The 227,531-nt window shown below is 64.7% G+C and carries 203 protein-coding genes, 2 tRNA genes, 6 pseudogenes and 1 riboswitch (2 of these 212 cut by a window edge); of the genes and pseudogenes, 102 read left to right on the top strand and 109 right to left on the bottom strand.

The genetic code is table 11. From position 1 onward, the window contains the following. A protein-coding gene (locus tag ACVWW6_RS39515; protein WP_011085349.1) for a hypothetical protein crosses the window boundary here: on the bottom strand, positions 1-9 show its start. Its footprint begins 492 nt before the window's first position; only the first 9 of its 501 coding nucleotides appear in the window; its start codon is at positions 7-9; its stop codon lies off the left edge, out of view. 63 nt (positions 10-72) lie between these two features. Between ACVWW6_RS39515 and ACVWW6_RS39510 the strand changes: the two genes are divergently transcribed. After that, complete coding sequence (locus ACVWW6_RS39510) at positions 73-837, top strand: SOS response-associated peptidase (protein WP_304551233.1); 765 nt, start codon at positions 73-75, stop codon at positions 835-837. An 85-nt stretch (positions 838-922) separates the two neighbouring features. Here ACVWW6_RS39510 and ACVWW6_RS39505 read toward each other — a convergent pair whose 3' ends face one another. The 6 genes from ACVWW6_RS39505 to ACVWW6_RS39480 all read right to left on the bottom strand — a co-directional run bounded on the left by ACVWW6_RS39505 (position 923) and on the right by ACVWW6_RS39480 (position 6,905). Beyond that, positions 923-2,116 (bottom strand): CaiB/BaiF CoA transferase family protein, encoded by a 1,194-nt coding sequence (locus ACVWW6_RS39505; protein WP_456682674.1) that lies wholly within the window; start codon positions 2,114-2,116, stop codon positions 923-925. A 36-nt stretch (positions 2,117-2,152) separates the two neighbouring features. Next, positions 2,153-3,082, bottom strand: coding sequence for a glycine reductase (locus ACVWW6_RS39500; RefSeq protein WP_011085352.1), 930 nt, complete (start codon positions 3,080-3,082; stop codon positions 2,153-2,155). Positions 3,083-3,374: 292 nt separating this feature from the next. Continuing rightward, entirely contained in the window at positions 3,375-3,956 is a 582-nt protein-coding gene (locus tag ACVWW6_RS39495) for an NUDIX domain-containing protein (RefSeq protein ID WP_038965911.1), read from the bottom strand. 16 nt (positions 3,957-3,972) lie between these two features. Then, the gene (locus ACVWW6_RS39490) at positions 3,973-4,413 is read right to left on the bottom strand and encodes a GNAT family acetyltransferase (RefSeq protein WP_456682673.1); all 441 of its coding nucleotides are present in this window, start codon (positions 4,411-4,413) and stop codon (positions 3,973-3,975) included. Beyond that, entirely contained in the window at positions 4,410-5,837 is a 1,428-nt protein-coding gene (locus ACVWW6_RS39485; RefSeq protein WP_404523541.1) for an FAD-binding oxidoreductase, read from the bottom strand. The genes ACVWW6_RS39490 and ACVWW6_RS39485 overlap by 4 nt, the downstream gene beginning before the upstream one ends. A 78-nt stretch (positions 5,838-5,915) precedes the next feature. Continuing rightward, positions 5,916-6,905, bottom strand: coding sequence for an L-threonylcarbamoyladenylate synthase (locus ACVWW6_RS39480; RefSeq protein ID WP_456682672.1), 990 nt, complete (start codon positions 6,903-6,905; stop codon positions 5,916-5,918). A gap of 68 nt (positions 6,906-6,973) precedes the next feature. On the opposite strand from ACVWW6_RS39480, the gene ACVWW6_RS39475 reads away from it, so the two are divergent. The 3 genes from ACVWW6_RS39475 (at position 6,974) to ACVWW6_RS39465 (ending at position 9,760) form a co-directional block, all read left to right on the top strand. Further along, positions 6,974-7,050, top strand: a tRNA-Pro gene (locus ACVWW6_RS39475). A gap of 327 nt (positions 7,051-7,377) precedes the next feature. Then, positions 7,378-8,901 (top strand): hypothetical protein, encoded by a 1,524-nt coding sequence (locus tag ACVWW6_RS39470; RefSeq protein WP_456682671.1) that lies wholly within the window; start codon positions 7,378-7,380, stop codon positions 8,899-8,901. A 148-nt stretch (positions 8,902-9,049) separates the two neighbouring features. Further along, positions 9,050-9,760 carry an NUDIX hydrolase gene (locus tag ACVWW6_RS39465; RefSeq protein ID WP_162494067.1) on the top strand — a complete coding sequence of 237 codons (711 nt, stop codon included), beginning with the start codon at positions 9,050-9,052 and terminating at the stop codon, positions 9,758-9,760. 6 nt (positions 9,761-9,766) lie between these two features. On the opposite strand, the gene ACVWW6_RS39460 is transcribed toward ACVWW6_RS39465, so the two are convergent. From ACVWW6_RS39460 to ACVWW6_RS39450, 3 genes are all read right to left on the bottom strand, one after another. After that, positions 9,767-10,093, bottom strand: coding sequence for a hypothetical protein (locus tag ACVWW6_RS39460; RefSeq protein WP_028175643.1), 327 nt, complete (start codon positions 10,091-10,093; stop codon positions 9,767-9,769). Between the two features lie 204 nt (positions 10,094-10,297). Further along, the gene (locus ACVWW6_RS39455) at positions 10,298-10,522 is read right to left on the bottom strand and encodes a hypothetical protein (protein WP_011085360.1); all 225 of its coding nucleotides are present in this window, start codon (positions 10,520-10,522) and stop codon (positions 10,298-10,300) included. 210 nt (positions 10,523-10,732) lie between these two features. Then, on the bottom strand, positions 10,733-10,993 hold the full coding sequence (locus ACVWW6_RS39450) for a hypothetical protein (RefSeq protein WP_011085361.1): 261 nt from the start codon (positions 10,991-10,993) through the stop codon (positions 10,733-10,735). A 203-nt stretch (positions 10,994-11,196) separates the two neighbouring features. Here ACVWW6_RS39450 and ACVWW6_RS39445 point away from each other — a divergent pair, with 203 nt between their 5' ends. From ACVWW6_RS39445 to ACVWW6_RS39425, 5 genes are all read left to right on the top strand, one after another. Further along, complete coding sequence (locus ACVWW6_RS39445) at positions 11,197-12,156, top strand: N-carbamoyl-D-amino-acid hydrolase (protein WP_456682670.1); 960 nt, start codon at positions 11,197-11,199, stop codon at positions 12,154-12,156. Positions 12,157-13,412: 1,256 nt separating this feature from the next. After that, entirely contained in the window at positions 13,413-13,967 is a 555-nt protein-coding gene (locus tag ACVWW6_RS39440; protein WP_456682669.1) for a TetR/AcrR family transcriptional regulator, read from the top strand. Positions 13,968-14,018: 51 nt separating this feature from the next. Then, on the top strand, positions 14,019-15,212 hold the full coding sequence (locus ACVWW6_RS39435) for an MFS transporter (RefSeq protein WP_011085364.1): 1,194 nt from the start codon (positions 14,019-14,021) through the stop codon (positions 15,210-15,212). Positions 15,213-15,338: 126 nt separating this feature from the next. Next, positions 15,339-15,758 carry a DUF4118 domain-containing protein gene (locus tag ACVWW6_RS39430; RefSeq protein WP_304551256.1) on the top strand — a complete coding sequence of 140 codons (420 nt, stop codon included), beginning with the start codon at positions 15,339-15,341 and terminating at the stop codon, positions 15,756-15,758. A 138-nt stretch (positions 15,759-15,896) separates the two neighbouring features. After that, positions 15,897-16,106 carry a hypothetical protein gene (locus ACVWW6_RS39425; RefSeq protein ID WP_456682668.1) on the top strand — a complete coding sequence of 70 codons (210 nt, stop codon included), beginning with the start codon at positions 15,897-15,899 and terminating at the stop codon, positions 16,104-16,106. 257 nt (positions 16,107-16,363) lie between these two features. On the opposite strand, the gene ACVWW6_RS39420 is transcribed toward ACVWW6_RS39425, so the two are convergent. Then, the gene (locus ACVWW6_RS39420) at positions 16,364-17,341 is read right to left on the bottom strand and encodes a LysR family transcriptional regulator (protein WP_456682667.1); all 978 of its coding nucleotides are present in this window, start codon (positions 17,339-17,341) and stop codon (positions 16,364-16,366) included. 119 nt (positions 17,342-17,460) lie between these two features. Here ACVWW6_RS39420 and ACVWW6_RS39415 point away from each other — a divergent pair, with 119 nt between their 5' ends. The 10 genes and pseudogenes from ACVWW6_RS39415 (at position 17,461) to ACVWW6_RS39370 (ending at position 28,899) form a co-directional block, all read left to right on the top strand. Beyond that, on the top strand, positions 17,461-18,498 hold the full coding sequence (locus ACVWW6_RS39415; protein WP_304551259.1) for a class 1 fructose-bisphosphatase: 1,038 nt from the start codon (positions 17,461-17,463) through the stop codon (positions 18,496-18,498). A 12-nt stretch (positions 18,499-18,510) separates the two neighbouring features. Next, the gene (locus tag ACVWW6_RS39410) at positions 18,511-19,386 is read left to right on the top strand and encodes a phosphoribulokinase (RefSeq protein WP_011085368.1); all 876 of its coding nucleotides are present in this window, start codon (positions 18,511-18,513) and stop codon (positions 19,384-19,386) included. Positions 19,387-19,402: 16 nt separating this feature from the next. After that, entirely contained in the window at positions 19,403-21,421 is a 2,019-nt protein-coding gene (tkt, locus tag ACVWW6_RS39405) for a transketolase (protein WP_456682666.1), read from the top strand. A 12-nt stretch (positions 21,422-21,433) separates the two neighbouring features. Beyond that, positions 21,434-22,519 (top strand): class II fructose-bisphosphate aldolase, encoded by a 1,086-nt coding sequence (gene fba, locus ACVWW6_RS39400; RefSeq protein WP_028175387.1) that lies wholly within the window; start codon positions 21,434-21,436, stop codon positions 22,517-22,519. Positions 22,520-22,550: 31 nt separating this feature from the next. Continuing rightward, a pseudogene (locus ACVWW6_RS39395) lies at positions 22,551-24,012 on the top strand (form I ribulose bisphosphate carboxylase large subunit). A gap of 11 nt (positions 24,013-24,023) precedes the next feature. After that, positions 24,024-24,428 (top strand): ribulose bisphosphate carboxylase small subunit, encoded by a 405-nt coding sequence (locus ACVWW6_RS39390; protein ID WP_011085372.1) that lies wholly within the window; start codon positions 24,024-24,026, stop codon positions 24,426-24,428. Positions 24,429-24,525: 97 nt separating this feature from the next. Then, positions 24,526-25,458 carry a CbbX protein gene (gene cbbX, locus ACVWW6_RS39385; protein ID WP_161536040.1) on the top strand — a complete coding sequence of 311 codons (933 nt, stop codon included), beginning with the start codon at positions 24,526-24,528 and terminating at the stop codon, positions 25,456-25,458. Continuing rightward, positions 25,455-26,192, top strand: a complete 738-nt coding sequence (rpe, locus tag ACVWW6_RS39380) for a ribulose-phosphate 3-epimerase (RefSeq protein WP_456682665.1) — start codon at positions 25,455-25,457, stop codon at positions 26,190-26,192. Before cbbX ends, rpe begins: the two co-directional genes overlap by 4 nt. 255 nt (positions 26,193-26,447) lie before the next feature. Further along, positions 26,448-28,304: a putative bifunctional diguanylate cyclase/phosphodiesterase gene (locus ACVWW6_RS39375; RefSeq protein WP_456682664.1), complete on the top strand. Its 1,857-nt coding sequence runs from the start codon at positions 26,448-26,450 to the stop codon at positions 28,302-28,304. Between the two features lie 382 nt (positions 28,305-28,686). Further along, positions 28,687-28,899 (top strand): hypothetical protein, encoded by a 213-nt coding sequence (locus tag ACVWW6_RS39370; RefSeq protein ID WP_028175381.1) that lies wholly within the window; start codon positions 28,687-28,689, stop codon positions 28,897-28,899. Between the two features lie 20 nt (positions 28,900-28,919). On the opposite strand, the gene ACVWW6_RS39365 is transcribed toward ACVWW6_RS39370, so the two are convergent. Continuing rightward, entirely contained in the window at positions 28,920-29,756 is an 837-nt protein-coding gene (locus tag ACVWW6_RS39365) for a universal stress protein (RefSeq protein WP_028175380.1), read from the bottom strand. 213 nt (positions 29,757-29,969) lie between these two features. Between ACVWW6_RS39365 and ACVWW6_RS39360 the strand changes: the two genes are divergently transcribed. Further along, complete coding sequence (locus ACVWW6_RS39360) at positions 29,970-31,505, top strand: Do family serine endopeptidase (protein WP_456682663.1); 1,536 nt, start codon at positions 29,970-29,972, stop codon at positions 31,503-31,505. Between the two features lie 273 nt (positions 31,506-31,778). After that, a complete protein-coding gene (locus tag ACVWW6_RS39355) occupies positions 31,779-32,141 on the top strand; it encodes a hypothetical protein (protein ID WP_456682662.1) in 363 nt (120 codons plus the stop codon). Positions 32,142-32,153: 12 nt separating this feature from the next. On the opposite strand, the gene ACVWW6_RS39350 is transcribed toward ACVWW6_RS39355, so the two are convergent. Together ACVWW6_RS39350 and ACVWW6_RS39345 are read right to left on the bottom strand one after the other, a co-directional pair. Further along, positions 32,154-32,429 (bottom strand): DUF6496 domain-containing protein, encoded by a 276-nt coding sequence (locus ACVWW6_RS39350; protein ID WP_456682661.1) that lies wholly within the window; start codon positions 32,427-32,429, stop codon positions 32,154-32,156. 91 nt (positions 32,430-32,520) lie between these two features. Next, entirely contained in the window at positions 32,521-32,715 is a 195-nt protein-coding gene (locus tag ACVWW6_RS39345) for a DUF3072 domain-containing protein (protein ID WP_028175376.1), read from the bottom strand. 115 nt (positions 32,716-32,830) lie between these two features. Here ACVWW6_RS39345 and ACVWW6_RS39340 point away from each other — a divergent pair, with 115 nt between their 5' ends. Both ACVWW6_RS39340 and ACVWW6_RS39335 read left to right on the top strand, forming a co-directional pair. Then, on the top strand, positions 32,831-33,052 hold the full coding sequence (locus ACVWW6_RS39340; RefSeq protein ID WP_028175375.1) for a hypothetical protein: 222 nt from the start codon (positions 32,831-32,833) through the stop codon (positions 33,050-33,052). An 18-nt stretch (positions 33,053-33,070) separates the two neighbouring features. Next, entirely contained in the window at positions 33,071-33,277 is a 207-nt protein-coding gene (locus ACVWW6_RS39335) for a hypothetical protein (RefSeq protein WP_038965905.1), read from the top strand. A gap of 96 nt (positions 33,278-33,373) precedes the next feature. Here the strand turns inward: ACVWW6_RS39335 and ACVWW6_RS39330 are convergent, their stop codons facing one another. Beyond that, on the bottom strand, positions 33,374-33,610 hold the full coding sequence (locus tag ACVWW6_RS39330; protein ID WP_011085382.1) for a hypothetical protein: 237 nt from the start codon (positions 33,608-33,610) through the stop codon (positions 33,374-33,376). A 96-nt stretch (positions 33,611-33,706) separates the two neighbouring features. After that, positions 33,707-33,976, bottom strand: coding sequence for a hypothetical protein (locus ACVWW6_RS39325; protein WP_028175372.1), 270 nt, complete (start codon positions 33,974-33,976; stop codon positions 33,707-33,709). Here ACVWW6_RS39325 and ACVWW6_RS39320 point away from each other — a divergent pair. Next, positions 33,921-34,337, top strand: a complete 417-nt coding sequence (locus tag ACVWW6_RS39320) for a hypothetical protein (RefSeq protein WP_456682660.1) — start codon at positions 33,921-33,923, stop codon at positions 34,335-34,337. The genes ACVWW6_RS39325 and ACVWW6_RS39320 overlap by 56 nt on opposite strands. Here ACVWW6_RS39320 and ACVWW6_RS39315 read toward each other — a convergent pair. The 3 genes from ACVWW6_RS39315 to ACVWW6_RS39305 all read right to left on the bottom strand — a co-directional run bounded on the left by ACVWW6_RS39315 (position 34,334) and on the right by ACVWW6_RS39305 (position 42,906). After that, entirely contained in the window at positions 34,334-35,824 is a 1,491-nt protein-coding gene (locus ACVWW6_RS39315) for an HWE histidine kinase domain-containing protein (protein WP_011085384.1), read from the bottom strand. The two genes, ACVWW6_RS39320 and ACVWW6_RS39315, sit on opposite strands and share 4 nt — an antisense overlap. 13 nt (positions 35,825-35,837) lie before the next feature. Beyond that, a complete protein-coding gene (locus tag ACVWW6_RS39310) occupies positions 35,838-42,125 on the bottom strand; it encodes a HAMP domain-containing protein (protein WP_271558156.1) in 6,288 nt (2,095 codons plus the stop codon). 271 nt (positions 42,126-42,396) lie between these two features. Continuing rightward, positions 42,397-42,906 (bottom strand): DUF4142 domain-containing protein, encoded by a 510-nt coding sequence (locus ACVWW6_RS39305; protein WP_304566065.1) that lies wholly within the window; start codon positions 42,904-42,906, stop codon positions 42,397-42,399. 95 nt (positions 42,907-43,001) lie between these two features. Between ACVWW6_RS39305 and ACVWW6_RS39300 the strand changes: the two genes are divergently transcribed. The 3 genes from ACVWW6_RS39300 to ACVWW6_RS39290 all read left to right on the top strand — a co-directional run bounded on the left by ACVWW6_RS39300 (position 43,002) and on the right by ACVWW6_RS39290 (position 43,741). Next, a complete protein-coding gene (locus ACVWW6_RS39300; protein WP_028175368.1) occupies positions 43,002-43,196 on the top strand; it encodes a hypothetical protein in 195 nt (64 codons plus the stop codon). 108 nt (positions 43,197-43,304) lie between these two features. Beyond that, positions 43,305-43,436, top strand: coding sequence for a hypothetical protein (locus ACVWW6_RS39295; RefSeq protein WP_256380402.1), 132 nt, complete (start codon positions 43,305-43,307; stop codon positions 43,434-43,436). Between the two features lie 83 nt (positions 43,437-43,519). After that, on the top strand, positions 43,520-43,741 hold the full coding sequence (locus ACVWW6_RS39290) for a hypothetical protein (RefSeq protein ID WP_011085387.1): 222 nt from the start codon (positions 43,520-43,522) through the stop codon (positions 43,739-43,741). 143 nt (positions 43,742-43,884) lie between these two features. On the opposite strand, the gene ACVWW6_RS39285 is transcribed toward ACVWW6_RS39290, so the two are convergent. After that, positions 43,885-44,145 (bottom strand): hypothetical protein, encoded by a 261-nt coding sequence (locus ACVWW6_RS39285; RefSeq protein WP_028175367.1) that lies wholly within the window; start codon positions 44,143-44,145, stop codon positions 43,885-43,887. A 173-nt stretch (positions 44,146-44,318) separates the two neighbouring features. On the opposite strand from ACVWW6_RS39285, the gene ACVWW6_RS39280 reads away from it, so the two are divergent. Next, entirely contained in the window at positions 44,319-44,477 is a 159-nt protein-coding gene (locus ACVWW6_RS39280) for a hypothetical protein (RefSeq protein ID WP_165448144.1), read from the top strand. Positions 44,478-44,878: 401 nt separating this feature from the next. On the opposite strand, the gene ACVWW6_RS39275 is transcribed toward ACVWW6_RS39280, so the two are convergent. After that, positions 44,879-45,106: a hypothetical protein gene (locus ACVWW6_RS39275; protein ID WP_027546226.1), complete on the bottom strand. Its 228-nt coding sequence runs from the start codon at positions 45,104-45,106 to the stop codon at positions 44,879-44,881. A 135-nt stretch (positions 45,107-45,241) separates the two neighbouring features. Between ACVWW6_RS39275 and ACVWW6_RS39270 the strand changes: the two genes are divergently transcribed. Together ACVWW6_RS39270 and ACVWW6_RS39265 are read left to right on the top strand one after the other, a co-directional pair. Beyond that, on the top strand, positions 45,242-45,616 hold the full coding sequence (locus ACVWW6_RS39270) for a PRC-barrel domain-containing protein (RefSeq protein WP_404523519.1): 375 nt from the start codon (positions 45,242-45,244) through the stop codon (positions 45,614-45,616). 22 nt (positions 45,617-45,638) lie between these two features. Further along, complete coding sequence (locus ACVWW6_RS39265; protein WP_165448145.1) at positions 45,639-45,797, top strand: hypothetical protein; 159 nt, start codon at positions 45,639-45,641, stop codon at positions 45,795-45,797. A 123-nt stretch (positions 45,798-45,920) separates the two neighbouring features. Here the strand turns inward: ACVWW6_RS39265 and ACVWW6_RS39260 are convergent, their stop codons facing one another. After that, entirely contained in the window at positions 45,921-46,385 is a 465-nt protein-coding gene (locus ACVWW6_RS39260; protein ID WP_456682659.1) for a winged helix-turn-helix transcriptional regulator, read from the bottom strand. Between the two features lie 161 nt (positions 46,386-46,546). On the opposite strand from ACVWW6_RS39260, the gene ACVWW6_RS39255 reads away from it, so the two are divergent. The 5 genes from ACVWW6_RS39255 to ACVWW6_RS39235 all read left to right on the top strand — a co-directional run bounded on the left by ACVWW6_RS39255 (position 46,547) and on the right by ACVWW6_RS39235 (position 51,838). Next, complete coding sequence (locus ACVWW6_RS39255) at positions 46,547-47,284, top strand: SDR family oxidoreductase (protein WP_271558166.1); 738 nt, start codon at positions 46,547-46,549, stop codon at positions 47,282-47,284. 62 nt (positions 47,285-47,346) lie between these two features. Beyond that, on the top strand, positions 47,347-48,348 hold the full coding sequence (locus tag ACVWW6_RS39250) for an NAD(P)H-dependent flavin oxidoreductase (protein WP_011085392.1): 1,002 nt from the start codon (positions 47,347-47,349) through the stop codon (positions 48,346-48,348). A gap of 110 nt (positions 48,349-48,458) precedes the next feature. Continuing rightward, complete coding sequence (locus ACVWW6_RS39245) at positions 48,459-48,878, top strand: hypothetical protein (protein ID WP_456682658.1); 420 nt, start codon at positions 48,459-48,461, stop codon at positions 48,876-48,878. 313 nt (positions 48,879-49,191) lie between these two features. Beyond that, the gene (locus ACVWW6_RS39240; RefSeq protein WP_456682657.1) at positions 49,192-50,757 is read left to right on the top strand and encodes an alkaline phosphatase D family protein; all 1,566 of its coding nucleotides are present in this window, start codon (positions 49,192-49,194) and stop codon (positions 50,755-50,757) included. Between the two features lie 262 nt (positions 50,758-51,019). Then, on the top strand, positions 51,020-51,838 hold the full coding sequence (locus ACVWW6_RS39235; RefSeq protein ID WP_271558171.1) for an aldo/keto reductase: 819 nt from the start codon (positions 51,020-51,022) through the stop codon (positions 51,836-51,838). A gap of 66 nt (positions 51,839-51,904) precedes the next feature. On the opposite strand, the gene ACVWW6_RS39230 is transcribed toward ACVWW6_RS39235, so the two are convergent. Continuing rightward, positions 51,905-52,126, bottom strand: coding sequence for a hypothetical protein (locus ACVWW6_RS39230; protein ID WP_028175359.1), 222 nt, complete (start codon positions 52,124-52,126; stop codon positions 51,905-51,907). A gap of 95 nt (positions 52,127-52,221) precedes the next feature. Next, positions 52,222-52,674 (bottom strand): hypothetical protein, encoded by a 453-nt coding sequence (locus ACVWW6_RS39225; RefSeq protein ID WP_038965896.1) that lies wholly within the window; start codon positions 52,672-52,674, stop codon positions 52,222-52,224. A gap of 158 nt (positions 52,675-52,832) precedes the next feature. Here ACVWW6_RS39225 and ACVWW6_RS39220 point away from each other — a divergent pair, with 158 nt between their 5' ends. Continuing rightward, positions 52,833-53,105, top strand: coding sequence for a helix-turn-helix domain-containing protein (locus ACVWW6_RS39220; RefSeq protein WP_028175357.1), 273 nt, complete (start codon positions 52,833-52,835; stop codon positions 53,103-53,105). A 7-nt stretch (positions 53,106-53,112) separates the two neighbouring features. Here ACVWW6_RS39220 and ACVWW6_RS39215 read toward each other — a convergent pair whose 3' ends face one another. Together ACVWW6_RS39215 and ACVWW6_RS39210 are read right to left on the bottom strand one after the other, a co-directional pair. Further along, entirely contained in the window at positions 53,113-54,345 is a 1,233-nt protein-coding gene (locus ACVWW6_RS39215) for an aminotransferase-like domain-containing protein (RefSeq protein WP_011085398.1), read from the bottom strand. Between the two features lie 88 nt (positions 54,346-54,433). Beyond that, positions 54,434-54,961 carry a DUF3124 domain-containing protein gene (locus ACVWW6_RS39210; protein WP_038965894.1) on the bottom strand — a complete coding sequence of 176 codons (528 nt, stop codon included), beginning with the start codon at positions 54,959-54,961 and terminating at the stop codon, positions 54,434-54,436. Between the two features lie 67 nt (positions 54,962-55,028). On the opposite strand from ACVWW6_RS39210, the gene ACVWW6_RS39205 reads away from it, so the two are divergent. The 4 genes from ACVWW6_RS39205 (at position 55,029) to ACVWW6_RS39190 (ending at position 60,432) form a co-directional block, all read left to right on the top strand. After that, the gene (locus tag ACVWW6_RS39205) at positions 55,029-56,759 is read left to right on the top strand and encodes a cation:proton antiporter (RefSeq protein WP_060910913.1); all 1,731 of its coding nucleotides are present in this window, start codon (positions 55,029-55,031) and stop codon (positions 56,757-56,759) included. A gap of 189 nt (positions 56,760-56,948) precedes the next feature. Continuing rightward, positions 56,949-58,025 carry a 3,4-dihydroxy-2-butanone-4-phosphate synthase gene (ribB, locus tag ACVWW6_RS39200; RefSeq protein ID WP_456682656.1) on the top strand — a complete coding sequence of 359 codons (1,077 nt, stop codon included), beginning with the start codon at positions 56,949-56,951 and terminating at the stop codon, positions 58,023-58,025. Positions 58,026-58,157: 132 nt separating this feature from the next. Then, positions 58,158-59,372, top strand: coding sequence for an acyl-CoA dehydrogenase (locus tag ACVWW6_RS39195; protein ID WP_011085402.1), 1,215 nt, complete (start codon positions 58,158-58,160; stop codon positions 59,370-59,372). A 136-nt stretch (positions 59,373-59,508) separates the two neighbouring features. Beyond that, positions 59,509-60,432, top strand: coding sequence for an MBL fold metallo-hydrolase (locus ACVWW6_RS39190; RefSeq protein WP_028175354.1), 924 nt, complete (start codon positions 59,509-59,511; stop codon positions 60,430-60,432). A 7-nt stretch (positions 60,433-60,439) separates the two neighbouring features. On the opposite strand, the gene ACVWW6_RS39185 is transcribed toward ACVWW6_RS39190, so the two are convergent. Both ACVWW6_RS39185 and ACVWW6_RS39180 read right to left on the bottom strand, forming a co-directional pair. Further along, a complete protein-coding gene (locus ACVWW6_RS39185; protein WP_011085404.1) occupies positions 60,440-61,294 on the bottom strand; it encodes a DUF1499 domain-containing protein in 855 nt (284 codons plus the stop codon). A gap of 205 nt (positions 61,295-61,499) precedes the next feature. Beyond that, entirely contained in the window at positions 61,500-63,128 is a 1,629-nt protein-coding gene (locus tag ACVWW6_RS39180; protein WP_011085405.1) for a fatty-acid--CoA ligase, read from the bottom strand. A 65-nt stretch (positions 63,129-63,193) separates the two neighbouring features. Here ACVWW6_RS39180 and ACVWW6_RS39175 point away from each other — a divergent pair, with 65 nt between their 5' ends. Beyond that, complete coding sequence (locus ACVWW6_RS39175) at positions 63,194-64,273, top strand: extensin family protein (protein WP_456682655.1); 1,080 nt, start codon at positions 63,194-63,196, stop codon at positions 64,271-64,273. A 38-nt stretch (positions 64,274-64,311) separates the two neighbouring features. Here ACVWW6_RS39175 and ACVWW6_RS39170 read toward each other — a convergent pair whose 3' ends face one another. After that, entirely contained in the window at positions 64,312-64,998 is a 687-nt protein-coding gene (locus ACVWW6_RS39170) for a L,D-transpeptidase (protein ID WP_011085407.1), read from the bottom strand. Between the two features lie 337 nt (positions 64,999-65,335). Here ACVWW6_RS39170 and ACVWW6_RS39165 point away from each other — a divergent pair, with 337 nt between their 5' ends. Next, positions 65,336-66,313 (top strand): magnesium transporter CorA family protein, encoded by a 978-nt coding sequence (locus ACVWW6_RS39165; RefSeq protein WP_011085408.1) that lies wholly within the window; start codon positions 65,336-65,338, stop codon positions 66,311-66,313. A 185-nt stretch (positions 66,314-66,498) separates the two neighbouring features. After that, positions 66,499-66,717: a hypothetical protein gene (locus tag ACVWW6_RS39160; RefSeq protein WP_074077209.1), complete on the top strand. Its 219-nt coding sequence runs from the start codon at positions 66,499-66,501 to the stop codon at positions 66,715-66,717. A 182-nt stretch (positions 66,718-66,899) separates the two neighbouring features. Here the strand turns inward: ACVWW6_RS39160 and ACVWW6_RS39155 are convergent, their stop codons facing one another. Both ACVWW6_RS39155 and pdxH read right to left on the bottom strand, forming a co-directional pair. Then, complete coding sequence (locus ACVWW6_RS39155) at positions 66,900-67,652, bottom strand: SDR family NAD(P)-dependent oxidoreductase (RefSeq protein WP_011085409.1); 753 nt, start codon at positions 67,650-67,652, stop codon at positions 66,900-66,902. A gap of 21 nt (positions 67,653-67,673) precedes the next feature. Then, positions 67,674-68,315, bottom strand: a complete 642-nt coding sequence (gene pdxH, locus ACVWW6_RS39150) for a pyridoxamine 5'-phosphate oxidase (RefSeq protein WP_011085410.1) — start codon at positions 68,313-68,315, stop codon at positions 67,674-67,676. Between the two features lie 113 nt (positions 68,316-68,428). On the opposite strand from pdxH, the gene ACVWW6_RS39145 reads away from it, so the two are divergent. Next, positions 68,429-68,836 carry an RT0821/Lpp0805 family surface protein gene (locus ACVWW6_RS39145; protein WP_028175353.1) on the top strand — a complete coding sequence of 136 codons (408 nt, stop codon included), beginning with the start codon at positions 68,429-68,431 and terminating at the stop codon, positions 68,834-68,836. A gap of 110 nt (positions 68,837-68,946) precedes the next feature. Continuing rightward, positions 68,947-69,909 (top strand): DnaJ C-terminal domain-containing protein, encoded by a 963-nt coding sequence (locus tag ACVWW6_RS39140; protein ID WP_011085412.1) that lies wholly within the window; start codon positions 68,947-68,949, stop codon positions 69,907-69,909. A gap of 326 nt (positions 69,910-70,235) precedes the next feature. Here ACVWW6_RS39140 and ACVWW6_RS39135 read toward each other — a convergent pair whose 3' ends face one another. Both ACVWW6_RS39135 and ACVWW6_RS39130 read right to left on the bottom strand, forming a co-directional pair. Next, complete coding sequence (locus tag ACVWW6_RS39135) at positions 70,236-71,006, bottom strand: anti-sigma factor family protein (RefSeq protein WP_011085413.1); 771 nt, start codon at positions 71,004-71,006, stop codon at positions 70,236-70,238. A 106-nt stretch (positions 71,007-71,112) separates the two neighbouring features. Continuing rightward, entirely contained in the window at positions 71,113-71,601 is a 489-nt protein-coding gene (locus tag ACVWW6_RS39130) for a sigma-70 family RNA polymerase sigma factor (protein ID WP_011085414.1), read from the bottom strand. 172 nt (positions 71,602-71,773) lie between these two features. On the opposite strand from ACVWW6_RS39130, the gene fabI reads away from it, so the two are divergent. The 4 genes and pseudogenes from fabI (at position 71,774) to ACVWW6_RS39110 (ending at position 75,738) form a co-directional block, all read left to right on the top strand. Next, positions 71,774-72,589, top strand: coding sequence for an enoyl-ACP reductase FabI (gene fabI, locus ACVWW6_RS39125; RefSeq protein ID WP_011085415.1), 816 nt, complete (start codon positions 71,774-71,776; stop codon positions 72,587-72,589). Between the two features lie 12 nt (positions 72,590-72,601). Next, the gene (locus ACVWW6_RS39120) at positions 72,602-73,201 is read left to right on the top strand and encodes a histidine phosphatase family protein (protein ID WP_456682654.1); all 600 of its coding nucleotides are present in this window, start codon (positions 72,602-72,604) and stop codon (positions 73,199-73,201) included. Positions 73,202-73,379: 178 nt separating this feature from the next. Next, positions 73,380-74,468 carry a chorismate synthase gene (aroC, locus tag ACVWW6_RS39115; protein ID WP_011085417.1) on the top strand — a complete coding sequence of 363 codons (1,089 nt, stop codon included), beginning with the start codon at positions 73,380-73,382 and terminating at the stop codon, positions 74,466-74,468. An 80-nt stretch (positions 74,469-74,548) separates the two neighbouring features. Beyond that, positions 74,549-75,738, top strand: a pseudogene (locus ACVWW6_RS39110) (adenylate/guanylate cyclase domain-containing protein). Between the two features lie 74 nt (positions 75,739-75,812). Here ACVWW6_RS39110 and ACVWW6_RS39105 read toward each other — a convergent pair. Continuing rightward, complete coding sequence (locus ACVWW6_RS39105; protein WP_456682653.1) at positions 75,813-77,117, bottom strand: FAD-dependent oxidoreductase; 1,305 nt, start codon at positions 77,115-77,117, stop codon at positions 75,813-75,815. Positions 77,118-77,152: 35 nt separating this feature from the next. After that, a complete protein-coding gene (locus ACVWW6_RS39100; RefSeq protein ID WP_456682652.1) occupies positions 77,153-78,163 on the bottom strand; it encodes an ABC transporter substrate-binding protein in 1,011 nt (336 codons plus the stop codon). 153 nt (positions 78,164-78,316) lie between these two features. Between ACVWW6_RS39100 and ACVWW6_RS39095 the strand changes: the two genes are divergently transcribed. Continuing rightward, positions 78,317-78,646 (top strand): LysR substrate-binding domain-containing protein, encoded by a 330-nt coding sequence (locus ACVWW6_RS39095; protein ID WP_456683231.1) that lies wholly within the window; start codon positions 78,317-78,319, stop codon positions 78,644-78,646. A 4-nt stretch (positions 78,647-78,650) separates the two neighbouring features. Here the strand turns inward: ACVWW6_RS39095 and clpS are convergent, their stop codons facing one another. The 5 genes from clpS to ACVWW6_RS39070 are packed head-to-tail and all read right to left on the bottom strand — an operon-like array spanning position 78,651 to position 81,397. After that, entirely contained in the window at positions 78,651-78,956 is a 306-nt protein-coding gene (gene clpS / locus ACVWW6_RS39090) for an ATP-dependent Clp protease adapter ClpS (protein WP_011085422.1), read from the bottom strand. Positions 78,957-79,000: 44 nt separating this feature from the next. Then, on the bottom strand, positions 79,001-79,342 hold the full coding sequence (locus ACVWW6_RS39085; protein ID WP_011085423.1) for a DUF190 domain-containing protein: 342 nt from the start codon (positions 79,340-79,342) through the stop codon (positions 79,001-79,003). Positions 79,343-79,344: 2 nt separating this feature from the next. Then, positions 79,345-79,773 (bottom strand): fluoride efflux transporter CrcB, encoded by a 429-nt coding sequence (gene crcB, locus ACVWW6_RS39080; protein ID WP_456682651.1) that lies wholly within the window; start codon positions 79,771-79,773, stop codon positions 79,345-79,347. A 6-nt stretch (positions 79,774-79,779) separates the two neighbouring features. Further along, complete coding sequence (crcB, locus tag ACVWW6_RS39075) at positions 79,780-80,169, bottom strand: fluoride efflux transporter CrcB (RefSeq protein ID WP_060910918.1); 390 nt, start codon at positions 80,167-80,169, stop codon at positions 79,780-79,782. A gap of 19 nt (positions 80,170-80,188) precedes the next feature. Then, positions 80,189-81,397 (bottom strand): MFS transporter, encoded by a 1,209-nt coding sequence (locus ACVWW6_RS39070; RefSeq protein WP_304551295.1) that lies wholly within the window; start codon positions 81,395-81,397, stop codon positions 80,189-80,191. A gap of 129 nt (positions 81,398-81,526) precedes the next feature. Next, positions 81,527-81,604: riboswitch (Fluoride riboswitch) on the bottom strand. 251 nt (positions 81,605-81,855) lie between these two features. Here ACVWW6_RS39070 and ACVWW6_RS39065 point away from each other — a divergent pair. Both ACVWW6_RS39065 and ACVWW6_RS39060 read left to right on the top strand, forming a co-directional pair. Further along, the gene (locus tag ACVWW6_RS39065; RefSeq protein WP_271558179.1) at positions 81,856-82,713 is read left to right on the top strand and encodes a DUF1194 domain-containing protein; all 858 of its coding nucleotides are present in this window, start codon (positions 81,856-81,858) and stop codon (positions 82,711-82,713) included. Positions 82,714-82,882: 169 nt separating this feature from the next. Continuing rightward, positions 82,883-83,518, top strand: a complete 636-nt coding sequence (locus tag ACVWW6_RS39060) for a hypothetical protein (RefSeq protein ID WP_028175344.1) — start codon at positions 82,883-82,885, stop codon at positions 83,516-83,518. A 39-nt stretch (positions 83,519-83,557) separates the two neighbouring features. Here the strand turns inward: ACVWW6_RS39060 and ACVWW6_RS39055 are convergent, their stop codons facing one another. The 3 genes from ACVWW6_RS39055 to ACVWW6_RS39045 all read right to left on the bottom strand — a co-directional run bounded on the left by ACVWW6_RS39055 (position 83,558) and on the right by ACVWW6_RS39045 (position 86,233). Further along, the gene (locus ACVWW6_RS39055) at positions 83,558-84,331 is read right to left on the bottom strand and encodes an enoyl-CoA hydratase/isomerase family protein (RefSeq protein ID WP_271558184.1); all 774 of its coding nucleotides are present in this window, start codon (positions 84,329-84,331) and stop codon (positions 83,558-83,560) included. A gap of 54 nt (positions 84,332-84,385) precedes the next feature. After that, a complete protein-coding gene (locus ACVWW6_RS39050; protein ID WP_271558186.1) occupies positions 84,386-85,027 on the bottom strand; it encodes a carboxymuconolactone decarboxylase family protein in 642 nt (213 codons plus the stop codon). Positions 85,028-85,174: 147 nt separating this feature from the next. Further along, positions 85,175-86,233, bottom strand: a complete 1,059-nt coding sequence (locus ACVWW6_RS39045) for a class I SAM-dependent methyltransferase (RefSeq protein ID WP_456682650.1) — start codon at positions 86,231-86,233, stop codon at positions 85,175-85,177. 254 nt (positions 86,234-86,487) lie between these two features. Here ACVWW6_RS39045 and ACVWW6_RS39040 point away from each other — a divergent pair, with 254 nt between their 5' ends. Beyond that, entirely contained in the window at positions 86,488-87,090 is a 603-nt protein-coding gene (locus tag ACVWW6_RS39040) for a hypothetical protein (protein ID WP_456682649.1), read from the top strand. 4 nt (positions 87,091-87,094) lie between these two features. Here ACVWW6_RS39040 and ACVWW6_RS39035 read toward each other — a convergent pair whose 3' ends face one another. The 9 genes from ACVWW6_RS39035 to ACVWW6_RS38995 all read right to left on the bottom strand — a co-directional run bounded on the left by ACVWW6_RS39035 (position 87,095) and on the right by ACVWW6_RS38995 (position 97,502). Continuing rightward, the gene (locus ACVWW6_RS39035; RefSeq protein WP_456682648.1) at positions 87,095-88,183 is read right to left on the bottom strand and encodes an Acg family FMN-binding oxidoreductase; all 1,089 of its coding nucleotides are present in this window, start codon (positions 88,181-88,183) and stop codon (positions 87,095-87,097) included. A gap of 138 nt (positions 88,184-88,321) precedes the next feature. Then, entirely contained in the window at positions 88,322-89,569 is a 1,248-nt protein-coding gene (locus ACVWW6_RS39030; RefSeq protein WP_456682647.1) for a class I SAM-dependent RNA methyltransferase, read from the bottom strand. Further along, positions 89,562-90,296 (bottom strand): TlyA family RNA methyltransferase, encoded by a 735-nt coding sequence (locus ACVWW6_RS39025; protein WP_456682646.1) that lies wholly within the window; start codon positions 90,294-90,296, stop codon positions 89,562-89,564. The genes ACVWW6_RS39030 and ACVWW6_RS39025 overlap by 8 nt, the downstream gene beginning before the upstream one ends. A 51-nt stretch (positions 90,297-90,347) precedes the next feature. Further along, entirely contained in the window at positions 90,348-90,902 is a 555-nt protein-coding gene (locus ACVWW6_RS39020; protein ID WP_304551303.1) for a nucleoside 2-deoxyribosyltransferase, read from the bottom strand. Positions 90,903-91,088: 186 nt separating this feature from the next. After that, positions 91,089-93,017: a 1-deoxy-D-xylulose-5-phosphate synthase gene (dxs, locus tag ACVWW6_RS39015; protein ID WP_028175335.1), complete on the bottom strand. Its 1,929-nt coding sequence runs from the start codon at positions 93,015-93,017 to the stop codon at positions 91,089-91,091. Between the two features lie 585 nt (positions 93,018-93,602). Continuing rightward, a complete protein-coding gene (locus ACVWW6_RS39010) occupies positions 93,603-93,854 on the bottom strand; it encodes an exodeoxyribonuclease VII small subunit (RefSeq protein WP_008132970.1) in 252 nt (83 codons plus the stop codon). A gap of 74 nt (positions 93,855-93,928) precedes the next feature. Continuing rightward, positions 93,929-94,858: a histone deacetylase family protein gene (locus tag ACVWW6_RS39005; protein WP_011085438.1), complete on the bottom strand. Its 930-nt coding sequence runs from the start codon at positions 94,856-94,858 to the stop codon at positions 93,929-93,931. Between the two features lie 134 nt (positions 94,859-94,992). Then, complete coding sequence (locus ACVWW6_RS39000; RefSeq protein WP_456682645.1) at positions 94,993-96,651, bottom strand: bifunctional metallophosphatase/5'-nucleotidase; 1,659 nt, start codon at positions 96,649-96,651, stop codon at positions 94,993-94,995. 92 nt (positions 96,652-96,743) lie between these two features. Next, on the bottom strand, positions 96,744-97,502 hold the full coding sequence (locus ACVWW6_RS38995; RefSeq protein WP_011085440.1) for an enoyl-CoA hydratase-related protein: 759 nt from the start codon (positions 97,500-97,502) through the stop codon (positions 96,744-96,746). Between the two features lie 129 nt (positions 97,503-97,631). On the opposite strand from ACVWW6_RS38995, the gene ACVWW6_RS38990 reads away from it, so the two are divergent. Continuing rightward, complete coding sequence (locus ACVWW6_RS38990; RefSeq protein ID WP_456682644.1) at positions 97,632-97,808, top strand: hypothetical protein; 177 nt, start codon at positions 97,632-97,634, stop codon at positions 97,806-97,808. Continuing rightward, positions 97,808-99,046: an MFS transporter gene (locus tag ACVWW6_RS38985; RefSeq protein WP_011085441.1), complete on the top strand. Its 1,239-nt coding sequence runs from the start codon at positions 97,808-97,810 to the stop codon at positions 99,044-99,046. Before ACVWW6_RS38990 ends, ACVWW6_RS38985 begins: the two co-directional genes overlap by 1 nt. Positions 99,047-99,228: 182 nt before the next feature. Here ACVWW6_RS38985 and ACVWW6_RS38980 read toward each other — a convergent pair. After that, positions 99,229-101,008: pseudogene (locus ACVWW6_RS38980) on the bottom strand (acyl-CoA dehydrogenase). Positions 101,009-101,265: 257 nt separating this feature from the next. Between ACVWW6_RS38980 and ACVWW6_RS38975 the strand changes: the two are divergent. The 3 genes from ACVWW6_RS38975 (at position 101,266) to ACVWW6_RS38965 (ending at position 104,218) form a co-directional block, all read left to right on the top strand. After that, positions 101,266-101,340, top strand: a tRNA-Gln gene (locus ACVWW6_RS38975). A gap of 259 nt (positions 101,341-101,599) precedes the next feature. Then, entirely contained in the window at positions 101,600-102,493 is an 894-nt protein-coding gene (locus tag ACVWW6_RS38970) for a hypothetical protein (RefSeq protein WP_456682643.1), read from the top strand. A 315-nt stretch (positions 102,494-102,808) separates the two neighbouring features. Beyond that, the gene (locus tag ACVWW6_RS38965) at positions 102,809-104,218 is read left to right on the top strand and encodes a DUF1254 domain-containing protein (RefSeq protein WP_456682642.1); all 1,410 of its coding nucleotides are present in this window, start codon (positions 102,809-102,811) and stop codon (positions 104,216-104,218) included. 128 nt (positions 104,219-104,346) lie between these two features. On the opposite strand, the gene ACVWW6_RS38960 is transcribed toward ACVWW6_RS38965, so the two are convergent. The 8 genes from ACVWW6_RS38960 to ACVWW6_RS38925 all read right to left on the bottom strand — a co-directional run bounded on the left by ACVWW6_RS38960 (position 104,347) and on the right by ACVWW6_RS38925 (position 118,127). Next, the gene (locus tag ACVWW6_RS38960; protein WP_456682641.1) at positions 104,347-106,758 is read right to left on the bottom strand and encodes a tetratricopeptide repeat protein; all 2,412 of its coding nucleotides are present in this window, start codon (positions 106,756-106,758) and stop codon (positions 104,347-104,349) included. 34 nt (positions 106,759-106,792) lie between these two features. Then, positions 106,793-107,245 carry a DUF2721 domain-containing protein gene (locus ACVWW6_RS38955; RefSeq protein ID WP_049832581.1) on the bottom strand — a complete coding sequence of 151 codons (453 nt, stop codon included), beginning with the start codon at positions 107,243-107,245 and terminating at the stop codon, positions 106,793-106,795. Between the two features lie 259 nt (positions 107,246-107,504). Continuing rightward, the gene (locus ACVWW6_RS38950) at positions 107,505-110,183 is read right to left on the bottom strand and encodes an arylsulfatase (RefSeq protein WP_304551321.1); all 2,679 of its coding nucleotides are present in this window, start codon (positions 110,181-110,183) and stop codon (positions 107,505-107,507) included. A 115-nt stretch (positions 110,184-110,298) separates the two neighbouring features. Beyond that, positions 110,299-110,700, bottom strand: a complete 402-nt coding sequence (locus ACVWW6_RS38945) for a hypothetical protein (RefSeq protein ID WP_211434437.1) — start codon at positions 110,698-110,700, stop codon at positions 110,299-110,301. A gap of 36 nt (positions 110,701-110,736) precedes the next feature. Then, positions 110,737-112,242, bottom strand: a complete 1,506-nt coding sequence (locus ACVWW6_RS38940; RefSeq protein WP_456682640.1) for a DUF1254 domain-containing protein — start codon at positions 112,240-112,242, stop codon at positions 110,737-110,739. Between the two features lie 45 nt (positions 112,243-112,287). Next, positions 112,288-114,747: an arylsulfatase gene (locus tag ACVWW6_RS38935; protein WP_456682639.1), complete on the bottom strand. Its 2,460-nt coding sequence runs from the start codon at positions 114,745-114,747 to the stop codon at positions 112,288-112,290. 280 nt (positions 114,748-115,027) lie between these two features. Next, positions 115,028-115,246 (bottom strand): hypothetical protein, encoded by a 219-nt coding sequence (locus ACVWW6_RS38930; RefSeq protein ID WP_161536004.1) that lies wholly within the window; start codon positions 115,244-115,246, stop codon positions 115,028-115,030. Positions 115,247-115,628: 382 nt separating this feature from the next. Next, positions 115,629-118,127 (bottom strand): arylsulfatase, encoded by a 2,499-nt coding sequence (locus ACVWW6_RS38925; RefSeq protein ID WP_456682638.1) that lies wholly within the window; start codon positions 118,125-118,127, stop codon positions 115,629-115,631. Between the two features lie 666 nt (positions 118,128-118,793). Here ACVWW6_RS38925 and ACVWW6_RS38920 point away from each other — a divergent pair. The 4 genes and pseudogenes from ACVWW6_RS38920 to ACVWW6_RS38905 all read left to right on the top strand — a co-directional run bounded on the left by ACVWW6_RS38920 (position 118,794) and on the right by ACVWW6_RS38905 (position 122,337). Beyond that, positions 118,794-119,867 (top strand): SphA family protein, encoded by a 1,074-nt coding sequence (locus tag ACVWW6_RS38920; protein WP_011085453.1) that lies wholly within the window; start codon positions 118,794-118,796, stop codon positions 119,865-119,867. Positions 119,868-119,886: 19 nt separating this feature from the next. After that, positions 119,887-120,497, top strand: a pseudogene (locus ACVWW6_RS38915) (SphA family protein); the annotation flags it as partial. 1,023 nt (positions 120,498-121,520) lie between these two features. Next, on the top strand, positions 121,521-121,895 hold the full coding sequence (locus tag ACVWW6_RS38910) for a hypothetical protein (RefSeq protein WP_404523467.1): 375 nt from the start codon (positions 121,521-121,523) through the stop codon (positions 121,893-121,895). 82 nt (positions 121,896-121,977) lie between these two features. Next, a complete protein-coding gene (locus tag ACVWW6_RS38905) occupies positions 121,978-122,337 on the top strand; it encodes a hypothetical protein (RefSeq protein ID WP_456683230.1) in 360 nt (119 codons plus the stop codon). 498 nt (positions 122,338-122,835) lie between these two features. On the opposite strand, the gene ACVWW6_RS38900 is transcribed toward ACVWW6_RS38905, so the two are convergent. The 11 genes from ACVWW6_RS38900 to ACVWW6_RS38850 all read right to left on the bottom strand — a co-directional run bounded on the left by ACVWW6_RS38900 (position 122,836) and on the right by ACVWW6_RS38850 (position 133,710). Next, positions 122,836-123,123 (bottom strand): YciI family protein, encoded by a 288-nt coding sequence (locus tag ACVWW6_RS38900; protein WP_011085458.1) that lies wholly within the window; start codon positions 123,121-123,123, stop codon positions 122,836-122,838. A 76-nt stretch (positions 123,124-123,199) separates the two neighbouring features. Beyond that, positions 123,200-124,174 (bottom strand): sugar ABC transporter substrate-binding protein, encoded by a 975-nt coding sequence (locus ACVWW6_RS38895; protein WP_028175566.1) that lies wholly within the window; start codon positions 124,172-124,174, stop codon positions 123,200-123,202. A 42-nt stretch (positions 124,175-124,216) separates the two neighbouring features. Beyond that, entirely contained in the window at positions 124,217-125,194 is a 978-nt protein-coding gene (locus ACVWW6_RS38890; protein WP_011085460.1) for an ABC transporter permease, read from the bottom strand. Next, positions 125,191-126,141, bottom strand: a complete 951-nt coding sequence (locus tag ACVWW6_RS38885) for an ABC transporter permease (RefSeq protein ID WP_011085461.1) — start codon at positions 126,139-126,141, stop codon at positions 125,191-125,193. Before ACVWW6_RS38885 ends, ACVWW6_RS38890 begins: the two co-directional genes overlap by 4 nt. Then, positions 126,134-127,657 carry a sugar ABC transporter ATP-binding protein gene (locus tag ACVWW6_RS38880; RefSeq protein ID WP_456682637.1) on the bottom strand — a complete coding sequence of 508 codons (1,524 nt, stop codon included), beginning with the start codon at positions 127,655-127,657 and terminating at the stop codon, positions 126,134-126,136. The genes ACVWW6_RS38885 and ACVWW6_RS38880 overlap by 8 nt, the downstream gene beginning before the upstream one ends. Continuing rightward, on the bottom strand, positions 127,654-129,048 hold the full coding sequence (locus tag ACVWW6_RS38875; protein ID WP_456682636.1) for an FAD-linked oxidase C-terminal domain-containing protein: 1,395 nt from the start codon (positions 129,046-129,048) through the stop codon (positions 127,654-127,656). The genes ACVWW6_RS38880 and ACVWW6_RS38875 overlap by 4 nt, the downstream gene beginning before the upstream one ends. A gap of 60 nt (positions 129,049-129,108) precedes the next feature. Beyond that, a complete protein-coding gene (locus tag ACVWW6_RS38870) occupies positions 129,109-129,993 on the bottom strand; it encodes an intradiol ring-cleavage dioxygenase (protein WP_456682635.1) in 885 nt (294 codons plus the stop codon). Positions 129,994-130,008: 15 nt separating this feature from the next. Next, a complete protein-coding gene (locus ACVWW6_RS38865; protein ID WP_456682634.1) occupies positions 130,009-130,911 on the bottom strand; it encodes an NAD(P)-dependent oxidoreductase in 903 nt (300 codons plus the stop codon). A gap of 21 nt (positions 130,912-130,932) precedes the next feature. Next, a complete protein-coding gene (locus tag ACVWW6_RS38860) occupies positions 130,933-132,306 on the bottom strand; it encodes an amidohydrolase family protein (protein WP_456682633.1) in 1,374 nt (457 codons plus the stop codon). A gap of 4 nt (positions 132,307-132,310) precedes the next feature. Beyond that, positions 132,311-133,390 (bottom strand): maleylacetate reductase, encoded by a 1,080-nt coding sequence (locus ACVWW6_RS38855; RefSeq protein ID WP_456682632.1) that lies wholly within the window; start codon positions 133,388-133,390, stop codon positions 132,311-132,313. Then, positions 133,387-133,710 carry a Dabb family protein gene (locus ACVWW6_RS38850; RefSeq protein ID WP_028175559.1) on the bottom strand — a complete coding sequence of 108 codons (324 nt, stop codon included), beginning with the start codon at positions 133,708-133,710 and terminating at the stop codon, positions 133,387-133,389. Before ACVWW6_RS38850 ends, ACVWW6_RS38855 begins: the two co-directional genes overlap by 4 nt. 108 nt (positions 133,711-133,818) lie before the next feature. Between ACVWW6_RS38850 and ACVWW6_RS38845 the strand changes: the two genes are divergently transcribed. The 6 genes from ACVWW6_RS38845 to mdlC all read left to right on the top strand — a co-directional run bounded on the left by ACVWW6_RS38845 (position 133,819) and on the right by mdlC (position 141,552). Continuing rightward, a complete protein-coding gene (locus ACVWW6_RS38845) occupies positions 133,819-134,742 on the top strand; it encodes a LysR family transcriptional regulator (protein WP_011085469.1) in 924 nt (307 codons plus the stop codon). A 45-nt stretch (positions 134,743-134,787) separates the two neighbouring features. Next, positions 134,788-135,255, top strand: coding sequence for a MarR family winged helix-turn-helix transcriptional regulator (locus ACVWW6_RS38840; protein WP_028175557.1), 468 nt, complete (start codon positions 134,788-134,790; stop codon positions 135,253-135,255). Between the two features lie 46 nt (positions 135,256-135,301). Beyond that, the gene (locus tag ACVWW6_RS38835) at positions 135,302-137,011 is read left to right on the top strand and encodes an FAD-dependent oxidoreductase (RefSeq protein ID WP_456682631.1); all 1,710 of its coding nucleotides are present in this window, start codon (positions 135,302-135,304) and stop codon (positions 137,009-137,011) included. An 89-nt stretch (positions 137,012-137,100) separates the two neighbouring features. After that, positions 137,101-138,426, top strand: a complete 1,326-nt coding sequence (locus ACVWW6_RS38830; RefSeq protein WP_304551354.1) for an MFS transporter — start codon at positions 137,101-137,103, stop codon at positions 138,424-138,426. Between the two features lie 29 nt (positions 138,427-138,455). Continuing rightward, positions 138,456-139,904 carry an aldehyde dehydrogenase gene (locus ACVWW6_RS38825; RefSeq protein ID WP_456682630.1) on the top strand — a complete coding sequence of 483 codons (1,449 nt, stop codon included), beginning with the start codon at positions 138,456-138,458 and terminating at the stop codon, positions 139,902-139,904. Positions 139,905-139,944: 40 nt separating this feature from the next. Beyond that, on the top strand, positions 139,945-141,552 hold the full coding sequence (gene mdlC / locus ACVWW6_RS38820; protein ID WP_082756110.1) for a benzoylformate decarboxylase: 1,608 nt from the start codon (positions 139,945-139,947) through the stop codon (positions 141,550-141,552). A 72-nt stretch (positions 141,553-141,624) separates the two neighbouring features. On the opposite strand, the gene ACVWW6_RS38815 is transcribed toward mdlC, so the two are convergent. Both ACVWW6_RS38815 and ACVWW6_RS38810 read right to left on the bottom strand, forming a co-directional pair. Next, on the bottom strand, positions 141,625-142,875 hold the full coding sequence (locus ACVWW6_RS38815) for a multidrug effflux MFS transporter (protein ID WP_456682629.1): 1,251 nt from the start codon (positions 142,873-142,875) through the stop codon (positions 141,625-141,627). 88 nt (positions 142,876-142,963) lie between these two features. After that, positions 142,964-144,316, bottom strand: coding sequence for a glycosyltransferase (locus ACVWW6_RS38810; protein ID WP_011085477.1), 1,353 nt, complete (start codon positions 144,314-144,316; stop codon positions 142,964-142,966). A gap of 362 nt (positions 144,317-144,678) precedes the next feature. Here ACVWW6_RS38810 and ACVWW6_RS38805 point away from each other — a divergent pair, with 362 nt between their 5' ends. From ACVWW6_RS38805 to ACVWW6_RS38780, 6 genes are all read left to right on the top strand, one after another. Beyond that, positions 144,679-145,629, top strand: coding sequence for a c-type cytochrome (locus ACVWW6_RS38805; RefSeq protein ID WP_456682628.1), 951 nt, complete (start codon positions 144,679-144,681; stop codon positions 145,627-145,629). 449 nt (positions 145,630-146,078) lie between these two features. Then, the gene (locus tag ACVWW6_RS38800) at positions 146,079-146,804 is read left to right on the top strand and encodes a response regulator (protein ID WP_011085479.1); all 726 of its coding nucleotides are present in this window, start codon (positions 146,079-146,081) and stop codon (positions 146,802-146,804) included. A 211-nt stretch (positions 146,805-147,015) separates the two neighbouring features. After that, entirely contained in the window at positions 147,016-147,630 is a 615-nt protein-coding gene (locus ACVWW6_RS38795; RefSeq protein WP_456682627.1) for a DUF1127 domain-containing protein, read from the top strand. Between the two features lie 235 nt (positions 147,631-147,865). Continuing rightward, positions 147,866-148,792 carry a cytochrome-c peroxidase gene (locus ACVWW6_RS38790; protein WP_038965864.1) on the top strand — a complete coding sequence of 309 codons (927 nt, stop codon included), beginning with the start codon at positions 147,866-147,868 and terminating at the stop codon, positions 148,790-148,792. Beyond that, positions 148,789-151,284, top strand: coding sequence for a two-component system VirA-like sensor kinase (locus ACVWW6_RS38785; RefSeq protein ID WP_456682626.1), 2,496 nt, complete (start codon positions 148,789-148,791; stop codon positions 151,282-151,284). Before ACVWW6_RS38790 ends, ACVWW6_RS38785 begins: the two co-directional genes overlap by 4 nt. A 152-nt stretch (positions 151,285-151,436) precedes the next feature. Then, complete coding sequence (locus ACVWW6_RS38780) at positions 151,437-151,715, top strand: hypothetical protein (RefSeq protein WP_456682625.1); 279 nt, start codon at positions 151,437-151,439, stop codon at positions 151,713-151,715. Between the two features lie 44 nt (positions 151,716-151,759). Here the strand turns inward: ACVWW6_RS38780 and ACVWW6_RS38775 are convergent, their stop codons facing one another. From ACVWW6_RS38775 to ACVWW6_RS38755, 5 genes are all read right to left on the bottom strand, one after another. Next, positions 151,760-152,908: an amidohydrolase gene (locus ACVWW6_RS38775; RefSeq protein ID WP_456682624.1), complete on the bottom strand. Its 1,149-nt coding sequence runs from the start codon at positions 152,906-152,908 to the stop codon at positions 151,760-151,762. An 81-nt stretch (positions 152,909-152,989) separates the two neighbouring features. After that, positions 152,990-154,183, bottom strand: coding sequence for a M20/M25/M40 family metallo-hydrolase (locus ACVWW6_RS38770; protein ID WP_456682623.1), 1,194 nt, complete (start codon positions 154,181-154,183; stop codon positions 152,990-152,992). Positions 154,184-154,299: 116 nt separating this feature from the next. Then, positions 154,300-155,547 carry an MFS transporter gene (locus ACVWW6_RS38765; RefSeq protein WP_456682622.1) on the bottom strand — a complete coding sequence of 416 codons (1,248 nt, stop codon included), beginning with the start codon at positions 155,545-155,547 and terminating at the stop codon, positions 154,300-154,302. 247 nt (positions 155,548-155,794) lie between these two features. After that, positions 155,795-155,944, bottom strand: a complete 150-nt coding sequence (locus tag ACVWW6_RS38760; protein WP_456683229.1) for a DUF1127 domain-containing protein — start codon at positions 155,942-155,944, stop codon at positions 155,795-155,797. Between the two features lie 306 nt (positions 155,945-156,250). Then, entirely contained in the window at positions 156,251-158,962 is a 2,712-nt protein-coding gene (locus tag ACVWW6_RS38755; protein WP_456682621.1) for a hypothetical protein, read from the bottom strand. Positions 158,963-159,536: 574 nt separating this feature from the next. Between ACVWW6_RS38755 and ACVWW6_RS38750 the strand changes: the two genes are divergently transcribed. Continuing rightward, positions 159,537-160,961, top strand: a complete 1,425-nt coding sequence (locus ACVWW6_RS38750; protein WP_456683228.1) for a TAXI family TRAP transporter solute-binding subunit — start codon at positions 159,537-159,539, stop codon at positions 160,959-160,961. Positions 160,962-161,786: 825 nt separating this feature from the next. Continuing rightward, complete coding sequence (locus ACVWW6_RS38745) at positions 161,787-163,532, top strand: ATP-binding cassette domain-containing protein (RefSeq protein ID WP_456682620.1); 1,746 nt, start codon at positions 161,787-161,789, stop codon at positions 163,530-163,532. A 433-nt stretch (positions 163,533-163,965) separates the two neighbouring features. Here ACVWW6_RS38745 and ACVWW6_RS38740 read toward each other — a convergent pair whose 3' ends face one another. Genes ACVWW6_RS38740 through ACVWW6_RS38730 form a run of 3 tightly spaced genes read right to left on the bottom strand, consistent with a single transcriptional unit; the run spans position 163,966 to position 165,082 of the window. Beyond that, positions 163,966-164,256, bottom strand: coding sequence for an HGGxSTG domain-containing protein (locus ACVWW6_RS38740; RefSeq protein ID WP_271558228.1), 291 nt, complete (start codon positions 164,254-164,256; stop codon positions 163,966-163,968). Then, complete coding sequence (locus ACVWW6_RS38735) at positions 164,253-164,858, bottom strand: hypothetical protein (RefSeq protein WP_456682619.1); 606 nt, start codon at positions 164,856-164,858, stop codon at positions 164,253-164,255. The genes ACVWW6_RS38740 and ACVWW6_RS38735 overlap by 4 nt, the downstream gene beginning before the upstream one ends. Continuing rightward, a complete protein-coding gene (locus tag ACVWW6_RS38730) occupies positions 164,855-165,082 on the bottom strand; it encodes a hypothetical protein (RefSeq protein ID WP_271558232.1) in 228 nt (75 codons plus the stop codon). Before ACVWW6_RS38730 ends, ACVWW6_RS38735 begins: the two co-directional genes overlap by 4 nt. 197 nt (positions 165,083-165,279) lie before the next feature. Here ACVWW6_RS38730 and ACVWW6_RS38725 point away from each other — a divergent pair, with 197 nt between their 5' ends. Then, positions 165,280-166,263 carry a Bug family tripartite tricarboxylate transporter substrate binding protein gene (locus ACVWW6_RS38725; RefSeq protein WP_456682618.1) on the top strand — a complete coding sequence of 328 codons (984 nt, stop codon included), beginning with the start codon at positions 165,280-165,282 and terminating at the stop codon, positions 166,261-166,263. Positions 166,264-166,514: 251 nt separating this feature from the next. Here ACVWW6_RS38725 and ACVWW6_RS38720 read toward each other — a convergent pair whose 3' ends face one another. The 4 genes from ACVWW6_RS38720 to ACVWW6_RS38705 form a co-directional block, all read right to left on the bottom strand. After that, entirely contained in the window at positions 166,515-167,477 is a 963-nt protein-coding gene (locus ACVWW6_RS38720; protein ID WP_456682617.1) for a lytic transglycosylase domain-containing protein, read from the bottom strand. Positions 167,478-167,680: 203 nt separating this feature from the next. Beyond that, on the bottom strand, positions 167,681-167,956 hold the full coding sequence (locus tag ACVWW6_RS38715) for a hypothetical protein (RefSeq protein ID WP_038965854.1): 276 nt from the start codon (positions 167,954-167,956) through the stop codon (positions 167,681-167,683). A 78-nt stretch (positions 167,957-168,034) separates the two neighbouring features. Next, a complete protein-coding gene (locus tag ACVWW6_RS38710; protein ID WP_456682616.1) occupies positions 168,035-168,892 on the bottom strand; it encodes a VOC family protein in 858 nt (285 codons plus the stop codon). 152 nt (positions 168,893-169,044) lie between these two features. Then, positions 169,045-170,247 carry a urate hydroxylase PuuD gene (locus tag ACVWW6_RS38705; RefSeq protein WP_456682615.1) on the bottom strand — a complete coding sequence of 401 codons (1,203 nt, stop codon included), beginning with the start codon at positions 170,245-170,247 and terminating at the stop codon, positions 169,045-169,047. 223 nt (positions 170,248-170,470) lie between these two features. On the opposite strand from ACVWW6_RS38705, the gene ACVWW6_RS38700 reads away from it, so the two are divergent. Continuing rightward, complete coding sequence (locus tag ACVWW6_RS38700; protein ID WP_456682614.1) at positions 170,471-171,802, top strand: PQQ-dependent sugar dehydrogenase; 1,332 nt, start codon at positions 170,471-170,473, stop codon at positions 171,800-171,802. A gap of 163 nt (positions 171,803-171,965) precedes the next feature. Here the strand turns inward: ACVWW6_RS38700 and ACVWW6_RS38695 are convergent, their stop codons facing one another. Genes ACVWW6_RS38695 through ACVWW6_RS38685 form a run of 3 tightly spaced genes read right to left on the bottom strand, consistent with a single transcriptional unit; the run spans position 171,966 to position 173,525 of the window. After that, complete coding sequence (locus ACVWW6_RS38695) at positions 171,966-172,766, bottom strand: SDR family NAD(P)-dependent oxidoreductase (RefSeq protein WP_456682613.1); 801 nt, start codon at positions 172,764-172,766, stop codon at positions 171,966-171,968. A gap of 1 nt (position 172,767) precedes the next feature. Next, positions 172,768-173,322: a carboxymuconolactone decarboxylase family protein gene (locus ACVWW6_RS38690; RefSeq protein ID WP_028174718.1), complete on the bottom strand. Its 555-nt coding sequence runs from the start codon at positions 173,320-173,322 to the stop codon at positions 172,768-172,770. 11 nt (positions 173,323-173,333) lie between these two features. Further along, on the bottom strand, positions 173,334-173,525 hold the full coding sequence (locus tag ACVWW6_RS38685; protein WP_456682612.1) for a hypothetical protein: 192 nt from the start codon (positions 173,523-173,525) through the stop codon (positions 173,334-173,336). A gap of 233 nt (positions 173,526-173,758) precedes the next feature. Here ACVWW6_RS38685 and ACVWW6_RS38680 point away from each other — a divergent pair, with 233 nt between their 5' ends. Genes ACVWW6_RS38680 through cyoD form a run of 4 tightly spaced genes read left to right on the top strand, consistent with a single transcriptional unit; the run spans position 173,759 to position 177,609 of the window. Beyond that, positions 173,759-174,592 (top strand): cytochrome ubiquinol oxidase subunit II, encoded by an 834-nt coding sequence (locus tag ACVWW6_RS38680; RefSeq protein ID WP_456682611.1) that lies wholly within the window; start codon positions 173,759-173,761, stop codon positions 174,590-174,592. Beyond that, complete coding sequence (cyoB, locus tag ACVWW6_RS38675; protein WP_011085500.1) at positions 174,582-176,582, top strand: cytochrome o ubiquinol oxidase subunit I; 2,001 nt, start codon at positions 174,582-174,584, stop codon at positions 176,580-176,582. The genes ACVWW6_RS38680 and cyoB overlap by 11 nt, the downstream gene beginning before the upstream one ends. Further along, a complete protein-coding gene (locus tag ACVWW6_RS38670; protein WP_011085501.1) occupies positions 176,582-177,223 on the top strand; it encodes a cytochrome (ubi)quinol oxidase subunit III in 642 nt (213 codons plus the stop codon). Before cyoB ends, ACVWW6_RS38670 begins: the two co-directional genes overlap by 1 nt. Next, the gene (gene cyoD / locus ACVWW6_RS38665) at positions 177,220-177,609 is read left to right on the top strand and encodes a cytochrome o ubiquinol oxidase subunit IV (protein WP_011085502.1); all 390 of its coding nucleotides are present in this window, start codon (positions 177,220-177,222) and stop codon (positions 177,607-177,609) included. The genes ACVWW6_RS38670 and cyoD overlap by 4 nt, the downstream gene beginning before the upstream one ends. Positions 177,610-177,820: 211 nt before the next feature. On the opposite strand, the gene ACVWW6_RS38660 is transcribed toward cyoD, so the two are convergent. Next, positions 177,821-178,609 carry a thermonuclease family protein gene (locus ACVWW6_RS38660; protein WP_161535970.1) on the bottom strand — a complete coding sequence of 263 codons (789 nt, stop codon included), beginning with the start codon at positions 178,607-178,609 and terminating at the stop codon, positions 177,821-177,823. 202 nt (positions 178,610-178,811) lie between these two features. Here ACVWW6_RS38660 and ACVWW6_RS38655 point away from each other — a divergent pair, with 202 nt between their 5' ends. From ACVWW6_RS38655 to ACVWW6_RS38640, 4 genes are all read left to right on the top strand, one after another. Continuing rightward, positions 178,812-180,410, top strand: coding sequence for a GMC family oxidoreductase (locus ACVWW6_RS38655; RefSeq protein WP_063921426.1), 1,599 nt, complete (start codon positions 178,812-178,814; stop codon positions 180,408-180,410). Positions 180,411-180,418: 8 nt separating this feature from the next. Then, the gene (locus ACVWW6_RS38650; protein WP_304551407.1) at positions 180,419-180,868 is read left to right on the top strand and encodes a hypothetical protein; all 450 of its coding nucleotides are present in this window, start codon (positions 180,419-180,421) and stop codon (positions 180,866-180,868) included. Positions 180,869-180,973: 105 nt separating this feature from the next. After that, the gene (locus tag ACVWW6_RS38645) at positions 180,974-181,993 is read left to right on the top strand and encodes a S1C family serine protease (protein WP_304551409.1); all 1,020 of its coding nucleotides are present in this window, start codon (positions 180,974-180,976) and stop codon (positions 181,991-181,993) included. A 58-nt stretch (positions 181,994-182,051) separates the two neighbouring features. Next, positions 182,052-183,773, top strand: coding sequence for an FAD-dependent oxidoreductase (locus ACVWW6_RS38640; RefSeq protein WP_456682610.1), 1,722 nt, complete (start codon positions 182,052-182,054; stop codon positions 183,771-183,773). A gap of 54 nt (positions 183,774-183,827) precedes the next feature. On the opposite strand, the pseudogene ACVWW6_RS38635 reads toward ACVWW6_RS38640, so the two are convergent. After that, positions 183,828-187,303 (bottom strand): annotated as a pseudogene (locus ACVWW6_RS38635) (indolepyruvate ferredoxin oxidoreductase family protein). Between the two features lie 165 nt (positions 187,304-187,468). On the opposite strand from ACVWW6_RS38635, the gene ACVWW6_RS38630 reads away from it, so the two are divergent. The 3 genes from ACVWW6_RS38630 to ACVWW6_RS38620 all read left to right on the top strand — a co-directional run bounded on the left by ACVWW6_RS38630 (position 187,469) and on the right by ACVWW6_RS38620 (position 191,133). Further along, positions 187,469-188,422 (top strand): hypothetical protein, encoded by a 954-nt coding sequence (locus ACVWW6_RS38630; protein ID WP_456682609.1) that lies wholly within the window; start codon positions 187,469-187,471, stop codon positions 188,420-188,422. Positions 188,423-188,753: 331 nt separating this feature from the next. Beyond that, on the top strand, positions 188,754-189,455 hold the full coding sequence (locus tag ACVWW6_RS38625; protein ID WP_456682608.1) for a cysteine hydrolase family protein: 702 nt from the start codon (positions 188,754-188,756) through the stop codon (positions 189,453-189,455). Positions 189,456-189,465: 10 nt separating this feature from the next. Then, on the top strand, positions 189,466-191,133 hold the full coding sequence (locus ACVWW6_RS38620) for a regulator (protein WP_456682607.1): 1,668 nt from the start codon (positions 189,466-189,468) through the stop codon (positions 191,131-191,133). 78 nt (positions 191,134-191,211) lie between these two features. Here ACVWW6_RS38620 and ACVWW6_RS38615 read toward each other — a convergent pair whose 3' ends face one another. Then, the gene (locus ACVWW6_RS38615) at positions 191,212-192,222 is read right to left on the bottom strand and encodes a helix-turn-helix domain-containing protein (RefSeq protein ID WP_456682606.1); all 1,011 of its coding nucleotides are present in this window, start codon (positions 192,220-192,222) and stop codon (positions 191,212-191,214) included. A gap of 179 nt (positions 192,223-192,401) precedes the next feature. On the opposite strand from ACVWW6_RS38615, the gene ACVWW6_RS38610 reads away from it, so the two are divergent. Continuing rightward, entirely contained in the window at positions 192,402-193,946 is a 1,545-nt protein-coding gene (locus tag ACVWW6_RS38610) for a hypothetical protein (protein WP_456682605.1), read from the top strand. Between the two features lie 42 nt (positions 193,947-193,988). On the opposite strand, the gene ACVWW6_RS38605 is transcribed toward ACVWW6_RS38610, so the two are convergent. From ACVWW6_RS38605 to ACVWW6_RS38560, 10 genes are all read right to left on the bottom strand, one after another. Next, positions 193,989-194,813 (bottom strand): carbohydrate ABC transporter permease, encoded by an 825-nt coding sequence (locus tag ACVWW6_RS38605; protein ID WP_456682604.1) that lies wholly within the window; start codon positions 194,811-194,813, stop codon positions 193,989-193,991. Then, on the bottom strand, positions 194,810-195,748 hold the full coding sequence (locus ACVWW6_RS38600) for a carbohydrate ABC transporter permease (RefSeq protein WP_456682603.1): 939 nt from the start codon (positions 195,746-195,748) through the stop codon (positions 194,810-194,812). Before ACVWW6_RS38600 ends, ACVWW6_RS38605 begins: the two co-directional genes overlap by 4 nt. Continuing rightward, on the bottom strand, positions 195,745-197,070 hold the full coding sequence (locus tag ACVWW6_RS38595; protein ID WP_060910977.1) for an ABC transporter substrate-binding protein: 1,326 nt from the start codon (positions 197,068-197,070) through the stop codon (positions 195,745-195,747). Before ACVWW6_RS38595 ends, ACVWW6_RS38600 begins: the two co-directional genes overlap by 4 nt. A gap of 82 nt (positions 197,071-197,152) precedes the next feature. After that, positions 197,153-197,932, bottom strand: a complete 780-nt coding sequence (gene soxA / locus ACVWW6_RS38590; protein WP_456682602.1) for a sulfur oxidation c-type cytochrome SoxA — start codon at positions 197,930-197,932, stop codon at positions 197,153-197,155. Then, a complete protein-coding gene (gene soxZ, locus ACVWW6_RS38585) occupies positions 197,929-198,246 on the bottom strand; it encodes a thiosulfate oxidation carrier complex protein SoxZ (RefSeq protein ID WP_456682601.1) in 318 nt (105 codons plus the stop codon). The genes soxA and soxZ overlap by 4 nt, the downstream gene beginning before the upstream one ends. Beyond that, positions 198,246-198,713, bottom strand: a complete 468-nt coding sequence (locus ACVWW6_RS38580) for a SoxY-related AACIE arm protein (protein WP_060910980.1) — start codon at positions 198,711-198,713, stop codon at positions 198,246-198,248. Before ACVWW6_RS38580 ends, soxZ begins: the two co-directional genes overlap by 1 nt. 8 nt (positions 198,714-198,721) lie before the next feature. Then, positions 198,722-199,174 (bottom strand): sulfur oxidation c-type cytochrome SoxX, encoded by a 453-nt coding sequence (soxX, locus tag ACVWW6_RS38575; protein WP_456682600.1) that lies wholly within the window; start codon positions 199,172-199,174, stop codon positions 198,722-198,724. Then, positions 199,167-200,438 (bottom strand): FCSD flavin-binding domain-containing protein, encoded by a 1,272-nt coding sequence (locus ACVWW6_RS38570; RefSeq protein ID WP_456682599.1) that lies wholly within the window; start codon positions 200,436-200,438, stop codon positions 199,167-199,169. The genes soxX and ACVWW6_RS38570 overlap by 8 nt, the downstream gene beginning before the upstream one ends. A 125-nt stretch (positions 200,439-200,563) precedes the next feature. Next, a complete protein-coding gene (locus tag ACVWW6_RS38565) occupies positions 200,564-202,750 on the bottom strand; it encodes a xanthine dehydrogenase family protein molybdopterin-binding subunit (RefSeq protein ID WP_028174738.1) in 2,187 nt (728 codons plus the stop codon). An 11-nt stretch (positions 202,751-202,761) separates the two neighbouring features. Then, the gene (locus ACVWW6_RS38560) at positions 202,762-203,211 is read right to left on the bottom strand and encodes a (2Fe-2S)-binding protein (RefSeq protein WP_028174739.1); all 450 of its coding nucleotides are present in this window, start codon (positions 203,209-203,211) and stop codon (positions 202,762-202,764) included. A gap of 233 nt (positions 203,212-203,444) precedes the next feature. On the opposite strand from ACVWW6_RS38560, the gene ACVWW6_RS38555 reads away from it, so the two are divergent. Both ACVWW6_RS38555 and ACVWW6_RS38550 read left to right on the top strand, forming a co-directional pair. Beyond that, the gene (locus ACVWW6_RS38555; protein ID WP_304565999.1) at positions 203,445-203,672 is read left to right on the top strand and encodes a hypothetical protein; all 228 of its coding nucleotides are present in this window, start codon (positions 203,445-203,447) and stop codon (positions 203,670-203,672) included. A 178-nt stretch (positions 203,673-203,850) separates the two neighbouring features. After that, on the top strand, positions 203,851-205,470 hold the full coding sequence (locus tag ACVWW6_RS38550; RefSeq protein WP_456682598.1) for a B12-binding domain-containing radical SAM protein: 1,620 nt from the start codon (positions 203,851-203,853) through the stop codon (positions 205,468-205,470). Between the two features lie 5 nt (positions 205,471-205,475). Here the strand turns inward: ACVWW6_RS38550 and ACVWW6_RS38545 are convergent, their stop codons facing one another. After that, positions 205,476-206,864: an MFS transporter gene (locus ACVWW6_RS38545; protein ID WP_456682597.1), complete on the bottom strand. Its 1,389-nt coding sequence runs from the start codon at positions 206,862-206,864 to the stop codon at positions 205,476-205,478. Positions 206,865-207,034: 170 nt separating this feature from the next. Here ACVWW6_RS38545 and ACVWW6_RS38540 point away from each other — a divergent pair, with 170 nt between their 5' ends. Beyond that, on the top strand, positions 207,035-208,096 hold the full coding sequence (locus ACVWW6_RS38540; RefSeq protein WP_456682596.1) for an isocitrate/isopropylmalate dehydrogenase family protein: 1,062 nt from the start codon (positions 207,035-207,037) through the stop codon (positions 208,094-208,096). Positions 208,097-208,438: 342 nt separating this feature from the next. After that, the gene (gene cax, locus ACVWW6_RS38535) at positions 208,439-209,539 is read left to right on the top strand and encodes a calcium/proton exchanger (protein ID WP_456682595.1); all 1,101 of its coding nucleotides are present in this window, start codon (positions 208,439-208,441) and stop codon (positions 209,537-209,539) included. Positions 209,540-209,633: 94 nt separating this feature from the next. Here the strand turns inward: cax and ACVWW6_RS38530 are convergent, their stop codons facing one another. The 4 genes from ACVWW6_RS38530 to ACVWW6_RS38515 all read right to left on the bottom strand — a co-directional run bounded on the left by ACVWW6_RS38530 (position 209,634) and on the right by ACVWW6_RS38515 (position 213,223). Continuing rightward, a complete protein-coding gene (locus ACVWW6_RS38530; RefSeq protein WP_028174745.1) occupies positions 209,634-210,062 on the bottom strand; it encodes a hypothetical protein in 429 nt (142 codons plus the stop codon). A 147-nt stretch (positions 210,063-210,209) separates the two neighbouring features. After that, complete coding sequence (locus tag ACVWW6_RS38525; RefSeq protein WP_404523401.1) at positions 210,210-211,304, bottom strand: amidohydrolase family protein; 1,095 nt, start codon at positions 211,302-211,304, stop codon at positions 210,210-210,212. A 362-nt stretch (positions 211,305-211,666) separates the two neighbouring features. Then, entirely contained in the window at positions 211,667-212,077 is a 411-nt protein-coding gene (locus ACVWW6_RS38520) for a hypothetical protein (RefSeq protein ID WP_404523400.1), read from the bottom strand. Between the two features lie 210 nt (positions 212,078-212,287). Then, positions 212,288-213,223 carry a class I SAM-dependent methyltransferase gene (locus tag ACVWW6_RS38515; RefSeq protein ID WP_456682594.1) on the bottom strand — a complete coding sequence of 312 codons (936 nt, stop codon included), beginning with the start codon at positions 213,221-213,223 and terminating at the stop codon, positions 212,288-212,290. A 196-nt stretch (positions 213,224-213,419) separates the two neighbouring features. Here ACVWW6_RS38515 and ACVWW6_RS38510 point away from each other — a divergent pair, with 196 nt between their 5' ends. After that, on the top strand, positions 213,420-214,532 hold the full coding sequence (locus ACVWW6_RS38510) for a helix-turn-helix transcriptional regulator (RefSeq protein WP_162185824.1): 1,113 nt from the start codon (positions 213,420-213,422) through the stop codon (positions 214,530-214,532). A gap of 167 nt (positions 214,533-214,699) precedes the next feature. Here the strand turns inward: ACVWW6_RS38510 and ACVWW6_RS38505 are convergent, their stop codons facing one another. Further along, positions 214,700-215,443, bottom strand: coding sequence for an SDR family NAD(P)-dependent oxidoreductase (locus ACVWW6_RS38505; RefSeq protein ID WP_011085532.1), 744 nt, complete (start codon positions 215,441-215,443; stop codon positions 214,700-214,702). Positions 215,444-215,581: 138 nt separating this feature from the next. Here ACVWW6_RS38505 and ACVWW6_RS38500 point away from each other — a divergent pair, with 138 nt between their 5' ends. From ACVWW6_RS38500 to ACVWW6_RS38480, 5 genes and pseudogenes are all read left to right on the top strand, one after another. Further along, positions 215,582-216,352, top strand: coding sequence for a methyltransferase domain-containing protein (locus ACVWW6_RS38500; RefSeq protein WP_060910991.1), 771 nt, complete (start codon positions 215,582-215,584; stop codon positions 216,350-216,352). A gap of 309 nt (positions 216,353-216,661) precedes the next feature. Next, entirely contained in the window at positions 216,662-217,663 is a 1,002-nt protein-coding gene (locus ACVWW6_RS38495; RefSeq protein ID WP_028174751.1) for a DctP family TRAP transporter solute-binding subunit, read from the top strand. A 176-nt stretch (positions 217,664-217,839) separates the two neighbouring features. Further along, positions 217,840-218,265 (top strand): annotated as a pseudogene (locus tag ACVWW6_RS38490) (TRAP transporter small permease); the annotation flags it as partial. 243 nt (positions 218,266-218,508) lie between these two features. Next, positions 218,509-219,792 (top strand): TRAP transporter large permease, encoded by a 1,284-nt coding sequence (locus ACVWW6_RS38485; RefSeq protein WP_028174752.1) that lies wholly within the window; start codon positions 218,509-218,511, stop codon positions 219,790-219,792. Positions 219,793-220,033: 241 nt separating this feature from the next. After that, positions 220,034-221,962, top strand: a complete 1,929-nt coding sequence (locus ACVWW6_RS38480) for an alkyl/aryl-sulfatase (RefSeq protein ID WP_456682593.1) — start codon at positions 220,034-220,036, stop codon at positions 221,960-221,962. A gap of 200 nt (positions 221,963-222,162) precedes the next feature. Here ACVWW6_RS38480 and ACVWW6_RS38475 read toward each other — a convergent pair whose 3' ends face one another. Continuing rightward, positions 222,163-223,233: a glycosyltransferase family 4 protein gene (locus ACVWW6_RS38475; protein WP_028174754.1), complete on the bottom strand. Its 1,071-nt coding sequence runs from the start codon at positions 223,231-223,233 to the stop codon at positions 222,163-222,165. Between the two features lie 277 nt (positions 223,234-223,510). Between ACVWW6_RS38475 and ACVWW6_RS38470 the strand changes: the two genes are divergently transcribed. Together ACVWW6_RS38470 and ACVWW6_RS38465 are read left to right on the top strand one after the other, a co-directional pair. Continuing rightward, positions 223,511-225,274, top strand: coding sequence for an ABC transporter ATP-binding protein (locus ACVWW6_RS38470; protein ID WP_011085538.1), 1,764 nt, complete (start codon positions 223,511-223,513; stop codon positions 225,272-225,274). A gap of 57 nt (positions 225,275-225,331) precedes the next feature. Beyond that, on the top strand, positions 225,332-227,531 hold the 5' portion of the coding sequence (locus ACVWW6_RS38465) for an amylo-alpha-1,6-glucosidase (protein WP_456682592.1). Its footprint extends 5 nt past the window's final position; 2,200 of the gene's 2,205 nt are visible here — the first part of the coding sequence; the start codon lies at positions 225,332-225,334; its stop codon lies off the right edge, out of view.

Here is a 227,531-nt window from a genome sequence, read left to right as displayed (position 1 = left end):
TGAGCTCATTCGCCGCAGTGTTAACGTTCGGGGTTAAAAGGACCTGAACGGACCCTATATAGACGCCCAAGGATGTGTGGACGCTTCGTCATAACTTCGGCCCCCGCGGCTTTGCGGCAACTGTTCGGCTATGTCGAGCAGCCGAATTTCCCGCCCCGGTACAATGTCGCCCCGACGCAACCGATTCCGGTCGTGCTGGTCGAGAACGGCGCGCGCCATTTCCGCCTGATGCGCTGGGGTCTGCTGCCGGGCTGGGTCAAGGATCCCAAAGGCTTTACGCTCCTGATCAACGCCCGCTCGGAGACGGTGCTGGAGAAGCCCGCCTTCAAACGCGCGATTCGCCGGCGGCGCGGCCTGATCCCGGCCGACGGGTACTACGAATGGAAGGCGGTGGATGGCCGCAAGCAGCCGTTCTTCATCCATCGGGCCGACGGCGCGCCGCTCGGCTTTGCCGCGGTGTTCGAGACCTGGGCCGGGCCGAACGGCGAGGAGCTCGACACGGTCGCGATCGTCACGGCGGCGGCGGGCGAGGACCTCGCCGCGCTGCATGACCGCGTGCCCGTGACCATCAGCCCGCGTGATTTCGAGCGCTGGCTCGACGTTCGCGGCGACGAGGTTGACGCGATCCTGCCGCTGATGATCGCCCCGCGCATCGGCGAATTCGCCTGGCACCCGGTCTCCACCCGCGTCAATCGCGTCGCCAATGACGACGAGCAACTGCTCTTGCCGATCAGCGCGGAGGAGATGGAGGCGGAGCTGGAGGCGTCGAAGCCGAAGAAGGTCGCGCGGAAGGCGGCGGCCGCGTCATCCGATGACGGGCAGGGGTCGTTGTTTTAGCCAAGCTGGCGCCATTCACTCCGTTGTCGTCCCGGATCTGCGCTGACGCTTGTCCGGGACGACAGCGGAGTTTTTTGCTGGAGAGTCACACAATCTCCCGCGCCCGCAACGCCGCGATCTCCGCCGCATCGAACCCCAGCTCCTCGAGCACCGCGTCGGTATCCGCGCCCAGCTCCGGCGCCATCCGGTCCAGCTTGCCGCCGCCATGCGCGAGCTTGAATCCGCTGCCGGCAAAACGCAGGCGGCCATAGGGCGTGTCCAGCTCCTGGATCGCACCGCGTGCCTGCACTTGCGGATGATCGATCACTTCCTCGACCTTCCAGATGCTGGCGCAGGGCGCGCCGGCGTCTTCGAGAATTGTCTCCCACTCGCGCGCCGGCTTTTTCGCGAGCGCCTCTTCGATGATGGCGCGCAGGGCCGGCTCGTTCTCGTTGCGCGCGAACCAGTCGGCGAAGCGCGGATCGGACAGCGTGTCCTCGCGGCCGAGCGCGCCCATCAGCGCGCGGTACTGTTTCTCGTTGTTGACGGCGAGCAGGATGTGGCCGTCGCCGCATTTGAACAGGTTCGCCGTGGTCCGGCGGCTCACCGCCTGGTTGCCCGAGAGCTGCTGGCGATGGCCGGCGACCGACCAGTCCGCGATCTGCCCGGAGAGAAACGCCAGCGTCGCCTCCAGCATGGAGACGTCGATGAGCTGCCCCTTGCCGGTGCGGTCGCGCTGGTACAGCGCGCTCGACACGCCGAACGCGGCCGTGGCGCCCGAGAGCACGTCGCACACCGCAAAGCCCGCGCGCGTCGGCCCGGTCTCCGGATGGCCCGTAATCGCCATGATGCCTGATAGCGCCTGCATCTTGCCGTCATAGCCGGGCCGCAAGCGATCCGGGCCGGTCTGGCCGAAGCCCGAGACGGCGCAATAGATCAGCTTTGGATTGATCGCGGACAGCGCATCATAGCCGATGCCGAGCTTGTCCATCACGCCCGGGCGGAAGTTTTCCATGACGACGTCGACCTGGGCGGCAAGCTTCTTCACGATGGCGATCGCATCGGGCTTCTGCAAATCGAGCGTCAGGCTGCGCTTGTTGCCGTTGATGGCCTGGAACGCCGGCGCGAGCCCGCGCTCGGCCCATTCGCGGCTGAGCGGCGTGCGGCGCATGTCCTCGCCCTCGCGCCGCTCGACCTTGATCACGTCGGCCCCCAGCAGCGCGAGCTGGTAGCTCGCATAGGGGCCGGCCAGCACTTGCGTGAAATCCAGGATCTTCACGCCCTCGAACGGTCGCGTCACGTCGCTCTCCCTTTTTGTTTTGGTTGCCGGAGGACGTCAGGCGGCGCGGTTGCCGCGCGCGATCTCCTTCTGCTTGTCGAATTCGGCGCGGCGGCGCGCCAGCTCTTCAGGCGAGAGCTGCGCGACATTGTTGTAGTCGAGCTTCCAGGAGGCGTCCTCGCTCCAGCGCAGCGGCGACTGCATCGTCGTCTGCGGACCGCTCGCGGTCTCGAGCAGCCTGAGTGCGAGCTCGAGCGTCTGCGCCTGCGAGGTGACGTCGTGCGGCTTGCCGGCGGAATTGCCGAGCGGGAAGTCGGAGAACAGGAAGCGCGGCACGGCGGCGTGCTCGATGATGTCCTTGGCGCAGCCCATGATCACGGTCGGAATGCCGTTCCGCTCCAGATGCCGCGCCACCAGCGCGGTGGTCTGGTGGCAGACCGGGCAGTTCGGCACCAGCACCGCGACATCGACCTTGTCGGCAAGGCAGCGCGCCAGAATCTCCGGCGCGTCGGTGTCGAGCGTGACGCGATGGCTGCGGTTGGTCGGCGCGCCGAAGAAGCGCGGAGCCACTTCGCCGATCCGGCCCGCGGCGGATGCCTTCAGGAGCTGCGGCAGCGGAAACCAGGTGCCGCTGTCGGTCGCCGAGGTGTGCTTGCGGTCGTAGCCGATGTGCGAGATGCGCAAATCGTGCGCTTTCGACGTGTCGCCGTCATAGACCTGGTAGAATTTCGCGCTGCCATTGTACGCTGCGCCCGGCCCCTGGTCGCCCTTGGCGGGATCGTACGGCGCAGCCGTGGTGATGATGGTGACGCGCGATTGTGAAAGCGGTTTCTTCAGCGGCTGGAACGGCGCCTCGACATGATGTGCCCAGCGGTACGGCGTGGTGTAGCCGATCGCCGCGTAATAGTCGCGGGTGCGCTGCATGTAGGGGACGGGGGAGTCGTAGTCGGGCGCAAAGCCGAATTCGTCGTCGCGCGAAGCGGACATGGGCGCGTCTCCTGGTTCTTGTTGAGAGCCAGACTAGAGATAGTCGGCTGTGAGCTCAACAGGGGGAGGGGCGGCGCAGGCCAGAATTGCTTGCCGCGATGGCTCGCAGCGCGGCAGGTGCGCTCCCTCGCCCCGCTTGCGGGGCCGCGACGAGCTCCGCTCGCGCTCGGAGGGTTGGGGTGAGGGGGAGCCTCCGCGAGGATGGTGAGAGTTGGATTCGCGGAGGCTCCCCCTCACCCGATCGCTTCGCGATCGACCTCTCCCCGCAAGCGGGGCGAGGTGAAGGCAGCACCTACCTGAACAGATGCAGCGCCGCATATTGCAGCAGCATGATCGCCTTGGCGTCGATGATGCGTCCGTCGGCGATCATCGCCAGCGCTTCGTCGATGCCAAGCTCCAGCACCTCGATGTCCTCGCCCTCGTGCTCGAGGCCCCCGCCGTCGCTGACGCGCATCTCCGGTTCGTATTCGGCGACGAAGAAGTGCAGCTTCTCGGTCACCGCGCCCGGGCTCATGAAAGCCTCGAACACCTTGTGGACGTGGTGCAGGCGATAGCCGGTTTCCTCCTCGGCCTCGGCGCGGATGCGCACCTCGGGAGAGGCATCGTCCAGTACGCCGGCCGCGGCCTCGATCAGGAGATCGTCGTAGCCGCGGATGAACACCGGCAGGCGGAACTGGCGCACCAGAATCACGGTGCGCCGCGCGCGATTGTAGGGCAGCACGGCGGCGGCGTTGTCGCGCTCATAGGTTTCCCGGTGCTGCGTCTGCCACTCGCCGTTGGCGCGCCGGTACTCGAACGTCGTGCTCTTCAGGGGAGTCCAGTTGTCCGAGAGCACGCGAACGTCCTTGATGCGGACGCGGTCGGAGATGGTCATGGCTGTTTTCCGGGAGCTAGGGAGTCGAAGCGCGGCCGTCGAGCCACTTCTGGAACATCAACGAGGTGGATTCCTCGAAGCCCAGCGACTGGTAGAACGCGTTGGCCTGCGCGTTCTCGCGGCGGACCAGGAGCTGGAGCTTGGCGATGCCGGCCTGGCGCAGCCAGTCCTCGGCCGCCGCCATGATCGCCCGGCCAAAACCGCGCTTGCGGCCATCGGGGTCGACGGCGACGTAATAGACCCAGCCGCGGTGGCCGTCATGGCCGACCATGACGGTGGCGACGATCGCGCGGGACTCACGGCCGATCAGCACGGTCGAGTTGTCGCGCCGCCGCGCCAGCGCGATGTCGGCATGCGGGTCGTTCCAGGGCCGCGTCAGGCCGCAGCGCTGCCACAGCGCGACGACCGGCTCGACGTCGGCGTCGGTGATCGCATCGATCGTGAGGGACACGCTCACAGCACCTTCCCCGGATTCATGATGCCGAGCGGGTCGAGCATCGCCTTGATGGCGCGCATCAGCTCGATCGCGGTCTTGTCCTTCACCTCGGGCAGCTCGTCGCGCTTGAGCACGCCGATGCCGTGCTCGGCCGAGATCGAGCCGCCCATGCGCAGCACGATCTCGAACACCACCGCGTTCATCTCGTGCCAGCGCGCCAGGTAGTCCGCGGTGTCGGCGCCGATCGGCTGGCTGATATTGTAGTGCAGGTTGCCGTCGCCGAGATGGCCGAACGGCACCGGCCGCGCGCCGGGGATCAGCTTCACCACGGCGGCATTGGCTTCGTCGATGAAGGCGGGCACGGCGGCGACGGGCACCGAGATGTCGTGCTTGATCGAGCCGCCCTCCGGCTTCTGCGCCGACGACATCTCCTCCCGCAGCTTCCAGAAGCCGTTGCGCTGGCTGAGGTTGGCCGCGATCACGGCGTCGTCGACGATCTCCTCCTCCATCGCGCGGGTCAGGATCGTTTCCAGCGGCGTGCGGGCATCGTCGCCCGGCGAAGACAATTCCATCAGCACGTACCAGGGATGCTTCTCTGCAAGCGGATCGCGCACGTCGATGCCGTGGCGGACCGAGAAGTCGACCGCCATCTCCGACAGCAGCTCGAAGCTCGTCAGCGCATTGGCGGCTTCGCCCTGCGCGATCGTCAGCAGCTTGAGCGCCGCGGCCGGCGACTTCAGCCCGACGAAGGCGGTCTCGACCGCCCGCGGCTTCGGAAACAGTTTCAGCGTCGCCGCCGTGATGATGCCGAGCGTGCCTTCCGCGCCGATGAAGAGGTTGTGCAGATTGTAGCCGGTGTTGTCCTTCTTCAGCTTCGACAGCACGTTGAGCACGCGCCCGTCCGCGAGCACGACCTCCAGCCCCAGCGCCATCTCGCGCGCGACGCCATAGGCGAGCGCGGCGGTGCCGCCGGCATTGGTCGAGAGATTGCCGCCGATGGTGCAGCTTCCTTCCGCGCCGAGCGAGAGCGGAAACAGTCGGTCCACGTCGGATGCCTTCTGCTGCGCGATCTGCAGCACCACGCCGGCCTCGCAAGTCATGGTGTTGGAGGCGGTATCGACCTCGCGGATCTTGTCCAGCCGACGCAGCGACACCACGACCTCGCCATTGTGCGGGGTCTGGCCGCCGACGAGCCCGGTGTTGCCGCCCTGCGGCACCAGCGCGATTTTGTGCGCGGAGGCGAGCTTGCAGATTTCGGAGACTTCAGCGGTCGAGCCCGGACGCAGCACCAGCGGCGAGCGGCCGTGGAACAGATTGCGCTCCTCGGTGACATAGGCCTCGATGTCGGCCGCATCCGTGATCGCGTGGCGCTCGCCGACGATCTTGCGGAATTGCTCGATCAGCTCGGGCGCAAGCGGAGGAGTGGCAGGCTTGTTGATGTTCATTGTCTCGTCTCTACTTCGCTCTTATCTCTTGCACATGATCTTATCGGAAAACCGCTTCACACTTTTCCGGATCATGCGCTATCTCGCCACCGCAGCCCGGCGCAGCCGGTCATTGATCGCTTCGCCCAGATCGTCTTCGGGGATCGTCATCACCGCGATCGCCCGTGGCCCCTTCGCATCGAGCGCCCGAAGATAGCCGAACAGATTGGCGGCAGCCTCATCGAGATCACCGGCGGGCGACAAATTCATGACGGCTGCTGCGGCGTCGAGGCCGGGCAGGCGTGAGGGCCCGAACGCCAGCAGCGCCTCGCCCGGCGCCACCTCGCGCGCATTGAGCCGCACATTGGCGCGCGGCGCGTAATGCGAGGCCAGCATGCCCGGCGCCAGCGGCTGACTGTCGTCGCTCCCGGCCTCGGCCGGCGGCCGCGCCAGGGCTGCGCCGAGCACGGCCTCGATCCGCTCGCGCGACAGTCCGCCGGGCCGGAGCAGCATCGGCGCATTGAGGCAGCCGACAATGGTGGATTCGACGCCGACCGCGACCGGCCCGCCGTCGACGATCAGGTCGATTCGCCCGGAAAGGTCGCTCTCGACATGGGCGGCCAGCGTCGGCGAGACGTGGCCGGATATGTTGGCGGACGGCGCCACCACGGCCCCGCCAAAAGCGCGCAGGATCGCCTGCGCCACCGGGTGGGCGGGAATCCGGATTGCGACGGTGTCGAGGCCCGCGGTGGCGAGATCCGCCACCGGGCAGCCGTCCGTCTTCGGCACCACCAGCGTCAGCGGCCCCGGCCAGAACGCCTCCGCCAGCTTCAAGGCGCGCGCGTCGAACCGGCCAATGGCCTGCGCGGCGGTAATGTCGGCGACATGGGCGATCAGCGGATTGAAGGCCGGCCGCCCCTTGGCGGCATAGAGATGGGCGATCGCGGTGGCATTGGCGGCGTCCGCGCCGAGCCCGTAGACCGTCTCGGTCGGAAACGCGACCAGCCCCCCGGCGGCAAGCGTCCGGGCGGCGGCCCTGGCGGCGGCATCGCCAGCCGGTAAAATCAGCGTTTCAAGACCCGTTTTCACAGGGATAAAATTCCTCAACTCGGCCGCTTGCGGTGCGCCAAACCCGACGCTATAAGCCGGCCTCTTGTCGGAGTGTGGCTCAGCCCGGTAGAGCACTGCGTTCGGGACGCAGGGGTCGCAGGTTCGAATCCTGCCACTCCGACCATTCTTTCAAAAGTTACCGTTTTCCAGAGGCTTGGCGGACCGGCCGCCGGCGCCTCGGGAGCGCCTTTTTGCAACGATTTTCGGGGCGGGTCCACGGCCGATTTGGCCCAAGCAGGGCCGTCTGTGCGCGCGGCATGGCTCGCAAAGCTCGTCCCGCCGGCCAGCGCCTTGATGGCGTGAAGCGCGTCGCAAGGTTCACGAACGCGAATGGTGTCGTTGGAGCAGGATTCGCTCCGGCTTCTTCGGCTGCCGAAAAGTTCAACTTAAGCTCGCATTCATTTTGTAATACACATTACGCATTGTTTTTTTCTTCTTAAGGCATTGCGCCATGGAATTGACCCCCAACAATTTGGACCAGCTTTCCGGCATTGCCCAATGCCTTGACGATCAGTGGGCCCCGCCGGATATCGCCCAGGAAGCTGCAGAAAGTGAAAAGCCGCTTTCCGACTACGCCAAGCGGATACAGCCGGCGATGAAGATGGAGTTCTTCAAGGCGCTGCTCACGCTGCGTTCGGTGGTGGTCAATCGCGCGTACCTTCTCCACAATGAGGCGGTCAAGGAGCTCTATCTCGGCGGAGATTCGGAGGCGGAGTCGTTCGAAAGACTCGTGCAGGAACGCGCAATCATCCCATTCCTCTACGACGAGCGGCAGCTCTCGGACTTCAAGGGCACGGACCTGTCCCGCGATGTCGAGGACTACTGGGTCAAGGCCGAGGCGAAGGGTACCAACAAGCTGCGATTGAGTTGGGACGACAAGCGAAACGGGACCCTGATCACCGATCACATTTCCAAGCGCTTTGGAGGTTTCTTCAAGACGATCGACGATCTCAGGCCTGATCTGCTTCGCAACGACTTCTCGCTTTCGACATTCGATGACGAGAGCATCAGGCAGATGCTCAAGAATATGCGCGACTTTGCCAATCGGGTGCAGGACGAGACCGGCCGCCCGGTCAAACGCAAGGAAATCTATCACGAGTTCGTCTGCGTCGGCGGCCTGCACAAGGACCACCTGGTTTTTGATCTCAAGAAGCCGCTGGCCATGCAGATCAAGGCGCTCGCGGACCTCAAGTACAACGTCAATTTGCCGGATGTTCTCAACCGCTATGTTGTTACGTCCCAGGGGTCGACCAGCCGTGAGTGTTTGCAGGAGATCAAGGAGCTCACGGAGGGTATCAAGGAGCTGGACGAGAAGGAGTTGCAGGATCTCATGATGGCTGTCGCCGGGGTCGGTCTGGACATCGCCAGTAAAGCCGTTCAATTGACCGACATTGGTTCGGTGAGCCTGGACGACATCGTGGCAGTCCGGAACGATCCGATATGGGCGTTGCATCATCAGATCGCTGTCGAGAATCTGCCGGACAACAAGCGGCCGATGTCGGAGCAGAAGTTTGTTCAGGATCCCCTGGAGTCCATTCGGCGCGTCTCCGGTTCGCTGGGCAACGTCGTCGAGCGTTTAGGCCAGATCCAGCGCGACAGTCGCCTCCGCGAAGCCACTGAGCGTTGGGAGGTTCGACTGAGTGCGCTGGGCATTTTCGAAATGGTCGCCTCGGAAGCCGGCCACGCGTTTGGCTTGCCACATCTGCCCGAGGATCCGGTCAGCGAACACTCGCTGTCGCGAGGGATGGTGCCTCTCGTCGCTCACGCGGTCGTCTATCTCGAGGGAGGCGGGTTGAAGTATGAAATCAAGCAGCCGGTCTTTCAGGGTAAAATCTGGGCGGAAACCGCCGCAAAGATCGCTCGGGAGGTTCGTAGCCGGCTGTCGTTCGAGGGGACCGAGATTGCGCCGACGGGCGATCAATTGCGTCCCGACCAGCAGGGCGGCGGACTTGAGGTCAAGGATCGGGACGATTGAATTGCGGCGCGACGCGCGGGAAGGCGGGCGGCGGGCAAGGCATTGCCGCCAAAACGACAAGAAGCGGCTCGACCGTGATCGTGGTTCACTGGCCGGCTGGTGGCAGCGGCAGGCCCGTATCAATCTTTATCGTTGACCAGGGGAAATGATGCTCGATCCAGCAGCCGGCATCGAGGCCTATTTCGAGGCGCTCGCCGAATACCCCCGGCTCTTCGAGCCGCGCCGATATCGGCGGCTCGTGCTCGACCGTGCCCGCCTGGAGAGCTACGCGCGCGAGCATGGTGTCGCGCTCGGGCTTACCTTCTCCAACGACTACGTGCTCGTGCTTGTCGATCTGGTCGAGGTGGGCGAAGGCCCGGCCACGATCGTCCATCCTTATTTTCGGATCGTCTCGCGCGGTCAACTGCTGGGTGGGCACAATGTCGTGGTGGTGGCCACGGTTGCCGACCCGAAGCTTGGGAATGTCGGCGACATCGTGATGGTCGAGCAGGAGCGTCATGCGCTCGGACGGCTCATGCTGGAGCTGCCGCGCGGATTTGCCGAGCCGGGGATCGGGTTGGAGGCCAATGCCTTGAAGGAGTTGGAGGAGGAGACCGGCTATCTCGGTGCCGAGCCTCGGCTGATCGGAACCGTCTTGACGGATACCGGCCTGATGGACAACGAGGTCCACATCGTGCACGCCTCGGTCGTCGGCCGCCGGGAGCGATCTCCCGAGATCCGCGAGGTCATTACCCGAACTCTGTTGATGCCGGCCGATATGATCTGGTCGAAAATCCTGTCGCGTGAGATCAAGGACAGCTACACGCTCGAGGCAATCGGGATCTGGAGCAGGCTGTCGACGCACAGCACTTCTCGATGATGCTCGCTACCGCCGCGCCACCAGCACGCCCACCAGGAACGCCACCATCAGCGACGGCAGCGGCGCCTCGCGCACCATGCTGCGGACGATGTCCGGCCAGTGCTGCTCCGGGACCAGCCTTGGAGACCTGACTTCGGCGATCGGCGTCATGCCCCAATCCGACGCGAGGTCGGCGATCTCGCTCGCGGCCAGACGCGAGCCGTCGCGGACGCGGAAGATGGCGGCCTCCGATCGCTCGCGCGGCGCGAGCGCCATCAGCGTCGCGATCGCCGTGCGCAACGTCATCTCGCCAAAACCTTGCAGCCTCACCGATTCCTCGGGCTCCGACGTCATGCGAGATCCCTCACAGCGCGAAGTGGTGCGCGATGGTGAATGCTGCCGTCGCGCACAGGACCAGCGTGGAAACCGCGCCGGCCACGCCGCGCGCGAGATGGGCTCGCGTCAGGTGCCTGGTCATGATTTTGCTCCATGCTCTGCATGGCAATGGCGGCGGCGGATGTTGGTTCCCAACGCCCCACCGAATCGCCGCTGTCCCGCCTACTTCCGCAGCAATTCGCTCAATGCCGCGGTCGCCTCGGCGCAGCGGATGTCGTCGATCTCGCGCGACAGGCTGAGTGCGCTTGATCTCAGCTCTTCGACCTTCCAGCTCTCAGGATGCTGGCTTTCGAGCTGACTGAGACGCTTGTTCAGATCGTCCAGTCTGGATTGGAGCTGCCCGATGCTGGCGGCCCCGTTCACTTTCCAAACGCGTTGTGCACGCATCGTAGTTCCCCTGTAGTCTCACGGCGTTGTGAGCGGGGTTCGTGGCTGGAATGGGAGTTTCTTTTGTCCGGCTTCAGACCGTGGGGAACCGTTGCAAAAGGGCAACGCGCGTTCCTGCGCGTCGACCGGCGCGGACAGTGCTACCGCCCATAGCCCGCGCCCTCCTGCATATGCCGTGGCGTTGCCTGGTCGGGCCCGGCACTGTTCGCGTCAGGCGGCGTGCGGCCAGTCGGTTGATCGCTTTTCAATGCGGCTTTCCAGGATCGCGATGCTCACCTGGAGGTTGTCGCGCCGGGCTCTCAGGTTCTGCGCGAGTATCGGGTAGGCGAGATTCTTTGGATCGGAGATTCCGGCCTTCCGCTCTTCCTCCAGAATGTCGGCGTCGAGCAATTGCGCGCGCCAACGCAGATCGGAGATCAGGGCGTGGAGCTGTGTCGGGATAGTCGCTTCGAAACGGGACGTCGGCTGCATATGATCGCCTCACTATGAAACAGGCCCACTGCGGGTCTGAGGGATTGGCGGAAGAGCAGCAAGGAGAGTGCCAGCGCGCCGGCCGAGGGCGAAGGCCTGCCTTGTCGTTGGGCATCGTGCCGGACAGCGAGGCTGTGCGCGTGACGCGTCGCGCGTTAGGGTCTGCTTCGACGTGATTCCGAAAGAGAACAAAGGAACGACGCGTGGCGAGATTTGTGACTATCGCGGCCGGCCAGCTTGGCCCGATTGCCCGAGCTGAGACGAGGACGGAGGTCGTGGCGCGGCTGATGGCGTTGATGCGCCAGGCGCGGGCCAACGGCTGCGACCTGATCGTCTATCCCGAGCTCGCCCTGACCACGTTCTTTCCGCGCTGGTATTTCGAGGACCAGGCGGAGATCGACGCCTTCTTCGAGCGCGAGATGCCGGGGGCGCAGACGCAAGCGCTATTCGACCTCGCCCGCGAGATCGGCATCGGGTTTTGCCTCGGCTATGCCGAGCTGACGGTCGAGGCCGGCGTCACCAGGCGCTACAACACCTCCATCCTGGTGGACAAGAGCGGTGCGATCGTCGCGAAATACCGCAAGGTTCATTTGCCCGGCCATGCCGAGCACGAGCCATGGCGTGAATTTCAGCATCTGGAAAAGCGTTACTTCGAGCCCGGCAGCGGCTTTGGCGTGACCAATGCCTTCGGCGGCGTGATGGGAATGGCGATCTGCAACGACCGCCGCTGGAGCGAGACCTACCGGGTGATGGGCCTGCAGCGCGTCGAGATGGTGATGATCGGCTACAACACGCCGGTGCACAATCCGCCTGCGCCCGAGCACGACGATCTCTCGCTGTTCCACAATCACCTGGTGATGCAGGCCGGCGCCTACCAGAACGGCACCTTCGTGGTCGGCGTCGCCAAGGCCGGCATCGAGGAGGGCGTCGACCACATCGGCGGCAGCTGCATCATCGCACCTTCGGGTGAGATCGTCGCGGCGTGCACGACCAAGGGCGACGAAATCGCGCTGGCGCGCTGCGACCTCGATCTCTGCAACTCCTACAAGCGCACCACCTTCAATTTCGACGTCCACCGCCAGCCCCGCGCCTACGGGATGATCGTCGAACGCAGGGGCGTGACGACGATGGCGGATGGGACGCAAGTGCCGACGAAGGGGTGATGCTCCCGCCCGTTGTCTTGCGTTTCCGTCTCTTCCGCGTCGTCCTGGCGAAAGCCAGGACCCATTACCACAGGGAGAAGTTTGGCGAAGACTGGTTGGGCGGGACTAATACTGCCTAAAATCGATAAACCTCGCGGTATGGGTCCTGGCTTTCGCCAGGACGACGGCTGACGTGAAAGCCCATTCCCAATATGCCCACAGCCCAGTCGCCCGACGGGCAAAACACCTGCATGGGCTGTCAACCCGCCTTCGCTAAAATATTCCACTTTACCGAAATTCGGAAATGGCGTACGTCTCGCCCATCCCGGCTCATCCTTGAGGGGCGATCTTGTGTCGTCACGTTTCGCGAGCCGGGCTTGCGGTGGACGCGGCAGCGTCGGGCGCGAGGCCAAGGGCAGGGCGGATTGCTCTCCGTGAGCCCAGAACTTCGTGCTGGATGAGCGGCGCTGTCAGGTTCGTCTCGTCTGTAAGTTTCCGGCTCCGTCGACAGGGCTGGGAAAACTGCGGCGAAATGGCGGGCTGTGCGTACGGCAAAACCGTGTGGTCCTGGCCGTCGTTGCTACGGTCAAGCCTTGGCGGATGCGGCAGTCGCGTCAACCGGCGCGGCGCCGGTGAATTTCGCTGGGGTGAGGGAGGCCAGAACGAACTCGGCTCCCGGGAGAGCACGGCATAAGCCGTCCAACCACTGCGCAGGGAAGGCCGAGTGATTGGCTACACCTGTATGCTGCTGTGCGGTTCTTTTGCGCTACATCTTCGCGCGGCGGACCGCGGGTGCCGGCCGGCACCCGGCCTTCCCTGCGCCCTCTTGGCTCAAGAGGGTGGAGCGACGAGGCAAAGCTCGGGCGAAATGCGCCGCGAGGATGCGAAGGCGCGTCTGCGAGTTGAGATGCGAGTCAGAGGATGACGACGATGCCCCTTGCTCCGTCATTGCGAGCGCAGCGAAGCAATCCAGAATCCCTCCGCGGAAAGACTCTGGATTGCTTCGCTGCGCTCGCAATGACGATGTGGAGGCGGACGTGCGCCATTTCATCACTGTCACCCCCGCGCAACGGCGAAGCCGTTGTCGCCGGAGATCCGCTCAGTGGCGCAACCGCCCCGTTGAGCAAGCGACTGGTAACGCAACGCGGCAGGTCCCCCCAATCACAACCAGGTGTCTTGATTAGGGAACAACCATTCCCTATTATCCCGCAATGCAAAAATCCGCCCGCCGATCGCAAGCCACAGCCCATCCACCCGGTCGTCCCCGGGAGTTTGACATGGACACCGCCCTGGACGGGGCGGTGCGGGTGTTTTGCGAGCGCGGCTATCATGCCACCTCGATCGGTGACCTCACCGCCGCGATGCGGCTTGCCACCGGCAGCGTCTACAAGGCGTTTCGCGACAAGCACGCCGTGTTCCTTGCCGCCTTCGAGCGCTACGCCACGGTGCGCCGGGAGCAGACCCGCAGCGCGGCCGCGCGCGGTGCGAACGGCCGCGAGCGGCTGCGCCATGTGCTGCTGTCCTATGTCGAGCACTCCCAGGGCAGCGAGGGGCGCCGCGGCTGCATCGTGGTAGGCAGCGCGGTCGAGCTCTCCGCGGTCGATCCTGCGGTTCGCGCCCGCGTCAATGCGCAGCTCGCGACCAACGAGAACTTCATCGCCGGCCTCATTCGCGAGGGGCAGGCCGACGGCTCGATTCCTCGCCATGTCGCGGCCGACGACACCGCGCGGCTGATGATCTGCATCACGCAAGGAATGCGCGTCGTCGGCAAGGCGCGCCTGCCGCTCGACGGGACGCGCCTCGTCGGCGTCGCGATGAAGCTGCTCGCCTGAATTCTTGTCATATTAGGGAATGATCGTTCCCAATCTCTGGAGACCGTGTCAATGACGATGAATGCCACCATCGAGACCGCGCCCGAACCGGATGCGGTGTCGCAGCGCCTGACCTTCGTGCTTGCCGCGGCCTGTGGCATGGTCGCCGCCAACATCTACTATGCCCAGCCGCTGATCGCCCCGATCAGCGCCGCGCTGGGCCTGTCGCACGCCGCCGCCGGGCTGATCGTCACCATGACGCAGATCGGCTACGGCACCGGGCTGCTCTTCATCGTGCCGCTCGGCGATCTCGTCGAGAACCGTACGTTGATTTGCTCCGTCATCACGCTCGGCGCCGTGGCGCTGCTCGCAGCCGCGTTCGCGACGCACGCCCTGCCGTTCCTGATCGCCGCGCTGTTCATCGGGCTCGGCTCGGTCGCGGTGCAGATCATCATTCCCTATGCGGCGCATCTGGCGCCGGAGGCCATCCGCGGCCGCGTCGTCGGCAACGTCTCGACCGGCCTGATGCTCGGCATCATGCTGGCGCGCCCGGTGTCGAGCTTCGTCACGGCGGCCTCGTCATGGCATGCGGTGTTCTTCGCCTCCGCGGCGCTGATGATCGTGCTCGCAGCCGTGCTCTGGATGGTGCTGCCGACGCGCAAGCCGGTGGCGCGCATGCATTACGGCACGCTGCTGCTGTCGATGCCGCATCTGGTGCGCACCATGCCGCTGCTCCGGCGGCGCGCACTCTACCAGGCGAGCCTGTTCGGTTGCTTCACCCTGTTCTGGACGGTCGCACCACTCCAGCTCGCCTCCGAGTTCGGCTTCTCCCAGCGCGGCATCGCGCTGTTCGCGCTGGCCGGTGTCGCCGGCGTGTTCGCCGCGCCAATCGCGGGGAGGCTCGCCGATCGCGGCCATAGCCGCATCGCGACGCTGATTGCGATGTTGCTGGCGGCCGCGGGCTTCCTGGTGACCTATATCGGCGCGGCCGGCTCGATGCTGAACCTCGCCTGCCTGGTCGTGGCCGCGATCGCCATCGATATCGGCGTCCAGGGCAACGTGGTGCTCGGCTTCCGCGCCATCTTCGCGCTCGGGCACGAGCATCGCAGCCGCCTCAACGGCCTCTACATGGCGACGTTCTTCGCGGCCGGCGCGGCCGGCTCCGCGGTCGGCGCCTGGGCCTTCGCGCAAGGCGGCTGGGCGCTCGCATCGGGAATCGGCCTCGCTCTGCCCGTCGCGGGCCTGCTCTATGCGGCCACGGAGTAGCGGCGGGATGGTGCGATGCGGCGTTTACCAAACGCCCGGGCATGCGTTTTCCGCCTCGCGATTTCCCTGCCGCTGTAGTACTTTGGTCGCAAGCGGGCCCGGTTAACGGGCGGCAGGGGGAGGCTGATGAGGCGTGCGGGGCTGTTTGGCGTACCGTGGGTACGGCCATGGTCGTGGCAGGCGTTTCTGCTGGGATTGGTCGTCGTCGGACTATCGGCGGTGTTTCAGGGCATCTGCGTCGCGCTCGGCGCAAAACTCTATTTCGCGGCGTTCCTGCCTGGCCTGTTCGTGCTCGGACTTGTCGCGGGCGCGCCGGCGGCGGCGTTCGCCACGTTGCTCACCATTCCGCTGGTTTGGTGGGCGTTCATGCCGCCCTTCTTCGAGTTCAATGCGCTGACCAGCGCAAACACCGATTCCATCAACCTGTTCTGCCTCCTCGCCGTGCTCCTGATCGGCCTTGCCGATCTCTGCCGGGAGACGATGACGATCGTCAACCGCGGCGGGCTGAAGCGTTCGGGCGAGAGCGCGGCAACGAATTCGCAATAAATCGGCGATGCGCTCGCGCCCACGTTGCGCGCGCGCAACAGTCCGGCAACCATTCGCCAGCTTGCCGCGCGCCGCTAACTTTTCGAAAAAGATTTGGCCGCAATTTCTCCCCCGGGAATGACGAGGGAGTTTTCGGACATGAACGGCCAGATCAACGGGCACGCCATCTTGGAGAACGTGCGCCGCTATCGCGGCATCGCATCGCTCTATCGCCAGACTGCTGCATTCCGCCCGGGCCAGAGCTGGTCGCTGCTGGAGCAGGCGAGGGATTGGGAAGCGCGGGCGCTGTCGGAGCTGGAAGCCTATTTCGCCACGCATATGGATCACGCCGCTTCGCGCGCGGCCTGATCGTTAACCATCGCCGCAAGGAGATCGGCGACGAACACCGGCGATCGCTGGCTTCATTCGGCAGCGGAACCCGTGGCGACTACGGGGTTACCCCGGCGCCCGCACATGATAGCCAGTCGCCCGGATCTCCTTCACGTCGGCCGGGGGCGAGCGATGACCACCTTCAACCGTATCTTCACGACAGAGCGCCTGCTTCAGATCATCGTGATCCTCGCGGCGACGATCGCAATGAAGCTGATGGGCTGAGCATCGGCGAGCTAGCGCTCGCCGAACTCGGGCACGTCGGGCAGATAGTTCGACCCTTCCGAGCCCAGAAAATCGAACATCGCCTGCGCCGGCGGCAGCAGCACCTTGTCGCTGCGGCGGATCACGTACCATTGCCGCACGATCGGCAGGCCGGCGACGTCGAGCACGATCAAGCGGCCCTCGGCAAGCTCGTGCGCCACGGTGTGGGCCGAGATGAAGGCGATGCCGAGCCCGGCGATCACCGCCTGCTTGATGGTCTCGTTGCTGCTCATCTCCATGCCGATGACCGGCTCGAGATCCGACTTCTGGAACATGCCCTCCATCAGCGTGCGCGTGCCCGATCCCGGCTCGCGGGTCAGGAAGGTCTCGTGCACGAGGTCGGTCAGGCTGAGGCCGGAATCCTTCTCCAGCCAGTGCCCCTTGCGGGCGACGATGATGTGCGGATTGCGTCCGAGCTGACGGACGTCGACGCTGACGTCGGCCGGTGGCCGACCCATCACCGCGAAATCGAGGTCGTAGCCGTGCATGGCCTCGCGGATCTCCTCGCGATTGCCGATGGTGAGCCTGATCTCGATCTTCGGGTACCGCTTGGTGAAAGCCGCGATCGCATGCGGGACGAAATACTTCGCGGTCGAGACCGCGCCGAGATGCACGGTGCCGCCGGTTCGCCCCGCGAGCAGGTCGAGCGCGCCCTGGCAGTCCATGATCGCGGCCTCGACGCGCTCGGCGAGCGCCAGAACCTCCTTGCCGGCTTCCGTCAGCAGCATGCCGTCGCCGGTCCGCTGCACCAAAGGCAGGCCGGCGAGGTCCTGAAGCTGGCGCAACTGCTGGGTCACGGCCGGCTGCGTCAGCCCGAGATGGCCGGAGGCCGCCGTCACGCTGCCCTTGGCCGAAAGTGCCGCGAGCGAGCGAAGCTGCCGGATCGTCAGATGCCGGAGCTGGGCCGCCGCATGGCCGGGGGCATTATAAGAAAATTCTTTGGCGTTCATTATGAATAGAAATTTCTCTTATTAAGCCTCCCCTGTCAATCTCCTCATGCCGGGACCGACCGCATCGACCTCCACCGGGGAGGGAAATGGATGCGGCGCCGGCCAGGGGATGGACGCAGATGACCGGGCAACTCAGGCTGGACGACCACCTTCAACGGTACTCGGAGACCGCACCCCACGCGCTGGCGGTGGCGACCGCGGTCGATGCCATCGCGGCGGCGGCGATCGAGATCGCCGACCTCATCGGCGCCGGCGATCTCGCGGACGCCTCGGGCCTCACCACGGGCCGCAACAGCGACGGCGACGTCCAGCGCGATCTCGACGTGCAGGCGGACGCGATCCTGCGCCGCTGTCTCGGCAAGCTGCCGATCGCAGCGCTGGCGTCGGAGGAGATGCGCGAGCCGCAGATCGGCGACCGCGCGGCCAGGATCTGCGTCGCGATCGATCCGCTCGACGGCTCCTCCAACATCGACATCAACATGACCGTCGGCACGATCTTCTCGATTCTGCCCGCGCCCGACGATCTCGCGCTCGCCTTCCATCAGCGCGGCTCGGCGCAGCTCGCGGCGGGCTTCGTCACCTACGGTCCGCAGACCTCGCTGGTGCTGACGCTCGGCGACGGCGTCGACATCTTCACGCTCGATCGCAAGGCCGGCTGCTTTCGCCTCGCGCGCAGCGCCATCCAGATATCCGAGGCGGGCGAGGAGTTCGCGATCAACGCGTCGAATCGCCGGCATTGGGATCCTCCGGTGCGTGCCTTCATCGACGAATGCCTCGCCGGCGTCGAAGGCCCCGCCAATCACGATTTCAACATGCGCTGGGTCGGTTCGCTGGTCGCGGAGGCCTATCGCATCCTCACCCGCGGTGGCGTGTTCCTCTATCCCTCGGACGCGCGGCCCGGCTATGGCGACGGCCGCCTGCGCCTCACCTACGAGGCGCATCCGATGGCCTACATCATCGAGCAGGCCGGCGGCTCGGCCTCGACCGGACGCGAGCGCATCCTCGACCTGTCAGCGCAAAGCCTGCACCAGCGCGTGCCGCTGATCATGGGCTCGAGCAACGAGGTGCGGCGCGTCGAGGAGCTGCATTGCGATCCGCTGCTGGTTGCCAGCATCTCAGCGCCGCTGTTCGCGCGGCGCGGTTTCTTCCGGCTGTAAGCGAGGCGTCCCATGTCCAGGAAGCATCCGATCATCTCCATCACCGGCTCCTCCGGCGCGGGCACCACCTCGGTCAAGAAGACCTTCGAGCAGATATTCTTCCGCGAGAAGGTCAATGCCGTCTACATCGAGGGCGACGCCTTCCATCGCTACGACCGCGCCGAGATGCGCACGCAGATGGCGAAGGAGGCCGAGCGCGGCAACAGGCATTTCAGCCATTTCAGCCCCGAGACCAATCTGTTCGAGGAGCTGGAGCGTGCCTTCCGCGACTACGGCGAGACCGGCACGGCGGTGACGCGACACTATGTGCACGATGCCGAGGAATCTGCGCTGCACGGCACGCCTCCCGGCACCTTCACGGAATGGGAGCGGCTGCCGGAGAATTCGGACCTGCTGTTCTACGAAGGCCTGCACGGCGCCGTCGTCACCGACAAGGTCAACGTCGCGCGTTATGCCGACCTCAAGATCGGCGTCGTGCCGGTCATCAATCTCGAATGGATCCAGAAGCTGCACCGCGATCGCAGCGCGCGGGGCTATTCGACCGAGGCCGTCACCGACACCATCCTGCGGCGGATGCCGGATTACATCCACTACATCTGTCCGCAATTCACCGAGACCGACATCAATTTCCAGCGCGTGCCGACCGTGGACACCTCCAATCCGTTCGTCGCGCGCTGGATTCCGACGCCGGACGAATCGATGGTCGTGATCCGCTTCAAGAACCCGCGCGGCATCGACTTTCCCTATCTGCTCTCGATGCTGCCGCACAGCTGGATGTCGCGCGCGAATTCGATCGTGTGTCCCGGCGCCAAGCTTGATCTCGCGATGCAGCTGATCCTGACGCCGCTGATCATGCAGCTGATCGAGCGCAAGCGAAACCTGAAGTGAACAAGGGGAGAATTCGATGAACATCTCCGTCCATGCCGAAGCCGACGTTACGGCTGTCGCGCATAACGATCTCGCCAACGCCGTCCGCTTCCTCGCGGTCGATGCCATCGAGACATCGCAGTCCGGCCATCCCGGCCTGCCAATGGGCATGGCCGATGTCGCGACCGTGTTGTTCTCGCGTTTCCTGAAGTTCGACTCGGCGCACCCGAACTGGCCGGACCGCGATCGCTTCGTGCTTTCCGCGGGCCATGGCTCGATGCTGCTTTATGGGCTGCTCCATCTCACCGGCGGCGATGTCAGCCTCGACGACATCAAGGCGTTCCGGCAGTGGGGCTCGAAGACGCCGGGCCACCCCGAATATGGTCACACGCCGGGCGTCGAGACCACGACGGGGCCACTGGGGCAGGGGATTGCCACTGCCGTCGGCATGGCGCTCGCCGAGCGCATGGCCAATGCGCGGTATGGCGATGGGCTCGTTGACCACTTCACCTATGTCATCGCGGGTGACGGCTGCCTGATGGAAGGCATCAGCCAGGAGGCGATCTCGCTTGCCGGCCATCTCCAGCTTGGCCGCCTGATCGTGCTGTTCGACGACAACGGCATCTCCATCGACGGGCCGACGTCGCTTGCGACATCGGACGACCAGCTCGCGCGCTTCGCCGCCTCCGGCTGGTCGGTGCGCCGCGTCGATGGGCACGATCCCGAAGCCGTTGCGCAGGCGATCGCCGAAGAGCGCGAGACCGCAAAACCGTCGCTGATCGCCTGCCGCACCGTCATCGGTTATGGCGCCCCGGACCGGCAGGGCACCGAGAAGGCCCATGGCGCGCCGCTCGGCACCGAGCAGACGGCGGCGGCGCGCCGAACGCTCGGCTGGGATTATCAGCCGTTCGTGGTGCCGATCCCGATCCTCAAGGCGTGGCGCATGATCGGACAGCGCGGGCAGGTCGAACGTCTCGCCTGGCTCGATCGTTACGAGAGTGCGACGCCCGAGCAGCGCGATTTGTTCGTCGAAGGCAAAGTCGTCGCTCTTCCGGCCGCCTATGCGCTGGCCGCGGCGAAGTTACGCGAACGCTTTGCGAGCGAGCGGCCGAAGCTCGCGACGCGGCAGGCCTCGCAACAGGTGCTCGACGGTATCGCCGGGACAATTCCGGGCCTCGTCGGCGGCTCTGCGGACCTGACCCATTCGAACCTGACCCATGCCAAGCCGCAGACTCCGGTCACGCGCGGCGCCTTCGCCGGCGACTATATCCACTATGGCATCCGCGAGCACGGCATGGCGGCCGCGATGAACGGCCTCGCGCTGCACGGCGGCTTCATTCCCTATGGCGGCACGTTCCTGGCGTTCTCCGACTATAGCCGGCCGGCGATCCGCCTTGCCGCCTTGATGCGGCTGCGCGTCATCCACGTGATGACGCACGACTCCATCGGTCTCGGAGAGGACGGCCCGACGCACCAGCCGGTCGAGCATCTCGCCGCGCTGCGCGTGATCCCGAACCTCCTGGTGTTCCGCCCGGCCGACGCGGTGGAGACGCTCGAGGCCTGGGACTGCGCCCTAGCGGCGGAGCATCGTCCCTCCGTGCTCTGCCTGTCGCGGCAAGCCTTGCCGACGTTCCGCAGCGATGCGCGCGGCAGAAACCGAGTCGCGCGTGGTGCCTATCTCGTGGTCTCGCCTGACGGCGGCCGCGACGTGACGCTGATGGCGACCGGCTCGGAAGTCTCGATCGCGCTGGAAGCCGCCCGCCTGCTCGCGACCGAGCACATTCGCGCGGCCGTCGTCTCGGCGCCCTGCCTCGCGCTGTTCGAGGAGCAGCCGGAGGATTATCGCGCCACCGTGCTCGGCACCGCGCCGCGTGTCGGGATCGAGGCGGCCGTGCTCGGCGACTGGCCGCGCTGGATCGGCGCCGACGGTGAATTCGTCGGCATGCGCGGCTTCGGCGCCTCGGCGCCGGCGCCGGTGCTGTATCGCGAATTCGGCATCACCCCGCAAAGCATTGCGGAAGCCGCCCGCCGGGCGATCGCCCGCAAGAGCCAATAAGGAGGACGACCCTTGGCCCGTATCACCCTTCGCCAACTGCTCGATCACGCCGCCAGCCACGGCTACGCGGTGCCGGCGTTCAACATCAACAACATGGAGCAGGGCATCGCGATCATGCAGGCGGCCGCCGAGGTCGATGCGCCCGTGATCATCCAGGCCTCGCGCGGCGCGCGCAGCTATGCCGGCGATCTCATGCTTTCGCACATGATCGACGCGCTGGAGCGGACCTACCCGGACATCCCGCTCTGCATGCACCAGGACCACGGCAATGACGAGGCGACCTGCGCGTCCGCCATCGCGCACGGCTTCACCTCGGTGATGATGGACGGTTCGCTGAAAGCCGACGCCAAGACCGCGGCCGACTACGACTACAATGTCGCGATCACCCGCCGCGTCGTCGATCTGGCCCATTGGGTCGGCGCCTCGGTCGAAGGCGAGCTCGGCGTGCTCGGCTCGCTCGAGCATGGCGGCGGCGAGCAGGAGGATGGTCACGGCGTCGAGGGCAAGGTCAGCCACGACCAGTTGCTGACCGATCCCGACCAGGCCGTCGATTTCGTCCGCGCCACCAAAGTGGACGCGCTCGCCATCGCGATGGGTACCTCGCACGGCGCCTACAAGTTCAGCCGCAAGCCCGATGGCGATATCCTGGCGATGCGGGTGGTCGAGGAGATTCACCGCCGGCTGCCGAACACGCATCTCGTCATGCACGGCTCGTCCTCGGTGCCGCAGCCGCTCCAGGACATGTTCAACCAGTTCGGCGGCGAGATGCCGCAGACCTGGGGCGTGCCGGTCGAGGAGATCGTGCGCGGCATCAAGAGCGGTGTGCGCAAGGTCAATATCGACACCGACTGCCGCCTGGCGATGACTGCCGTGTTCCGCAAGGTCGCGGCGCAAAGTCGCAATGAGTTCGATCCGCGAAAATTCCTCAAACCCGCGATGGACGCGATGCGCGACCTCTGTCGCGAGCGCTTCGAGCAGTTCGGCACCGCGGGCCACGCCGGCAGGATCAAGGTCGTTCCCTTGAGCGAGATGGCGCGGCGTTATCGCGCCGGCGAGCTCGATCCGCGCGTCGATGCCCGAGAGTCAGTCGCCGCCTAGTCATTCAGAGAGAGAAGAACAGGAGAGAGTCATGAACGCACATACCGGCACGGTTCGCGGCAAGGAGCGTTATCGCTCGGGCGTCATGGAATACAAGCGCATGGGCTATTGGGAGCCCGACTACACGCCAAAGGACACCGACGTCATCGCGCTGTTCCGCGTCACGCCGCAGGAGGGCGTCGATCCGATCGAGGCGTCCGCTGCGGTTGCCGGCGAGTCCTCGACCGCGACCTGGACGGTGGTGTGGACGGATCGCCTGACGGCCGCGGAGAAATATCGCGCGAAATGCTATCGCGTCGATCCGGTGCCGGGCACGCCGGGCTCGTATTTCGCCTACATCGCCTACGACCTCGACCTGTTCGAGCCGGGCTCGATCGCCAACCTCTCGGCCTCGATCATCGGCAACGTGTTCGGCTTCAAGCCGTTGAAGGCGCTGCGGCTCGAGGACATGCGTTTCCCCGTCGCCTATGTGAAGACGTTCCAGGGGCCGGCGACCGGCATCGTGGTCGAGCGCGAGCGACTCGACAAGTTCGGCCGGCCGCTGCTCGGCGCAACCGTGAAGCCGAAGCTCGGGCTTTCGGGGCGCAACTATGGCCGCGTGGTCTACGAGGCGCTGAAGGGCGGGCTCGACTTCACCAAGGACGACGAGAACATCAACTCGCAGCCCTTCATGCATTGGCGCGACCGCTTCCTCTATTGCATGGAGGCGGTGAACCGTGCGCAGGCGGCGTCGGGCGAGGTGAAGGGCACCTACCTGAACATCACCGCGGGAACGATGGAGGACATGTACGAGCGCGCAGAGTTCGCCAAGGAGCTCGGATCCTGCATCGTCATGATCGACCTCGTGATCGGCTACACCGCGATCCAGTCGATGGCCAAGTGGGCCCGGCGCAATGACATGATCCTGCATCTGCATCGCGCCGGCCACTCGACCTATACGCGGCAGAAGAGCCATGGCGTGTCGTTCCGTGTCATCGCCAAATGGATGCGGCTCGCCGGGGTCGATCACATCCATGCCGGCACGGTGGTCGGCAAGCTCGAAGGCGATCCCAACACCACGCGCGGCTACTACGATGTCTGCCGCGAGGATTTCAATCCGACCAAGCTCGAGCACGGCCTGTTCTTCGACCAGTCCTGGGCGAGCCTGAACAAGATGATGCCGGTGGCCTCCGGCGGCATCCATGCCGGCCAGATGCACCAGCTGCTCGATCTGTTGGGCGAGGACGTCGTGCTGCAATTCGGCGGTGGCACGATCGGCCATCCCATGGGGATCGCGGCCGGCGCGATCGCCAACCGCGTGGCGCTGGAAGCGATGATCCTCGCCCGCAACGAGGGGCGCGACTACGTCCACGAAGGCCCGGAGATCCTGGCCAGGGCGGCGCCAGACCTGCACGCCGCTCAAGTCTGCGCTCGAGGTCTGGAAGGACGTGACCTTCAACTACCAGTCCACCGACACGCCGGACTTCGTGCCAACGGCGCTGGAAACCGTTTGAGGAGATGAGACATGAAACTGACCCAGGGCTGCTTCTCGTTCCTACCCGATCTGACCGACGACCAGATCTATAAGCAGGTGCAGTATTGCCTCGCCAAGGGCTGGGCGGTGAACATCGAGTTCACTGACGATCCGCATCCCCGCAACACCTATTGGGAGATGTGGGGCCTGCCGATGTTCGACCTCCAGGACGCCGCCGGCGTGATGATGGAGCTCGCGGAGTGCCGCAGGGTGTATGGCGACCGCTACATCCGCATCAGTGGCTTCGATTCCAGCCCTGGCTGGGAGTCGGTGCGAATCTCCTTCCTCGTCAACCGGCCGCCGCAGGAAGCCGAATTCGAGCTGGTGCGGCAGGAAGTGGGGGGACGCGCAATCCGCTACACCACGGTGCGAAAGGCGCCCGCACACGTGTCCTGATCATCCGGTTCCGCGCGGAGCTCTCCCTGCTCCGTTTCCTTGGCGGACCACTGCTTCGCCGCCTCCCCGCGGCGAAGCTCTTTTCTTCGAGGTGCCGATGCTTGACGTGCCCCATGCTACGACCGCCGAAGGCGGCGAGACCAATTTCGATCTCCGCAAGGAAGCCGAAGCGGCCGGGATCACGGATACGCTGCAGCAGCTCGAGCAGGAGCTGGTCGGCCTCCGGCCGGTCAAGAACCGTGTGCGCCAGATCGCTTCGCTTCTGCTGATCGAGCGCATCCGGCAGCGTGCGGGCCTCGCCTCCGCACCGCCGACGCTGCACATGTCGTTCACCGGCAATCCCGGCACCGGCAAGACCACCGTGGCGCTGCGCATGGCGAAGATCCTGCACGGGCTCGGTTTCGTGCGGCGCGGTCAGGTGATCTCGGTGACGCGAGACGACCTCGTCGGCCAGTATATCGGGCACACCGCGCCGAAGACGAAGGAGATCTTGAAGAAGGCGATGGGCGGCGTGCTATTCATCGACGAAGCCTATTATCTGCACCGGCCGGACAATGAGCGCGACTACGGCCAGGAGGCGATCGAGATCCTGCTTCAGGTGATGGAGAACCAGCGCGAGGATCTCGTCGTGATCCTCGCCGGCTATGGCGAGCGGATGACCAGCTTCTTCGCCTCCAATCCCGGCTTCCGTTCGCGCATCGCCCACCACGTCGAGTTTCCGGACTATGCGGAAGCCGAGCTGCTCGTCATTGCCGAGCTGATGCTGAAGGAGCGCGGCTATCGCTTCTCGGCGGCCGCGCGCGAGGCCTTTGAGAGATACATCGCGCTGCGGCGGACCCAGCCGTTCTTCTCCAACGCCCGCTCGATCCGCAATGCCGTCGATCGCATGCGGTTGCGGCAGGCCGATCGCCTGGTGTCCGATCTCGACCGGGTGCTCGACATTTCCGACCTCGAAACCATCGACCCCGTGGACGTGCTGGCGAGCCGCGTCTTCAGCGGCGGGGCCGACGTGCGGAGTGCAAAGCCATGACCAGCGAGATTCTTATCGCCCCCTCGATCCTGGCTGCAGACTTCGCCCGTCTCGGCGAGGAGATCGCGGCCATCGACGCGGCCGGCGCCGACTGGATCCATTGCGATGTCATGGACGGGCATTTCGTCCCGAACATCAGCTTCGGCGCCGACGTCATCAAGGCGATCCGGCCGGTGACGAAGAAGGTCTTCGACGTGCATCTCATGATCGCGCCGGTCGATCCTTATCTCGAGGCGTTCGCGAAGGCCGGGGCCGATGTCATCACCGTTCATGCCGAAGCGGGCCCGCATCTCGACCGCACACTGCAGGCGGTCCGTGCGCTCGGGAAAAAGGCCGGCGTCAGCCTGTGCCCGGCAACATCGGAAAGCGCGATCGAATACGTGCTCGACCGTATCGATCTGGTGTTGGTGATGACGGTCAATCCGGGCTTTGGCGGCCAGTCCTTCCTCGAGTCCCAGCTTGAAAAGATCAAGCGCATTCGAACCATGATCGGCGACCGGCCGATCCGGCTCGAGGTCGATGGCGGCATCACGCGCGAGAACGCAGCTGCTGTAGCCGCCGCGGGTGCCGATACGCTCGTAGCGGGTTCCGCGGTGTTCCGCGGCAAGAGCAGCGCCGACTACGCCGGCAACATCGCGGCCATTCGGGTCGCCGCGGAGGCCGGCCGGGTTCCGAAGCTGCAGGATATTTCGGTGCAGCCGATGCGCGCCGGCGAAAGCGCGCGCCTCCGGTAGACTACGGGAGCCGTGCACTCCGGGTGCCGGTTGTGCCAACGCGTGCCACTTTCCTCCGGGGTTCCACGGAACTGCCGCACAAGGCGATCGGATTCCTTCAGGCCGGGGTAACCACCGCGTCCGAGGCGAACGTTCGATTAACGCCCGCGCAATGCTAGGTGTCTCAATCTGCGGTTCAGGAACGCGAGAGAGCGCGGGGATGCGGATCGAAGACATTTGCGGGCATGAGGCCCGCACGCGGCGTGGGGCGATGGCATGAGCATGCATCGCTTGTTCGCCGAGCAGCTTCGCTGTGCCACCGGAGCGACCGGCCAGGTCGATATCGTCAAGCTGGCCGAGCTCGTCAGTGCGGCCTATGAGGCGAACGAACGCGACCGCCACCGGGTCATCGACGCAAGTGCGCACACGCACGATGAGGTCGAGCAAGATCTACTGCGGACCCGGGAGTTCCTCGACACCATCGTCGAAAACATCCCGATTGCCGTGTTTGCAAAATGCGCGAAGGATTCCCGCTACATCCTGCTCAACCGTGCCGGCGAGGACTATTACGGCCTGCCGCGTGAGCAGATGCTGGGGAGGACGCCCGAAGAGATTTTCCCGGCCGACGTCGCCCGCGTCGTCAACGAACAGGATCGCCGGGTCGTGGACACCGGCGAGCCGATGTTCCTGGAGGGGCATCTGCTCGAAGTGGGTGTCAACGGTCACGATCGCGTCGTCAATTCACGCAAGCTGCTGATCAGGGATGGGAACGGTACGCCTCAATACGTGGTCGGTGTGATCGAGGACGTCACCGAGCAGCTCGCGAGCCAGGCACGCATCAGTCATCTTGCCCATCATGATGCCTTGACCGACCTGCCGAACCGCAGCGCCTTCAACGCGGAGCTGGACGAACGGCTGGAGCTGGCGCAGGAGGCGTTGACCAGTTTTGCGGTGCTCAGCCTCGATCTCGATCGCTTCAAGGAGGTCAACGACGTGTTCGGCCATCCCGTCGGCGACATGCTGATGCGGGCGGCGGCGGATCGCCTTGCCGCGGAAGCCGACGGCGCTTTCGTCGCCCGCATCGGCGGCGACGAGTTCATGATCCTGATGCCGGACAACGCCCGCCGCGAGGATATGCTGACGCTCGCCGAGCGCCTGGTCGAGGTCATAGGTAAGGAGCTCGAGATCGACGACTATCTCTCCCAGGTCGGCGTCAGCGTCGGCATCGCCGTTTATCCCGATGACGGCGTGGATGCCGCGACGCTGCTCGCCAACGCCGATTCCGCGCTCTATCGCGCCAAGCGCGAGGGCAGGGCCAGGGTCCGCTTCTTCGAATCCGAGACGGACCAGGAACTGCGCGATCGCAGGCTGTTGCAGCACGATCTGCGTCAGGCGCTGGAGCAGAACCAGTTCCTCGTCCACTTCCAGCCGCAGGCGCGGATGGATGGCGAGGTCATCGGCTTCGAGGCGCTGCTGCGCTGGAATCACCCGACGCGGGGCTTCGTGCCGCCGGACCGGTTCATTCCGCTCGCCGAGGAGAACGGGCTGATCGTCCAGATCGGCGAATGGGTTCTGCGCGAGGCTTGCCGCGAGGCGGCATCCTGGCCGCGGCCGCTGCAGGTCGCGGTCAATTTGTCACCGGTCCAGGTCCAGGCCGGCGACCTCGAGCGCTCGATCCACCAGATCCTGCTGGAGACGGGGCTTGCGCCGACGCGGCTCGAGGTCGAGATCACCGAGGGCGTGCTGATCGGCGATTTTACCCGCGCGCTCAACCTGCTGCGGCGGTTGAAGGCTCTCGGCATCCGCATTGCGATGGACGATTTCGGCACCGGCTACTCCTCGCTGTCCTATCTCCAGTCGTTTCCGTTCGACAAGATCAAGATCGATCGCAGCTTCATCTCCAACCTCGAGGCGACGCCGCAATCGGCCGAGATCGTCCGCGCGGTCCTGAGCCTCGCGCACGCGCTGAATATTCCGGTCATCGCTGAAGGGGTGGAGACGGAGGCGCAGCGCGCCTTCCTGACGCGCGAGGCCTGCGAGGAGATGCAGGGCTATCTCGTCGGCCGTCCCGACCTGATCGAACGCTATCTCGACCTGGTCGGCGTGACCGTGGAACGCCGCCTCTACGCCTAGCCATCGCCGCCAGAAACGAAATGAGCCGCCGGTTCCATGCCCGCGCGGCTCCAAAGTCGCAGGCTGCGTTGATAGCGTAGCCTTGGTGTACCGCCGTTACCTTGTTTGCGGCCATACGCAAAAATTTATACGCGCGATAAGGACGTCCGGCTGTGCTTTGCCTCACACATGCCGTAACTTTGTGGCTGGGTCCGCATTGAGCCGTGCCAAGAACAATCGCCAAACAATTGTAAAGTTTGCGCCAAAGCAAAGCGGCCGCGTTGCAGCACAGGTTAACATTCCCGAGACTGACCGGCATTGCGCAGAAAATGTTTCGCACAAGTGCAATGCCCCTGACGCAAACCGGAGAAATAAGCCGGGTGTGACCGAGAGGGAGATTCTCATGGAGAACGTACGTCGCTACCGGGCGCTTGCGTCCCTCTGTCGCCAGCAGGCGGCCTATCGGCCGCTCCAGAACTGGGAACTCCTCGGCCAGGCCGAACATTTCGAATACCTCGCCGAGCTCGCGCTGAAGGCGCATTTCGATGCGTGCAATGTGCAACGCGACGAGGACGCCACCGCAACCGCTGGATGGGAGACCCCCGCTGCGGCTTGAGAGCGTCGGGCCGGCTTCGGTCAGTGCGACATCAGCGTCGGCACCGTCATGGCTTCCAGCATGGCGCGGGTGACGCCGCCGAGAACGCGCTCCTGCAATCGCGAATGGCCGTAGCCGCCCATCACCAGGAGATCGAGGCTCTCGTCGGCCGCCAGCGACAGGATGGTCGGCTGAATCTCGGAGCGGGTCGCTGACAGGCCGACCGTGCGGGTCGAGAGCCCGCGCCGGCCGAGATGTCTTGCCAGATTGCCTGCCGACACTTCGCCGGGCACCGTGTCGGCTTCGTTGATCGTGATGATCACGATCTCTTCGGCGCGGGCCAGGAACGGTGCGGCGTCGCGCATCGCGCGGGCGGCGAGCCGGCTGCCGTCCCAGCAGATGCCGATCCGGTTCGCCTTGAAGGCGCCACGGAAGGTGTAAGGCAGGAACAGCACGGGGCCGCCCGCGTGGAACAGAATCTCGCGCGGCAGGTCGTTGTCGAACGAGCCTTGCTCCGGATTCGGCTGAAGTACGATGCTGAGATCGTGCAGTCGCGCCATCTCGCCGAGCGAGCCGGCCGCGTCCGCCGGAATCGCGCCGATCGGGCGGCACGTGTAGGAAATGCCGGCGTTCGCCGCTTCGCTTCCGAACACCGCGAGCGCGGCCTCGGCCCGCTCAACTGCCCGCTCGCGTTCCAGTTCGAACACGGCCGCCACGGCGGCCCCGCCCTCCATGACATAAGCCGCGCTGGTTGCGACATAGCCGACCGCGACCGCGTCGAGATGGGCGTTGAAATGCGCCGCGAGCGAGATCGAGCCGTCGATCACGGGACGCATCGGGCGCTCGGTCGGGACGTGGACGAGAATATCTTTGTACATGGCGCGCCTCCGATGGACATCATTCGGTGCCCGCAGTCTTTCACCGCGCGAAGGGGCGGCGTTGAGCTGCATCAAATGTGCAGCCCCGATTTTTGGCCCGGCCGCTGACCGCACCAACTTTGCCAAGATTTAATCGCGCGGACGGGACACCGTAAGGTCGCGGCGGCCATGTTGCTTGCAAGGCGACACCTGACCCAACATGGACATTTCGACATGAATGACCGCGTCAATTCCGACATCACCACGTCCCGCAGGATCTTGAAGCCGCGCCGGCTCGCGCTGCTCGGCACCGTGGCCGCGCTTGGCGTGGCTGTGCTGGCGGCATCTCCCGGCTCTTCGCCGCTCGGCGTGACCTCCTTCATCGCGCCGGCCCAGGCCGCGGAAAGCGCTGCGACTCCGCCGGGCTTCGGCGACCTCGTCGCCAAGGTCAAACCTGCCGTCATCTCGGTGCGGGTCAGGATCGACCAGGACAACGACAAGAGCGCGATGCTGCAACAGAACCGGATGGATTCCGACGAGGACGCGCCGTTCGACCAGTTCTCGCGGCAGTTCGGCTTCCGCCTTCCGGGTGGCATGAACGGCATGCCGCGCCAGCGTCACCAGATGGTCACGGGCGAAGGCTCCGGCTTCTTCATCTCAGCCGACGGCTATGCCGTGACCAACAACCACGTCGTCGACCACGCCGAGTCCGTGCAGGTCACCATGGACGACGGGACGAGCTATACCGCGAAGGTGGTCGGCACCGATCCGAAGACCGATCTCGCCCTCATCAAGGTCGATGGCAAGAAGGACTTTCCCTTCGTCAAGTTCTCCGACCAGAAGCCGCGGATCGGCGACTGGGTGGTCGCGGTCGGCAATCCCTTCGGCCTCGGCGGCACCGTGACCGCCGGCATCGTCTCGGCGAGCGGCCGCGACATCGGCAACGGCCCCTATGACGACTTCATCCAGATCGACGCGCCCATCAACAAGGGCAATTCCGGCGGCCCGGCCTTCGACATGAGCGGCAACGTGATCGGCGTGAACACTGCGATCTTCTCGCCGTCGGGCGGTTCGGTCGGCATCGGCTTCGACATTCCGGCCACGACCACAAAGCTCGTCGTCGCGCAGTTGAAGGACAAGGGTGCGGTCACCCGCGGCTGGCTCGGCGTGCAGGTGCAGCCGGTGACATCAGAGATCGCCGACAGCCTCGGCCTGAAGGAGGCGCGCGGCGCGATCGTCGACAATCCGCAGGACAATAGCCCGGCGGCAAAGGCCGGCATCGAGGCGGGCGACGTCATCACCGCCGTCAACGGCACCGCGATCAAGGACTCCCGCGATCTCGCCCGCACCGTCGCCACGCTGGCGCCGGGCACGTCCGTGAAGCTCGACGTCTTCCACAAGGGCGCGAGCAAGACGGTGACCCTCGCGCTCGGCGAGCTGCCGAACGAGCGGCAGGCCCAAGGCAAGGCCGACGATGGCAAGGTGCAGCCCGGCACGCCGCGCCTCGGGCTCAGCCTGGCGCCGGCCGGCGACGTGCAGGGCGCCGGCCAGAAGGGCGTCGTCGTCACCGAGGTCGATCCGCAAGGGCCGGCGGCGCAGCGCGGCATCCAGACCGGCGACGTCATCCTCAATGTCGGCGGCAAGCCCGTCGCCAATGTCGGCGACGTCCGGTCCGAGCTGGCGCAGGCGAAATCGTCCGGCAAGAACAGCGTGCTGTTGCAGGTCAGAAGCGCGGACGCGACCCGGTTCGTCGCGGTGCCGCTCGCGTAAGTCGAGCTCCACCAGTGCAAATCCAAAAGGGCGGCCTTTGGGCCGCCTTTTCTCGTTTGCATCCGGGATACCAACAGCCCGCCGATAACATTCTCGTTAACGGCAGCATTGGTGACGGGTTCGTCCGAAAAAGCCGCGTTCGCTCGTCAGAGTTCGAAATCGCGTGTCGCCTTGGCGGCAATGAAGACGCCCAGGCGAGCTGCTAGAGTGGAACTTCGGACGTCCGGCCGTTTTGTGGAACCGGCCGGCGGTTCGTATTTGATCGGTGCCGACATGGATCGATTGAAGCTCTCGCTGAGATGTGCGCTGCTCGTGGCGCCGCTCGTGCTGTCGGCTGGAGGCGCCCTGGGGCGTGATGACGGCCGCTACGCCGATTCGCCGCTCAAGCCCTGGTTCGACAGTCTGCGCAGCCATCTCGGCCCGTGCTGCTCGGATGCCGACGGATTTGCCGTCTCCGATCCCGATTGGGAATCGCATGACGGGCACTATCGCGTACGCCTCGATGGGCAGTGGGTCGATGTGCCCGATGAAGCCGTCATCACCGAGCCGAACCGCGCCGGTCGCACCATGGTGTGGCCGGTGAAGACCGCGTTTGGCATCTCGATCCGCTGCTTCATGCCGGGCAGCATGATCTAGCGCCGATTGCCACTACCGCTTGGCGGATTTGCGCTTGGACGTTTTCTTGGCTGCTCTCTTGGCCATCTTCTTCTTGGCAGTTTTCTTCGAGGCCTTTTTCGGGACCTTCTTGCCTTTCTTGCGCGCCTTCGACAGGCCGATTGCGATCGCCTGCTTGCGGCTCTTCACGCGTCCGCCGCGACCACCGCGGCCGCTCTTGGCCGTGCCCTTCTTGTAGCGCCGCATTTCGCTTTCGACATCGCTCCCGGCGCTGCGCGAGTAACGGCGCTTCTTTGCCTTGCGTGCCATTCAGATTCTCCCTTGGCCGGGAGAAAACCATTCGACACAGGCATGGTTCCGAAGGCGCGCCCGCAACGTCCGGATGCGCGACGCAGCCTGGCTAGAAGGAATTCGCCAGTTCGATCTCCGCCTCGAGCACCTGGATGCGGCGCGCAGCTTCAGTGAAGGACAGACCCCGATCATATTGCGTGGGCTGATAGGCCTCCTCGCTGAGCCGCTTCAACCTCAGGCCTTGTGCCCGCGTCATCTGCTCCGCGAGGAAAACCCTGGCGTCGTATTTACCTTGAACCTGCATCTGGCCTCTCCGTTCTGAAATCGTGACTTGACTATATGTTCTTATTTTGTTCTAAGAAGCTATGGACAACAGAATTAATGAAATTCGACGTAAGATCAGTGCCTTGAGGCTGGAAATGGCCGATGTCGAGGCGTCCGTGCGCGAGCTCGTCGACCGCGATCGCGACTGCACAGAAAAGGCCCTGGCGCAGATGGATCTGCGCCGGAAAATCAATCTGCTGATCGGCGAATGGAAGGCGGCTGGTGGTGGTGATGTCCTGCCGGATGTTCGCGATCGTGTACGTCTTCGTTCCCTCAAGAAAGCCGCTGATCCCGTGCGCGCAATCGTGCGTCGCTGAGACATTTGGGAGCGTGCCGTGGAGGAAGACCCGGACACGTACCGGATCTTGAGACTGCGCGCCGAGATCCTGGAGCTGGGGTCCGCGATCCGGCAATTGCAGCGTGAGGGTCTCGACGACGCTGCGGCCCAGCTTCTGATCGCGCGCAAGCGGGCGCGGCTCGACCATCTCGTGAAGACGAACTCCGCAGGCGGCCCGAACATCGCCGACATCCGGCGCAGCTAAAGGCGTGCGCCGACGATGTGGCGTGAGAAGGCTTGTATCGAACAGCAAAGCAAGAAGGCCCCGCGATCACGGGGCCTTCGATGAACGACGGCGAGTCTACTTGGTGTTGCCAGTACCCTTGTTCGTCATGGTGCCGCCCTGATCGGAGCCGGGACCGGAGCCGCCCTGACCGGAAGGATCGGCGCCCTTGGATTTCGTGTTGGCGCCCGTCGTCTGCGAGGACGACGTCGAGGATTCATGTTTCGCCTTGTGCGACTTCGCCTGTGCGGCGAACGGGGCGGCGGCGAGGCCGGTTGCCAACATCACGGCGAGGGCGAGCTTGGTCGTCTTCATGCGCAGGAACTCCCTGAGTTAAAATGACGCAGGCAGCCAACTGCCATTCGCCGCAGGAGTTCCCGGCAAAGCAGCCTCGCGGGTTTCACGCGCGCTTCAAAATTCCTTGTCCTCGGCGATGATGAACACGATGCCCGTGAGCATCGCGCCGATCGCGAACGTCGTCACCAGCGTGACGACGAAAACGGCCGCGGCCGAATCTCCGCCATGGTTCAGCAAATTTGCCACCGCTGGGTTGGACAGAATGAGCACGAGACCGAAGGCGAGGCCAATCGCCGCGCCCATCATCGCGTGCGTCAAGAGCGTGATGATGCCGGAAGGAGAGATCAGCCTTGGCGACTTTTTCGGCGACTTTTTCGCGCCCATGGAACCGCCCTCGATCTTGCTTGCAACGCAGCCGGCGATTGCGGGTTCCATCGGCATGAACGATTTGTCACGTCGGGCTTCATCCGACGTTCATGCCCACCTTGCGACCATGGAGACCGTCAACACGGGAACATTCGATATGGGTAAGGTTGTCTTTCTCTATCGCTCGCTGGCCTATCGAAACGCGGCCGCCGACATGCTGCGCAAGGCGCGCAAGCTGCCGCGCGGTGCCGAGCGAAGCGCGGCCCGCCGCTATGCGATGGCGTTACGCGATCTCGCGCAAACGGAAGCCTGGCTCGAAGGGCGCATCGCCCATGAACCCCGGCCGGTGCGGCGCATGAAGGTCGCCGCGTCGGGTTAACCCGACGCGCGCTGGAGCGCGAGGGAGGTGGTGCCCTCGAACTTGCCGTGCGCGGCGCCGGTTGGGGTCTTCCGGGTCAACGGCACTTCCAGGCGGCACAACAGGCCCTCGGCGCGCCAATCGAATTGCGCCTTTCCGCCGAGCTGGGACTCGACGCTCGCAAGCAGGCTCCGCGTGCCGAAGCCGCGAGATTTCGGCGTCCTCACCAGCGGACCGCCGGATTCCTCCCAGATCAGTGTGAGGTGATCCTCCTCGACCTGCCAGCCGATCATGAGCCGGCCCGACCGCGTCGAGAGCGCGCCATACTTGGCCGAGTTGGTGAAAAGCTCGTGCAGCGCGAGCGCCAGCGTCTGGGCGGTTGCCGGCAGCAACTGAACCTCGGGCCCCGCCAGCTTGATCTGGCCGCCGAGCGAGTAGGGCGCGAGCTCCTCGTCGATCAGCTTCGAGAGTTCGGCGCCCTGCCAGCTCGACAGCGACAGGATCGTATGCACGCGCGCCAGCGCGTTGATGCGTCCCTCGACGGCGTTGACGTAGGCCTTGACCTCGTCGGCACGGGTGAGACGCACGATCGATTGCGCCAGCGCCAGCGCATTCTTGGCGCGATGATCGACTTCCCGCGCCAGCAGATTTTGCCGCTCCTCGGCACGTTTGCGCTCGGTGATGTCCACGGTGACACCGCTCACGCGCACCACGCGGCCGCTATTGTCGGCGGTGGCGGCAGCCGTGCCGACACACCAGCGCACATCGCCGTCGGGCCGCACAATGCGGAATTCCGTCTCATAGGCGCGTGTGCCCTTGCTGAATTCGGCGATCGCCTTGCGCAATTGGTCGACGTCATCGGGATGCAACAGTGCCTGAACGTTGGCCGGATTGACCTCGAAGCTCTCCGGGCTCACGCCAAAGATGCGATACTGCCCCTCGTCCCACATCCAGTCGCCGCTGACCCAGTCCCAGTCCCATGATCCCATCTTGCCGGCGGCGATCGCCATGCTGCGACGCTCTTCGCTCTCGCGCAGCTTCGCCGTGGAGTTCTCCAATTCCGCGGTGCGTGCACGGACACGGTCTTCGAGATCGTGGTTTAGCCGTTCGAGCTCGCGGGTCTTCCGGTACAGCTCGGCAAACACCTTGACTTTGGCGCGCAGCACCTCCGGCACGACCGGCACCGGAACATAGTCGACCGCGCCCATCTCATAGCCGCGCAACCGATCGATGTCGCTCACCTGAATGGCCGAGATGAAGATCATCGCCGTCTTCTGGAAACGCGGATGCTCCCGGATCATCGCCGCAAGCTCGAAGCCGTCGAGCTCGGGCATGCAGACGTCGACCAGGATCACCGCGATCTCGGTCTTGAGCAGAACCTCCAGCGCCTCGCGGCCGGACGAGGCGATCACGAGGTTCTCGCCGAGTTCCTTCAAGATCACCTCATAGGCGAGCAGCTTGGCCGGCTGGTCGTCGACGAGGAGGATGTTGACCTTTTCGTGGTCCATTCGCGCATCCAGCTCAGCGGTGCAGCCACATGCGGATCGCAAGCAGCAATTGATCGGTGTTGACGGGCTTGGCGAGGTAGTCGGACGCGCCGGCCTCCAGGCATTTCTCGCGGTCGCCCTTCATCGCCTTGGCGGTCAGCGCGATGATCGGCAGGCGCAAGAAGGCCGGGTTCTCGCGGATCACGCCGATGGTCTGATATCCATCCATCTGAGGCATCATGATGTCCATCAGGACGATGGCGATTTCCGGATTGGACTCGACCAGCGTTACCGCCTCGCGGCCGGTGGTCGCCGTCAGCACCTTCATGCCGCGCCGTTCCAGCACGCTCGACAACGCGAAGATGTTGCGGGCGTCGTCGTCGACGAGCAGCGCGGTCTTGCCGATCAGGTCCTCGTCGGAACTGTTCAGCTTCTCCAGCATGCGCTGCTTCTCGACCGGCAGCTCCGTGATCACGCGATGCAGGAACAACGCGGTCTCGTCGAGCAGGCGCTCCGGCGATTCCACGCCCTTGACCACGATGCTGCGCGCCATGGTGTGGAGCTCGGCATCTTCCTCCGCCGAGAGCTCGCGGCCGGTGAACACCACGACCGGAATGTTCGAAAGTGCTTCGTCGTGACGGATCTGGTCCAGCACCTCGAAGCCGCTCATGTCCGGCAATCTCAAGTCCAGCACCACGCAGTCGCAGGGCGCCTCGCGCAGCGTCGAGAGTGCGCCGGCGCCGGTGTCGGTCGTCACGATCTCGATATCGTCGTGATGCAGGAGCTCGCGGATCGAGAGCTGTTCGGCCTCGTTGTCCTCGACGATCAAGAGCCGCTTGCGGCGCGGCCGCGCATATTCCTTGATCTGCGTCAGCGCGGCCGAAACCCCTTCGGTCGTCGTCGGCTTGTTGACGAAGGAGAAGGCGCCGCGCGCCAGTGCATGCTGGCGGTCCTCGTCGAGCGTGATGATCTGCACGGGGATGTGGCGCGTCAGCGGATTGTGCTTGAGCTGGCTCAGCACGGTCCAGCCGAGCATGTCCGGCAGGAACACGTCGAGCGAGACCGCTCTCGGCTGGTATTGCTTGGCAAGTTCCAGCGCCTCGGCACCGCGGGCCGCGACCAGCACCTTGAAACCCTTGTCGCGTGCGAGATCGACCAGCACGCGCGCGTAATGCGGGTCGTCCTCGACGATCAGGAGGATGCTGTCGCCGGGTTCGAGGTTGAGGCGGTCGTCGGGAAGCTGCTCGATGACGCGCTGCTCGGGCGCCGTCGGTTGCAGCGCCGGCGGCTGGCTGTATTGCTGTGGCGTGGCGCGCGGCGCAAGTGTCGGGCCGGAATATTTCAACGGCAGATAAAGGGTGAAGGACGAGCCCTTGCCCGGTGCGCTGCGCAGATGGATTTCGCCGCCGAGCAGGCTGGCGAGCTCGCGGCTGATGGCGAGGCCAAGGCCGGTGCCGCCGTATTTGCGGCTGGTGCCGGCGTCGGCCTGCTGGAAGGCCTCGAAGATCAGCTTCTGCTTCTCCAGGGGAATGCCGATGCCGGTATCCGACACCTCGAACGCGATCACGGCCGGCGCGGAGTTCAGCACCGGGTGATCCGTGCCCCACCCCCCGAGCGCACCGCCAACCTTCAGGCGCACTTCGCCTTCGGCGGTGAACTTGAAGGCGTTGGAAAGCAGGTTCTTCAGGACCTGTTGCAGGCGCTTGGAGTCGGTGACGATGCTGCGCGCGAGGTTCGGGTCGACGTCGATTTTGAATGACAGGTTGCGGTTTTCCGCCTCGTGCCGGAACGGCCGCCCGACGGTTTCGAGCAGGTTCGCGGTCAGGATTTCCTCGGCGTCCACCGTCACCGTGCCGGACTCGATCTTGGAGAGATCGAGAATGTCGCTGATGAGGTTGAGCAGGTCGGTGCCGGCGCCGTGGATGGTGCGGGCGAATTCGACCTGCTTGGCCGAGAGGTTGCCGTCCGGGTTGTCGGTGAGCTGCTGTCCGAGGATCAGGATCGAGTTCAGCGGCGTGCGCAGCTCGTGGCTCATATTGGCGAGGAATTCGGACTTGTACTTCGAGGTCAGCGCGAGCTCGGTCGCCTTCTCCTCGAGCGCGCGGCGGGCCTGCTCGATCTCCTGGTTCTTGCGCTCGACCTCGACGTTGCGCTCGGCGAGCTGCTGCGCCTTCTGCTCGAGCTGGTCGTTGGTCTGCTGCAATTCGCGCTGCTGGGTCTGAAGCTCGCCGGCCAGCTGCTGCGACTGCTTGAGCAGGCCTTCGGTCTGCATCGTCGCCTCGATCGAGTTGAGCACGATGCCGATGGAGTCGGTGAGCTGCTCCAGGAAGGTCATTTGCGAGGTCGTGAACGAGGTCAGCGAGGCGAGCTCGATCACGGCCTTGACCTGGCCCTCGAACAGCACCGGCAGCACCACGAGGTTCTTCGGGGCGACGCGGAACAGCGCCGAGTTGATCGGCACCACGTCGGAGGGAATATCCGCGACCACGCGCGGCCGCCTGTCGAGCGCGCATTGGCCGATCAGGCCGTCGCCGAACGGCAGTACGCGCTGGTAGGGGTAGATGCCGTCGCCGGCGTAGGAGGCGAGCAGCAGGAGCTGTGGATTCTCCTCGTTCTCGACCTGGTAGATCACGCCGGTATGCGCGTTCACCAGCGGCGACAGTTCGGTCAGCAGCAGCCGGCCGACGGTGGCGAGGTCGCGCTGGCCCTGAAGCATGTTGGTGAATTTCGCGAGGTTGGTCTTCAGCCAGTCCTGCTCGGTGTTCACGTCCGTCGTGAGACGGAGGTTCGTGATCATCGTGTTGATGTTGTCTTTCAATTCCGCGACTTCGCCGCGGGCGTCGACCTGGATCGACCGCGTCAGGTCGCCCTTGGTCACGGCGGTCGCCACTTCCGCGATTGCGCGCACCTGCGAGGTGAGGTTGGCCGCCAGGAGGTTGACGTTGCCGGTGAGGTCCTTCCAGGTGCCGGCCGCACCGGGCACGTTGGCCTGGCCGCCGAGGCGGCCCTCGACGCCGACCTCGCGCGCCACCGATGTCACCTGATCGGCGAAGGTCGCGAGCGTCTCGGTCATGTTGTTGATGGTGTCGGCGAGCGCCGCCACCTCGCCCCGCGATTTCATCGTCAGGTTCTGCTTGAGGTCGCCGTTGGCGACCGCGGTCACCACCTTGACGATGCCGCGCACCTGCTCGGTCAGGTTCGCAGCCATCAGATTGACGGTGTCGGTGAGGTCCTTCCAGGTGCCGGCAACGCCGGGCACCGCGGCCTGACCGCCGAGCTTGCCTTCGGTGCCGACCTCGCGCGCGACGCGGGTGACTTCACCGGCGAAGGCGTTGAGCTGGTCCACCATGGTGTTGATGGTGTTCTTCAGCTCGAGGATTTCCCCCTTCACGTCGACGGTGATCTTGCGCGACAGGTCGCCGCGGGCCACGGCCGTGGTCACTTCGGCGATGTTGCGCACCTGCGTGGTGAGGTTCGCAGCCAGGAGGTTGACGTTGTCGGTGAGGTCCTTCCAGGTGCCGCCGACGCCGGGCACGACGGCCTGACCGCCGAGCCGGCCCTCGGTGCCGACCTCGCGCGCCACGCGCGTCACTTCGGCGGCGAAGGAGCGGAGCTGCTCGACCATGGTGTTCAGGGTGTCCTTGAGCAGCAGGATCTCGCCGCGCACGTCCACCGTGATCTTCTTCGACAGGTCGCCGCCGGCGATCGCGGTCGCGACCTCGGCGATGTTGCGGACCTGGGCCGTCAGGTTCGAGGCCATGAAGTTGACGTTGTCGGTGAGGTCCTTCCAGGTGCCGGCGACGCCGGGCACCTCGGCCTGGCCGCCGAGCTTGCCTTCGGTGCCGACCTCGCGCGCGACGCGCGTCACTTCGCCCGCAAAGCCGTTGAGCTGGTCCACCATCGTGTTGATGGTGTTCTTCAGCTCGAGGATTTCGCCGCGCACGTCCACGGTGATCTTGCGCGAAAGGTCGCCGCGCGCCACGGCGGTGGTGACCTCGGCGATGTTGCGGACCTGGGCGGTGAGGTTGCCCGCCATCGAGTTCACGCTGTCGGTGAGATCCTTCCAGGTGCCGGCGACGCCGGGCACGTTGGCCTGGCCGCCGAGCCGGCCCTCGGTGCCGACCTCGCGCGCCACGCGCGTCACCTCGCCCGCGAAGCGGTTGAGCTGGTCGACCATCGTATTCAGCGTGTCCTTGAGCTGAAGGATCTCGCCGCGCACGTCCACGGTGATCTTGCGCGAGAGGTCGCCGCCGGCGATCGCGGTTGCGACCTCGGCGATGTTGCGGACCTGGGCGGTGAGGTTACCGGCCATCGAGTTGACGCTGTCGGTGAGGTCCTTCCAGGTGCCGGCGACGCCGGGCACCTCGGCTTGGCCGCCGAGCTTGCCTTCGGTGCCGACCTCGCGGGCGACGCGCGTGACTTCGCCGGCGAAGGCGTTGAGCTGGTCGACCATTGTGTTGAGCGTTTCCTTCAGCTGAAGGATTTCGCCCGACACGTTCACGGTGATCTTCTTCGACAGGTCGCCCTTGGCCACGGCGGTGGCGACTTCGGCGATGTTGCGGACCTGCCCCGTCAGGTTCGAGGCCATCGAGTTGACGCTGTCCGTCAAATCTTTCCAGGTGCCGGCGACGCCGCGCACCTGGGCCTGGCCGCCGAGCTTGCCTTCGGTGCCGACCTCGCGGGCGACGCGCGTGACTTCGCCGGCGAAGGCGTTGAGCTGGTCCACCATGGTGTTGATGGTGTCTTTCAGCTCGAGGATCTCGCCGCGCACGTCCACGGTGATCTTCTTCGACAAGTCGCCGCCGGCGACCGCCGTCGTCACCTCGGCGATGTTGCGGACCTGTGCGGTCAGGTTCGATGCCATCGAGTTGACGCTTTCCGTGAGGTCCTTCCAGGTGCCGGCGACGCCGAGCACATTGGCCTGACCGCCGAGCCGGCCCTCGGTACCGACCTCGCGGGCGACGCGCGTGACTTCGCCGGCGAAGGCGTTGAGCTGGTCGACCATTGTGTTGAGCGTTTCCTTCAGCTGAAGGATCTCGCCGGACACGTTCACGGTGATCTTCTTGGAGAGGTCGCCGCCGGCGATGGCGGTGGCGACGTCGGCGATGTTGCGGACCTGCGCGGTCAGGTTCGAGGCCATGAAGTTGACGTTGTCGGTGAGGTCCTTCCAGGTGCCGGCCACACCGGGCACCTGGGCCTGGCCGCCGAGCTTGCCTTCGGTGCCGACCTCGCGCGCGACGCGCGTCACTTCGGAGGCGAAGGAGTTGAGCTGGTCCACCATGGTGTTGATGGTGTCCTTCAGCTCCAGGATTTCGCCGCGCACGTCCACCGTGATCTTGCGGGACAAGTCGCCGCGCGCCACGGCGGTGGTGACGTTGGCGATGTTGCGGACCTGCGCGGTCAGGTTGCCGCACATCGCGTTCACGGAGTCGGTGAGATCCTTCCAGGTGCCGGCGACGCCGGGCACGATCGCCTGGCCGCCGAGCTTGCCGTCGGTGCCGACCTCGCGCGCCACGCGCGTCACTTCGGAGGCGAAGGAGCGGAGCTGGTCCACCATCGTGTTGATGGCTTCCTTGAGCTGAAGGATCTCGCCGCGGACGTCGACGGTGATCTTCTTGGACAAGTCGCCATTGGCAACTGCGATCGTCACCTCGGCGATGTTGCGAACCTGGTTGGTCAAGTTGTTCGCCATCGAGTTGACGCTCTCGGTCAGATCCTTCCAGACGCCAGTCACCTCGGGCACCTGGGCCTGGCCGCCGAGCTTGCCTTCGGTGCCGACCTCGCGCGCCACGCGCGTCACCTCGGAGGTGAACACGCCGAGCTGCTTGATCATGGTGTTGACGATGTTCGCCGACTGCAGGAATTCACCGCGGAGCGGACGGCCGTCGACGTCGAGCTTGACGGTCTGGAGCAGGTCGCCTTGCGCCACCGCCGCGACCGCGCGGGTCACCTCGCGCGTCGGCCACAGCAAATCGTCGATCAGCGTGTTGACGGAGCCTTCCATGTCGGCCCAGGAGCCGGAGGCGAGGCCGAACTTCACACGCTGCCGGGTCTTGCCCTCGCGTCCCACCACCTGGCCGACCAGCTCGAGCTGCTGCGCCATGCGCTGGTTGGCGGCGATGATTTCATTAAAAGTGTCGGCGATCTTGCCGTCGATGCCGAGATAGTCGCCGCTCATACGCACGGAGAAATCGCCGCTGCGCATGGCCTGTAAGGCGAGGAGCAATTCCGGTCGGGAATCGGGCTCCGACGTACCGTTGATTTTTGGCTTTGGGACGCGACGACCGGAGCGTGATGCAGATCCGGGATCGAGGTCGCTCATACTGATTCCCCCGCAAGCGTCGGCCGAATCTTAGGCGTGACGCAATTAGTCAAACTAGAGCGTCAGCCTAATTCGAAATCAAGCGCCAAGGTTGCGGCGCGAGGAAATGGAACCTGCTTTGCTCAGCCCGACCACAGCAACGAAGAAAAAGCCGATTGGTTCCAAACGGTTCCAAAAGAATTTTGGCCGGTTCGCCGCCTCTGCTGGCACTTGCCTGCCAATCGGCGCGGCGGGCACCACGGGTGACGGCGGCCGGAGGACGAATGGGGGGCTATTTGTCTGCCATCGTCCGCTCCACATCCTTCATCTGCGAACGCAGCACCGGTAGCTGGTCGTGGGCAAAGGCGGCCAGTGCGGCGTTGTCGGGAGCTTTGAGATAGTGCTCGAGCAGGCCAATGGTGGATTCATATTCAGGGATCTGCGCGGCATAGAAGGTTCGGACGTAGGCCGGTCCGTCCGAATTGTCGGGCTCGGCGAGGCTTGTGCTCGCCGTTGTCTTGCCGACGCGCGGCTCAGCGCCGATCGCCTCTTGTATGTCCTTCAACGCTTTGTCGCGTTTCGCCGCTTCCTCGGCGCGCAGGGCGGCGAGGTTCTTCACCTCCGCGTTGCCCTTCAGGTCGGTGCTTTCCAGCAGGCCCTGCTGGAAGCGGCTGAACGCGTAGAGGCCGTTGATGACATCGGTCGCCGTCGGCACGCGTTCGCCCGGCCTTCGCTCGCCGGTGCTATCGGCAAGCGCTGCGGTGCTGATGAACATCAGGATGATCGCGACAAGAACTCGCATCGATATCAATGACCGATGGCGTGCAAGGTTCCCTGAACGTTACGATCCGGTAAGGGCGGTTGCGACGCGACAGTTCCGTCCCCACGTCATGATTCATGAAACAGTCTGACATTTACAGGGACAACGCCGACAACTGCTTGCAACTCGCCGAGCGGGCGGAAGGGCAACCTGCCTATAAGCGCTATTTGCGCATGGCAGACGCCTGGACCGCGCTCGCGACAGAACAGGACTGGCTTGATGGCGAAATTCCGCCCGTAACGACCCGTGCCTCCCAAAAGCAGGATGCATAGGCGCTCTCGTTTGGGTGTGACGCCGCGCACGGAATGCAAGTGACCAATCCAGGATCATTCGGGAACAGTCAATCGCGTTGATTTTCGATTCCAGAAGGAGATTTTGCAATGGCTCCGCGTCTTGCTCTTCTTTCACTCATTCTCGCTTTTGGCGTCTCGGTGGCGTTCGCGACGGTGACGACGGTGCGGCAGGTGCATATGGAGAATGCATCGGCTGCGGTGCATGCGGCGCATAGCTAGCGCCGCGGCCTCTCGCCTGAACCGGAACATTCGACGCGCCGGTGCGTAAGCGCTTCAGGACATCTGGAGAAGCGAGAGGTATCATGGCGCATTCCGACCACGGTATCGTCAGGGATCAGCGCGCGGAGGATCAACCGCGCGACAAGCAGCGTGCGCAGACCGCGCACAAGACGGGCTCGCACAAGACGGGCTCGAAGGGCTCGCCGTCGCGTGAGGCGACCCGCGATCCCAAGCTCAACGACAACAACAAGACGCCTGGATCCGGCGTGATGCCGGACGATTCCGGCGACGCCCCGACAGGCTAGTTCTCGCAAGGAACGAATCCCTGCGCGAAGAGTCGACGGATTGCTTCCGGTCGTCATGCCCCCGGTGCGCCGGAAGCAATCTCCAAGGACGGCCCTGGCACCCCACTGTGCCGGGGTCGTTTTGTCTTGCGAGGTCGATCGAATCAATCCTCGGCGTCGTTCTCGGATTTTCCCGGGGCGTGTCCGTCTGGCCCCCGGCCAAATACACCAAACTCGCTTGATTTGACGCCCGTTGACGGATCGATACTCGTCTCGATGCCCGCGGCTGCGAGTCCGAATTTGAGCAGTTCGCGTACCGCTGCGGCACGCGTTGGCATGCGGTGCTTGAACCGGAAATCATCCACTGCGGCCAGCTCTTCCGGGGAAAGCATGACTTGGAGCCGCTCGGCGCGAAGGTCGTTCATGGTCAATCACGCAAATTGAGCAAGATGAGTAATTTGCTAAACCGGCCAACTTGCCGCGAGTTCCACAGGAGTCCAAAAAAGCGCCAGTTGAGCAATATAGTCTAAATAAATCAATAGGTTAGTTGAAACGATTCGCGCGGAGGCGCATTCTCATAGGGAAAGGGAGATGCGTCATGACGGACGAGGTCAGGTTACCCCGCAAGCTTTCTGAGGAACGCGAAGCACAAAGGCCGGTGCGTCCAAGCCATCAGAAGGTCATTGAGCAAGTCGAGCGCTGGGCCAACAGCCCGGGCCTGCAACCCCCGAGGACGGACGATGCGAAGACGGTCTGAGCCCCACACATTCGCGCAACGTCTCGACGCGCACAGACTACGGCTCGAGCATGAGCTTGCGAGCTTGCCGGTCGGCGTTCAGCGCGATTCCATTGCCGCGCGCATCGAGCAGCTTCAGACCGCGGCCGAGATGTTTGAATTCCTGATGCCCCGGGAAGCTCTGGCGCCTCGCTGACCGCGGCCAGCGTCAGGACGATGGGCGTCGGGAGACGGTGCCAAGCTTTCGCTTCAGCCACCAGATCGACACGGAGACCGCGGCCCAGGTTGCGACGGCAGCGACGAATGCGCCGATGGTGTTCACCCAGCGATGAAGCGCAGGACCTGTTCGGTCATTGCTGTGCCCGCATCCTGCGCTTGTGGATCGGTTTCGCCAGCGTCCATTGCCGCAGCAGCCGCTCCGGCTAGTCGGCCGGATTGCGGCCGGTGCGCGGATTGATGGGGTCGGTCGGCTTGCGCCGCAATCGCTCCGGCAGGAACGGTTCTTCCGGCGAGGCCGACGGCGCTGACCGTACGTCGGCATGGTGCTGCGCACGCTCATGCGGTGTCTGGGTGGAGTTGATGTGCCGCTTCACGTCGAGTCCATCGACGGGATCGTTGACGCCGTGCTGGATGTCGCGAAAGTCGCTCATGGCTCATTTCCTTTAGAGACTCAGAGAACCGCTCGTTTCCGGCGATGTTCCTGATGAGTCGCCGAACCGAACCCAATTTGGAACGATCACAATCGGAACCGGTTGGTCCACGCACTGTCTGAGTGGAGAAATGAGATGTTGAATCAACGCGAATTGGACCGCAGCGAAATGGGCCGGTTGATCGGCAGCGACAGGGTCGAGGGAACGTCGGTCTATGGCGCGGATCGCAACAAGATCGGTTCGATCGAGCGGGTGATGATCGACAAGATCAGCGGCAAGGTGTCCTACGCGGTGCTCGGCTTCGGTGGATTTTTGGGCGTCGGCAATGACCACTATCCCTTGCCTTGGCAGTCCCTGAAGTACGACACCGATCTCGGTGGCTACGTGACGGGGGTTACAGCCAAGGAGCTGCAAGGCGCGCCGAAATATGGTGAGCAGAGCGATTGGAACTGGGGTGACGATGCGGCGGTTCGCGGCATCAACTCCTACTATGGCGTTCCCTTCGCGTAGGCCCCGCACCAGAGGAGATCCGATGAGCAAGGAAAAGCCGACCGACGATCCCCGTCATCAGAACGATTGGGGATCGCACGCCCAGACGGACAAGCCCTGGAAGGGAAATCCGGAGAAGGAGCAGCGATCGGGCGAGGCGAAGCCCGATCTGGAAAAATGGCAAACCACCAAGACGCACTGACCAAGGTGCGCCGAGGCTGAAAGTATCACGAATGAAGAGCGCGGCATCGGCACCGCGCTTTCGCCCGCGACGTCAGCCGTGCCGATGATCCGACGGCGGCATTGCTGCGCGCGTCAGCGCCACTCACCCTGCCGCTTCCCTTCGCCCGGGCCCCACATGCAGATGCACCTGCTTTGCATGCAGCACCTCGCCGCATTCCGAGCACACCATCACCGGGTCGAACAGCTTGCCGCAAGTTTTGTGCTCATGCAGCATCGGGCGACCGCGCTCGTCGCCCATGTGGGTGTCGCCCCAATGCACCATCGCCATGATGATCGGGTAGAGGTCGAGGCCCTTCTGCGTCAGGATGTATTCGTAGCGCTTGGGCGCCTCGGAATAGGGGACGCGGCGCAGGATGCCGAAGCGGACCAGCTTCTTCAGCCGCTCCGAGAGCAGGTGCCGTGTGATCTGGAGCGAGGACTGAAATCCCTCGAACCGGCGCACGCGCAAAAAGCATTCGCGCAGGATCAGAAGCGTCCAGCGGTCGCCGACCACGGCGACGGTGCGGGAGAGCGAGCAGGACTCTTCGTCCAGCGTGTCCCACTTCATGATACGGTCTCCGACGCAGGCGTAGTAAGTCAGAAAAAGGAACTGACTTGAATGATCAGTGCAATTTGCACATGAAGCTAGCATTCTGCCTCGCAATTTGACAGTTCTATTTTAGAACTATAGCCTTTGCTCCAAACATATCCGCACCGGAGGAGGCGACCTTGTCCAAGCGAAACGCGACAGCTGCCGTCATCGGGGCCGGCGATTTCATCGGCTCCGAAATCGCGAAGAAATTCGCCGCCGAAGGTTTTTCGATCTTCGCCGGCCGCCGCAACGGCGACAAGCTCGCGCCGCTGGTGAAGGACATCGAGGACGCCGGTGGCGAAATCCACGCGCGCTCGCTCGATGCGCGCAAGGAGGAAGAGGTCATCTCCTTCCTCGATGACGCCGACAAGCACGCGCCGCTGGAAGTTTGCATCTTCAACGTCGGCGCCAACGTCAATTTCCCGATCCTCGACACCACCGAGCGCGTGTTCCGTAAAGTCTGGGAGATGGCCTGCTATTCCGGCTTCCTGGCAGGCCGGGAAGCTGCGCGGCTGATGCTTCCGCGCGGCGGCGGCAAAATCTTCTTCACTGGCGCAACGGCCTCCTTGCGTGGCGGCAGCGGCTTTGCCGCGTTCGCCAGCGCAAAGTTTGGTCTGCGTGCGGTGGCGCAGGCGATGGCGCGCGAGCTTGGGCCGAAGAACATCCACGTCGCCCATCTCATCATCGATTCCGGTGTTGACACCGAGTGGGTGCGGCAGCGCCGGCTCGAAGCGCTCGGCCCGAACGCGCTCGACAATCCCGACCTGCTGATGCCGCCGTCGGCCGTGGCCGATTCCTATTGGCAGCTCTACCAGCAGCCGAAGAGCGCTTGGACATTCGAGATGGAGATCCGGCCCTTCGGAGAGAAATGGTGACCGCGGCACGAGACTGCGGCTAGACTGATCCCAAGCAAACCGAAATCCGGGAGGAAGCCTACGTGAAGACCGCGATCACCGAACTGTTCGGCATCGAGCACCCCATCATCCAGGGCGGCATGCATTTCGTCGGCTTTGCCGAGCTGGCTGCCGCCGTCTCGAATGCCGGCGGGCTCGGCATCATCACCGGCCTCACGCAGAAGACGCCGGAGCTGCTGGCGAAAGAGATCGCGCGCTGCCGCGACATGACCGACAAGCCGTTCGGCGTGAATCTCACGTTTCTGCCGGCTTTCTCGGCACCGCCTTATCCGGAATACATCGCGGCCATTGTCGAAGGCGGCGTCAAGGCGGTGGAGACTGCGGGTCGCAGCCCGGAACAGTATATGCCGGCGCTTAAGGCGGCTGGCATCAAGGTGATCCATAAATGCACGTCAGTTCGCCATTCCCTGAAGGCCGAGCGGATCGGCTGCGATGCCGTCAGCGTCGACGGCTTTGAGTGCGGCGGCCATCCCGGCGAGGACGACATTCCGAACATGATCCTGCTGCCGCGCGCGGCAGAGGAATTGAAGATCCCGTTCGTTGCCTCCGGCGGCATGGCTGACGGGCGCAGCCTCGTCGCGGCGCTGTCGCTGGGCGCGGCCGGCATGAACATGGGCACGCGCTTCATTGCGACCAAGGAAGCGCCGGTGCATCAGAACGTGAAGAACGCGCTGGTCGCCGCCACCGAGCTCGACACCCGTCTGATCATGCGGAGCTTGCGCAACACAGAACGCGTCCTGAAGAACGCCAATGTCGATCGTCTGCTCGAGATCGAGCGCGAGAAGGGCGACAAGCTCACCATCGACGACATCCACGACCAGGTCGCGGGCGTCTATCCCAGGATCATGCTGGACGGGCAGATGGATGCGGGCGCCTGGAGCTGCGGCATGGTCGCAGGCCTCATCCACGACATCCCCTCCTGCAAGGAACTCGTCGATCGCATCATGAGTGAGGCGGAGACCATCATCCGCGGCCGCCTGATGGGGTTCCTGGACGGGACGGGTGCGACACGAAAGGTCGCCTGAACACCGCCAAACTTCTTAACCACGGTGGGACTTGACCGCTGGAATTGCGCGCGAGGCTTCCTAGATAGGGGTAAAATACCCCTTTAATAAATCAATTTCAGGAGGCGTCCGTGGTCCTGAAGAGCGTTCATTTTGCCGTTGCCGTTGTCCTCGTGCTCGCATGGGGCGGCGCATCGCGCGCTGATGACTACAAGCCCGATGAATATTTCGGTCTCGATCTGTCCAAGGCGGTGTTGTCGCCGAAGCGGCTCGGGCCGGAGACGCGGTTCGCACCGGTCGCGTTAGAGGCCCGCGGCGGCAACGAGGCGCAGGCCCGCGCCGAGCCGGTGGACGTGCCGAAAAAGGTCGCCGCCGAACGCGTGCATGTGGCCGAACCGAAGGTCGCGCACGTCAAGGCCGCGCAGCCGCGTGGTGCGGCCCGGACCAAACTCGCGCATCGCCACGGCAATCCGTTGGATGCGCAGGCGAGAGATACCCGCATCCAGACCTGGCCTTGCCGCTCCGGCGGCATCTGCAACTGGCAGCGTTAGCCGCGACGACGCGCCTTCTTCACCTCGCCCCGCTTGCGGGGAGAGGTCGGATTGCGAAGCAATCCGGGTGAGGGAGTACAGGTCTATCGATGATCTCACCTGTGGAGAGAGGCCCCTCACCCCAACCCTCTCAGGGCGAGCAAAGCTCGTCCCGACCCCGTAAGAACGGGGCGAGGGAGCGCACCGCGCTCGGGGCTGCATCTCGCCCGTCATCCCCGCGTCGCAAAACCGTCGGCGCGGAGTCAAGAAACCGTAAGGGTAGGAGTCAAGGAGCGCAGGCACCTTCCGTCGCGATTCGACGAAGGTCTCCTGAATGGCAACGCTCCGCGCCCCGCGCGCATGGACCCGGCGGCAATTCCTGGTCCGCTCCACCTCCGGCCTCGCCTTGGCCGCGCTCGCAAAGCCATCCATCAGCCGTGCCGCCGACCGCCCGCGGATCGCCGGCGGCATCCAGTCCGGCGACGTCTCGGACGGCTCCGCCGTGATCTGGGCGCGCGCCGATCGGGCCGCGCGCATGCAGGTGGAATGCTCGACCGTAGAGAGTTTCAAGACCATTGTTGCCGCGGCCTCCGGCGACGCGCGGCCCGACGCCGACTTCACTTCGAAGCTGCTGCTGAGCGATCTGCCGCCAGGGCAGGACATCTTCTATCGCGTCCGCTTCGATGACATCGCGACCGGCATCGCCGGCGAAAGCCGCGTCGGCCATTTCCGCACCGCGCCGGCCGCAGGGCAATCGATCTCGTTCCTGTGGTCCGGCGACACCGCGGGGCAGGGCTGGGGGATCGACCTCTCGCGCGGCGGCTATCGCAGCTATCGCACCATGCTCGACAACCGCCCCGACTTCTTCATTCACTCCGGTGACCATATCTACGCCGACTGCACGATTCCATCCGCGCAGAAGCTGCCGAGCGGCGAGACCTGGCGCAACATCGTCACGGAGGAAAAATCGGAGGTCGCGCACACGTTGGCGCAGTTTCGCGGCAACTACAAATACAACCAACTCGACGAGCATTTTCGCGATTTCCACGCGAACGTGCCGATGTTCGCGCAGTGGGACGATCACGAGGTCACCAACGACTGGTCACCGTCCGGCAGCTATGACGAGGCCGGTTATGAGGACGACGGCACGCCGCGCCTGGTCGCGCGCGCCCGCCGCGCCTTCTTCGACTTCATGCCGATCCGCGACATCGGCGCACGGCAGGGGCGGGTCTATCGCAAGATCGCTCACGGTCCGCTGCTCGACGTCTTCATGATCGACATGCGCAGTTTTCGGGATGACACCTGGAACAAGGGCAGCGATCATCGCGGCTGGATCCTCGGCGCCGAGCAGCTGGCCTGGCTGAAGCGGGAGCTGGCGGCCTCGCGCGCGACCTGGAAGGTGATCGCCGCCGACCTGCCGATCGGCCTGATCAGTCTCGATGCGGTCGCGCTCGGCAATGGGCCGCCTGATAGACGCGAGCACGAGATCGCCGATCTGCTCAGCTCCATCAGGCGCGCCGGCGTGCGCAACGTCGTCTGGCTCACCGCCGACATGCACTACACCGCCGCGCATTACTACGATCCCAACAGGGCGCAATTCCAGGACTTCGAACCGTTCTGGGAGTTCGTCTCCGGCCCGCTGCATGCCGGCACCTGGGGCCCGGGCGAGCTCGACGACACTTTTGGTCCGGTCGCGATGTACCAGAACGGATGCAGCGAAGCGCAGGGCGAGAACCTCGCGCCCTGCTTCGGATTGCAGTTCTTCGGCCGCGTCGACATCGATGGCGCGAGCGGCGTGATGACCGTGACGCTGAAAGACGTCGACAACCGCGACCTCTGGTCGGTCGACATCGTGCCGCAGTCGCAGGCGCGCCCGGCCGTGGTCGCGCAGCATTCGTGAGGCCGGTTCGTCATGCCCGGGCTTGTCCCGGGCATCCACGTTCTGCGTGCCAAGGGGCAAGTCGTGGATGACCGGGTCAAGCCCGGTCATGACGTTGGGGAGGCACTCAGTGCGCCGACGCTAACCCGATCTTGATTGGCCGCTCCGCGTCTCCCGCGCTACACTGACTGCTCCCGCCACCTCTTTTCCATCAACGAAGAGTCTGTCCCCGCGGCCTCACCGCGGGCATCTCGCGGGCTGAAATACATTAGGAGCCTGTTTTATGGACAATCTGAACACACAGGGCATCAGCATGCCCAAGCTCGGCCTCGGCACCTTTCGCATGCAGGGCGACGCCTGCCGCGCCGCGGTCGAGAGCGCGCTGTCGGTCGGCTACCGCCACATCGACACGGCCGAAATGTACGCCAACGAGGAACCCATCGGCGCCGCGCTCGCCGCGGCCCGGCTGCCGCGCGGTGAGTTGCACGTCACGACGAAGGTCTGGCACGAGAATTTGGCGCCGGATGCGATCCGGCGGGCCTTCGACGCCAGCCTGAAGAAGCTCCGGCTCGACCACGTCGATCTCTATCTCGTGCACTGGCCGTCCAAGTCTGCGAACTGGGGCGCGGTGTTCGAGACCTTGATGAAGCTGAAGGAGGAGGGACGCACGCGGGCGATTGGCGTTGCCAATTTCACCACGGCGCTGCTCAAGATCGCGGTCGAGGACATCAGGGCGCCGATCGCCTGCAACCAGATCGAATATCACGCGATGCTCGATCAATCGAAGGTGCTGGCCTATCTCAATGCCAGGTCGATCCCGCTGGTCGCCTATTGCCCGCTGGCGCAGGGACGCGTTGCCTCCGATCCGGTGCTGGCGGAGATCGGCGCCAGGCACAACGCGACCGCTGCACAGGTTGCGCTGAAATGGCTGCTCGACCAGGGCGGCGTTGCGGCGATCCCGAAGGCCTCGCGCCGCGAGAGCCAGCAGGCCAATCTCGATGCGCTGAAGATCACGCTCGACGATGCCGACCGCAACAAGATCGCAGCGCTACCGAAGGACAGGCGTTGCGTCAATCCCGGCTTTGCGCCGGCGTGGGACTGACCATAAGCACGTTGCGAACGCAAAGAAATGGCCCCGCGAGGGGCCATTTCGATGTTGCGTTGCGCGTTAGTCCCAGTGGTGATGGCTGCGCTTGACCACGACGACACGATCGCGATGGTGCCAGCCGCGATGCCAGCCATGATCACGATGCTCGCGCATTTCGGCGCGGGCACCGTAACCGTAGCCATGGTGGCCGTTCCTGATCACCACCGTTTCGGCACTCGCCATCGTCGGTGCAATGATCGCGAGCGCGCCGAGAGCAGCAACCACATAACCAAGCTTCTTCATGATGTCCTCCTCCAACTCAATGCACATGAGAACCGCGCATTCGCGCGAACGTTCCGGAGGAACTGGCAGAGAATTCTGAACGGATGTTCAGATGCTCAATCGCAGCGTTGCTGCGCAGGGGTCGGCGCGCCCGTGGCGACGTATTTGCCGTCCCTGATCGTGTATGCGCCGCGCTCGCTGCGATTGTAGATCGCGCGCAGGCTGCCGTCCTTGGCCAGCAGCAGCCCGAACTCGCGGGTCTGATGCAGCGATGGAAAGTACACCATCACATTGAGCAGGCCCTCGGCGTTGACCGTGGCGGACACGACTTCGTTCTCGTCCTTGGCCTCGCCGAAATTGCGCCGGTACATCACCCGGCCGTCCTTCTGGATCTCGTAAGTCAGGAGCGCCCCCCTGTCGCGGTCGGGCCGGGCCGCGCAATCGACCGCCCATGAGCCGAGCAGGCCCCATTGTTCGACCGTCGCCGCAAGCGTCTCGGCACCGGCCGTGGACGTGAACGCGACCCACACCACCGCCGCCGTGGTCCAGCGGCTCAACCAACGCGTCATGTCCTGAAAGGCCCCACCTCGAAGAATTCCAAAGTGTAGCATCCCGCCCGCGGTCGTCCACGCCAGCCGCCGATCGCTCGCGAATTTGATCCGCGTCAATGAGGCCGGCCGTATCGGGGGTAGGATGGCTGCTCCCGAAAGCGAACGTGGATAGACCAATGCTGAATCAAGTCATGGATTTTGCGGGCGAAGTGCTGCCGGGGAGCTGTGCCGTGCCGCCTTATTCGGAGACCGCGTTTCTGGCCGAGCTGGGCGACCGCTTGAAGTCCTCGCGCACGCGCTGCGACCTCTCGCGCCGGGAGCTGGCCCGCCGCTCCGGGATTTCCGAGCGCTATATCGCCCAGATCGAGGCCGGCAAGGGCAACGTCTCGATCGTCCTGTTGCTGCGGCTGGCCTCCGCGATCCACGGCAGCCAGCCCCAGGCGGCTTGACGAGGCGTTAAGCCCGCTTCTCCACATTGGCGCTGCGGGCCGGCACGCCGAACTCCTTGCGGCAGACCTCGGCCAGCACAGCGACGCCCTCGCGGATCTGCTGATGCGTCGGGCTGGCAAAGCACAGCCGCAGGCGTGAGCTGGAATGGCTCTTGCTGGTGGACCATTCCGGCCCCGGATTGATCGAGACACCGGCGGCAAGCGCGGCCTGATAGAGCTTCAGCGTATCGACCTGGTCGGGCAGCTTCACCCACAGGAAGATGCCGCCCTTGGGCTCCTCGAACTCCGCCGCCGTTCCGAACTGCTCATTGAGGGCTTCCATCAGCGTATCGAGCTTGGTGCGCAGCGTCTTCGTCAGGGCCGGCACGTGGCTTGCGAAATGCGGCTTGCAATAGGCCGCCAGCACCATCTGCTCCAGCGCACCGGAGCCGGCATCCGTCTTCAGCGACAGCATCCGCGACATCACATCCCAGGGCGCGACGATGAAGCCGACGCGCAGCGCCGGCGCGATCGATTTCGAGAACGAACCGATGTGGATCACGCCGCCGTTCGGGCTCATCGCATAAATCGCCGGCGGCCGCTGTCCCGACCAGACGAGATCGGCATAGCAGTCATCCTCGAAGATCGGCACCCCATACTCGGCCGCGAGCCGCACCAGCTCGGCGCGGCGGCTCTCCGGCATGATGCTGCCGGTCGGGTTCTGCACAGTCGGGATGGTGTAGATGTATTTTGGCCGGATGCCGCGGCTCTTCAGGTCGGCCAGCGTCGTGGCCAGCACGTCCATGCGCATGCCGTCCGCATCGAGCGGAATGCCTGCTACGTTGACGCCGAGCCGTGCCAGACGGTTCAGCGAGCCCTGATAGCTGTCCTGCTCGAAGATCACGGTATCGCCGCGGGCGAGCAGCGTATTGTTGACGAGGTCGAGCGCCTGGAGCGAGCCCGAGACGATCAGGAGATCGTCGACCGTGCAGTTGATGCCGGCATCGCGCTTCAGTTTTGTTACGAGGAATTCGCGCAGCGGCAGGTAGCCTTGCGGCCCGTGCGCCAGACCGTAAGTGGCGAGCGATCGGCCCTCGCGTTGCAGGGCGAGGTTGGCCGCCTCGATCAGCTCATCCAGCGGCACCTGCTCGGAATCATTGTTGCCGCCGACAAAGCTGTATTTGGCAAGGCCCGTCCAGCGCGCGGAAGGGGCCGGCAGCCCTGCGGGAAACAGGGGCGCGAAATCGAAGCTGGACGTCATGGGAGCGTTCCTCGTGTTGTTCTTGTTGAGCGGCCGGCTTTGCGCCGGCCTGCCTTACGTCTTGTTGGCCGTCCGGGTCGGACGGCTTCTACTTCTTTGTGGCAGTCCGGGTCGGACGGCCCTGGCTGATGAAAGCGTAATGCGCATTGGCGACGCCGCCAACCATCAAGGCCTCGACCACCGGCTCGGCGATGTCGCCCGTTGCGGCCCAGTCGACAATGAAATTGGCCCCGGTCCCGCCGCGCACGTCGTCGGTCGGAATGAAAATCGAGACGGTGGCGAGGGGCCTCAAGGCCACCGGCGCTTTCAGATAGCTCTCGACCTGCTTGCCTGCGGTGTCGAAATAGGCGATGCGCTTGACCACCAGCGGCTGGCTCTCGGAGGCGTTGTGAACGCTCAAGGTCACCGAGAAGTCGACGCGCAGCTTGCCCTGGCTCATCGCGACGCTGGAATAGGCCGGCACATAGAACCCGCCGGCGACGGCGAGCTCCTCTTTCGGCAGCACAGTGAGCGAATCGGCAAAGTTTTGTTCGATATTGACCTTGGATTGCGCCGCGGCCGGCAAGGCGAACGCGAACGGAGCTAGCACGGCTATCAGCCAGAGCACGATCCGCATGTGACGAATTGCTCGCTTGCCGCGGCGCAACCTGTCTCTAGGGTGCGGCAAAACGGACCAATTTCGCATGCATGAGCTTATTCGCGACATCACTCTCTGTATCCTGTTTGCCTGGATGCTGGGCCTGCTCGCCCATTTCTCCCGGCAACCTCTGATCCTGGCCTACCTTATCGCCGGCTTCTGCATAGGTCCATTCGGCGCCGGCTGGGTCAAATCGCAGGAATCGATCAGCGTCATCTCCGAGCTCGGCCTGATCTTCATGCTGTTCATGATCGGGCTGGAGATCGACCTGAAGAAGATCGTGCGGGCGGGAAAGGTGATCCTGTTCGCGGCGGGCGGCCAGCTGCTCGGCGGCTGCCTGCTCGGGGTCCTGTTTTTCGCCGGCATCGGCCTGTCGCTCGGCGGCGGGCATTTCGATGCGGTCTATCTCTGTATCGCCTGCGCGCTGTCGAGCACCGTCATCATCGTCAAGGTGCTCTACGAGAAGCGCGAGCTCGACACGCTGCCCGGCCGCATCACGCTCGGCGTGCTGGTGCTCCAGGACATCTTCGCCATCCTGTTCCTGGCGGTGCAACCGAGTCTTGCCAATCTGCAAGTGAGCGTCATCCTGCTCTCGATCGGCCGCGTCGCGGTGCTGGTGGCCGCCGCGCTGCTGGTCAGCCGCTATGTGCTGCCGCGCCTGTTCCACCAGATCGCCCGCCGGCCCGAACTGATCCTGCTCGGCGCGCTCGCCTGGTGCTTCCTCGTGGCCGAGACCGCGGAGCGGCTGTCGCTGTCGCGCGAGATGGGCGCCCTGATCGCCGGCGTCTCGCTTTCGACCTTTCCCTATGCGCTCGACGTCACCGCCAAGGTCACCACGCTGCGCGACTTCTTCATCACGCTGTTCTTCGTCGCGCTCGGCATGACCATTCCCGTGCCCGGCCTCTCCGTGATCGGGCTTGCCTTGATGATCGCGGCGTTCACGGTGGTGAGCCGGCTCGTCACGACCTTCACGCCGCTCTACCTGATGAAGCAGGGGCTGCGTGCCAGCCTGTTGCCGGCCCTGAACCTCGCGCAGATCTCCGAGTTCTCGCTGGTCGTGATCCAGACCGGTGTCACCGACAACCACATCGCAGCCGAGACGGCGAACGCGGCCTCCTTCGCCTTCGTGGTGCTGGCCGTGCTCTCGACCTTCGTGATGACGCGCAGCGACGAGATCGCCCGCTGGGCGATCGGCCCGTTGAAGCGGATCGGCCTGCGCGATCTCGATCACGGCAATGGCCATGCCGAGGAGGGCCACGAGGGCGGCCATGGCGAGGCTCGCCGCATCGTCATCCTGGGCTTTTTCCGCGCGGCGAGCGCGCTGCTGGCCGAGATCGAACGGCAGGCGCCGGTGTTGCTCGAGCAGATCACGGTGGTCGATTTCAACCCCAATGTGTACCAGACCCTGCTTTCACGCGGCCTGCACGTGATCTATGGCGACATCAGCAGCGCGGACACGCTGCTCCATGCCGGCGTCGGCAAGTCCGAGATGATCATCCTCAGCGTGCCGGATGCGCTTCTCAAGGGCGCCAGCAACGAGAAGCTGGTCCGCCACGTCCGCACCCTCAACCCGACCGCCATGATCGTGGCTACGGCCGATCTTTTGTCGGATGTCGGCGAGCTCTACGAGGCCGGTGCCAGTTACGTCACCGTGACCCGACTCAGCGACGCCCACGAGCTGTTTACCGTGATCGAGGCCGCCCAGGCCGGCCTGCTCGCGGATAAGCGCGCCGAGCTCGACCTGCGGCTCGGCGAGCGGAGAGAGGTGCTGCCCTGACGGCGTCCGGCCGTCTTCCTTCCGGGGTTTGTGCGCCTATATCCCTGGTATCTTCGGTGCAAGCCTGAGACCCGCCGCCCTGACGGCCATCTGGCATATGCGGTTGCGTCCAGGACACTAGCGCTTGGGGCCAAGTCCGGCTAAGGCGTCCGGCTAAGCCTCCGGCCCATAACCGATAGAGATTGGGAAATGCCCGATACCGTCCAGGAAGTCTTGCAGGCCTTTGCCAGGGGCGAGCTCGTCGTCGTCACCGACGATGAGGACCGCGAGGGCGAGGGCGATCTGATCGTCGCGGCCTCGCTCTGCACCGCCGAGAAGATGGCGTTCATCATCCGCCACACCTCCGGCATCGTCTGCGCGCCCGTGACCACGGAGGACGCGCGCCGCCTGCGGCTCGATCCCATGGTCGCCCACAACGATTCCGCGCATACCACCGCGTTCACGGTCTCGATCGACTACAAGCCCGACGGCGGCACCGGCATCTCCGCCGAGGAGCGCGCCTCGTGCTGCCGCGCGCTGTCCAATCCCAATGTCGGCGCCAACGATTTCGCCCGGCCCGGCCACATCTTCCCGCTGATCGCCAAGGACGGCGGCGTGCTGCTGCGCTCCGGCCATACCGAGGCCGCCGTCGACCTCTGCAAGCTCTCCGGCCTGCCGCCGGTCGGCGTCATCAGTGAGCTGATGAACGACGACGGCAGCGTGATGAAGGGCGAGCAGGTCGCCCGCTTCGCCGCCCAGCACGAGCTCAAGCACGTCACCATCGCGGACATGATCGCCTACCGCCAGGTGCGCGAGAAGCTGATCGAGCGGGTCTCGACCTTCGTCACCGACAGCCCGATCGGCCCCTTGCAGGGCTATGCCTATCGTTCGCCGTTCGATTCCATCGCCCACGTCGCCTTCGTCTACAACGGCGTCGGCGACGGCAAGAACGTGCTGACGCGCTTCCACAAGCCGAACATCGTCAAGGACATCTTCACCGGGCACAAGCGCATGGCGGCCGTGCTCGAGCATTTCGAGAGGTCCGGCCGTGGCGTGCTGGTTTACTTGCGCGACGGCGCTGCCGGCGTGCCGGTGGCTCCGCTGCCCGACGAGACGTCGACGGAGGCCGACCGCAACCGCCAGTGGCGCGAGATCGGCGTCGGCGCGCAGATCCTGCGCGATCTCGGCGTCACCTCGATCCGGCATCTCACCTCCTCGGTGCACGACTACAAGGGCCTGTCGGGCTTCGGCATCGAGATCGTCGCCAACGAGCTGCTCGAAATCTGACGACGTCGTTTCCGGGCGCGCGCCGTTGCGCGAGCCCGGAATGACCGAAACCAGGATGCAATTGAACTTGTTGCCGCGGCGCTTTACTTTGTCGGGCAATTGTTGACGGAACCAGACGCGAAAGGACGTTTCATGAGCGTGCGCCCTCAGACCAAGGACAAGCCGGCTGCGGCTTCTTTCCAGTGGGACGATCCGTTCCTGCTCGACGAGCAGCTTACCGAAGACGAGCGCATGGTGCGCGACACCGCGCGCGCCTACGCCCAGGACAAGCTGCTGCCGCGCATCACCAAGGCCTATCTCGAAGAGACGACGGATCGCGAGATCTTCAACGAGATGGGCGAACTCGGCCTGATCGGCATCACGCTGCCCGAGGAATATGGCTGCGCCAATGCGAGCTACGTCGCCTACGGCCTGGTCGCGCGAGAGATCGAGCGGGTCGATTCCGGCTATCGTTCGATGAACTCGGTGCAGTCCTCGCTGGTGATGTACCCGATCTACGCCTATGGCGACGAGAACCAGCGCAAGAAGTACCTGCCGAAGCTCGCCAGCGGCGAGTGGGTCGGCTGCTTCGGCCTGACCGAGCCCGATGCCGGCTCCGATCCGGCCGGGATGAAGACCCGCGCCGAGAAGGTCTCGGACGGCTACCGCCTGACCGGCAGCAAGATGTGGATCTCGAACGCGCCGATCGCCGACGTGTTCGTGGTCTGGGCCAAGTCGGCCGCGCATGACAACCAGATCCGGGGCTTCGTGCTGGAGAAGGGCATGAAGGGCCTCTCCGCGCCGAAGATCGGCGGCAAGCTCAGCTTGCGCGCCTCCATCACCGGCGAAGTCGTGATGGACGGTGTCGTGGTTCCGGAAGACGCGCTGCTGCCCAACGTCTCCGGCCTTAAGGGCCCGTTCGGCTGCCTCAACCGCGCCCGCTACGGCATTTCCTGGGGCGCGCTGGGCGCGGCCGAGGACTGCATGCACCGCGCCCGCCAGTACACGCTCGACCGCAAGCAGTTCGGCAAGCCGCTGGCCGCGACCCAGCTCGTCCAGAAGAAGCTCGCCGACATGGAGACCGAGATCGCGCTCGGCCTCCAGGGCTCGCTTCGCGTCGGCCGCCTGATGGACGAAGGCAAGTTCGCCCCCGAGATGATCTCGATCATGAAGCGCAACAATTGCGGCAAGGCGCTCGACATCGCCCGCGTCGCGCGCGACATGCACGGCGGCAACGGCATCTCGATCGAGTACCACGTGATGCGCCACGTCCATAACCTCGAGACGGTCAACACCTACGAGGGCACCCACGACGTCCACGCCCTGATCCTGGGCCGCGCCATCACGGGCATTCAGGCGTTTTTCTGACGAGGTCATCCGTCATTCCGGGGCGCGCGAAGCGCGAACCCGGAATCTCGGGCCGCATTATTCCTGTTCCATCGAGATTCCGGGTCTGGCCCTGACGGGCCATCCCGGAATGACGTCAAAGAACAAAGAAGAAGCCATGTCCGACAACGACGACGTCCCGTTCAACCGCAACTTTCCACTCAAAGCCGGAATCGTCGAGGAAGTCCGCCCCGGCGTGCGGCGCGTGCTCTGTAACAATCCGAGCCCGTTCACCTTCAGCGGTACAGTCAGCTACATCGTTGGCACGGGCAACGTCGCGATCATCGATCCCGGTCCTGATGATGCGGCGCATGCGGCTGCGTTGCTCGATGCCGTGCGCGGCGAGACGGTGAGCCACATCTTCGTCACCCACACCCACCGCGACCATTCGCCGAACACCGCGCGGATCAAGCAGGCGACCGGCGCGCCTGTTTATGCCGAGGGCCCGCACCGCGCCTCGCGCCCGCGCTTCGAGAGCGAGAAGCACAATCCGGAATCCGGCGTCGATCGCGATTTCGCGCCCGATATCAGGATCGCCCATGGCGACGTCGTCGAGGGTGCGGGCTGGCGCCTCGAGGCGGTGGCGACGCCGGGTCATACCGCCAACCATCTCGCCTTCGCCTGGCCCGAGCGAAAATTCAACTTCGTCGGTGACCACGTGATGGGATGGTCGACCTCGATCGTTGCGCCGCCCGACGGCTCGATGATCGACTACATGGAATCGCTCGATTGCTTGGCCGCCCGCGAGGAGGATCTCTATTTCTCAGGCCATGGCCCCGAGATACCGGATGGTCCGCGCTTCGTGCGTTTCCTGATCCGCCACCGCAAGGCGCGCGAAGCCTCTATCCTGCATCGTCTCGCCAAGGGCGAGGCCGACATCCCGACCATGGTGCGTGCGATCTATATCGGCATCGATCCACGGCTGACGACGGCCGCGGGCTATTCCGTGCTGGCGCATCTGGAAGATCTGGTCGCCCGCGGCGTGGTGGCGACGGATGGCGATCCCGTGATTGGCGGGACATACCGGATGGCGGGAGCCTAGCTCACCGTCACTTCTTCACCGTCTTCGCCGGTGCCTTCGGCGGCGTCACCGGGGTCTTCTTCACCGGCTTCAGCGCGTCCGCATCGGCGGCGGTGTTGAGATCGTCGATGAATTTTGTGACGCGGGCGGCGTTGCTGCCGAGGTCGCTCTCGAAATAGCGCGAGGCGGAGCGGATATCGACGCGGGAATCGTCGCCGTCGGGCACGACCCTGATGGAAATGTCCTCGCGCAAACCCATGATCGGCGTGCGCGCCACCGCCTCGATGCGTCCGATGCGGCGCGGCGGCTGCGGCGCGCGCTCGTCGATGACGAGCCATTTGCGCTTGTTGACGATCTGGAGTGCGATCGCATAGGCGCGGTCGACCGGGATCTCGAGTTCGATCGGCTCGATATCGGGATAGAAATGGCGCTGCTGCTCGGCCGAATAGAGGCCGGCATAAACCGCGGTATTGGCGCCTTCACCGGTGCGCAGGCGCGCCAGCGCGTCGAAGCGGGGCGGGTCGATCGGGTCGGTCGTGACGTCGTGGATCGCCGGCAGCTTGCGGTATTGCAGGCCGAGATAGGCCGGGTAGGCGAGGATCATGCCGTCGATCAGGAAGGCGAGCAGGATGCGCGCCATGCCGCGCGAGCCGTTCTGCCAGATCGCGGCGAAGCCGGCGAGGCCGAACAGGATCGAGAGCGCGGCGATGGCGAGGCCGCCGAAGAAGGTGGCGAGCGCCGGCTTCGGCTCCAGGAAGCCGAACCGGACGACGAGGATCGACACCGCCACCGCCACCACCGCGAACACGGCCAGATTGCGCGCCCAGCTGGCGAGGCTGGACACGGGCTCCGACTGGTAGGGAGCGGAAAACCTGCGGGCCATCGGGTGAGCTCTGCCGGGGTTTTGGAGGCGGTGCCGCGCCGATCTGGCGCGACGACAGGAGGCGTTGAGACCACGCCCCGGCGGCAAATTCAAGGGAGACCGGGTTGCTACTGCCCGTCATTCCGGGGCGCCCGAAGGGCGACTCCGGAATCTCGAGATTCCGGGGTCGATGCCGTTGGCATCGCCCCGGAATGACGTGTAAGTCCTACGCCGCCGCGTTCGGGAAGCGGTAATCCTTGAACTGGTCGCGCAGCGCGGTCTTCAGGATCTTGCCCGTGGCGGTGTGCGGGATGCCCTCGACGAAGGCGACGTCGTCGGGCATCCACCATTTGGCGATCTTGCCGTCCATGTACTTCAGGATGTCCTCACGGCTGGCCTGCTGGCCCTGCTTGAGCTGCACGATCAGTAGCGGCCGCTCGTCCCATTTGGGGTGGAAGACGCCGATCACGGCGGCTTCCGCCACGGCCGGATGGCCGACCGCGAGGTTTTCGAGGTCGATCGAGGAGATCCACTCGCCGCCGGACTTGATCACGTCCTTGGAGCGGTCGGTGATCCGCATGTAGCCGTCCTCGTCGATGGTCGAGACGTCGCCGGTGTCGAAGAAGCCGTCCTCGTCGAGGATGTTGGCATCGAGCCGATAATAGGCCTTGGCGACGGCGGGGCCGGACACCTTGAGGCGGCCGAAAGTCTTGCCGTCCCAGGGCAGCTCCTTGCCGGCGTCGTCGGTGATCTTCATCTCGACTGCGAAGGGCGCGTAGCCCTGCATCTGGAGCACATCGAGCCGCGCATCGCCGGTCGCGTTCTGGAACGGCGGCTTCAGCGCCGCGACGCTGCCGATCGGGCTCATCTCGGTCATGCCCCAGGCGTGGCGGACGTTCGAGCCCATGTCGAGGAAGGCCTTGATCATCGAGCGCGGCATCGCCGAGCCGCCGCAGATCACCATCTTCAGGTGCGGCAGCTTCAGATTGTTGGCGGTCATGTGCTGGAGCAGCATCAGCCACACCGTGGGCACGCCGGCGGTGTGCGTCACCTTCTCGGTCGAGAGCAATTCATAGACCGAAGCGCCGTCGAGCTTGGCGCCGGGCATCACCAGCTTGGTGCCCTGCGAGGGCGCGGAGAAGGCGATACCCCAGCTGTTGGCGTGGAACAGCGGCACCACCGGCAGCATCGTCTCGGAGGCGCTGGTGCCGAGCGCATCGACGTTGTTGGCCATCAGCGCGTGCAGCACGTTGGAGCGATGCGAATACAGCACACCCTTCGGATCGCCCGTGGTGCCCGACGTGTAGCACATCGCCGCCGCCGTGTTCTCGTCAAAGTCCTTCCATTTGAATTTGCCGTCGGCCTGCGCAATCCAGTCCTCGTAGGCCACCGCATTCTTCAGCGTGGTCTCGGGCATATGCGCCTTGTCGGTCAGCACGACGTAGCGCTCCACGCTGGGCAGCTTGTCGGCGATCTTCTCAAGGATCGGAACGAAGGTGATGTCGGTCATCACGATGCGGTCCTGTGCATGGTTGATGATCCAGGCGATCTGCTCGGGGAAAAGGCGGGGATTGACGGTATGGCAGATGGCGCCGATCCCCATGATGCCGTACCACGCTTCGAGATGGCGCCAGGTGTTCCAGGCGATCGTTGCGACGCGGTCGCCGAGCTTGATGCCGTCGCGCTCCAGCATCTGCGAGACCTTGAGCGCCCGCTTGTGGATCTCGGCGTAGGTGGTGCGATGGATCGGTCCCTCGATCGATCGCGTGACGACCTCCTGCTTGCCATGAATCCTGGCGGCGTGTTCGATGATCCGGTGGCAGAGCAGGGGCCAGTCTTGCATCAAACCAAGCATTCCGACGTTCCTCCGAGAAGTCGCTGGACGCGTTATCGCTCTCAGCGTTGGGCCAAAGAATTGTCATGAGTTTTAGCCTGCCGGACTTTCGCCGCAAATGGTCTTGTCGCGGCTATATGTCCGCCGGCGCGGCAATGGTTACCGTCGCGCTGGGGCTGACGCTTGGGCTCGCGGATCGGGCGGAGGCGCGAAAATATGCTGCGCCGCTCGATATCTTTGGCTTTGGTACACCACGGCCGCGCGCGAAGGTTCATTCCGCCAAGATCCCGCTACCAAGACCTCGCCCCGCGGAGGCCCCGAAAGCACCGGACGGGGCCGCACCGGAGGCCGACGGCAAGCCTTCCCCGGACAAGCCTTCCCCCGACAAGCCGGCCGAGGCGCCGCCGCTGCCCGAGAAGCAGGTCTCGGCCTGCCGGCTCGCGCTGACCGAGGAGATCGCAATTGCACCCTCCATCCCCGATATCCGCGGCCCCGGCGGCTGCGGCGGCGAGGATCTGGTGCGGCTGGAGGCCATCGTGCTGCCGGACAAGCGCAAGGTGGCGGTCAAGCCGGCGGCGATCCTTCGCTGCACCATGGCGTCTGCGATAGCCGACTGGGTGCGCAAGGACATGGTGCCGCTGGCTACCAGTCTCGGCTCGACCATCAGCGATCTCGACAATTTCGATAGCTTCGAGTGCCGCGGCCGCAATCGCATCGTTGGAGCGTTGCTGTCCGAGCACGGCAAGGCCAACGCCCTCGACGTCCGCGCCGTCAAGCTCGCCAACGGGCAGTCGATTGGCCTCACCGATCGCACCATGTCGCGTGACGTGCGCGAGCGTGTGCTGCATTCGGTGTGCGCGCGCTTTTCCACCGTGCTCGGCCCTGGCTCGGACTGGTACCACGAGGACCATATCCATCTCGACCTGGCGCAGCGGCGCAACGACTACCGGATCTGCCAGTGGAACGTCTGGGATCCCCTGCCGCAGATCGCGCCGCTGCTGCCGGCGGAACGGCCCGAGGAGGCGCCGCCGCGCGAGGTCGCGTCCAAGCCTGAGGCAAAGGATGGGGCTGGTGACGAGGCGGCGGAGAAATCCCCCGCGCCTGCGGACAAGCCGGCGGCCGACAAGGTCCAGCCGTCCAAGCCGGCAACAAAAAAGCGCCGGTAAAACCGGCGCTTTTGAATGTCGGAGATCGGGAGAGGCGATCAGTAGCTGCCCGCCTGGCCAGTTCCGCCGGCGCCGAGCGCCAGGCGCGAATTGTAGGGCGAGTCGCCGTGCTTCGGCTCGAGCACCACCACGATGGTGCCGACCTTGACGCGGCCATAGAGGTCGATCGCGTCCTCGTTGGTCAGACGGATGCAGCCCGACGAGATCGAGGCGCCGATATATTCCGGCTGGTTGGTGCCGTGGATGCGGAACAGCGTGTCCTTGCCGCCCGAGTAGAGATACATTGCGCGGGAGCCCATCGGATTGTCCGGACCGGGCGCAACATAGGTCGGCACGCCCAGGCGCGAAATCTCGCCCGGGGTCGGATGCCAGGCCGGCCACTCGGTCATGCTGCCGACCTTGGCGATGCCCGACCAGGCCATGGCTTCTTCGCCGACGGTGATGCCGTAACGGATCGCCTTGCCGCCATCCAGCACGTAATAGAGGTAGTGGTTGTCGGAATCGACCACGATCGAGCCGGGCGATTCTTTGCGGTGATATTCGACGATGGCGCGGCGGAACGGCTCTGCGACCGGGGTGTTTTCGTACCGGACCTTGGCGAGCAGTTCCTTGTCCTTCGGCTTGAAGGCCTTGGTGTCGGTCGCTTCGAAATGCGTGGCCTGCATGCAGCCCGACAGCATCAGGCCAGCGGCCAAAATCCCCAACTTAACTTTCAGCGACGACATGATTTGGTTCCAATCAAAACAATACCGCGCGGGAAAGCCTGAGCTTAGCGCCCAACTTCCTCGACTCCGTTAATCCCATTATCGTTGAAATCTGCCACAATTCCAGCACTCAAGGCCTTTTCCCGCGCTGCGAGACCTCAGCTGTGGCTTTTTTGCCGCAAGTTTTTCAGGTTTACGCGGGTTTTGGGGCAAAGCGTGCCGGATTGTCGATTCTGTGTCACGGTTGGGCCACAGCGTCGCCACAAATGCAAACGCTCCGTTAATGTGCTTGTCATGATGAACTTGTCAGAATCGCGCTAAAGGCTGTCATTCTGTCGCAGGTTCTCTGGAGTTGTTCATGTTTTCGGTGTTTGTTCCCTCCGAGTCCTCCCTCAAGAAGGCCGTCATCGAGGATCTCACGGCGTTGCCGGAGAATGCGGTCTGGATCGACCTCTTCAGTCCGAGTGCGGCCGAGGACAAGGCGGTGGAGCGGCTTGCGGGCATCGCCATCCCGACCCGGGAAGACATGCAGGAGATCGAGATCTCCAGCCGCCTCTATATCGAGAACGGCGCGCGCTACATGACCGCGACGCTGATGTGCCACTCCGATACCGACATGCCCCGGACCACGGCGGTGACCTTCATCCTCGGCGACCACCGCCTGGTGACGGTGCGCTACGACCTGCCGAAGCCGTTCGCCCTGGTCGAGGCCAAGCTTGGCCGCTCGTGCACGCCGGCGATCACCGGCGAGATGGTGCTGATGGAACTGCTGGACGCCGTGATCGACCGCTGCGCCGACATTCTGGAGCGCTGCGGCGCCGAGATCGACCAGGTCTCGCACGACATCTTCGAGCCCGAGAGCGAGCGCCACGGCCACGCCAAGCAATATTCCCAGATCCTGATCTCGATCGGCCGCAAGGGCGATCTGACCTCCAAGGTTCGCGAGAGCCTGGTCTCGATCGGCCGCGTCGTCGCCTTCCTCTCGGCGGTGGTTGAGGGCGTGAAATGGTCCAAGGACATGCGCGAGCAGCTCAAGACCATGCAGCGCGACGTCTCCTCGCTGACCGACCACGCCTCCTATCTCTCCAGCAAGATTACCTTCGTGCTCGACGCCATGCTCGGCGTCGTCAATCTCGAGCAGAACAACATCATCAAGCTGTTTTCGGTCATGGCTGTTGTCCTGATGCCGCCGACGCTGATCGCCTCGATCTACGGCATGAACTTCAAGTCGATGCCGGAACTCGAATGGGCGCACGGCTATCCGATGGCACTGGTGCTGATGCTGATCGCGGCCATCGTCCCGTACTGGATCTTCAAGCTCAAGAAGTGGCTCTGATACCTACCGAGACCTTACGCCGTTCGTCGAGACACGGTGGTTGGTGTCGCAGAATAGAGCGGGATTGCGGCGTCGCGGTGATGCGTGGCTGCCGCCCCAATTCCTCCGGTAAAATTTGAGCGGTGAGCTGAACGTTTGCGCGAAACTTGTCTGCGATAAGTAGTGCGTAGCCGCGAGGAACAGCCATGGTTGAAAAACACATAACGTCGCCCCGGAACGTCATCGATCTGGCGAACTATCGTCAGGCCCTGGCGAACGGCAAGGCGTCGTCGATGTCGGCACGCATGTGCCGGCACTGTGGTGCTCCGCTGCTCGATGGTGAGAACGACGACGACTGCTCGACTGCATTCAGCACGGCCACGCCAAGGCCGCGCGAGAGGTCACGTCGGATTCGACTCGATTGAGCAACGGAAGGTAAGGGCGATCCAGGTCTTGCGGCGGCTTTGTCTGGATCGCCTGCTTCCCTAGGCACTGTTTCCAATTCCGTCATTGCGAGAAGCGAAGCGACGAACCAATCCAGACCGTCTCCGTGGAGGCGGCCTGGATTGCTTCGCTGCGCTCGCAATGACGACCGCTAAAGGATGGTCTAGACGTGCTGGCCGCCGTTGATGTGGATCTCGGCGCCATTGACGTAAGACGAGGTGTCCGTGCACAGCACGTAGACGATCTTGGCGACCTCGTCGGGCGTGCCGAGCCGGTGCATCGGGATCTGCTGCTCCACGATCTTCTCGGTGCCGGGCGACAGGATCGAGGTGTCGATCTCGCCCGGTGCGATCGCGTTGACGCGGACGCCGACGCGGCCGAAGTCCGAGGCCATCTCGCGCGTCAGGGATGCAAGCGCGGCCTTGGAGGTGGCGTAGGCTGCGCCTGCGAAGGGATGCACGCGCGAGCCCGCGATCGAGGTGACGTTCACGACCGAGCCTCTGGCCGCCTTCAGCTCCTCGATCAGTCCGCGCGCCATCATGATCGGCGCGAAGAAGTTGACGTGGAAGACATGCGTCCAGGTATCGAGGTCGGTGTCGACCGAACCGAGCCGGGAGCCGCCCGGGCCCTTCGGCGAGATCGCGGCGTTGTTGACCAGCGCATGAAGCATGCCGCCCTCGAGGCGGTTGCGGATTTCGGAGATCGCGCGGGTCGTGTCCTTGGGGTCGGCGAGGTCGACCTGGATGTGGTCCTCAGGGCCCGCATCCCAGGGGCAGTCCTCCGGGAAGGGATGCCGCGAGCAGGTGATGACGCGCCAGCCCGCCGAGGAGAAGCGGATCACGGTGGCATGGCCGATACCGCGGCTCGCTCCGGTCAGGAGCAGCGTGCGTCGCGGTGCGTTTGACGAATGCGGCATGAAGGTCTTTCAGGTCGGGGCCTAAGGGTACATCCGCGTCTTGGACCACTTCTGGCCGGCGGCGTCACGACGAAATTCGATGCGGTCGTGCAGACGGAATGGGCGATCGTGCCAGAACTCGATGCGGACCGGTGTGATGCGCCAGCCGCTCCAGCCCGGCGGCCGTGGCACCTCGCCGATGATGTATTTGGCCGCGACTTTTGCGATGGCCTGTTCGAAGGCGAAGCGGCTCTCCAGCGCCTCGGACTGTTTGCTCGCCCAGGCGCCGATCTGCGCCTGCTTGGGGCGGGTGGCGAAATAGGCGTCGGCCTCGGCGTCAGTCACCGGCGTCACGTTGCCGCGGATGCGGACCTGACGGCGCAGCGACTTCCAGTGAAAAAGTAACGCTGCCTTAGGATTTGCGGCGAGTTCACGGCCCTTCTGGCTCGCGATGTGGCTGTAGAAGACAAAACCCTCGGTATCGAAGCCCTTCATCAGCACCATGCGCACGTCAGGCAAGCCGTCCGGGTCGACGGTTGCGAGCGCCATGGCATTCGGATCGTTCGGCTCGCTCTTGATCGCTTCGTTCAGCCAGGTCTCGAACAGCGCAAAAGGCTCGTCGGCGGCGGTGAAATCACCGGATGTTAAGGGTGTCTGGTGTTTCATCGAGGTCGTGTCGGTCATGTCTGGAGTCCGAGTTGCGTTCCGCGGCCCAAAACGCGTTGTTGTCCGCTACCGCCCTATATAGGGCATGGGGACGCGTTGGCCTATCGGCGATCCGGCCGTCGGGCCTTGTCATGACGATGGTCCTGATCGGCTTCGGCGCCGGCGGCTGCAGCTTTTCGCGCAACGACACCAGCGCCTATGCCAAGGCCGACGACAGCGACCTCACCGGCTCGATCGCGCGGCCGGCGAAGGACGCAGCACCGACCGAGACCGATCTTGCCTTCGCCCGCAACGCCGCCTCCGACGTGCTGAGCAAGGGCGACAAGGATTCCAGCCAGCACTGGGAGAATCCGGTGACCGGGGCGCGCGGCTCGGTGACGCCGATCGCGCAATCCTATGCCGCCGAGGATGGCCGCAGGTGCCGCGACTTCCTCGCCAGCTACGTCAACGGCAATACCGAAAGCTGGCTCCAGGGCGCCGGCTGCCAAAGCAGCCGTGGCCGTTGGGAGATTCATACGCTAAAGCCGTGGCGGAGCTAGGATTCGGCCGGCAATCCTAGTTGCAAAAATGCCACTCTCTCCCCACATGGTTCGCAGGTGGGGCGGGGAGCCCTTTGAACAATTCGATTTCTTTGAAGGAGACGTGACGGATGCGCGACCCCTATGAGGTCTTGGGGGTGCCGCGGAGCGCCAATGCTGCCGCGATCAAGAGCGCCTATCGCAAGCTTGCCAAGAAGCACCATCCCGACAGCAACAAGGACGACCCGAAGGCCGCCGAGCGTTTTGCCGAACTCAATTCGGCCAACGAGATCCTCGGCGATGAGGACAAGCGCAAGCAGTTCGACCGCGGCGAGATCGACGCCGACGGCAAGCCGCGCTTCCAGGGCTTTCCGGGCGGCGGCGGGCCGCGCGGCCGCGCAGGTCCCGGCGGGTTCGAGAGCTATACGTTCCGCTCCGGCGGCGGCCCGGGTCAGGGCGGCGGCGCGTTCGAGGACATCCTCAACAGCATGTTCGGCGGCGGGGTGCGCGGCGCGCGGCCGGGGGCCGGCGGCGCCGGGCAGTTCGAATTCGACACCGGTGGGATCGGGCTCGATCTCGACGTGAATGTCGCCATGTCCGTCTCGCTGGAGGAGTCGGTCAAGGGCGGCGAGAAGCGCGTCCGCCTGCCGACGGGCAAGGAGCTCAACGTCAAGATTCCGGCCGGCGTCACCGAGGGGCAGCAGATCCGGCTGCGCGGGCAGGGCGAGAGCGCCCAGGGCCATCCGCCGGGCGATCTTCTGATCACCATCGGCATCGCGCCGCACCCGTATTTCAAGGTCGAGGGCGCGGATCTCAGGATCGACCTGCCGGTCACGCTCTACGAGGCGGTGCTCGGCGGCAAGGTCCGCGTGCCGACCCTTGGGAATGCAGTCGAACTCTCGGTCCCGAAGAACACTTCCAGCGGCCGCACCTTCCGGCTGAAGGGCAAGGGCCTGCCGAAAGCAGGCGGAACCGGGGATCTCTTCGTCACTGTCAGGATTATGCTACCGGACGGGAACGACGCTGAGCTTGAAGCATTGATGGAGAAGTGGCGGGACCAACACCCCTACAATCCACGTAGCGGGCTTGGTTAGGGCGCGGTCGGAACTGAAGGGGTTTTCCTAAGGTCTACAGCATCCTCTCTTGCAGATGATGCTCATCATATGCCTGAGGCGCGATAGCGCTTCTCGGCTCATATGCTCGACGTGTCGGCTGTCCGGCGGGGCAGCCGATAAAAAGGTGCGGCCTCGAGAGGGGGACCAGCGCGGTACCAAAAACCCCAATCGAGGCCGCCCGCGTCGATCGGCGGATCGAACGCTGCTCATTTTCGCGTGATCATCCGGTGCGATAATGAGACGCGCCGATGTCTTGATTCCAAATTTTCAATGACGGAATCGAGGCACCGCGCTTGCGCGGTTGTCTAGGTGCCGTTTTTCTCTGCCTGGTCGTACACGGCCTGCGCCACCTTGGTCAGCCGGTCGCGATCGCCACCGCCGCTGACGACGTAGCCGACCCCGCGCTCCGCCCAGAACAGCGCGCCGTCCTTGTCCGTCTTGGCGTACCGCATCTGCGTTGCACCATTCTCGGTCTTGGCGGTGTAGATCGTGTACCGCTCGCCCGAGGCGCCCTCATACATCAGGAACGACGCCGGACCGTTCGGCCCTGGCAGGAGCCGGCCGCCGACCAGCTTCAACCCGCTCGCCTCCAGGTTCGGCGCGAACACGGTCCAGCCGCAGCGCCGGGTCAGCCAGGCCTGGAGATGGTCACGCTCGTTGCCGCCGACCTCGACGGGGTGGCGGACCTCGACGACATAGAGACGGTGGGCGTCGAGTGCGTCGGCCGTAAAACTCTGGAAGGTCGAGGGGGAGTTGGCGGCGCCATGCGCGATCCAGCCGGCGGTGCCGCCGGCGACGAAGGCAACCAGCACAGCCGCGGCGGCGCCATAGAGCCATTGCCGGGGGCGGCGCTCCAGCCGTTCGAGCTCCAGCCGTACCGGCACCGGCTCCTGGGCGACGGAATCGTAGCGGGCGTGCAGCATCTCGGCCATGTCGCGCCAGGACTGCACCCGCTCGGCATCGTCAGGATGGGCGGCAAGCCAGGCCTCGACGTCGGCGCGGCGCTCGGCCGGCAGCTCGCCATCGACATAGGCGTGCAACTCGTCTTCGGTGATCGGAATATTGCGGTCGTTCATATCGATCGTCTCTGGCTCTGCGGCCCAAAATATCCTTCGTGACTCAACTTCGCTCGCTTTGTCGGCAGGCTGCGGACGGACCCAACGCGTTGCATCAACCCTGCCATCATTTCACCCGCCTGAGCGCCGGGCGCTCACCCTCCAGCGAGGCTTTGACGTGGGCGCGGGCGCGTGCCAGGCGCGACATCACGGTGCCGATCGGCACGCCCTGGATGTCGGCGACCTCGCGGTAGCTCATGCCCTCCAGCATCACCAAAAGCAGCACCGAGCGCTGCTCCTCGACCAGCGTTGCCAGCGCCTTCTCGATGTCGCGTCCCTCGGCTTCGGTCCCGCTGGCGTCCGGGTTGTTCTCCGTCAGCTGCATGAATTGCGGCCGCCTTGCCAGCGAGCGTCGCCGGTTCTTGTTGAGGTTGGTCAGGATCGTATAGAGCCAGCTCCTGACGTCGCCTCCGAGAAACAGGCGCTCCGAACGCAGAGCGCGCACCAACGTATCCTGCACCAGATCGTCGGCCGCATCCGCATCGCGCGTGAGCGCGCGGGCGTAGCGGCGCAACGCCGGGATCATGGCTTCCACACTCTGGCGAAACGCGCTCATTGCCGCCTTGACGTCCTGGTGTTCGGCGCAAGCGCCTTACCCATCATAACACCCGAACGGAACGGCTATTCCGGCGCTCGAAACAGCGTTAACGCCGCGTATTAGGACTGTACCGCGAAGGAGGGCTGGTGTACCTCCAGACCTCAACGAGAGCTCGACGGGACGTTCAAAAATGGCGCAGAATTCAGGTCTGATGCAAGGCAAGCGCGGGGTGGTCCTCGGCGTTGCCAACAACCGCTCGATCGCCTGGGGTATCGCCAAGGCATGCCACGCAGCGGGCGCCGAGCTCGCCTTCACCTATCAGGGCGATGCGCTGAAGAAGCGCGTCGAGCCGCTCGCCGCCGAGATCGGCGGACTCGTGCTCGGCCATTGCGACGTCACCGACGCTGCGACCATCGACGCCGCCTTCGCGGTGCTGAAGGAGAAGTGGGGCAAGATCGACTTCCTGGTGCACGCGATCGCCTATGGCGAGCAGCTCGACGGCCGCTACGTCGACACCACGCAGGAGAATTTCTCCAAGTCGATGTTGATCTCCTGCTACTCGTTCACCGCCGTGGCGCAGCGCGCCGAGAAGCTGATGACCGACGGCGGTTCGCTCATCACGCTCTCCTACTACGGCGCCGAGAAGTGGATGCCGCATTACAACGTGATGGGTGTCGCGAAGGCGGCGCTGGAGGCGAGCGTGCGCTATCTCGCCGCCGACCTCGGCGAGAAGAACATCCGCGTCAACGCGATCTCGGCCGGGCCGATCAAGACGCTCGCGGCCTCCGGAATCGGCGACTTCCGCTATATCCTGAAGTGGAACGAGCACAACGCGCCGTTGCGGCGCAACGTCTCCACCGAGGACGTCGGCGGCAGCGCGCTGTATTTCCTCTCCGACCTCTCGCGCGGCGTCACCGGCGAGGTGCATCACGTCGATTCCGGTTACCACGTGCTCGGTATGAAGCGCCCGGACGCGCCGGATATCTCGCTCGGTGGCAAGGACTAGCCTTTAGCTGGAATGCCCGTGCCCACGATCTACTATCTTCGCCATGGCGAGACCGAGTGGAATGCGCTCGGGCGGCTCCAGGGCACCAGGGACGTTCCGCTGAACGCGCGCGGCCGCAGCCAGGCCGTGCAGGCCGGCGGCATTCTCGCCGATCTGTTCAAGCGCGACGGCCGCGACAAGGCGGCGCTGCCCTATGTGTCGAGTCCGCTCGGCCGCGCGCGCATGACCATGGAACTTGCGCGCGGCATGCTCGAATTGCCCGTGGCCGACTATTCGCTCGACGATCGCCTGCGCGAGATCGGCTACGGCGTCTGGGAAGGGCTGACGCTGGCCGAGAGCGAGGCGACCGATCCCGAAATCTATGCCAGGCGCCTTGCCGACAAATGGACGGTGGGCCCCGCAGGCGGGGAGACCTACGCCGATGTACAGGTCCGCGTGCGGGCCTGGTACGATCAGCTCCGGACCGACACCGTCGCGGTCGCCCATGGCGGGACCTGCCGGGCCCTGATGGTTTCGCTTGGCCTGGAGACGCCGGCCAGCGCCGCCGAGCTCTATATCGAGCAGGGCGCCGTCTACGTGTTCCGGGACGGGCGGCTGGAGAAGTTTAGTTAAGCCAAGTTTTCGTCATTCCGGGGCGATGCGCAGCACCGAACCCGGTGCGCCCTTGCGCACCTGAGAATCTCGAGATTCCGGGTCTGGTCCTTCGGACCATCCCGGAATGACAGGGAGTGTGCGGGTTTGACCCCCGGCCCCCCGCGCGTTACCACACGCCGGAACCGAGCGAGCACCAATGTCCTTCAACACCTTCGGCCACATGTTCCGCGTCACGACCTTCGGCGAGAGCCACGGGGTGGCGATCGGCTGCGTGGTCGATGGCTGCCCGCCCATGATCCCGCTCACCGAGGCGGACATCCAGGGCGATCTCGACCGCCGCCGGCCCGGCCAGTCGCGCTTCACCACCCAGCGCCAGGAGCCGGATCAGGTGAAGATCCTGTCCGGCGTGATGGCGCATCCGGAGACCGGCGTGCAGGTGACGACGGGCACGCCGATCGGGCTCCTGATCGAGAACACCGACCAGCGGTCGAAGGACTATTCCGAGATCAAGGACAAGTTTCGGCCGGGCCACGCGGACTTTACCTACGAGGCGAAGTACGGCCTGCGCGACTATCGCGGCGGCGGCCGCTCCTCTGCGCGCGAGACCGCGACGCGCGTTGCCGCCGGTGCCATCGCGCGAAAGGTGCTGCCCGACGTCAAGGTGCGCGGCGCGCTGGTGCAGATGGGCCCGCACAAGATCGACCGCGAGAAGTGGGACTGGGACGAGGTCGCCAGGAATCCGTTTTTCTGTCCGGACAAGGACAAGGCTGCGTTCTTCGAAACCTATCTCGACGGCATCCGCAAGAGCGGCTCCTCGATCGGTGCGGTGCTCGAGATCGTCGCTGAAGGCGTGCCGGCGGGCCTCGGTGCGCCGATCTATGCCAAGCTCGATTCCGATCTGGCGGGTGCGATGATGACCATCAATGCCGTGAAGGGCGTCGAGATCGGCGCCGGCTTTGGCGCGGCTGAGCTGACCGGCGAAGAGAACGCCGACGAGATGCGCACCGGCAATGACGGCACGCGCTTCCTGTCCAACCACGCCGGCGGCGTGCTGGGCGGCATCTCCACGGGGCAGCCGGTGGTGGTGCGCTTCGCGGTGAAGCCGACCTCGTCGATCCTCCAGCCTCGCCTCACCGTCGATCGCCAGGGCGCCGACACCGAGATCATGACCAAGGGCCGCCACGACCCCTGCGTCGGCATCCGTGCCGTCCCCGTCGGCGAAGCCATGATGGCCTGCGTGCTGGCGGATCACTTCATCCGAGACCGCGGGCAGGTGGGACGCTAGAGCGGGGTGAGGCGTTAGTGTCGCGGTACCAGCCCACCGCGCAGCTTGACGTCCCCAGAACTTCGTCCGCAAATGCGGACATGCAAAACTCCGAGCTCCAGCGCATCACCAACTGGCTGATCGACGGCGCGAGGTCGTCCGGGACCCGGCCGAGATGATCGCCGACGTTTGCGAGCATCTGGTCGCAGCTGGCCTGCCGCTGTGGCGGTTCGGCATCTTCATCCGTACGCTGCATCCCGAAATCTTCGGCCGCAACTTCATCTGGCGGGAAGGCCAGGAGGTCGAGATCGGCACTGTCGATTTCGAGATCCTGGACACGCCTGAATTCGCACGCAGCCCGCTGCGGATCGTGTTCGAGGAGGGGCTGGAGGTCCGGGGACGGATGGACGACCCCGACAGCAAGCGGTTTCCGTTCCTCGACGACATGCGCGCCGAAGGCGTGACCGACTACCTCGCGATGCCGATGCCGTATCTCGACGGCTCGATCCACGCAACGAGCTGGACCACGCGTCACCCCAGCGGATTCAGCGACGACGACGTCGCGGCGATCCGGGCCATGATGGCGCCGCTCGCGCGCGTCAGCGAGATCGTCAGCCTGCGCCGTACCGCCGAGATGCTGCTCGACACCTATGTCGGTAACCGCGCCGGCGCGCGCATCCTCGGCGGCCAGATCCGCCGTGGCCACAACGACACCATGCAGGCGGCCATCTGGCTCTCTGACTTGCGCGGCTTCACCGCGTTGTCGGACCGGCTGCCGGCCGAGACCGTGGTCGAGATCCTCAATCAGTATTTCGACTGCCAGGTCACCGCAATCCGGGGCCATGGCGGCGAGGTGCTGAAGTTCATGGGCGACGGCCTGCTCGCGGTGTTTCCAATCGACGAGTATGTCGGCGATGCCGCCCATGTCTGTTCGCGCGTGCTGGAAGCCGCGCGCGAATCCCGCGCCAGCGTCGAGGCGCTCGCCTTTCCGGTCGGCGACGTCGTCGAGCGCTTCCGCTTCGGCGTCGCGCTGCATGTCGGCCACATCCTCTACGGCAATATCGGCGGCGGCAACCGGCTCGACTTCACCTGCATCGGCCCTGCCGTCAATCTCGCGGCGCGGCTGGAGAAGATCGCCGGCCGGCTCGGCCGCACCGTCGTGGTCTCGGAGGTCTTCGCGAACGCCTGCCGCCACGACTGGCGCGAGCTCGGCGAATTTCCGATCGCGGGGTTTTCGAAGGCGCAGCGCGTGTATGGGCTGACCGAAGAGACGCCGGTGGTGATGGCCTAAGGGCGTTCAGACCGACGATCGCGCCGGTCGGCTGAGCAGAGAGCTGCGGCCGCCGCTCCTGGCTGCTGCGCGCCTCAGTCCGTCCGCTCCAGATTGTCGTGCACGCGCCGCTTCAGTGCATCGATGTCGATCTGATGCACGCTGCCGCTGCCGGCGAGGTCGAGCGCGTGCGCAGCGGCGGCGCCCATCGCCATGCAGGGGCCCATCACCCGAACGCTGGAGAGTGCGACCTTGTCGGCATCGATGCAACGGCCGGCGGCGACGATGTTGTCGGCTTCCTGCGGCGTCAGGCTGCCGAACGGCACATAGTGGACGTGGTCCTTGTCGAAGACGTGCCAGTGATGGCCGGAGCCGTGGTCGTGCAGTTCGATCGGCCACGCCGTGCGGCCGATCGCGTCTTCGAATTTGGTGCCGGCGCGGACGTCGTCGACCGACAATTGCTGGCGGCCGACGATCCAGCGCGTCTGGCGGATCCCGGGAAAGCCATAGGCGCGGATGCGCGCCTTGCCGAAGCAGGCGGGGAATTCGTTCCTGAGGAAGGCAAAGGCGCGATCGGCCTGGTCCTTGCCCTCGATGCCCTTGCGGCTCGCCTCTAGCGGCTCCAGTGGCGTCTCGACATGGGTCATGTTCATGGCGGCAACGCCGCGCCCGGGAATGACGAAGGACAGGCCCTCGCGCCGCAACAGGCCGTAGTCGCCGGCCTTCTCTCGCATGCGCGCCGGCAATTCCTCCCGGCTCGGCACCTTGCTCTCGTCGATATTCTCGACGATCAGCATTTGCGTGCCGTAGATCGGGCCGTCGTCCGGCTCACGGCAGGCAAAGCCCGCCTGCCACACCAGCGCGGCGTCGCCGGAGGCGTCGACGAAGCCGTTCGCCTCGACCTCGACGTCACCGTAGCGGGTGGAGAGATCGATCCCGGTCACGCGCCGACCGGCGACGCGGACGTTGCGCATGACGGCGCCGACGATCACGGTGACGCCGGCCGCAAGCATTGCCTTCTCGACCCAGCGTCCGAGCGCGACCTCGTCGTAATAAACGACGGTGGTGTGCGGCCCGCGGCGGTAGAACAGCGCGTTCTCCTGCGCACCGAGGTCGCCCAGGAGATCGTCGGCGATACCGTGGGTGAACTGGTAACCGTCGCTGCCGTTCGAGAACAGGCCGCAGAAGGTGCCGATGATGGAGTTGACCGCCTGGCCGCCGAGCGCGGGCAGGCTGTCGACCAGCACCACCTTGCGTCCGGCACGCGCGCCCTCGATCGCCGCCGACATGCCGGCAGCACCCGAGCCGACCACGCAGATGTCGGCGACGACGCGCGAGGGCTTTTGGTTCGCGGCACGCCGGACGATCTTGGTGCCCGCGGTGACTTCGCTCGCGCTCATGGGTAGCTCCGTGTTCTTATTGTCGTTGTCGTCAGTCATTTCGGCGCCGTCGGCCGGTCCGGGACGAAGGATTTGTCGATGATCTTCTCGGCATCGATATCGGGTTCGATCATCTTCTGGCGCTTGAACCAGGCGATCTGACGGGCGATGTCGGCGCTGTCGAGCGCGGGATCGACGACCGACAGCCCGATGCGGAGCTGCTCGACCTTCTGCTCGGTGTATTTGGAGATGATCGCAAGCATCGCGTCACCTTCCTCGCTGCGGACGAATTTGCCGTCCGCATCGCGTTTCAACAGCACGCGCGCGTAGTCGTCGGCGCCGCGGCGATAGACGGCCAGCACCTTCTCGACCAGCTTGCGGTTCTTCTCGATCGTCGCGGTCGAAGCCACGACGCAGCCGAGCATCCAGGGCGTCTCGTCGCCGACGAAGCCGAGCACGATCGCGTCGCCAGAGGCGACCACCGGGCTGATCGTGGTCGTGGCGGTGAGCGCCGCGTCGAGCTGGCCGCCCTTGATGGCCGCGGCGACATTCGGCAGCGACTGCAGGGGAACGATCCGGACGGAGGTCACGTCGAATTTCAGCTTGTCGGCGATCAGGCCGAGCGAATAATGGAAAGTGGAGCCGACTTGCGTGATGCCGACGGAATGGCCGGGCAAGTCCTTCAGCGTCTTCAGGCCCGAATCATAAGCGCGCTTGGAGGCGACGTAGGCCGTGTTCTGGAACCCGGGTGCCTCGCGCGCCGTGCCGGCAACCACCTTCAGTCCGCCCTTGCCCGCCAGGTTGTAGAAAGCGGCCGTGAAGCCGGTGAAACCGATGTCGATATCGCCGGAGACGCTGGCTACCGCGATCGGCACGGCGGCATCGAAGAATTTCAGATCAGCCTCGATCCCTTCCTGCTCGAAATAGCCGCGCTCCTTGGCGAGGAACAACGGGGCTGCCGAGGAGAGCTTCAACAGCCCGATGCGGACCCTTTCGGCCGCTTGCGCCATGCCGGTGGTGAAGAAGGCGATCGCCACCAGCGTCAGGACCAGTCGGCCTCTTGTCACGAAGCTTCTTATTGATATGCCCACTTCCGTCGTTTCCCGCTTTGCTTATTGTTCGGCCTGCGCCGGTTTTGCGGCATTGTCGGCGATCCCCGGCGGGAATGCAAAGTCGGAAAGCGCGGATGGCTTATTCCTCCGGCTCAGTCGTCAAAAGCAGTGGCGCGATGTTTCTGTGATCACCGGCCACTGCCAGACGTCCCCCTCAATAAGCGACCTTCATCGCATCTTGCAAAACTTCTCGCCACCATGGTGCAGGCCGGCCGCGGCATGGCCTGGCTGCCGGAGAGCCTCATCGCCGATCAGCTCGCGTCGGGCGAACTGGTGAAGGCGGGCGGGGCGGGATGGGAGATTCCAATCGATATCCACGTGTTTCGTCCGAGATCGCGACTGACGCCTGCGGCGGAGGCGTTCTGGAAACACGTTCAGGAGCATCCGCGCCCGAGCACTGCGCGCAAGCCAGTGCGCTCCCGTCGCGGCCGGGGCTAGCGGCCTATTCCTCCGGCTCGGTCGTGAACAGCAGCGGATAGCCCTTGGCGCGGCCGGCGTCGGTGGCGCGCGTTGCCTTGGTCTCGGCGACGTCCCTGGTGAACACGGCGACCACGCAGGCGCCCAGCTTGTGCGCCGTGATCATCACCTTGTAGGCCTGATCTTCCGTCATGCGGAACTCGGCCTTGAGGATCATCGTGACGAATTCGCGCGGCGTGTAGTCGTCGTTGATCAGGATGACCTTGTGCAGCTTGGGCCGCTCGACCTTGGTCTTGGTTCTGGTTTTCGGCTTGGTGACGGCGTCGTTCATTCCGCCTCCTGGACACGGCGGGCTCGGGTTCCGTGCCGGAGCGATCAGCTCGCGGCTTTCTCACCATATTGCAGGACCTGCACCTTCTCCAAGGTGATCAGCCCGCTCGACATCATGCCATCCAGGATGGGCAGGAATGCGTTGATGTTGTCCTCGCTGTCGACGATCTCGATCAGCAGCGGCAGGTCTTCAGAGAGCCGCAGGATTTTCGAGGTATGCAGCCGGCTCGACTTGCCAAACCCCATCGGACCGCGCAGCACGGTGGCGCCGGCGAGGTGCAGCTCGCGCGCCTTCATCACGATCGCTTCATAGAGCGGCTTGCCGTCGAAATGGTCGCTCTCGCCGATGAAGATGCGGAGCGAAACAGCCTGATTGGGAATTTGCATGGTCAGCTCCTTTTCAAGCGGTTGTAGCGGCTCGCCATGATATGGCCGAGCCAGACCGACACCAGCCAGCAGACGACGGAGGACGCGACATAGGCCAGCGCGGTGTATTTCATGCCGCCGTGGAACAGGCGGAATGTTTCCAGGCTGAAGGCCGAGAAGGTGGTGTAGCCGCCACAGAACCCGGTCATGACGAACTGCCGGTGCTCGGGCCGTGCCAGCATCCGGCCGTCCGGGCCGGTTAGCGTCGCATAGAATCCGATGATCAGCGAGCCGGTGGCGTTGATGAACAGTGTCGCGAAGGGAAAGCCTGGACCGGTATCGAGCGCGAGCCCGACTAGGTAGCGCGTCAGGCCGCCGACGACGCTGCCGGCGGAAACCCAGGCATAGAGCATCGCGCTGCGCCAGCGCTCGGTGGAGGAGGGAACGTTCATCGGCCTCTACCCTCCAAGACCGTCAGCGAGCAAGAAGCCGCAGCTCACTGCGGCGAGGCACAGTCCAACCGAGAAGGCGACGTTGCCGAGCGCGTGCATGGGCTCGCCGTTGCGGGCGAGCGTCAGCGTTTGCAGGCTGAACGAGGACACCGTGGTGTAGCAGCCGAGGAAACCGGTCACCGCGAACAGCCATGGATTGGGCGAGGCGAACATCGAGCCCGGATGGGTTGCCAGCGCGCCAAAAATGCCGATCAGGAAGGCGCCGGTGACGTTGATGGTCATGGTGCCCCACGGAAAGGTCTCGCCCAGCCGCCGCGCGACAGCGCCGGAGATGAAGTAGCGCGCACAGCCGCCGAGCACGCTGCCGACCACGATTGCGATCACTCCGCTCAGCACGACGAACGACCCCCCATCCTCATTTGCCCTCCGCTGCCAGCCCGTTGCCGACGGCGAGCAGCCCTACGAGCGACACCAGCGCGAAGCCGAGCCCTGCCAGGAACGTGCCGGCCGGACCATAGGCGTCCCACAGCGCACCGGCGATCACGCTCGCGGCCAGCAGTGCCAGGCCGGTGAACAGGTTGAAATAGCCGAATGCAGTGCCGCGCAAGCTTGGCGGCGCGGCGTCGGCGACGAGGGCCGAGAGCAGGCCTTGCGTCAATCCCATATGCAGCCCCCACAGCACGACCCCGAGCGCGAGGCCGCCGAGGCTCGGCAGCAGCGCGAGCGCGAGATCGGCGCCGGCGAGGAAGACGAGACCGAGCGCGAGCAGGCTGGTCCGGTTGATGCGGTCCGACAGCACGCCGGCCGGATAGGCCGACAGCGCGTAGACGATGTTCATCAGCACCAGCACCGCCGGCACCCACATCGCATTGAGGCCGATGTTCTGCGCGCGCAGGATCAGGAAGGCTTCGCTGAAGCGCGCCAGCGTGAAGACGATTCCGACCGCCACGACACGCCAGTAGACCGCTCCGAGCTGCCGCATCGCGGCGAGATTGAGCGGATTTTTCGCAGATTCCCGGCTCGGGTCCGGCTCCGGCTCGCTCACGGCAAAGGCGATCAGGCCGAAGGACAGAAAGGCCGGCAGCACGGCAACCCAGAACACGGCGGTAAAATTGTCAGCCGTCCACCACATCAGGCCGATCGCCGCGAGCGGTCCGACGAAGGCGCCGATGGTGTCGAGCGATTGGCGCAGGCCAAAGCTCGCGCCGCGCAGGCCGACGGGTGCGATATCGGCGATCAGCGCATCGCGCGGCGCGCCGCGAATGCCCTTGCCGACCCGGTCGATGAAGCGCGCCGCCACCAGCCATTCGACGCTGGGCGCGAGCGGGAATAGCGGCTTGGTGACGGCGGCCAGCCCATAGCCGAGCGCGGCAAGCAGCTTGCGGCGGCCGAGCCAGTCCGACAGCGCGCCGGAGAAGATCTTGGTGATCGAGGCCGTCGCCTCCGCAATGCCCTCGATGAAGCCGACCGTGAGCGTCGAGGCGCCGAGCACGGTGACGAGATAGACCGGCAGCAGCGCGTGGATCATCTCGGAGGAGACGTCCATCAGCATCGAGACGAAGCCGAGCACCCAGATCCCCCTGGGCAGCCCCGCGCGCGCAGCATTCGGTGTCGTCGTCGTCACGCCTTGGACTTCCCCTCGAACGTCCCCTTGGCCTTCACGTCCCGGCCTTCGCCATCAGGCAACAAAAAACCCGCCATTGGCGGGTTTGTCCATGCTCCCGCCAAAGGCAGAGGCTCAAAAATTGCCCCACCTCAAGCAGGAGTCATCAGCCCATCACGGTCACCGACCGCCGGGCGGTTGTCGGGGGACTCCATCCCCATCTGTGCGGCCAGCCTAGCATGGAAATCGCGCCGGACAAGTGGGCGGGATGCGTGTCCGGTACCGTCATTCCGGGGTCGGCTCTTCGAGCCGCCCCGGAATGACGGAGCCTGTGGTCGCACGTGTTCCGATGACGCTAGCGCGGCAACACGGCGGCAGCTTTGCGTAATTCCTAACTCGAATGTGAAGCGCAGGCGATCTTCGCACTTTGCGGCAAGGCGATTGCATGTCACCATCGCATCATACGACGGGAGACTGCGATGCGCTTGCTGTTCTCGATCGGGGCTGTGCTGGTGGCCGGCGTGCTTGCCGGGGGCGACGTCGCGGGCATCGCGGCACCAGGGCCGAAGTTTGAGCCGCCCAGGACTCAGCGGCTGGCGGCCGACAAGGATGCGCAGACGGTCGATGTCGAGCTGATCCTCGCGGTCGATGTCTCCTACTCCATGGACATGGACGAGCTGGCGATCCAGCGCGAGGGCTACGCGCAGGCGATCCAGTCGAAAGAGTTTCTCCAGGCGCTGAAGATGGGCCCGAACGGCCGGATTGCGGTGACCTATTTCGAGTGGGCCGCCTCCACCGACCAGAAGATCATCATTCCCTGGCGGCTGATCGACGGACCTGAGACCGCGGACGCGGTCGCCACCGAAATCATGAAGACGCCGATCCGGCGCGCCTCGCGCACCTCGATCTCCGGCGCGATCACGTTCGCGATGCCGCTGTTCGACGAGGATCCCTATCGGGGCTTGCGTCGCGTCATCGACATCTCCGGCGACGGCCCCAACAACAATGGCGGCCCGGTCACGGTGGCGCGCGACGCCGCGCTCGAGAAAGGCATCGTCATCAACGGCCTGCCGATCATGGTCAAGGAGCCGTCCTATTCGACCATGGATATCGACAATCTCGACTACTACTACGAGGATTGCGTCATCGGCGGTCCCGGCTCCTTCGTCATCACGATCAAGGACCGCGAGAAATTCAAGGAAGCGATCCGCACCAAGCTCCTGATGGAGGTCGCAGGCCGCGTGCCCGATCGTCCCGTGATGCGGGTCGCCGACAAGGAGCCGCGCGTCAGCTGCCTGATCGGCGAGAAGATCTGGTCGGACCGCTGGGGACGCTAAGCGGCCCCCGGCTGAGACCTTTTGCCGTCTCGGCCGGCGGTTGAACTTAACGGCTCATTAACCTGCGCGTGGCCCTAATCGGATGGTTTCCGTTCGTTTCCGGTCAGCGTCTTGGCATGGCTGGAGCGAACGAAAGCGGATTCGCCAGACCTGTCCGCCGAGCAATCCAATGGCCATCGTCACATCGAGCACCAGCCAGATTTCGCCCGCGAACGAGCGGATCTTTCACCAGAGCGCTCTGGTCGGTGACTGGAAGGGCAATTGGGTGGGCAACAACCAGCCGGTCGGCTTCAAGGTCGTGAACATCCGCGGTGCGCGGGCGCAGGTCGAATACACCCATAACGGGCACACCGAGCGCGGCTTTGGCGAGGTCCAGGGCTCGCTTATCACCTTCGGCGGGGTCACGGTCGGCACCAAGGACGGCAAGAACATGGTGCTGCTGTTCTCTGCGGGCGGCGCCGGCAAGCAGACCGCCAATCTCGAGAAGCAGGCGCCGCCGGCCTCCGACAGCCGTCTCATGGGAAGCTGGGGCGGCTATTCCAGCGACAACGGCAAGAGCGCGAGCTTCAAGGTGCTCGCCGTCAACGGCAACGAAGCGCAGGTCAGCGTCACCACCGACGGCATCACCCGGCAGGGCACCGGCATCGTCTACAAGAACGTCATCATGTTCGGGCAGGCGCAGATTGCGACCGATGACGGGAAGAACGGCAAGGTCATCTACCAGGTCGGCACCAAGTCCTTCATGGTGCCGGTGACGAAATATCCACCGGCCGATTCATCGTCTTCGGTCGACAAGACCGCCTGAACGCTTCGCGTTCCCGACGCGCGCGGCGGCCGGCCGTCCTCACCATTTCGGTGCCCGTTTCTCTACGAACGCCCTCAGGCCCTCCTGCGCCTCGTCCGACGTCGCGACGTTGCAGAAGTCGTCCACGGCGCTGGCAATGCTGCGCCGATAGTCGAGGTCGATCTGGCGCATGAAGGCGGCCCGGCCCATCCGCAGTACCGCGGCTGATTTCGCGGCGAACTGCGCCGCGAGCCTCACGACTTCGGCCTCGAGCTCCGTATCTCCGACGACGCGGTTCACCACGCCGAGCTCGCGTGCCTCGGCGGCGCTGAAGACGCGGCCGGTGAACAGCAGCTCGAAAGCGCGGTGGCGCCCGATGATGCGCGGCAGATGCGCGTAGTGGATCGCGGGAATGACGCCGACGTCGATCTCGGGATAGCCGAACGTCGCGCTCTCGGATGCCAGCACCACGTCGCAGGACACCGCCATGGTCATGCCGCCGCCGCGGGCCGCGCCGCCGACCGCGGCGATCGACGGCTTTCCGAGCCCGTACTGGGCGTCGTAAAGGTCGATATAGAGCGCCTGGAGGAATTCGCGGATCTGGGCGCCGGATTTGCCAAGCAGGATGTCGAGGTCGAGGCCTGCCGAAAAGCGCCTGGCGATCGCGCTCGCCAGCACGACCACGCGCGCATCCGGATCGTCGGCGGCGCGGCGCAGTGCCGCGACCACCGCCCGGATGACCTCGAGGCTCAGCGCATTGACCGGTGGCCGGTTGAGCGTGATGCGGACGATGTTGCCCACGCATTCGTAGGCGACGGGGCTGTCAGATGTCACCGGGGTCTCCAGGCTTCTTGGGATCGTGCGGTATCAACCGCGGTTGCTGCGTGGCTATTTCGCAGCCAGCGGCGGCAGCGGGAGCACGCTGTCGTTCGGCGCTTCCGCCTGCATCGTGATCAGCGTCATCGAGACCAGGTCGTAATAGCCGATCAGGCCGATAACATCCATGATGCCGCGCTCGCCGAATTTTTGCTGGGCCGCGCGGTAGACATCGTCGGACACCTTCTTGTCGCGATAGAGCGCCATCGCGAGGTCGTAGAGCGCGGCCTCGTCGTCCTTCATCGCCTTCGGCCGCACGCCGTTGGCGACGTCCTTGGCGACATCAGGATCGAGCCCGGCCTTCATCGCGAGCGGATAATGCGCGAACCATTCATACTGCGCCGTCCATTGCCGCGCGGTGATCAGGATCGCGAATTCGCTGAGGCGCGCCGGCAGCGACGAATTCCAGCGCAGATAGTCCGACATCGCAGAGAGTTTTGGCGCCAGCTCCGGGTTATGGATATAGGCGCGGTAGGGCGGGTTGGTGAATTTCGCGTTGCGCGGGGGCACCGCGATCGCGTCCGCCCATTCTTTCTGCGACGACGAAAGTTCGTCGGGTTGCAGCGGCACGAAGCGGGTCGGCTCGGCCGCGCGGCCGGCTTCCGAGGTCGCGATGGTGAACAGCACAGCCAGCGCCAGACCCAGATATCGCATCGTCATCCTCCCATTGCGGCGGACTCGCGCCGCCTGCTCGACGCCAACTTACGTTGCGGCGCGAGTGAGGCAAGGATGTCGGCACCGGGCGAGGCTGCGGTACGGGCATGGCCGCATGCCGCCTCCGTGCGCCCGGCGCGATCGAGATCAGATCCGCGCCTCCAGGATCAGGTTGAAGGGCGTCTCGGCGGCGCGACGGAAGCGCGTCAGGCCGCCTTCGCGGGCGACCTTGCGCAGCCTTGCTTCGCCCGCTTGTGCGCCCAGCGCTAGGCCGACCTCCTGGTCGAGCGAGGCCGGTGTGCAGATCATGGTCGACGCCGCATAGTAGACGCGACCGACCGGATTGAGATTGTCTTCGAGGCGGTCGCCCGCGAACGGCTCGACCAGCATGCAGGTGCCGTCCTTGTCCATGGCTTCGCGTACGTGGCTGATGGCGCCGACGGGATCGCCCATGTCGTGCAGGCAATCGAAGAAGCAGACGAGATCATAGCCTTCGGCCGGATAGGTCTTGGCCGAGTGAACAGCGAAGCTGACCCGGTCGCCCAGCTTGGCCTCATTGGCCGCCTTTCGCGCGGCCTCGATCGAGCCCTCGTGATAGTCGAAGCCGTAGAACCGGGAGTTCGGGAAGGCGTTCGCCATCAGCCGCGTCGAAACGCCATGCCCGCAACCGACGTCGGCGACCTTGGCGCCGCGCTTGAGCTTGTCCACCACGCCGTCGAGCGCGGGCAGCCACTCCTGCACTAGATGATGCATGTAGCCGGTGCGGAAGAAGCGGGCGGTGCCGCAGAACAGGCACTCGCTCCGCCGGTTCCAGCCGACTCCCTTGCCGGACTTGAATGCATCCGTAATTTTCGGCTCGTCGAGGAACGCCGCGGCAATGACATTGCCGACTGCGCCGAGGAACACCGGGCTGTCCTCGTCGGCAAGCGCCATCGCCTGCTCCGGCAACATCGCGAATTTTCCTGAAGCGGTATCATATTCGACGTAACCAGAAGCCGCCTGGCTCGACAGCCACTCGCGGACGTAGCGTTCGTTCGTTCCGGTGGCGCTTGCGAGTTCGGCAGAGTTCATGGGCCCCTTGGCGGCGAGGGCGCGGTAGAGGCCGAGCTTGTCGCCCAGCAGGACCAGCGATGCGTTCATCGCGGCCCCGACCTCGGTGATCATCTTGCCCATAAAGGCATTCAACCTGTCGGAATTGACCTCCATGACGACCTCCATGCTATGTCGGGCATTTTCAAAGGTCAGCGCAAACTGCGCATTGCTGGATCGCACGAGGCTCTGGCGATCGCGATGACGGCTCGAGCTTGCGCGTCCTCTATGTGGGTCAATCCGGCGGATGGGAGGTTCAATTTGTCAGGAATACGTGACCCTGGAACCGGGGCCGCGGGGACCGCCATTGCTTCGCTGGCCATCGCGATATACCGAGGGTATAATTTGTGAGCATTTTGACGGTAGCCGGAATGTCCAGCCTTGCAGGTTCTTGCGGTCTCGCAGCTCTCTTCGCCGTGCTTTGCCTCGGCGGAGCGCCCGCTCATGCGCAAGTTGCACCCTTGAGGTATTGGATACCGGGCGGACCTTTCGGCTTTGGCGGCAGCGATGGCCAGAGCTCCGAAAGTTACGGCAATTTTCCAGGCTTCAATGCCAGCGACGCAGGCGGGCGCGCCAACTTTGCGAACGGCTTCTTCGTCGGTAGCCAGCGTGGCAACCTCAATTGGAGCGGTCTCGGCCAGGCTGGACAGGCCGGCAATTTCAACGCGCTCTCCTATGACAGCACGCAGTTCGGCTACAACATCAAGACGGCGGGCGGCATGCCCGTCACGTTCTTTGCCGGCTTCGACACGCTGAAATACGGCAACGGCATTGGCAGTTCGCTTGCGCCGCTCACCTCCGGCGCCGGGCCCGGCTATGGCGCGTTCGCGGGTGTCGAGTTCAAGCCGACCTCCAACCTCAGCCTGTCGTTCGGAGCCGGGTTCACCCAGCAGGACTCGGGCCGCATGGACAGCGATATCAGATCGAACATGCTGCCCGGCGAGTCACCGGCGCTCGGCGGCCTTCGACGCTAGGAGACTATTGCGTCGGCCGCATCACCAGTTCCGGGGCGCGGCGGAGCGATTTCGGCAGATCCGGCCCGGCTCCGAAGCGCATCACGATATCGGGACGCCGCTCGCCGAGTCCGAGCGTCGCTGCGAACTGCGGCCTTAGTGTCGCCACCTCGACCGGCTGGTTGATGAAGGAATATTTGAGCCCGAGCGCGGTCGCCTGCAGGCCGAACCGCTGGCAGGCACGGCCGACCGCAATCCAGTGCGACGTGTCGCTACGATCGGCGGCAAGCACGACGACACCCGCGGAGCTGTCGAGCTCGGCGCGGTATTTCCCGCTCTCGCCGCTTTCGGTGAAGAAGAACCTGAGCAGCGGTCGCGCGATCCATGCCGGCAGGGACGGGCTTCCCGAGGCCCGCGAGAACAACCCGTCCATGGTCGCGACCGCATCGGCCTCGTTGAAGCGCATCCAGCTCACGAGCTCGCGCATGAAGGCCTTGTCGCGCATTTGCGCGGCATTGCCTTCGAGCACGTAGTCGGTGATCTTTGCGATGGCGGCGCGTTCGGTCATCAGGATTGCCGAGACGTTCGGCTCCCGGCAGGCGTTCTCGAGCTGGCGCAGAATGTCGGGCGCCACCGGCTTGCCGTCGAAGGCTGCACGGGTGCATTGCCTGAGGGGAATCGCGTTGACGAGCGACGACGCTTCGGGGCGCGCCTGCTCCAGCGCGATCCGGACCTTGTCACCGTCGATAATCGGGTTCGCGCGCCAGCCGAGCGCTGATGCCGCGAGAACGAGGTTCTCGGCGGCGCCGCCGAGGCTGACGAAAAGGTGGTGATCGTCCGGATCGACCACCGGACAGCGGCGCGCGAAATCGGGCGCAATCACGATTTCATTGCCGCGGGCGGAGAAGATCCAGGGCTGGGTGTTGTGGCTGTTGGCGGCGAGCGTGGCAAAGCGCACGAGCTCGCGGTCCCGCGGCACCGATTGCAGCGGCGCTCGCGACGCCCGCACCGTTTCCTCATAGGTCGTCGTCGCCGCAGCCGAGGGGCGGGCGCTGATTGCCGCCGCGGAAAGTCCGAGCGCGGTGGTCATGAGTTGTCGCCGGTCGATCGCCATCATCCGCTCCACGGCCCTTTCGCCACGACGCTTCTAGCGTCCCCGGAAGCTCGGGCGGTTGACCGTTATCAAGGTTCGGATCGGCCGCGGATCAATCTGGTGAGGCGCCCGCGGCGGGCCGTCCCACGAGGCTTGCAGCTACCGCGCAAAACGCGCCACCAGCTCGACATGCGGCGTGTGGCGGAATTGGTCAACTGGCACGACGGTCTCGATCCTGTAGCCGCCGTCGATCAGCAGCCGTGCGTCGCGGGCGAAGGTTGCAACGTTGCAGGACACCGCGACGATGACGGGCACCTTGCTTGCGGCGAGCTTCAGTGCCTGCGCCTGTGCGCCCTGGCGCGGGGGATCGAACACGACGGCGTCGAAGTCGCGCAGCTCCTGCGGCACCAGGGGGCGGCGGAACAGGTCGCGCGGCTCGCACCTGATCGGCTTCAGGCCGGGTGTGCGCGCGGCCTTTGCCAGCGCGGCAACTGCGCCGGCATCGCTATCGTAAGCGGTGACGCGCGCCTTCTCGGCGAGCCGCAGCGCGAACGGCCCGACACCGCAGAAGAGGTCGAGAACCTCCTTGGCCTTGCCGACGCGCTCGGCCACGAGAGACGCGAGCGTCTCTTCGCCCGCGACGGTTGCCTGCAAGAACGAGCCCGGCGGCAGCGTCACTTCAGTGCGGCCCATCTTCACCGTCGGCGGCAGGCGTTGCAGCACCAGCTCGCCATGCCGCGTCAGCCGCGCGAGGCGATGCTGCTCGGCGACGCGCGACAGCGCCGTGACCAGCGGCGTCGGCAGCGGGCCGGAGCCGCGCACGTCGACATCGAGGCCGTTCGCGGTCGCCGTGACCTGGATGTCGAGCGGCTTCGAGACCGGCATTTTGGACGTCAGCGGCTCGGCCAGCGCCCAGGCCGCATCGAGCGCGCCGTCGAGTGCTGGATCGAGAATCGGGCAGCGATGAATCGGGATGACGTCGTGCGAGCTCGCAGCCGAGAAGCCGACCTTGAGGATGTCATGCGTGCCGAACCGGCCGTGCAGCGTGACGCGCCTGCGCCCTACGCCATGGGCATCGACCAGCGGCGCGACCTCGCAATCGATGCCGGCCTGCGCCAGCGTCTCGACCACGATGCCGCGCTTCCAGGCATGATACGGCTCGGCCGCCCAGTGCTGGATCGCGCAGCCGCCGCAGACGCCGAAATGCGGGCAGAACGGCGCGACGCGCTCGGGGCTTGCGACGTCGACCGCCAGCAGCTTGCGGCGGTCGGGATGGCTGCCCGCGACGTGGTCAACCTCGACGGTCTCGCCGCCGAGCGCATACGGCACATAGATCGCTTCGCGGGCGTCGAGCGCGACGCCGTCACCGCGATGGCCGACGTGATCGATCCTCAGGCGCTCAACCACGGCGCGCGCCCAGGAAGAATTCGAGGTTGCCGTCGCCGCCGGTGATCGGCGAGGGGAACACCGCGATGTCGGTGCAGCCGAGCGAGGCGGCAAAGGCCGCGATGTCGTCGCAGATCTGCTGATGCACGGCGGCGTCGCGGATGATGCCCTTCTTGTTGTGCTTCCGCTCGGCCTCGAATTGCGGCTTGATCAGCGCCAGCAGGCTCATCGGCGCGGCCGCCAGCGACAGCGCCACGGGCAGCACGGCCTTCAGCGAGATGAAGCTGACGTCGATCACGACGACATCGGGCCGCGCCGGCAGGCGTCTGCCTTCATAGGCGCGGATGTCGGTCTCCTCCATCGACACGATTTTCGGATGATCGCGCAGCGAGGGATGCAACTGGCTGGTGCCGACATCGATGGCGAACACCAGGCTTGCGCCATTGGCCAGCAGCACCTCGGTGAAACCGCCGGTGGAGGCACCGACGTCGAGGCAGACATGGTCCTCGATCTCGATCGGGTAGCGTTCCAGCGCGCCGGCGAGCTTGACGCCGCCGCGCGACACGTAGGGGTGCGCGGGCTCGGCCTGGATCACCGCGTCCTCGGCGATGGTCTCCGACGGTTTCGTCACCTGCTTGTCGTCGGCCGTGACGAGGCCGGCCTCGATGGCCGCGCGCGCCCGTGCCCGGCTCTCGAACAGGCCGCGCTCGACCAGCAGAATATCGGCGCGTTTGCGGGAAGGGGACATCACGCTCTCATGAGACGATTCTTGGAACGATTCTTGGAACGATTGATGCGCTTATGGTGCAATCAATCGCGCGGCCGCCATCCGGACGCAAGCCTCGAACGCGGCGAGATCGTGCCAGACGTCGATCGGCATCGTGGCCGGCGTCACCAGCGGGCAGCCGTGCAGTTCCAGCGCATGGATCATCATGAGGTTGTCGACGAGGCCAAAATCCTCGACCGTCAGGCCCTGCGCATCGACCAGCCGCCCGTCCTCGGTCGTGACGTCCATGAAACGGCCGACGCGGTCGGCATAGGTGGCGCCATCGTTGGAATAGGCGAGACACAATTTACGGCGCCCGGCCATGTAGCCAAGCTCGTAGACGGTCCCGGGATCGGCGCCGGCACCGCGGAACGGCGTCAGGTTGGCGATGATGGCGTCGGCCGCATCCATCATCGCCTCGTTGCCGCAAAAGATCTGCCGCGAGGCGTCGGGGGCGGTGAGGTCGATCTCGTTGTCGAGAGGATAAAGGCCGGTGAGCCCGAAGCGCTCGCAGATCTCGGCCTTGCGCCGGCCGATCTCGACCGCATCCGGCAGGAACACGTCGGGGCCTGCCAGATAGATTTTCATGGGGGACTGCTCAGAAGAAATCAGGCGAGCTGCAAACCGCGGCGAAAACTGCGCTCCCTCCCCCGCCTGCGGGGGAGGGTTGGGGAGAGGGTGTCTCGACAATCGAGAGCCCCCTGGAGGAAAAAGCCCTCACCCGGATCGCTTTCGCGATCCGACCTCTCCCGCAAGCGGGAGAGGCGAAACCAATCAAGCCAGCTTGACCGTCTCGGTCTTCACGTCCTTGCCGAGCGCTTCGAACACCTTGGCGACGATGCCCTTGGCGTCGAGACCGGCACGGGCGTACATCGCGGCCGGCGTGTCGTGGTCCTGGAACACGTCGGGCAGCACCATCGTGCGGAACTTGACCATGCCGCTGTCGAGCGCGCCCTGGTCTGTCAGGAACTGCGCGACGTGCGAGCCGAAGCCGCCGACCGAGCCTTCCTCGATCGTGATCAGGATCTCGTGGTCGCGGGCGAGCTTGAGCACCAGCTCGGTGTCCAGCGGCTTCATGAAGCGCGCATCCGCAATGGTGGTCGAAAGGCCGTGCGCGGCGAGCTCGTCGGCTGCCTTCTCGCATTCGGCGAGGCGGGTGCCGAACGAGAGCAGGGCGATCTTGCTGCCCTGGCGGATCATGCGGCCCTTGCCGATCTCGAGCGGAATGCCGACCTCGGGCATCTCGATGCCGCGGCCTTCGCCGCGCGGATAGCGCAGCGAGCTCGGACGGTCGTCGATCGCGACCTGGGTTGCCACCATGTGCACGAGCTCGGCCTCGTCGGCCGCCGCCATGATCACCATGTTCGGCAGGCAGCCGAGATAGGCGTTGTCGAACGAGCCGGCATGCGTCGCGCCGTCGGCGCCGACGAGGCCGGCGCGGTCGATGGCGAAGCGGACGGGCAGGTTCTGGATCGCGACGTCATGCACGATCTGGTCGTAGCCGCGCTGCAGGAAGGTCGAGTAGATCGCGCAGAACGGCTTGTAGCCTTCGCTCGCCAGACCCGCGGCAAAGGTCACCGCGTGCTGCTCGGCGATGCCGACGTCGAAGGTGCGGTCCGGGAAGGCCTTGTTGAAGATGTCGACGCCGGTGCCGGACGGCATCGCCGCGGTGATGGCGACGATCTTCTCGTCCTTCTGCGCTTCCTTGACGAGGCTCTGGCCGAACACGTTCTGGTAGGCTGGCGCGTTCGGCTTGGCCTTGGCTTGCGTGCCGGTCGCGACGTCGAACTTGACGACGGCATGGTACTTGTCGGCGGAAGCTTCCGCCGGGCCGTAGCCCTTGCCCTTCTGCGTCACGACGTGGACCAGGATCGGGCCTTCCTCCATGTCGCGGACGTTCTTCAGCACGGGCAGGAGGTGGTCGAGGTTATGGCCGTCGATCGGGCCGACGTAGTAGAAGCCGAGCTCCTCGAACAGCGTGCCGCCGTCCATCATGAAGCCGCGCGAATATTCCTCGACGCGGTTGGCGCGGTTGGCGATGATCTTGGGCAGGCGCTTGTTGATCTGCTTGGCCGCCTCGCGCAGCGTGCGATAGGTCTTGCCGGAATACAGGCGCGACAGATAGGCGCTCATGGCGCCGACCGGCGGCGCGATCGACATGTCGTTGTCGTTGAGGATGACGATCAGGCGCGAGTTCATCGCCCCGGCATTGTTCATGGCCTCATAGGCCATGCCCGCCGACATCGCCCCGTCACCGATGACGGCGATAACGTTGTTCTTGCCGCCGGAGAGGTCGCGTGCCACGGCCATGCCGAGGCCGGCGGAGATCGAGGTCGAGGAATGTGCCGCGCCGAACGGATCGTAGTCGCTCTCGCTGCGCTTGGTGAAGCCGGACAGGCCGCCGCCGGTGCGCAGGGTGCGGATGCGGTCGCGCCGACCGGTGAGGATCTTGTGCGGATAGGCCTGGTGGCCGACGTCCCAGATCAGCCGGTCGCGCGGCGTGTCGAAGACGTAATGGATCGCGGTGGTGAGCTCGACCACGCCGAGACCCGCGCCGAAGTGACCGCCGGTTACCGAGACGGCATCGATGGTCTCCTGCCGCAGCTCGTCGGCGACCTGGCGAACCTGCTCGATCTTGAGCTTGCGCAGGTCGTCCGGCGTCCGGATGGTGTCGAGAAGCGGCGTCTTACTGTATGCGTTCACGGCGATTTCCAATTTGTCAGCGCCGGAAGGTCGTTCCGGTGCGCGATGGGTTTGCACAATATCGGCGCAGCGCGAGTCCTTAAACCGTCGGAGCCACCTGCATGGGGCAAGGCCCCGTCTTCAAGCTTAGGTGAGCTTAAGTGCGCTCCGGTTCAGTCTCTGTGATCCCTGTCACTTAGATCGGCTTCGTCCGTCCCAGCCAATTTCATTAGCAATTTGAAGCACTTGTCGTCGGTAATCGATGCCTACGCAAGGCTAACAAAAAGCCACACTCCGCGCAGCTTTACACCAAAGCTTGGGCCAAAGCCAACCCGCTGGGGCGATTACGGGCATACGCCTGCAACCCCCGGGCCAGAGTGGTTAACTGCGGCGCCCGCGGCGGGGTTCCTGCCTTGCCCGGCTCCCCGGCAGGATTTTCGGCGAGAGGAGGGCTATTTTCCGCTCGATTCGCGGGGCCGAATGGCCCCGGCGGGGGAACTCTTCGATCTCGGTGCCCGGCCGCCCGCCCCATGAGCACACACAGCTACGTGCGATCATGAAAAAATTGCAGGCGTCCGATGCCGAAAGAGGCTTGGTCGGGGTCCCTTACTGGACGTCGAGCGGTGCGGTGCCGGTGGCCTGGCCGCTCGCATCGGTGGTGATCTTGTCGACGCGGGCTTCGGCCTGGCGCAGCAGTTCCTCGCAACGGCGCTTCAGCGCTTCGCCGCGCTCGTAGATCGTCACGGATTCCTCGAGCGGCACCTTGCCGTCCTCGAGCCGCTTCACGATCGTCTCGAGTTCCTCGATCGCGCGCTCGAAGGTGAGCCTGGAGACGTCGACTTGGGTATTTTCGGCCATATCCGTTTCCGATTGCCCGATTCGCTTGCCTCGCAGTGAAGGCGGGTTTTGCGGGCTTAATGTGGCGGGCGTCGTCAGGCGCCCATCAGGGCGCCGACATGCGCCGTAACAGATTCTTTCAGTCCTTGCAGGTCATAGCCACCCTCGAGCACCGAAACAACGCGGCCCCCGGCGGTCCTGTCGGCAAGGTCCATCAGCTTGCGCGTCACCCAGGCATAATCCTCCGCGCGCAGATTCAGCGAGGCCAGCGGGTCGCGATAATGTGCATCGAAGCCCGCAGAGATGATGAGGAGCTCGGGGCTGAATTTTTCGAGCTGCGGCAGAATCAGGTTCTCGAAAGCGCTGCGGAATTCCGGGCCACCGTCCTCGGACGCCAGCGGCGCGTTGACGATGGTGTCGTGGTCGCCGCGTTCGCCCTTCGCGCCGGTGCCCGGAAACAGCGGCATCTGGTGCGTCGAGCAGTACATCACCGTGGGGTCCGACCAGAAGATGTCCTGCGTGCCGTTGCCGTGATGCACGTCGAAATCGACGATGGCCGCGCGCGTGATGCCGTATTTGCGCTGCGCGTGACGCGCGGCGATCGCAACATTGTCGAAGAAGCAGAAGCCCATCGGCTTGCCGATCTCGGCGTGATGGCCGGGCGGGCGCACCGCGACGAAGGCGTTGCGGTGCTCGCCCGCCATCACCGCTTCGGTCGCCGCGACCGCGCCGCCGACGCCGCGCATCACCGCTTCCCAGGTGCCCGGCGACATCGAGGTGTCGCCGTCGATATAGACGAGCCCGCTGGACGGCGCGATGTGGCGCAGCTCGGTGACGTAGTGCTCGTTGTGGCAGAGCGTGACGAGATCGAGATCGCCCTCCGGCGCCTGGTCGCGGACCAGGAACTGGAAGCGCTCGTGCGACAGCGCTTCCTCCACTGCGCGCAAGCGGTCCGGCCTTTCGGGATGTCCCGGCGGCGTGACGTGGTCGAGGCAGGCCTTGTGGGAGAGGAGAAGCGTGCTCATCAGGTCGGGCTCACTGGGAACGGGCTCTTGACGTCGCTTGGCGCATCCGGCGCCAAAACGCAATGCAAAACGCAATCTATGCGCTCCACCGGGAATGGCAAACGGTTGTCCCGTTCCGGCCCGTTTGATCCGGATCAATTCACGCGCAGGATGCGACTCAGCGGCAACGGGCCGATCGGCCCGTGCGCCTGGAAAAACGCGAACAACGCGTCGGCGTCGTAGCCGCCATATTGCGGCGCCGTGCCCTGTCTGGCGACCGTGAATCCGTCGCCGCCGACGGCGAGGTAATCGTTGAGGGTGACGCGGTAGCCGCTTCCGGGCTCCATCGGCCTGCCGTTGAGCGTCATCCTCTCGGCCATCACGCGTTCGCCGAACGGCTTCGACGCATCCCAGGCGTAGCTGAACCCGTTCGACACCTGGAGAACTCGCGGCCGCTTCGGATCGAGCCATTGCTGCTCCAGCATCTCCTTGAGCTGGCTGCCTGTCAGCGTCATGGTGACGAGGCGGTTGCGGAACGGCTGGCTCGCGAACAGCTCGCCGAAGGACACCGCGCCGTTCTCCTTCGGAACGATATCGGTGCGGATGCCGCCGGGATTGGTGAGCGCGATGACAGCGCTGCCATTCATGGCCTCCTTGGTCGCGGCGAGCTGCGCGTCCGCGATGACGTCGCCGAGCGGGCTTTCACCGGCTTCGTTCGGAATGCGCGACAGCGTCTGCGTCACCGATCCGGCCGGGCGATTGGCGATCGGCGCGGCGAGCTTGTCATAGGCCTCGATCAGCGCGGTCTGCTCCGCGTCCTTCGCCAGCGAGGCATTGGCGACGATGACGTTCTCGGCCTTGGCGGCGACGATGTCGCGCGTTGCCGGATCGAGCTTGAGATCGATCGCCGTGACCAGGGTGCCGTACTTGTCGCCGCTCGTCACCAGCCGTCCGTCGATATTGCAGACATAGGCGCGATGGGTGTGGCCGCTGACGACGACGTCGACGGCGCGATCGAATTTTTTCACGATCTCGACGATCGGCCCCGAAATGCCCGGGCATTCATTGTAGTCGCCGGCAGGCTCGCCGCCTTCGTGGATCAGCACGACGATCGCTTCCACCCCGCGCGCCTTCAGTTGCGGCACCAGCGCATTCACCGTTTCGGCCTCGTCACGGAATTCGAGGCCGGCAATGCCCGAGGGCGACACGATGCCGGCGGTGCCTTTCAAGGTCAGCCCGATGAAGGCGACGGGAATGCCGTCGAACTCACGGATCTCATACGGCGGCAGCACGCTTTGACCGGTCGCCGTCTCCACGGTGGAGGCGGCGAGATAGTGAAATTTGGCGCCCGTGAAGGGATGCGGTCCCTGGCAGCCGTCGACCGGATGGCAGCCGCCGTTCTGCATCCTGAGCAGCTCGACCTTGCCCTCGTCGAACTCGTGATTGCCGACCGAGGTGATCGCGAGCCCCATCATCGAGAGCGCTTCGACCGAAGGCTCGTCGTGGAACATCGCCGATAGGAACGGGCTCGCGCCGATCAGGTCGCCGGCGGCCACGAAGATCGTGTTCTTGTGCCCGTCGCGCAATTGCTTCACCAGCGTCGCCATGTACTCGGCGCCGCCGGCCGCCACCATGACCTTCTTGGCTCCGTCCTCGGGATCGTTGATGCGGATGCCGCCGGGCGGCGGCCGCAGATTGCCGTGGAAATCGTTGATCGCAAGGATGCGCAGCTCGACCGGCGCGGCGGTCTGGGCAGAGGCGGGCAGGGCGGCGAGCGCAAGGGCGAAAATGGTCAGGCGGAGAAGATGTCGCATGGAATAAGATTAGTCGTTGCGCGCGAAGATTTCACGAAGGTTCTCGTCGCGCCCCCGAATGACGACCGAGGATAATCGACCAGCGCTCGCCGTCACCGCTTTTTCCTGCTCGCAAACGCGTTGAACGCAGCGATGGCATCGTCCGACTTCAAGCGCTCGCCGAACAGATGGGCCTCCTGGTCGATGCGGCGGGTGAGTTGCTCCGGCGGGGCACGCAGCAGCTTGCGCGAGGTCGCGACCGCCTCGGCGGGCAGCCGGCAGATATCGCGCGCCACCTTGCGCGCCTCGACCTCGGTGTGCCCCGGCGAGACCACGGTGTTGACGAAGCCGGCGGCGTGCGCCTCCGCGGCGGTGAAGGTTCGTCCCATCACCAGCATCGCGAAGGCGCGCTGGTAACCCATCGTGTTCGGCATCAAGAGGCTGGCGGCGCCGACCGGCACCAGCCCGAGATGGATATAGGGCGCGGAGAAGGTCGCCGCGTTCGAAGCGAGCACGTAGTCGCAATGGAACAGCATCACGGTGCCCATGCCGATCGACGCGCCGTCCACGGCCGCGATGATCGGCTTGACGTTGAGGGCGAGCGAATAGAGAAACTTGGCGCCGTCCGAAAGCGTCTCCGGGCGTGCCGTGTCGGCCTTGAGAAAATCGTCGATGTCGTCGCCGGCCGTGAACACGCCGGAGCCGCCGGTGATGATCATGCAGCGGATATCGGGGTTGTTCTGCGCGGTGTCGATCGCGCGGCTCATCTCCCGATACATGTCCTGCGTGATCGCGTTCTTCTTGCCCGGGCGGCGCAGGGTGATCACGCGCGTTCCACGCTCTTCGGCGACGATGATATTGCCATTCGGCATGATGACCCCCTGCGGTCGCCGCGACGGCTTGCCGCCGGCGAGTCTCGCAGGCATCAGCCTACATCATCTTGCAGACGTGCCAATCCGCCCGCTCGGCCTTTTCGACGACGATTCCCTTGATCCCGGCGCATGGCGCCGCCCGTCGCGGCGGTATTCCGTCCAGGGAACCATGATCGGCTGGATCGCACCGGCGCATCGCTCATGGGATCATTGCGCATTGCAACAAATGGCTACAATGTTTCATTTGAAAAACCGGTGGTTGTGGTGCACGATCGTGCCGTTCCATTTGGCCGATTGCTCGATTGATGATTGCCGCGACGAGTGTCGACGAATCCTCGCTGCATTATCGCGGCTGGCGCGTTGTGCTGGCCTGTTTCCTGATGGCCTTCTTCATGTTCGGCTTCGGCCTCTACGGCCAGGGCGTCTATCTCGCCGAGCTTCAGCGCGCCCATGGCTGGCCGGGCACGCTGGTCTCCGCGGCCAGCACCTTCTCGTTTCTGCTGACCTCCGTCCTCGTCATCTTCACCGACGATCTGCTCGCCCGTATCGGGCTGCGTTCGCTGATCCTGTGCGGCCTCTCGGCGCTCGGCGCATCGACCGTTCTGCTGGCGCTGATGCAGACGCCCTGGCAGCTCTATCTTGCCTATGCGCTGATGGCGGTCGGCTGGACCGGCATGGGCACCGTGGTGATCGCGACGGTGCTGAACTCCTGGTTCGATCGGCGCCGCGGCCTCGCGCTCAGCCTCGCCTTCAACGGCGCGACCTGCGGCGGCATCGTCCTCGTTCCGCTGTTGCTGTCGCTGACCGCCAGCATCGGCTTCCGCTCGGCGATGCTGGCGGCCACGACGGTGATGGTGCTGCTGGTGCTGCCGGTGGTCGTCGGCTTCATCGGCTGGCCGGCCGGGCTGCCGCTGGCATCGGGCGAACGCCCCGCCGGTGGCGGCACGCCCGCGCCGGCCCATTCCCGCAAGGCGCTGCTCGCCAACGCGGCGTTCTGGACCATGGTGCTGCCGATCGCGATCGCGCTGCTGGCGCAGATGGGCTTCATCGTCCACCAGGTGACATTCCTCGAACCGCTGATCGGGCGCGCCAGCGCCGGCCTTGCCGTGACCATCATGGCCGCGATGGCGGTGGTCGGGCGCCTGTCGCTCGGCCTGTTCGTCGACCGGCTCGATCCGCGGCTCGCCTGCGCGGCGTCGATGACGAGCCAGGCGGCGGCGCTGTTCGTGCTCCTGCAGAGCACGAGCCCGACGGCGCTGCTGGTGTGCTGTGCCGTCTACGGCTTCTCGATCGGCAACATGATCACGTTCCCACCTTTGATCATCCAGCGCGAGATCGGCTCTGCCGCCTTTGCCGCCGCGATGGGCCTGGGCACGTCGATCAGCGGCGTCGTCAGCGCCTTCGGCCCGGGCATCGTCGGCCTGGTCCGCAGCCTGACCGGCAACTACACGACGGCGTTTGCGATGTGTGTGGCGCTGGATCTCATCGCCGCGAGCATCGTGCTGTGGCGACCGGGGAGGCGGGCGAAGCTCGCAGCTTCATAGCCTGGATGGAGCGAAGCTCCAGGATGACCGACTGTGGGCCAACTGCGTCCCCAACATTCGGTGTCATCGCCCGACTTGATCGGGCGATCCAGTACTCCGAGACATCCGTAGTTTACCGAGAGGCCGCGGCGTACTGGATTCCCCGCCTTCGCGGGGAATGACAGCGGGGAGGAGGGTAGACCTTACCCCAGCAACACCGCATCCGCCGCCGCGACCGACTCCGCGCTTTCCGTCACGGTGCGCTCCAGCCCCGCCGCCTGCACCGTGATGTTCTCGGCGAAGAAGCGGGCGAGCGAGACGTAGCGCTGTGCATCGGCAAGGCCGTCGCTCTTCGCGGCGAGCGCCTCGGACGCCCAGCATGCAGCCGCCGAGCGTGGCGCCGAACTGCTGCAGATACGGCGTTGCGCCGGCAAGCGCCTCGTTCGGCGCGGACGTGACGCGCTCCAGCAGCCACTTGCTGGTGCGCGTCAGCGCGTCCAGCGCTTCGCGCAGCTTTGCGCCCGTGGTGCCGAAAGCGGGGTCGTTGGAGGCTTCGACCTGCTTGACGACGGCCGAGAGCTCGTCGAGCAGCGCCCACACCGCGGCGCCGCCATTGGCCGCGAGCTTGCGCGTGACGAGGTCGATCGCCTGGATGCCGTTGGTGCCCTCGTAGATCGCGGTGATGCGGGCGTCGCGATAGTGCTGCGCGGCGCCGGTCTCCTCGATGAAGCCCATGCCGCCATGCACCTGCACGCCGAGATAGGCGACCTCGTTGCCGATATCGGTGGAATAGCCCTTGGCCATCGGCGTCAGCAGCGCGGCGCGCGCGGCCGCGTCAGCGCGGACCTTTGGATCCCTGGCGCGGGTCGAAACGTCGATTGCGACGGCGGTCGCGTAGCAGATGGTGCGCGCCGCCGCGGTCTGCGCCCGCATCCGCATCAGCATGCGCTTGACGTCGGGGTGAACGAAGATCGCGTCCGAACCGTCGCCCTTCTTGCCGACGGCGCGGCCCTGCTTGCGCTCCTGCGCATAGGACAATGCCTGCTGATAGGCGCGATCGGCAACGCCGACGCCTTCGAGGCCGACGCCGAGGCGGGCCTGGTTCATCATCGTGAACATGCAGCGCATGCCCTGGTTCTCTTCGCCGATCAAGAAACCAATGGCGCCGCCATGGTCGCCCATGGTCATGGTGCAGGTCGGCGAAGCATGCATGCCGAGCTTGTGCTCGACGCCGCTCGCAAAAATGTCGTTGCGTGCGCCGAGCGAGCCGTCGGCATTGACCATGAACTTGGGAACAAGAAAGAGAGAAATCCCCTTGGTGCCGGCGGGCGCATCCGGCAGACGCGCGAGCACGAAATGCACGATGTTGTCGGTCATGTCGTGCTCGCCATAGGTGATGAAGATCTTCGTCCCCTTGATGCGATAGGTGCCGTCGGCCTGCTTTTCGGCGCGGGTGCGCAGCGCGCCGACGTCGGAGCCGGCCTGCGGCTCGGTGAGCTGCATGGTGCCGGTCCATTCGCCCGAGACGAGCTTCTCGAGGTAGATCGCCTTCAGCTCGTCGCTGCCATGCGCATCCAGCGCCTCGATCGCCGAGGCCGTCAGCAGCGGGCACAGGCCGAAGGCGACGTTGGAGGCGCTCCAGATCTCGGTGCAGGCGGCGTTGATCGCAACGGGCAGGCCCTGGCCGCCGAACGCTTCAGGCCCGGACACCGCGTTCCAGCCGCCCTCGGTCCAGCGCTTATAGGCATCGGGCCAGCCCGGCGCAGTCGTGACTTTCCCGGCGTCGAGCTTGATGCCGTGCTCGTCGCCGACACGGTTGAGCGGCGCCAGCACGTCGGTGGCGAACTTGCCGGCTTCCTCCAGCACGGCGGCCACGATGTCGGCGTCGAAATCGCCATAATGGCCGGCTTCCACGGCGGCCTTCAGGCCGGCGCCATGATTGAGCGACAGCAGCATGTCAGAGATTGGCGCGCGGTAGGTCATGGCTCACTCCCGTGGACAGATGTTGGCGCCGTCTTCCCATGAAACGCCGGAGGTCTCAACTGCCCGGCCGCCGGACGGCTCCGGCCCGGAACGGGCCTTCGTCCCGGGCGTATAATAGAGTGTGGCGCGGCCGGTCCCGGAAGCTGTGGTATTTTGCGCCTCCAGGCGGTTGAAATGCCGCGCCGCACCCTATAGACCGGCTGCGACCGAAGGGAATCTGCGGTAGCCAGTTCTTCCGCCGACCCCGGGTCGCCTGTTGGGGCGTAGCCAAGCGGTAAGGCAGCGGATTTTGATTCCGCCATTCGGAGGTTCGATCCCTCCCGCCCCAGCCAGCGCTTCCGACCAGCCTGAAATCGCGCACGAGGCCGGCCTGGCCGGGGAACTGCTGCACGGCTCTGCGACACATTGCTGCTGCACGGGGTGTCGTTCGAGATGGCTTTCCACACCTTTCGCCGGGACGCGGTGTATGTCTAAGGGGAAAATCGCGATCCGAAGGTTGCAGACAGAGCGACGCAATTCGTGGCACGATATGTTGCAGCATCTGGCGGGCCTTGCGGGTAAGCAAGGTTTGCGTCGAACTCGGAGCGGTTGATGAGGTTTCGGTCCGTTCTGAAGGCCGCACTCGGGCTCGCCCTGGTCTGTCCGGCGGCAAGCGCGTTGGCCGCTGAGGCCGACGACGACAGCGACGGCGACAAAAAGCCGGCCGTGCCGACGATGTACCTCGATCTCAGAACCTATTACGCGCAAATCCCACAGGGATCCTTGGCGTTTGGCTTTGGTCATCTCTCCTTCTTCAATGCGGTGCCAACGCTCGCCGGATCGAACGGCGCTGCATTGTCGACCGGATTGCCGGCAGCAAAATCACTCAACGTCGATCTTCCGTTTACGATCGATGTCACCGATCGCGTCTCGCTCTACGCCGGCGTGTCCGGCAGTTCCACGCAGTTTGCGGGCAGCGGATGGTCTTCGTTTGACATCACCAGTTGGAATATCGGTTTCCAGGCCGACATCTACCAGCAGAATGGCGGGAATTTCCCGACCGTGACGCTGCAATCCACGATCACCCAATCCGTTCCAAACGGCCCACTGACCGCAACGTCTTTCAACAACATTCTCGAGTTCGATTATGCTCTGGACAAGGACGAGACTCGCGGCTTTCTCGTAGGCATCCAGCACACACGCGTTGATGTGGGCAGCGCAGCGGTGAGAGTTAATCCAAATACGATCGGTTATGTCGGCGGCTATTATCAATGGCCGAATAACTGGAAGTTTACGGGGCGCGTCGGGGTACAGTCGTTCGAAGGCGCCCAGCTTCTGAACCTCGCGCCGATCCAGTCGTTCACCCAGCCCATCGTGCGACTCGATCTGGACCGCATGGACGACAATGACAACCGACTGTTTGGCTTGACCGCCGAGATCATGTGGCTGCCGAAACCGGCGTACCAGCTCACGCTCAGGACGCCACTATACGCGGTGCGCAACTAGCCGAGCGGCAGAGTCTCGCTAGTCGGCTATTGCTTGAGCTGCTTGATGAGATCTTCAATCTCGCGATTGCCTGGGATCAAGCGCGAGAGTTGCTCGGCATAGCCCAAGGCAGAGGCGGAATCACCTTTTTCGCGGCTCAGCGCGAGTGCCGCAGATAGGTGTCCCGATCATTCGGATGCGCTTGCAAGTTGGTACTTAGAACGGCAAGGGCGCGGACATTGTTCTGGTGCGATCGTTGACCTGCATCAAAATGTCGTGCTCTTCCACAACATATCCTGCCAACTTGGCGGTCGGTCTGTCAGGAAGGTTGCGATTATGAAATCCATAACACGCAGAACTTTTGCCTGCGGAATTGCTCTGCTCCCGTCTTTCCGTTCCGCGCTTGCGCGCGCACAAGCCGCGGTCAGTCCCACCGAAGCCCGCGCAATTGCCAAGGAAGCCTATGTCTACGGCTACCCAATGGTGGATAGCTATCGCATCCAGCATGCCTATTTCGTGGATGCCCAGAACCCCGAATATAAAGCGCCATGGAACGAGCTCCGTAACTTCTCTCGTGTCTTCACCCCGGAAGACAAGGCGGTGCAAACGCCCAACTCGGACACACCCTACTCTTTCCTCGGCATGGACTTGCGGGCCGAACCCATCGTGCTCACCGTTCCGGTGATCGAAAAGGAACGGTATTTCAGCATTCAGCTCATTGACGCCTATACTTTCAACTTCGACTACATCGGGAGTCGTAGCACCGGCAACAATGGCGGTAGCTTCCTCATCGCCGGACCTAATTGGCAAGGCTCAACCCCGAAGGGGGTGACGAAGGTTTTACGCGCCGAGACCGAATTTGCGCTGGCTGCGTACCGCACGCAACTTTTCAACCCTGGCGACATCGACAACGTGAAGAAGGTGCAGGCCGGCTACAAGGTGCAGACGCTTTCGGCTTTCCTTGGCGCGCCGGCGCCGAAGGCCGCCTCCGCGATCGATTTCATCAAACCGCTTACGTCCGACACCGAAAAGACCTCGCTTGAGTTTTTCAACATCGTCAACTTCCTCCTACAGTTCTGCCCCACGAACCCCTCCGAGAAGGAACTGATGGCGCGGTTCGCCAAGATTGGCGTTGGGGCTGGCAAGAACTTCAACGCAAGCAATCTCACTCCTGAACTGAAAACTGCCATTGAGCAGGGTATGGCTGATGCTTGGCAGGCATTGGCCCAACTGCAAAAGCGAATGGATGCTGGGGAAGTAACCAGCGCCGACACCTTCGGCAGCCGAGCATATTTGAAGAACAACTACCTTTACCGCATGGCGGCTGCCGTGGTGGGCATTTACGGTAACTCCAAGCAAGAAGCGATGTATCCGCTGTATCTCGTAGATGCGGACGGTCAGAAATTCGATGGGGCAAACCGTTACACCGTGCGCTTTGCACCGGGCCAGTTGCCGCCGGTAAATGCCTTCTGGTCACTTACGATGTACGAACTGCCGTCGAGCCTGCTCTCGGCCAATCCAATTAACCGCTACTTGCTCAACTCGCCGATGCTGTCACAGTTCAAGCGCGATGCGGACGGCGGAATTACCTTCTACATCCAAAACGAGGCTCCGGCAGCAGACAGGCAACCCAACTGGCTGCCCGCACCCAAGGGTGGCTTCTTTGTCGTTATGCGTCTCTACTGGCCGAAAGCTGAGGCGCTCGAAGGGAAGTGGAAACAGCCGCCGATGCAGCGAGCAGTTTAGTTTTCGTTCCTGCCGCCGAGGCATTGCAACGTCAGTTATTGGGCCCTTCCGCGACTTCCGGCGACGTCGAAAACGCCCTGGTTATGAGTACACGGCTTAGCCGAGCCGCTGATCCTCATCGCCAGCCTCTATTGCTTGAGCTGCTTGATCAGATCTTCAAGCTCGCGATTGCCGGGCATCAAGCGTGAGAGTTGCTCAGCGTAGCGCAAGGCAGATGCGGAATCCCCTTTTTCGCGGCTCAGCGCCAGGGCCGCAGAAACGGATTCACGATCGTTGGGATGCACTTGCAAGCTGGTCCGTAGAACGGCAAGGGCGTCATCGCGGCGGCCAGAGGAGTGTAGCCCCACGGCATAGACGTAAGCATAGCGCGGTTGACCGGGGTCCAGCTCCGCCGCTTGACGCAATTCACCGAGCGCCTCATCGGCGCGCTTTTCCCGCACGAGCACGAGGCCGAGCGCGTGGTGAAGTGAGGCATTTTGCCCGGACTTGGTCAGGGTCTCGCGAAGAATGCGTTCGCCATCGCTGTCGCGCCCAAGCTGCCGGTAGAGATCGGAAAGATTGATGGCGGCAGGCGGGAACGATGGATCAAGCCTGAGGGCCGCCCGATATTCGGCCTCGGCTTCGGCGGCACCGGCCTGTCTTGCAAGGAAGTTGCCGAGCGCAGCCCGGGCGTCCGGACGATCCGCATTCAATTTCTGCGCCGCCACGAATTCGGCGGCGGCTTGCGTGAACTTGTTGCGATCGGCGGCCGGCTGGCGCGATGGCGGAACGGAGGAAAGAAGCTCGGCGGCGCGGATGCGCACGCCGCGCACCGGATCGGTCAATTGCGCAGATGCGAGCGTCCAGAGCTGGTCGGCCGGAATGCCCTCCAGCGCATCGAGCGCGCCCAATCTCACGAGTGGATCGGGATCGGAGAGAGCGCGACGGATCAGATCGGCGTCGGGAGCGGGCAACTCGGCCAGCGCGCTGGCGCGGACTATCCCGGGAGCGTCATTCGCGACAACGGCCGAAAGGAGAGCCTGCGCGTCGGCCGCTTCGCTCCATGACGCATGAAATGCCCGCGCATAGGCCTGAAAACCCAGGCGCTGCGGACCGAACCAGGTTTCGACCTGTTGCGCCGCCCATGCGGCGGGCTTGTCGCGATGGCAGTCGTTGCAGGCATTCGGTGTGCCAAGCCGCACCGACAAGTCGGGGCGGGGGATGCGGAAGCCGTGGTCGTGGCGGCGATCGACAACCATGTAGCGACGTTCCGGCATGTGGCAGGAGGCGCAACCTGGCGGCGGCGATACATTGGCATGCTGCCGGTGGGCGGCAGCTTCATACTTGGCCGGCGCATGGCATTGCGCACAGACGCCATCGCCGGGTGCTTTGAGTGCCGCACTGTGCGGATCATGGCAGTCGCTGCAGGTGACGCCCTTGGCGAACATCTTGCTCTGCTTGAACGAGGCGTAGTTGTAGGTCTCCTCGTCGTCGCGCATCTGGCCGTCGGCATGGAAGCGTTGCCGGTCGAGCAGCGACACCCGATGGGTTTCCGACAGGGACTTGCCCGGCATCCAGTCTTCGGAGAACTGTCCGCGTCGCGCGTGGCAGCGCCCGCAGGCCTCGACTTCCTTGCGCAGCGTTGCCGGAGGCGCGCTGCGCTTCGGAGTCATGGTTTCGGCATCGGCTGACCACGTGATGCCCGAGCGTTCGTCGAATCGGACAAGCAGGCCCTTGTCCGGGCTGCGCGCTGCAGGCTTCTGGTGCGCCCATGCAACATGTCGCGAGCCTGCGCCATGACAGGCCTCGCAGCCGACGCTGATCTCGGAGAAGCTGGTCGCGAACCGGTCCTTCGCGGCGTCGTAATTCTTGTGCACGTTCGTCGAGTGGCACTCGGCGCACATGAAATTCCAGTTCTGATTGAGCCTGGTCCAGTGCAGGGGATCGCTGCTGGTGACGGCAGCATCCGGATAGAGATGGAACCAGCGCTGCCCGCCCTGATCTTTGGGGCGCGTGTCCCATGCAATCGACAGAGCCTGGATGCGCCCATCGGGGAATTCGATCAGATATTGCTGCAGGGGATCGACCCCGAAGGCGTATTTCACCTCGAACGTCGCAAGCTTGCCGTCCGGCCCGTCTGTCTCGATCAGAAATTTCCGGTCCTTGCGGAAGAAGCGCGAGCGTGTGCCGGCATATTCGAACGCGGCGTCGTTGAAGTCGCCGCGGACCGACGTGTCGGTCGCGTGATCCATGGCGTGGCGATGTTGCGAGCTTTGCCACAGCCGCGTCTCCGCCTGGTGGCAGCCGCTGCACGCCTGACTGCCGACAAAGCTCAGTTCTGCCTCGCGGGTCGGCGGAGACGAGATTTCGGACGTCTTGAACCAGGAAAGCCCGCTTGCGAGCAGAAAAAACAGCGCACCCGACCCGATTGCCAGCAGCGCGGCAGTTCGCAGGCGGAATGTCGGCGCGGGGCGTCGAGCGGGAGCCGAACGGCCTTGTTCAGGCCGGGCCTTCGTGGGGGCCTGCTGACGCCTGCGGCTCTTTCGAGAACCCTTCGTCACGTCCGATCACCCATCGCGTGCTGCGCAGGAAGATTTACATGCGAAGGTCGTTGTCGTGAAGGGCAATTCGGGTTTCGCGAGCGAGGTCGATGAGCGAGGCGCAGAACATCAGGAGCGCGGCCATGAACAGCATCGCAACGCCATATTCGTGGGCCACGTTGAACAGCGCACTGATGAAGGCAACGATGATGATGAGGGCGGTGAGGATCGCAGAGAGGATGGAGCAGAACAGCGACCTGTTCAAGAGCGACGCCCGGTGCCGCAGCCGGGGAATATCCGTCTTGAGGTAAGCCTTTGAGGCATCACCATCGGTGATGCCGTGAAGAAATTGGGCCCGGTCGACCACCCGGTTGATACGGGAAACGAGGACCGAGATGAAGGACGCGACGGCTCCCAGCAGGAAAGCCGGAGCCGCCACGTTGCCGATGATCCGTGCCAGCTGGTCGATCGAAGGCGTTACCGGTATTAACTGAACCACGTTCTCCATCTTCGCTCGATTCTCCAGCTTCCTCAGGTGTCGCGAATGCGCCGGATGGACGAGATATTGAGCGTGTCGTCCTTCAGCGCAGTCTTGGTCTGGCAGATCCGAACGCTGAGATTGAAGGACAGGTTTGGCGGGCAGGCAGCGCGGCACCTACTGCGGTTGCGATGAAATCGCGGCGACGAAGGGCAATCGCTCCCGGTTCGGGAGCGCCGTCGAGCTTCGACATGTCGGTGCCGCCCTGCCATACGCTGGACAGCAGCCATCACTCCATGCACTTCCGGACGAACTGCACGCGTTCCACAAGCCCAAGGCCTTTCGCCTGCTTGCGGCAGCCTTCCAGTTTGTCGATGCGCAGCTCGACCTTCTGAGCCAAATTGAGTCCGATGTCGCCCGAAACCTGTGGCGCGGTGCCACCGGTCGGGGCCGTCTCGGCATCGGCGGACGGACCGTCTCCGGCGGCCCGCGCCGCAGCCTGCAGACGCTTGATGTCTTCGGGCGACAGCTTTGGCCGGTCGATATTCAGCGTGATCTTGTTCAGCTTGCCGGTGAAGGCGAACGGCGTGCTGTAGTCGTTATCGTCGACCGGCGTGCCGGTATCGGAGCCGATGTCGAGCGATTCGTCGAATTGCAGGATGAAGGGAAGCGTATGCTCCATCTTTTGGGTTGCGACCTCGGCGCCGTCAACCTTCAGCACCCCGGTGCCGCCCTTGCCGACGCCGCTGTAATCGCCGAACGCCATCGTCGCCGGACCGAGTCCATCATACCTGAAATCGAATTCAAGTATGTGCTTGCCGGGCGTGAGGTCCGGTCCTTCCCAGCGCACGCGCTTGAGATCGACCAAATTCCAGGTGAACACCGGCTTGTTCTTCAACACGTAGAAGCCGTAACCCGCGAACCGGCCGCCTTGGGTGATCAGCATGCCGTCGCTGCCGCCCTGAGGTATCTCGATCTCGACCTTGAAGTTGTAGGATGTATTGAGGACGCTCGGCGCGTCGCCGTTCGGAGTGCCGGTGATCGGCCTTGTCCAGACGAACTGCGAGCGGCCTGCGCTCAGGCTCGGCCGCGGTGCGAGGGCTCTGGCGACCAGCGTCGAGTCGAGCGGGAACACCTGGTACTTCGTTGCCTCCTTGACGAACAAATCCTGCAGTTCCTTGAGCTTCGCCGGGTTCTTTGCGGCGAGATCATCGGACTGGGTCCAGTCATTGCGCAGGTCGTAAAGCTCCCATTGGAAGTTCGCCGGGTCGACAGTCTTCGCGACTGTCACCCAGGGCGGCCGTATCACCGTGGTGCTGGCGATCCAGCCGTCGTCGTAAATGGCTCGATCTGCCATCATCTCGAAATATTGCGTCTTGTGCGTCGTGGGCGCATTCGCGTTGCTCTTGTCGAAGGTGTACATCATGCTGACACCTTCGATCGGGCTCTGCTTGATACCGTCCACCATGTCGGGCTGCTTGATCTGTGCCGCTTCGAGAATGGTCGGAACGATGTCGATGACGTGGTGGAACTGGTTGCGAATCCCGCCTTTGTCCGTGATCACCTTCGGCCATGAGATCGCCATGCCCTGGCGGGTCCCACCGAAGTGCGACACGATCTGCTTGGTCCAGGAGAACGGCGTATCGAACGCCCAGGCCCAGCCGATCGACATGTGGTTGTAGGTGCGGTCGGTGCCCCAGACGTCGTAGAAATACTTTAGCTGGTCCTCGACCGATGGATTGGCGCCATTGAACATCGCCATTTCGTTCGGAGTGCCGTTGGGCTGACCCTCGGCGCTGGTGCCATTGTCGCCCTCGATGTATATGATCAACGTGTTGTCGAGCTTGCCCATGTCCTCGACTGCCTGGATCACGCGACCGATCTCGTTGTCGGCGTAGGCGGCATAGGCGGCGAACACATCGGCCTGGCGGACGAACAGCTTCTTTTCGTCGGCGCTAAGCTGATCCCATTCCTTGATCAGATCCTTCGGCCACGGAGTCAGCTTGGCGTTCTGCGGGATCACGCCGAGCTTCTTCTGGTTGGCGAAGATGGTCTCTCGCAGCTTGTTCCAGCCATCGTCGAACAGATGCATGGCGCTGATCTTGTCGACCCATTCCTTGGTCGGGTGATGCGGCGCGTGGGTCGCGCCCGGCGCAAATTTGATGAGGAACGGCTGATCGGGCGATAGCGCGTTCATCCGGTTCATGTAGTCGATGGCTTCGTCCGCCATCGCTGTCATCAGATTCCAGCCCGGCTTGTCGACAAAGGGATAGATCGGCGTGGTGTTGCGGACCAGCGTGCCCGACTGCCACTGGCTCGTGTCGCCGCCCATGAATCCGTAGAAATACTCAAAGCCCATGCCGGTCGGCCATTGATCGAACGGTCCGGCCTGGCTCGCCTGATATTCCGGTGTGTTATGGTTCTTGCCGAACCACGCGGTGTGGTAGCCGTTGTCGGTGAGGATGCGGCCGATCGTGGCCTTATCTTTGGTGATGATGCTGTCGTATCCGGGAAAGCCTGTGGCTTGCTCTGCGACCACCCCGAAGCCGGCCGAATGATGATTGCGCCCGGTGATCAGCGCGGCGCGGGTTGGCGAGCACAGTGCGGTCGAATGGAAATTGGTATAGCGCAGACCGTTCGCGGCGATGCGGTCGAGCGCCGGAGTCGGGATGACCCCGCCGAACGTGCTCGGTACGCCATACCCGGCATCATCTGTAATGATCAAAAGGACGTTCGGTGCGTTCTTGGGTGGCACGATACGCGCCGGCCAGTACGGCTTCGAATTCGTTGCGCCCTGTTCGATCTTGCCCCCAAACTTCTGCGGCGGCGGTGGAAGCTGGTCGCCGGGAATGGTGATGGTCGCAGCCGGGGAGCCCGGAGGTGGCGTGGTTGGCTGCGCTTGCTGTGCAAACGCCGGGGATATCGCCGATGCCAAAAATAGTACGGAAACAATCGCACGAAAATTCATTGCAAGCCCTCCTGAGAGGCGCTCAAACGCGCGGATGCTGTCATTCTTCAGGATCATGCAGAGAGTGACGTTGATGCAGATCAATCCACGGCATCCTCAAGATCGGTTTCAGCCGCTATATCGAGAAGTCTTCTGCGCTCTCGCGATCTCTCTTGGCTAACCAGGCGTGACCGAGGAAGATCACAAGGATCGCGTGGAGCGCGATCGCCGGCCATAAGAGGATACCAGTTAACTGGTGGCCGATCGCGAGGTAAAGGAGGTAGATTGTTGCCAGGACGTTGTAGGTCATCAGCGCGCGAACGGATGATGGCAGTGGGCCCATCGCGCCAGAAGGCCAGGTGGCGAGTGTCAGTCCGAGCAGAGCGATAGCCGTCAGCCGGCCGAGCGCGCTGCCGGCATCCGAAAATTCACTGCCGAATACCAGCCGGGCGAACCATGACGGTCGAGCGAACAGGACGAGACCGGTCGCCGCGGCCTCGATGGCCGCGGCGAGAACGGTCCATCTTGCGATCTCCATGCCTTTCAACATACCGATCTCTGCTGACGCCCGAACTCATCCCACGCGTCTGACTGGTGGAATCTTGTAGGTGCCATCGAGCAACGGCTTGCTCGGCTGGTACGCGCGGATGGTCAAGTTGAACGGAAGACTCGGCGGACAGGGCAGCCAGTTTGCTTCCTTGTCGGCGCCAGGTGTCATGGCCTGGATGTAGATATCCAGCGAGCCGTCCGCGTTGTACTTGAGTGGCATTCCGGAAAGAATCCCGTAGCGGTCAATTGAGTTCCGTACGTAAAAATTCTCGCGATAGGGCGAGACGGACCAGACGCCGCTGGCCGAGGGCGGAAAGTCATCCTTGCCGAAATGCAGAACGTACCTGGCGGCACCATCCAGAACATTGCCATCGCCGTCCACGAATGCACTGGGATACACGGCATCATCGGAGGTCAACGCACCAAGTCCGAGCCAGGCGATCAGGGCGCGGGTGTTGTAGTCGGTGCCATATCTCCCGATATTCAGCATGTTGATCCAGCCGTTCACAGACGGCGCTTCGTAAGGTCCCTCCTGAAACTTCAGCCATACCTCGCCCGGTGCGCCGTTCAGGCCCTTGATGATGGCGCGATCCAGCTTGCTGGTGTCGAACTCCTTGCCAGGTTCGATGCCGATCTTCTTGAGTTTCTCGAGCATCTTGGTGTCGGCCGGATAGGGCGGGTTGTCCTTCAACAGCGTCGCCAGACGCTTGAAAAACATCTCCCCCGTCATCAATCGCACCTGATCGTACGGAGTTGTGGTGAGGTCCACGGCAGGATCGATCGGAACGTCGCTGGGCGGCATATACGGCTTGCCCCATGCGCTGAGCGGCGTGATTAGAAGCTGATCCTGCAGGGCATGGATTTCCGGAAAGTCCTGCGGGCCCGCGGCCGACATCTGCACGAGCAACCATGCAAAGCGCGTCGGGCATCGGTAGACGTCCTTGATGTCCGACGGCGCGGTGCCGTTCCACTTGGGCCCGGCGACGAGGAACTTGCCTGCGCCCGTGCCGGTGGTGCGGCTGCCGATCGAGCCAAAATCGTCGGTCCACATATTCATCAACTGCAGGACGATGTAACGCCCCTTCGTGTCGGGGTGCGAGGCAACAAGCGGCTCCTTGTCGAGATCAAGAACGGCGAACGACCACACCGAGTTGACGCTGATCCGCACGACATCCTTGAAATCCGGGCTGACGTAGCCCTTCATCCGACCGAATTGGTTGATGGGTGCCTTGTATTCTCCCGACTTTGATGTCGCCGTGATCACGCCATTTGTCACGTCCATCATGACCAGCGGGAAGCCATAGACGTAGCACTCCATACCAAGCAGGTACGCGATCTCCTCTTTCACATCATCTTTCAGGTCCTTAAGGTCTCTCAGCTCTCCCTTCAGAAATTGGCCTAGTTCTTCCGCTCGAGTCTGCGCGGTGCTCGATCCTGGCAGCGTGGCGGCCGCGCCTAGCGCCAGAGCGCCCAGACCCAGATCACGGCGGTGGATCCTGAGCGAATTCATCCACTGATTGGCGATGTTCATGGCGATCTCCTGTGCCTTGAGTTCAATCGCGGGTTCAATGCAGTGCTAGTTCTTGCCTGTCGTTTGTGACTTCGGCTCAGGTTCGAGCTTGAAGGTCAGTTTGTTGATCTTGCCGGTGAACTTGAACGGAGTGTCGTAGCGATACTCCACGAGGGCCACTCCCGTGCGGGTGTCTTGGCCGACATCGAAGGTCTCATCCTCGGGGAAAGTGACAGGTATGGTGTGCTCCAGGGAATTCCTGGCTACTTCCTTGCCGTCCACCGAGAGCACGCCCGTGCCACCTTTGCCCAGGCCCGGTTCATCGGGCTTGAAGTCGAAGGCGATGGTGTGCTTGCCGGCGCCTAGCTCGGGCCCCTCCCACGTCGTGCGCTTGAGGTCGAGCAGGTTATAGAGGAACACCACCTTGCCTCGGCCGACGCCAAACTCGCCTTTGCTCAGGAACAGGCCGTAGCCTCCGAAGCGGCCGCCATGGGTGACGATCATCCCCTCAGCTCCGCCTTCGGGAATGTCCACTTCAGCGGTGATGCTGTAGCTCTTGTTCAGGATGTCGGGCGCCGCACTGGCGGGTGTGCCGATCAGTTCGCCCGAATACGTGAAGACCGTTCGTCCGGCCGTGAGACTCGGGCGCGGCGTGTTCCAGCGCGCCAGCGTCGAGTTGTCGAGCGGCAGCACGTTGTATTTCTTCGCCTCGGCGTAGAAGAGATCCTGCAGTTGCCTGAGCTTGTCCGGCATCTTCGCCGCGAGGTCATTGAACTGCGTGGGATCTTCCTGAACGTTGTAGAGCTCCCAGTTGTAGCCGGTGATCACGTCCGGCGGCGTCTTGGTGCTCAGCTCCCAGGGGAGCGTCGCAGGCGTCGTGGCCGCCACCCATCCGTCCTGATAGATGGCGCGATTGCCGAGCATCTCGAAATATTGCGTGGTGTGGCGCGACGCTGTGTTGGCGTTCGCCTTGTCCCACGTGTACGTCATGCCGACGCCTTCGATGGGAATCTGCTTGATCCCGTTGATCGTGTCGGGTTGCGAAATGCCGGTCGCTTCGAGAATGGTCGGCACGACGTCAATGACGTGGTGGAACTGGCGGCGGATGCCGCCGACATCCGTGATGTGGCCCGGCCAGGACATGACCACGCCCTGGGCCGTCCCGCCGAAGTGTGATGGCACCTGCTTCACCCACTTGAAGGGTGTATCCATCGTCCACGCCCAGCCGGCCGCGAAATGCGGGAAGGTCCGCTCCGATCCCCAGAACGGATACCAGAGCAACTGATCCTTCACCGGCACGGGAACGCCATTGAAGGTGGTGAACTCGTTCGGTGTGCCGTTGAGCATGCCTTCGGCGCTCGCACCGTTGTCGCCGCCGATGTAGATGATCAGGGTGTTGTTTAGCTCTCCTAAGTCTTCGACCGCCTGGATGACCCGTCCGATCTCATGGTCGGCGTAGGCGAGATAGGCGCCATAAACATCCGCCTGCTTGATGAAGAGCTTCTTTTCGTCCCAGCTCAGCGAGTCCCACTCCGGCAGGTCCTTCGGCCACGGGGTGAGCTTGGCGTTCTCGGGCATGATGCCGAGCCGCTTCTGGTTGGCGAAGATCTTCTCGCGCACCTTGTTCCAGCCCTCGTCGAACAGGTGCATGTCGCTGATCTTCTTGACCCACTCGGGCGTGGGGTGATGCGGCGCATGTGTGGCGCCCGGCACGTAATAGACGAAGAACGGCTTGTCCGGCGCGACCTCCTTGAGCTGCTTCATGTGCTGAATGGCCTCGTCGGCCATCGCAGTTTCCAGATTCCAGCCGGGATTGCCCTGGAAGGGATAGATCGCCGTCGTGTTGCGGAAGAGATTCGGCTGCCACTGGCTCGCATCGCCGCCGACGAAGCCGTAGAAATAATCGAAGCCCATTCCGTTCGGCCATTGGTCGAACGGCCCGGCCTGGCTCGACTGATAGGACGGCGTGTTGTGATCCTTGCCGAACCACGAAGTCGCGTAGCCGTTCGCCTTCAGAATGGTGCCGATCGTGCCTTTCTCGATCGGGATGATCGAGTCGTAACCCGGGAAACCCGTTGCGATTTCGCCGACGACCCCATAGCCGACCGAGTGATGGTTGCGTCCGGTGATCAACGCTGCGCGGGTCGGCGAGCATAGCGACGTCGAATGGAAGTTCGTGTAGCGCAAGCCGGCCTTTGCGATCCGGTCCATGCTGGGCGTCGGGATGATGCCGCCGAAGGTGCTCGGTGCGCCAAAACCCTGGTCATCCGTCATGATCACTAGCACGTTCGGCGCGCCCTTGGGCGGCACGACGCGCGGCGGCCACCATGGCGTCGACTCGGATGCCTTGTCCTTGATGACCCCACCGAACTTCGGATCGGGAGGCGGGAGCTGGTTGCCGGGAATGGTGATGGTCGCGGCCGGGGAGCCCGGAGGCGGCGTGGTCGGTTGCGCTTGCTGCGCAAATGCAGGGGCGGATATCGCCGATGTCAAAAATAGTATGGAAACAATCGCACGACAATTCATTGCATGCCCTCCTGAGAGGTGCGCAAAACGCGCGGATGTCGTCATCCTTCAGGATCATGCAGAGAGTGACGTTGATGCAGATCAACCCACCGGGGGCGACGCCGAGGGGCAGCGTCGGTCGCCCGGCTATCCTAACCAGCAGGGCACGCTCATCTTTTGTATGGGTTTACCGGTGCCACGCGGGTCAAGCATCTGCAACACGCCAGCACATTGGAGAGCAGAACGCGCTCACACTCGCCATCGTGTACCGGACGGGCCGAACGACGGACCTTGAGCGAAATCAACGGGACGAAATTTCAGGGTCGCACACTTCCAGGGGCAAGCTTTCCTGACCTTCACCCCGGATCGACAGCGACCCGCTATGCGCGTCCACAAGCTCAATCATCCCGTCGCCGGTGCCGTGCTCGCGATCACCTTGGTTGCAGCAATTTCGTTGGCGTCCTGGCAGAAGCTTCCTGCGAAGCACCGGCTTGCAATCAAGAGCGATCGTCTCGAGCAAATCGATCCTCGTGACCCGGGGCTCGGTTGTGCGCAAGCCGTGTGGCCCTATGGATGTGGTTGGCAACTGCCTCCGGAAAGACGAGAGACGAAAAGGCACTTCCCAAAACGGCGGCAGGGATTGCTTTGGTTTTTCTCATGACCAGGCGCGAGGTCTTCACCGCAGCGGCTCGACCTTTGCAGCCATGTCGGGCGCACGGCTGACCCTGTAGGTCGCGTTGCCACACTTCAGCACCCACACGGCGCGGTCGGGCTTTGATCGTTGTCGATCCCTGACTGCACCGAGTGGCTTGTCACAGGCAAAGCCTTGCATGCGTATCTGCGCCGCCTTCGCGAGCTTTGGCATGAATCATGTGGCCGGAACCTTCCGTTCGCCAACGAGCCTACTGCTTGTCTCGCATTGTCTTCGCGACCGTCTCGTTTTCTGCGGGCGACATCTCGTTCGGCCCGAGCTTCACGGTCAGCTTGTTGAGCTTGCCGGTGAAGCGGAATGGCACCTGGTAGTCCTGGTCATCCACCGACGTGCCGGTGTCGAGGCCGACGTTGAAGGTCTCATCCCACATCAGGGTTATGGGAAGACTGCGCGGCATCGGATGGCTGTCCACCACCTTGCCGTCCACCTTCAAGGTGCCGGTGCCGCCCTTGCCCAGGCCCGGTCCGTCATATTTCCAGTCGAACTCCAGCGTGTGCTTGCCCGGAGCGAGCGTCTCCTTGGCCTGCCACTTGACGCGCTCCAGGGCGACCAGATTCCAGGTAAACACCGGCCGGCCCTTCAGCAGGTAGAAGCCGTAGCCGGCGAACCGGCCGCCGTCGGTCATCAGCATGCCGTCGCCGCCGCCTTGGGGAACGTCGACCTCGGCGGTGACCGTGTACGACCGGTTCAGCAGGCTCGGCGCGGAGCCTGTTTCCGGGAACGGCACGTTGCTCAGCTCACCCGAATAGGTGAACTGGGTCCGGCCCGGAGCGTAGCTCGGCTTGTGCGAAATGAACCTGGTCAAACGCGTGTCGTCGAGCGGGAACACCTGGTACTTCGCAGCTTCCATGGTGAACAATTGCTGCATGTCGCGCAGCTTGTCCGGCATCTTGGCGGCGAGGTCGTTCGACTGCGTCCAGTCTTCGTTGATATTGTAAAGCTCCCAACGGTAGGCGTTCATGACGTCCGCGGGCGGCTCCGCCAAACTGAGGTCCCAAGGCGGGCTCAGCGGAGGCGTCGAGGCCATCCAGCCATCCTGATAAACGGCCCGCTTGCCGAACATCTCGAAGTACTGCGTCGTCCTCCGGCTGGGCGCGCTGCCACCTTCCCAGGTGTAGGCCATGCTCACGCCTTCGATCGGCTTCTGGGCGATGCCGTTGACCGTCACCGGCTCGGGGACGCCAACCGCCTCGAGGATTGTCGGCACGACGTCGATTACATGGTGGAATTGGTGACGGATGCCGCCAGCGTCCTTGATCCGCGCCGGCCAGGCCATGGCCATGCCGTTGCGGGTGCCGCCGAAATACGACGCGATCTGCTTGGTCCATTTGAAGGGCGTATCCCAGGCCCACGCCCAGCCCACCGCGTAGTGCGGGTAGGTCTGGTCGGAGCCCCAGGCGTCATAGAACTTCATGTTCATTTCGACCGTCGGGTGCACGGCGTTGGCAACCGCGAACTCGTTGTAAAGACCATGGAGCGTGCCCTCCGGGCTCGCGCCGTTGTCACCGCTGACGTAGATGACGAGCGTGTTGTCGAGCTTGCCGGTGTCCGCGATGGCCTGGATGACACGACCAATTTCGTAGTCGGTGTAAGCCAGATACGCAGCATAGACGTCGGCTTGCCGGGTGTAGAGCTTCTTCGCCTCGGGCGAAAGCGTATCCCACTTCGGGATGCTGTCCGGCCAGGCCGTTAGCTGCGCGTTCTGCGGAATCACACCCAGTCGTTTCTGGTTAGCGAAGATCTGTTCGCGCAGGTCGTTCCAACCCTTGTCGAACAGATGCAAATCGCTGATCTTCTTGATCCACTCGGGCGTCGGATGGTGCGGCGAGTGCGTGCCGCCGGGCGCGTAGTAGATCATGAAGGGACGGTCGGGCTGGACGTCGTTCAGCATCTTGATGCGCCCGATCGCCTCATCGGCCATCGCGGTGATCAGATTCCAGCCGGGATTTCCCTGGAAGGGTTGGATCGGAGTGGTGTTGCGGAAGAGATTGTTCGGCTGCCATTGGCTCGTGTCATCGCCTGGGAAGCCGTAAAAGTAGTCGAAGCCCTTGATGGGTCCGGTCGGCCAGTTGTGGAAGGGGCCAGCCTGGCTCGCCTCCCACTGCGGCAGGTTGTGGTCCTTGCCGTACCACGAGGTGTCGTAGCCGTGCTGCCGGAGGATCTCGCCGATGGCGACGGCGTCGCGCGGGATGATGCTGTTGTAGCCGGGGTAGCCGGTCGCCTGATCGACGACGACGCCAGTGCCCACGGAGTGATGGTTGCGGCCGGTGAGGAGCGCAGCGCGCGTTGGCGAGCACAGCGCCACGGTGTGGAACGCCGTGTAACGCAGACCCGTCTGGGCGATACGGTCCAGCGCCGGCGTCGGGATCACGCCGCCGAAGGTGCTTGGCGCGCTAAAGCCGACATCGTCCGTCATGATCAGAAGCACATTGGGCGCGCCCTTTGGCGGGACAATGCGCGCCGGCCAGTACGGCTTCGATTGCACGGCGTTGGGATTGATCTCGCCCCTGAACGGCTGCGGCGGATTCGGCAGGTACCTGCCGTCGATCGTGGTCGTCGCCCCGGGCGAACCGGGAGTGCCAGTGGTTTGCTGGGCGTTGGCGTTGAGGGCTGTCAACGGCATCAGCAAGAGAGCAGCGAGCAGAAAGCGCGAACTAATTCGGCGATGCAGGCTCGAGGCGCTCATCATTGGCTAACTCCCGAAAACCGAACTGATCTGACTTGGCTGGAAACCGAAATCTTCTCTCCTGGTCGGCGGTACGTAGCCCCTACGTGAACCTCGGGGCAGTTTCCGTCTTAATCTGATCAAGACGGATCGCGCGCGAGCGGTGCTTTGAGCAGCTCATGGCGTTATGTTTGCGGTGCAAATGCTGGAGGCGTGACGGTGAAGGCAGGGATCAGCGCAATAAGTATCTTGCGAGTATCCATTGCAATATACTCCGAACACGCGCGAACACTCTACTTCGGATCGCATCCGGCTGTCGAGCGCTGATCCAACTCGATGACACCCGAACGATGCCGGAGACATGAGCGACACAAACGGCTGAGGTTTGCTCGCTTATCATCCCGCACGAGTGCGTGACGAATGTCACAGCGACTTAACCAAGAGCGTTCGATGTGGCCGCCGCCTCTGGCAGGGGCACTATCTTGCAGTCTTCTTGCTACACACGGGCGCTGCTTGCCTAGATATGGATACCTCCGGTCAACGATGCTGTCGGTAATCCTACGGGCCAGCGGCGATGCTGAGTGCCTTTAGCGCAACATGTTGAGCCGAATCTGACGAAGTCGTTACCTTGGAGCGAGACATTGAATCGCCGATCGATACACTGTCATTCGTCGGCGGGAGGACGAGCGGATGAAGCGGTACCTATCCGAACCAAAGTCTCATTGTCGGCTTATTCGCGCAACGATCGGTCTGGCTGTGGCATTGGCCGGAGTCTCGTCCGACCCAGCATATGCCGACGAGGATGGCGTTTCATACTGGCTTCCGGGGCGCTTCAGCAGCCTCGCGGCAGTCCCTGCGGTCCCCGGCTGGTCGATGGCCGAGGTCTATTATCACACCAGCGTGTCGGCCTTCGGTAACGCAGCCGCGGCAAGAGAAATCCGCGTCGGCCGGATCCCCGCTAACGTCAATGTCGATTTGAATCTGCGTTTAAACGCGCAGGCGGACCTTGTCCTGCTCAACCCGACCTACACGTTCGCGACGCCGGTACTTGGCGGACAATTGGCAATCGGCATCACCGGCTTGTTTGGCCGATCCGCCGCAACCCTCGACGGAACGCTGACAACAGCGGTCGGGCCCTTTGTGACGACCCGCACGGGGACCCTCTCTGATTCAATCACCTCGGTGGGCGATCTGTATCCGCAAGCAACGCTGAAGTGGAACGCCGGCGTCCACAATTTCATGACCTATTTGACCGGCGACATTCCTGTTGGCGCCTACTCTCCAACCCGTCTTGCTAACCTCGGCATCGGACACGGCGCGATCGACGGCGGCGGCGGCTACACCTATTTCAATGAGAAGGCGGGGCACGAATTTTCCGCAGTCGCCGGGTTCACCTACAATTTCAAGAATCCTGACACGCAATATCGGAATGGCGTCGATTTCCACATCGATTGGGGTGCTTCGCAGTTTCTCTCGAAGCAGCTCTTCGTCGGGCTGGTCGGCTACTACTATCAACAGGTCACGGACGATTTTGGTCAGCCCCCGATCCTTGGGGGTTTTCGGTCGCGCGTGGTGGGAGTCGGTCCTCAGATCGGATACCTGTTTCCGGTCGGTGACCTGCAGGGATATTTGAACCTGAAAGGGTACGGCGAGTTTGCCGCAGAAAATCGGCCAGCTGGCTGGAATACGTGGCTGACTTTCTCGCTGTCGCCAATGGCGCCGACCAGCACGGTCGCGCCGACGCGAAGGATCGTGACGAAGTAAACGCGGCCTACGTTCGTCATCGCGCTTCGATTCTCTCAGCGATTCAGTGACGGGCTTTGGCGACCTGATCCCCCAGTTCGCACTGCGCTGGAATGCGGGCGTCAACAACTATATGACCTACGTCATGGGTGACATCCCGGTCGGCGCGTACCAGTCCGCGCACCTCGCCAATATCGGGCTCGGACATGGGACGATCGATGCAGGCGGTACACCGATTTCAATCCGCAGACCGGCCATGAACTCTCTGGCGTGCTCGGCTTCACCTACAATTTCAAGGACACTGACACGCAGTATCAATGCGGCGTCGGCATGTACTTCGACTGGGGCGCCTCTCAAATCCTGACCAAGCCAATCCAGGTCGGTCTGGTGGGCTACGTCTATAAGCAGCTCGGTTGCGATAGCGGCTCCGGCGATCGCCTCGGCTGCTTCCGCTCGCAGGTCGCGAGCGTCGGCCGGCAAGTCGGGTTCATCTTTCCGGTTGGCGACATGCAGGGCTATCTGAACCTGAAGGCCTACAAGGAATTTGCCGCGGAAAACCGGCCCGACGGCTGGAATGCCTGGGTGACGTTTGTCATCTCGCCGGCAGCGCCTGCGCCGACCGCGCCACCGAAGCGGATGACTACAAAGTAGTACCCACATCGCGCTGACGATCTCTCTGGAGACCAGCGGCAACACCTGTTGCGCGCATCATCAAGGCTGACGCCCATGGGCGGTCGGCCTTTGCTTCCTATTCAAAAGCGCGAGTCGTTTGAGATGGATCAAACCGATTGATCGCGGCTCATCGATTATTGACAACGAGGAAAAAAGGGCATCCGGGCGTGTACTGCTTCGAGGAGGCAGGCCATGGCGCAACAAGTACTGGGTGGGACTGCCGAAAACCTCGGCCTTGAGGGCCGCGACGTCGGCGAAGCAAAGTCGACTTTCGATCGCTTGTTGAGAGCTTATTTCGCAAGGCTGGTCGGAGAGTTTCCGGCGCTGAGCGACGTCAGCCACGAGCCTCCCCCTGGTCGACGAAATCGCCACTCCCCCTCGAACGAGCCGCACGTAGCGCGCGATGGAGTGGCGTAGCTCTCGCGCCCTGCGCAATGCGGGAACGCCGACGTGAGCTTGATCTGGATCAAGGCCGGTCCCGTAACGTCGTGCCCCGTTATGCCCGACGTTCGCCGAGTGCCGGAGAGTTCACATGTCTCTTGCTGCATCACGTGCCCGCACCGTCGTTCGTCCGTCGCAATCGCGGGCACAGCGCTCGCTCCGGCGACTATCCCCATCCGCCTTGTTACCGAACGACGGGCCGTTTGACCGGCGCGGTCGGTTTACCGCCTGCGCCCGGCCAGCAAAGGAGCGCTGATCCCATGAAGAAGACGTGCTTGCTTACCGTCCTTTGCGGGCTTGAGGTTGTCCTGGTCACGGCCGCCCTCGCCAAGGCGCCGCACGCAAAGATCGCGGCGGCCGCCGATGTTCGCCGGCCTGCTCCTCCGGCGGTTAGCTGCGGGAACGGCTTCATCTGCAGGCAAGACCTCTTCGATCGCAACAACAGGAGCAACCTGCGATCCGATTGGCCCGGTCCCCCGGCTCAACCGGGGCAATTCTAGCGCGGTGCCTCGTGGTGGCAGTTCAAGGGGGGTCATTTGATAGAGCTTGAAGGAGGTCAAGATGACGATGGCAGCATTATCCGCAGCGCTCCTCGGGACCCAACTGCTCGTGATGCCCGTCTCCGATCGCGTCCCCGAATTGAAGGTAGAGGCGACGTGCCAGGCGACCACGGCTGATGACAAGGCAATGGGGCTTGCCCTTTCCCAGAGCTTCGCAGACTGCATGCGCGATGAGTTGGCTGCGCGGCAACAGCTCAGCACGGTGTGGAGCGCTGCGCCAAATCCCCTTCGCGATAGCTGCGAAGGGGAAGCCTCGGCCGGCGGAAGTCCGAGCTATGTCGATCTTCTCACCTGTATCCAAATGGCGGAGTGGGTGAAGTCGCCCTCGACGGCACCGCGTTTGAGAGGAGCGAGCAAGAACCGAAATTCGCAGTGATCCGGCGCTCGCTCGCGGAGCGAAACTCGCTTTTATTGGAAGCCCATTCGACAGGGGCTCTCCTGATCATTTGAACGAAGGAGTGATTTGTATGAAACATTTTCCGATCGTTGTCGCCGTGATGACAGCTACGCTTGCGCCGACTCCTGTGTCAGCCCAGTCGATCAATCTGACCGGCATCTACAAATGTGTCCGAATGTGCCAGGGAAATTTGCCGGCTTACATTACCCAAAACGGGACTGAACTTAATCTCCTGACGGAAGCGGGGCAGCCGTCCCGCGCGTGGCCCGACTGGTACTGGCCGGCAACCCGGATCTGGATCGACGCATTCAACCAGAGTGCGGTCTATTCGCCGGATGGCATGCTCATTCAGTTCGACAATGGCACCATCTGGCAGCGCGATTTGGGGCCCGTCCCGCCACCGCCGCGCTCTCGCCGGTAAGAGACGGCAGGTGGCAAATTTCGCCATCGGTGCGCCCGTCGCTGTTGGGCGCAAGACTCGAAACGAATAGCGATTCAACAACGGAAGAAGGAGGTCGACCATGAAACATACCTGCAGAAACTGGTGCTTTGGAGCTGCCATTATTGCCGTCGCCGCGATCGGTTCCGTGCAATGGTCGCACGAGCGTGGTCTGTCATTTTCGGTCGACAGCGCGCAGGCGAGGGTGGGACGGCCGGCGACTCCCGCAAGTGTTGCCGGAGTCGCGCGACGGACCACGCGCCGCGCTGTCGTGGGCGGCGCGGTAGCGGCAGGCGCTGCGGCCACCGTCGTGGCGCCGGCATGCGCCCGTGTGCTGGTGAACGGAGTATGGGTCTGTCGCTAGGCAGCGCAAACGATCGAAATCTGATCTATTCACCGAATAACGGCACGAGCAGCAAGGCACATCAGAGATGTCAATATGACGACTGCGCGTGCCTGGTGCAGTGTTGCCGAGGCCGCTCAACCCTGGCGGCGTAGAAAGCCCGTGATCGTGACCTTGTCCCAGATGCCGGCCGCGGCGAAGGGATCGGCGCGGTTGAAGGCTTCGACCTCCGCTCGGCCCGGCGCCTCGATCAGAAACAGGCTGCCGATCATGGTTGCGCCGTCGTCGGAGACGAGCGGCCCCGACATCACGATCTTGACGCCGAAGCGCGAGGTGTCGCTGAGGAAGGTCTTGTGGGCGTCGTAATTGGCGAGCCGGGTCGGCAGCGCGCCGGTGCGGTCGATGGCATGAATGGCGAACAGCATGGTGTCTCCGTTTATGTCTTGGTCTTCTTGGGACGGCCGCGGGTGCGACCGTCCGTGCTTGTGATGATCGGTTGGGTTACTTGGCGCCGAGCTTGCCGGCGTCCTCGAAGGTCGGGCAGGTCCGCTGCTCCAGCGGCACGTCGAACGGCTGGAAATTGTCCTTGGTGATGACGGTCGGCTTCAGCACGATCTCGCCGATGACGGGCTGACTACGCAAGGAGCGGATCGCCATCATGGTGCCGAGGCAGCCTTGCGCAAATCCGTTGTAATCGCCGCTCGCGAGCAGCTTGCCGGACTTGATCGCGTCGATCGCCTCCTTGGTGCCGTTGATGCCGATCACCTGCGCCTTGCGGTTGGCGCCGTCGAGCGCCTCGATCGCACCGACCGCCATGGCGTCGTTGGCGGCCAGCACGCCGTCGATCTGCGAATTCGACTGCATCAGGTTTTCCATCACCTGGAGCGCCTGGAGCCGCTGGTAGTTGCCGGGCTGCGAGGCCAGCAGCTTGGCGCCCGCGCTTTCCTTCAGCGCGTCGTTGAAGCCGCGGACGCGGTCGACATTGGTCAGGGAGCCCTTGACGCCCTCGATGATGACGATGTTGCCCTTGCCACCCAGCGTCTTGAGCAGGAAGCGTGCGGTTTCCAGCCCAAGGCTGTAATCGTCGGCGCCGACGAAGGACAGGAATTTTCCGCCGGCCGAACGGTCGGTGATGTTGACGACGGGGATCTTGGCTTCGTTGATCTTCTCGACCCCCGGCACCATCGCCTTGTAGTCCACCGGCGTGAAGACGATGGCGCTCGGCTTCTTCACCACGACGTCCTCGATCTGGCTGAGCTGCTCGGGGATCGAGTCCGGCTTGGTCGGGATGTACTGCAGCGTCTTCGCGTTCAGCGCTTTCGCCATGTTGTCGGCGCCGACCCGCACCGTCTGGAAGAACGGGTTGGTCTGGTTTTTGGTGAAGACGGCGATGGTCTCGCCGTCGGCACGCACCTCGGTGGTGATCGCGGCCGCCATCAGCAGCGGCAGCGCCAGATAGCCCAGTTTCAGTCTCATGTTGCCTCCATCCCTCATTTTGCTTGTTGGAACTCTAGGAACTCATTGCGCGCGGCGGCGGGTCTTCATGTCGAGCCAGACCGCGAGGATGACGATGACGCCGGTGACGAGCGGCTGCCAGTTGGCGCTGACCGAGAGCAGGTTCATGCCGTTCAGCACCAGCGTCAGGATCAACGCGCCGATGAAGGTGCCGAACACGGTGCCGACACCGCCGAACAGCGAGGTGCCGCCGATCAGCACGGCCGCGATTGCCGGTAGCGTCAGGCTCTCGCCGATGTCGGCCTCGGCCGAATTGAGCCGCGACAGGAAGATGATCGAGGCGAGCCCCGCCATGGTGCCGGAGACGGCATAGACCAGCAGCAGGCGCCGCGCGACCGGAATGCCGGAGAGCCGCGCCGCGACCGGATTGGCGCCGATCGCGTAGATCTCCTGGCCCCAGATCGTGCGCTGGGCAAACAGCGTTCCGATGCCGAGGAAGACCAGCAGCAGGTAGACCGGGATCGGCAGGCCGAACAGATAGCCGCTGCCGATCTGGCGGAAGCCTGCCGGAAAACCGTGAAGGGTCTCGCCCGCCATGTACCAGTAGGTGAGGCCGTTCAGCACCCAGAGCATGCCATAAGTCGCGATGAAGGAGGGGATGCGCAGCGCGGTGACCATGACACCGTTGAGAAGGCCGACGATGCCGCCGCAGGCAAGGCCGGTGAGGATGCCGAGTGCCGGCGAGCCGGTCTTGTGGATCACGGTTCCGGCGATACAGGCCGACAGCGCGACATTGGCGCCGACGGAGAGATCGAGGCCCGCGGTCAGCACCACCAGCGTCAGGCCGGAGGCGATGAAGAAGGTCAGGCTCGCCTGCCGGAGCACATTGAGGATGTTGCCGAGGCTGAGGAAGGAATCGCTGAGCACGGCCAGCACGGCGCAGATCAGCAGCGCCGCGAGCAGTCGATAGAACACCTGGATCGCGTCCTGCGACAGGAAGGAGCGGGGCGGCACGATCGCCTCCTTGGTGATGTCGGTCATGCGCGGCTCCGCAGGCCGTCGAGGAATAGTGCGACGATGACGAGGACGCCGACGCTTGCGACCTGCACTGAAGAAGGCATCGAGATCAGGTTGAGCCCATTGCGAAGCACGCCGACCGCGATCACGCCGAGCAACGTGCCAAGCAGCCAGCCATTGCCGCGCTCAAAGGATGTACCGCCGACCGCGACCGCTGCGATCGCATCGAATTCAAGGCCGAGGCCCGCGGTCGGATGACCTGAATTCATCCGCGCGGTCATCAACAGGCCCGCGATGCCGGCCATGGCGCCGCCGAGCGCATAGACCGCGATCAGCAGCTTGTTCGGCGAGAGGCCGGCATAGCGCAGCGCCTCGCGGTTGCCGCCGAGCGCGAAGATGTAGGTGCCGAAGCGGGTGTGATAGAGCAGGCCGTGAAACGCGGCGTAAGTCACCAGCGCCATCACGATCGGCACGGGAACGCCGAGCAGCGTCGCCGAGTAGATGTCGCGCACGCTGTGAGGAATGCCGACCACGCTCTGGCCGTCGCTGACGATCAGCGACAGGCCCTGGGCCATGCCGAGCGTGCCGAGCGTCGCGACGAAGGGCGGAATGCCGAGAATGGCGACCAGCCAGCCGTTGACGGTGCCGAAGGCGGCGCCGACCAGCAGGCCGGCACCTAAGCCCAAGAGCATCGACTTGGTCGCGAGCGATACGATCGCGACACAGAGCGAGGTCAGCGTCAGCACCGCACCCATCGACAGGTCGAGCCCCTCGGTCATGATGATCAGGGTCATCGGCAGCGCCAGCATGGTCAGGATGGTCGACTGCACCAGCACGTTGGAGAGGTTGGCGACCGACAGGAAGCCGGGTGCGATCGCGCTGAACAGCGCGATCAGCAGCACCAGCACGATGGCAACGCCGGGAATGCGTTGCAGCGGATTGGGCTCGGAAACGACCGCAGCTTCACGCATGATGCATCCCCAGTCGCACGATGTTCTCCTCGGTCAGTTCGTTGCGCGTCAGGTGTCCCGCGATGCGGCCCTCGCGCATCACATAGGCGCGGTCGCAGACATGGCAGATCTCGACCTGCTCGGACGAGATCATCAGTGCGGCGGCGCCTTCCGCGACCAGGCGGTCGATCAGCGCAAAAATCTCGGACTTGGCGCCGATGTCGATGCCTCGCGTCGGCTCGTCGAAGATGAAGAGCTTCGAGCCGGCGGCCAGCCACTTGCCGATCACGACCTTCTGCTGGTTGCCGCCCGAGAGCAGGCCGACGGTCTGGCGCGCGCTGGGCGTCGCGATCCTCAGCTGCCGGATCAGGCCGTCGGAGGTGCGCTGCGCCGAACGCTGGTCGAACAGTCCGCTCGGGAACAGTTTTCGCAGCGCCGACACCACCAGATTGTCGCTCACCGACCGCAGCAGAGCGAGGCCCTCGCTCTTGCGGCTCTCCGGGATCAGCGCGATGCCGCGGCGGGCGGCGAGATCAGGCTCGCCGGAGATGGTCTTGCCGTCGAAGATGATCTCGCCGGAGCTGACGGGATCGGCGCCGAAGATGGCGCGCGCGACTTCGCTGCGGCCGGAGCCGACCAGGCCGCACAGGCCGACGATCTCGCCCCGGCGCACCTCGATGTTGATGTCGGAGATCCCGGTCGAGGAGCTCAGGCCCTTGACCTGCAGCAGCACCTCGCCGGGCTTGTCGGCGAAATTGCGCGGATAGGTCATGTCGACGGTGCGTCCGACCATCATGCGGACGAGCTGGTCCGGCGTGACGTCGGCCGGGCGGACGCCGTCGATGCGGCGGCCGTCGCGCAGCACCGTGATGCGATCGCCGAGCGCGAACACCTCCGCCATGCGGTGCGAGATATAGACGATCGACACGCCGTCGGCTTTCAGCCGCGCGATCAGCGCGAACAGGAGCTCGGTCTCGCGGTCGGACAGCGCCGCGGTCGGCTCGTCCATGACGAGGATGCGTGCGTTCTGGCTGATCGCCTTGGCGATCTCGACCATCTGCTGCTGCGCCACCCCGAGCTTGTCGACGATCGTGGAGGGGTCGATGTCGAAGCCGATGGTGCCGAGCACGCGTTTGGCGTCGGCGAGGATCTTGCGCCGGTCGATTGTGCCGGGGATGCGGCCCTTCGGCTCGCGGCCGAGGAAGATGTTCTGGGCGATGTCGAGATGGGGGACCAGCGAGAACTCCTGGAAGATCACGGCAATGCCGAGCTTCTGCGCATCCGCGGCCGAGCCGATCGCGACCTTCTCGCCCTTGTAGTAGAACTCGCCGGCATCGGCGCGGTAGGCGCCGCACAGCACCTTCATCAGGCTCGACTTGCCGGCGCCGTTCTCCCCCAGCAGCATATGGACCTCGCCGGGGAAGACGGCAAAGGACACGTCATCCAGCGCCTTGACGCCGGGAAACTCCTTGCTGATGCCGCGCAGCTCGAGCAGCGGCGTGGGTGAGGTGACCTCGATCGGAAGCGCGTCGCTCATGCCTTGGCTCCGCCCGCAAAGATCTTTCCGGGATTCATCAGTCCATCAGGATCGAGCGCGGTCTTGATCGCTCGCATCACGTCCACGGCCTCGCCGAGCTCGTCAGCGAGATAGTCGATCTTGCCGAGCCCGATGCCGTGTTCGCCGGTGCAGGTGCCGTCCATGGCAATGGCGCGGGCGACCATGCGGGCCTGGAGCGCCTTGGCGCCCTCAGCTTCGTCCGGTTTTGCCGGATCGATCAGGATCAGCATGTGGAAGTTGCCGTCGCCGACATGGCCGACGATCGGCGCGGTGAAGCCGTGCTCGTCCGCGTCGCGCCGCGTCTCGGTCAGGCATTCCGCCAGCCGCGAGATCGGCACGCAGACATCGGTGATCACGGCGCGCGCGCCGGGCCGCAAGCCCAGGCCCGCATAGAGCGTGTTGTCGCGGGCGTGCCAGAGCCGGCTGCGGTCTTCCTGCGCCTTGGCCCAGGCAAATCCATGACCGCCATGGTCGGCGGCGATCGCCTCTGCGGCCTCGGCCTGCTCGGCGACGGAGGCCTCGGAGCCGTGGAATTCGAAGAACAGGGTCGGGGCCTCGCGATAGCCGAGCTTTGCGTAGGCATTGATGCCGCGCATCATGACGTCGTCGACGAGCTCGATGCGCGCCACGGGGATCGCGGACTGGATCACGGAGATCGCGGTGTCCACGGCGTCGTGCAGGGTGTCGAAGCTGCAAACCGCGGCCGAGATTGCCTGCGGCACGGGATGCACCTTCAGCGTGATCTCGGTGATGAGCCCGAGGGTGCCTTCGGCGCCGACGAACATGCGCGTCAGGTCGTAACCGGCGGCCGACTTGCGGGCGCGCCTGGCGGTCCGGATCACGCGCCCGTCGGCCAGCACTACTTCCAGCGCCATGACGTTGTCCTTCATGGTGCCATAGCGCACCGCCATGGTGCCGGAGGCCCTCGTCGATGTCATGCCGCCGATCGAGGCGTCGGCGCCCGGATCGATCGGGAAGAACAGGCCGGTGCCGCGCAGCTCCGCATTGAGCTGCTTTCGCGTGATGCCGGGCTGCACCACGACGTCCATGTCGCTGTCGTGCACGGCCAGCACCTTGTTCATGCGCGCGAAGTCGAAGCAGACGCCGCCGGCAACGGAGGCCGCATTGCCCTCGAGCGAGGTGCCGGCGCCGAACGGGACGATCGGCATGCCCGCGCTTGCGCACTGCTTCACGATGTCGACCACTTCCTGCGTGGTTTCAGGAAAGACGACGATGTCGGGCGGCAAATTGCGATAATGCGACTCGCTCTGGCCGTGCTGATCGAGCACGCCGCGCGCGACGCTCGCGCGCGGGCCGATCATGCCGGTGAGGCGATCGGCCAATGCTCCTGTGCTGACCCGCGGTCCCATCCTTGCTCCCTGTCTGCCCCGATGACGGACTCTTGCCGGTCCGCTGCGTTGTGGTTCGGCTTAGGCGGCTCTTGCGCTGCTCGCAACCTGCTTCAGGCCGAAATCGTAGTTGAGATGGAAATAGTCGGTGTCCACCATGCGACCATCCGGCGCACGCCCGGCCGGGTGGCGGACGAACTCGCGGATCAGGCTGTCCTTGACGCCGAACACCACGTCGCTGTCGAGATATTGGTCGCCGGCGACGAACACATGGGTCACAAGCTGTTCGAAGCCGGGCGCCGAGATCATGAAATGCACATGCGCCGGACGCCAGGGATGGCGGCCCTGCACCTCCAGCATCTCGCCGACCGGGCCGTCATGCGGGATCGGATAGGCGGCCGGCTTGATCGACCAGAAATGGAAGCGGCCATTGGCGTCGGTGTGGAAGCGCGCGCGCATCGCGAGATCTCCGATCTGGTCGAGCTGCTGCACGTCGTAATAGCCGTCATCGTCGGAATGCCAGACGTCGACGACGGCGCCCGCCAGCGGACGTCCGTCGACGGTCGAGACCGAGCCGGTGACTAGCATGGGATCGCCTTCCATGGGACCGGAGATGTCGGCGCCGATGTCCTTCTCCGGCGCGGCCTGGACGAAGAACGGGCCGAGCACCGTGGTCTCGGTCGCACCTTCCGGCACCGGGTGGTTGATCGCGTCGACCAGCATGGAGACGCCGAGCGTGTCCGACAGCAGGATGAACTCCTGGCGCTTGTCGTCGCACATGTGGCCGGTGCGGGTCAGGAAGTCGATGCCGTATTCCCATTCCTTCTGGGTCGGGCGGACCTCGCGGACGAAGGCATGAAGGTGGCGCACCAGCGCCTCGCTGACCTGCTTGATGCGCGGATCGGTTGCGCCTGCGATCCGCTCCAGCACCGCCTCCGTGATCGTGGTCTCGTTGAAGTTACGCATGGGTGTCTCCGTTGATCAGAGCTTCGGTTCGCCGAGGCCGGACAGCCGCTCGAGATGCTTGACGGTCGCGATGAAGTCGGCCTCGCCGTCGCCCTGCGCGACCAGCGAGCCATAGGTCTCGCGCACTTGCGCCGCGAGCTGCAGCGGCACGCCGACGGCGTGGCCGGCGCCGAGAATGAGATCGAGGTCCTTGGCCATCTGCTTGCAGGAGAAGGTCGATTCGAAATCCCGCGTTCGAAGCGGCGCGGTCTTGTACTTCACCATCGGCGAGGCCACCGCGCTGTCGTCGAGCACTTTCAGGATGTCCTGCCAGGCGATGCCGCCCTTGCGCGCCAGCGCCAGGCTCTCCGCCATCATCGCGGCCGACACCGCGATCATCAGGTTGACCGCGAGCTTGGCGTAACGGGCCTCCTCGCCGGGCCCGAGATAGGTCTGGGCGCGGGTGAAAGCGGCGAACAACGATTTTGCGTTGTCGAAGGCGTCCTTCGGACCCGAGACGAAGCAGGTCAGCGCGCCGGTGTGGACGATGCTGGCGTTGCCGGAGACCGGCGCGCGCAGATAGAGAACGCCGCGCGCCTGCGCGCTGGCCGCAACTTCGGTGGAGGCCTCGACACTCACGGTGCTGGTCTCGATCAGAACGGCTCCGGGGGCCATCGCGGCGATGACGCCGGTGGGACCGAGCAACGCGCCGCGCAAGGCTGCGTCGTCCGGCAGCGACGTGATGACCGCTTCCTTGCCGCTTACGGCCTCGGCCGGTGAGGCGGCGATCGAAATGCCCTGTGTGCGCGCCTCGTTGGTCCGTGCCGCGCTCCGATCGAACGCGGTGACGGCATAGCCGGCCTTGGCGACGAGCTGCGACATCGGCAGGCCCATCTTGCCGATCCCGATGAACGCGACATGTTTTAAAGCGTCAGTCATTGTTGTTGTCCATTGGCGCCTTCAGGCGGCGCGTCCCTGTCGTTCGATATCCTGCACCAGCCGCCGGCCCGATTGCGCCAGCAGCTCCTTCTTCGCCTCCAGCCCCTCGACCAGCAGCCGGCCGCTCCGCTTCTTCCACGCGCCGCCGATCATGACGGACTCGATGTTGGCGAGGCTCGTCTGCATCACGACGGTCGCGACGGGATCGTGCACCGGGACGAGATTGAGATCGGATGCGTTGATGATGACGAGGTCGGCGAGCTTGCCCGGCGTCAGCGAGCCGATCTGGCTCTCCCGGCCGAGCATGCGGGCGCCTTCCATCGTGATCCAGCGCAGCGCCTCGCGCACGGGGATGGTGGTGGTCGCAGGAATGGTGCCGCTGCCCCGGCGCGTCTCCGCATTGTCGAGCGCCCGCTGCATCGACAGCGCGACGCGGGCGGCGGAGAAGAGATCGCCGGCCAGCACGGATTCAAGATCAATGCCGATCGTCGGCCGGACGCCGCGCTTCAGCAGGCGTCCCGTGATCGGGAAGCCGTGGCCCTGGATCATCTCGTTCTCTGGCGTGACCGAGAACGACACGCCGAGATCGACCATCCGGTCGAGGAGATCGTCGGGCAGATCGTTGCCGTGGACGATATTGACGCCGGCGCCGACGAGGCCGGCCGCGATCAGCTTCTCCCAGCCATCCGGCGTCTTGGCCGGACCGCCGCCCTGGTGCATCGAAGCGATCAGCTTCAGCTCCCGCGCCAGGCGGAAGTCGTGCATGGCGACGTCGAGCGTCGAATAATGCGGACCCAGAATGGCGAGCCCGAGCGTGACCAGACCGTCGCGGTCGGCGAGGGGGCCGGCGAGCAGCCGCTCGACCTCGCGGCGCGGATGCGGCACTTCCGAGAAATGCGGCTCGCCGGGCTTCGGCTCCGGTTTCGGCGAGCCGTGGAAGAACGCGGCGCGGATGCCGCTCTCGATCAGGCCGCGCACGGCGGCATCGGTGTGATCGGGCGTCGGATTGTTGTGGCACCAGTCAACCAGCGTGGTGGTGCCGCAATTGATCTGGTTCAGCGCGCCGGCCAGCGTGGCGATGTAGATGTCGTCGGGCCGGAACACGGTCGCGAGCCCGGCGTGCATGCGCCGGAAATATTCGAGCAGCGTCCAGTTCGCGGCATAGCCGCGTAAGCCCGTCTGCCAGGTGTGCATATGCGCGTTGACGAGGCCGGGGATGACGATGCGCCCCTTGCCGTCGACGATTTCGGTCTCGGCCGCGCCGCTGCCGAGGTCGATCGACGGCCGCACGTCAACGATGCGGCTGCCTTCGACCAGCACGTCGCCGGTGCGGAGGTCGCCGATCGCATCATCCATGCTGATGATGGTGGCGGATCTGATCAGCGTGCGCCGCATCGCTTCAAGCCACAGCTTTGGTGGTAACAGGCGGCTCGCCGGCCCAGGCGCGCGCGATCAGGTCGCGGATGGCGCCTCGCTCGAGCGGCCGCGGATTCCAGTAGGCGTTGGTGACGGCGAGATCGGCCGCCTTGTCGATGCCGCTCTCGGGCATGCCGACATCGCGTAGCGCCAGTTTTGCATTCAGCCGTTTCGCTAGCTCGTAGAGTCCCTGCGACGCATCGGCCGCGCCGATCGCGCGCGCGACGCGCGCCATCGCCTCGGGCACGGCGGGGGCGTTGTAGGCCAGCGCATGCGGCAGCACGATGGTGTGCGTCTCGGCGTGCGGCAGATCGAAGGTGCCGCCGAGCGTGTGGCAGAGCTTGTGATGCAGCGCCATGCCGACCGTGCCGAGGCAGACGCCGCACAGCCAAGCGCCATAGAGCGCCTCGGTGCGGGCCTCGCGATCGTCGCTTCTGGCGGCAATGGCGGGCAGGGCACGCGCGAGCGCGCGAATGCCTTCTTCCGCCATCAGCGAGGTGACGGGATTGGTGTCGCGCGCATAAAGCGCTTCGACCGCATGCGCGATCGCGTTGATGCCTGATGTCGCAGCCAGGCTCGCCGGCAGCGTCAAGGTGAGATCGACGTCGTAGATCACGGTCTCCGGCAGCACGGCCGCATCGCGCACCGTGGTCTTCAGGCCGTTCTCGGTCTGGCCGACGATCGGCGTCATCTCCGAGCCGGCATAGGTGGTGGGGATGCAGAGCTGGTTGACGCCGGTGCGTAAGGCGAGCGCCTTGCCGAGGCCCGTTGTGGATCCGCCGCCGAGCGAGACCACGCAATCGGCATCGCACGCCTTCATCGCCGCGAGCGCCCGCTCGGTAACGTCGACCGGCGTATGCATGGTGGCGCCCGGAAAGATGCCGGCATAGAGCGGGCCGAGCGCTGTCCCTAAGCTCTTGCCCTGCGCCTCCTGCTGCGGCGTCGTCAGCACCAGTGCGCGCTTGCCGCCGAGTCGCTCCACCTCGGCCTTGGCACTAGCCAACGTTCCGCTGCCGAACACGACGCGGCAGGGCAGGTTTTCGAAGGTGAACGAACCGATCATGCGCCGGTCTCTTTGATGGGATAATCGACCTGAAAGCGGCCGATCCGCAAGTCGCCAAGCGCCTCGCGCACGCGCAGGTGCTCCGGGTGGGTGGCGTAGGCCGCAAGCGCGGCCTGGTCGGTGAATTCGGAGAACAGCACGACGTCGCAGGCGTAATCGACAGCGCTGACGTCGAGGCCGACTTCGATATGGGTGAGGCCGTCGATCCGGCCGCGCAGGCCCTCGAACAGGGTCTTGACCTTGGCCCGGGCGGCGGACCGCTCCTCGGGGGTCTCCCCGCGCAGCCGCCACATTACGATGTGCCTGATCCGGCCCGACATTTCCCAGTTTCCTCGCCTGTCATCTTGCTTGTGTTGGACCCATTTTGGCTTGCGGGATACGGAAATAAAGGCCAATATTTGTAAGTCTCTTTTCCTATAAGTGGAAAAATGGATCGCCTGCTCCAACTGGAGGTGTTCGCCAAGACGGCCGAGCTCGGCAGCCTGTCCAAAGCCGCCGAGGCCTTGCGCATGTCGAACGCGGCCGCGAGCCGCCATCTCAGCGCGCTCGAGGAGCGCCTCGCCGTTCGCCTGATCGAGCGCAACACGCGCCGCCTGTGGCTGACGGAGGCGGGGCAGGAGTTGCTGGAGCGGTCCAGCCGGGTGCTGAGCGAACTGGCGGAAGCCGAGGACATCGTCAGCGATCGCGCGCTGTCGCCGCAGGGCATGCTGCGGGTCACGAGCTCGCTGTCCTTTGCGGTGATCTATCTGGCGCCGATGCTGCCGGCCTTCCGCGCGCGCTATCCGAAGCTCAACATGCAGATCACCACCGCCAACCGCTATCCTGACTTCATCGAGGCGGGCATCGATGTGGCGATCCGCACGCGCGAGCAGGAGCCGGATTCGAACATCATCGTCCGCCGCATCGGCCAGATGCGTCGCGTGCTGGCAGCCGCGCCCTCCTATCTCGCAAGCGCAGGCGAGCTGGAACAGCCCGCCGATCTCGCGCGCCACAACATGCTCGTCTACAACCTTGCGAACGATCCCTATTCGCTGCGCCTGCGCAAAGGCAATGGCGCGCAGACGGTGCGCATCACGCCGACGCTCGACAGCAATGACGGCCAGGTCATCCGCGGCGCGGCGCTGGCGGGTCTCGGCATCCTCATCCAGCCGCTCTACATCGTCCAGAGCGATATCGCGGCGGGCCGTCTCGTCCCGGTCCTGCTGGATTGGGAGCTGCCTCTGCTCACCATGAACATCGCCTACCAGAACCGTGCCGGGCTGCCGGCCAAGATCAGGGCCTTTTCCGACTTCCTCGTCACCCACATCCGCGAGCATTCGCAGCCGGGGATATGGATGGACGCGGCGAAGTAAGTGACAGACACTGAAATCCCGACTGTTTCCGAGAAGGCATATCCATTGAAATCCAGGACATCCGGGACGGCGTGGCGGCATGCCAATATCGGCCGCCTGCTCAACAACGCGGTGCGACGTTTCGAAGGCCGCGTGCTCGAATTGATGAGCGAGCGGGGGCATGACGAGACGCGCATCGCCCATGTCAGTCTCACCCGCAATCTCGACGTGGAGGGGACGCGGCTCACGGAGCTCGCCCGCCGCGCGTCGATGAGCAAGCAGGCGATGGGCGAGCTGGTCGATCAATGCGCCGAGCTCGGATTGGTGGACCGCATCGCCGATCCGACCGACCGGCGCGCGCGCATCGTCATGTTCACGCCGGCCGGACGCAAATGGCTCGATGCGTTCCGCGATGCCGTCGACATCGCCGAGCAGGAGATGCGCGCCGAGCTCGGCAAGGCCACGATGGAGGCGATCTTGAAGGGACTGGCGGTCTATGGCGCGCAGTTCGACACGCTCGACGACGCCGAATAGTCAGGCTACTTGACGATATCGTCAGGCAACCTTACCATGCAGGATAATGCTGGTAGGGAGAAGCGCCTTGGAAACACGTCTGACGGCCGCCGTGCTCATCGTAGGCGGGGGCCCATGCGGGCTGATGCTGGCCAACGAACTCGGCCGCCGCGGCGTGTCCGCGATCCTGGTCGATGAAAAGCCGGGCACGGCGTTCAATCCGCAAGCCAATGCGACGCAGGCGCGCTCGATGGAGCATTATCGGCGGCTGGGTTTTGCCGACGAGATCAGGCGCGAAGGCCTGCCGGCCGATTATCCGACCGACGTCGCGTATTTCACCCGCTACACCGGCTATGAACTGGCGCGGTTTGCATTGCCGTCGTCCTCGCGCGCGAGCGAACTCGTCAAGGGCCTGTCGGGCTCCTGGAGTGCCGCGGAGCTGCCGCATCGCGTCTCGCAGAAATACGTCGAGGCGGTGCTGCGCCGGCACGCCGAACGGCTTCCCGGAATCCAGCTCAACTACGGTCATCGTCTCATCGGCTACACCGAGAGCGATGACGGCATCGTCGCCGACATCGAATGTCTCGACGATAACAGCCGCTTTCAGGTTCGGGCCGACTTCCTGGTCGGGGCCGACGGGCCGCGCTCGCAGGTCCGGCAATCGCTCGGCATCGTCTATGGCGGTGAAACCGGGACGCAGCGCGACTTCATGGGCGGCCGCATGCTGGCGGTCTATCTCCGTTCACCCGAGTTCTACGCCGGCATCCCCCATGCCAGGGCGTGGATGTACAATTGCTTCAACGGCGATCGCCGCGCCTTCATGGCCTCCGTGAACGGGCGCGACGAATTCGCGTTTCACACCCAGCTCCGGCCGGGCGAAGACGAGAGCGCGATCACGGTCAACGAGGCCAAGGCGGCGTTCCAGCGCGCCTGCGGCGCGCCGATCGCATGCGAGGTGTTGTCGTTCCTGACCTGGACCGCCGGCCACGCGCTGGTCGCGAATGCGATGCAGCGGGGCAGGGTGTTCCTTGGCGGCGATGCGGCGCATCTGTTCACGCCGACTGGAGGCCTCGGCTACAACACCGCGATCGAGGATGCGGTCAATCTCGGTTGGAAGCTCGCAAGCGTCGTCAAGGGCGTGAGCCCGGCCGCGCTGCTCGACAGCTACGAGGTCGAGCGGCGTCCGGTGGCGCTTCGCAACACCGACTATGCGCGCCGCTTCGCCGACTCCCTCGGCCTGTTCGCGCCCGCGCCGGAGATCGAGGACGCCACTGACGCCGGCGGCGAGGCGCGGCGGATCGCGGGCGTCTATCTCGAGCAGCACGCCCGCGCCGAGTTCAACATCCCCGGCATCACCTTCGGCGGACGTTACGACGGTTCGCCGATCATCGTCTCCGACGGCAGCCAGCCGCCGCCGGACGCCGCGAATGTCTACGTTCCGAGCGCCTGTCCCGGCGGCCGCGCACCGCATGTGTGGCTGGACGACGGCGTGTCCTTGTACGACCTGTTCGGTTTCGAGTGGACGCTGCTCCAGTTCGGCGACGTCACGTCCAGCCATGCTCCGCTCGGCGAGACGGCCCGCGCGCTCGGCGTCGACGTCAAGCTCGTCACGCTGCCGAAGTCGCTGCGCGATCTCTACGAGGCGGACCTCGCTCTGATCCGTCCGGACCAGATCGTGGCCTGGCGCGGCAGCGCGTCGCAGGCCGGGACGATCGGACGCGTTCTTGCCCGCGCGCTCGGGCACGGCGCGGGCGATGGCGCGCGGCTGGCAAGCTGATCTGTTCCCGCGGCCACATCCAACCCGTGGCCGCACGGCAATAACAACAAACGCAATAACAACAAGCAACGACAACGGAGGAGGAAAACGTGACCACAGGAGCATTCGAGGACTACGACGAACATGCCGCCACCGCTGCCGCTACCGCGCAGACGGCGAGCGGCCGCTGGCGCATTCTGATCGCCGGCACCATCGGCACGGCGATCGAATGGTACGACTTCTTCATCTACGGCCTGATCGCGCCGCTGGTGTTCGATCAGTTGTTCTTCCCGAAATTCGATCAGCTCACGGCGACCATCGCTGTCTTCGCGACGTTCGCCGTCGGATTTCTGGCGCGTCCGCTCGGCGGCATCGTGTTCGGACATTTCGGCGATCGCCTGGGCCGCAAATCCGTCCTGCTGTGCACGCTGCTGATGATGGGACTTGCGACCATGTCGATCGGACTGTTGCCGACCTACGCCAGCGCGGGCGTGGCCGCGACGATCGCGCTCGTCGTGCTGCGCTTCCTCCAGGGCTTTGCGCTCGGCGGGGAATCGACCGCGGCGATCCTCATGGCAATCGAGACGGCGCCCGGCAACCGGCGCGGCTTCTCTGCCGCGGTGATCCAGGCCGCGGGACCCGTCGGCGTCGTGCTGGCCTCGTTCGCGGCGCTGGCGATCTCGCGGCTGCCGGAGGCGGATCTGCTGTCCTGGGGCTGGCGCGTTCCGTTCCTGATCAGCGCGGTGCTGGTCGCGCTCGGCGTCTACATGCGCTTGCGCATCGAGGAGAGCGCGACCTTCCGCGAGGCGAGGCCGGCTGAAACCGTGCCTGTCGTCGAGGCGGTGAAGGGACATTGGCGGCCGATCCTCATCGTGTTCTTCGCCGAGATGGCGCAGACGTCCTACTTCTACCTGACGGCCATCTTCACCATCTCGTTTGCGACGCGCCAGCTCGGCGTTCCGAAGGACGTGATCACGCAGGCCGTGCTGTTCGCCAATCTCGTCGGGCTCGTGGCCATGCCCCTGATCGGGGCCTGGTCCGACCGAATCGGACGCAAACGCCTGTTCCTTGCCGGCGTCGCGCTCGCAACCATCTCGATGTTTGCATTCTACGGTGCGATCGCGAGCCGTGACACGCTGCTGGTGACCTGTGCGGTGATATTGGCCGCAGGCGTAATCCATCCCCTGATGTTCGGCACCGAAGGGAGCTATTTCCCGGAGCTGTTTCCGACCCGCATCCGCTTCACCGGCGTGTCGATCGGAAAGCAGCTCGGCACGGTGCTCGGCGGCGGCATCGCGCCGCTCGTCGCCACCAGCCTGTTCGCGCAGACGGGCTCCACCTACGCGATCACAGGATACTACGTCGCGCTTGCGCTGGCAGCGATGATCGCGCTCGGCTTCGCGCACGAAACCAGCAAATCGCGGCTGCTCGGCTGAGCCCAGCCACAAACATCAGGGAGGTTCTCATGGACGTCAATCTTCTCATCAGCGGGCGGGATCAGGCCGCTTCGACCGGCAAGGTATTCGAGCGGCGCAATCCGCTCTCGCAGGAGGTCGCGAGCCGCGCGGCCGCCGCGACGGTTTCCGACGCCGACGCGGCGGTGGCGGCGGCGTCCGCCGCGCTCGCCGCGTGGTCGGCACTCGGCCCGAACGCGCGGCGCGCCCTGCTCTTGAAGGCCGCCGATGCGCTCGAGGCCAAGCGCGATGCCTTCATCCGGATCATGATGGCCGAGATCGGCACCACCGAAGTCTGGTCGGCCTTCAACGTCAAGCTCGCAACCGGCATGCTGCGCGAGGCGGCGTCGCTGACCACGCAGGTCGCGGGCGAGGTGATCCCGTCCGACAAGCCGGGATGTCTGGCGATGGCCGTCCGCCAGCCGGCCGGCGTGTGCCTCGGCATCGCGCCCTGGAACGCTCCGATCATTCTCGGCGTTCGCGCCGTGGCGACGCCGCTCGCCTGCGGCAACACGGTGGTGCTCAAGGCCTCCGAGATCTGTCCGGGAACGCACCGGCTGATCGGAGAGGTGTTCAGGGACGCGGGATTTCCGCCCGGCGTCGTGAACGTATTGACCAATGCGCCGGCCGATGCGCCGGCGGTGGTGGAACGTCTCATTGCAAATCCGGCGGTGCGGCGGATCAATTTCACCGGCTCGACTCGCGTCGGCCGCGTCATCGCCGAGCTCGCCGGCCGCCACCTCAAGCCGGTGCTGCTCGAGCTCGGCGGCAAGGCGCCACTGGTCGTGCTCGACGATGCCGACCTCGATGCCGCGGTCGCCGCCGTGGCGTTCGGGGCCTTCATCAACCAGGGCCAGGTCTGCATGTCGACCGAGCGCGTGATCGTGGATGAGAGCGTGGCCGATCAGTTCGCCGCTAAGCTTGCCAAGAAAGCCGGTGCGCTTCCGGCCGGCGACCCGCGCTCCGGGCCGGTGGTGATCGGTTCGATGATCGACGAGGCGCCGGCCAGGCATGTCGTTGCGCTGATCGATGACGCGATCGGCAGGGGCGCCGTCAAGCTTGCGGGTGGAGAGCGGGCCGGAACGGTCGTGCCCGCGACCGTGCTCGACCGCGTCGTCCCGGGCATGCGCATCTACAGCGAGGAGAGTTTTGGTCCCGTCGTGTCGGTGATCCGCGCGCGCGGCGTGGATGATGCGGTCCGCCTCGCCAACGATACCGAGTACGGTCTTTCGGCCGCCGTGTTCGGCCGCGACGTCGCGCGGGCGCTGACGGTGGCCCAGCGCATCGAAAGCGGCATTTGCCACGTCAACGGACCGACCGTGCACGACGAGGCGCAGATGCCGTTTGGCGGTGTGAAGGGATCGGGCTACGGCCGTTTCGGCGGTCAGGCCGGGATCGCCGAATTCACCGATCTGCGCTGGATCACGATCGAGACCCAGCCTCAGCACTATCCCTTCTGATCGCGTCACCACACGGCGAAGCATGCCGGGAAATCAACCCATGAACTCAAAAGTCCTGACGGTCCGGGAAGCAACCCTCGGCGTGCTTCGTTCCTTCGGTGTCGATCGTGTGTTCGGCAATCCGGGCTCGACCGAGCTCGCCTTTCTCGGCGACTGGCCCGACGACATCGATTACGTGCTCGGCCTGCAGGAAGGCTGCGTCGTCGGCATGGCCGACGGCTATGCGCAGGCGACCGGGCGTCCGGCCTTCGTCAACCTGCACTCGGCGGCCGGGCTCGGCCACGCCCTCGGCAATCTCTTCACCGCGTTCCGCAACAAGACGCCGATGGTCGTCACGGCGGGCCAGCAGGCGCGCAGCCTGCTGCGGATGCGGCCTTATCTCTTCGCGGAGGATGCCGAGCAGTTTCCGAGGCCCTATGTGAAGTGGAGTTCGGAACCTGCGCGGGCGGAAGATGTGCCCGCGGCCATTGCGCAGGCCTTCCTCACCGCCATGCAGCATCCGCGCGGCCCGACATTCGTGTCGGTGCCGTCGGATGATTGGGCGCGGGCGGCCGTCGCGCCGCCGGTGCGCCACATCGCAACGGAGTTTGCGCCCGATCCGGCGGCGATCGTCCGGCTCGGCGCAGCCATCGCAGCGGCCAGCAAGCCTGCCTTTGTCGTCGGACCCGAGATCGATCGCAACGGCTGCGTCGATGCCATGGTCGCGGTCGCCGAACAGGCGAGGGCGGCGGTTTGGGCAAGCCCGATGTCGAGCCGTTCGAGCTTTCCGGAATTGCATCCGCAATTCGCAGGCTTCCTTCCGGCAGCGCCCGGAGGGCTCGCGCGCGCCTTGCGCGGCGTCGATCTGATCGTCGTGGTCGGAGCGCCGGTGTTCACCTTCCACGTCGAAGGACAATGCGAATTGCTCGACGACGGAACGCCGGTCTGGCAGATCACCGACGATCCGGCCGAGGCCGCGGCCGCGGCGGTCGGTGACACCATCATCAGCACGCTCCCGAAGGCGCTCGTCGCGCTTCGTTCGGCGCTGCCCGACATCGCCAAGCGCGAGGGGCCGGCCGCGCGGACCCGGCCTGCCGTTCCCGCCGCGCAAAATCCGATTCCTCCGGCCTATGCGCTGAGCCGGCTGTCGGCGCTGATGCCGCGCGATGCGATCGTGGTCGAGGAGGCGCCGTCGCATCGTCCCGCCATCCAGCAGTTCCTGCCGCGGCCGGGCGCGGACAGCTTCTACACCATGGCAAGCGGAGGGCTCGGCTACAGCCTGCCGGCCTCCATTGGCGTGGCGCTGGCGCGGCCGGGCCGTCGCATCGTCGCCCTGATCGGCGATGGATCGGCGATGTACTGCATCCAGGCGATCTGGACTGCGGCGCAGCGTCGCCTGCCGATCACTTTCGTGATCATGAACAATTCCGGCTATGGCGCGATGCGGGCCTTCAGCCAGCTGATGCAGGCGCATCGTCCGCCTGGAATCGACCTGCCCGGGCTCGACTTCGTTGCGCTCGCCAGGGGGCACGGTTGCCCGGGCCGCCGCATAACCGACGTCGCCGATCTCGACCGCTGTCTCGCCGAAGCATTGGCCTCGGGCGGCCCCGCGCTGGTCGACATCGCCGTCGACGACGCCACGACGGACCTGTTCAACCATCCGCGCTAGATTTGTTCGGCGATGAAACCCCCTTTGGCGTCGGCGCGCGCCGGGTCCTTCAGCATCGGCGTCCTGCGAACCTTAAGAGCTCGTGGAGCTGCGGATCGCTTCGCTGGCATCGATCACCTGCGATCGCAGTCGACGGTCGGCGGAACGCGCGACCAGACAATACAGGACCAGCGCGAGGAGCGACGACGCTGCCATGACCGCCGTCATCGAGAGCGCAGTCCGTCCGTCGAAGCGAACCGCCACCAGCCCGCTCGATATGGCGCCGGCGATCAGTTGAATGCTCCCGGCAGCCGCGCTGACGGCGCCGGCGATCTCGGGGAGGTGCTGCATCGTCGCGCTCATCACGTTCGGCACGCTGAGCCCGAAGCCGAGTGCCACCGCCATCAGCAGCGCGACGACAAGCGCCGTGGGCATCCAGCCGGTCAGTGTCATCCCGAGCAGCACGACGCTCGCCGCCGCCGACAGCGCCAGCCCGATTGCGAGCATGTGGCTTGAGGATATCCCGCGCCGGCCGAGCTGCCCGTCGAGCAAGGCACCGCCCATCACGGACGCCGAGCAGGCGCTGAAGATCAGGCCGTATTGCTCGGGCGAGAGCCCGACGGTGCCGACAAAGAACAGCGAGGCGCCGGTGACGTAGGCAAACACCGTCGCGCCGCCCGCGGCGCCGACCAGGATGTAGGCAACCGAGACCGGATGCGTCAGCACCCGGCGATAGCTGTCGATCACGGCGGACGGCACCAGGCGCCCGGACGGCGCGATCGCCGCCGTTTCGGCGAAGCGAAACATCACCACCACCAGCAGCATGAAACCTATCGCGGCCTGGGTTGCATAGATCGATCGCCAGCCGGCAGCCGCCAGCAGCGCCGCGCCGGCCGTCGGCGCGATCACGGTCGCGACGTTGACTGCGACCATGATGCTGCCGATCTTGCTTCGCGCGGCGTCGCCGTCGAAGAGATCGCGGATGATGGCAAAGGTCGTGGCGGTTGCGGCGGCGCCGATGCCTTGAACGAAACGGCCGAGCAGCAGAACCGGCAGCGAGGAGGCAAACGCACAACTGACGCTGGCGGCGACGAACAGCGCGAGGCCGAAGCCCAGAACAGGCTTGCGGCCAAGGCGGTCCGAGACGGGTCCGTAGATCAGCGGCGCGGTGGCGAGGCTGAGCATGAAGGCGCTCATCGTCAACCCGACATCCGACGCGCTCACGCCCAGTGTGGCGCCGGTGGCGGCCAGGGCCGGCAGGTTGATGTCGATGCCGGAATACGGCACGGCCGCAAGAAGGCCGAGCAGCAGCGTGAATGCAAAGGTGTCTGGTTCGATTCGCATGGGCGAGCATCCGGTGACATGTGACGAACTTCTACGGAGCGACGGAGCGCGGTCGCTCCGCCCTCCATCGCTCCGTTCAGACGTGCGATCAGGCACGCCGGCCGGAGCGCCGTCCCTGGCTCGCTGCGATTGCGCGCAGGCGTGACACTTCCGTCTCGTCGGTCACGAGCTCGCCGATGACCCGGAGAATTTCCGTCCGCGTGTCGATCTCGGCGAACTCGTCCGCGATCTGCGTTGCGCGGAATTGATAGCGCGGTTGGTCGAGCACCGTCCGCACCGCCTCGCGCAGGGCCTGCGGAGTCGGCTCGTTGGTCGCAAGGTTGATGCCGACGCCGGACCATGCGACCCGCGCGTTGACGTCGGCCTTGTCCTCGGTCAGTCCCGCGGTGACCAGCGGGATGCCGAAGCTCAGGGCCTGATTGACGCTGCCATAGCCGCCATTGGTGACGAGCACGTCGACGTTCGGCAGCAGCCATTCGAACGGCAGGTAGCTCGCGATGCGTGCGTTCGACGGGACCTTGCCGGGAATGGCGTCCACCGGGCGGCCGCCTGCGGTCGCGATCACCATGATGTCGGGCTCGTCGGCCAGCGCCGCCAGTGTCGGGGCGACCAGCAGATTGAAATTGTGGTTGGCCACCGTTCCCTGCGTCACCAGAACGATCTTGCGTGTACCATCGAGCTCCTCGGCCCATGACGGCGGTGGGACCTGGTTGGCAATGATCGGAGGCGTGCCGACGAAATGCACGGAGGACGGGATCTCGCGCGGAAATTCGAAACTCGGCACCGACAATTGCAGATAGGCGTCGCCGAGAGCGACCACGGAATGGAAAAGCGGCATTGCTATCGGTCCGACGCCGAGGCCCTTCAGGGTCCGGTTCAGGCGCAGTGACACCGGCTGATCGACCGCCGCATCGAAGTCCCGCGCCATGGCCGCATAATGATCGCGTTCGTCGTCGGTCCGTGCTGGCGGCAAGCCGAGGAAGTTCGGCGCACCGTCCTCACGCGCCCAATGCAGGAACGAGGTGCCGCAGAGCGCGATGGGGGGCCGCTGCGAGCGCGGTCCGAGCAGCATCGGGAGCACGCCGAACAGCATGTCGTCGCCGACGATGATATCGGCCGGGAATTGCTGCAACGCCTGCAGCAGCCCCTGGTGCTGGGCCGGAATGGCGTCGACGAAGATGCGCTCGCAGGCGACGCGGAACCACTCCAGCCCCGGCGGGATGGTCTTGAGTTCGGGGACCCGCGAGAAGACGTCGTTCGGATCGAAGTCAGCGCCCTCGGGAAGGGGAAAGAACTTGACGCCGCTGGCCTCGACGCGGGCGCGAAAGGCGGTGCCGGTCATGAAAGCAATCTCATGACCCTCGGCGACCAGGATCCGCGTGATTGCCAGCATCGGATTGAGATGACCCGTCGCAGGCGTCGAAGCGATAAGAATCTTCATGGGAGATGACCTCTTGATGATCGATGCGCGGTCGCCACCGGGCGGCCGCTCTCGTGAGCAAGAGGGAATTGAAGGGATCGCGGTTACACCAAGGCTTCCGATGGCCGCCAAATGGTTACGTCGGCAACGCATCGTGGCGCGGCCAAGGCCGACGTGCCGGCGAAGATGGTGCAGTCGCGCGAGGACTACGGTTGTAACGCGAGCGGCCGGCCGTGAAACGGAGCGGTAATGCCGCGCTCGTAACCCGGCAGAACGCCGTTTGGCGCGCCGCGACATTCGGCGGCGATTTTGGCCGAAGCCGATTATTGACGACCGAGATAGCGCGCGGTCTTGACCACGCAGAATTCGTTGAGGAAAACGTCATGCAGAATATTGTCGCCCTGATCGCGATGGTTGCTTTCATCGTGCTCCTGGTCTGGTCGGGTGCTTGCGCCCTGCGGGCACAGAATCCGCTGGTGAAGTGGGGTGGCGTGGTGCTGGCGGCGGCGCTTATCGTCCCGCTATCCGGCGTAAGCGCGTTGACCGCAGCGGGCATCGTCAAGCAGCACGCGCGCTCCGCGCCGGTCCCCGATCTCCAGGTCGAGGCGACACCGGAACGCATCGCCCGCGGCAGGGCGGTCGCCGACGGCTTCTGCGCCGGGTGTCACTCGAAAAGCGGTGTGCTGTTGGGTGGCGGCGACGTCGGCGAGGATCTTCCACTTCCGATCGGCTCGTTCGTGCCCGCCAATTTGACTCCCGCCGGGGTCCTGAAGCATTGGTCCGACGGCGAGATCTTTCGCGCCATTCGCAATGGCGTCGATGCGCGGGGGCGATGGCTCGCGATCATGTCCTTTACCAATGCCGGCCGGCTGAGCGACGACGACACCAAGGCCGTGATCGCCTACATCCGCGCCTTGCCCGCGAGTGGTGAGGAGACCCCGGATCCACCGGATCGCTTCAGCGTGCTGGGCCTTGCGATGCTGGGCGCCGGCCTGTTGCCGGATGCAAAGCCGGTCTTCACCGGTGTGATCACCGCGCCGCCGAAGGGGCCGACGGCGCGCTACGGCAGGTACTTGCTGTCCTATCAGGATTGCCGTGAGTGTCATGGCAAGGATCTCTCCGGTGGCGTGCCCGGCCAATTGCCTCCGCTCGGACCCGACCTCGGTATCGTCAAAGACTGGAGCCAGGCGCAGTTCATCTCGACCATGCGCACGGGTGTCGATCCGAACGGACATCGGCTCGACGACCAGATGCCGTGGCGACCGATCGGGCGGATGGACGACGACGACCTCGCTGCGATCTACCTGTACCTGGCGGGTCTCCCGCGCTCCTGACATATCCTGACAAACGATCTGTTGCGGCCGATCTTTCCCGGCTGCAACACTGTCGTTCGCACGCCGGATACGCGCAACGGCAAAAGCTCACGCGCAGGCGAAGTCGACGTCGCGCGCGCAGGAAAATGTTGGCAGTCTTCTCGCCATCGCTCGCGCAGTCGTCGTCACTGCAGTCGTCGTCACTGCCGAACAGTCACCTCGTCGCCGACGAACGATCTCGCACGCCGGCGCATTGGAATCGCTCAAAAGTAGCATTTGCTAGGATCACAATTATTCACGTCTGCGACATCCGGCGGAGTTGGCCGCAGAAATACCGGGTTACGGCATCATCAAGTGGTCATGAACGTTGTCGTCGCATGGCGACGCTTTTGCTGTCCCCCATATTATTCCGAGTGATTGCGAATCTTGAACGTGACCCGGTTGGTGACGACGGATTTTGAGAGTGAAGTATGCTTGCAGATGTTGGCCACATCGTTGTTGTCGATGACGATCCCACCTTGCGGCAGATGGTGATCAGATATCTGGAGGAGCACAATGTCCCGACCAGGGCGGCGTCCAACCGGTCTGAACTGTACCACTATCTCGAGGCCGGTCAGCCCAGTCTGATCATCCTCGACCTTCGCCTCGGTCAGGAAGACGGCCTGGACCTGCTGCGGGAAATCCGGTCGCATTCCGACGTGCCTGTCATCATCACGACCGGCCACCGCCCCGACGAGATCGATCGCATCGTCGGGCTCGAGCTCGGCGCTGACGACTACATCATCAAGCCGTTCTCCTTGAGAGAGCTGCTGGCGCGCGTCCGGGCGGTGTTGCGGCGGCAGGAGATGGGCCGTGCCGCGCGCGCCCGGGATCCCGAGCGCGGCGGCTATCGCTTCAACGGCTGGAAGCTGGAACGCCGCGGCCGAAAGCTCATCGATCCGAGCGAAGCGCCGGTACCGCTCAGCAAGGGAGAGTATGCCTTGCTGCTGGCCTTCCTCGAGGCGCCGCAGCGACCCCTGACCCGCGAGCATCTGCTTCAGGCCACCCGCATCCACGAAGACATTTTCGATCGCAGCATCGATGTTCAAGTGCTGCGGCTGCGGCGCAAGCTGGAGGTCGATCCGAGTGCGCCGCGCGTCATTCAGACCGAGCGCGGCGTCGGCTATGTCTTCGCGGTTCCCGTAGATCCGTTCTAGGGCAAGATCCGGACCCGAAGGGTCACGTTAGCGCGAAGTGTGCGGCGGTCTTCCCTCGCGACAAACACGGAACGCGTCTGCGCGGAGATCATGTTCGAGCAATGTGGCGGCCGCCGGATTGCAATTGTAACCCCTTTGCCTGTGGCGGTGATCTCGGCGTAACAGCCGGCCGGCACATAGTCTCCCACGAACAGCGTGTGGGAGAGTTACGATGAAGACGCATTCTCACGGTGTCATCCGTATTGTCCGGCCGGGTGACGCGGAGCCCGATGGGCAAGGTTGGTCCGATGGCCGCGGGATGGCCCGTCTCGGTTCTGGCGGCACCGCGCGGCAGGGCCTCGCCGACATCGGTTCGGATTCGGCGCCGCCGGCTGCGCAGCCGGGCCAGGAGCTCAGCACATTCTGGTGGGCGGTCCTTACCTTCTTCATGGAAGGGTTTGCCCTCTATGGTGCCGCGTTGCATCCGACCGCGGCCATGCCGGTTCACGCAATACTGGCGGCACGGAGGGATTGGCAGTCGCAGCCCAACGCAAGCGAGCCGGCGGAACCGGTGCAGGGCCGCGGCAGCGACGGGGCCGAGAGCAGCGGCAATGTCGTCGAACTCGGTCGCTCCCGGCGATTCGAGGTGCAACCGGAGCGTCGCTGGAGTCCGCTGCGTTCGGCCGGTGAGACGTTGACGGTCTTGCTGTCGCACGCGCGCCGGGAACGCGAGATCAGACGAGCTGTTGCCGCTCTCAAGGAGCTCGACGACCGGACATTGCGCGATCTCGGAATCCACGGCCGGTCGGAGATCGAGGGGATGGTGAGGTACTGCCATGATTGCTGAGGCGCTCTACCTTGCCTTCGCCGGACTGGGCCTGTTTCGCGCCGTGCCTCGTTCGATGATCTGGTGCGGCCTCCGTTTCCGGATCCGGCGATCGCCGCATTCACGAAATCATCGAGCCTCGATCAAAAGCCCTTGAAGAGGCGCGGTTGCTTTCGCTCCCGCCCCCATATCACTGACGGTGCGACGATTGACTGGATTTCGCGGAGCCGGACCAGGCGCCGGCTATCGGGGTGGCTTGATCGCCATTTGCGCGGTGCTGCTGTGCTGCGTGGAAGTCACGCCCGCGCCGTCGCAGCCGCCGTCGGCGCACGCATTTGACCGCGGGGAGCCGATCACGCCAATTCCCGCGGCCCCTGCCGCCGACCCGCTCAAGGTCGCCCTTGGCGAGAAGCTGTTTGGCGATCGCCGGGTCTCGCATGACAATTCCCGCGCCTGCCAATCTTGTCACGATATCGCGACGAACGGCGCGAGCCAGAAGCGGCACGATGTCGGCCTCAACGGGGCGGAGCTTGCGCTCAACACGCTCACCGTCTTCAATTCGACGCTCAGCTTTCGTTTCGGCTGGGAAGGAAAATTCCGTACCCTCGAGGCCGATATCGAGGCATCGCTGCAAAGCCAGCACACCATGGGCAGCAGCGCGGCGGAGGTTGCCGCAAAGCTCGATGCCGATCCCGACATGCGCGATCGTTTCGTCGCGGCCTATGGCCGCCGTCCGGAAGGCGCCGATGTCGTCGACGCGCTGGCGAGCTTTCAACGCACGCTGGTCACGCCGGGCAGCAGGTTCGATCGCTGGCTGAAGGGCGACGACGCAGCCCTTTTGGCCGGCGAGCTGGACGGATACCGCCTGTTCAAATCGCTGGGTTGCTCCGCCTGCCATCAGGGCGTCAACGTCGGCGGCAATCTGTTCGAGCGGCACGGCATATTCCATCCCCTCGCGTCGCCCGAGCCCAGGATCCTGCGCGTGCCGAGCCTGCGCAACGTCGCGACGACCGCGCCGTATTTTCATGACGGCAGCGCGCCGACGCTCGATGACGCGGTTCGCAAGATGGCGCTGGCCCAGTTGAACGCGACGCTGACAGACCAGCAGGTCAAGGCGCTCGTCGCCTTTCTCAACAGCTTGACCGGGACCTATCGCGGCGCGCCCGTCGGAGGCTCGCCGTGAAATCCGCTCCCGCCGTGATCAGCGTCGCGTTCGTGCTCGGGCTTCTCACCTGGTTGCTGCTGCACGGGCTGAACATCAACTCGGCGCGTTATGACAGCCAGCTTCGCGCGCTCGGGGATTTCACCCGGTTCGAACGCGGGATGACCAGGGAGGTCCTCACCGCGCGTGCCGGCCTGTCGCGCAACTATGACGCGCTGGTGCATATGGTAAATGCCTATGACGATGCCCTGACGCGGCTGCGCGACACGGCAGGCCTCGACGCCGAGCAAACCAGGGTGATCGATGTTCTGTCGGCGCGTGCCGACCGGCAGGAGAGCCTGATCGAACGGTTCAAGAGCAGGAACGCGTTGCTGCAGAATTCCTTTGCCTATTTCGGCCTGTTCAGCGACAGATTGGCCGCATCGGAGTCCCGGCCGCTGGTGACGGCCGCCTCCGCGCTGGCAGCAGCCATGCTCCGCCTGACGCTCGATACGTCGGATGCCGCAGCGCGCCAGGTCGAAGACCGACTGGAAGAGCTGGCGCAACTTCAAGCGCCGCCGGCGGAGACGGATTCGGTCCACGCGCTGCTGCTCCACGGACAGATGCTGCACGACCTTCTGCCTGACATCGACACGATCCTGAAGACGCTCGTCGCCGAATCCAACAACCGCGAGCAGGATGCGATGCTGGCTGTGATCCTGAAGCGCCAGCTTGCCGCGCGCGCCTCGGCGCGCAAGACGCGGTTGCTGCAATATATAACCTCGCTGCTCCTGCTCTCCGGCATCATCTATTTCGGAATGCTGTTGCGCAAACGGGCCATGGCGCTGCGCCGTCGCGCCGCATTCGAACACGTGATCGCCAATATCTCGATGCTGTTCATCAATTCGAGCAACGACGGAATCGATGCGGATGTCGAGATGGCGCTTCGCCAGCTAGCCGGATGCATCGGCGCTGACAGGGCCTATTTTGCCTGCGTGGTCGGCACCACGATGCACACCTATCGGTGGTCGCGCGACGGCATCGCATTCGAGTCCGGCTGGCCGGAGCGGGTGCTGAGCCTCGCACCGCGATTGGACGGCGGCGAAGACGGCATCGTCTATATCCCCAGGATGAACGCCTCGCATCCCCATGACGCGATGCTCACCGAGGCGGGTGTGAGCGGCTGGCTGTGCATCATGGCGGCCTACGGAAGCCGCGATGGAATTCTCGGCTTCGATGCGGTGCGCGGAGGCGCGCTCGCATATTGGTCCGAAGTCTCGCTGTTTCGCATGGCCTTTGACGCCATCGGCAACGCGATCCGGCGGGCCCGCCTCGAAGGGGAGAAGGAGCGCCTCCAGGCGAGCCTGCAACAGGCGCGTCGCATGGAGACCATCGGGACCTTTGCCAGCGGCATCGCCCATAACTTCAACAACATCGTCGGCGCCATTCTCGGCCATGCCGAAATGGCCGATGCGCGGGTCGCGCCGGGAAGCCGGCCGGCCGCGAGTCTCGCCGAAATCCGCCGGGTCGGCGAGCGGGCGCGTGAGCTGGTCGAACAGATTCTCGGCTTCGGGCGCCGCGGCGAGGGCAGGCGGGAGCGCGTTTGCCTCAGGACCTTGGTCGACGAAACCAGATCGCTGCTGGCCGCATCGCTGCCTTCGCACGTCACATTCGAAGTGGACGAGACCGCCGACATTGCCATCGTGACGGGCGAGTCGGCCCAATTGCAGCAGGTCATCCTGAACCTGTGCAACAACGCGGCGCAGGCGATGAAGGAGCCCGGCCGTATCGAGCTCCGCATCAAGGCGCATGATCTCGCCAAGCCGTTGTCGATCGGGCGGAGCGAGGTCGGTCCCGGCCGATTCACCGTCATTTCGGTCGCCGATCCCGGGCCGGGCATGGACGAGGCGACGCTGGAGCGGATCTTCGAGCCGTTCTTCACCACCCGCCCGGACGGTAACGGCCTCGGGCTCGCGACGGTTCGCGAGATTGTCGAGCAGCATGGCGGCGCCGTCGCAGTGCAGAGCAGGCCGGATGCCGGCACGCGCTTCGACATCTGGCTGCCATCGGGCGAGCCCGTCGAGCCGCAGCCCGCTCAACACGGCTCGGATCCAGCGTTCCTTGGGGCCGGCGAAACCGTGCTCGTCATCGACACCGACCGCCGCCGCCTGTTGCGCTATGAGGAAATCCTCGCAGCGCTGGGTTATGAACCCGTGGGCTTCACCGGGTTGGCGGAGGCGATCGCCGCCTGCCGGGCCGCGCACGCCCGGTTCGACGCGGCGTTGGTGTGTCATCTGCCGGGCGGCTCCTCGCTCGATCTCGCGGCAGCGTTGCATGATGCGGCGCCGGCCCTGCCGATCATCCTCGCTGCGCCCTCGACGCGCGACCTGGCGATGCCGTCGCTCAAGACATCCGGCATTACCGAGCTCGTCCATCACCCGCTGGCGTCGGCGGAGCTCGCCAGCGCGCTGGCGCGGAGCCTCGTCTCGTCGGCCACGAGCGGAAGATTGCGGCGAGCCGCCGGGGCTTGCTAGCCCGCCGGCCCGCGACGACAAGGCCTGCGGTTGCAGTGGTAACGCGATATCACTGCCGGCGAAATGGCCGGGTAGCCGGGATCTCCTATTCTTCGCAGGCGCGTGTTCGCAAGTTGCGAATGCGCAGGCGTCACCGCGATAGGAGACAGATGATGTCAATCAGACTTGGCGTGACCACCGTCGCAGCTGCGTTGTTGTTCTGGCCGGTTTCGAGTCTCAGGGCAGGAGGGAGCGCCCCCACGCGGATCGCCTCGCCCGGCAATCCTCCACCGACAAAATTCGCAGACCTTTTCCGGCAAGCACCCATCGGGCACCGGCAGCCGCGGCCCGACGATTTGTCCGAGCCTGTGCAGGCTGCGCCCGTCGACGTCGAGCTGCGACGGCTCGACGCCGAAATCGACCGCAAGCTGATCATCTGCCGCGGCTGCTGATCATGCCGGATGGCGGCGTGCACAGGGCCCGCCGCCTCCCCGTGCTAGTTCGACGCCAGCGCCGTCTTGGCGACCTCGGCCATCCAGCCCGATGCGACGGGAAGGATCGCGTCGTTGAAATCGTAGCGCGGGCCGTGCAGCTCGGCGCCGTCGCGCAAGTCGCCGTTGCCGATCCAGACGAACGCGCCGGGCCGCTGCTTGAGGTAGAAGGCGAAATCCTCACCGGCCATGCTGGGCGCAAGGTCGCGCCTGACCTCGGCCCGCACCTTCTCCGCGGCGGCGCGCGCAAGGCCCGCCTCATCAGGCGTGTTGACCACGACGCCGACGCCCATGACGATCTCGGGCGTGACCTTGACGCCAAAGCTTGTGGCGACGCCGGCGCAGATCTCGCCGATCCGCGCGAGGAGGACGTCCTTCACCGCCTCGCGATGAAACCGCAGCGTGCCGCGGATCGCGACCTTGCCCGCGATCTGGTTCGGTGCGGTGCCGCCCTCGATCGTGCACAGCGAGAGCACGGCGGTGTCGAGCGGATCGACGCTGCGCGACACGATCGACTGCAGCGCCACGATGAGATGACCGGCCGCCATGACCGGATCGCGCGTCAGATGCGGCATGCCGGCGTGCCCGGCATGGCCCTCGATGGTGATGGTGACGCGTCCTCCGGAGGCCATGACGACGCCGTCATGCACCGCGATGGTGCCGGCGGCAAGGCCCGGCCAGTTGTGGAAGCCGAACACCCGGTCCATCGGAAAGCGCTCGAACAGCCCGGCGCCGACCATCGCGCGCGAGCCACCATAGCCTTCCTCGGCCGGCTGGAAGATGAAATCGACCGTGCCGCTCCAGCTGGTGTCGGCGGCGAGCAGCGCCGCGGCGCCGAGCAGCGAGGCGGTGTGCCCGTCATGGCCGCAGGCATGCATCACGCCTGATGTCGTCGAGGCGTAGGGCAGGCCGGTATCCTCGGTGATCGGCAGCGCATCCATGTCGGCGCGCAGGCCGACGCGACCCTGCGCGTGCCCGCGCGTCAAGGTCGCGACGACGCCGTGGCCGCCGATGCCGGCCTCGAAGGGAATGCCGAGCTCGGCGAGCCTGTCCTGCACGAAGGCCGCGGTCGCCTTCTCCTGGAGCGACAGTTCGGGATGGGCATGCAAATGGCGGCGCCACGCGGTCAGTTTCTGGTGCAGTTCGGGTGTCAAGATACGGATCTCTCGTGTCGGTTGGCGGAGGTTCGTAGGATGGATTTCGCTGCGCTCGACCCATCCTGCAGGCTCACATGCTCACCGCATCGTCGCAAGCTGCACGGCCAGCGCGCAGGCGCGGTCGTACTCGTCGAGATTGATCCATTCGTCGACCGTGTGCGCCTCGTTCTGGCCGGCGCCGAAGGTCACGGTCGGAATGCCGTGGCGGACCATCCAGTTGGCATCGAGGCCGCCATTGGCGGCGCGGACATTCGGGGTGCCGCCGACCGCGGACACCGCCTCGATCGCGCGTTTGACGACGGGGAGGTTGTCCTTCATGCGGAACGGGTAATAGTCGGTCTCGGCCTTGAACTTGACCTTGCCGGACTTGCCTTGCGCATTCGTCACCTTCTTGGCCGCCTTCTCGAACGCGGCCTTGTAGGCTTTCGTGATCTCCTTGAAGAATTTTCCGTCGTGGCTGCGGCTTTCGCCGCGCACATGCACGTAGTCGGTGACGACGTTGGTGGCATCGCCCGCGGGGCGCCCTTCGCCGCCGGTGACGGGGCCGATATTGCTCGTCCCTTGCTGCTTGCCCTTCACCACCTTGCCGAACCAGCCGCCAGCCTTCGCGTCCGCAAGGGCGAGCGCCATGATCATGGTCGAGGAGATGCCGCGCTCCGGCGCGACGCCGGCATGCGAGGCGCGGCCGAAGATCTCGACGGTCCAGCGGTCGGCCCCGACCGCGCCGATGATCACGTTGGAGGCCGAGCCGCCGTCGTAGTTGAACGCCATCACCGGCGAGCCGAGCTCGTCGAGCTTGACGTGGCGCGCGCCGTAGAGCCCGCTCTCCTCGCGCACGCAGAACAGAAGCGTGATCGGCGGATGATCGAGCTTCTGCTTTTCGAGTTCGGCGGCCAGCGTCACCAGCACGCCGCAGCCGCAGCGATTGTCGCCGCCGAGCGCGGTCTTCGCCTCGTTGACGATCTTGCGCCCCGATTTCTTCGGCTTGGCGCCGGCGCACAGCGGCACGGTGTCCATGTGGGTCATGAACATGATGCGCGGCTGGTTGTGCAGCGCGCCGCGGCCGGGCAGGTCGACGATGAGGTTGCCGGTCTCGGTCGGCACCGGAATGCGGGTGTTGGCGTCGTCGAGCCGGATCGCCTTCGCCGGCACGCCGCTCTGCTTCAGCGCGGCGGTGAGCTCCCGCCCGATCGCCGCCTCCTGTCCGGTGACGCCCTCGACGGAGAGGAAGCGCATGAGGCGATCGGTGGCGGCTTTGGTGTCGACAGGCATGGACTGGAATTCCCTTGATGCAGGTAGCGGCGCAGGCTCGTAGGATGGGTAGAGCGAAGCGAAACCCATCGACCCGTGTGCGAAGATGATGGGTTTCGCGAAGCGCTCTACCCATCCTACGAACGCGGCGACGTATAAGTCAAAAAGATCAGCACGCCGAACGCCAGCGCCGCCGCCATGAACAGCAGTACGGCCGGCAGCCCCGCGAGCGCCGCCACCGCGCCGGTGACGGACTGCATCAGCGCGGTGCCGAGAAAGAAGGCGAGATTGACGGCAGCGAGTGCCTTTCCCGCGACCTGCGCGTCGACGAGTTGCCTGGACATGCCGAACAGCAGCGGCTGGGCGGAGGTGAAGAGCCCGATGAGCACGAACAGTGCCAGATCGTAGTGCGGCGGCATGACGGTCACGCCGAACAGCCATGCAACGGCAAAGTGCGGGGCTCCCAACGCCATCAGCGCAAGCAGCAGCGCCGCGCACGCGTGAGTGCCGGCCACCAGCTCGCGGCGGCGGCCGATCCTGCGGTCGATCATGCCGATGAGAAGCGGCCCCACGATCATCGCGAGCGTGAAAGCACCGAGCTGGTTGCCGGCCTCGACCCGCGTCAGTCCCTTGATCTCCATCAGCCATGGTCCGCCCCACAGGCCGCGCAGCACCAGCGAACTCGCCAGCGACACCAGCGCCAGCGCGATCAGGCCGCGCAGCGGCCGCGACAGGCCGAGCCTGAGCACCTCGATCATCTGCGCCATCGGCGAGGAATGGTCCTTGTGCTCGGCCGGCTGGTTCGGCACCAGCGCGAACACTGCGAGCGCCACCACGACGCCGCCAGCTGCGGAGACCCAGAACCCGGCACGCCAGCCCCAGGTGTCGACCACGAAGGCGAGCGGGCTCGACGACAGCAGCATGCCGATATTGCCGATCGAGAGGATCGCGCCCGACCACAGTCCAAATCGCGCCGCCGACAATTGCTTGGCCGCGAGCGTCATCGGGCACATCAGCATGCCCGAGGTGGCGACGCCGAGCATGAGCTGGCCGACCGCAAAGCTCTCGGGGCCTGTCGCGAAGCCGGACGCGACCGCGCCGAACACGGTTCCCGCCAGCAGGGCGAGCGACACCGGCCGCACGCCGAAGCGATCCATCGCCGCGCCGACCGGAATCTGCGCGGCGGCAAAGGCAAAATGATAGACCGAGGTCAGGCTCGCCAGCGCCTGCGGCTCGATATGGAAGTCCGCCGCCATCAGGTCGAGGCTGATGGCCGGAATGGTGCGCAGCAAGGTCGAAAGCATATGACCGCAGGCGAGCGCGACCAGCGCGAAGATCAGCGCGCGGGTGGCGCTTCCCGCCTCGTCAGTGGCTGCGGTCCCCATGAGTGTCCCGTCCCGTGAAGGTTTTGGCTGGGGTACATGATCGAGGGGACGGTGCCAATGGGGGAAGGGCAGGCCTGGCTATTCGAGATTGTGGCGTCCGAACTTTCAGCTCGTCGGGTGGGTCGAGCAACACGAAACCCCTCAACCCGTTTGCAACGAAGATGAGTCTCGCGAAGAGCTCGGCCCATCCAACGAGCTTAGTCGTCGCTGTCAGGCGCTTGTGACGCCACCTCGGGACCTTGGCCCCTTACAGGCTGTGGTGCCACGCTTCGAGATACAACGGAGACCTGCGCACCTCTTCAACAGTGCTCCTCGATAGGCCCATGTCGGCGAGCAGCCGATCATCGAGTTCGAGAAGTTCCCCGTACTGGCGCCGTCGTTCCCACGCGCACGCCATTCCAGCCAGCCACACAAGTGGAAGCTTCCACCATCGCAGGTCGGGAAGAGGCAGTGAGGGCGGGTTGATGATGTAAGCGGAATTGGAAGTAGTGCTGCCGCAAGACATGTTTCACCTCCATATTGGAGCGAAACAACACTTGGCTGCGGGAGCTCATCGGGCGGTTGTCAATGTCCCGAGCGATCTATGTATCACACGCTCCGTGGGTGCTCAAGCGATAGTCAGTGAATATGAACTCAAGCATCCGCAGCAGCGGTTGGGGAAGGGCAGGCCCCATATCCCGGATTATGACCTTGCGATCCGGTCCTAGAGGTTCTTGATGATCGAGACGAAAGTCGGCGGCGCCTTGGTGGACGTGCCGGTCGAAAGGCCACCTCCGGCTTCGAATGCGCTTTCCGCGATCTCGTAGCCGAGCATGCGGTAGCTCTCGAATTGCGACTCCGTGAAGAATTGATTCAGCGTCGTCTCGTGCGGAAAGGTCGGGTGGGATATCGCGTAGCTCAGGACGCCCATGGGCTCCGTGCCGTGCAGGCCCGACTTGAAGTACAACAGCAGTCCGTTTTGCGACTTGCCGCCATCGGCCTCGCCATAGAGAATATCGCCGACCGCCCAATAAGGCGCTTTCGTTGCAGGGCTTGGACGTTCCGTGAAGCGCTTCTTGAGCAGGTCGAGGCCACGCAGGTCGATGCGCACGCCGAGATCGATCCAGATCTTGCGCAGCGCGTTGCCGAGATCCTCGAAGGAATAATCGGGGTCGCAGCCGGCGTCGCTGACAACGATCACGCGGCAGCGCCGGCGGACCATCTCGTAGAGGCCGAGATTCTCGAAGTGCCCGCCGTCAGTCAGGTAGACCCAGCGCTCGGTCTCGCTGGTCAGGCCGAACATCTCCATGAAGAACGGCCGGAGCGCATCTGTCGGCTTGACCTCCGCGTAGTAGGCATTGTCGCCGCGCGGGTTGGCCAGCCACCAGCCAAGGCGCACGTTGAACAGCGCCATCAGGAAAGCGACGCCCGGCGACGAGTTGTAGCCCATGCTCGGACTGACTGCCGCGCCTGAAATCGCCATGGCGGTCCCAAGGGTGAGCATTCCGCCGTAGGGCCGGGGCTGCTTGGTCGTCGCGTAGGTCGTCCGGTAGGCACCGTCCGAAAATACGGCGCTGCCGCTGCCGCAATGGAGCGGCGAGAACGTGAAGGGCGCCGCCATCCGTTCTTGCCATGCCAGATTTCTCGACGACACGAGGTTGAGTGCCGCGCCGATGACGTGGAACGGCTTCCAATTGGCCCCCGTCGGTGCAACGCCATGCTCCCAGAGTTCATGCAGATACGGGCTGTCGCGGCCGTCGAAATCCGTAAAGGCGTTCTTGGTCTTGTCGCGGTCCTTCTCTTTGCGCGACGCACCGAGAAAGGCGCGAACCAGTCGGTTCCGGTAGAGGCTGTGGAGCGAGTAGCGGTTGATGCTGAGGACATGCGAGGCTGCATAGATCAGTGCTCCAAGCGCGACGCCGGCTATGAGCACGACTTTCCAGGGCAGATGATCGGCGCCAGCCTCGAGTGCGAACGCCCTGTTCCAGGCGATGGACAGCAGAGCGACCAGGACCGACGCGAAAATTCCCGCTGCGATCGCCGCAATCGTGTTGAGCCCGAGATATTGGCGAACGCCCGACGCCTGCTCGGCGGCGGCCCTGGTCTTCGAGCTCGCTCCCAGGATGACGGAAAGCAGGCCTGAAAGACCTCCCCCGGTCGCGAGCGAGGGGACGAACGCGCTGCCAAGCTGACTCTCGATCCATCTTGCGGCCGGTGGCGTGCCAAGCACGAGCCCGAACCACAGCAGCCAGCCGAGATAGGCCAGCGTGAAGAGTCCGCTCGACCGCGCCTGGAATTCGAGCCCGACGTCCACCTCGGACAGGAATTCGGCAAACGAGATGTAGATCACGTCGGCGACGATCCGCGCCATGACGATCCAGGGCAGGCCGAGGACGCAGGCAAAACCCGCCGTCGTGGCAACGGAACCCGATGGGCCGTAATGCCAAAGCAAGACCAGTCCCGCGGCACCCAGCACGCCAAAAGCGGCGCCGGCGACGCACCAGGCGAAGAGATCGATCCATGGATGCTTGGGACGAGCCGCGAGCGGTGGGCGGGCCGACTTTCCAAAGACCAGGGTCCACAGGCGCGCCAGCACCCAGGAGGCAAGAAAGAATAGAACGCCAAGGATGGCGCCGCGAAGCACCACGACGGGGTAAAATTGAGCTTTTTCGACCTGCTTGTCGACTTTGAACCCGACGGCCGTGGTCACGTCCGTGAGCATCGACAGACCGTATTGGCTTCGCAACACGAAAACCAGCAATGCAGCACCGACAAGGAAGGGCATGAGATCGCAAACGAGAAACCGGGGTTGCGAGACATTGATGCATCCGCGGCCGGGACGGTTCGCGACGGAGAACGACAAGGACGCCAGAAAGCAGAGGGTTGGTATGAACATGACAACCAGGAACCAGGCCGACGTATTCTCGCGTCTGATGCTGTCGGCATCGATGACCGCAAAGTAGAGTGCGTTGGTGATGAGCACCGCAAGGATCATCGGAGGAACGAGCAGGACCCAGTTCAGGAACAGGTTGCGCAGGACACCGGCAACGTCGCTCCACAGGTCGGGAGAAATCGGCGAAAAGCTGGGGGCGAGAAAGTGCGAGTTGCGCCGGAGGTTGGAAACCGGCTCGGCTTCTTCGTGATCGCCGAGTTGACCGACGCTGTCTCGCCGATTGAGCGCCGAAACCACCGTGCCTGGACTGGAGCGCCGCTCGCGCTCCTGATGGAGCCAGGCTGATAGCCAACTGCCGATATAACCGCCGCCCGACACGGTCGACAGATACTCGAACTCCGTCAGGGCCGAGCCGGTCTTCCCGCCCTGGCGCTTCGACGTGACCTCCAGGGCCGCAAGTCGTTGCAGAATGCCGAGCGCAAACGCCGCGCTGCGAATTCCTCCGCCGGAAAGGCACAGGGCCCATCGGTCGTCCGCGTTCAACGCCTGGTAGACGTCGAGGAGTTTTCCCGGGACCGGGTCCGTCGGCGATGGTCTGGGCAGTGTTTGGGAGGGCTGCTGCGCAGGTTGCGGCGATGTCGCGGACGGCGGTTGGGTTGGTGTCTGCGAAGCGCCGGATGCCGGCTGCGCTGGTGTCCGCGAGATGTCGGGATCTTTTGGTGCGAATTCCAGGCGAACGCCCGCGAGCGCCCGCCGCTCCTCCCAAAGGACCTGTGAAAGGTTCAATGCCCCCATGACGCCTCTCCCCCTGTTTCACTGAGATCGGCCCAAGCGGCCTGTTCAGTGTCTCCGCTGGGTCAGTTCTGGTCGGCGGGCGGAGCGTAGGCTTGACCGGAGCAAGCTAGCGGCACCGGCGACAGCAAGCGTGTGAAGCAATTCACAAACACGTAGAAATTGTCATGGCAACCGCGTGGAAGCGGTCGTGACGCTAGGCACGTTGTCCATCAAAACGAGTCTGACGCCGCTGCCTGAGACGATGAACCAGGCCGGCCGTCAGGACGTTGTTCGCGGCAAGATGTGGTATCATGGGGACCTGGATCTGCAGCTGGCGGCGGCAATGTCTTCCACCGAGAGTGCAAGCAAGACGACCAGTGAGGCGGCCCGCCGGGAGCGGAGGAGGAGCAATTCCTTACTGTTCGCTCTCGCCGTTGGATTTCTTGTCTTCGGTGCGGCCGCGGGTGCGCTCTATTACGCATTGCGGCCGGAGGTTCTGCGGATCGCCGTTGGACCGCCCGGCAGCGACGATTACAAAGTCGTCGAGGCAATGGCCGATGCTTTCAGGAGGGAAAGTCGAACCGTCAGGCTGTCCCCGGTCAAGACTGACGGGGCGGTGGAGTCACTCGCCCTGCTTGGGGCTGGCAAGGCGGACCTTGCCGTCGGCCGCGGTGATCTGGAAATGCCCGCCGAGGCGCAGACCGTCGCCGTCGTGCGCAAAAACTTCGTCGTGCTGTGGGCGCCCTCCGAGCCTGCTGGCAAGGGCTCGAAAAGAAAGCGGTCGCCGAAAATCAAGGAGGTCGCCGATCTCGCAGGGCACCGTGTCGGCGTGATTGGGCGGACCCCCGTGAATGCCGCGTTGCTGCGGGTCATCCTGAGCGCCTCCGGCGTGGACGCTGAGAAGGTCGCGGTGACGCACTTTGGCACTGAACAGATCGGGGAGCTGGCGCGCGATCCCGCCCTCGATGCATTCATGGCAGTCGGGCCACTCGACAGCAAGATCACATCCGACGCCGTTGCTGCTACGGCGCGGGCCCGCGGCGAGCCGAAATTTCTCGCCATCGAGACATCGGAAGCGATCGCCTTGAGGCATCCCCGGTATGAATCGGAGGAAATTCCGCCCAGCGTCTTCAATGCGGATCCGGCTTGGCCGGGTGACAAGGTCGAGACGGTCAGCGTCAGCCACCTCATCGTGGCAAGAAAGAGCATGTCCGAAACCACGGTAGCCGCGTTTTTCCGGCAGCTCTTTGCCGTCCGTCAGGCGATTGCGCGGCAGGTACCTGGCGCTGCTCACATCAGCAAGCCGGACCTCGAGAAGGACACCGAGCTGCCCATCCATCGGGGAGCGGCGGCCGTCATCGACGGCAACGAACGCACTTTTCTCGACCGGTACGGCGATTACTTCTGGTTCGGGCTCCTGCTTCTCTCCGGGATCGGCTCGGCCGGCGCCTGGTTGCGCCGCTATTTGAACCGCGAGGAAAGGGAGGACAACACCAGCCATCGCAAGAGAATCCTGGCCATGGTCGCGAGCGCGCGTACCGCGGAATCCAACCAGGAACTGCTGACCCTGCAGCGTGAGGCGGACGCCATCATCGCTGAAACCCTCGAGTGCTACGATGACGGCGCTGTCGAGGAAGAGGAACTCGCCGCATTCGGGCTGGTGCTCGACCTCTTGAGCAATGCCATTGCCGAGCGGCGAGCCGCGTTGCAACGAACCAGCTTCGAAACCGTTCGAGGCGCGACAGCAGGCTCCACGCTGCGAGGATAAGGGCGGCCATTTGAACCGGCCGTTGCGGATTCCGCCGCGCCGGCGCCGCCGTACGCGGGATCTCCGATTTCGTCGAGGGTTGCGGCGCCGGCGCGCGGCCACTGGCTGACGACGATGGCCGCCATCGCGCCTTTCCCGAACGTGCAGGTCGACTCGACAATGATGATCCAGTTCTCGGTCGTCAGCTTGATCTGCATATCGGAGTGTCGCTGCTTGGCATGGTGAGCCAGATCGATGTCTGTGCGTTTTAGAAGCGATACAATTGCGGCGGGAATCTCTGTACAACAACTACCTGCATCGTTATCTATCGCGAAGGCCATGCTCTTCGGAAGTCGATCCGCGACCTCGATGCGTACCAATTCGTCCGAACTCCGACCTCACGATGTGTCGACACATTATCGATCGACGTCTTGCTCGACGGAGCGCACGAATCTTACTCTGTGTTCTGGGCGCTGAAGGCCATCGGCTTGCTTGCAGTTATCACGGAAGCGCAGCAACACAATCTTGTCACGCACTCGCGACTTGCCAAGTTGCTCGGTGCTTCCAGATCCGGTCTGTCGCATTGTCTCGCCTATCTTGACAGGCTCCGAATCTTGCACACGCAGCGGATGCATTTGCCCGGCTGCCTTGCGCCTACTCAAGTGTATTCAGTGCCGATTATGGCGCGCTGGCGCGACGATCATGGTTCGCCACTCACGGAGTCGGCCGAGCACGCGCAGGCCGCCAATTTGTCGACGCCAGCCCTGGCTTATCGATATGCGGAACTGCATGCGTCGATGCACATCTACGCTCGATCGAACTGCAGTCGAAAGAGACGTTGTCATCATGAAACGCTGGTTCAAACTCTTCGAGACCGCGTCGCGGCACTTGCAAGCCAAGGAGCGTGGTCTCTTCGTTGTGGTCGTCGGCTGCATGTTGATCGCCGCGGGATGCATGGCAATAACTCCATACATTCTCGGCGTCCTAACGGACAGATTGCTGGAGGGCCGCGCGTCGCATGATGTGCTGGTGCTAATGGCCGGGGCTTATCTGGCGACGGTGGCGATGCCAAGGATACTTCAGACCGTCGCCCTCCATCGACAAAGCAGCCTTCGTGTTCACGCCAATCGCTCGCTGCTGTCGAGCTATTTCAACTATCTGTGTGAACAGCCGGAAAGTTTCTTTACGAGCAGGAATTCCGGTGAGCTAAGTCAGGAGGTTACACAGGCGTCGAACGATCTGTACGTCATCATTCGCAACTTTTCATCCTCCATCATTTCCCCAATCGTCCAGATCAGCATTGCAATCGTTATTCTAGCCCTGAATCGAGACCTCATAGTTGCCGCAGCGATCTTGATTTATGCGGTCCTGTTTCTCACCAATAACGCCATACAAGGCAGAAGGCTGATGCAGCTCAGGGACGGCCTCGTGGAGGCCGGGCGAAAGTCTTATGCAACACTTTCCGATTCCATCTCCAATATCGCAGTTGCGCGCCAGTACAACGGGTACGACTTTCTGCTTTCCCGGTATCGCGCGGTGCTGGACGAAGATCGCCACGCGCAAGGTCGATACTGGGCTGTTAGTCTTCAGATGCAGATCATCAACGCGCTGCTGTTTGTCGGCTTTTTTGGAGTGTCATTCGGGGTGGCTTTGTACGGGGTGGTTCACGGAGAGCGCTCCGTTGGGAGTATGGTGCTCGTCGGTGCGTACACGTTGACGCTGTTGGCCCCGATCGAAGGCCTCGGCAACATGCTTACCGAGATCACTCAGTCGCTAAGGACGTTCGGCGTGTTCATGGACAAGCTGGAATCCGTGCGCCCGTCGTCCAGGCGCCATGCCGAAGTGGTGCCGATGTCATCTTTCCAGCCGGCGATCGAATTTGACGATGTATCGCTGATCTATCCAGGCGCAACCGTGCCGGCCCTCAGGGGTATCAGCTTCTCCATCGCACCGGGACAGCAGGTGGTCATCACGGGTCCGAGTGGCGCGGGCAAGACTTCTATCATCAAGGCGTTGACCCGACAGTATTCGCCGGGCACAGGATCAATCCGCCTATTTGGACAGGATATCGCGACGATAGACGTGCGGACCTTGAGCGACCGGGTTGGATATGTTTCACAGGAGGTGTTCATTCTCAAGGACACGCTCCGCTTCAATCTGAAGATTGCGCGAGCAGAGGCATCGGATGAAGAAATACTCCACTCGCTCGAGAAGGCCGGGCTAGGCGATCTCGTTCCCAGCTTGCCGGCCGGTCTTGACACGATACTCGGTAATCGTGGTGCAACCCTTTCGGGAGGGCAGAGGCAGAGACTGGCCCTCGCCAGGCTGTTTCTACGGAAGCCTGACGTTGTCGTGATTGACGAAGGCACCGCGGCTCTGGATATCGTCACCGAGCAACGGGTGCTCGAAGAGTGTCTGACAACTTTTGACGGGAAGACGATTGTGATCGTCACGCATCGTCCGAGCGCGATGGTGTTGGGAGACACGTTGATCGTTGTGCAAGACGGGCGGGTCGAGGACAGCGGAAAACACGATGAACTGAGGTCGCGCAACGGTTTCCTTTCGCGCGTTCTCAGCGGAGCAGCGTCATGATCCGGCTCTCCCGAGGCGCTTCAAGCGGAATAAGCCGGTTTGGCTCATCCGGATGACTGCATCATTCTTTCGGCCTTGGTCACGAACAGGAGTGGCTGGTGAAGTGGAGTACCATTTGTTTGGTGGGCGTCGCGTCGGCATTGTTCGCGCAGTCCGGAGCCGTAATCCGATTGACGGCTGAAAGGCAGGTCTTGTTTCCAGCAACGGTGGTGCTTCCTCTGCCTTGGGATCCGACCTCGCCCGAGTGTCGCGAGGATCCAATGCCGCCAGGCTTTCGGGTGAATGGGGAGATCAGCTCGGCTGGTCCGCAAGGCCGGTGCGCGCAAATTGACGGACAGCCGATCTGATGCGGTTTGCGCCGTTGCGTAGGCCGCACTTGGGCGATGATTGGCCGGCCTATCTCCAAACACCGAGGAGATGAGCAGTGCTGGTGTCAAAAGGCATCCTGCTTAGGCTGCGTCAATTTCCGCAGTAGAGTTTGTGCGTCATCCAGCAATGCCTGCAGCTGCTGCCGCTCGCTGATCGCATCCCTCGTGAATAGCCCGTGCGTGCGCGCATTCCGATTTCCCTTCGGCGCGCCGGACCCTAGCGCGCCGCCGTGCATGCGGCAGCGTGTCTTGCCGTGCGCCGTTGGCGCGCGGCACGGGCTGCCGTCGCGGGTTCGGGCGCCGCAGCGGGGGCTGGTGCGCATCGGGACCGTGTTGCGGGTGTGGCCGCCGGTCATGGGGTGGCGCCTTGCGTTGCCTCGCTCCGGCTCGCCTCCGCAACAAGCACGTTCGTATGCTGCGTGACGTTGCCCACGATCGCTCGTCCTCCGTCCTGAACGGACAGGTTTTTCACCGTGATCGCGCGCTCGTCGCTGTTGCGGTGGCGGTTCAAGGCCTCGACCTGAGCGGCAAAGGTGCGGGTCAGCCGGGTCAATGCGCGCGTGACGCTCTCCTGCTGCGGGAGGTTGTCGGTGCAGGCGAGGCGGCAGGCGCAGCGCATCGTCGCCAGGTGCACCGAGACCATCTGCGACACCAGCATGGCTTCGATGGAATCCTTCGGCGCGATGCTCCTGATCATCGAGACCATGAAGGCGAGATTGGCCTCATCAGGCTTCTGTCCGATCGCGCTCGCTTTGACCAGTTGCCTCAGCATGCCGTGCAGCGCGTCGCGGTCGACGGCACCGAGCGCCTCGGCCAGCAGCCGCTCGCCGGCTTGCGGGTCCGGATGGGTGATCGCAATGCGCCGCTTGTACAGTCTTATCCGCGGGCTCGCGGCGGGGCCGCCGCGATCGTTTGCTGCAAGCGGCGAAGTGGTGCGGCGGTTCGGTGCTGTCGTCACGTGCTGTGTCCTTTGCCTGCGCAGGCGCGCGCGAACGACCGTTCGCTGCTGCGCGCGGATGCGAATTTCGGGATGTCGATGAAGGGCTTATGCGCAACCACGTCGAGGCGGCCCGGATGAGGGTGGCCGTCACGCTGACGATGGTTGCGATGATGGCATTCTGCCGGTGTTTTGCCCGACGAGTCAAACGGCGTTGCGAAGCGCGCAAGTCCTTGTTCTTCCAAGCACCGGCTACTGTGCATGGGGTTGTTTTCGCGCTTTTTGTTTTGAGCCGGCGCTTACGTGCCGTGCGACGGAATTGCGAGGCGCGTCGTGTGTGGAAACGCGATTGCGCAATCCCGTGCGGCCGCTCATCATGATCCCCGAGCGCGCCGCACCAACAAGCATGCACAAGCGGCGCCGAAGTCTGGGGAGAGAACGAATGCAACGAACGGCTCGCCTGCTGGCAGTCATCGCCGGATTGTGCGCCTGTGCGCCGGCGACAGAGGCCCTCGCGCAGAAATATCCGGCGCGGCCGGTCAAGATCATGGTCGGCTTCAGCGCGGGCGGGCCGGTCGATGTCGTCGCTCGCATCATCGGCGACCGGCTGGGCAACAAGCTCGGGCAGCCCTTCGTGGTCGAGAACCGCGCCGGCGCCAACGGCATGATCGCCGCCGAAGGCGTGGCTCGTGCGGATGCGGACGGCTACACCATGCTCGCCTGCAACTCGTCCACCATCACGCTCAACAAGACGCTGTTCAAGGACATCCGCTACGACCCGGAAAGGGACTTCGCGCCGTTGACCACAGTGGTGTCGGCGCCGCTGGTGCTGGTGGTCAATCCGGAGAATCCCAGGACGGCCGACATCAAGACCGTGGCCGATCTCGTTGCCGCGGCGAAGGCGAGGCCCGGCGAGCTTGCCTACGGTTCGGGCGGCAACGGCAACCTCGCCCATCTCGCGATGGAGCTGCTCGGCCAGAAGGCGGGCATCAAGATGATCCACGTGCCCTATCGCGGCGGTGCCGCGTCCGAGGTCGGCATCCTCGCACAGGAGGTATTGGCGGTGTTCGATCCCCTGTCGGCCGTGCCGCTGGTGAAGGCCGGCAAGCTGCGCGCGCTCGCGGTGTCCTCCGCCGAGCGGCTGCCGTCGCTGCCCGATGTGCCGACGGTTGCGGAGGCAGGCTATCCCGGCTTCGACCTGTCGTTCTGGGTCGGCTTCTTCATGCCGAAGGCGACCCCCGCGCCGATCCTGGAGGCGCTGCACCGGGAGATCGTCGCCGCCGCCAGGGATCCGGCGGTTGCGGAGAAGCTCGGCTCGCAGGGCGTGGTCAGCGTGCTGAGCCCGGCCGAGTACGCCGCGAGGATCGCGAAGGAGACCAAGGAGCTCGCCGAGGTCGTGGCGGCGGCAAACATCAAGCCGGAGTGAGGTGGCCGCTTGGATTTAGGCATGATCGTACGGCTCGCTCCGCTGCACCTCTCCCGCTTGCGGGAGAGGTCGGCGCGCAGCGCTGGGTGAGGGCTTTTTCCTCTGGGGGATTGTCCCGCCGCGGAGAGACCCGCTCCCCAACCCTCTCCCGCAAGCGGGAGAGGGAGCGCACCTCCTTCGCGGTAGCCATCACGGCCACAGGATCTGCTTGCGGCAGCCCAAATCGTTCAGCAGCGACAAGCCGGTGTGAGCTAGCTCGAGGAGCGTTCGCGCGCCGCAAAGCGGATCGCACGAGCTCTTGCACTCTTTCCGGACGCGCGGGCTGCGATCATGCTCCGCGCCTTGCCGTGGGCCCCGGCATTCCTGCGCAGCAAGGTTGCGAACCGCTTGCGTGCACGGCTCGCCGAGAGCCGCGCCGCCAGCTGCTCGGCCTTGCGCATGATGGTGACGACCGACGGTGTCAGGTTCACCGGAACCCAGGCGACGTCCTTCATCTTGGACAGGCTGCCGACGCCTTCGCAAGGCGCTTCGCGCGGCAGGTCGATCCGGATTGCGAGAGCCTCCGCGCGCTCGGTCCAGTCCTCGGCCCTGGTGCCCGTGATGATGCGGACATAGTCGCGCGTCTCGCGCGGCAGCTCGCTCTCTCTGGCGAGCCACTTCTGGATGCGACCGGGACCTGCGTTGTAGGCGGCCGCCGCGAGGCCGAGATTGCCGAAATCGTCACGGAGCTTGCGCAGGAATTTTGCCGATGCGGGCAGCGCCTTCACGGGATCGAAGGGATCATCCAATCCGACCTCGGCCGCCGTCTCCGGCATGAACTGCGCGACGCCCTGTGCGCCGGCCGAGCTGACCTCGTTGGAACGAAAGCGGCTCTCCTGCCAGAGCAGGCGCGCGAAGAACGGCACGGGAATGCCGCTGGCCTCGGCGGCTTCGCGAAGCGCGTGGCAGAATTGTTCGGTCGGCGAAAGCGGGGCCTGCGCGACGGGTTCGACTGTGGGGACCGGCTCGATCGTCTCGACGTAGGCCGCGCGCGCATTTGCCAGCTCAATGGCCTGCACGCTTGCGAGGAAGAGTTCGGCGAGGGGAACCAGAGAAGGACCGCGATCAGTCTTGAGAGCAGCGTGGTCGATGCTTGACGGCTGCCAGGAGGACGACGAGCCGACGTCGCACATCAGAATCAGGAACGCAGCGCAAGCCGCGACGACAAATCGCATCTCGGTAAGAGTCCTCGAACTGTGGGGGAACGACCAGCGCGTGCGCCGGTGAGGAGGACTTCATTAACCGTAATTGCGGCGAAGCTGCGATTCCGCACGAGGGCAGGTGTTAGTACGGGGGCCTGCCGCAGAACATGCGCCGCCGGCCCCGCGGATCTACGGGGACCGCGAGCAAATGCGACGTGCGAGTGGTGGCACGGAGGCTAGTCCTTCGGAAAGTCCTTGCGCATCGCGATCTCGGCGGCATCGCCGGGCGACAGCACGGTCTGGTCGAAGGCCGGCTGCGGCCTCGTCATGATGTCGTAGAGCGAGATGCCCTTGATCGGCTTGTCCATGAGCACGCGGACGCAGTCGGCGAGCGTGCCGTTGTAGACGAGATAGGGCGGACCCCGGTCCTTCTGCCTCTCGCCCTTTAGCGATGGCCACTTCTTCAGTTCTGCCGGCGCGTCATAGACGATCGGCGATCCCTCTTTAAACATGCGTCTGGTTCCGGGCGGCGTGGATAGGCCAGAAGCCTAGAGCCGCCGGGTAAACGCACGTTAAAGAATTAGTTCAAATCAGCTGGCAACGAAGGCGAGCAGGGTGCCGTTGGCCTTGGCCGGCGGCACGACGATCGCAGGTCCACTGCGCAGCGCTGCCGTGCCCAGCGCCTTCTCGGTCGCCGCGAGATCGCCGCTGACCAGCACCAGCGCCGCGCCGCCGCGCTCGGAGAGGCCCGCGAGCGGCACGCCGGGATAACGTTTGCCGAGCTGGTCCAGCGTCAAATAGACGAAGTCGGCACGATCGCCGCCGGAGGGCACGGTGACCGCGCCGTCGGCCTCGGTCTTCGGTTCGCGGTCGATCAGGCGCGCGAGGTGCGCGGCCTCCTTCGCGGGCTCGGGCGTTGCGATCAGCGTCTGCTTGATGCGCTTGGCCGCATTGGCATGCTTCATCAGTTCGGGGATCCACACCGTCTCGCGGGTCTTGTGCTGGCAGGCGAAGATGCGCACGCCGCCCGGTGCTTCCGCGGTCGGCCACATGAAGGTGCGGAATTTCGCCGCCGAGACCGTGCCGTCAGGCAGCGTCACCGGCCGCTCGAAATCGGTCGGGCCGATCGGCGTCAGGCCACGCGCGCGGATTTCCTCTGCGCCGGCGGCGCTATCGACCGCCGTGAAGGCGATACGCTCGATGCCTTCGCCGCGTGTGTCGAGGAAGGCGCGGGCCGGCGCATTTTGCTCGGTCGCGACCAGCACGCCGAGCAGCTCCATATAGTCCGGGTCGAACATGATGGTGTAGTTGCCGGTGCCCATATGCGCGCTGTGGGTGCCGCGCGGCGACACCGTGAAGCCGAGCTGCCGGTAGTTCTCGGCGGCCTTGTCGAGGTCCTTCACCATGACCACGGCGTGGTCGATACCGATGACGTTCTTGAGGGCCACTGTGATTTCCCCGCGGCAGATGCAAATTGAATTTGGACGGCACGAGCGGCCGCTATCCCTATCTACGCCGGATAGACGATCAAGTCATTTTCAATTCAGTGGGACATGCGGAAATTTCATTCCGCGAAATGCGATATCGAGCCGCGGTGGCGTCAGGGCGCCTGCTCGATATAGGCGGCGAGGATGGCACGCTCCTCGCCGGTCATTTCGGTGATGTTGCCGGGCGGCATCGCGGTGGACCAGGCCGCGACGCGTCCGATCAGGCGGATGTTGCGATGGATGTGCTCGGGCGCGTCGAGCAGGATGCCCTTCGGCGCGGTGACGATGCCGGCCCAGACCGGCTCGGCCGCATGGCACATGCTGCAGCGGGACATCACGATCTCCTCGACATTGGCGACCGTGACCGGCGTCGACAGCGCGCCGGTCTTCACCTCGCGCGGGCCGGCGGCGGACAGGAAGAGGATCGCGATCACGCCCACGGCGGCCACGCCCCACACCCACCACGGCGATTGGCGCCCGGCATGGCGCTCGTTGAAGAAGTGGCGGATCACCGGCCCGAGCGCCAGGATGATCGCGACGATGATCCAGTTGAAGCGCGTGGCGTAGAGCAGGGGATAGTGGTTGCTGATCATCAGCACGACCACCGGCAGGGTCAGATAGTTGTTGTGGACCGAGCGCTCCTTGCTGGTCTTGCCGAGCTTCGGATCCGGCGCCTGTCCCGCGATCAGCGCTGCGACGATCTTCTTCTGGTTCGGGATGATCAGCGTGAAGACGTTGGCGACCATGATGGTGCCGATGATCGCCGCGATCTGGTTGAACGCGCCGCGACCGCTCAGCACATGGGTGAAGGCGTAGGTCAGCGCGACCAGGAACAGATAGCCGCCGATGGCGAACGGCAGCTCGCGCTGCGCCAGTCCGCTGCGGCAGACAGCCTCGTAGAGCGCCCATGCCAGAGCCAGGCTGAAGAAGCTGAACAGCCCGGCCTGGAATGGCGTGAGGTCGAGGATCGACTTGTCGACCAGGAACAGGTCGGCCTCGAGATAATACACCACCACCATCAGCGCGAAGCCGGACAGCCAGGTGGTGTAGGCCTCCCATTTGAACCAGGTCAGATCGTCCGGCATCTGGCTGGGCGCGACCAGGTATTTCATGATCCGGTAGAAGCCGCCGCCATGGACCTGCCAGGCTTCGCCCTGCACGCCATCAGGCAGATCGCCGGGCAGATCGCTCTTGGGCTTGAGGCTGAGGTCGAGGGCGATGAAATAGAAGGAACTGCCGATCCAGGCGATCGCCGCCACCACGTGCAGCCAGCGGAGCAGCAGGCTCGCCCATTCCGATATGATGGATCCCCACATGATCACCCCATCAGGTGCGACACAAATGCCGCAGCTTTGATCACCGCAACCGGCGGTCGCGCCCATACAATGTGTCGCACCGATCAACGGCATTTTCCAGTACGATGGGCCGCGGCTGATGCACATCGTGCGGGCATGAGCTGACGTGGGATGCGGCAGGCGTTTTTCCCGCCGGATCGATCGGCGTTGACGCTTGAGACATGCGCGCCGGGAGGAAGACGACGTGAAAAACAGGATATGGTCCGCAGCGATGGCCGCGGGATTGCTGGTCGCGGCCGCGACATCTGCGCAGGCCGAGCCGGTGATGCAGGGCAGGGACGCCTATGGCGACTGGCAGTCCGACAGGCCCGGCACGGTCAGGTTGATCCGGCCGCAGGATCTGGTCAAGCCTGGTGCCACGCGGTCGGTTGCGAGCTTCGCGCGCGTGGTGTCGCGGCCGTCGGATGCCTCGCCGCAGGTGCCTCCGGGTTTCAAGATCGAGCTGTTCGCCGAAGGCTTGCGCGCGCCGCGCATCGTACGCGTCGCGCCGAACGGCGATGTCTTCGTCGCGGAGACGCGGGCGGGCACCATCCGCGTGCTTCGTGCAGGAGAGGGCGGCAAGGTCGCGGCCAACGAAGTCTTTGCCAGCGGTCTGCGGCAGCCATTCGGCATTGCCTTCTTTCCGAACGGCGACAATCCGCAATGGGTCTACATCGCCAATACCGACAGCGTCGTCCGCTTTCCCTATCGGGCCGGCGACCTCAAGGCGCGCGGCAAGGCGGAGACGATCGTTGCGAGCCTGCCGCATGACGGCGGTCATTCCACCCGCGACATCGTCTTCACGCCCGACAACAAGCGCATGCTGGTCTCGGTCGGGTCGCTCAGCAATGTCGCCGAGGGCATGGGCACGCCGCCGGGCGGGATGGATGCGTGGTCGAAAACGCAGCCGCTCGGCGCGGCCTGGGCGAGCGAGACCGAACGCGCCGCCGTGCTGGCGTTCACTCCCGACGGCAAGGAGCGGAAGATCTACGCCACCGGCATCCGCAATTGCGTCGGGCTCGCGATCCAGTCGCAGACCGGCCTGCCGTGGTGCTCGACCAACGAGCGCGACGGCCTCGGTGACGACCTCGTCCCCGACTACGTAACCAGCGTGAAGGAGGGCGCGTTCTACGGCTGGCCGTGGTTCTATATCGGCGGCAACGAAGACCCGCGTCATGCCGGCGCGCGGCCAGACCTCAAGGACAGGGTGACGATCCCCGACGTGCTGATACAGCCGCATTCGGCATCGCTCGGCATGACCTTCTATGAGGGCACGCAGTTTCCGTCCGACTACCAGGGCGATGCCTTCGCCGCCGAGCACGGCTCCTGGAACCGCTCGAAGCGCACCGGCTACAAGGTGATCCGCATCCGGATCAAGGACGGCAAGCCGACCGGCGAGTACGAGGATTTCGTCACGGGCTTTGTCGTGAGCGACATGGAAGTGTGGGGAAGGCCGGTGGGTGTAGCCGTGGCGAAGGATGGATCGCTGCTGGTGTCGGAGGATGGCAACGGCACGATCTGGCGGGTGACGCATTGACGCGGAGCGAGCTCTCTTCGCCTCTCCCCGCGTGCGGGGAGAGGCCGACGCGCAGCGCGGCGGGTGAGGGGGACTCTCCGCGAGTCCAACTCTCACCGTTTTCGCGGAGGCGGCCCCTCACCCCGACTCTCTCCCGGTAAGAACGGAAAGGGGGAAGAAAGACCTACCCCCGTCTCACACTCGCTCCGCCATCCACCGGCAGCGTCACGCCGGTGATGAAGTTCGCTTCGTCCGACGCCAGGAACAGCGCGGCGTTCGCGACGTCCCACCCCGTGCCCATCTTCCTGCGCAGCGGCACCTTGCTGTCGCGCTCGGCTTCGACTTCGGCGCGGGTCTTGTGCCATTCGCGGGCGCGGGTATCGACGGCCATCGGCGTGTTCATCAGGCCGGGCAGGATGACGTTGGCGCGGATGCCGTATTCGGCGTTCTGGTAGGCGAGCTGTTCGGTAAAGGCGATCATCGCCGACTTCGTCGCCTTGTAGGCGACGTAAGGGTAGGTGGTGATCGCCGCCATCGAGGAGATGTTGATGATCGCGCCGCTGTTCTGCGCGCGCATGATCGGGATCACTTCTTTCGCAGCGAGAATGCAGCTCTTCAGATTGATGGCGACGACGCGGTCGAACGCCTCTTCGGTGATCTCCAGCAATTCGGCATCGCCGCCGGACAGGCTGACGCCGACATTGTTGTGCAGCACGTCGATCCGGCCCCAGCGCGACTGCGCCTCCTTGACCATCGCCTTGATGTCGGCGGCTTTGGTCACGTCGGCCTTGAAGGCTGCGGCGGTGCCGTTCTTCTCGGCGATCATCGCGACGGTTTCCTGCGCCGATTCCAGATGATGATCGACGCACAGCACCTTGGCGCCCTCGCGCGCGAAGGTCAGCGCGGTGGCGCGGCCGTTGCCCATGCCTTCGCCAGGGCTCTGGCCGGCGCCGACGACGATCGCAACCTTGTCCTTCAAGCGCATGTCAGTTCACTCCGGGGATCGGGTACTGCTGGAGTACCTCTTTGTAAGTGGGCTCGTTGTCGATCTTCATGGTCGCGAGCACGCGCACGACGCCGCAATAGAAGGCAATGGTGAGGACGAGATCGACCATGTGCTCGTCGGAAACATGCTGCTTGATCTCGGCAAAGGTCGTGTCCGACATCGCGAGCTCGCGTACCATCTCGCGGGCGCCTTTCAGGACCGCCCTGGCCAGCGGCTCGAGCTTCGAGGGCTTGCCCTCGGTCTCCGCCATCAGGCCTGCGATATCCTCGTCGGTAACGCCGAACTCCTTGCCGATCTTCACGTGATGGGTGAACTCGTATTCCGATTTCTCCATCCAGCCGACCTGGAGGATCGCAAGCTCCCGCAGGCGCGGGTCGAGCTTGCTCTTGAAGCGGATGTAGCCGCCGATGCCGTTGAAGGCGCGCGCCATCTCCGGCGAGTTGACCAGCAGCTTGTGCAGATTGGTGTTGCGCTTGAGCATGTCGCGATATTCAGGCGCGACCTGGTCGGCCTCGAGATAGGGCAGGCGGGCCATCGTGTGTCTCCTCAGTGTTCTCTGGACTCGCGTTCGGGCGCCTGCAGCGTCACGCCGCCATCGACCACCAGCACTCTTGCGCCGGCGCGGGCCAGCAGAATTGCTGCAGCGCGGCCGTTGCCGATGCCGTCGCCCGCGGCGCCGCCGCCGCTGATGGGCGCCACCTTGTCGGCGAGGCCGGCATCGTCCTCAGGGCCCTGCATCCCGTTTCATCCCGATATTTTCGTGCAAACTAGCAATGGAGTGCGGAGGTGAGAAGGCCGGCCGTCCCGCGTAGATGTCATTGACATCGCATGGAATTGCATGCCGCCGCGCGAGACGCTCCGCGGTTGAGCAGGCGCGGCGCGGAACCATCTTCACACAACTGCGTTTGCGGCGGGGGCGTTTTTCACGTTAGGCTTGCCCCCGGGGCTTCCCAATCGCCAGTGGCTTGCCGATGAATCTGCTCGATCCACAAGGGCCGGTGGCTGCCGCCAACAGCACCATCCTGGTCGATTCCGTCTTCATCATGCTTACGATCGTGGTGCCGACCATCATCGTGATCCTGGCGTTTGCGTTCTGGTTTCGCGCGTCCAATACCAAAGCGCGCTTCCAGCCGGACTTCGTCTATTCCGGGCGCGTCGAGATGGTGGTGTGGGCGATCCCGGCGCTCACCGTGATCCTGCTCGGCGGCGTGGCCTGGATCGGCTCGCATCGGCTCGATCCCGCGGCGCCCGTGCCGGGCACCGGCAGTCCGGTGCGGATTCAGGCCGTCTCGCTCGACTGGAAATGGCTGTTCATCTATCCCGACCAGCGCATCGCCAGCGTCAACACGCTGACGGTGCCGGCCGGCGCCGAGCTGAATTTTCAGCTCACCTCGTCGAGTGTGATGAACGTGTTCTTCATCCCGCAGCTCGGCAGCATGATCTACACCATGAACGGCATGGTGACGCGGCTGAACCTGCGCGCGGACAACGAGGGCAAGCTTCAGGGACTGTCGGCGCATTTCTCCGGCGACGGCTTTCCCGACATGATGTTCGACGTCAACGTGATCTCGCCGCTCGCCTTTCCGGATTGGGTCGCGAGCACGGCGAAGTCCGATGCCGTGCTGAACGAGGAGAGCTACAAGAAGCTGATGCAGCAGGGCATCGAGAGGGGCAGGCCGACCTATCGCCTGGAAGATCCCCGCCTGTTCGACCTGATCGCGACCCAGCACATTCCGCCGGGGCCTGGTCCGGAACTGCTATCCGATGCGGGCCGGCCGCACAGTGGAGGCCACGATGCTCGGTAAGCTCGATTGGTCGGCCATTCCATTTGATCAACCCATTCCGCTGATCGCGGGCGCGGTGGTGCTGGTCGCGATCCTCGCGGTGCTGGTCTGGGTCGTGGTGAAGGGGCATCTGCCGTATCTCTGGCACGAGTGGATCACCAGCGTCGACCACAAGCGGATCGGCGTCATGTACATCCTGCTGGCTTCGATCATGCTGCTGCGCGGCGGCAGCGACGCGATCATGATGCGGATCCAGCAGGCCGTGGCCTACCAGTCGCAGGGTTATCTGCCGCCGGAGCATTACAACCAGATCTTCTCGGCGCACGGCACCATCATGATCTTCTTCGTGGCGATGCCGTTCGTGATCGGGCTGATGAACCTGGTCGTGCCGCTCCAGCTCGGCGTCCGCGACGTCGCATTTCCGACGCTCAATTCGGTCGGGTTCTGGCTGACCGCGACCGGCGCGCTGCTGGTCAATCTCTCGCTCGTGATCGGCGAGTTCGCCCGTACCGGCTGGCTCGCCTTCCCGCCGCTGTCGGGGCTGTCCTATTCGCCGGGCGTCGGCGTGGATTACTACGCCTGGTCGCTCCAGATCTCCGGCGTCGGCACGCTGGTCGCCGGCATCAATCTCGTCACCACCGTGCTGAAGCTGCGGACCAAGGGCATGAACTATCTGCGCATGCCGATGTTCTGCTGGACAACGCTGGCCTCCAATCTCCTGATCGTCGCGGCGTTTCCGATTCTCACCGCCACGCTCGCGATGCTGCTGCTCGACCGTTACCTGGGCTTCCACTTCTTCACCAACGAGGCCGGCGGCAATGTCATGATGTTCATGAATTTGATCTGGGCCTGGGGGCATCCGGAGGTCTACATCCTGGTGCTGCCGGCCTTCGGTATCTTCTCCGAGGTGGTGTCGACCTTCTCCGGCAAGGCGCTGTTCGGCTATCGCTCGATGGTGCTCGCCACTATGGCGATCTGCGTGATCTCCTTCATGGTCTGGCTGCACCACTTCTTCACGATGGGGGCGGGACCCGACGTCAACGCCATCTTCGGCATCGCCAGCATGATCATCGCGGTGCCGACCGGGGTGAAGATCTACAACTGGCTGTTCACGATGTATGGCGGCCGTATTCGCTTCGCGACCCCGATGCTGTGGGCAGTCGGCTTCATGGTCACCTTCATCATCGGCGGCCTGACCGGCGTGCTGGTCGCGGTGCCGCCGGCCGACTTCATGCTCCACAACAGCATGTTCCTGGTGGCGCACTTCCACAACGTCATCATCGGCGGCGTGCTGTTCGGCGCGTTCGCCGGCTTCGAATACTGGTTTCCGAAGGCGTTCGGCTTCCGCCTCGACGAGCGCTGGGGCAAGCTCGCGTTCTGGTTCACCTTCCTCGGCTTCTATGTCACCTTCATGCCGCTCTATATCGCCGGTATGCTCGGCATGACCAGGCGGTTGCAGCATTACGACGTCGCGGCGTGGCGGCCCTGGATGCTGGTTGCGGCGGCCGGCATGGCCGTGCTGACGATCGGGGTGATCTGCCAGATCATGCAGCTCGTCGTCAGCATCAGGAATCGCGAGGCCCTGCGCGACCGCACCGGCGATCCCTGGGACGGGCGCTCGCTGGAATGGGCGACCTCGTCGCCGCCGCCGGTCTTCAATTTCGCTTTCAGTCCCGATGTGCGCGGCGAGGATGCCTATTGGGACATGAAGACCCATGCCCGGCAGCAATCGTTCGAGCACGATGCGCCCGAATATCACGACATCGAAATGCCGCGGAATTCCCCGACCGGCTTCATCTGCGCGTTCTTCGCCACCATCATGGGCTTTGCGCTGATCTGGCACATCTGGTGGATGGTGATCCTGGGCGGCATCGGCGCGTTCGCGACCTTCGTCGTGTTCGCCTGGCGCGACCATGACGAATACGTCATTCCGGCCGACGAGGTCGCCCGCATCGATCGCATCAATCTCGAGGAACGTCGCAGCCTCGTCAGCATGGCGGGGGTGGTCTGATGTCGATGACCGCGACTGTCGGCCGTGCGCATGCCGATCCCCATCATATCGGGCTCGTGGTCGAGCATCCCGGGCCGGCGTCGAAGCGGATCGTGACCGCCTACGGCTTCTGGGTATTCCTGCTCTCCGACATCGTGATGTTCTCCTGCTTCTTTGCGGCCTATGCGGTGCTGTCTGGCCAGACCGCCGACGGTCCCAAGGGCTCGGAAATCTTCGAGCAGCGGAACGTCGCGATCGAGACGGTCTGCCTGCTGCTGTCGAGCTTCACCTGCGGCATGGCCAGCATCGCCGCCGACGTGCGCAACCGGTTCTGGTTCTATCTCGGCATGGCCGTGACCTGCGTGCTTGGCCTGATCTTCCTGACCATCGAGTTTCGCGAGTTTGCCGATCTCGTCGCGCGCGGCTACGGCCCCTCGCGCAGCGCCTTCCTGACCTCGTTCTTCTCGCTGGTCGGCTGCCACGGCCTGCACGTCTCGGCCGGCGTGCTCTGGCTGCTGACCATGATGGCCCAGGTTTTTGCAAAAGGCTTTCGCGCCGACGTGTTGCGGCGGATGATGTGCTTTGCGCTGTTCTGGCACGCGCTCGATATCATCTGGGTCGGGGTGTTCTCCGTCGTCTACCTGCTTGGGGGGGCCGCATGAGCGATCAGACCCATATTCCGACCGGGCACGATCTCGCGCCGGGCGAGGAAGAGCAGCATAGTGTCGGTGAGCGGATCCTGGGTTACGTCGTCGGTCTTGTGCTGGCGCTGTTGCTCACGGCGACGTCGTTCTTCATCGCCGGCACCGATCTGGTCTGGCAGCCTTCGATCCCGGTCGCGCTGATCGTGCTGGCGATCGCGCAGATGGGCGTGCACCTGGTGTTCTTCCTGCACATCACCACGGGCCCTGACAACACCAACAACGTGCTGGCGCTGGCCTTCGGACTGCTGGTCGTCTTCCTGGTGGTCGGCGGCACGGTTTGGATCATGTCGCACCTGAACGGGAACATGCCGCCTATGGACCAGATCATGCGGATGCGGAATTAGGGGGCACAAAAAAGAAGAGCCGCTTGTTTGTGACAAGCGGCCCAAGTCTAGGGAGGAAACGCCCGAGCAAAGCAATCCGAACCGGATTGCTGCCAAGGAAACGCACGCGCAAGCGCTTGCGTAGGCTTATAAGCTAAGCAACTCCCGACGGAGTTCAATTCCGGATCAATACTGTCTCCGGCTACCGCTCACGGCGGCGTGAACGGCTTGTTCACTTGGGCCGGCGGCAATTATAGGCCCTGCGGAAGCCGGCGGCCTGGGCGTCGTCCTCCGAGCAGAACCAGCGGTCCGGCTTGGTGGTTGCCGGATAGCTCGGGCAGCCCCGCAGATGATAGATGCCGATATTGCCGGTGACGCGGGCGCGCACCGCGAGCTTGCCCTTGATGCTGCAACTCGGCGGCATCGTCAGCTCGTCCGGAAACAGCACGGCGCGGATCTCCTTGTCGCGGTCGGAGCGGCAGGCGGCGCCCAGCAGCGCGCCATCCTTCTTGCCGCTGCGGAATTCTTGCGGTGCAACAAAGCAGCCTTTCCAGATCCCGGCCGAAGCCGTCTTGGCTTCGGCTGCCGCCGGCTTGACGTTGGCCTTGATCGGCTCGCGCGCGATGGCGAAGCCGAGCTTGACCAGTTGCTCGTTCAGGCTGGCCTTGTCGCCCTCGGCCGTACAGATGGCGCGGTGGCGTTTGCCAAAGCTCTTTTCCGGCCCGACATCGTCACAGCGCACCGCCCGTTTGCCGATCAGCTTGGCCAGCTGGTCGCGGGCCTCGATGCCACAGGTCCAGGGATCGGCGTGATCGTCGATGCAGACCTGGTCGAGCTCGGGCGCGTCGACGCCGTCGAGCCGGTAGGTGACGTCGCCAAGCTGGATGGAATTGGCGTCCCGGACGGTCGCCGTCGCGGTCAGTGCGAACGCAGGCGCTGAGGAGGCCAGAAATCCGGGCAGAGCAAGAAACAAAACAAGCGCGAAAGCGCGGGCGGCGGCAAATGAATTCTCGAAGGACATACGGTCTCGCTATCGATTGCTCTTTCGCCTCGTTCCTAGCATCCGGATGTGGCGATACCAATGGTCTGCGCCCTGCGAAGTGCGACATTCCGGCCCCGCGGCTTTACTCAGCCGTCGCTCTGACCCTATCGTTTGCGCCGGCCTCACGGACTGCGGAGGCCGAATCGCCCGGGAAGCGGCGAGGGGGAGGAAAAAGATCGCGATGAAAGACCCCGTGGACGTCCTGATCATCGGCGCCGGCGCTTCAGGCGCGGCGGTGGCGTGGTCGCTGGCCGAGACCAAGATGCACATTCTCTGCCTGGAGCAGGGCGGCTGGATGAACCCGGCGGAATATCCCAGCACGGGCCGGGACTGGGAAGCCAAGTTCTACGGCGAGTGGTCGTCGAGCCCGAACGTCCGCGGCCGGCCCGAGGACTATCCGATCAACGACGACAATTCGCCGATCAAGGTCGTCAACTACAATGCGGTCGGCGGCTCGACGGTGATGTACACCGCGCACTGGCCGCGGCTGCATCCTTCCGATTTCAAGGTGAAAACGCTCGACGGCGTCGCCGACGACTGGCCGATCGACTACGACGCGCTGACCCCGTTCTTCGAGGAGAACGACCGGATGATGGGCACATCCGGCCTGTCGGGCGATCCGCTCTCGCCGCTGACGCATCCGCCGATGCCGCAGCAGCCGATGGGATTGTCCGGTGCGATCATCGGCAAGGCCATGAACAAGCTCGGTTGGCACTGGTGGCCGTCGGACACCACGGTCGCGACCATGGATTATGAGGGCCGGGCTCGCTGCATCAATCTCGGCCATTGCACGCCGGCCTGCGCGCAAGGCGCCAAATCCTCGACCGACATCACCTATTGGCCGCATGCGGTCCGCGCCGGCGTCGAGCTGCGCACCCATTGCCGGGTGCGCGAGATCACCACCGACGAGAACGGCATGGCATCGGGCGTGGTCTATTACGACAAGGACGGCGTCGAGCAGTTCCAGCCGGCGCATGTCGTCATCATCGCCTGCAACGGCGTCGGCACGCCGCGGCTGCTCTTGAACTCCGCGTCGGGGCGCTTTCCGAATGGGCTTGCCAATTCGTCGGGCCTTGTCGGCAAGAACCTGATGTTCCATCCCTATGCGCAGATCTACGGCTATGTGAAGGAGCCGACCGATAGCAACCGCGCGCCCCCGACCTGCCTGTGGAGCAAGGAGTGGTATGACACCGATCTGTCGCGCGGCTTCGTGCGCGGCTACGGCGTCCAGTTCGTGCGCGGGGCAGGGCCGGTGTTCGAGGCCGTCGTCAGCGAGCAGAAGGGCATCCTGCCCTGGGGCGCCGATCATCACCGTGTGTTCCGCAAGCTCAACGGCCATCGGCTGGGTTTCTCCGCGATCTGCGAGGACCTGCCGGAAGAGCACAATTGCGTCACGCTCGATCCTGTCCTGAAGGACAGCCACGGCATTCCCGCGCCGAAGATCGACTATACGATCAGCGAGAACAGCCGGAAGATGATGGAGCACGCGCTGTCGCGCGGCCGCGAGGTGCTCGAGACCGCCGGTGCGACCGACATCTGCGTCAACTCGCCGATCCCCTGGGGCGGCTGGCATCTGCTCGGCACGGCGCGGATGGGCACCGATCCCGAACGCTCCGTCGTCAACGAGTGGGGCCGCTCGCACGACGTGAAGAACCTCTTCATCGTCGACGGCAGCATCTTCGTCACCTCGGGCGGGGTCAACCCGACCTCGACCATCCAGGCCCTCGCGCTCTACATCGCCGACCAGATGAAGCAGCGTCTCGCCAATTTGTTCGATTGAGGATTTTCATGACCGAACAGATCACCCTCACGCCGCGGCAGCGCCAGGATTTGCGCGCCATCGCCGCGATGATCATTCCACCGAGCGAGGAATACCGGGTTCCCGGTGCCGATGACGAGATCATCCAGGCCGACATTCTTGCGACCCTCGGCCGCGACACGAGGCCGGTCGCGGCTGCGCTCGATCATCTGGCGCGGCTCGCCGGCATGCCGCTGGCGGACCTCGAACCCGCCGCGCGCGATGGCGTCGCGCAGCAGTTCCGCAGCTCCGGCGGCGCGGCTGCCGCAACCCTCGTTCGCGTGGTTCTCCAGTGCTACTACCGCGACGACCGCGTGCTGCGTTCGCTCGGGCTGGAGCTGCGCGCGCCGTTCCCGAAGGGCTATGTGCTTCCGGACGGCGACTGGTCGCTGCTCGACCCGGTCAAGGCGAGGGCGGGCACGCTGCGGCGCGCGCCCTAGCCACTTGGGCAGTCAATACCCGGCAGTCCAGCCTTGCGCTCCAGGCGGGTCTCTTGCGCCGGCAGGAACAGGCCACCATCTGTGTGAGCCTCAAGGACTCTCGCCATGCTGGATTTTACCTCAGATATCGCCGGTGACGCCGCGTCATCGCGAACGACAGCTTCTGCGCCGGTCGATGACCGGGCGCTGCTGGATGCCTATTCCAATGCCGTGATCGACGTCACCGACCGCGTCGGCCCTGCCGTCGTGCGCGTCGAGACCGGGCCCAAGGTGCCGAACGGCCGCGAGCGCGGCGGGCTCGGCTCGGGCATCGTGATCTCGCCGGATGGGCTCGTGCTCACCAACAGCCATGTGGTCGGCGCCTCCAAGGAGATCCGGCTGCGGGATGTGGAAGGCCATGTCGGCGACGCCCAGGTGCTCGGCGCCGATCCCGACACCGATCTTGCGCTGCTGCGCGCCAACGGCGTGCGCCACTTGCCCTATGCCGCGCTCGGCAACTCCAAGACCCTGCGGCGCGGCCAGCTCGTGATCGCGATCGGCAATCCGCTCGGATTCGAATCGACCGTGACCGCGGGCGTGGTCTCGGCGCTGGGACGCTCGATCCGTTCGGTCAGCGGCCGCACGATCGAGGACGTCATCCAGACCGATGCCGCGCTCAATCCCGGCAATTCCGGCGGGCCGCTGGTGTCGTCGAATGCCGAGGTGATCGGCATCAACACCGCTATCATCAATGGCGCGCAAGGCATCTGCTTTGCGGTCGCCAGCAACACCGCCCAATTCGTGCTGGCGGAGATCATCCGCCACGGCTATGTCCGCCGCGCCTATATCGGCGTCGCCGGGCAGACCGCGCCGGTCCCGCGGCGGCATGCGGTGCTGGCCGGCGTCGAGAATAAGATGGGCGCGCTTCTGATGCAGATCGAGCCTGACGGGCCGGCGGCGAAGGCGGGCCTGTTGCCCGGCGACGTCGTGATCAGGCTCGATGGCGTCGAGATCAACGGCGTCGACGACCTGATCCGCGTGCTCGACCGCGACCGGATCGGCCGGCGGCTCGCCATGGACGTGCTGCGGCTCGGCCGCCTGCGGGCGATCGACATCGATCCGATCGAGCGCAAGCCCGCCCGCTAGCTGCGAGCCCGCGGGCGAGGTATGACGATGTCATGCCTCGCCTCCGGAAACTTGCCGCATGATGCCGGCGCACGAGACTTACGACGTCATTGTCGTCGGCGCCGGTGCCGGCGGCATGACGGCGGCGGCGGTCGCCGCCGCCGAAGGCCTGAGTGTGCTGGTGATCGAGAAGACCGCGTTCGTCGGCGGCACCACCGCGTGGTCCGATGGCATGGTCTGGATTCCTGCCAATCCCAAGATGAAGGCGGCGGGGCTTTCCGACAGCGTCGCCGATGCCGTGCAGTATCTGTCGAGCACGGTCCCCGAGCCCGCCAATGCCGGCCTGCGCGCGGCCTTCCTCGCGCGCGGGCCTGAGGCCGTCACCTATCTCGAAGCCAAGACGGAAGTGCGGCTCCAGCCGGTGAAGACCTGTCCGGACTATTATCCCGAACGGCTGGGCGCGACATCAGGCGGGCGCGCGCTCGAGCCCGTGGCTTTCGACGGCACGCGGCTGGGCCGGGCTTTCGCGCGATTGCGGCCGCCGCTGCCGGAGTTCACGCTGTTTGGCGGAATGATGGTCAATCGGCTCGACATTCCGCATCTGCGCCGGATCGGAAAATCGCTGCGTTCGACCCTGCGCGCGGCGCGGCTGGTCTCGGAATACATGATGCAGCGGCTGCGCAGCCCGAGCGGCACCACGCTGCATCTCGGCAACGCGCTCGCCGCGCGGCTCTACGCCTCGCTGCTGGCGCGGCAGGGCGAGATCCTCTTCAGCGCGGATGTCGAGGATTTGTCGATGCAGGGCGATCGCGTCAGCGGGGTGGTGATCCGTCACGGCTCCCGCGACCGCGCGATCGCGGCGCGCCGCGGCGTGGTGCTTGCGACCGGCGGCTTTTCGCACGATGCCGCTTTGCGTAAGCGGTTCTTCCCGCCTGCGGCAGGATTTGTCTCGGCGACCAGTCCGTCAGGCACAGGCGACGGGCTTCGGCTCGCGGCGACGGCCGGTGCTGCGCTCAATACCGAGGCGACGAGCCCGGCCTATTGGGTGCCGGCCTCGCTGTTCCGCCGCGCTGACGGCAGCCGTGGCGTCTTCCCGCACAGGGTGACCGATCGCGCCAAGCCCGGCGTGATCGCCGTCAACGCCGCGGGCCGGCGCTTCGTCAACGAGGCGCTGTCCTACCACGAGTTCGTGCTCGCCATGCTGCGCGACGGCCATGGCGAGCCCGATCGGCCGTTCTACCTGATCTGCGATCGTCAGTTTCTATGGAGCTACGGCCTCGGCCGCATCAGGCCGTTCACCCGCAACGTCCGGCGCTATGTGGCGAGCGGCGAGTTGATCGAGGCTCCCGACATCGCGCAGCTCGCTGCGAAGATCGGCATCAAGCCGTCTGTGCTCACAGCGACGATCGCGACCTACAATATTGACGCGAAGGAGGGACGCGATCCCGAATTCGGCCGCGGCAGCACGATTTACCAGCGCCACCTCGGCGATATCAGCCACAAGCCGAACCCTTGCGTCGCGCCGATCCTCCGCGCGCCGTACTTCGCGCTACGGATCTATCCGGCCGATCTCGGCACGGCGATCGGCATGAAGGTCGATGCGCAGGCCCGCGTGCTGCGGGGCGACGGCTCGCCGATTGCGGGCCTTTACGCCTGCGGCAATGACATGGGCTCGATCATGAACGGCAACTGCCCTGGCCCGGGGATCACACTCGGGCCGGCGCTGACGTTCGGGTATATCGCGGGACGGCATCTGGCGGAGGGTGGTGTGACGCGCGAGTTGGCAAAAGAGCAGATGTGATCTGGGCGGCGGCCTCTTCGCCTCTCCCCGCTTGCGGGGAGAGGGAGAGAAACATTACTCCGCCGCCGCTGCAAACCGGCTGTTCTCGAGCTCTGCTTCCAGCCGCGCCGTCTCGGCCATCGCCTGCTTGATATTGCCTTCCTTGACGTGGCCGAAGCCGCGGATCGTCTCGGGCACGCGAGCAAGCCTTGCCAGCAGCGGGATCTGCGCCGCTTTCAGCCCAACGATCCGCTGATCGATCATCGTCAGATAATTCTCGATCAGCTTCCGCTCGGTCCGGCGCTCCTCGGTGCGGCCGAACGGATCGAACGCGCCGCCGCGCAGGAATTTCAGCTTGGCCAGCACGCGGAAGGCGTGGATCATCCAGCCGCCGAACTCCTTCTTCCGGAGATGCCCGGTCGTCTTGTCGCGCTGCGCGAAGATCGGCGGGGCGAGGTAGAACTTCAGCGAAAAGTCGCCGTCGAACTTCTCCGAGACCTTCCTGGCAAAGCTGCCATCGGTGTAGAGCCGCGCGACCTCGTACTCGTCCTTGTAGGACATCAGCTTGAACAGATTCTTGGCCACGGCCTCGGTCAGCTCCGTGGACGCGGGCGAGGCCGCGCTCTCCGCCTTGCGCACCTTGGCGACGGCTGCGAGGTAGCGGTCGGCATACGCCTTGTCCTGATAGCCGGTCAAAAATTCCGCGCGCGTTGCGATGATGTCGTCGAGCGATTTGGTCGGCGCGGATGCCCGGCTCTTGAACTGGAGCACGCTGCGCACCCGCGACATGTCGTGGGCGGCCAGGCGCCCCCAGGTGAAGGCGAGCTTGTTCATCTCGATTGCGGCGCCGTTGATCTCGATGGCGCGGAGCAGGGCCTCCAGCGACAGCGGGATCGCGCCCTTCTGGAAGGCGAAGCCGAGCATGAAGGGATTGGTCGCGATGGAATCGCCCATCAAGGCTGCGGCAATGCCTGTCGCGTCGATGATGTCGAGATTCTTGTCGCCGACGGCGTCGCGCAACACGGTCTGCATCGTGCCCATCTCGAAATCGAGATCGGGGTTTTGCACGAAGCTCGCGGTCGGCTGCAGATCGGCATTGATATAGGCCTTCGTCACCCCGCGTTCGGCGCGGCTGAGCGCGGAGGGACCTGCCGAGACGATCATGTCGCAGCCGAGGATGACGTCGGCGCCGCCGGTGGTGATGCGGACGGCGGAGATATCCTCAGGCTTCGGCGCGATGCGGACATGGCTCATCACCGCGCCGTTCTTTTGCGACAGGCCGGTGAAGTCCAGCGCCGAGCAGCCGCGGCCGTCGACATGGGCGGCCATGCCGAGCAGCGCGCCGATGGTGATGACGCCGGTGCCGCCGATGCCGGTGACGAGGATGTTGTAGGGGCCGTCCAGCTCACGCGCCGGCGGCAGCGGCAGATCGGCGAACAGCTGGCCGGAGTCCACCGACGACGTCTTGATGCGCTTGAGCGTGCCGCCATGCACCGTGACGAAGCTCGGGCAAAAGCCTTCGACGCAGGAAAAGTCCTTGTTGCAGTTCGACTGGTCGATCTGGCGCTTGCGGCCGAACTCGGTCTCCAGCGGCTGTACCGAGACGCAATTGGAAGCTTGCGAGCAGTCGCCGCAGCCTTCGCAGACGAGCTCGTTGATGAAGGCGCGCTTGGCGGGATCGGGATAGAGCCCGCGCTTGCGGCGGCGGCGCTTTTCGGCCGCGCAGGTCTGGTCGTAGATGACGACCGTGAGGCCCTTGATGTCGCGCAATTCGCGCTGCACGGCATCAAGCTCGCGGCGGTGATGGATGGTCGCGCTTGCGGGAAGTAGTTGCCTTCGGGGTATTTGCCCGGATCATCCGAGACGATCGCCAGCCGCTTGACGCCTTCGGCCCAGACCTGATGCGCGATCTGCGCGACGTTGAAGGCGCCCTCGGCGGGCTGACCGCCGGTCATCGCGACGGCGTCGTTGTAGAGGATCTTGTAGGTGATGTTGATGCCGGCGGCGGAGGCGGCGCGAAGGGCGAGAAGCCCGGAATGGGTGTAGGTGCCGTCGCCGAGGTTCTGGAAGATGTGCTGCTCGGTGGTGAAGGGCGACTGGCCGATCCAGTTCACGCCCTCGGCGCCCATGTGCGAGATCAAATCGGTGCGGCGGGTCGGCATGCTCAGGGCCATGCCGTGGCAGCCGATGCCGGCCATGGCGCGGCTGCCCTCCGGCACGCGCGTCGAGGAATTGTGCGGGCAGCCCGAGCAGAAGAACGGCGTGCGCGCGAGCTTGATCGGCGCGCTGGTGGTGACGGGATTGTCGAAGGCCTCGAGCCGCGCTAGGCGCTGCTCGAGCACCGGGCTGTGATGGCCGAGCTTGCGCAGCCGCGCCACCAGCGCGCCAGCCACGATGGTCGGCGTCAGCTCGCCCTCGCTCGGCAGCAGCGGCGCGCCGCGCTCGTCGCGCTTGCCCGTGACGGTCGGGCGCCTCGACGCGTCGATGTTGTAGAGGATGCGCATCAGCTGGTCTTCGATGAAGCCACGCTTCTCCTCGACCACCAGGACGTCCTGAAGTCCTTCGGCGAAACGCCTGGCGCCGCTCTCCTCGAGCGGCCAGGTCAGCGCGACCTTGTAGATGCGAAGGCCGAGATCCTGCGCGTCCTTGTCGGTAATCCCTAAGTCGGCGAGCGCCTGGCGCAGATCGAGATAGGCCTTGCCGGTTGCGACAATGCCGAGCCGGGCCGGCTTTGAATCGAGCACGATGCGGTCGAGCTGGTTGGCGCGGGCAAAAGCCTGCACGGCGGCCATCTTCGGGCCGAACAGGCGCCTCTCGGCGTCCAGCGGCGGATCGGGCCAGCGGATGTTGAGGCCGCCGGGCGGCATCTCGAAATCATGGGGCAGCTTGATCTGGATACGTTCAGGGTCGCTGTCAATCGACGCCGAGCTTTCGACGGTCTCGCTGATCGCCTTGAAGCCGACCCAGCAGCCGGAGAAACGCGACAGCGCAAAACCGTAGAGACCGAGATCGAGATAGTCCTGCAGCGTCGCCGGATTGATCACGGGGATCAGCGCCGCCGCGAACACCTGCTCGCTCTGATGCGCGAGCGTCGAGGACTGGCAGCCATGGTCGTCGCCGGCCAGCGCCAGCACGCCGCCATTGAGCGAGGTGCCGGCCGCATTGGCGTGCTTGAGCGCGTCAACCGAGCGGTCGACGCCGGGGCCCTTGCCGTACCAGATGCCGAACACGCCATCGACCTTGGCGCCGGGAAACAGCCCGACCTGCTGGCTGCCCCAGACCGCGGTCGCAGCCAGGTCCTCGTTCAGGCCGGGCACGAAGGCGATGTCGTGCTGCTGGAGGAAAGACTTCGCCCGCCACAGCGCGTGGTCGTACATGCCGAGCGGGGAACCGCGGTAGCCGGAGATGAAGCCGCCGGTGTTGAGGCCCTGAAGCCGGTCGCGTTCGCGCTGCAGCATGGGCAATCGAACCAGGGCCTGCGTGCCGGACAGGAAGATCCGCTTCGATTCGAGCCGGTATTTGTCGTCCAGCTCGACCTGCATCAGCGTCATTTCGGAAGTCCTTGTTATCCTGGTCGGGCGGGGGATTTTGCGCCGCGGGAGGCTTGCGGCTAAGCGAAGCGGGAGATCGCAGTCAAGAGCATGGGCCGGCGAAGTCAATATCGCTGGCCGCATCCGTGGCGCTCCTGCTAGTCATGGCTTGTTGTGGAGAACATCATGACCGCAGACGCATTCGACACCGAGATCACCGAGACGGCCGAGGCCTTGATCGGGCCGTGGCGCCAGCCGCGCCAGATGCTTCACGCGCAGGTCTACGATGCGCACGCCTCGATCCATGACGATGCCACCGCGCAGAAGCTCGGCTTCAAGGGCGGCACCATCGAAGGACCGACGCATTTCAGCCAGTTCGCCCCGCTTGGCGCGCGGTTGTGGGGACAGGCGTGGTTCGAGAGTGGTTGTCTTTCCGCGCATTACCGCAGCGTCTGCTACGAGGGCGAGGAGGTACAGGCGATTCTGTCGAAGCCATTGCCGGGCGCGAGCCAGTGCCAGATCCAGATGGTCAAGCGCGACGGCACCGAAGTGCTGCGCGGCACGGCCTCGGTCGGCGAACCGCACGCGGCGACCGCGCTGGAGACCCGCCTCACCGAGCTCAAGCCGCTCGCCGATCCCGTGATCCTGCGCGAAGTGACGGTCGCGCAGACCAGCAAGCGCCAGCCGGTGCGGATGGCGTTCGACCAGACCATGGGCGACCTCTATCCGTTCTCTCTCAGGCAGAAGCTCGCCGTCATCACCGAGAACTCTCCTTACTATTCGGGAACGGACAATCCGTGGCGCAAGCCGATCATCCCGATGGAGATGCTGAGCGTGCTGTTCCAGTACCGCTCCAAGGACGATCCGTTGCCGGCCAAGGGCCCGGCGGTCGGCCTGTTCGCCGACCAGGAGATCAGGCTGGTGAAGGGCCCGCTCTTCGTCGACGAAGGGTACGAAGTCGAGCGCGAGGTGGTCGCGCTGTCCGGGAGCCGCCGCACCGAAAGCGCCTGGGCTAGGACGCGCGTGTTCGACAAGACGGGCACGATGGTGGCCACCATGCTGCTCAACATGGCGACGCTGAAGGACTCGTATGGGCCGTATGAGGAAGAGTATCGGCGACTGTATGGGGCGGGGCGGTAGAGGCAGGGCGTCACCACACACGCTCCTTGTCATTCCGGGGCGACGCGGAGCGTCGAGCCCGGAATCCATTTCGCCTCGGGTATTGCGGCCCGATGGATTCCGGGCTCGCGACTTCGTCGCGCCCCGGAATGACGCCGCTTCCCCGCCCATCCTTTAAGCAAATGCACGTCGCAAAGCCGTCGCACAGGGAATAAGCAGCCGTCAGCTGCTGACGTAACCTTCTGAGTGCGCAGCAAATTCTCTCGCGGCCTGTGTCCCACCGCAATTGTACACAATGGCACGGCGTTTGCAGAACTGCTGGCAAAGAGAGTTCTCGCGGGGGCCTTGAGTCATGTTGAACTCGACCAAGCCGACACTGGGCGTCATCAGCGCCGAGCCCGAGCCGATCAGGCTCGACTGGCCCGCCACCGCGCTTCTCATCATCGACATGCAGCGCGATTTCATGGAGCCGGGCGGCTTCGGCGAAACGCTCGGCAATGACGTCAGCCAGCTTGCGCGTGCGGTGAAGCCGATCGGCGCGGTGCTGAAGGCGGCGCGCGACACCGGCATGCTGGTGATCCACACGCGCGAGGGCCATCTGCCCGATCTCTCCGACGCGCCGCTGGCGAAAGTCGAGCGCGGCGCCCCGAGCCTTCGCATCGGCGATCCCGGCCCGATGGGGCGCATTCTCATTCGCGGCGAGGCCGGCCATGACATCATCCCCGAGCTCTATCCGCTCGACAGCGAAGTCGTGATCGACAAGCCGGGCAAGGGCGCGTTCTACGCCACCGAGCTCACCGACGTGCTGGAGAAATACGGCATCGAAAATCTGCTGGTGTGCGGCGTCACCACCGAAGTGTGCGTCAACACCACGGTGCGCGAGGCCAATGACCGCGGCTATCGCTGCGTCGTGATCTCGGACGGCTGCGCATCCTACTTTCCCGAGTTTCACGAGATGGGCCTGAAGATGATCAAGGCCCAGGGCGGCATCTTCGGCTGGGTCGCGGACTCAGCCGCAGTACTGGAGGCGATGAAGATTTCCACATCAGCTTAGGGGCATCACCATGAGCACAACGACGGGGACGGCCGGCAAATCTGATCTGAACACGTCCGGGTTCAAGCCGGCACTATGGACATCGGGCGACTGGAACGCGTTTTTCGGCTTCGGCACCAACATCCTCGTCAACATGCTGGTTCTCACGGGCCTCTTGCGCTTCGTGCTGAAGATGCCTGATAGCCTCGTGTTCGGCCGCATCCTGCCCGCGCTCGGGCTGATGATGTGCCTGTCGACCTTCTATTACGCCTACCTCGCCTACCGCCTGGCACAGAGGACCGGCCGCACCGACGTCTGCGCGCTGCCCTCGGGCGTCAGCGTGCCGCACATGTTCATCGTCACCTTCGTGATCATGCTGCCGATCACGATCAAGACCGGCGATCCGCTCAAGGGCTGGTCGGCCGGCCTCGTCTGGGTGTTCTTCCAGAGTTTTATTCTCATGATCGGTGGCTTCATCGCGCCGTTCATTCGAAAAATCACGCCGCGCGCGGCGCTGCTCGGCACGCTCGCCGGCGTCTCCGTCACCTTCATCTCGATGCGCCCGGCGCTCGAGATGTACATGACGCCGCAGATCGGTCTCGTCTGCTTCGCCATCATTCTGGTGAGCTGGTTCGGCGGGGTGAAATACTGGCGCGGTATTCCGGCGGGTCTCGTCGCCATCGCGGCCGGCATGATCATCGCCTGGGGCTCGAACCTCTTCGGCCTCGGCCTCGGTGGGCTGAGCGTCAAGGGCGTCGGTGATGCCTTCGCCAACTTCGGCTTCTCGGTGCCGATCCCGGCGGTGGGCTACGTCTTCTCCGGCTTCGAATTCCTCGGCATCATCCTCGTCACCGCCATTCCGTTCGGTATCTATGACCTCGTCGAGGCCATGGACAATGTCGAGAGCGCGGAAGCCGCCGGCGACGAATATCCGACCACGCGCGTGCTCACCGCCGACGGCGTCGTCAGCCTGATCGGCTGCCTGATGGGCAATCCCTTCATCAACGCCGTCTATATCGGTCATCCCGGCTGGAAGGCGATGGGCGGCCGCATCGGCTATTCGGCTGCGACCGGCATCATGGTGGTCGTGCTGGCTTGGTTCGGCATCATCTCGGTGCTGCTGGCGCTCGTGCCTGTCGTCGCGATCTCGCCGATCCTGCTTTACATCGGCATGCTCATCGGTGCGCAGGCGTTCCAGACCACGCCGGTCAAGCATGCGCCCGCGATCGTGCTGGCACTGACGCCGCATCTCGCCGCCTGGGCCAAGCTCCAAATCGACACCATGCTGGGCTCGACCATGATGGCGGCGACCAGCGTCGGCGGGCTCGCCGCCGACAAGGCCGATGCGGTCAAGGCCGCGGCGATCGCCGCGCTACCGCAGCAGGGCGTGTTCTATCACGGGCTGGAGGTGATGGGCGGCGGCTCCATCCTCGGCGGCCTCATCCTGGGCGCGATCGGCGTCTTCATCATCGAACGCGACTTCGAGAAGGCCTCGGCCTTTGCGCTGGTCGGCGCGGTGCTCACCTATTTCGGCTTCATGCACGGTGAAGCCGTCGGCATCGGCGGCGGCTTCGGCGTCACGCCCGCCGTTGCGTTCGCCTATGCCGTGATGGCGGTCGGCCTGTTCGCGGCCAGCAAGCTCGGCACCACCGAGCACTATGCCGCGCATCCGGAGATGCACGCCGCGCCGGCGGAGTAGGGAAGCGAAGCTATCTCGCGGCCGGACGACGATGAGTCGCCCGGCCGCTTTCTTTCTGGCCCTCTACGCCGGGCCGACTCAGCCGAGCCGGCCAATCCATTCGCGGAATAGCTCCGGGCCGGCTTCCACCGCCGCTGCAAGATCCTGCAGGTGGGTGTCGCGCGCCGTGCGCGGCGAGTAGCCGAAGTGCTGCCGGAAGCTGCGGCTGAAATGGGCCTGGCTCACGAAGCCGAACGCAGCGGCGATCTCGGCATTCCAGCGATCTTCATCGGCGTCATCAAGCAGCACATGGATCGCTTCGAGCCGCCGCCCGCGAATGTAGTCGGCGACGCCCGCGAGCGGCGCGAAGACGCGATAGAGCACCGAGCGCGACACGCCGATCTCGCGGCAGATGGTTGCCACCGACAGGTCGTTGCGGCCCAGATTCTGGTCGATGAAGCGGCTGGCGCGGTGAAGGATGGCGATGTCACGCCGGGCAAGCCCCTGCTCGCGCGGCCGGGCGGCCACGCCGAAGCATCCGCGCAGCAGATCGAGCGTCGTCCGGACCGCATCGAGCGCATCGTTCTCCTCCATCGCCGGAAGCCTGCGCCGCAACAGCGCCATATGATCGGCGAGAACGCGGCCGGCGGCGCCGTCAAGGACGAGGCCATGCAGGTCGAGGCCATCGGGCGCGGCACTGACGATCGGATCGCGCTCGACGTCGAGGCTGATGGTGTCGGTCGCGGTGGCGATGCCGTCGAAGGGCCGGGTCAGATCGAGCACCAGCACCTGGCCGGGACCGGCCGAGATCGGTTCGCCGTCGACTTCGCCGCTCCAGGCGCCGCGCCTGAGCAGCAGCAGCGCGAATGAATTGCGGCCATCGGCCTTGGCCAGTGCGGCGGAACGGGTGAAGCGCACCGGCGCCATCCGGGTGGACGCGGCGACCAGGCCACCGAGCAGCCAGGCCTCGGCCAGGACCTCGAAGTCGTCCCGGTCCGTGCCCGCGGGGACCGACACGTCGTAGTGCGTGAGAATCGCGCGGTAGCGGTCGAGCCGCTCGGCGACAGGCAGCTCCGCGGTGTCGAAGCGCAGATACGGAATTTTCGTCATGCCAGGCCGCTCCCTCGGCAGTTGGTCTGCAAATTGGGACGATCAGGCAAGTTTCCGCACCGTCGAACCGCAGTCTCCGGACATGAATATTCATATTATTGCGCGCGGGCCAGACGTGCGTGCTTCGCGGCCCGGACAATTTGCAATGACGTGAAGGTAAGGCGATGGATATGCGGGGGATGACGGTCGCGGTGGGGCCGGACGAGGATCGGGTTGTCGCGAGGGGGACGCCGCGCCGTGCGTGCAGGCAGTCCTTGCTCGGAATTTGCACCGCCGCGGTGCTTGCCCCCTTGGCCGTCCTGCTGGATGCGTCGTCGGCGCAGGCGCAGTTCGTTTGCGTCAATGCCAGCAACAGTGCGGACGGTGCGAGCGCGAGCTCGATACAAAGCGTGGCTTGCGGTACCAATTCTTCCGCGACCACGGGTGGCTCCGCATTCGGCGAATCGAGCTCTGCCGGTCCCGAGGCCGCGGCCTTTGGCGCCGGCAGTCTGGCCTCTGGCGGCCTCAGCACAGCGCTGGGCTATCGAAGCACTGCCAGCGGCTTCTTCAGCACGGCGGCTGGCAGCGCCAGCGCGGCCACCGGCGCCCTGACCTCGGCATTTGGCTACCAAAGCTCCGCGAGCGGTTACACCGCCACGGCCGTGGGCTATCGGGCAGGCGCAGGTGGTGACGGCAGCACGGCTCTTGGCTACGCGACAGTCGCAGGCGGCAACGCCAGCACGGCCGCGGGCAATTCCAGTCGCGCGGACGCCGAAAATGCGCTTGCAGTGGGTACAAACGCGAACGTCTATGCTGCCGGCACCAACGGCACGGCCGTCGGTTACAATATCGGCGTGAACGGCGCCAATAGCACCGCGGTCGGCGCTAGCAACGCGATCTCCGGCGACAACAGCGGTGCGTTCGGCACCGTGCAGATCGTCCGAGGCGACCGCAGCTTCACACTGGGCGGCAACAACACGATCAACGGCACCAGCCAGGCCGGCTGGGGCAACGTCGTCAACGTGGTCGGCTCCAACAACACCGTGGCCGGCACCGCGAGCGCGGCCGGCTCCTCGGTGTTCGGCACCGGCAACGCCGTCAACGCACCCAATGCGCTGGTGATGGCGAACACGGCGACCGTGGCCGGGTCAGGCGGCATCGCGATCGGCAACACCGTATCGGTCGCGGGCGTCAACGCCGTCGCCGTCGGCAACAACACCAGCGCCGGCTTCGCCAACTCCGCCGCGATCGGCAACGGTGCCGCAGCGACGCGTGCCAATCAGCAGGCGTTCGGCACGGCAGGCAACACCTACACCATGGCCGGCATCGCCTCGTCGGCCAGCAAGTCCGCGCAAAGCGGCGCGACGCAGCTTGTCACGTCCGACGGCGCCGGCAATCTTGCGACCACTACGCTCGCCAGTCTCGGCCTGGCCTCGACGAGCGATCTCAGCGCCATCAATGCGCAGCTCGCCAGCATCAACGGTCGCCTCGACGACCTCAGCATGCGGACCAGCAAGGCGACCAGCGGCGTCGCCATGGCCTTTGCCATGGCCGGCGTGCCGACGCTGCTGCCGGACGAGACCTTTGCCATGACGATGAACTACGGGACCTTCGAGCGGGCCAACGGTCTTGCGTTCAATGCGGCGCTGCGCCTCAATCGGAACATGCAGTTCAACGGTGGCATCGGCTACGGGCCGGACGAGAAGGTCGCCGGCGGACGCGTGGGCCTGCGCGTGGGCTGGTGAGCCCACCGCGATCGTTGTCTTACGATGGGCGGCGTCGGGTGATCACCCGCCCTTGACTGCACCCGCGGTGAGCCCGGCCACGATCTGCCGCTGCGCAAACACCGTCAGCAGCAGTACCGGGAGGGTGACGATCAGCGCGGCGGCGGCGAGCGGCCCCCAGCTCAACTGGTCGAACGAGATCATGTTGTAGACTGCGACGGGCAGGGTGCGCGTCTCGCGTCCGGCCAGCACGATGCCGAAGACGAAGTTGTTCCAGGAGAAGATGACGGCGAGGATGAAGGCGACCGCGATCCCAGGCTTGGCGATCGGCAGGGCGACGTGGCGAAAGACCTGCCAGCGCGTGGCGCCGTCGATCAGGGCGGCCTCTTCCAGCTCGAGCGGCGTGGTCTCGAAATAGCCGATCATGATCCAGATCACGATCGGCACCGTCACGACGAGATGGATGATGATCTGCGGCACCAGCGTGCCGAGCAATCCCAGCCACTGGAACAGCAGGAACAGTGGGATCAGGTAGGACAGGCCGGGCGTGATGCGGGCGATCAGGATCACGATCGCGGATTTGTGCGCGGCCATGCGTGCGATGCCGTAGCCGGCGGGGACGCCGACGATCAGCGCCAGCGCGGTCGCACTGCCGGTGACGACCAGGCTGTTGATGAAATAGGTCAGGAAGCGGTTGGAGGCCAGCACGTCGGCATAGTTCTTCCAGGCGATATGCTCGGGGAAGAACACCGGCGGGTAGGCGGCGTTGTCGACCTCGAATTTGAGCGACAGCGACAGCATCCAGAGGAAGAACAGGATTGCCGGCGACACGATGACGAACACCGAAAGCCACAGGCCGATCTTGCCGATGATCTGACGAGGTGTCATGCGTCGCTCGCGATTTCGGTCCACACCATGCGCTGGCGGGCATACAGCATCACCGCGGCAAGCAGGACGATCAACAGGAAGAACACCACCGCGATCGCCGAGCCGTAGCCGAGGTCGTAATAGGTGAAGGCGACGCTGTAGAGGTAGATGTTGATCGTCTCCGACGCCGAGCCGGGTCCTCCTTGCGTGATCGCGAAGATGATGTCGAAGCTCTTCACCGCGTCGATCATGCGGATCATGCCGGCGATGAACAGGAACGGCATGATCAGCGGCAGCGTGATGAAGCGGAACACCTGCCAGAGATTGGCGCCGTCGATCTGCGCGCTCTCATATGGCTCGGTCGGGATTGCGGCGAGGCCGCCGAGCACGATCAGCATCACGAGCGGCGTCCATTGCCAGGTCTCGACCAGCACCAGCGAGGGAATGACGGTCGCGGGATGAAACACCCAGAGCTGCGCCGGTATCCCGACCAGCGACAAGATGTAGTTCAGCACGCCGAGCTGCGGGTGGAACATCATGGTCCAGACCAGCGCGATCGCGACGGGCGTCGCCATCATCGGCATGATGAAGACGCCGCGCAGGAAGCCGCGGCCGGCGAATTTCTGGTGGAACACCACGGCTGCGAACGTGCCGAGCACCAGCGGCAGCAGCACCGACAGCGCGGTGTAGACGATGGTGTGGCCGACCGCCTCGAGAAAGCGCGGATCGCTGGTCAGCCGCAGATAGTTGGAGAGCCCGACGAAGGTGGTCGGCGAGCCGACCTTCCACTCGTTCAGGCTCATCCAGATGGTGAAGACCCACGGGAAGATGATGATGGCGAGCACGACGACCAGCGCCGGCACCACGAACGGCCAGTAGGACGGCGGGCGCAACTCTTTCTCCGGCGCGGCATCGGACCGTGCCGCGGCCGGATCAGCTTGTGTCAACGCACTCACGCCTTTTCGCTACGCTCCAGGATCGGCCGGAACTGGTCGTTGGCCTTCTTCAGCTCGGCGGCCGGGTCGGCCCCGGACAGCGTCGCGGTGAGCGCCGCGCCGACGATATCGCGGAATTCGGCGACGGGGACGACCACGGGCAGGCCGAGCTTGCTGATCTTGCCGGACTCGATCACCGATTGCAGCCACTCCGGCGGCATCTTCACGCCCTTCTGGATCTCGGGATCGTTCAGGATCGAGCTGCGGAACGGGACGCCGCCGCCGGCCTGGAGCAGGCGCGCGCCCTGCTGCTTCGAGACCACCCACTGGCAGAGCAGGTAGGCGGCTTCCTTGTTCTTGCTCGCCGCCGCAATGCCGATGCCGTCGCCGTAAGTGGACGAATAATGTCCCTTGGGTCCGGCGGGCACGACGGTGTAGCCGACCTTGCCGACGACGCGCGAGGCGGCCGGATCCTCCAGCGGCGGCGCCCAGCCGACGCCGTCGATCCACATCGCCGAGCGTCCTTGCGTGAACGAGGCCATCGACTCCATCCAGTTGAAGCCGGCGACGCCGGGCGGGGCGGACTTCGTCAGCAGCGTCTGGTAGAGCTTCGTTGCCGCGATCGCTTCCGGGCCGTCGGTCAGGATGTTGCGCTTGTCGTCGAGGAATTCGCCGCCATAGTTGAGGAAGAAGTTGGTCCACAATGCCATGTTGGCGTTGCGCAAGCCCCGCCCGACGAAGCCGTAGGTGCCTTCCTTGGGATCGGTGAGCTTCTCGGCGGCAGCGACCATCTCGTCAAGGGTCTTCGGGACGGCCACGCCCTTCTTCTGGAACAGCTCCTTGTTGTAGTAGAGGATGAAATAGTCCACCGACCACGGCAGCGACAGCATCTGCCCCTTGTCGTTCTTGGCATATTGCAGGCCCGCGGCGGAAAAATCGCTCTCGACGAGATCGGGCGCGGTCAGCGACGGGTCCTTCATGAAAGGCGTCATGTCGGCGAGCCAGCCGGCCTTTTCGAACTGCCGCTTCTGCACGTGATAGCTGAGATGGACGACGTCGAAGCTCGGCCGGCCCGAGGTGAACTCGATCACGACCTTCTGGCGCTGCTGCTGCTCAGGGATCTGCTCGGCTTCGACCTGGATGCCGGTGAGATCGGTGAACTCCTTGATGTTCTTTTGCAGGTTGTCGCCGCGCGGCCCCTTGGCGAGGATCACCTCCAGCTTGGTCCCGGCATATTTCTTCCAGTTGACCTCGGCGCGCGCCGGCAATCCGGTCAGGCTGAGCGCGCCAGCCGCTGCCGTGCCCGTCAAGAGCGTACGGCGCGAGATTCTGTAGTCGACCACTTCAAGTCCTCCCTGTGACTCATCGTCTTTGGGAGGGATACTAGCGACCGTGCCACGCCTGCCTAGTCCTAATTCGAAGGAATCAAGGCCGCACGGCCGGTGTTTCCATCGGCAGGCCGCGCGCCCGCGACATCAAATAGAGCTCGAGCGCGACGAGCTCCGGTGCGCCGTAATCGTAGGCCTGGGCGCGGACGCCGGACATGCAGCTTCGCAGACGCCGCTCCAGCGACCCCAGCGTCTGCCATTCCAGCCGATACAGCGGATAGCCGGTCGGCTGCGCTTGCGTGATCGGCGCGCCGGCGAGATGCTTGTCAAAGTTGTCGTCGTGGCAATTGGTGCAGGCGAGGTTGAGCTGGCCCTCGCGCTGCATGAAGAGGTCGCGGCCCTGTTCGACAAACGGCTTGAGTTGCGGGTCGTCGCCAGCCGTGATCGCGACGCCGCGCGACTGGTGGGCGACGAAAGCGGACAGCGCCAGCAGGTCGCGGCTCTCGTAGGAGAGTGGCGTTGCCTGCTGATGATTGGCGCGGCAGAGATTGATGCGTTGATCGAGCGTGATGGGACGGCCCTCCGCCTTCTCGAAAGCGGGATAGCGCGCTGCGACGCCCTTCATGCTGCCTCGCGCATCGCCGTGGCAATCCGCGCAGGCCTTCTCCGCGCTGCCGGTCTTCTTCGTCCAGAGCACCTCGCCATCGAGCACGAACAGCATGCCCGGATTGGCGGTGTCGTCATCCTGCATGGCACGCGTGTCCGGCCCCATGAAGGCGTAGCCGGAGCGACGCGCCTCGGGCGCAATCTCGCCGGCAAGCAGGGCGGGGCCCGCGGAGAGCAGTATTGCCACCGCTATCGCGCGCCAAAAATTCATTCGACCGTGATCGACGCCGACGCGGTGGACGTATAGCCGTTGTCGCCGGTCCATTCGAACTCGAACTTGCCGCTCTCCTTCGCAACCGTGAAGAACGAAAGATATGGGTTCGCGGCGATCGCCGGAAACAGATCGGCGCGAAAGACCTCGGTGCCGTTGTAGCGGCAGGTGAAGCTCGTGATGATGTCGCGCGGCACGAGCCGGCCATCGGCGGTGTGGCGGAAGCCGGTTTCCATGATGTGCGAGGTCAGCGTGCGGATCTCGATGACGTCGCCGCGCCTGGCCTTTGCCGGAACGTTGATCAGCGCGGCCATCAGTTCATCTCCTCGGTGCAGGCGGCCAGCGTCACGACGACGTCGGCGGCGACCTGCCAGAAGCTGTCGTCGGAGAGACGCGCGATCGCGACCACCTTCTGAGTATCGGCGAGCCGGATCCTCGTCGAGACCTGGGCTCGGCCGGCCCACGGGCCGAGATGGAAATTGCCGATGTTCGGCTGCGGGTTCTTCTCGTTGAAGACGTGGATGCTCTTGACGTAGTCATCAGGCGTCATCGGGCTTGCGACGCTGACGGTCATTGGCACGGTGTTGCCGTTCTCGACCAGCGGCGGAATGTCGAGCTTCACCCTGCCGGTGCGAATCGGGGCCTCACCGACGACGTTGCGGATCGCCGTGTTGAGCATCCCGGGCGTTGCCTCCAGCGGCCGCAGCGTGACGATCGGGATCGTTCCGGCAGCGGTGATGCCGCCGGCAAGGCTCAGGAATTGTCGTCGCGTGGTTGGCATGAGCAGTCCTAGTCCCGAAGCGTTGCAAGGTAGGCGACGATGTCCTCGATCTCCGCGGCCGACAATATCGGTTTGCCGGCGAAATTGCGCCCGACCCGGACGAGGCCATCATTGCGATAATAGGACGGCATGATGGTCTCCGCGTTGAAGCGCGACGCATCGACCAGACGAAGCCGCAACTGGCTCACCGACCACCGGTTCCCGGCGCCGGTCAGATCGGGCGCGAGGTCGCCCTGGAACCGCGTTTCCGGGAAGGGGCCGGAATGGCAGAGGATGCAGGTCGTCGTGCGCGTGAGCACCAGCGCGCGTCCGCGCGCGGCATCGCCGGACGTGCCGGTGAGGGAAGCCGGAATGCCGTCGTCGGCGACCGTGTAGGGCGCGAGCTCTTCTGCGCCTGCTCCGCAGGCGAAGGCAAGGCCGCCGGCGATCAGCGCCGCGATATGGACGGTCGATCTAGCCAAAGGTGTCCGCCGTGATGGTTTGAAACCAGCGCGCGGCCTCGTCAGCCTCGCGGGCGCGCAGCTCGCGCGGGGCATCGACCGGGCTGGTCGCGCCGCCCTCGACCTCGGCAAAGATATCGCCTCTGGGCTGGTAGTTGCCGGCGAGCGAAAAGCCGTAACCGGGTGCGACGGTGGTGTAGCAGACACCGGTGAGCCGCGGCGTCTCCGGGGCGCGGCCTGCGAGCAGGTTGACGATCGCGGCGGCGCAGGCCTTGCCTTGCGCGCTTGCGGCCGACGCCGATTTGGGAATGCCGCCGCCGAGGCAGGCATCGCCGATGACGTGGATGTTCGGGACGAGCTTCGACTCGAAAGTTACAGGATCGATCGGGCACCAGCCGGTCGCATCCGCTGCGCCCGCAATCTGGGCGAGGTGGCCGGCGCGTTGCGGCGGGATGACGTTGGCGACGTCGGGGGTGTAGTTGCCGAACTCGGTGATGATGGTCTTCGTCGAAGCGTCAACGGAGGTCACGCGGCCGCCCTGCGACAGCGCGATGCGTTCGATCATGTCGCCATAGAGCTCCTTCCAGGCCCGCTCGAACAGCCGCTGCTGGGAGAAGCTGTCCTTGGCATCGAGGATCAGCACCTTCGCGCGCGGCTTCTTCGTCTTCAGGTAATGCGCGATCAGGCTGGCGCGTTCGTAAGGCGCCGGCGGACAGCGCGAGGGATTGGCGGGGATCGCAATGGCGACCGTGCCACCGTCTTCCATCGCCTCCAACTGCCGGCGCAGCAGCAGCGTCTGCGCGCCGGCCTTCCAGGCGTGCGGCATCTTTTCCGACGCCGCCTCGTCGTAGCCGGGCAGGGCTTCGACATGGAAGTCGATGCCGGGCGAGAGCACGAGGCGGTCGTAAGTGAGCGTGGCGCCGTCGGTCGTCGTGACGCTGCGCCTTTCGGGATCGACGGTTGTTGCCGCCTGGGCAACGACGGTGATGCCTTCGGCGACAAGCTTGTCATAGCCGAGCTGCTGCGCCTCGATCTCGCGCAGGCCTGCGATCACCTCGTTGCTGAACGGGCAGGATGTGAAGACCTTGTTCGGCTCGATCAGCGTCACCTGCAATTTGGCGTCGGCGCGTTTGAGCGCGCGGGCACAGGCCGCGCCGCCAAAGCCGCCGCCGACCACGACGACGCGGCCCGCCGATTGCGCGCGCAGGATTGAAGGTACTGCGTACGATGTGGCCGCGGCGGTGATGCCGAGGACGGCATTCCGCCGTGTCACCGGCGCATTCATGGGTCTCATCCGGAAAATGCCGCGGCGGCCGTCGTGGCCGCCGCGAGTTGTTGCTTGAGCGTGATCTTCTCGGAAAACCGCTTCGCTCTTTGCGCTAACGCGGCCCTTCGGGTCCGGATCATGCTCTAGGCGAAAGTGATGTTCTGGTCGCGCAGCGGAACGGAACGGATGCGCTTGCCGGTCGCGGCGAAGTACGCGTTGAGCACGGCCGGTGCGGCAACACCGATGGTCGGCTCACCGACACCGCCCCAGAATCCGCCGCTCGGCACCATCACCGATTCCACCTTCGGCATCTCGTTGATGCGCATCGAGTTGTAGGTGTCGAAGTTGGTTTGCTCGATCTTGCCGTCCTTGACGGTGCAGCCGCCGTAGAACAGCGCGGACAGGCCATAGACGAAGGAGCCGGCGATCTGCCGTTCCACCTGCGCCGGATTGACGACGTAGCCGGGGTCGGTGGAGGCGACGATGCGGTGCACCTTGATCTTGTTGCCGTCGGTCACCGAAATCTCGGCGGCGCCGGCGACGTAGCTGCCATAGCCCATGACCTGCGCGATGCCGCGATAGACGCCTTGCGGCGCCGGCGTGGTCCAGCCGATCTTCTCGGCCACGGCATTGAGCACCGCCAGATGCTTGGGGTGATTGCCCATCAGCTTGCGGCGGAACTCGAGCGGGTCCTGGCCTGCGGCATGGGCTAGCTCGTCCATGAAGCATTCCATGTAGATCGCGTTGTGATTGACGTTGACGCCGCGCCAGAAGCCGGGCGGAACGTGCGGATTGCGCATCGCATGCTCGATCAGCAGGTTCGGCACCGAATAGCCGAATGCGGCCTCGCCGGATTGGGCGACACCCTGGAACGCGGCCGGATCCATTCCGTTCTGGAGCGCTTCGGGGCGAAGCGAGAACAGGATCGACTGTCCCGACAGGCGGTAGTGCAGTGCGACCAGGTTGTTGTCGGCGTCGAACGCGCCGGTCATCTTGCACTGGGTGATCGGGTGATACCTGCCGTGCGCCATGTCCTCTTCGCGCGACCACAACAGCTTGACCGGCGTGCCCGGCATCTGCTTGGCGATCATGACCGCCTGGCGGACGTAGTCGGTCTGGCCGCGCCGGCCGAAGCCGCCGCCAGGCATTACCTTGTGCACGTCGCACTTCTCTGCCGGCAGGCCGGAGGCCTCCAGCACCGCCGCGAAGGCTGCCTCGCCGTTCTGCGTGCCGCACCAGACCTCGCATTTGTCCGCCGTGTAGAGCGCCGTGGCGTTCATCGGCTCCATCGTGGCGTGGTTCTGGTAAGGGTAGTTGTAGACGGCCTCGACCTTCTTGACGGCGCCGGCAATCGCCGCCTTGGCGTCGCCGTTCTTGTTGCCGACATAGGCCGGCTGCCCGTTGTCGAGGCCTTCCGCCAGCCACTTCGCAATCGACTCGCTGGAGACCTTGGCGTTGTCGCCTTCGTCCCAGACGATCGGCAGCGCTTCCAGCGCGGTCTTGGCGTGCCACCAGGTGTCGGCAACGACCGCGACCGCGGTATCGCCGACCTTGACGACCTTCTTGACGCCTTTCATGCCGGCGATCTTGGCCTCGTCATAGCTCTTCAGCTTGCCGCCGAACACCGGGCAGTCCTTGATCGCGGCGTTCAGCATGCCCGGCAGCTTGACGTCGATGCCGTAGACCATCGTGCCGGTGGTCTTGTCGGCGGTGTCGAGGCGCAGCACGCCCTTGCCGATCAGCTTCCAGTCCTTCGGATCCTTCAGCTTGACGTCGGCCGGCGGCGTCAGCTTGGCCGCAGCCTCGGCGACCTTGCCGTAGGTTGTGGTCCTGCCCGACGGCGTATGGGTGATGACGCTCTTCGCGGCGGTGCATTCCGACGCCGGCACTTTCCACGAATCGGCGGCGGCCTGGATCAGCATCACGCGCGCGGTGGCGCCGCCCTTGCGGACATAGTCCTGCGAAGAGCGGATGCCGCGGCTGCCACCGGTCGAGAAATCGCCCCAGACGCGCTTGCGGGCGACGCTCTGGCCGGGTGTCGGATATTCGGTCGAGACCTTCGACCAGTCGCATTCGAGTTCCTCGGCGACGAGTTGGGCGAGGCCGGTGAGCGAGCCCTGGCCCATCTCGGAGCGGGCGATGCGGATCACGACGGTGTCGTCGGGCCTGACCACGACCCAGGCGCCGATTTCGGGCGAGCCGTCGGCTGCGCGCACCACGGCGGGACCGCCGAAGGGGATATCGAGGCCAATTGCGAGGCCTGCGCCGACCGCGGCGGTGCCGATGACGAAGGCACGGCGGTTCATCTTGGGAGAGACGTGCTTGTTCATGGGGCGGTTCCTTACGCGCTGGCGATCGTGTGGATCGCTTCGCGCACCTGCTGGAAGGTGCCGCAGCGGCAGATATTGGTGATGGCCTCATCGATGTCGGCGTCGGTCGGCTTCGGCTTCTCGTTCAGCAGCGCTGCCACCGCCATGATCATGCCACTCTGGCAATAGCCGCATTGCGGAACGTCCTTGGCGATCCAGGCTTCCTGCACCTTGTGCAGCGTGCTGCCGGACGCCAGCCCCTCGATCGTGGTGATCTTCTTGCCTTCGGCCTCGGCGACCGAAACGCCGCAGGCGCGGGTCGCGATGCCGTCGATGTGAACCGTGCAGGCGCCGCATTGTGCAATGCCGCAGCCATATTTGGTGCCGGTCAGCCCGGCATTCTCGCGGATCGCCCAAAGCAGCGGCGTATCCGGCTCGACGTCGAGTGTGAGGGATTTTCCGTTGATTGTAAGGTTTGCCATCGCAGTCCCCTGATTGGTCCAATCCACCGATTGGACTCAGGGGCGCAATGTGTCCGGCAAATTGGAACTGTTCAAATCAACAGTCCGCGGGGTGGCCGTCAAAGAGATCGGGGGGCGCCGGGAAGATTGTTGGGTGTTCGGTGTTGCAGTCAATTGCCCGCTCGCGACCGCGGAGGCGATCGTTCATGAAATGGCCCGTCACAAGCTGAGGGCGTTTGGTGTCGCAAACGAGAATGCGATCCGGATCATCAGCAAAAGACGAGCTCTATCCCAGTCCGGTCCGCAGCGACATCCGCGCCCTGCTGGCGCGCAATGCCTCGCGGATGGAGAAGGGCTTCGAGACGTTGCGGCAGCATGCCCGCACTGACGCGCCCGGCCGCGAGTTTCTCGGCGCGTTCTTCGCCTGGTGCAGCGATGTCCTGGCGAGCAGCCGGAAGCTGCTTGCGAGCGAACGCTGCTGATTGCTCGCTTCGCCGCGGGCCGGGTTCCAGGCGCCAATCCGCGGCTTGGGGCGACGCCCGGCCGTGAACGCCGGTTCCAGGCCCGATCACCGCTGCATTGCGGCGACAGTTTGTCCCCTTTTGCCGGGATGCAAGACGAGGTCGCTCTGGTACACTGAGTCGAAGCCAGAGGAGTTCCATGGACGTGCCGAGCCCCTGCAACGTGTTGATGCTCTACCCGCTGTTCACCGCGGAGTCGTTCTGGAGTTTTGGCGAATCCTGCAAGCTGATGGGCGTGAAGCGACCCGCAGCTCCCCTCGGCCTGATCACCGTTGCCGCGATGCTGCCTGCCGACTGGACGGTGCGCCTCATCGACTGCAACACGTCGCCCCTGGGTGACGAGGATCTCGCCTGGGCCGACGTCGTCTTCACCGGCGGAATGCTGCCGCAGCAGGCCGACACGCTGCGCCTGATCGAGCTATGCCGCGCTGCGGGCAAGCCGGTGGTCGTCGGCGGCCCCGATCCGACCTCGAGCCCCCACATCTATGAGAGGGCCGACTTCCGGGTGCTCGGCGAGGCCGAGAGTGTCATCGACGAATTCATCGCGGCCTGGGACGCCGGTGCGCGCTCCGGCGACTTCACTGCGCCGAAATTCCAGGCCGACGTCACCAGGACGCCGGTGCCGCGGTTCGACCTGCTCAAATTCGAAGATTATCTCTATATCGGTGTGCAGTATTCGCGCGGCTGCCCGTTCACCTGCGAGTTCTGCGACATCATCGAGCTCTACGGTCGCGTGCCGCGAACCAAGACGGCCGAGCAGATGTTCGTCGAGCTCGAGACGCTCTACCGGATGGGCTACCGCGGCCATCTCGACTTCGTCGACGACAATTTCATCGGCAACAAGAAGTCGCTGCGGCTGTTCCTCCCGCAGCTCGCCGAATGGCAGCGCGCCCACGGCTATCCGTTCGAATTCTCCACCGAAGCCTCGATCAACCTCGCCGACGATCCGGAACTGCTGGAGCAAATGGGGGCGGCCAATTTCTTCGGCATCTTCGTCGGCATCGAAAGTCCGGATCCGGCGACGCTGGTCGCGATGCGGAAGAAGCAGAACACGCGGCGCAACATCGCCGAGAGCATCCACAAGATCTACGCCGCCGGCATTCTCGTCACCGCGGGCTTCATCGTCGGCTTCGACAATGAGAAGCTCTCGATGGCGGAGGCCATGATCGAATTCATCGAGGAGGCGGCGATCCCCGTCAGCATGGTCGGCCTGCTCTATGCGTTGCCCAACACGCAGCTGACGCGCCGCCTGGAGCGCGAAGGCAGGCTGCACCCGGGCCACGATCTGGCGCCGACCATCGGCGCCGATCAGTGCACGGATGGGATCAACTTCGATCCGGTGCGCCCGCTGCGCGACATCCTGATGGATTACAAGCGGGTGCTGGAGCGCATCTACAGCCCGGCTGCCTATGCAGGACGCATCGACCGCTTGATGACGCTGCTCGACCGTTCGCGGCAGCGCCACGAGCTTGCGGAGGGCGATATCCGCGCCAAGCTCGGGGCGATGGAGACGGTGCACCGCGTGGTCACCGCCATTCCCGAGGCGCGCGGGCCGCTCTGGCAGACCTTCATGAACTGCGCCAAGCGCGACACGTCATCGGCGCGGATCGCGGTGCAGATGATCGCGGCCTATGCCCATCTCGGTCCGTTCTCGCGCAAGGTCATCGACGCCATCGACGCGCGCCTTGCCGCGCTGGACGACGAGACCGTCATCCCGGCGGCGACCGTCGACGCGACCGCAGCGCGGCACCTGGCCTGAAGGCCCTACTTCACCGCCAGCCGCAAGAAGCTCATCACGCTGCCGAGCGCGGCAAAGCCTGCACCGAGTGCGAGTGCGACGGTCGCGCCGTCGTGACCGGCGAGGGCAAAGCAGAGCGCCGCGAGCGCAGCCCCCGTCGTCTGTCCGGTCAGGCGCGCGGTGGCGACGATGCCGGAGGCGCTGCCGCTGCGGTGCGGCGGCGCGCTCGACATCACCGCCTTCATGTTCGGCGCCTGGAAGAAGCCGAACCCCATGCCGCAGATCACCATCCGCCAGATGATGTCGGCGATGGCGGGATTGGCCGGCAGCATGGCGAGTAGCGCCATACCGAGGCCAAGCAGCACGAGGCCGATGCCGCCGAGCAGCCCGACCGCATGCCGGTCGGACAGGCGCCCCGCGATCGGCGCCATGATGCCGACCACCAGCGGCCACGGTGTCATGAAGAAGCCGGTCTCGACCTGCGAGCGCCCCAGCACGTCCTCGAAATAGAACGGCAGCGAGACGAAGGCGAGGCCCTGCACCGCGAAGGAGCACACCGCCGTTGCCGCCGACAGCGCGAACATCGGCCGGCTGAACAAATCGATCGGCAGCATCGGCGCGGGATGATCGGCGTGGCGGCGCATCAGGATGAAGCCGAGGGCGATGGCGGTGACCAGCTCGATGCCCACGACAACCGGCGACAGATTGTGCGCGGCGCTGCCGATGCCCGTGATGAACAGGCCAAGGCAGGCCGACGCCAGGATCGCGCCGAGAAAATCAAAACCGTGATCGGCCCTCGGCGTCTTCGGCAGCATCGCAAAGCCGATGCCAATCGCAACGAGGCCGAAGGGAATGTTGACGGCAAACAGCCACGGCCAGGGGCCGAGCGCGAGGATCGCGGAGGCGATCGACGGCCCGAAGGTGAAGGCGGTCGCGACCACCAGCGCGTTGTGGCCGAAGCCGCGGCCCAGCATCCTTCCGGGATAGACGAAGCGCACCAGTGCCGTGTTGACGCTCATGATGCCGCTGGCCCCCAGGCCTTGCAGCGTGCGCGCGACCAGCAGGCTGTCCAGCGACCACGCGACCGCGCAGAATAGCGAGGCGATGGTGAACAGGATCAGGCCACCGAGATAGATGCGCTGGTGCCCGACGATCTCGCCGAGCGCGCCGAGCGGCAAGAGCGTTGCCACGAGCGCGATCTGGTAGACGTTGACGACCCAGACCGACTGCTCCGGACTGACATGCAGGTCGGCGGCAATGGCGGGCAGCGCGATGTTGGCGATCGCGGTGTCGAGCGAGGCCATCGCCAGAGCGGTGAAGATGGCGGCGATCGCCCAGCGCCGCTGCGCGGCCGGCAAGCCGTCGGCGATGGGATGGTCGGGCTCGCGCGCGGCGGCAGGTAACGTGATCGTCATTGCGTTAGCGCGTTGCTCCGGCGGCGTGGCTATGCGGACTTTTGGCATGTACTACGCCGAAGGCCGCTTCCACAGGCATATGCTTGCATGCTGTGTATGCGCGAAGGTGAGGCGATGCCGCCGGGCTCTGGCGTATGATCGCGCCGGCGCTGCAATTTTGGGGAAACGTCATGCAACTCATCGTTCTGCCCGGTGACGGCATCGGACCGGAGATCACGACCGCGACATCGGGTGTGCTGCGCGCGGCCTCGGAGCGCTTCCAGCTCAATCTGCGGCTGGAGGAGCACGCGGTCGGGCACGCGAGCCTGAAGCAGTTCGGCACGACGGTGCGGCCCGAGCTGCTCGACATCGTCCGCGGCGCCGACGGCCTGATCCTGGGGCCGACCGCGACCTTCGACTTCAAGGATGAGGCGCATGGCGAGATCAATCCGTCCAGGCACTTCCGCAAGAACCTCGACCTCTACGCCAATGTCAGGCCGGCGCGCACCTATGCCGGGCGGCCAGGCCGCCTCGGCGATTTCGACCTCGTCGTGGTGCGCGAGAACACCGAAGGCTTCTACGCCGATCGCAACATGGAGCAGGGCAATGGCGAGATGCTGGTCACGCCTGACGTCGCGATCTCGCTGCGCCGGATCACGCGGGCGTGCTGCGAGCGCATCGCGCACGCCGCCTGCCGTCTCGCCATGAAGCGGCGCAGACACCTCACCATCGTGCACAAGGCCAATGTGCTCAAGATCGGCGACGGGATGTTCCTGGACATCTGTCGCGCGGCGGCGAAGGGCTATGCCGGCCTCGAAGTCGACGACATCCTGGTCGACGCCATGATGGCGCATGTCGTGCGCAACCCCGATCGCTTCGACGTCATCGTCGCCACCAACATGTTCGGCGACATCCTGTCCGATCTCACGGCCGAGCTGTCCGGCAGTCTCGGCCTCGGCGGCTCGCTCAATGTCGGCGACCGCTATGCCATGGCGCAGGCGGCACACGGCTCGGCGCCTGACATCGCCGGGCAGGACGTCGCCAATCCGGTCTCGCTGATCCTGTCGACGGCCTTGCTGCTGGCCTGGCATGGCGAGAGGAGCGGCGCCGTGCGCTACGAGGAGGCCGCGCGTGCGATCGAGACGGCGGTGGCAAAGGCGATCGGCGAGGGCAGGGCAACGCGCGATGTCGGCGGCAAGCTCGGCACCATCGCGGCGGGGGCTGCGATTGCGGAGATCTTGCAGGGGGCGTGAGGTGCTTCGGCGCGTGCTTTCCGGCTCTTTTTGGGCGAAACAAAAAAGTCGAAAAACAACCCCATGCACAGTAGAACACCCCTTGATCGATAAGGGATTTTCGCGATGCGTCGCGGCGACATCGGCAGCTGCGATCGCGTTGACCCGTCGGGCAAAACACTGGCAGGATGCGATGCTGGCGGCGACCGGGGACTGGGCCATGGCGCGTTCTCGTCACGCGCAATGTGGGCCTCAGACCGCACGGCGGCGCGTCTCCTCCGGCCCACGTTGAGGCAGATCAATACTCGCCTCGCAGGCCCGCCAGACCCTTCCATCAGCGCATCCATGGAAAGGGCGGCCGACATGCAAACCCTGCTCAGGGAAATCCGGAATACGCCCTTGCTCTGGATGCTGGTCTTCGTGCCCATCGTGCTGCTGGCCGAGGCGGCTGCCCCGCATTCCCACACGCTCCTCTTCGTGCTGGCGGTGCTTGCGATCGTGCCGCTGGCGGCGCTGCTCAGCCACGCCACCGAAGCGGTCGCCGCGAAGACCGGCGATGCCGTGGGCGGACTGCTCAATGCAACACTCGGCAATCTGACGGAGCTGATCATCGCCATCACGGCGCTGCGTGCCGGCCAGTACATGCTGGTAAAGGCCTCGATTGCGGGGGCGATCGTGACCAACGCGGTGTTCATGTTAGGGGCCTGCCTGCTGCTCGGCGGCCTGCGCTACCACGTGCAGGAGTACAACCGTGCCGGCGCGCGGCTCTCGTCGGGCCTATTGCTGATGGCAACCGTCGCCCTGCTTGCGCCTTCCGCGGTCGCCGATCTCGGGCACCTGCCGCAGGGCGGAGGCATCTTGAACAAGCTCAGCGTCGGCATTTCAGTCCTGCTGATCATCGCTTACGCGCTCGGCCTGTTGTTCTCGCTCGGGACGCACAAGGAATTGTTCGCAAGCGCCGATCATGGCGACGACAAGGAGGCGCACTGGCCGATCGGCATCGCCGTCGGCACGCTGCTGGTCGTCACGGTGCTGGTCGCGCTGGTCAGCGAAATCTTCGTGGAATCGGTGCAGAAGGCGGCGGAAACCTTCGGGATGAGCCCGGCCTTTGTCGGCTTCATCATCGTTTCGCTGGTCGGCGCTGCCGCCGAATTTGCGGTGGCGTTCGGCGCGGCGCGCAAGGACCGGCTCGACATGGTCGTCAGCATCGCGCTCGGCAGCGCCTCGCAGATCGCGCTGTTCGTCGCCCCCGCGCTGGTGCTGCTCAGCTACGTCGTGGGGCCGACGCCGATGAACCTGCAGTTCTGGCCGGGCGCCGTCACCATGGTGATGATCGCCACAGTCACGTCAGCGTTCATCACGGCCAGCGGACGCTCGGCATGGTTCGTCGGCGCGCTGATGATCTTCATCTATGCAGTGTTCGCGCTGACCCTGTATGTTGTCCCGCCGGCGGGCGAGGGATGAGGTGCTGTTGCCCGTCGGCACGAGGGTGAACTAGCTCGTCCGGGAAATGGCGGCCCGCGGCAAGCCATCCTCTGGAACGGCGAATGCGTTTTCGCTAATAGGCCCAGTAGCTGCCGGAGGGCAGGCAATTGTCGTCGCCATAGCCGTAGCCATAGCCGCCGCCATAACCGTAATAGGACGCGGGCGGGTAGCTGTAGCCGTAGGCGGGATAACCGCCATAGCTGCCATAATAGGCGCTCCGCGCAATCGCGCCGCCGACGACGGCGCCGGCAACGCCATAGCCGAGTCCGCGATAACCGTAGCCGCGATAGCCCCAGCCGCCGCGGTAGCCCCACCCGACGCCGCGATAGCCATAGCCGCCACGCCAGCCGCCGACCCATCGCACTTCAGTGGTGTTCTGATCGACCATCGATTTCATCGTCGCCAGATGCGTCGGGATCGGCCCGGCCTGGACACCCATGGCGGGCAGCAGGGCGCCGGCTCCGGCGAGAATGAGGGTGCGCAAAGACTTCGAGGAGGTCATGATCGATCATCTCCTTGGCTACGGGCGGCGCTTTCTGCGCCACCATCGACAATTGATTCCGGCGTGGCGTTGCCGTGGCGGGCTTGATCTAGATCAAGCGTCGGGGGCGCGGCACCGCCGCGCCGTCAGGAGAAGCTGCCCGATGCTCTAGGCCTGCAACCGCGGAACGAGACGAATCGCGTTCTCATGGCCAATCGCATCGAGATCCTCAGTCGAAAGGCCAAGCTTCTGCAACTGCGCGAACTGGCCAAGGCCGAAATACGGATAGTCGGTGCCGTAGGTGATCTGGGAGGCGGGTACGAGCTTGAGCAGCGCGGCCATGGACGGTGCGAACGTTGCATTCGCGGTGTCGTAGTGAAGCCGGCGTAGCTCGCCTTCGATCCCCTCCGGCGCAAACTCCTTGAGGTCGGGCCGCGCCCCATAGAACGAATTGATGCGCCCGGCCATCATCGGTATCGTGCCGCCGGCGTGCGAGAACAGCCATTTGATGTCGCGGTGGCGGGCAAATGCACCGCTGAGCAGAAGGCTCGTCACCGTACGTGTGGTGTCGTGCGGGACTTCGATCACCGCGGGAAACGTGCCGACGCTGAGCGCGCTGCAGCAACTCGCGACCAGCGGATGCACATAAACGACCGCCTTGCGACGGTTCAGCTCTTCGAACACCGGCCTGTAGGCGGCATTGCCGAGCCATTTGTCGCCGTAGCTGCTTTGCAGCCCGATCCCGTCCGCCTTCAGCGTGTCGAGCGCATATTCGATCTCCTTGAGCGTGGCATCGACATCCAGCATCGACAAGGTTGCGAACAGGCCGAAACGACCCGGATGGTCGCGCATCATGTCCGCCGCGTACTCGTTGCAGGTGCGCGCGAGCCGGCCAGCTTCCGCCGGCCCGAGGTCGAACCACAGCCCTGGCGTGGAGGCGACCGACAGGATGCCTGTGCGTATGCCATTGCGGTCCATGTCCTCGACGAGCTTCTCGCGGGTCCAGGCAACCTGACCGGGAAAGTGCGGCTGCTTGCGGGCGTCTTCGTAGCCAAGCCAAAGCTTCTGGTATTCGGGCGGATAGAAATGAAGGTGGGTATCGATCAGCGCCGGCCTGGTCTGTCCGCGCACCGCAACGGCCGGGATGGCCGAGGCAAGGCCGAGCGCACCCACTCCCGCGAGAAAGCCGCGCCGCGACCAGGACGGGCCGCAACAGGCAGAGCAGGGCTGATGCCCTCCCGATTTCCGATCCCAAATGATCATGTTGCGCGTCTCCCGTGACGAATTGGCAAAGGCAAGGCCTGCGGTGTGTCCATAGGCAGGAGGTTTCGCCCATTCGCAGTCCGCGGTGCGGCTGCAGCACGGGCGTTGATTGTTGGGGATCGGAATGTGCCGATTTTTCGTCGCCGCGCGATATCCCTCGTCACGCCTTCGCATCACAGCAGCAACTTTGTGTGAACGCGGCCCGGCGTTGCGTCCCATGACTCCGGCTCCCCCGACAGCCGACGGGGATGTCTTCCTCAGAAAGGCGCTCGCAATAGTCCGGCGGAATATTGTCGCGCGTCTGTTCGCTCATGATGCGCCGGGCGGTCTTCGAGGAGTCGAAGCGATGGACGTTTTCCCGATTAGCGCCGGTCGCCGTCATCCTTGTCCGAGAGGCCGTTCGATGAACGTTCGTCGTATTCGGCCCTGAGCTTCGCAAGGATGGATTGCAATGTCTCCTGCTCAGTCGAGCTCTCGTCATTGCTCTGCCCCCGCAGGCGCCGCAGCCTGCTGCGGAGCATATCGTACGCTTCGAGAAGGGGCGGGCTCAGCGAAAAGAAGGCGCCGAGCGCAATCGCGATGATCACATGGCGAAGCGAAACGGGGGGATCCTCGCCGGGCGTAGCGGCATCATGGCGGACTGGCACTGGCGAAAGACCGGCTGACCTGCCGTCGGCGCGAGACGGCCGCGGTTTTCGCGGCGGGATCACGACGACGACAAAAAGGATGTTGAGCAACAGCCAAATGCCTAAAATGACGAGCAGCGTACGCATGAATAATCCAAGGACAGCGTTACCTGAGCTGACGGCAGTATGGTTTCAAATATCGATGCTTCCACGAATCCGTTCACGCGAGCGGCAACTCGCATGCAATGAAAAAGCTGTCGGATGCCGGATAATGAAGCCGTTACCTTAATCTCGAGCGTGGACAGCAGAGGTCGGGATACGGCATCGCGCGGCATGATCCTGGCGCCTGCCACCGCGCTATGGGACGCTGAGTTCGACAAGGTGAGTTAAGCCGGTCGGGTCCCGTCGGACGGAAAAATCGAGGCGATCGAAACCGGCCGCCGTCGCGATTTTCCGAAGTTCCGGCTCGGAGCGATGAACCAGCTTCCAGTCTGCGATGGCCTCCATCCACACGCGAAACGGATTCCCTGCGGCGATATTGGTGAAGACGATCGAGCCACCGACCCTCAGAAGGCGGCAGCGCAATTCCCCCAGAATGGAGATGATCGTTCGGTCGTCGAGGTAGTCGGACAGGCAGCCGCAGACGACGACATCGAATGGGCCTTCGTCCTGGACCTGTCGGATCGCCCGTCTCACGTCGCCGCACACGATGTGAACATCGCAATAACGGCTCAGTCGCTCTTCGGCGAGAGCCAGGGCTTGCCTGTCGAGATCCACGAGAACGACCGTGGATCCCGTAAATCGATGTGGTGCGATCTGGAAGTCGGCACCTCCGCCACACCCAATCGAGAGGATGCGCCCCGGCGTCGTGGCGCACATCTTGAGGTACTGCCACCAGATCCTGTTTCGATGCTGTTGCACGATGGCGGTATTGAGTGCGTGCCATTCGATCCAGTCGCCCGGATCGGCCGTGGTCGGCAGGCTCGCGCCGGCTGCGAGCAGTTCGACAGTTTCGAAATCACCGGGATAGCCGCGCGGCCACTCCTGAAGTCTGCGGACAAATGAGGAGCGGGCGTGGAGATGACGGGCGGGTGCGAGGAGCCTTTGAATATTCGGTGAGTTCCATGCCGGAGCCGGAAGCTTGGCCAAGGCGCAGCAAAGAGCGTGCATTTGAGAGGCTGTCCCGTGCATTGCCGCTGCCGGATCCCTCGGCATCAGCTCAAAGAAGCGGCAGAAGTCGCCCACCTCCCGGTCAAGCTCGTCCAAATCAATCCCGCTGTGCGTTTCGCCCATTCGTCCCAACCTCCAGGATCGGGATGAGAGTGGCGAAGGCCGGCCATTCGCGCATGACCCAGTTGGGTCATGCCTGCGGAATTGCTCGAGAACCCAACGCGCGCAGCACGTTATCCAGAGCCGGTGTCGATTGACAGCGGCGGGCAAGTATCCAAGGATTGTCCGAATATGGACGATTTCTTTCTGGGTGATGCGATTGCGGCGTTTTGATTTCCAGCGATTGGAGCAGTCGAAAGCCCGGTTGGGCGAAGTGGTGCTGGACCCCGGCCAGTGGATACCGCTCATGGAAGACATTTGCTCCGCGGCAGCGACGTCCGGTGCGGGGCTGCTCCAGAGTGATGTCCGGACTTCCGATGTCCCGGTGACGCCTTCGACGAAAGAGGCTTTCCAGGGCTACTTTGCCGCCAATCTTCACGTAGAGGATGTTCGTGCCGTCAGGGGAGTTCCGCTACTGCTTTCCGGCAGGAAGGTTCTGCGCGACCAGGATATCTTCTCCTCCGAGCGAGACATGCTCAAGACTCCCCTCTACAGACATCTCGGACAGCTTGGATTTCAATGGTGGTCGGCGATTTCCTTTTGGGCAGGGCCGGCAATGTGGGCCCTCGCGCTACAGCGCAAGCGTGGGGAAGGAGCCTTCGAAGATGACGACCTGAAGGCGTTTGCGCTGCTCTCGGACGCGCTGACCGAGGCCGCCACGCTCTCCCATGCAGTGGGAAGGCAGGTGTTGCTCGGGTCTTTGAGCGCTTTCGATTCGATCAACGAGCCGGCGCTGTCAATGACCGGCATGGGGCGTGTGCTGGAGATCAATGCGGCGGCGGCCGAAATCTTCGATGCCGACTTCCGCGTCCATAACAACAGATTGTACATGCGGGATGGCAAGGCAACTCGTGCTCTTGACGCGAGGTTGACCAACTCCGATCGGGAGCTCCGTCTTCGCGCCGGCAGCCGCATTGGCGACATCATTGTCGCGCGGCGAGAGACCAAGCGTCCGATCGTCATCAAGCTGTTGCCCGTACCGGGGGCGGCTCGATCGCCATTTCTGGGGGCGAGGTTCATCCTGACGCTCACGGACATGGAGGTCGTCCGCAAATCTGAGATTGAATTGCTCTCGGCAATCTTTGCGCTGACGGCGGCCGAGGCAAAGGTGGCGCGACTGATAGCTGCAGGATGGTCGCCGGAAATGATCGCCGACGACCTGGCGCTGTCCCGCGAAACGGTCCGCAACCAGATCAAGGCGGTCTTCAGCAAAACGGCCACGCATCGACAGAACGAGTTGGCGGCTTTGATCGGTCACATGCGCAATCTCTAGCCGAGATACTCCTTACCTTTTGAACGCGTTTGACAACGTGGTCATTGCCCGCAACGTGCCCGCTGTTGGCCTGCGGCCAACTCGTCAAGGCAAGCTGACGCCAGCCGCTCCCGAGAGCACAGCGAACATGTCATGCTCTCGTGCCCGATCGGTTTCAGAGCCCCATCCTAGAACTGATACCGCCGCAGCCCCCCATCCACCGGGATCACCGTCCCCGTGATGTACCGCGCCACCGGCGAGGCCAGGAACACCGCGAGTGCCGCGAGATCCTCCGGTTCGCCCCAATAGCCGACCGGGATCTCTTCTTCGGCAAAACGCTCGCGATAATCCGGCGGATAGTTGCGGCGGATCTGCTCGCTCATGATGCGGCCGGGCGGGATGCAGTTGATCGTGATGCCGTGCTCGCCGATCTCGCGCGACAGGCCCTTGGCCCAGGCGTGCACGGCGGCCTTCGCGGCAAAGGCCGCGTTCAGGCCTTCCGGCTCGGACTTGCCGGTGATGTTGACGATGCGGCCCCATTTGCGTTCGATCATCTGCGGCAACAGCGCATGCGCGATGCGGCGGTAGCTGGTGAAGTTCAGCGCGATCGCCTCATCCCATTTACTGTCGGGCGCATCGACGGGCAGGGGCCGGCTGCCGCCGGCATTGTTGACGAGGATGTCGACATGGCCGAGCTCGCTCACGGCGAAGGCTGCGATCTTCTCCGCGGCGTCCTTGGCCATCACGTCCTGCTCGAACGGCGTGATCAGTCCGCCGCCGACTTCGCTCACCAGCTCGGCAAGGAGATCGGTCCGCCGCGCCACGCCGACGACGCGCACGCCTTCGGCCGCCAGGCCCTTGGCGATGGCGCGGCCGATGCCGATGCTCGCGCCGGTGACGACAGCGGTTTTCGATTTGAGCCCGAGGTCCATGGTCGCACGCTCTCTCGTTTGCTTTTGCTTGTTGCCGTTTCCTGCCCATCCCTGCCAGGACGAATTGCCTGACCGGGACGAGCAGTGGTAACCAAGAGCCACGTTGAAGGAAACACGAAAAACAAAAGGCGTCGAACGATGGTCTGGGATCCGCAGCAATATCTGAAGTTCTCCGGCCACCGGCTCCGGCCCGCTGTCGACCTCCTGATGCGGATTCCGGATTTCGCGCCGCGCGAGATCGCCGATCTCGGCGCCGGCGCGGGCAACGTCACCAAGCTGATCCGGGAGCGCTGGCCGGATGCGACCGTGACCGGTGTCGAGGGCTCGGCGGAGATGGTTGCCGCCGGCCGCAAGGCGGCGCCGGACGTGCAATGGTCCCATGAAGACCTCGGCCAATGGCGTCCCGCCAAGCCATATGACCTGATCTATTCCAATGCCGCACTGCACTGGCTGCCCAATCATGCGGCACTGTTTCCCTCGCTGATGGAGAAGGTCGTGCCCGGCGGCATGCTGGCGGTGCAGATGCCGCGCAACTTTCTGGCGCCTTCACACGTGCTGATCGGCGAGACCGCGCTGAACGGACCGTGGCGCTCCAAGGTCGAGCATCTCGTCACCCCGCCGCCGGTCGAGGGGCCGGCCTTCTATCATGATCTTCTTGCGCCGATGTCCGTCAATATCGACATCTGGGAGACCGAATATCTTCAGGTGCTCGAAGGCGAGAACCCCGTGAAGGAATGGACCAAGGGGACCTGGCTGACGCGCTATCTCGACGTGCTCGCGGGCGACGAGAAGGCCGCCTTTGAGGCGGCCTATGGGATGCGGGTTGCGAAGGCGTATCCGAAGAATGCGGCGGGGCAGACGCTGTTCCCGTTCCGGCGCCTGTTCATGGTCGCCCAGCGCAAGGGCTGAGGGCATTGCCGCAATGCGACATAAGCGTTCGTCGTGTCTTGCGCCGTGACTCAGACCTTCATGGTGAGGAGCCCGCCAAAGCGGGCGTCTCGCACCATGCAGGCCGAGCACCTTCGGTAAGCCTCGGATCTCATATGCGGTAGCCCGGGAGAGGGGCTGGCCCCGGGTTGCGCGTTCAGTGGCAGTCAAGCTAGCTTGGCTGCGGGAAAATTGGGCTTAGGTCTAGTTGTTCGGCTGGCGGATTGCTGCCACTACTGGCCTGCAAAACAAAAAGAACCCGGTTTCCTAGGGGTATTGGGGAGGTCCTTCATGCGCAAACTGCTTCTTGCGGTCGCAGCGGCCACGTTTGCTTTGGCTCCGGCGATTGCCCAGGCCCAGAGTCCCATTGTCATCAAGTTCAGCCATGTCGTCGCCAACGACACCCCGAAGGGCAAGGGTGCGCTGAAGTTCAAGGAGCTCGCCGAGAAGTACACCGACGGCAAGGTCAAGATCGAAGTCTATCCGAACTCCTCGCTCTACAAGGACAAGGAGGAGATCGAGGCGCTCCAGCTCGGTTCGGTGCAGATGCTCGCGCCCTCGACCGCGAAATTCGCGCCGCTCGGGATCAAGGAATTCGAGGCACTCGACCTGCCCTGGCTGTTCAAGGACGACGAGACCTATGCCAATGCGATGAAGGGCACGGTCGGCAAGTGGCTGTTCCAGAAGCTGGAGGCCAAGGGCATCACCGGCCTCGCCTATTGGGACAACGGCTTCCACATGGTGTCGTCGAATCGGTCGCTGATGAAGCCGGAGGATTTCAAGGGCCTGAAATTCCGCATCTCCGGATCGAAGATCGCGGACCAGTACTTCCGCCTGATGGGTTCGATCCCGCAGATCATGGCGTTCTCCGAGGTCTACCAGGCGCTGCAGACCGGCGTGGTCGACGGCTGCGAGAATACCGCGTCCAACTACTGGACGCAGAAGTTCTACGAGGTGCAGAAGGACATCACCGTGTCCTATCATGCCCATCTGCAATATGCGGTCATCGTCAACTCCAAATTCTGGTCCGGCCTGCCGCCCGACATTCGCGCCCAGCTCGAGAAGGCGATGAACGAGGCGACCGACTACACCAATTCGATCGCGCGCCAGGAGAACGAGGACGCGCTCGCCGAGATCAAGAAGGCGGGCAAGACTACGCTGCATTATCTCACTGACGCCGATCGCAAGGCGTGGCAGGAAGCGATGCAGCCGACTTACAAATGGGCCAAGGGGCGGGTCGGGCAGGAAGTGCTCGATCTCGTCGCCAAGGAACTCGACGTCAAGATGAACTGACGCGATTTCCGGAGAAATAATACAAACGGTCGGGAGTGTGTGCACTCCCGGCCGTTTCGCATCGGTAGGGGGACCTTGATTTGCTTCGCGTGCTCAATCAGGCGCTTAATCATCTCGAAGAATGGTTGATCGCGACGCTCATTGCGGCCGCAACCGGCCTGATCTTCATCGCGGTCATGCACCGCTATGGCGCGGGCGAGTCGATCGTCCTGTCGCGCTGGGCGACCGCGCACGGGATGACCTGGCTCGCGACGCTGTCGATGACGGTGTTCACCTTCCTGTCCGAGCTCGACCTGTCGTGGGCGCAGGAACTCTGCATCTACATGTTCATCTGGATGGCGAAGTTCGGCGCGGCCTATGGCGTGCGCACCGGCATCCATGTCGGCGTCGACCTGCTCGTCAACCGCCTTCCCGAACATTCGCGCAAGCACGTGATCCTGTTCGCGCTGCTCTGCGGCGCGCTGTTCACCGGCATGATCGCCGCCTTCGGCGCCTCCTTCGTGAAGGAGATGTTCCACACCGGGCAGCAGTCCAACGATCTGGAAGCGCCGATGTGGTTCGTCTATCTGGCGATCCCGCTCGGCTCCGGCCTGATGTGCTTCCGCTTCCTCCAGGTCTCATGGTTCTACTACTGGACCGGCGAGCTGCCGCACCACGACGAGACTCATGTCGAAGGCGTGGAGGCCGACGTCTCGCCCGCGCTGCATCCGCAGCCCGCCGGCGCCGAGACCAAAGCCGCCGCGCGAAAAGTGTCGCCGCTCGGCGTCATCCTGATCCTGGCGCCGATCCTGATCTTCGCCATGTGCCTCGCCGAGAAGTTCGGCGTGGTGCTGCTGCCGCACTGGATGCGGGCCGCGACCGTCTTCGCGCTGCTGATCGCGCTGATGCTGACCGGCATCCCGGTCTCGATCGCGCTCGGCCTCACCGTGATGACGTTCCTGTTCACGCTGACCACGGTGCCGATCGAGGCGGTTTCGATGAAGCTCTTCACGGGCATCGAGGGCTTCGAGATCATGGCGATCCCGTTCTTCATCCTCGCCGGCAATTTCCTCACCCATGGCGGCGTCGCGCGCCGCATGATCAATTTCGCGACCTCGCTGATCGGCCACTGGCACGGCGGTCTCGGCCTTGCCGGCATCGTCGCCTGCGCGATGTTCGCGCTGGTCTGCGGCTCGAGCGTCGCGACCGTCGCCGCGATCGGCGCGATCGTGCTGCCCGAGATGGTCCGCCACGGCTATCCCATGCATTTCGGCGCCGGCATCATCACGGTCGCGGGCTCCCTCGGCATCCTGATGCTGCCGTCGATCCCGAAGATCGTCTACGCCGTCTCGACCAATACCTCGATCGGCGCGCTGTTCGTCGCGGGCCTCTTGCCCGGCATCATGCTGACGACGATGCTCTGTATCGTCACCTGGTGGCTCGCGCGCAAGCGCGACTATCCGCGGATGCCGAAGGCGAGCTGGGGCGAGACCGTCCGCACCTTCCGCGAGAGCATCTGGGGATTGATGCTGGTCGTCATCATCATCGGCGGCATCTACAGCGGCCTGTTCACCGCCACCGAGGCGGCGGCGATGGCCGCGGTCTACTCCTTCGTCATCGCGGTGTTCGTGTACAAGGCCATCGGGCTGAAGGACGTGCCGCGGGTGCTGCTCCGCGCCGCCAACACCAGCGCGATGCTGCTCTACATCGTCACCAACGCGGTGCTGTTCTCCTTCGTGCTCTCCAACGAGAACCTGCCGGCGACGCTTGCCGACTGGATCGCCGCGCAGAACCTCGGCTGGGTCGGCTTCCTGCTGGTGGTGAACGTGCTGCTGCTGCTCGCCGGAAACTTCATGGAGCCGAACTCCATCATCCTGATCATGGCGCCGATCCTGGCGCCGGCGGCTAAGAAGCTCGGCATCGACCTCGTGCATTTCGGCATCGTGATGGACGTCAACATGGAGGTAGGCCTTTGCCATCCGCCTGTCGGCCTCAACCTCTATGTCGCCTCGATGATCGCGCGAATGCGAATAACCGAGCTCGCGGTCGCGGTGCTGCCGTGGCTGATCACCATGCTCGGCTTCCTCGTCATCGTGACGTACTGGCCCGATTTGACGCTGTGGCTGCCGCGGGTGCTGGGGATGCATTAGCGAGGGCGGCGAATTCGGTCCCTCTCCCGCTGTGGGAGAGGGTGTCTTCGCGAAGCCGAGTGAGGGGTTCTCACCGCGACTCCCATCACAAGTGAGTTTGCGGAGACAACCCCTCATCCGGCGCTTCGCGACACCTTCTCCCACAAGGGAGAAGAGAAGGACGCCTGTGCGGCCTCCGCCAATGATGGCAATCACCCGCGAGATGCGGTTAGATGCGCGCAACAGGCCGGAGGAAACCAAAATGACTGAACTCAGCCGCTCGCCAAAGGACGCGACGCCGTCCGTCATCGCGCAGCATACGGCGATGCTGAATGCGCTGCCGTTTTCCGACACGCGGGATTTCGACGATGCCGCGCGCGGCTTTCTCGGCACGATCGAGAATGCGGCGATCACCAACCCGCAGGGGCGGACGGTCTGGAGCCTCGAGCCCTACGGCTTTCTCTCGGCCGAGGAAGCGCCGCCCACGGTCAATCCCAGCCTGTGGCGGCAGTCGCGCCTCAACATGCAGCATGGGCTGTTCGAGGTGGTGCCCGGCGTCTACCAGGTGCGCGGGCTCGACATCGCCAACATGACGCTGATCGAGGGCGACAGCGGCGTCATCGTCGTGGACACGCTGACCTCGATCGAAGGCGCGCGCGCCGCGCTCGATCTCTACTTCAGGCATCGCGGCATGAAGCCGGTGGCCGCCGTCATCTTCACCCACACCCACACCGACCATTGGGGCGGCGCGCGCGGCGTGCTGGAGGAGGACGCGCTCGCCACGGGACGCGTGCCGATCATCGCGCCGAACCTGTTCATGGAGCACGCCGTCTCCGAGAACATCATCGCGGGGCCGGCAATGCTGCGCCGGGCGCAATATCAGTTCGGCCCGTTCCTCGCCAAGGGCGTGCGCGGGCAGGTCGATTGCGGGCTCGGCAAGTCGATGGCGGCGGGTTCGGTCGCGCTGCTGCGCCCGACCGATCTGATCATGGCGACCGGCGACAGGCGCGTCATCGACGGCGTCGAATTCGAATTCCAGATGGCGCCGAACAGCGAGGCTCCGGCGGAGATGCACTTCTTCATTCCGCGCTACAAGCTGTTGAACCTCGCGGAGAACTGCACCCACAATTTCCACAATCTGCTGCCGTTCCGCGGCGCCGACGTGCGCGATGCGCTGGCCTGGTCGAAATACCTGGGCGAGGCCCTGCGGCTGTGGGACGGCAAGGCGGAGGCGATGTGCGGCCAGCATCACTGGCCGGTGTGGGGACGCGAGCGCATCGGCACCATGATCCGGCAGCAGCGCGATCTCTACAAGTTCGCGCATGACCAGACCATCCGCTTGATGAACCATGGCCTGACCGCCGCCGAGATCGCCGAAACGATCCAGCTGCCGAAGAGCCTGGAAGGCGCCTGGCACGGCCGCGGCTATTACGGCCACATCCGCCACAATGTGAAGGCGATCTACCAGAAATATCTCGGCTGGTACGACGCCAATCCGGTCAATCTCGATCCGCTGCCGCCGGTCGCCTCGGGCAAGAAATATGTCGAGTACATGGGCGGCGCCGACGCGATTCTCGCGCGCGCTCGGACGGACTTCGACAAGGGCGAATTCCGCTTCGTCGCGCAGGCGCTCGGCCATCTTGTCTTCGCCGAGCCTGACAACGCGGCGGCACGCAGCCTGCTGGCCGATACGCTGGAGCAGCTCGGCTACGCCGCCGAGAGCGCGACCTGGCGCAACGCCTATCTGTTCGGCGCCCAGGAGTTGCGCCAGGGCATGCCGAAGGCCCCACCGCGCCCGCCGATGCCGCGCGAGACGCTGGCGGCGCTGCGCACCGAACAGCTCTGGGACGTGCTCGGCATCCGACTCAACGGCCCGAAGGCGGAAGGCAAGCACATCGTGCTGAACTGGCGCTTCTCCGACACCGGCGAGACCTTCGTGCTCAACCTGGAAAACTGCGCGCTCACCTATAGCGAGGGCGTGCAGGCGGAAAACGCCGATGCGAGCTTCACGCTGGCGCGCGCGACGCTCGACGAGGTGATCGCGAAGCTGACGAGCTTTCCGGAGGCGGTGGCCGCCGGCAAGGTCCAGCTCGCCGGCAACCCGATGCGGCTGGCCGAGCTGATGGGCCTGATGGACGAGTTTCCACGCATGTTCGAGATCGTGGAGCCGAAGCGGGCGGCGGTGGGGTAGGCGAGTGCGCCGTTGATTCCGTTCTTCCCTTCTCCCCTTGTGGGAGAAGGTGGCGCGAAGCGCCGGATGAGGGGTCTCTTTCCGCGGGAATGCCTTCGGGTGTGGAGGCAACCCCTCACCCAAACGAGTTTGAGGCTTGGCTGTCGCAGCCCTCTCCCACAAGGGGAGAGGGCACTTCGACTGGCAGCGGCGTAGAAGTGCTACTCCGCGCTGCTCACCAGCTTGATCTTCGGTGCCTGCGCTTCCGTCAGGCTGCGATAGGCCGCGAGATAGTCCAGCGCCATTCGCCGCGCCGTGAAGCGCTTTTCGAACTGCTTGCGGATCGCCGCGCGGTCCAGTTGCGGAAGGCGCTTGACGACGCCGGCGGCGCTGATGATGTCCTCGACGACGAAGCCGGTCAGGCCCTCGTCGATGATCTCCGGCACCGAGCCGCGGTTGAAGGCGACGACCGGCGTTCCGCAGGCCATGGCTTCGATCATCACGAGGCCGAACGGCTCGGGCCAGTCGATCGGCAGCAGAAGTCCGAGCGCACCGCTCAAGAATTCCGACTTCTCGTGATCGCTGATCTCGCCGATGAACTCCACCAGCGGATTGTTCGCGATCATCGGCCGGATCAGCTCGTCGTAATAATCCTGGTCGGCGCGATCGACCTTGGCCGCGATCTTCAGCGGGATGCCGCAATGGGTCGCGATCTTGATGGCGCGGTCGACGCCCTTCTCCGGCGCGATGCGGCCGAGCACGGCGAGATATTCCTGCCTGGCCGGCTTCGGCGTCAGCAAGTTCTCCGGCAGGCCGTGATGGATCGTCGTCACCCAGTTCGCCTGCGGCACCGGCCGCCGCTGGGCATTCGAGATCGAGATCACCGGCATCTTGGAGAAGATGTTGAACACCGGCTGATGCTCCGGCAGGTCGAGCCGGCCGTGCAGCGTGGTCAGGAACGGTGTGGGCTGCCGGTGGAACAGCGACCAAGGATAATAGTCGAGATGGAAGTGGAGGAAGTCGAACTCCTCGTCGTCACATTTCTGCCGCACGCGCTCCAGCAGCACCATGTGCAACGCGTTGGGATCGCGCACGGAACCGTCGAGGCGAAGCGCCCGCGGCCAGAGGGCGTCCAGCTTCGCCGACGTCTGCGAGTCGCCGCTGGCGAACAGCGTCACGTCATGTCCCAGGGCCACCAGCTCTTCCGTCAACCAATGCACCACCCGCTCGGTGCCGCCATACAGCTTGGGTGGAACAGCCTCCGTCAACGGAGCTACCTGCGCGATGCGCATCTCGCCTTCTCCTCTGCGATCATGAACGTTGGAAACCCCCAACCTGTACGGCACCGGCCATGCCAGCGAAGGGAACGTTCCCGCACTTGCGAAGTTCCTCTCAACAAACGTTACATATTCGACACATCGCGCGCCTGTCTCGATGCTGCCATCTCCTCTTCGCAGATCGTCCGCATCCGCATGTCGTGATCGCCTGGCCCGGAACCCGGGCGAAGTGGTCGATGTTCAGTCGGCTGGTACAAAAAAACTCTAATCAACACGACGGGGCGATAGCCATATGGATCATCTTTCTGGATACGCGCGCAGGCCATTCGCCTTTGTCTTGCGCTATCTTCGGCGACGGCTTGCCTCGCACCTGGTGATCCTGACCGCTGTTGTCGCAGCCGTTGCCTGCTCGGTAGGCACGCAGTATGGCGTCAAATCCCTGGTCGACAGCCTGTCGGCGGGAACCGCGCATGGCGGGAGCGTATGGCTGGCATTCATTCTGCTCATGTCGCTGATCGCCGCCGACAACTTCCTGTGGCGGATCGCGAGCTGGACGGCGAGCTTTACGTTCGTTCGCGTCACCGGCGATCTGCGCCGGGACATCTTTCGCCATCTGACCGGACACGCGCCGAGCTACTTCTCCGATCGTATGCCTGGCATGCTGACCAGCCGTATCACGGCAACATCGAACGCGGTGTTCACGGTCGAGAACATGTTCGTCTGGAACGTGCTGCCGCCGTGCATTGCCACAATTGCGGCAATCATGCTGATTGGAACCGTCAGCCCCTACATGGCGCTCGGCCTGATCGTGGTCGCGGGCGGCATGGTGATTGCGATGTTCCATCTGGCCGCGGCCGGCAAGCCGCTGCATGACGACTTTGCCGACAAGGCCGCCGTCGTCGACGGCGAGATGATCGACGTCATCAGCAACATGCCGCTGGTCCGGGCCTTCTGCGGCATCAGCCACGAGCACGAGCGGTTCGACGCGACCGTGAATCGGGAACTCACCGCGCGCGGCCGCAGCCTGCGCTATCTGGAGAAGCTGCGGCTCACGCATGCCGGCGTGACCGTCGTGCTCACCATTGCGCTGATGGCCTGGGCGATCACGCTCTGGCAGGACGGTGAGGCGACGACCGGCGACGTCGTGCTGGTCTGCACCCTCGGCCTGTCCATTCTCAACGCGACGCGCGACCTCGCCGTGGCGCTGGTCGACGTGACCCAGCATGTCGCGCGCCTGACCGAGGCGATCGCGACGCTGCTGGTGCCGCACGACTTGCGCGATCACCCCGAGGCCGAGCCGCTGGTCAAGAGCGGCGCCGCGATCGCGTTCAACAACGTCACCTTCGGCTATCCCGGCGGCGAGAAGATTTTCGAGCGGTTCAGCCTGCGGCTCCAGCCCGGCCAGCGCGTCGGCCTGGTCGGCCAGTCCGGCGGCGGCAAGTCGACGCTGTTCACGCTGCTGCAGCGCTTCTACGACGTGGACGAAGGCAGCGTCACCGTCGACGGCCAGGACATCGCGATGGTGACCCAGCTCAGCCTGCGTGAAGCGATCTCCGTCGTGCCGCAGGACATTTCCCTGTTCCACCGCTCCATTCGCGAGAACATCCGCTACGGCCGGCCGAACGCGACCGACGACGAGGTGCTGCGCGCGGCGATCGCGGCGCGCTGCGATTTCATCGATAGCCTGCCGGAAGGTCTCGACACCATGGTTGGCGACCGCGGCGTCAAGATGTCCGGCGGTCAGCGCCAGCGCATCGCGATCGCACGGGCCTTCCTGAAGGACGCGCCGATCCTGCTGCTGGACGAGGCCACCGCGGCGCTCGACAGCGAATCCGAGGAGGCGATCCGCGAGGCGCTGACGCGCCTGATGCGCGGCCGCACCGTGATCGCGATCGCGCACCGCCTCGCGACCCTGCGCAATTTCGACCGCGTGATCGTATTGAAGGGTGGTAAGATCATCGAGGACGGCTCGCCCGAGCGTCTGATGCAGGGCCATGGGCCCTATCGGGAGCTGGTGACGCAGGAAATGAGCCGGCTCGCGCAAGCCGCCGCGTAAACCCGACAGTCGCGTTCGCGTTGGTTGCGTTTCCAAACAGGCGCAGGGGAGCAGCTCATGGCAGCCGAAGTCGTCACCAAGTTCGTCTCTGTGGCGCGGACCGTGGAGCAGGTCGCGGAGCAGCCGTTCTATATCCCGATGACGGGGCCGTCGGCGCGGCCGCGGCGCTCGCTCAAGCACGACGACACCTTCATCGTGCTCGACAGCCATGGCGACATCGGTGCATCGGCCGGCGGGCCGGACGGCCTGTTTCACCATGACACGCGCTACCTCGCGCGGCTGGAGCTCGTGCTCGACGATCTCCAGCCCCTGCTGCTCGGCTCCAACCTGCGCGACGACAATTCGGCGCTGACCGTCGATCTGACCAACCCCGACATCTACCGTCAGGGCAGCCTCGCGCTGCAAAAGGACCTGCTGCACATCGTGCGCACGATCTTCCTGTGGCGCGGCACCGCCTATCAGCGCATCGGCGTGCAGAACCACGGCGACCGGCCGGCCGGCTTCGAGCTGACGCTGCTGTTCGACAATGATTTTGCCGATCTGTTCGAGGTCCGCGGCGAGCGGCGCCCGCGCCGCGGGACCGGCGCCAGCCGCCTGCTCGGGCCGACCGACGTCCTGTTCGAATATCGCGGCCTCGACGATGCCGAGCGCACCACCGGCCTGCATTTCGACCCGCGTCCGACGCGGCTGTCCGTCAACGCCGCCACCTGGCAGCTCGAGCTCGATCCGCATCAGTCGAAATCGCTGTTCGTGGCTGCGTCCTGCAACCGGCCGGTGGCGGAGAAGCCGACGCGCTTCTTCAGGGGTCTGCTGGCCCACCGCCGCGAGATGCGCCACTCGACCATGGGCGCGGCCAGCATCGAGACCTCCAACAACATCTTCAACGAGGTGCTGTGCCAGGCCATGGCCGACCTCAACATGCTGATGACGGAGACGCCGCAGGGCCGTTATCCCTATGCCGGCATTCCCTGGTACTCGACGACCTTCGGCCGCGACGGCCTGATCACCGCGCTCCAGATGCTCTGGGTGGACCCGCGGGTCGCCAAGGGCGTGCTGCGGCGGCTGGCGCATTTCCAGGCGAAGGCGATCGATCCGCTCGCCGATGCCGCGCCCGGAAAGATCCTGCACGAGATGCGCGGCGGCGAAATGGCGGCGCTGCGCGAGGTGCCGTTCTCGCAATATTACGGCAGCGTGGATTCGACCGCCTTGTTCGTGCTGCTCGCCGGAAGCTATTTCGAGCGCACCGGCGACGAGGCGACGTTGATCGAGCTGTGGCCCGCGATCGAGGCCGGGCTGGCGTGGATCGACGGTCCCGGCGATCCCGATCAGGACGGGTTCGTCGAATACCAGCGCGCGACGGAGAAGGGGTTGGCCAACCAGGGCTGGAAGGATTCCTACGATGCGATCTTCCATGCCGACGGCCGGCTCGCGGAGGGCAATATCGCCCTCGCCGAAGTCCAGGGCTACGTCTATGCGGCCAAGCAGCTTGCCGCGCGTTGCGCGCTGCGGCTCGGCAAGCCGGACCGCGTGCGCAAGCTCGAGGCCGAGGCCAAGGCGCTGGCCGCGCGCTTCGAGCAGGCGTTCTGGTGCGAGGAGCTCGGCACCTACGCGCTTGCCCTCGACGGCGACAAGCGGCCCTGCAAGGTGCGGACCTCGAATGCCGGGCAGATCCTGTTCAGCGGCATGATTCGCGAGGACCGCGCCCGTCTCGTCGCCGCCGACCTGATGCAGCCGCATTTTTTCTCGGGCTGGGGCATCCGCACGGTCGCGCAGGGCGAGGTGCGCTACAATCCGATGTCCTATCATGACGGCTCGATCTGGCCGCACGACAACGCGCTGATTGCGCTCGGGCTCGCGCGCTACGGGCTCAAGCATTCGGTGGCGCATGTCTTCAGGGGGCTGTTCGACGCCGCGACCTACATGGATCTGCGCCGGCTGCCCGAATTGTTCTGCGGCTTCCGGCGCGAGAAGCGGCGCGGTCCGACGCTCTATCCGGTCGCCTGCGCGCCGCAGGCCTGGGCCAGCGCGACGCCGTTCACGCTGCTGGAGGCGGCGCTGGGCATCGAGTTCGACGTGGCGCGCGGCGAGATCCGCCTGCGCAATCCGCATCTGCCGGCGTTTCTGAACGAGGTCATCGTGCACGATCTGCGTCTGGGCGAGTCCAGCGTGGACCTGCGCGTCAGCCGCCACGGCGAAGACGTGGCGCTGGAGGTATTGCGCACGCGCGGACAGATACAGGTGTCGATCGTGCTGGCGC

The sequence above is a fragment of the Bradyrhizobium sp. USDA 3311 genome, assembly GCF_054062495.1.
This window is presented reverse-complemented; position numbering and strand designations above follow the sequence as displayed.

Bases quoted from the DNA above. Each gene is read 5' to 3' on its own strand.
- ACVWW6_RS38520 (WP_404523400.1), bottom strand. From the start codon at position 212,077: ATGCGTACGCTGCTCGTCATTTTAGGCATTTGGCTGTTGCTCAACATC.
- ACVWW6_RS38920 (WP_011085453.1), top strand. From the start codon at position 118,794: ATGAAGCGGTACCTATCCGAACCAAAGTCTCATTGTCGGCTTATTCGC.
- ACVWW6_RS38500 (WP_060910991.1), top strand. From the start codon at position 215,582: ATGGTCTGGGATCCGCAGCAATATCTGAAGTTCTCCGGCCACCGGCTC.
- ACVWW6_RS38685 (WP_456682612.1), bottom strand. From the start codon at position 173,525: ATGCAGGGCCCTGAGGACGATGCCGGCCTCGCCGACAAGGTGGCGCCC.
- ACVWW6_RS38805 (WP_456682628.1), top strand. From the start codon at position 144,679: ATGCAGAATATTGTCGCCCTGATCGCGATGGTTGCTTTCATCGTGCTC.
- ACVWW6_RS38530 (WP_028174745.1), bottom strand. From the start codon at position 210,062: ATGACCTCCTCGAAGTCTTTGCGCACCCTCATTCTCGCCGGAGCCGGC.
- crcB (WP_456682651.1), bottom strand. From the start codon at position 79,773: ATGAACGTTCCCTCCTCCACCGAGCGCTGGCGCAGCGCGATGCTCTAT.
- ACVWW6_RS38715 (WP_038965854.1), bottom strand. From the start codon at position 167,956: ATGTTTAAAGAGGGATCGCCGATCGTCTATGACGCGCCGGCAGAACTG.
- ACVWW6_RS38485 (WP_028174752.1), top strand. From the start codon at position 218,509: ATGCGGGCCGCGACCGTCTTCGCGCTGCTGATCGCGCTGATGCTGACC.
- ACVWW6_RS38970 (WP_456682643.1), top strand. From the start codon at position 101,600: ATGAGGTTTCGGTCCGTTCTGAAGGCCGCACTCGGGCTCGCCCTGGTC.
- ACVWW6_RS39365 (WP_028175380.1), bottom strand. From the start codon at position 29,756: ATGTACAAAGATATTCTCGTCCACGTCCCGACCGAGCGCCCGATGCGT.
- ACVWW6_RS39060 (WP_028175344.1), top strand. From the start codon at position 82,883: ATGGCCATCGTCACATCGAGCACCAGCCAGATTTCGCCCGCGAACGAG.
- ACVWW6_RS38625 (WP_456682608.1), top strand. From the start codon at position 188,754: ATGTTGAACTCGACCAAGCCGACACTGGGCGTCATCAGCGCCGAGCCC.
- ACVWW6_RS39130 (WP_011085414.1), bottom strand. From the start codon at position 71,601: ATGAGCGCGTTTCGCCAGAGTGTGGAAGCCATGATCCCGGCGTTGCGC.
- ACVWW6_RS39260 (WP_456682659.1), bottom strand. From the start codon at position 46,385: ATGAAGTGGGACACGCTGGACGAAGAGTCCTGCTCGCTCTCCCGCACC.
- ACVWW6_RS38560 (WP_028174739.1), bottom strand. From the start codon at position 203,211: ATGGCAAACCTTACAATCAACGGAAAATCCCTCACACTCGACGTCGAG.
- ACVWW6_RS38660 (WP_161535970.1), bottom strand. From the start codon at position 178,609: ATGTCCTTCGAGAATTCATTTGCCGCCGCCCGCGCTTTCGCGCTTGTT.
- ACVWW6_RS38780 (WP_456682625.1), top strand. From the start codon at position 151,437: ATGTCAATCAGACTTGGCGTGACCACCGTCGCAGCTGCGTTGTTGTTC.
- ACVWW6_RS38760 (WP_456683229.1), bottom strand. From the start codon at position 155,944: ATGGCGTGCGCGTGGGAACGACGGCGCCAGTACGGGGAACTTCTCGAA.
- ACVWW6_RS38555 (WP_304565999.1), top strand. From the start codon at position 203,445: ATGCGATCCGGATCATCAGCAAAAGACGAGCTCTATCCCAGTCCGGTC.
- ACVWW6_RS38505 (WP_011085532.1), bottom strand. From the start codon at position 215,443: ATGGACCTCGGGCTCAAATCGAAAACCGCTGTCGTCACCGGCGCGAGC.
- ACVWW6_RS38990 (WP_456682644.1), top strand. From the start codon at position 97,632: ATGGCGCCGCCCGTCGCGGCGGTATTCCGTCCAGGGAACCATGATCGG.
- ACVWW6_RS38670 (WP_011085501.1), top strand. From the start codon at position 176,582: ATGTCGATGACCGCGACTGTCGGCCGTGCGCATGCCGATCCCCATCAT.
- ACVWW6_RS38950 (WP_304551321.1), bottom strand. From the start codon at position 110,183: ATGAATTTTCGTGCGATTGTTTCCGTACTATTTTTGGCATCGGCGATA.
- ACVWW6_RS38630 (WP_456682609.1), top strand. From the start codon at position 187,469: ATGACCGCAGACGCATTCGACACCGAGATCACCGAGACGGCCGAGGCC.
- ACVWW6_RS38545 (WP_456682597.1), bottom strand. From the start codon at position 206,864: ATGACGATCACGTTACCTGCCGCCGCGCGCGAGCCCGACCATCCCATC.
- ACVWW6_RS39175 (WP_456682655.1), top strand. From the start codon at position 63,194: ATGAGTTTTAGCCTGCCGGACTTTCGCCGCAAATGGTCTTGTCGCGGC.
- ACVWW6_RS38860 (WP_456682633.1), bottom strand. From the start codon at position 132,306: ATGCGGCGCACGCTGATCAGATCCGCCACCATCATCAGCATGGATGAT.
- ACVWW6_RS38690 (WP_028174718.1), bottom strand. From the start codon at position 173,322: ATGGCCCGCCTGCCCTATCTCGAGGCCGACCAGGTCGCGCCTGAATAT.
- ACVWW6_RS38870 (WP_456682635.1), bottom strand. From the start codon at position 129,993: ATGCGTAACTTCAACGAGACCACGATCACGGAGGCGGTGCTGGAGCGG.
- ACVWW6_RS38940 (WP_456682640.1), bottom strand. From the start codon at position 112,242: ATGAACATCGCCAATCAGTGGATGAATTCGCTCAGGATCCACCGCCGT.
- ACVWW6_RS38955 (WP_049832581.1), bottom strand. From the start codon at position 107,245: ATGGAGAACGTGGTTCAGTTAATACCGGTAACGCCTTCGATCGACCAG.
- ACVWW6_RS39235 (WP_271558171.1), top strand. From the start codon at position 51,020: ATGGACAATCTGAACACACAGGGCATCAGCATGCCCAAGCTCGGCCTC.
- cax (WP_456682595.1), top strand. From the start codon at position 208,439: ATGCAAACCCTGCTCAGGGAAATCCGGAATACGCCCTTGCTCTGGATG.
- ACVWW6_RS38725 (WP_456682618.1), top strand. From the start codon at position 165,280: ATGCAACGAACGGCTCGCCTGCTGGCAGTCATCGCCGGATTGTGCGCC.
- ACVWW6_RS39375 (WP_456682664.1), top strand. From the start codon at position 26,448: ATGAGCATGCATCGCTTGTTCGCCGAGCAGCTTCGCTGTGCCACCGGA.
- ACVWW6_RS39325 (WP_028175372.1), bottom strand. From the start codon at position 33,976: ATGGGCGCGAAAAAGTCGCCGAAAAAGTCGCCAAGGCTGATCTCTCCT.
- ACVWW6_RS39140 (WP_011085412.1), top strand. From the start codon at position 68,947: ATGCGCGACCCCTATGAGGTCTTGGGGGTGCCGCGGAGCGCCAATGCT.
- mdlC (WP_082756110.1), top strand. From the start codon at position 139,945: ATGAACTCAAAAGTCCTGACGGTCCGGGAAGCAACCCTCGGCGTGCTT.
- ACVWW6_RS39435 (WP_011085364.1), top strand. From the start codon at position 14,019: ATGACGATGAATGCCACCATCGAGACCGCGCCCGAACCGGATGCGGTG.
- ACVWW6_RS38825 (WP_456682630.1), top strand. From the start codon at position 138,456: ATGGACGTCAATCTTCTCATCAGCGGGCGGGATCAGGCCGCTTCGACC.
- ACVWW6_RS38765 (WP_456682622.1), bottom strand. From the start codon at position 155,547: ATGGGGACCGCAGCCACTGACGAGGCGGGAAGCGCCACCCGCGCGCTG.
- ACVWW6_RS39065 (WP_271558179.1), top strand. From the start codon at position 81,856: ATGCGCTTGCTGTTCTCGATCGGGGCTGTGCTGGTGGCCGGCGTGCTT.
- ACVWW6_RS38845 (WP_011085469.1), top strand. From the start codon at position 133,819: ATGGATCGCCTGCTCCAACTGGAGGTGTTCGCCAAGACGGCCGAGCTC.
- ACVWW6_RS38650 (WP_304551407.1), top strand. From the start codon at position 180,419: ATGACCGAACAGATCACCCTCACGCCGCGGCAGCGCCAGGATTTGCGC.
- ACVWW6_RS39460 (WP_028175643.1), bottom strand. From the start codon at position 10,093: ATGACGTCGGAGCCCGAGGAATCGGTGAGGCTGCAAGGTTTTGGCGAG.
- ACVWW6_RS39370 (WP_028175381.1), top strand. From the start codon at position 28,687: ATGGAGAACGTACGTCGCTACCGGGCGCTTGCGTCCCTCTGTCGCCAG.
- ACVWW6_RS38615 (WP_456682606.1), bottom strand. From the start codon at position 192,222: ATGACGAAAATTCCGTATCTGCGCTTCGACACCGCGGAGCTGCCTGTC.
- ACVWW6_RS39290 (WP_011085387.1), top strand. From the start codon at position 43,520: ATGGCGCATTCCGACCACGGTATCGTCAGGGATCAGCGCGCGGAGGAT.
- ACVWW6_RS39330 (WP_011085382.1), bottom strand. From the start codon at position 33,610: ATGAAGACGACCAAGCTCGCCCTCGCCGTGATGTTGGCAACCGGCCTC.
- ACVWW6_RS38875 (WP_456682636.1), bottom strand. From the start codon at position 129,048: ATGGGACCGCGGGTCAGCACAGGAGCATTGGCCGATCGCCTCACCGGC.
- soxZ (WP_456682601.1), bottom strand. From the start codon at position 198,246: ATGGCCGCGCTGATCAACGTTCCGGCAAAGGCCAGGCGCGGCGACGTC.
- cyoD (WP_011085502.1), top strand. From the start codon at position 177,220: ATGAGCGATCAGACCCATATTCCGACCGGGCACGATCTCGCGCCGGGC.
- ACVWW6_RS38580 (WP_060910980.1), bottom strand. From the start codon at position 198,713: ATGCCAACCACGCGACGACAATTCCTGAGCCTTGCCGGCGGCATCACC.
- ACVWW6_RS38680 (WP_456682611.1), top strand. From the start codon at position 173,759: ATGAATCTGCTCGATCCACAAGGGCCGGTGGCTGCCGCCAACAGCACC.
- ACVWW6_RS39270 (WP_404523519.1), top strand. From the start codon at position 45,242: ATGTTGAATCAACGCGAATTGGACCGCAGCGAAATGGGCCGGTTGATC.
- ACVWW6_RS39010 (WP_008132970.1), bottom strand. From the start codon at position 93,854: ATGGCCGAAAATACCCAAGTCGACGTCTCCAGGCTCACCTTCGAGCGC.
- ACVWW6_RS38720 (WP_456682617.1), bottom strand. From the start codon at position 167,477: ATGCGATTTGTCGTCGCGGCTTGCGCTGCGTTCCTGATTCTGATGTGC.
- ACVWW6_RS39415 (WP_304551259.1), top strand. From the start codon at position 17,461: ATGACCGGGCAACTCAGGCTGGACGACCACCTTCAACGGTACTCGGAG.
- ACVWW6_RS39310 (WP_271558156.1), bottom strand. From the start codon at position 42,125: ATGAGCGACCTCGATCCCGGATCTGCATCACGCTCCGGTCGTCGCGTC.
- ACVWW6_RS39510 (WP_304551233.1), top strand. From the start codon at position 73: ATGTGTGGACGCTTCGTCATAACTTCGGCCCCCGCGGCTTTGCGGCAA.
- ACVWW6_RS39155 (WP_011085409.1), bottom strand. From the start codon at position 67,652: ATGCCGCATTCGTCAAACGCACCGCGACGCACGCTGCTCCTGACCGGA.
- ACVWW6_RS38800 (WP_011085479.1), top strand. From the start codon at position 146,079: ATGCTTGCAGATGTTGGCCACATCGTTGTTGTCGATGACGATCCCACC.
- ACVWW6_RS39040 (WP_456682649.1), top strand. From the start codon at position 86,488: ATGTCCAGCCTTGCAGGTTCTTGCGGTCTCGCAGCTCTCTTCGCCGTG.
- ACVWW6_RS38605 (WP_456682604.1), bottom strand. From the start codon at position 194,813: ATGACACCTCGTCAGATCATCGGCAAGATCGGCCTGTGGCTTTCGGTG.
- ACVWW6_RS39265 (WP_165448145.1), top strand. From the start codon at position 45,639: ATGAGCAAGGAAAAGCCGACCGACGATCCCCGTCATCAGAACGATTGG.
- ACVWW6_RS39425 (WP_456682668.1), top strand. From the start codon at position 15,897: ATGAACGGCCAGATCAACGGGCACGCCATCTTGGAGAACGTGCGCCGC.
- pdxH (WP_011085410.1), bottom strand. From the start codon at position 68,315: ATGACCGACACGACCTCGATGAAACACCAGACACCCTTAACATCCGGT.
- ACVWW6_RS39170 (WP_011085407.1), bottom strand. From the start codon at position 64,998: ATGTCGTCGCTGAAAGTTAAGTTGGGGATTTTGGCCGCTGGCCTGATG.
- ACVWW6_RS39195 (WP_011085402.1), top strand. From the start codon at position 58,158: ATGAGCGTGCGCCCTCAGACCAAGGACAAGCCGGCTGCGGCTTCTTTC.
- ACVWW6_RS39295 (WP_256380402.1), top strand. From the start codon at position 43,305: ATGGCTCCGCGTCTTGCTCTTCTTTCACTCATTCTCGCTTTTGGCGTC.
- ACVWW6_RS38855 (WP_456682632.1), bottom strand. From the start codon at position 133,390: ATGATCGGTTCGTTCACCTTCGAAAACCTGCCCTGCCGCGTCGTGTTC.
- ACVWW6_RS39105 (WP_456682653.1), bottom strand. From the start codon at position 77,117: ATGAGCGCGAGCGAAGTCACCGCGGGCACCAAGATCGTCCGGCGTGCC.
- ACVWW6_RS39320 (WP_456682660.1), top strand. From the start codon at position 33,921: ATGCCGGAAGGAGAGATCAGCCTTGGCGACTTTTTCGGCGACTTTTTC.
- ACVWW6_RS39440 (WP_456682669.1), top strand. From the start codon at position 13,413: ATGGACACCGCCCTGGACGGGGCGGTGCGGGTGTTTTGCGAGCGCGGC.
- ACVWW6_RS38475 (WP_028174754.1), bottom strand. From the start codon at position 223,233: ATGCGCATCGCGCAGGTAGCTCCGTTGACGGAGGCTGTTCCACCCAAG.
- ACVWW6_RS38645 (WP_304551409.1), top strand. From the start codon at position 180,974: ATGCTGGATTTTACCTCAGATATCGCCGGTGACGCCGCGTCATCGCGA.
- ACVWW6_RS38565 (WP_028174738.1), bottom strand. From the start codon at position 202,750: ATGAACAAGCACGTCTCTCCCAAGATGAACCGCCGTGCCTTCGTCATC.
- ACVWW6_RS38810 (WP_011085477.1), bottom strand. From the start codon at position 144,316: ATGAAGATTCTTATCGCTTCGACGCCTGCGACGGGTCATCTCAATCCG.
- ACVWW6_RS38620 (WP_456682607.1), top strand. From the start codon at position 189,466: ATGAGCACAACGACGGGGACGGCCGGCAAATCTGATCTGAACACGTCC.
- ACVWW6_RS39120 (WP_456682654.1), top strand. From the start codon at position 72,602: ATGCCCGTGCCCACGATCTACTATCTTCGCCATGGCGAGACCGAGTGG.
- ACVWW6_RS39470 (WP_456682671.1), top strand. From the start codon at position 7,378: ATGGAATTGACCCCCAACAATTTGGACCAGCTTTCCGGCATTGCCCAA.
- ACVWW6_RS39215 (WP_011085398.1), bottom strand. From the start codon at position 54,345: ATGACGTCCAGCTTCGATTTCGCGCCCCTGTTTCCCGCAGGGCTGCCG.
- ACVWW6_RS38965 (WP_456682642.1), top strand. From the start codon at position 102,809: ATGAAATCCATAACACGCAGAACTTTTGCCTGCGGAATTGCTCTGCTC.
- ACVWW6_RS38705 (WP_456682615.1), bottom strand. From the start codon at position 170,247: ATGTGGGGATCCATCATATCGGAATGGGCGAGCCTGCTGCTCCGCTGG.
- ACVWW6_RS39145 (WP_028175353.1), top strand. From the start codon at position 68,429: ATGACGATGGTCCTGATCGGCTTCGGCGCCGGCGGCTGCAGCTTTTCG.
- ACVWW6_RS39450 (WP_011085361.1), bottom strand. From the start codon at position 10,993: ATGCAGCCGACGTCCCGTTTCGAAGCGACTATCCCGACACAGCTCCAC.
- ACVWW6_RS39025 (WP_456682646.1), bottom strand. From the start codon at position 90,296: ATGTCCCCTTCCCGCAAACGCGCCGATATTCTGCTGGTCGAGCGCGGC.
- ACVWW6_RS39390 (WP_011085372.1), top strand. From the start codon at position 24,024: ATGAAACTGACCCAGGGCTGCTTCTCGTTCCTACCCGATCTGACCGAC.
- ACVWW6_RS38795 (WP_456682627.1), top strand. From the start codon at position 147,016: ATGAAGACGCATTCTCACGGTGTCATCCGTATTGTCCGGCCGGGTGAC.
- ACVWW6_RS38525 (WP_404523401.1), bottom strand. From the start codon at position 211,304: ATGATCATTTGGGATCGGAAATCGGGAGGGCATCAGCCCTGCTCTGCC.
- ACVWW6_RS38850 (WP_028175559.1), bottom strand. From the start codon at position 133,710: ATGTCGGGCCGGATCAGGCACATCGTAATGTGGCGGCTGCGCGGGGAG.
- ACVWW6_RS39360 (WP_456682663.1), top strand. From the start codon at position 29,970: ATGAATGACCGCGTCAATTCCGACATCACCACGTCCCGCAGGATCTTG.
- ACVWW6_RS38865 (WP_456682634.1), bottom strand. From the start codon at position 130,911: ATGACTGACGCTTTAAAACATGTCGCGTTCATCGGGATCGGCAAGATG.
- ACVWW6_RS39240 (WP_456682657.1), top strand. From the start codon at position 49,192: ATGGCAACGCTCCGCGCCCCGCGCGCATGGACCCGGCGGCAATTCCTG.
- ACVWW6_RS39035 (WP_456682648.1), bottom strand. From the start codon at position 88,183: ATGGCGATCGACCGGCGACAACTCATGACCACCGCGCTCGGACTTTCC.
- ACVWW6_RS39465 (WP_162494067.1), top strand. From the start codon at position 9,050: ATGCTCGATCCAGCAGCCGGCATCGAGGCCTATTTCGAGGCGCTCGCC.
- ACVWW6_RS39185 (WP_011085404.1), bottom strand. From the start codon at position 61,294: ATGGCCCGCAGGTTTTCCGCTCCCTACCAGTCGGAGCCCGTGTCCAGC.
- ACVWW6_RS39000 (WP_456682645.1), bottom strand. From the start codon at position 96,651: ATGCGACATCTTCTCCGCCTGACCATTTTCGCCCTTGCGCTCGCCGCC.
- ACVWW6_RS38885 (WP_011085461.1), bottom strand. From the start codon at position 126,141: ATGCGTGAAGCTGCGGTCGTTTCCGAGCCCAATCCGCTGCAACGCATT.
- ACVWW6_RS38815 (WP_456682629.1), bottom strand. From the start codon at position 142,875: ATGCGAATCGAACCAGACACCTTTGCATTCACGCTGCTGCTCGGCCTT.
- ACVWW6_RS39220 (WP_028175357.1), top strand. From the start codon at position 52,833: ATGCTGAATCAAGTCATGGATTTTGCGGGCGAAGTGCTGCCGGGGAGC.
- ACVWW6_RS39285 (WP_028175367.1), bottom strand. From the start codon at position 44,145: ATGAACGACCTTCGCGCCGAGCGGCTCCAAGTCATGCTTTCCCCGGAA.
- ACVWW6_RS39020 (WP_304551303.1), bottom strand. From the start codon at position 90,902: ATGAAAATCTATCTGGCAGGCCCCGACGTGTTCCTGCCGGATGCGGTC.
- ACVWW6_RS39180 (WP_011085405.1), bottom strand. From the start codon at position 63,128: ATGCTTGGTTTGATGCAAGACTGGCCCCTGCTCTGCCACCGGATCATC.
- clpS (WP_011085422.1), bottom strand. From the start codon at position 78,956: ATGAACGACGCCGTCACCAAGCCGAAAACCAGAACCAAGACCAAGGTC.
- ACVWW6_RS38910 (WP_404523467.1), top strand. From the start codon at position 121,521: ATGACGATGGCAGCATTATCCGCAGCGCTCCTCGGGACCCAACTGCTC.
- ACVWW6_RS39500 (WP_011085352.1), bottom strand. From the start codon at position 3,082: ATGTCCGCTTCGCGCGACGACGAATTCGGCTTTGCGCCCGACTACGAC.
- ACVWW6_RS38550 (WP_456682598.1), top strand. From the start codon at position 203,851: ATGGACGTGCCGAGCCCCTGCAACGTGTTGATGCTCTACCCGCTGTTC.
- ACVWW6_RS38655 (WP_063921426.1), top strand. From the start codon at position 178,812: ATGAAAGACCCCGTGGACGTCCTGATCATCGGCGCCGGCGCTTCAGGC.
- ACVWW6_RS39305 (WP_304566065.1), bottom strand. From the start codon at position 42,906: ATGCGAGTTCTTGTCGCGATCATCCTGATGTTCATCAGCACCGCAGCG.
- ACVWW6_RS39160 (WP_074077209.1), top strand. From the start codon at position 66,499: ATGGTTGAAAAACACATAACGTCGCCCCGGAACGTCATCGATCTGGCG.
- ACVWW6_RS39355 (WP_456682662.1), top strand. From the start codon at position 31,779: ATGGATCGATTGAAGCTCTCGCTGAGATGTGCGCTGCTCGTGGCGCCG.
- ACVWW6_RS39225 (WP_038965896.1), bottom strand. From the start codon at position 52,674: ATGACGCGTTGGTTGAGCCGCTGGACCACGGCGGCGGTGGTGTGGGTC.
- ACVWW6_RS38570 (WP_456682599.1), bottom strand. From the start codon at position 200,438: ATGAATGCGCCGGTGACACGGCGGAATGCCGTCCTCGGCATCACCGCC.
- ACVWW6_RS39420 (WP_456682667.1), bottom strand. From the start codon at position 17,341: ATGAACGCCAAAGAATTTTCTTATAATGCCCCCGGCCATGCGGCGGCC.
- ACVWW6_RS39230 (WP_028175359.1), bottom strand. From the start codon at position 52,126: ATGAAGAAGCTTGGTTATGTGGTTGCTGCTCTCGGCGCGCTCGCGATC.
- ACVWW6_RS39280 (WP_165448144.1), top strand. From the start codon at position 44,319: ATGACGGACGAGGTCAGGTTACCCCGCAAGCTTTCTGAGGAACGCGAA.
- tkt (WP_456682666.1), top strand. From the start codon at position 19,403: ATGAACATCTCCGTCCATGCCGAAGCCGACGTTACGGCTGTCGCGCAT.
- ACVWW6_RS38540 (WP_456682596.1), top strand. From the start codon at position 207,035: ATGCAACTCATCGTTCTGCCCGGTGACGGCATCGGACCGGAGATCACG.
- ACVWW6_RS38985 (WP_011085441.1), top strand. From the start codon at position 97,808: ATGATTGCCGCGACGAGTGTCGACGAATCCTCGCTGCATTATCGCGGC.
- ACVWW6_RS39210 (WP_038965894.1), bottom strand. From the start codon at position 54,961: ATGCGGATCGTGCTCTGGCTGATAGCCGTGCTAGCTCCGTTCGCGTTC.
- ACVWW6_RS38610 (WP_456682605.1), top strand. From the start codon at position 192,402: ATGACGGTCGCGGTGGGGCCGGACGAGGATCGGGTTGTCGCGAGGGGG.
- ribB (WP_456682656.1), top strand. From the start codon at position 56,949: ATGCCCGATACCGTCCAGGAAGTCTTGCAGGCCTTTGCCAGGGGCGAG.
- ACVWW6_RS39410 (WP_011085368.1), top strand. From the start codon at position 18,511: ATGTCCAGGAAGCATCCGATCATCTCCATCACCGGCTCCTCCGGCGCG.
- ACVWW6_RS38495 (WP_028174751.1), top strand. From the start codon at position 216,662: ATGCGCAAACTGCTTCTTGCGGTCGCAGCGGCCACGTTTGCTTTGGCT.
- ACVWW6_RS38880 (WP_456682637.1), bottom strand. From the start codon at position 127,657: ATGAGCGACGCGCTTCCGATCGAGGTCACCTCACCCACGCCGCTGCTC.
- ACVWW6_RS39005 (WP_011085438.1), bottom strand. From the start codon at position 94,858: ATGAGCACGCTTCTCCTCTCCCACAAGGCCTGCCTCGACCACGTCACG.
- ACVWW6_RS39485 (WP_404523541.1), bottom strand. From the start codon at position 5,837: ATGAACATCAACAAGCCTGCCACTCCTCCGCTTGCGCCCGAGCTGATC.
- ACVWW6_RS39495 (WP_038965911.1), bottom strand. From the start codon at position 3,956: ATGACCATCTCCGACCGCGTCCGCATCAAGGACGTTCGCGTGCTCTCG.
- ACVWW6_RS38745 (WP_456682620.1), top strand. From the start codon at position 161,787: ATGAAACGCTGGTTCAAACTCTTCGAGACCGCGTCGCGGCACTTGCAA.
- ACVWW6_RS38515 (WP_456682594.1), bottom strand. From the start codon at position 213,223: ATGGGCGAAACGCACAGCGGGATTGATTTGGACGAGCTTGACCGGGAG.
- ACVWW6_RS38890 (WP_011085460.1), bottom strand. From the start codon at position 125,194: ATGACCGACATCACCAAGGAGGCGATCGTGCCGCCCCGCTCCTTCCTG.
- ACVWW6_RS38640 (WP_456682610.1), top strand. From the start codon at position 182,052: ATGATGCCGGCGCACGAGACTTACGACGTCATTGTCGTCGGCGCCGGT.
- ACVWW6_RS38695 (WP_456682613.1), bottom strand. From the start codon at position 172,766: ATGCGCTTGAAGGACAAGGTTGCGATCGTCGTCGGCGCCGGCCAGAGC.
- ACVWW6_RS39135 (WP_011085413.1), bottom strand. From the start codon at position 71,006: ATGAACGACCGCAATATTCCGATCACCGAAGACGAGTTGCACGCCTAT.
- ACVWW6_RS38895 (WP_028175566.1), bottom strand. From the start codon at position 124,174: ATGAGACTGAAACTGGGCTATCTGGCGCTGCCGCTGCTGATGGCGGCC.
- ACVWW6_RS38900 (WP_011085458.1), bottom strand. From the start codon at position 123,123: ATGCTGTTCGCCATTCATGCCATCGACCGCACCGGCGCGCTGCCGACC.
- ACVWW6_RS39340 (WP_028175375.1), top strand. From the start codon at position 32,831: ATGGCCGATGTCGAGGCGTCCGTGCGCGAGCTCGTCGACCGCGATCGC.
- ACVWW6_RS38740 (WP_271558228.1), bottom strand. From the start codon at position 164,256: ATGACCGGCGGCCACACCCGCAACACGGTCCCGATGCGCACCAGCCCC.
- ACVWW6_RS38770 (WP_456682623.1), bottom strand. From the start codon at position 154,183: ATGCCTGTCGACACCAAAGCCGCCACCGATCGCCTCATGCGCTTCCTC.
- ACVWW6_RS39275 (WP_027546226.1), bottom strand. From the start codon at position 45,106: ATGAGCGACTTTCGCGACATCCAGCACGGCGTCAACGATCCCGTCGAT.
- ACVWW6_RS39085 (WP_011085423.1), bottom strand. From the start codon at position 79,342: ATGCAAATTCCCAATCAGGCTGTTTCGCTCCGCATCTTCATCGGCGAG.
- ACVWW6_RS38945 (WP_211434437.1), bottom strand. From the start codon at position 110,700: ATGGAGATCGCAAGATGGACCGTTCTCGCCGCGGCCATCGAGGCCGCG.
- fabI (WP_011085415.1), top strand. From the start codon at position 71,774: ATGGCGCAGAATTCAGGTCTGATGCAAGGCAAGCGCGGGGTGGTCCTC.
- ACVWW6_RS39300 (WP_028175368.1), top strand. From the start codon at position 43,002: ATGAAACAGTCTGACATTTACAGGGACAACGCCGACAACTGCTTGCAA.
- ACVWW6_RS38925 (WP_456682638.1), bottom strand. From the start codon at position 118,127: ATGATGAGCGCCTCGAGCCTGCATCGCCGAATTAGTTCGCGCTTTCTG.
- ACVWW6_RS39190 (WP_028175354.1), top strand. From the start codon at position 59,509: ATGTCCGACAACGACGACGTCCCGTTCAACCGCAACTTTCCACTCAAA.
- soxA (WP_456682602.1), bottom strand. From the start codon at position 197,932: ATGAATTTTTGGCGCGCGATAGCGGTGGCAATACTGCTCTCCGCGGGC.
- ACVWW6_RS38935 (WP_456682639.1), bottom strand. From the start codon at position 114,747: ATGAATTGTCGTGCGATTGTTTCCATACTATTTTTGACATCGGCGATA.
- ACVWW6_RS39430 (WP_304551256.1), top strand. From the start codon at position 15,339: ATGAGGCGTGCGGGGCTGTTTGGCGTACCGTGGGTACGGCCATGGTCG.
- ACVWW6_RS38470 (WP_011085538.1), top strand. From the start codon at position 223,511: ATGGATCATCTTTCTGGATACGCGCGCAGGCCATTCGCCTTTGTCTTG.
- ACVWW6_RS39045 (WP_456682650.1), bottom strand. From the start codon at position 86,233: ATGGAGGTCAATTCCGACAGGTTGAATGCCTTTATGGGCAAGATGATC.
- rpe (WP_456682665.1), top strand. From the start codon at position 25,455: ATGACCAGCGAGATTCTTATCGCCCCCTCGATCCTGGCTGCAGACTTC.
- ACVWW6_RS39050 (WP_271558186.1), bottom strand. From the start codon at position 85,027: ATGCGATATCTGGGTCTGGCGCTGGCTGTGCTGTTCACCATCGCGACC.
- ACVWW6_RS39350 (WP_456682661.1), bottom strand. From the start codon at position 32,429: ATGGCACGCAAGGCAAAGAAGCGCCGTTACTCGCGCAGCGCCGGGAGC.
- ACVWW6_RS38995 (WP_011085440.1), bottom strand. From the start codon at position 97,502: ATGCCGAATGGCAATATCATCGTCGCCGAAGAGCGTGGAACGCGCGTG.
- aroC (WP_011085417.1), top strand. From the start codon at position 73,380: ATGTCCTTCAACACCTTCGGCCACATGTTCCGCGTCACGACCTTCGGC.
- ACVWW6_RS38750 (WP_456683228.1), top strand. From the start codon at position 159,537: ATGTCTTCCACCGAGAGTGCAAGCAAGACGACCAGTGAGGCGGCCCGC.
- cbbX (WP_161536040.1), top strand. From the start codon at position 24,526: ATGCTTGACGTGCCCCATGCTACGACCGCCGAAGGCGGCGAGACCAAT.
- ACVWW6_RS39455 (WP_011085360.1), bottom strand. From the start codon at position 10,522: ATGCGTGCACAACGCGTTTGGAAAGTGAACGGGGCCGCCAGCATCGGG.
- ACVWW6_RS39165 (WP_011085408.1), top strand. From the start codon at position 65,336: ATGTTTTCGGTGTTTGTTCCCTCCGAGTCCTCCCTCAAGAAGGCCGTC.
- cyoB (WP_011085500.1), top strand. From the start codon at position 174,582: ATGCTCGGTAAGCTCGATTGGTCGGCCATTCCATTTGATCAACCCATT.
- ACVWW6_RS38480 (WP_456682593.1), top strand. From the start codon at position 220,034: ATGACTGAACTCAGCCGCTCGCCAAAGGACGCGACGCCGTCCGTCATC.
- ACVWW6_RS38835 (WP_456682631.1), top strand. From the start codon at position 135,302: ATGCTGGTAGGGAGAAGCGCCTTGGAAACACGTCTGACGGCCGCCGTG.
- ACVWW6_RS39205 (WP_060910913.1), top strand. From the start codon at position 55,029: ATGCATGAGCTTATTCGCGACATCACTCTCTGTATCCTGTTTGCCTGG.
- ACVWW6_RS39345 (WP_028175376.1), bottom strand. From the start codon at position 32,715: ATGCAGGTTCAAGGTAAATACGACGCCAGGGTTTTCCTCGCGGAGCAG.
- ACVWW6_RS39315 (WP_011085384.1), bottom strand. From the start codon at position 35,824: ATGGACCACGAAAAGGTCAACATCCTCCTCGTCGACGACCAGCCGGCC.